The organism is Streptomyces sp. NPDC033221, from assembly GCF_055577005.1.
On sequence record NZ_JBVIQN010000005.1, the window covers coordinates 115,344 to 341,183 of the forward strand.

General features: G+C 71.3%; 210 protein-coding genes, 3 pseudogenes and 1 riboswitch (2 of these 214 running past the window's edge). Of the genes and pseudogenes, 114 read left to right on the plus strand and 99 right to left on the minus strand.

All coding sequences use genetic code 11. The features are described 5' to 3' along the window. On the plus strand, window positions 1-198 hold the 3' portion of the coding sequence (locus ACZ53K_RS08210) for a chorismate mutase (protein ID WP_468832934.1). 168 nt of this gene lie to the left of the window's left edge; 198 of the gene's 366 nt are visible here — the last part of the coding sequence; its start codon lies off the left edge, out of view; its stop codon occupies window positions 196-198. A gap of 850 nt (window positions 199-1,048) precedes the next feature. Next, a complete protein-coding gene (locus ACZ53K_RS08215) occupies window positions 1,049-2,086 on the plus strand; it encodes an LPXTG cell wall anchor domain-containing protein (RefSeq protein WP_468832936.1) in 1,038 nt (345 codons plus the stop codon). Window positions 2,087-2,150: 64 nt separating this feature from the next. Here the strand turns inward: ACZ53K_RS08215 and ACZ53K_RS08220 are convergent, their stop codons facing one another. The 3 genes from ACZ53K_RS08220 to ACZ53K_RS08230 all read right to left on the minus strand — a co-directional run bounded on the left by ACZ53K_RS08220 (window position 2,151) and on the right by ACZ53K_RS08230 (window position 7,622). After that, window positions 2,151-4,001 carry a GMC family oxidoreductase N-terminal domain-containing protein gene (locus ACZ53K_RS08220; RefSeq protein ID WP_468832937.1) on the minus strand — a complete coding sequence of 617 codons (1,851 nt, stop codon included), beginning with the start codon at window positions 3,999-4,001 and terminating at the stop codon, window positions 2,151-2,153. A 41-nt stretch (window positions 4,002-4,042) separates the two neighbouring features. Continuing rightward, window positions 4,043-5,707 (minus strand): succinic semialdehyde dehydrogenase, encoded by a 1,665-nt coding sequence (locus ACZ53K_RS08225; RefSeq protein ID WP_468832938.1) that lies wholly within the window; start codon window positions 5,705-5,707, stop codon window positions 4,043-4,045. A 262-nt stretch (window positions 5,708-5,969) separates the two neighbouring features. Then, on the minus strand, window positions 5,970-7,622 hold the full coding sequence (locus ACZ53K_RS08230) for a serine/threonine-protein kinase (protein ID WP_468832939.1): 1,653 nt from the start codon (window positions 7,620-7,622) through the stop codon (window positions 5,970-5,972). Window positions 7,623-7,951: 329 nt separating this feature from the next. Here ACZ53K_RS08230 and ACZ53K_RS08235 point away from each other — a divergent pair, with 329 nt between their 5' ends. Then, window positions 7,952-9,100 carry a hypothetical protein gene (locus ACZ53K_RS08235; RefSeq protein WP_468832941.1) on the plus strand — a complete coding sequence of 383 codons (1,149 nt, stop codon included), beginning with the start codon at window positions 7,952-7,954 and terminating at the stop codon, window positions 9,098-9,100. Here ACZ53K_RS08235 and ACZ53K_RS08240 read toward each other — a convergent pair. After that, window positions 9,042-10,079, minus strand: coding sequence for a M64 family metallopeptidase (locus tag ACZ53K_RS08240; RefSeq protein ID WP_468832942.1), 1,038 nt, complete (start codon window positions 10,077-10,079; stop codon window positions 9,042-9,044). The genes ACZ53K_RS08235 and ACZ53K_RS08240 overlap by 59 nt on opposite strands. Before the next feature lie 530 nt (window positions 10,080-10,609). Here ACZ53K_RS08240 and ACZ53K_RS08245 point away from each other — a divergent pair. Together ACZ53K_RS08245 and ACZ53K_RS08250 are read left to right on the plus strand one after the other, a co-directional pair. Further along, complete coding sequence (locus ACZ53K_RS08245) at window positions 10,610-11,263, plus strand: response regulator (protein ID WP_468832943.1); 654 nt, start codon at window positions 10,610-10,612, stop codon at window positions 11,261-11,263. Further along, window positions 11,260-12,441: a sensor histidine kinase gene (locus ACZ53K_RS08250; protein WP_468832945.1), complete on the plus strand. Its 1,182-nt coding sequence runs from the start codon at window positions 11,260-11,262 to the stop codon at window positions 12,439-12,441. Before ACZ53K_RS08245 ends, ACZ53K_RS08250 begins: the two co-directional genes overlap by 4 nt. A gap of 184 nt (window positions 12,442-12,625) precedes the next feature. On the opposite strand, the gene ACZ53K_RS08255 is transcribed toward ACZ53K_RS08250, so the two are convergent. Further along, window positions 12,626-13,000, minus strand: coding sequence for an STAS domain-containing protein (locus ACZ53K_RS08255; protein WP_468832946.1), 375 nt, complete (start codon window positions 12,998-13,000; stop codon window positions 12,626-12,628). A 404-nt stretch (window positions 13,001-13,404) separates the two neighbouring features. On the opposite strand from ACZ53K_RS08255, the gene ACZ53K_RS08260 reads away from it, so the two are divergent. After that, window positions 13,405-14,016 (plus strand): sigma-70 family RNA polymerase sigma factor, encoded by a 612-nt coding sequence (locus ACZ53K_RS08260; RefSeq protein ID WP_468832947.1) that lies wholly within the window; start codon window positions 13,405-13,407, stop codon window positions 14,014-14,016. Beyond that, window positions 14,013-15,479: a zf-HC2 domain-containing protein gene (locus ACZ53K_RS08265; RefSeq protein WP_468832948.1), complete on the plus strand. Its 1,467-nt coding sequence runs from the start codon at window positions 14,013-14,015 to the stop codon at window positions 15,477-15,479. Before ACZ53K_RS08260 ends, ACZ53K_RS08265 begins: the two co-directional genes overlap by 4 nt. Window positions 15,480-15,533: 54 nt before the next feature. On the opposite strand, the gene purU is transcribed toward ACZ53K_RS08265, so the two are convergent. Both purU and ACZ53K_RS08275 read right to left on the minus strand, forming a co-directional pair. Then, on the minus strand, window positions 15,534-16,406 hold the full coding sequence (gene purU / locus ACZ53K_RS08270; RefSeq protein WP_468832950.1) for a formyltetrahydrofolate deformylase: 873 nt from the start codon (window positions 16,404-16,406) through the stop codon (window positions 15,534-15,536). A gap of 54 nt (window positions 16,407-16,460) precedes the next feature. Continuing rightward, window positions 16,461-16,910 carry an SCO4402 family protein gene (locus tag ACZ53K_RS08275; protein WP_468832951.1) on the minus strand — a complete coding sequence of 150 codons (450 nt, stop codon included), beginning with the start codon at window positions 16,908-16,910 and terminating at the stop codon, window positions 16,461-16,463. A 180-nt stretch (window positions 16,911-17,090) separates the two neighbouring features. Between ACZ53K_RS08275 and ACZ53K_RS08280 the strand changes: the two genes are divergently transcribed. Then, on the plus strand, window positions 17,091-18,458 hold the full coding sequence (locus tag ACZ53K_RS08280) for an ABC transporter substrate-binding protein (RefSeq protein ID WP_468832952.1): 1,368 nt from the start codon (window positions 17,091-17,093) through the stop codon (window positions 18,456-18,458). 86 nt (window positions 18,459-18,544) lie between these two features. Here the strand turns inward: ACZ53K_RS08280 and ACZ53K_RS08285 are convergent, their stop codons facing one another. The 3 genes from ACZ53K_RS08285 to ACZ53K_RS08295 form a co-directional block, all read right to left on the minus strand. After that, a complete protein-coding gene (locus tag ACZ53K_RS08285) occupies window positions 18,545-19,525 on the minus strand; it encodes an ABC transporter substrate-binding protein (protein ID WP_468832954.1) in 981 nt (326 codons plus the stop codon). Window positions 19,526-19,634: 109 nt separating this feature from the next. After that, entirely contained in the window at window positions 19,635-20,966 is a 1,332-nt protein-coding gene (fes, locus tag ACZ53K_RS08290; protein WP_468832955.1) for an enterochelin esterase, read from the minus strand. After that, entirely contained in the window at window positions 20,963-22,126 is a 1,164-nt protein-coding gene (locus ACZ53K_RS08295; RefSeq protein ID WP_468832956.1) for a nucleotide disphospho-sugar-binding domain-containing protein, read from the minus strand. The genes fes and ACZ53K_RS08295 overlap by 4 nt, the downstream gene beginning before the upstream one ends. Before the next feature lie 156 nt (window positions 22,127-22,282). On the opposite strand from ACZ53K_RS08295, the gene ACZ53K_RS08300 reads away from it, so the two are divergent. The 7 genes from ACZ53K_RS08300 (at window position 22,283) to ACZ53K_RS08330 (ending at window position 31,694) form a co-directional block, all read left to right on the plus strand. Further along, the gene (locus ACZ53K_RS08300) at window positions 22,283-25,936 is read left to right on the plus strand and encodes an ABC transporter ATP-binding protein (RefSeq protein WP_468832958.1); all 3,654 of its coding nucleotides are present in this window, start codon (window positions 22,283-22,285) and stop codon (window positions 25,934-25,936) included. Between the two features lie 7 nt (window positions 25,937-25,943). After that, window positions 25,944-27,011 carry a glucose-1-phosphate thymidylyltransferase gene (locus ACZ53K_RS08305; RefSeq protein ID WP_468832959.1) on the plus strand — a complete coding sequence of 356 codons (1,068 nt, stop codon included), beginning with the start codon at window positions 25,944-25,946 and terminating at the stop codon, window positions 27,009-27,011. A gap of 79 nt (window positions 27,012-27,090) precedes the next feature. Further along, window positions 27,091-28,089, plus strand: coding sequence for a dTDP-glucose 4,6-dehydratase (gene rfbB, locus ACZ53K_RS08310; RefSeq protein WP_468832960.1), 999 nt, complete (start codon window positions 27,091-27,093; stop codon window positions 28,087-28,089). Next, a complete protein-coding gene (gene rfbD, locus ACZ53K_RS08315; RefSeq protein WP_468832961.1) occupies window positions 28,086-28,973 on the plus strand; it encodes a dTDP-4-dehydrorhamnose reductase in 888 nt (295 codons plus the stop codon). Before rfbB ends, rfbD begins: the two co-directional genes overlap by 4 nt. Next, complete coding sequence (locus ACZ53K_RS08320; RefSeq protein WP_468832963.1) at window positions 28,961-29,566, plus strand: dTDP-4-dehydrorhamnose 3,5-epimerase family protein; 606 nt, start codon at window positions 28,961-28,963, stop codon at window positions 29,564-29,566. Before rfbD ends, ACZ53K_RS08320 begins: the two co-directional genes overlap by 13 nt. Continuing rightward, window positions 29,563-30,624 (plus strand): FecCD family ABC transporter permease, encoded by a 1,062-nt coding sequence (locus tag ACZ53K_RS08325; RefSeq protein WP_468832964.1) that lies wholly within the window; start codon window positions 29,563-29,565, stop codon window positions 30,622-30,624. Before ACZ53K_RS08320 ends, ACZ53K_RS08325 begins: the two co-directional genes overlap by 4 nt. Next, window positions 30,621-31,694, plus strand: a complete 1,074-nt coding sequence (locus ACZ53K_RS08330; protein WP_468832965.1) for a FecCD family ABC transporter permease — start codon at window positions 30,621-30,623, stop codon at window positions 31,692-31,694. The genes ACZ53K_RS08325 and ACZ53K_RS08330 overlap by 4 nt, the downstream gene beginning before the upstream one ends. Before the next feature lie 79 nt (window positions 31,695-31,773). Here ACZ53K_RS08330 and ACZ53K_RS08335 read toward each other — a convergent pair whose 3' ends face one another. Together ACZ53K_RS08335 and ACZ53K_RS08340 are read right to left on the minus strand one after the other, a co-directional pair. Continuing rightward, window positions 31,774-33,516, minus strand: a complete 1,743-nt coding sequence (locus ACZ53K_RS08335; RefSeq protein WP_468832966.1) for a hypothetical protein — start codon at window positions 33,514-33,516, stop codon at window positions 31,774-31,776. Between the two features lie 579 nt (window positions 33,517-34,095). After that, window positions 34,096-35,493 carry a transcriptional regulator gene (locus ACZ53K_RS08340; protein WP_468832968.1) on the minus strand — a complete coding sequence of 466 codons (1,398 nt, stop codon included), beginning with the start codon at window positions 35,491-35,493 and terminating at the stop codon, window positions 34,096-34,098. A gap of 566 nt (window positions 35,494-36,059) precedes the next feature. Here ACZ53K_RS08340 and ACZ53K_RS08345 point away from each other — a divergent pair. The 6 genes from ACZ53K_RS08345 (at window position 36,060) to ACZ53K_RS08370 (ending at window position 42,947) form a co-directional block, all read left to right on the plus strand. Next, window positions 36,060-36,731 carry a bifunctional DNA primase/polymerase gene (locus ACZ53K_RS08345; protein ID WP_468832969.1) on the plus strand — a complete coding sequence of 224 codons (672 nt, stop codon included), beginning with the start codon at window positions 36,060-36,062 and terminating at the stop codon, window positions 36,729-36,731. Window positions 36,732-37,138: 407 nt separating this feature from the next. Further along, window positions 37,139-37,909, plus strand: coding sequence for an ABC transporter ATP-binding protein (locus tag ACZ53K_RS08350; protein ID WP_468833373.1), 771 nt, complete (start codon window positions 37,139-37,141; stop codon window positions 37,907-37,909). Further along, window positions 37,906-39,570: a transporter gene (locus ACZ53K_RS08355; RefSeq protein ID WP_468832970.1), complete on the plus strand. Its 1,665-nt coding sequence runs from the start codon at window positions 37,906-37,908 to the stop codon at window positions 39,568-39,570. The genes ACZ53K_RS08350 and ACZ53K_RS08355 overlap by 4 nt, the downstream gene beginning before the upstream one ends. 334 nt (window positions 39,571-39,904) lie before the next feature. Further along, the gene (locus ACZ53K_RS08360) at window positions 39,905-41,338 is read left to right on the plus strand and encodes a DHA2 family efflux MFS transporter permease subunit (protein WP_468832972.1); all 1,434 of its coding nucleotides are present in this window, start codon (window positions 39,905-39,907) and stop codon (window positions 41,336-41,338) included. A 473-nt stretch (window positions 41,339-41,811) separates the two neighbouring features. Then, window positions 41,812-42,390, plus strand: a complete 579-nt coding sequence (locus ACZ53K_RS08365; protein ID WP_468832973.1) for a hypothetical protein — start codon at window positions 41,812-41,814, stop codon at window positions 42,388-42,390. Next, window positions 42,387-42,947 (plus strand): hypothetical protein, encoded by a 561-nt coding sequence (locus tag ACZ53K_RS08370; protein ID WP_468832974.1) that lies wholly within the window; start codon window positions 42,387-42,389, stop codon window positions 42,945-42,947. The genes ACZ53K_RS08365 and ACZ53K_RS08370 overlap by 4 nt, the downstream gene beginning before the upstream one ends. Before the next feature lie 48 nt (window positions 42,948-42,995). Here ACZ53K_RS08370 and ACZ53K_RS08375 read toward each other — a convergent pair whose 3' ends face one another. The 4 genes from ACZ53K_RS08375 to ACZ53K_RS08390 all read right to left on the minus strand — a co-directional run bounded on the left by ACZ53K_RS08375 (window position 42,996) and on the right by ACZ53K_RS08390 (window position 47,299). Further along, the gene (locus ACZ53K_RS08375; RefSeq protein WP_468832975.1) at window positions 42,996-43,385 is read right to left on the minus strand and encodes a PH domain-containing protein; all 390 of its coding nucleotides are present in this window, start codon (window positions 43,383-43,385) and stop codon (window positions 42,996-42,998) included. Window positions 43,386-43,422: 37 nt separating this feature from the next. Further along, window positions 43,423-44,385, minus strand: coding sequence for an NAD-dependent epimerase/dehydratase family protein (locus ACZ53K_RS08380; RefSeq protein WP_468832977.1), 963 nt, complete (start codon window positions 44,383-44,385; stop codon window positions 43,423-43,425). Window positions 44,386-44,559: 174 nt separating this feature from the next. Next, window positions 44,560-45,432 carry an alpha/beta fold hydrolase gene (locus ACZ53K_RS08385; protein ID WP_468833375.1) on the minus strand — a complete coding sequence of 291 codons (873 nt, stop codon included), beginning with the start codon at window positions 45,430-45,432 and terminating at the stop codon, window positions 44,560-44,562. Window positions 45,433-46,606: 1,174 nt separating this feature from the next. After that, entirely contained in the window at window positions 46,607-47,299 is a 693-nt protein-coding gene (locus ACZ53K_RS08390; RefSeq protein ID WP_468832978.1) for a metal-dependent transcriptional regulator, read from the minus strand. Window positions 47,300-47,744: 445 nt separating this feature from the next. Between ACZ53K_RS08390 and ACZ53K_RS08395 the strand changes: the two genes are divergently transcribed. Continuing rightward, complete coding sequence (locus tag ACZ53K_RS08395) at window positions 47,745-48,503, plus strand: SIS domain-containing protein (protein ID WP_468833376.1); 759 nt, start codon at window positions 47,745-47,747, stop codon at window positions 48,501-48,503. A 65-nt stretch (window positions 48,504-48,568) separates the two neighbouring features. Here the strand turns inward: ACZ53K_RS08395 and ACZ53K_RS08400 are convergent, their stop codons facing one another. Together ACZ53K_RS08400 and pdxH are read right to left on the minus strand one after the other, a co-directional pair. After that, window positions 48,569-49,873, minus strand: coding sequence for a PAS domain-containing protein (locus ACZ53K_RS08400; protein ID WP_468833378.1), 1,305 nt, complete (start codon window positions 49,871-49,873; stop codon window positions 48,569-48,571). A 675-nt stretch (window positions 49,874-50,548) separates the two neighbouring features. Further along, window positions 50,549-51,244, minus strand: a complete 696-nt coding sequence (gene pdxH, locus ACZ53K_RS08405; RefSeq protein ID WP_468832979.1) for a pyridoxamine 5'-phosphate oxidase — start codon at window positions 51,242-51,244, stop codon at window positions 50,549-50,551. Between the two features lie 543 nt (window positions 51,245-51,787). On the opposite strand from pdxH, the gene ACZ53K_RS08410 reads away from it, so the two are divergent. Next, window positions 51,788-52,885: a citrate synthase 2 gene (locus ACZ53K_RS08410; protein ID WP_468832981.1), complete on the plus strand. Its 1,098-nt coding sequence runs from the start codon at window positions 51,788-51,790 to the stop codon at window positions 52,883-52,885. Here the strand turns inward: ACZ53K_RS08410 and ACZ53K_RS08415 are convergent. Next, window positions 52,867-53,289, minus strand: coding sequence for a VOC family protein (locus ACZ53K_RS08415; protein WP_468832982.1), 423 nt, complete (start codon window positions 53,287-53,289; stop codon window positions 52,867-52,869). The two genes, ACZ53K_RS08410 and ACZ53K_RS08415, sit on opposite strands and share 19 nt — an antisense overlap. A 122-nt stretch (window positions 53,290-53,411) precedes the next feature. Here ACZ53K_RS08415 and ACZ53K_RS08420 point away from each other — a divergent pair, with 122 nt between their 5' ends. After that, window positions 53,412-54,386 (plus strand): helix-turn-helix transcriptional regulator, encoded by a 975-nt coding sequence (locus tag ACZ53K_RS08420; protein ID WP_468832983.1) that lies wholly within the window; start codon window positions 53,412-53,414, stop codon window positions 54,384-54,386. A 166-nt stretch (window positions 54,387-54,552) separates the two neighbouring features. After that, window positions 54,553-55,641 carry a hypothetical protein gene (locus ACZ53K_RS08425; protein ID WP_468832985.1) on the plus strand — a complete coding sequence of 363 codons (1,089 nt, stop codon included), beginning with the start codon at window positions 54,553-54,555 and terminating at the stop codon, window positions 55,639-55,641. A 37-nt stretch (window positions 55,642-55,678) separates the two neighbouring features. On the opposite strand, the gene ACZ53K_RS08430 is transcribed toward ACZ53K_RS08425, so the two are convergent. The 11 genes from ACZ53K_RS08430 to ACZ53K_RS08480 form a co-directional block, all read right to left on the minus strand. Further along, entirely contained in the window at window positions 55,679-56,314 is a 636-nt protein-coding gene (locus ACZ53K_RS08430; protein ID WP_468832986.1) for a TetR/AcrR family transcriptional regulator, read from the minus strand. Continuing rightward, on the minus strand, window positions 56,302-57,126 hold the full coding sequence (locus ACZ53K_RS08435; protein ID WP_468832987.1) for an enoyl-CoA hydratase family protein: 825 nt from the start codon (window positions 57,124-57,126) through the stop codon (window positions 56,302-56,304). The genes ACZ53K_RS08430 and ACZ53K_RS08435 overlap by 13 nt, the downstream gene beginning before the upstream one ends. Further along, the gene (locus ACZ53K_RS08440) at window positions 57,123-58,715 is read right to left on the minus strand and encodes an AMP-binding protein (protein WP_468832989.1); all 1,593 of its coding nucleotides are present in this window, start codon (window positions 58,713-58,715) and stop codon (window positions 57,123-57,125) included. The genes ACZ53K_RS08435 and ACZ53K_RS08440 overlap by 4 nt, the downstream gene beginning before the upstream one ends. Window positions 58,716-58,846: 131 nt before the next feature. Then, window positions 58,847-60,016, minus strand: coding sequence for an acyl-CoA dehydrogenase family protein (locus tag ACZ53K_RS08445; protein WP_468833381.1), 1,170 nt, complete (start codon window positions 60,014-60,016; stop codon window positions 58,847-58,849). An 86-nt stretch (window positions 60,017-60,102) separates the two neighbouring features. Continuing rightward, window positions 60,103-62,001: an acetyl/propionyl/methylcrotonyl-CoA carboxylase subunit alpha gene (locus tag ACZ53K_RS08450; protein ID WP_468832990.1), complete on the minus strand. Its 1,899-nt coding sequence runs from the start codon at window positions 61,999-62,001 to the stop codon at window positions 60,103-60,105. Between the two features lie 6 nt (window positions 62,002-62,007). Next, window positions 62,008-63,606: an acyl-CoA carboxylase subunit beta gene (locus tag ACZ53K_RS08455; protein WP_468832991.1), complete on the minus strand. Its 1,599-nt coding sequence runs from the start codon at window positions 63,604-63,606 to the stop codon at window positions 62,008-62,010. Continuing rightward, on the minus strand, window positions 63,603-65,327 hold the full coding sequence (locus tag ACZ53K_RS08460) for an acyclic terpene utilization AtuA family protein (RefSeq protein WP_468832993.1): 1,725 nt from the start codon (window positions 65,325-65,327) through the stop codon (window positions 63,603-63,605). The genes ACZ53K_RS08455 and ACZ53K_RS08460 overlap by 4 nt, the downstream gene beginning before the upstream one ends. Further along, window positions 65,324-66,133 (minus strand): TIGR03084 family metal-binding protein, encoded by an 810-nt coding sequence (locus tag ACZ53K_RS08465; protein ID WP_468832994.1) that lies wholly within the window; start codon window positions 66,131-66,133, stop codon window positions 65,324-65,326. The genes ACZ53K_RS08460 and ACZ53K_RS08465 overlap by 4 nt, the downstream gene beginning before the upstream one ends. A gap of 384 nt (window positions 66,134-66,517) precedes the next feature. Continuing rightward, entirely contained in the window at window positions 66,518-67,489 is a 972-nt protein-coding gene (locus ACZ53K_RS08470; RefSeq protein ID WP_468832995.1) for an EamA family transporter, read from the minus strand. Between the two features lie 99 nt (window positions 67,490-67,588). Further along, on the minus strand, window positions 67,589-70,495 hold the full coding sequence (locus ACZ53K_RS08475; protein WP_468832996.1) for an FAD-binding and (Fe-S)-binding domain-containing protein: 2,907 nt from the start codon (window positions 70,493-70,495) through the stop codon (window positions 67,589-67,591). Window positions 70,496-70,556: 61 nt separating this feature from the next. Next, entirely contained in the window at window positions 70,557-71,966 is a 1,410-nt protein-coding gene (locus ACZ53K_RS08480; RefSeq protein WP_468832998.1) for an FAD-binding oxidoreductase, read from the minus strand. Window positions 71,967-72,068: 102 nt separating this feature from the next. On the opposite strand from ACZ53K_RS08480, the gene ACZ53K_RS08485 reads away from it, so the two are divergent. Beyond that, window positions 72,069-73,088 (plus strand): helix-turn-helix transcriptional regulator, encoded by a 1,020-nt coding sequence (locus ACZ53K_RS08485; RefSeq protein ID WP_468832999.1) that lies wholly within the window; start codon window positions 72,069-72,071, stop codon window positions 73,086-73,088. Between the two features lie 17 nt (window positions 73,089-73,105). Beyond that, a complete protein-coding gene (gene serC, locus ACZ53K_RS08490; RefSeq protein WP_468833000.1) occupies window positions 73,106-74,224 on the plus strand; it encodes a phosphoserine transaminase in 1,119 nt (372 codons plus the stop codon). 60 nt (window positions 74,225-74,284) lie between these two features. Here the strand turns inward: serC and ACZ53K_RS08495 are convergent, their stop codons facing one another. Together ACZ53K_RS08495 and ACZ53K_RS08500 are read right to left on the minus strand one after the other, a co-directional pair. Further along, the gene (locus ACZ53K_RS08495; protein WP_468833002.1) at window positions 74,285-75,115 is read right to left on the minus strand and encodes an ABC transporter permease; all 831 of its coding nucleotides are present in this window, start codon (window positions 75,113-75,115) and stop codon (window positions 74,285-74,287) included. Continuing rightward, entirely contained in the window at window positions 75,112-76,194 is a 1,083-nt protein-coding gene (locus ACZ53K_RS08500) for an ATP-binding cassette domain-containing protein (RefSeq protein ID WP_468833003.1), read from the minus strand. The genes ACZ53K_RS08495 and ACZ53K_RS08500 overlap by 4 nt, the downstream gene beginning before the upstream one ends. Window positions 76,195-76,312: 118 nt before the next feature. Here ACZ53K_RS08500 and ACZ53K_RS08505 point away from each other — a divergent pair, with 118 nt between their 5' ends. Then, window positions 76,313-77,077: a TetR/AcrR family transcriptional regulator gene (locus tag ACZ53K_RS08505; RefSeq protein ID WP_468833004.1), complete on the plus strand. Its 765-nt coding sequence runs from the start codon at window positions 76,313-76,315 to the stop codon at window positions 77,075-77,077. 39 nt (window positions 77,078-77,116) lie between these two features. Here the strand turns inward: ACZ53K_RS08505 and ACZ53K_RS08510 are convergent, their stop codons facing one another. Next, window positions 77,117-78,133 (minus strand): hypothetical protein, encoded by a 1,017-nt coding sequence (locus tag ACZ53K_RS08510; RefSeq protein ID WP_468833006.1) that lies wholly within the window; start codon window positions 78,131-78,133, stop codon window positions 77,117-77,119. Window positions 78,134-78,312: 179 nt separating this feature from the next. Here ACZ53K_RS08510 and ACZ53K_RS08515 point away from each other — a divergent pair, with 179 nt between their 5' ends. Together ACZ53K_RS08515 and ACZ53K_RS08520 are read left to right on the plus strand one after the other, a co-directional pair. After that, window positions 78,313-79,002, plus strand: coding sequence for a GDSL-type esterase/lipase family protein (locus tag ACZ53K_RS08515; RefSeq protein WP_468833007.1), 690 nt, complete (start codon window positions 78,313-78,315; stop codon window positions 79,000-79,002). A 77-nt stretch (window positions 79,003-79,079) separates the two neighbouring features. Further along, on the plus strand, window positions 79,080-80,081 hold the full coding sequence (locus tag ACZ53K_RS08520; protein WP_468833009.1) for an aldo/keto reductase: 1,002 nt from the start codon (window positions 79,080-79,082) through the stop codon (window positions 80,079-80,081). A 152-nt stretch (window positions 80,082-80,233) separates the two neighbouring features. Here the strand turns inward: ACZ53K_RS08520 and thpR are convergent, their stop codons facing one another. The 3 genes from thpR to ACZ53K_RS08535 all read right to left on the minus strand — a co-directional run bounded on the left by thpR (window position 80,234) and on the right by ACZ53K_RS08535 (window position 82,771). Then, a complete protein-coding gene (gene thpR / locus ACZ53K_RS08525) occupies window positions 80,234-80,800 on the minus strand; it encodes an RNA 2',3'-cyclic phosphodiesterase (protein WP_468833010.1) in 567 nt (188 codons plus the stop codon). Window positions 80,801-80,885: 85 nt separating this feature from the next. Further along, on the minus strand, window positions 80,886-82,292 hold the full coding sequence (locus ACZ53K_RS08530; protein WP_468833011.1) for an MFS transporter: 1,407 nt from the start codon (window positions 82,290-82,292) through the stop codon (window positions 80,886-80,888). Between the two features lie 29 nt (window positions 82,293-82,321). Further along, a complete protein-coding gene (locus ACZ53K_RS08535) occupies window positions 82,322-82,771 on the minus strand; it encodes a MarR family winged helix-turn-helix transcriptional regulator (protein ID WP_468833013.1) in 450 nt (149 codons plus the stop codon). Between the two features lie 130 nt (window positions 82,772-82,901). On the opposite strand from ACZ53K_RS08535, the gene ACZ53K_RS08540 reads away from it, so the two are divergent. Continuing rightward, window positions 82,902-83,090 (plus strand): ribbon-helix-helix protein, CopG family, encoded by a 189-nt coding sequence (locus ACZ53K_RS08540; RefSeq protein ID WP_073759267.1) that lies wholly within the window; start codon window positions 82,902-82,904, stop codon window positions 83,088-83,090. Between the two features lie 24 nt (window positions 83,091-83,114). On the opposite strand, the gene ACZ53K_RS08545 is transcribed toward ACZ53K_RS08540, so the two are convergent. Beyond that, a complete protein-coding gene (locus ACZ53K_RS08545) occupies window positions 83,115-84,584 on the minus strand; it encodes an NCS2 family permease (protein WP_468833014.1) in 1,470 nt (489 codons plus the stop codon). Window positions 84,585-84,858: 274 nt separating this feature from the next. Between ACZ53K_RS08545 and ACZ53K_RS08550 the strand changes: the two genes are divergently transcribed. Both ACZ53K_RS08550 and ACZ53K_RS08555 read left to right on the plus strand, forming a co-directional pair. After that, window positions 84,859-85,143, plus strand: coding sequence for a DUF2530 domain-containing protein (locus ACZ53K_RS08550; protein ID WP_468833016.1), 285 nt, complete (start codon window positions 84,859-84,861; stop codon window positions 85,141-85,143). A 139-nt stretch (window positions 85,144-85,282) separates the two neighbouring features. Then, complete coding sequence (locus ACZ53K_RS08555) at window positions 85,283-87,700, plus strand: HAD-IC family P-type ATPase (RefSeq protein ID WP_468833017.1); 2,418 nt, start codon at window positions 85,283-85,285, stop codon at window positions 87,698-87,700. Between the two features lie 85 nt (window positions 87,701-87,785). On the opposite strand, the gene ACZ53K_RS08560 is transcribed toward ACZ53K_RS08555, so the two are convergent. Together ACZ53K_RS08560 and ACZ53K_RS08565 are read right to left on the minus strand one after the other, a co-directional pair. Beyond that, window positions 87,786-91,064: a sacsin N-terminal ATP-binding-like domain-containing protein gene (locus ACZ53K_RS08560; protein WP_468833018.1), complete on the minus strand. Its 3,279-nt coding sequence runs from the start codon at window positions 91,062-91,064 to the stop codon at window positions 87,786-87,788. A gap of 463 nt (window positions 91,065-91,527) precedes the next feature. After that, window positions 91,528-92,472 (minus strand): DUF3027 domain-containing protein, encoded by a 945-nt coding sequence (locus ACZ53K_RS08565; RefSeq protein WP_468833020.1) that lies wholly within the window; start codon window positions 92,470-92,472, stop codon window positions 91,528-91,530. A gap of 408 nt (window positions 92,473-92,880) precedes the next feature. Here ACZ53K_RS08565 and ACZ53K_RS08570 point away from each other — a divergent pair, with 408 nt between their 5' ends. Genes ACZ53K_RS08570 through ACZ53K_RS08585 form a run of 4 tightly spaced genes read left to right on the plus strand, consistent with a single transcriptional unit; the run spans window position 92,881 to window position 96,631 of the window. Continuing rightward, window positions 92,881-94,413, plus strand: a complete 1,533-nt coding sequence (locus ACZ53K_RS08570; protein ID WP_468833383.1) for an MFS transporter — start codon at window positions 92,881-92,883, stop codon at window positions 94,411-94,413. 26 nt (window positions 94,414-94,439) lie between these two features. Further along, a complete protein-coding gene (locus ACZ53K_RS08575; protein ID WP_468833021.1) occupies window positions 94,440-94,952 on the plus strand; it encodes a hypothetical protein in 513 nt (170 codons plus the stop codon). A gap of 42 nt (window positions 94,953-94,994) precedes the next feature. Next, a complete protein-coding gene (locus ACZ53K_RS08580; RefSeq protein ID WP_468833386.1) occupies window positions 94,995-95,783 on the plus strand; it encodes a futalosine hydrolase in 789 nt (262 codons plus the stop codon). Then, window positions 95,780-96,631 carry a 1,4-dihydroxy-6-naphthoate synthase gene (locus ACZ53K_RS08585; protein WP_468833023.1) on the plus strand — a complete coding sequence of 284 codons (852 nt, stop codon included), beginning with the start codon at window positions 95,780-95,782 and terminating at the stop codon, window positions 96,629-96,631. Before ACZ53K_RS08580 ends, ACZ53K_RS08585 begins: the two co-directional genes overlap by 4 nt. Before the next feature lie 30 nt (window positions 96,632-96,661). Here ACZ53K_RS08585 and ACZ53K_RS08590 read toward each other — a convergent pair whose 3' ends face one another. Further along, window positions 96,662-97,045, minus strand: coding sequence for a cold-shock protein (locus tag ACZ53K_RS08590; RefSeq protein ID WP_030022252.1), 384 nt, complete (start codon window positions 97,043-97,045; stop codon window positions 96,662-96,664). Between the two features lie 214 nt (window positions 97,046-97,259). Between ACZ53K_RS08590 and ACZ53K_RS08595 the strand changes: the two genes are divergently transcribed. Next, window positions 97,260-97,499, plus strand: a complete 240-nt coding sequence (locus ACZ53K_RS08595; protein ID WP_468833024.1) for a hypothetical protein — start codon at window positions 97,260-97,262, stop codon at window positions 97,497-97,499. 19 nt (window positions 97,500-97,518) lie between these two features. Here ACZ53K_RS08595 and ACZ53K_RS08600 read toward each other — a convergent pair whose 3' ends face one another. Then, the gene (locus tag ACZ53K_RS08600) at window positions 97,519-98,202 is read right to left on the minus strand and encodes an HAD family hydrolase (RefSeq protein ID WP_468833025.1); all 684 of its coding nucleotides are present in this window, start codon (window positions 98,200-98,202) and stop codon (window positions 97,519-97,521) included. 108 nt (window positions 98,203-98,310) lie between these two features. Between ACZ53K_RS08600 and ACZ53K_RS08605 the strand changes: the two genes are divergently transcribed. The 4 genes from ACZ53K_RS08605 to ACZ53K_RS08620 are packed head-to-tail and all read left to right on the plus strand — an operon-like array spanning window position 98,311 to window position 102,383. Beyond that, window positions 98,311-99,339 (plus strand): FecCD family ABC transporter permease, encoded by a 1,029-nt coding sequence (locus ACZ53K_RS08605; protein ID WP_468833387.1) that lies wholly within the window; start codon window positions 98,311-98,313, stop codon window positions 99,337-99,339. After that, on the plus strand, window positions 99,336-100,427 hold the full coding sequence (locus ACZ53K_RS08610; protein ID WP_468833026.1) for a FecCD family ABC transporter permease: 1,092 nt from the start codon (window positions 99,336-99,338) through the stop codon (window positions 100,425-100,427). The genes ACZ53K_RS08605 and ACZ53K_RS08610 overlap by 4 nt, the downstream gene beginning before the upstream one ends. After that, window positions 100,424-101,272, plus strand: coding sequence for an ABC transporter ATP-binding protein (locus tag ACZ53K_RS08615; protein ID WP_468833028.1), 849 nt, complete (start codon window positions 100,424-100,426; stop codon window positions 101,270-101,272). The genes ACZ53K_RS08610 and ACZ53K_RS08615 overlap by 4 nt, the downstream gene beginning before the upstream one ends. A gap of 40 nt (window positions 101,273-101,312) precedes the next feature. Continuing rightward, complete coding sequence (locus tag ACZ53K_RS08620; RefSeq protein ID WP_468833029.1) at window positions 101,313-102,383, plus strand: ABC transporter substrate-binding protein; 1,071 nt, start codon at window positions 101,313-101,315, stop codon at window positions 102,381-102,383. Window positions 102,384-102,423: 40 nt separating this feature from the next. On the opposite strand, the gene ACZ53K_RS08625 is transcribed toward ACZ53K_RS08620, so the two are convergent. Then, a complete protein-coding gene (locus tag ACZ53K_RS08625) occupies window positions 102,424-103,743 on the minus strand; it encodes a hypothetical protein (RefSeq protein WP_468833031.1) in 1,320 nt (439 codons plus the stop codon). Between the two features lie 222 nt (window positions 103,744-103,965). Here ACZ53K_RS08625 and ACZ53K_RS08630 point away from each other — a divergent pair, with 222 nt between their 5' ends. After that, window positions 103,966-106,659 (plus strand): helicase-associated domain-containing protein, encoded by a 2,694-nt coding sequence (locus tag ACZ53K_RS08630; RefSeq protein ID WP_468833032.1) that lies wholly within the window; start codon window positions 103,966-103,968, stop codon window positions 106,657-106,659. A 324-nt stretch (window positions 106,660-106,983) separates the two neighbouring features. Then, window positions 106,984-108,627, plus strand: a complete 1,644-nt coding sequence (locus tag ACZ53K_RS08635) for a DNA repair helicase XPB (protein ID WP_468833034.1) — start codon at window positions 106,984-106,986, stop codon at window positions 108,625-108,627. A 130-nt stretch (window positions 108,628-108,757) separates the two neighbouring features. On the opposite strand, the gene ACZ53K_RS08640 is transcribed toward ACZ53K_RS08635, so the two are convergent. Further along, complete coding sequence (locus ACZ53K_RS08640; protein ID WP_468833035.1) at window positions 108,758-110,095, minus strand: glycosyltransferase 87 family protein; 1,338 nt, start codon at window positions 110,093-110,095, stop codon at window positions 108,758-108,760. 217 nt (window positions 110,096-110,312) lie between these two features. After that, window positions 110,313-110,504, minus strand: coding sequence for a hypothetical protein (locus ACZ53K_RS08645; protein WP_468833037.1), 192 nt, complete (start codon window positions 110,502-110,504; stop codon window positions 110,313-110,315). A gap of 407 nt (window positions 110,505-110,911) precedes the next feature. Between ACZ53K_RS08645 and ACZ53K_RS08650 the strand changes: the two genes are divergently transcribed. Continuing rightward, window positions 110,912-113,023 carry a HelD family protein gene (locus ACZ53K_RS08650; protein ID WP_468833038.1) on the plus strand — a complete coding sequence of 704 codons (2,112 nt, stop codon included), beginning with the start codon at window positions 110,912-110,914 and terminating at the stop codon, window positions 113,021-113,023. A gap of 10 nt (window positions 113,024-113,033) precedes the next feature. Here the strand turns inward: ACZ53K_RS08650 and ACZ53K_RS08655 are convergent, their stop codons facing one another. After that, window positions 113,034-113,417, minus strand: coding sequence for an ArsR/SmtB family transcription factor (locus ACZ53K_RS08655; protein ID WP_468833040.1), 384 nt, complete (start codon window positions 113,415-113,417; stop codon window positions 113,034-113,036). An 89-nt stretch (window positions 113,418-113,506) separates the two neighbouring features. Between ACZ53K_RS08655 and ACZ53K_RS08660 the strand changes: the two genes are divergently transcribed. Continuing rightward, window positions 113,507-114,733, plus strand: a complete 1,227-nt coding sequence (locus ACZ53K_RS08660; protein ID WP_468833041.1) for an MFS transporter — start codon at window positions 113,507-113,509, stop codon at window positions 114,731-114,733. On the opposite strand, the gene ACZ53K_RS08665 is transcribed toward ACZ53K_RS08660, so the two are convergent. Further along, window positions 114,730-115,434 carry a copper homeostasis protein CutC gene (locus tag ACZ53K_RS08665; protein ID WP_468833043.1) on the minus strand — a complete coding sequence of 235 codons (705 nt, stop codon included), beginning with the start codon at window positions 115,432-115,434 and terminating at the stop codon, window positions 114,730-114,732. The genes ACZ53K_RS08660 and ACZ53K_RS08665 overlap by 4 nt on opposite strands. Window positions 115,435-115,618: 184 nt before the next feature. Here ACZ53K_RS08665 and ACZ53K_RS08670 point away from each other — a divergent pair, with 184 nt between their 5' ends. Beyond that, window positions 115,619-116,350: an HD domain-containing protein gene (locus ACZ53K_RS08670; protein WP_468833044.1), complete on the plus strand. Its 732-nt coding sequence runs from the start codon at window positions 115,619-115,621 to the stop codon at window positions 116,348-116,350. Here the strand turns inward: ACZ53K_RS08670 and ACZ53K_RS08675 are convergent. Continuing rightward, on the minus strand, window positions 116,337-117,158 hold the full coding sequence (locus ACZ53K_RS08675; RefSeq protein ID WP_468833046.1) for a cytochrome c oxidase assembly protein: 822 nt from the start codon (window positions 117,156-117,158) through the stop codon (window positions 116,337-116,339). The two genes, ACZ53K_RS08670 and ACZ53K_RS08675, sit on opposite strands and share 14 nt — an antisense overlap. Continuing rightward, window positions 117,155-117,637 (minus strand): DUF2243 domain-containing protein, encoded by a 483-nt coding sequence (locus ACZ53K_RS08680; protein ID WP_468833047.1) that lies wholly within the window; start codon window positions 117,635-117,637, stop codon window positions 117,155-117,157. Before ACZ53K_RS08680 ends, ACZ53K_RS08675 begins: the two co-directional genes overlap by 4 nt. Before the next feature lie 225 nt (window positions 117,638-117,862). On the opposite strand from ACZ53K_RS08680, the gene ACZ53K_RS08685 reads away from it, so the two are divergent. After that, window positions 117,863-119,116: a Cmx/CmrA family chloramphenicol efflux MFS transporter gene (locus tag ACZ53K_RS08685; RefSeq protein WP_468833048.1), complete on the plus strand. Its 1,254-nt coding sequence runs from the start codon at window positions 117,863-117,865 to the stop codon at window positions 119,114-119,116. 39 nt (window positions 119,117-119,155) lie between these two features. On the opposite strand, the gene ACZ53K_RS08690 is transcribed toward ACZ53K_RS08685, so the two are convergent. Both ACZ53K_RS08690 and ACZ53K_RS08695 read right to left on the minus strand, forming a co-directional pair. Next, window positions 119,156-119,437 carry a DUF4031 domain-containing protein gene (locus tag ACZ53K_RS08690; protein ID WP_468833050.1) on the minus strand — a complete coding sequence of 94 codons (282 nt, stop codon included), beginning with the start codon at window positions 119,435-119,437 and terminating at the stop codon, window positions 119,156-119,158. 1 nt (window position 119,438) lies between these two features. Further along, window positions 119,439-119,801, minus strand: coding sequence for a hypothetical protein (locus ACZ53K_RS08695; protein WP_468833051.1), 363 nt, complete (start codon window positions 119,799-119,801; stop codon window positions 119,439-119,441). A 121-nt stretch (window positions 119,802-119,922) separates the two neighbouring features. Between ACZ53K_RS08695 and ACZ53K_RS08700 the strand changes: the two genes are divergently transcribed. The 3 genes from ACZ53K_RS08700 (at window position 119,923) to ACZ53K_RS08710 (ending at window position 123,534) form a co-directional block, all read left to right on the plus strand. Further along, the gene (locus ACZ53K_RS08700; protein ID WP_468833052.1) at window positions 119,923-120,870 is read left to right on the plus strand and encodes a MurR/RpiR family transcriptional regulator; all 948 of its coding nucleotides are present in this window, start codon (window positions 119,923-119,925) and stop codon (window positions 120,868-120,870) included. 124 nt (window positions 120,871-120,994) lie between these two features. Further along, window positions 120,995-121,954: an N-acetylmuramic acid 6-phosphate etherase gene (gene murQ, locus ACZ53K_RS08705; protein WP_468833054.1), complete on the plus strand. Its 960-nt coding sequence runs from the start codon at window positions 120,995-120,997 to the stop codon at window positions 121,952-121,954. Between the two features lie 65 nt (window positions 121,955-122,019). Further along, window positions 122,020-123,534: a PTS transporter subunit EIIC gene (locus ACZ53K_RS08710; protein WP_468833055.1), complete on the plus strand. Its 1,515-nt coding sequence runs from the start codon at window positions 122,020-122,022 to the stop codon at window positions 123,532-123,534. Between the two features lie 13 nt (window positions 123,535-123,547). Here ACZ53K_RS08710 and ACZ53K_RS08715 read toward each other — a convergent pair whose 3' ends face one another. From ACZ53K_RS08715 to thrC, 6 genes are all read right to left on the minus strand, one after another. Then, window positions 123,548-125,032 (minus strand): alanine/glycine:cation symporter family protein, encoded by a 1,485-nt coding sequence (locus ACZ53K_RS08715; RefSeq protein WP_468833057.1) that lies wholly within the window; start codon window positions 125,030-125,032, stop codon window positions 123,548-123,550. A gap of 168 nt (window positions 125,033-125,200) precedes the next feature. Further along, entirely contained in the window at window positions 125,201-126,085 is an 885-nt protein-coding gene (locus ACZ53K_RS08720) for an SDR family NAD(P)-dependent oxidoreductase (RefSeq protein ID WP_468833058.1), read from the minus strand. Window positions 126,086-126,326: 241 nt separating this feature from the next. Continuing rightward, window positions 126,327-127,952 (minus strand): chaperonin GroEL, encoded by a 1,626-nt coding sequence (gene groL, locus ACZ53K_RS08725; protein ID WP_030254570.1) that lies wholly within the window; start codon window positions 127,950-127,952, stop codon window positions 126,327-126,329. A 363-nt stretch (window positions 127,953-128,315) separates the two neighbouring features. Beyond that, window positions 128,316-128,519 (minus strand): cold-shock protein, encoded by a 204-nt coding sequence (locus ACZ53K_RS08730; protein WP_003986833.1) that lies wholly within the window; start codon window positions 128,517-128,519, stop codon window positions 128,316-128,318. Between the two features lie 439 nt (window positions 128,520-128,958). After that, window positions 128,959-129,237 (minus strand): MoaD/ThiS family protein, encoded by a 279-nt coding sequence (locus ACZ53K_RS08735; RefSeq protein ID WP_468833060.1) that lies wholly within the window; start codon window positions 129,235-129,237, stop codon window positions 128,959-128,961. Between the two features lie 156 nt (window positions 129,238-129,393). After that, complete coding sequence (gene thrC, locus ACZ53K_RS08740; protein ID WP_468833061.1) at window positions 129,394-130,683, minus strand: threonine synthase; 1,290 nt, start codon at window positions 130,681-130,683, stop codon at window positions 129,394-129,396. A 17-nt stretch (window positions 130,684-130,700) separates the two neighbouring features. Further along, window positions 130,701-130,856, minus strand: a riboswitch (SAM riboswitch). Between the two features lie 160 nt (window positions 130,857-131,016). Between thrC and ACZ53K_RS08745 the strand changes: the two genes are divergently transcribed. Further along, complete coding sequence (locus tag ACZ53K_RS08745) at window positions 131,017-131,964, plus strand: glucosyl-3-phosphoglycerate synthase (protein WP_468833063.1); 948 nt, start codon at window positions 131,017-131,019, stop codon at window positions 131,962-131,964. A gap of 100 nt (window positions 131,965-132,064) precedes the next feature. Next, window positions 132,065-133,525: an alpha,alpha-trehalose-phosphate synthase (UDP-forming) gene (locus ACZ53K_RS08750; protein WP_468833065.1), complete on the plus strand. Its 1,461-nt coding sequence runs from the start codon at window positions 132,065-132,067 to the stop codon at window positions 133,523-133,525. 28 nt (window positions 133,526-133,553) lie between these two features. Here the strand turns inward: ACZ53K_RS08750 and otsB are convergent, their stop codons facing one another. From otsB to ACZ53K_RS08765, 3 genes are all read right to left on the minus strand, one after another. Next, a complete protein-coding gene (gene otsB, locus ACZ53K_RS08755; protein ID WP_468833066.1) occupies window positions 133,554-134,408 on the minus strand; it encodes a trehalose-phosphatase in 855 nt (284 codons plus the stop codon). Window positions 134,409-134,614: 206 nt separating this feature from the next. Continuing rightward, window positions 134,615-134,884 (minus strand): DUF3263 domain-containing protein, encoded by a 270-nt coding sequence (locus ACZ53K_RS08760; protein ID WP_468833388.1) that lies wholly within the window; start codon window positions 134,882-134,884, stop codon window positions 134,615-134,617. 89 nt (window positions 134,885-134,973) lie between these two features. Beyond that, complete coding sequence (locus ACZ53K_RS08765; RefSeq protein WP_468833390.1) at window positions 134,974-136,245, minus strand: extracellular solute-binding protein; 1,272 nt, start codon at window positions 136,243-136,245, stop codon at window positions 134,974-134,976. Window positions 136,246-136,528: 283 nt separating this feature from the next. Here ACZ53K_RS08765 and ACZ53K_RS08770 point away from each other — a divergent pair, with 283 nt between their 5' ends. The 3 genes from ACZ53K_RS08770 (at window position 136,529) to ACZ53K_RS08780 (ending at window position 140,106) form a co-directional block, all read left to right on the plus strand. Next, a complete protein-coding gene (locus ACZ53K_RS08770) occupies window positions 136,529-137,461 on the plus strand; it encodes an ROK family protein (protein WP_468833068.1) in 933 nt (310 codons plus the stop codon). Continuing rightward, entirely contained in the window at window positions 137,461-138,672 is a 1,212-nt protein-coding gene (gene nagA / locus ACZ53K_RS08775) for an N-acetylglucosamine-6-phosphate deacetylase (RefSeq protein ID WP_468833069.1), read from the plus strand. Before ACZ53K_RS08770 ends, nagA begins: the two co-directional genes overlap by 1 nt. Before the next feature lie 507 nt (window positions 138,673-139,179). Continuing rightward, complete coding sequence (locus ACZ53K_RS08780; protein ID WP_468833070.1) at window positions 139,180-140,106, plus strand: 1-phosphofructokinase family hexose kinase; 927 nt, start codon at window positions 139,180-139,182, stop codon at window positions 140,104-140,106. 210 nt (window positions 140,107-140,316) lie between these two features. Here ACZ53K_RS08780 and ACZ53K_RS08785 read toward each other — a convergent pair whose 3' ends face one another. Both ACZ53K_RS08785 and cdgB read right to left on the minus strand, forming a co-directional pair. Beyond that, complete coding sequence (locus ACZ53K_RS08785; protein ID WP_468833072.1) at window positions 140,317-141,258, minus strand: carbohydrate-binding protein; 942 nt, start codon at window positions 141,256-141,258, stop codon at window positions 140,317-140,319. Between the two features lie 203 nt (window positions 141,259-141,461). After that, window positions 141,462-143,150, minus strand: coding sequence for a diguanylate cyclase CdgB (cdgB, locus tag ACZ53K_RS08790; protein WP_468833074.1), 1,689 nt, complete (start codon window positions 143,148-143,150; stop codon window positions 141,462-141,464). Window positions 143,151-143,553: 403 nt separating this feature from the next. Between cdgB and ACZ53K_RS08795 the strand changes: the two genes are divergently transcribed. Continuing rightward, complete coding sequence (locus tag ACZ53K_RS08795) at window positions 143,554-144,054, plus strand: flavin reductase family protein (RefSeq protein ID WP_468833076.1); 501 nt, start codon at window positions 143,554-143,556, stop codon at window positions 144,052-144,054. Window positions 144,055-144,345: 291 nt separating this feature from the next. Here ACZ53K_RS08795 and arfB read toward each other — a convergent pair whose 3' ends face one another. After that, a complete protein-coding gene (gene arfB, locus ACZ53K_RS08800) occupies window positions 144,346-144,783 on the minus strand; it encodes an alternative ribosome rescue aminoacyl-tRNA hydrolase ArfB (protein ID WP_468833078.1) in 438 nt (145 codons plus the stop codon). A 242-nt stretch (window positions 144,784-145,025) separates the two neighbouring features. Between arfB and ACZ53K_RS08805 the strand changes: the two genes are divergently transcribed. Both ACZ53K_RS08805 and ACZ53K_RS08810 read left to right on the plus strand, forming a co-directional pair. Next, window positions 145,026-145,601 (plus strand): TerD family protein, encoded by a 576-nt coding sequence (locus ACZ53K_RS08805; protein WP_030022317.1) that lies wholly within the window; start codon window positions 145,026-145,028, stop codon window positions 145,599-145,601. A 1,111-nt stretch (window positions 145,602-146,712) separates the two neighbouring features. Continuing rightward, complete coding sequence (locus ACZ53K_RS08810; RefSeq protein ID WP_468833081.1) at window positions 146,713-148,176, plus strand: erythromycin esterase family protein; 1,464 nt, start codon at window positions 146,713-146,715, stop codon at window positions 148,174-148,176. A gap of 60 nt (window positions 148,177-148,236) precedes the next feature. Here the strand turns inward: ACZ53K_RS08810 and ACZ53K_RS08815 are convergent, their stop codons facing one another. Continuing rightward, window positions 148,237-148,563: a helix-turn-helix domain-containing protein gene (locus ACZ53K_RS08815; RefSeq protein WP_468833084.1), complete on the minus strand. Its 327-nt coding sequence runs from the start codon at window positions 148,561-148,563 to the stop codon at window positions 148,237-148,239. 92 nt (window positions 148,564-148,655) lie between these two features. On the opposite strand from ACZ53K_RS08815, the pseudogene ACZ53K_RS08820 reads away from it, so the two are divergent. Beyond that, a pseudogene (locus tag ACZ53K_RS08820) lies at window positions 148,656-149,215 on the plus strand (M24 family metallopeptidase); the annotation flags it as partial. 27 nt (window positions 149,216-149,242) lie between these two features. Here ACZ53K_RS08820 and ACZ53K_RS08825 read toward each other — a convergent pair. Continuing rightward, a complete protein-coding gene (locus ACZ53K_RS08825; protein WP_468833086.1) occupies window positions 149,243-150,595 on the minus strand; it encodes an SGNH/GDSL hydrolase family protein in 1,353 nt (450 codons plus the stop codon). 205 nt (window positions 150,596-150,800) lie between these two features. Between ACZ53K_RS08825 and ACZ53K_RS08830 the strand changes: the two genes are divergently transcribed. Beyond that, complete coding sequence (locus ACZ53K_RS08830) at window positions 150,801-151,298, plus strand: hypothetical protein (protein ID WP_073759346.1); 498 nt, start codon at window positions 150,801-150,803, stop codon at window positions 151,296-151,298. Between the two features lie 178 nt (window positions 151,299-151,476). Here the strand turns inward: ACZ53K_RS08830 and ACZ53K_RS08835 are convergent, their stop codons facing one another. After that, a complete protein-coding gene (locus tag ACZ53K_RS08835; RefSeq protein WP_468833391.1) occupies window positions 151,477-152,121 on the minus strand; it encodes a pentapeptide repeat-containing protein in 645 nt (214 codons plus the stop codon). Between the two features lie 346 nt (window positions 152,122-152,467). Between ACZ53K_RS08835 and ACZ53K_RS08840 the strand changes: the two genes are divergently transcribed. Both ACZ53K_RS08840 and ACZ53K_RS08845 read left to right on the plus strand, forming a co-directional pair. Then, window positions 152,468-153,481, plus strand: coding sequence for a zinc-binding dehydrogenase (locus ACZ53K_RS08840; protein WP_468833393.1), 1,014 nt, complete (start codon window positions 152,468-152,470; stop codon window positions 153,479-153,481). Window positions 153,482-153,662: 181 nt separating this feature from the next. Continuing rightward, the gene (locus tag ACZ53K_RS08845) at window positions 153,663-154,535 is read left to right on the plus strand and encodes an AraC family transcriptional regulator (protein ID WP_468833088.1); all 873 of its coding nucleotides are present in this window, start codon (window positions 153,663-153,665) and stop codon (window positions 154,533-154,535) included. 517 nt (window positions 154,536-155,052) lie between these two features. Here ACZ53K_RS08845 and ACZ53K_RS08850 read toward each other — a convergent pair. Together ACZ53K_RS08850 and ACZ53K_RS08855 are read right to left on the minus strand one after the other, a co-directional pair. Beyond that, the gene (locus ACZ53K_RS08850; RefSeq protein ID WP_468833090.1) at window positions 155,053-156,681 is read right to left on the minus strand and encodes an AbfB domain-containing protein; all 1,629 of its coding nucleotides are present in this window, start codon (window positions 156,679-156,681) and stop codon (window positions 155,053-155,055) included. 649 nt (window positions 156,682-157,330) lie between these two features. Continuing rightward, window positions 157,331-157,753, minus strand: coding sequence for a nuclear transport factor 2 family protein (locus tag ACZ53K_RS08855; RefSeq protein ID WP_468833091.1), 423 nt, complete (start codon window positions 157,751-157,753; stop codon window positions 157,331-157,333). 158 nt (window positions 157,754-157,911) lie between these two features. Here ACZ53K_RS08855 and ACZ53K_RS08860 point away from each other — a divergent pair, with 158 nt between their 5' ends. From ACZ53K_RS08860 to ACZ53K_RS08870, 3 genes and pseudogenes are all read left to right on the plus strand, one after another. Beyond that, window positions 157,912-159,150 carry an amidohydrolase family protein gene (locus ACZ53K_RS08860; protein WP_468833094.1) on the plus strand — a complete coding sequence of 413 codons (1,239 nt, stop codon included), beginning with the start codon at window positions 157,912-157,914 and terminating at the stop codon, window positions 159,148-159,150. Window positions 159,151-159,273: 123 nt separating this feature from the next. Next, window positions 159,274-159,360, plus strand: a pseudogene (locus tag ACZ53K_RS08865) (GntR family transcriptional regulator); the annotation flags it as partial. Between the two features lie 43 nt (window positions 159,361-159,403). Next, complete coding sequence (locus ACZ53K_RS08870) at window positions 159,404-160,327, plus strand: FkbM family methyltransferase (RefSeq protein WP_468833396.1); 924 nt, start codon at window positions 159,404-159,406, stop codon at window positions 160,325-160,327. A 67-nt stretch (window positions 160,328-160,394) separates the two neighbouring features. Here the strand turns inward: ACZ53K_RS08870 and ACZ53K_RS08875 are convergent, their stop codons facing one another. From ACZ53K_RS08875 to ACZ53K_RS08900, 6 genes are all read right to left on the minus strand, one after another. After that, a complete protein-coding gene (locus ACZ53K_RS08875) occupies window positions 160,395-161,126 on the minus strand; it encodes a hypothetical protein (protein ID WP_468833096.1) in 732 nt (243 codons plus the stop codon). 677 nt (window positions 161,127-161,803) lie between these two features. Further along, window positions 161,804-163,021: a putative T7SS-secreted protein gene (locus tag ACZ53K_RS08880; RefSeq protein WP_468833099.1), complete on the minus strand. Its 1,218-nt coding sequence runs from the start codon at window positions 163,019-163,021 to the stop codon at window positions 161,804-161,806. A gap of 17 nt (window positions 163,022-163,038) precedes the next feature. Next, on the minus strand, window positions 163,039-163,401 hold the full coding sequence (locus tag ACZ53K_RS08885) for a hypothetical protein (RefSeq protein ID WP_468833100.1): 363 nt from the start codon (window positions 163,399-163,401) through the stop codon (window positions 163,039-163,041). A gap of 284 nt (window positions 163,402-163,685) precedes the next feature. Beyond that, a complete protein-coding gene (locus ACZ53K_RS08890; RefSeq protein ID WP_468833103.1) occupies window positions 163,686-164,444 on the minus strand; it encodes a glycosyltransferase family 2 protein in 759 nt (252 codons plus the stop codon). A 2-nt stretch (window positions 164,445-164,446) separates the two neighbouring features. Further along, a complete protein-coding gene (locus ACZ53K_RS08895; protein ID WP_468833106.1) occupies window positions 164,447-165,235 on the minus strand; it encodes a GntR family transcriptional regulator in 789 nt (262 codons plus the stop codon). 605 nt (window positions 165,236-165,840) lie between these two features. Beyond that, window positions 165,841-167,469, minus strand: a complete 1,629-nt coding sequence (locus ACZ53K_RS08900) for a tyrosine-type recombinase/integrase (RefSeq protein ID WP_468833108.1) — start codon at window positions 167,467-167,469, stop codon at window positions 165,841-165,843. 180 nt (window positions 167,470-167,649) lie between these two features. On the opposite strand from ACZ53K_RS08900, the gene ACZ53K_RS08905 reads away from it, so the two are divergent. From ACZ53K_RS08905 to ACZ53K_RS08915, 3 genes are all read left to right on the plus strand, one after another. After that, window positions 167,650-167,835 (plus strand): DNA-binding protein, encoded by a 186-nt coding sequence (locus tag ACZ53K_RS08905; protein ID WP_468833111.1) that lies wholly within the window; start codon window positions 167,650-167,652, stop codon window positions 167,833-167,835. Window positions 167,836-168,125: 290 nt separating this feature from the next. Continuing rightward, window positions 168,126-169,064 (plus strand): recombinase zinc ribbon domain-containing protein, encoded by a 939-nt coding sequence (locus ACZ53K_RS08910; protein WP_468833114.1) that lies wholly within the window; start codon window positions 168,126-168,128, stop codon window positions 169,062-169,064. Window positions 169,065-169,191: 127 nt separating this feature from the next. Further along, window positions 169,192-170,076: an MBL fold metallo-hydrolase gene (locus tag ACZ53K_RS08915; protein ID WP_468833116.1), complete on the plus strand. Its 885-nt coding sequence runs from the start codon at window positions 169,192-169,194 to the stop codon at window positions 170,074-170,076. On the opposite strand, the gene ACZ53K_RS08920 is transcribed toward ACZ53K_RS08915, so the two are convergent. Continuing rightward, window positions 170,058-170,858 carry a helix-turn-helix domain-containing protein gene (locus ACZ53K_RS08920; RefSeq protein ID WP_468833118.1) on the minus strand — a complete coding sequence of 267 codons (801 nt, stop codon included), beginning with the start codon at window positions 170,856-170,858 and terminating at the stop codon, window positions 170,058-170,060. The genes ACZ53K_RS08915 and ACZ53K_RS08920 overlap by 19 nt on opposite strands. 342 nt (window positions 170,859-171,200) lie before the next feature. On the opposite strand from ACZ53K_RS08920, the gene ACZ53K_RS08925 reads away from it, so the two are divergent. The 9 genes from ACZ53K_RS08925 to ACZ53K_RS08965 all read left to right on the plus strand — a co-directional run bounded on the left by ACZ53K_RS08925 (window position 171,201) and on the right by ACZ53K_RS08965 (window position 176,081). Next, window positions 171,201-171,905, plus strand: a complete 705-nt coding sequence (locus tag ACZ53K_RS08925; protein ID WP_468833121.1) for a beta-ketoacyl-ACP reductase — start codon at window positions 171,201-171,203, stop codon at window positions 171,903-171,905. Between the two features lie 642 nt (window positions 171,906-172,547). Next, complete coding sequence (locus tag ACZ53K_RS08930; protein WP_468833124.1) at window positions 172,548-173,525, plus strand: ParB/RepB/Spo0J family partition protein; 978 nt, start codon at window positions 172,548-172,550, stop codon at window positions 173,523-173,525. 411 nt (window positions 173,526-173,936) lie between these two features. After that, on the plus strand, window positions 173,937-174,179 hold the full coding sequence (locus ACZ53K_RS08935; RefSeq protein ID WP_030660204.1) for a hypothetical protein: 243 nt from the start codon (window positions 173,937-173,939) through the stop codon (window positions 174,177-174,179). 36 nt (window positions 174,180-174,215) lie between these two features. Then, on the plus strand, window positions 174,216-174,491 hold the full coding sequence (locus tag ACZ53K_RS08940; RefSeq protein WP_468833127.1) for a hypothetical protein: 276 nt from the start codon (window positions 174,216-174,218) through the stop codon (window positions 174,489-174,491). After that, window positions 174,488-174,688, plus strand: a complete 201-nt coding sequence (locus ACZ53K_RS08945; protein WP_468833129.1) for a hypothetical protein — start codon at window positions 174,488-174,490, stop codon at window positions 174,686-174,688. The genes ACZ53K_RS08940 and ACZ53K_RS08945 overlap by 4 nt, the downstream gene beginning before the upstream one ends. A gap of 212 nt (window positions 174,689-174,900) precedes the next feature. Next, entirely contained in the window at window positions 174,901-175,158 is a 258-nt protein-coding gene (locus ACZ53K_RS08950) for a hypothetical protein (RefSeq protein ID WP_468833132.1), read from the plus strand. After that, the gene (locus ACZ53K_RS08955) at window positions 175,155-175,496 is read left to right on the plus strand and encodes a VRR-NUC domain-containing protein (protein ID WP_468833134.1); all 342 of its coding nucleotides are present in this window, start codon (window positions 175,155-175,157) and stop codon (window positions 175,494-175,496) included. The genes ACZ53K_RS08950 and ACZ53K_RS08955 overlap by 4 nt, the downstream gene beginning before the upstream one ends. Window positions 175,497-175,614: 118 nt before the next feature. After that, window positions 175,615-175,812: a hypothetical protein gene (locus tag ACZ53K_RS08960; RefSeq protein WP_468833137.1), complete on the plus strand. Its 198-nt coding sequence runs from the start codon at window positions 175,615-175,617 to the stop codon at window positions 175,810-175,812. Next, complete coding sequence (locus ACZ53K_RS08965) at window positions 175,812-176,081, plus strand: hypothetical protein (RefSeq protein WP_468833141.1); 270 nt, start codon at window positions 175,812-175,814, stop codon at window positions 176,079-176,081. The genes ACZ53K_RS08960 and ACZ53K_RS08965 overlap by 1 nt, the downstream gene beginning before the upstream one ends. 148 nt (window positions 176,082-176,229) lie before the next feature. Here ACZ53K_RS08965 and ACZ53K_RS08970 read toward each other — a convergent pair whose 3' ends face one another. The 6 genes from ACZ53K_RS08970 to ACZ53K_RS08995 form a co-directional block, all read right to left on the minus strand. Beyond that, the gene (locus ACZ53K_RS08970; RefSeq protein WP_468833143.1) at window positions 176,230-176,454 is read right to left on the minus strand and encodes a hypothetical protein; all 225 of its coding nucleotides are present in this window, start codon (window positions 176,452-176,454) and stop codon (window positions 176,230-176,232) included. Window positions 176,455-176,458: 4 nt separating this feature from the next. Beyond that, window positions 176,459-177,088, minus strand: a complete 630-nt coding sequence (locus tag ACZ53K_RS08975; RefSeq protein ID WP_468833398.1) for a hypothetical protein — start codon at window positions 177,086-177,088, stop codon at window positions 176,459-176,461. After that, window positions 176,971-177,504, minus strand: coding sequence for an FAD-binding protein (locus tag ACZ53K_RS08980; RefSeq protein WP_468833146.1), 534 nt, complete (start codon window positions 177,502-177,504; stop codon window positions 176,971-176,973). Before ACZ53K_RS08980 ends, ACZ53K_RS08975 begins: the two co-directional genes overlap by 118 nt. 17 nt (window positions 177,505-177,521) lie before the next feature. Next, window positions 177,522-178,337 carry a serine hydrolase gene (locus ACZ53K_RS08985; protein ID WP_468833148.1) on the minus strand — a complete coding sequence of 272 codons (816 nt, stop codon included), beginning with the start codon at window positions 178,335-178,337 and terminating at the stop codon, window positions 177,522-177,524. Between the two features lie 11 nt (window positions 178,338-178,348). Then, the gene (locus ACZ53K_RS08990; RefSeq protein WP_468833151.1) at window positions 178,349-179,959 is read right to left on the minus strand and encodes an MDR family MFS transporter; all 1,611 of its coding nucleotides are present in this window, start codon (window positions 179,957-179,959) and stop codon (window positions 178,349-178,351) included. 262 nt (window positions 179,960-180,221) lie between these two features. Further along, complete coding sequence (locus tag ACZ53K_RS08995; protein WP_468833153.1) at window positions 180,222-181,103, minus strand: patatin-like phospholipase family protein; 882 nt, start codon at window positions 181,101-181,103, stop codon at window positions 180,222-180,224. 306 nt (window positions 181,104-181,409) lie between these two features. On the opposite strand from ACZ53K_RS08995, the gene ACZ53K_RS09000 reads away from it, so the two are divergent. After that, window positions 181,410-182,021, plus strand: coding sequence for a TetR/AcrR family transcriptional regulator (locus tag ACZ53K_RS09000; protein WP_468833156.1), 612 nt, complete (start codon window positions 181,410-181,412; stop codon window positions 182,019-182,021). A gap of 400 nt (window positions 182,022-182,421) precedes the next feature. Here the strand turns inward: ACZ53K_RS09000 and ACZ53K_RS09005 are convergent, their stop codons facing one another. From ACZ53K_RS09005 to ACZ53K_RS09015, 3 genes are all read right to left on the minus strand, one after another. Next, entirely contained in the window at window positions 182,422-183,876 is a 1,455-nt protein-coding gene (locus ACZ53K_RS09005; protein ID WP_468833158.1) for a hypothetical protein, read from the minus strand. 152 nt (window positions 183,877-184,028) lie between these two features. Continuing rightward, window positions 184,029-184,355, minus strand: a complete 327-nt coding sequence (locus ACZ53K_RS09010; RefSeq protein ID WP_468833161.1) for a helix-turn-helix domain-containing protein — start codon at window positions 184,353-184,355, stop codon at window positions 184,029-184,031. After that, window positions 184,352-185,431, minus strand: a complete 1,080-nt coding sequence (locus ACZ53K_RS09015) for a tyrosine-type recombinase/integrase (RefSeq protein ID WP_468833163.1) — start codon at window positions 185,429-185,431, stop codon at window positions 184,352-184,354. The genes ACZ53K_RS09010 and ACZ53K_RS09015 overlap by 4 nt, the downstream gene beginning before the upstream one ends. A gap of 451 nt (window positions 185,432-185,882) precedes the next feature. Between ACZ53K_RS09015 and ACZ53K_RS09020 the strand changes: the two genes are divergently transcribed. The 3 genes from ACZ53K_RS09020 to ACZ53K_RS09030 are packed head-to-tail and all read left to right on the plus strand — an operon-like array spanning window position 185,883 to window position 188,513. After that, window positions 185,883-186,545, plus strand: a complete 663-nt coding sequence (locus ACZ53K_RS09020; RefSeq protein ID WP_468833166.1) for a ParB/RepB/Spo0J family partition protein — start codon at window positions 185,883-185,885, stop codon at window positions 186,543-186,545. After that, window positions 186,542-187,984, plus strand: a complete 1,443-nt coding sequence (locus ACZ53K_RS09025; RefSeq protein ID WP_468833169.1) for a ParB N-terminal domain-containing protein — start codon at window positions 186,542-186,544, stop codon at window positions 187,982-187,984. The genes ACZ53K_RS09020 and ACZ53K_RS09025 overlap by 4 nt, the downstream gene beginning before the upstream one ends. Before the next feature lie 4 nt (window positions 187,985-187,988). Further along, window positions 187,989-188,513 carry a hypothetical protein gene (locus ACZ53K_RS09030; protein ID WP_468833171.1) on the plus strand — a complete coding sequence of 175 codons (525 nt, stop codon included), beginning with the start codon at window positions 187,989-187,991 and terminating at the stop codon, window positions 188,511-188,513. A 90-nt stretch (window positions 188,514-188,603) separates the two neighbouring features. Here ACZ53K_RS09030 and ACZ53K_RS09035 read toward each other — a convergent pair whose 3' ends face one another. Next, on the minus strand, window positions 188,604-188,951 hold the full coding sequence (locus ACZ53K_RS09035) for a hypothetical protein (RefSeq protein WP_468833175.1): 348 nt from the start codon (window positions 188,949-188,951) through the stop codon (window positions 188,604-188,606). Window positions 188,952-189,489: 538 nt separating this feature from the next. Continuing rightward, the gene (locus ACZ53K_RS09040) at window positions 189,490-190,194 is read right to left on the minus strand and encodes a ScbR family autoregulator-binding transcription factor (RefSeq protein WP_468833176.1); all 705 of its coding nucleotides are present in this window, start codon (window positions 190,192-190,194) and stop codon (window positions 189,490-189,492) included. 217 nt (window positions 190,195-190,411) lie between these two features. Here ACZ53K_RS09040 and ACZ53K_RS09045 point away from each other — a divergent pair, with 217 nt between their 5' ends. Beyond that, window positions 190,412-190,960 carry a hypothetical protein gene (locus ACZ53K_RS09045; RefSeq protein ID WP_468833179.1) on the plus strand — a complete coding sequence of 183 codons (549 nt, stop codon included), beginning with the start codon at window positions 190,412-190,414 and terminating at the stop codon, window positions 190,958-190,960. Beyond that, the gene (locus tag ACZ53K_RS09050) at window positions 190,947-192,485 is read left to right on the plus strand and encodes a terminase large subunit domain-containing protein (RefSeq protein WP_468833180.1); all 1,539 of its coding nucleotides are present in this window, start codon (window positions 190,947-190,949) and stop codon (window positions 192,483-192,485) included. The genes ACZ53K_RS09045 and ACZ53K_RS09050 overlap by 14 nt, the downstream gene beginning before the upstream one ends. A 28-nt stretch (window positions 192,486-192,513) precedes the next feature. On the opposite strand, the gene ACZ53K_RS09055 is transcribed toward ACZ53K_RS09050, so the two are convergent. After that, window positions 192,514-192,870, minus strand: a complete 357-nt coding sequence (locus tag ACZ53K_RS09055; protein ID WP_398477365.1) for a hypothetical protein — start codon at window positions 192,868-192,870, stop codon at window positions 192,514-192,516. Window positions 192,871-193,200: 330 nt separating this feature from the next. Then, window positions 193,201-193,713 carry a hypothetical protein gene (locus tag ACZ53K_RS09060; RefSeq protein WP_468833184.1) on the minus strand — a complete coding sequence of 171 codons (513 nt, stop codon included), beginning with the start codon at window positions 193,711-193,713 and terminating at the stop codon, window positions 193,201-193,203. Window positions 193,714-193,983: 270 nt separating this feature from the next. Between ACZ53K_RS09060 and ACZ53K_RS09065 the strand changes: the two genes are divergently transcribed. The 3 genes from ACZ53K_RS09065 (at window position 193,984) to ACZ53K_RS09075 (ending at window position 196,706) form a co-directional block, all read left to right on the plus strand. Continuing rightward, a complete protein-coding gene (locus ACZ53K_RS09065; RefSeq protein ID WP_468833186.1) occupies window positions 193,984-195,756 on the plus strand; it encodes a hypothetical protein in 1,773 nt (590 codons plus the stop codon). Window positions 195,757-195,833: 77 nt separating this feature from the next. Then, window positions 195,834-196,361, plus strand: a complete 528-nt coding sequence (locus ACZ53K_RS09070) for a YcxB family protein (RefSeq protein ID WP_468833188.1) — start codon at window positions 195,834-195,836, stop codon at window positions 196,359-196,361. Between the two features lie 12 nt (window positions 196,362-196,373). After that, window positions 196,374-196,706 carry a hypothetical protein gene (locus ACZ53K_RS09075; protein WP_468833191.1) on the plus strand — a complete coding sequence of 111 codons (333 nt, stop codon included), beginning with the start codon at window positions 196,374-196,376 and terminating at the stop codon, window positions 196,704-196,706. Here ACZ53K_RS09075 and ACZ53K_RS09080 read toward each other — a convergent pair. Then, a complete protein-coding gene (locus ACZ53K_RS09080) occupies window positions 196,693-197,259 on the minus strand; it encodes a hypothetical protein (RefSeq protein ID WP_468833193.1) in 567 nt (188 codons plus the stop codon). The two genes, ACZ53K_RS09075 and ACZ53K_RS09080, sit on opposite strands and share 14 nt — an antisense overlap. 136 nt (window positions 197,260-197,395) lie before the next feature. Here ACZ53K_RS09080 and ACZ53K_RS09085 point away from each other — a divergent pair, with 136 nt between their 5' ends. The 6 genes from ACZ53K_RS09085 to ACZ53K_RS09110 all read left to right on the plus strand — a co-directional run bounded on the left by ACZ53K_RS09085 (window position 197,396) and on the right by ACZ53K_RS09110 (window position 200,792). Further along, on the plus strand, window positions 197,396-198,064 hold the full coding sequence (locus ACZ53K_RS09085) for a hypothetical protein (RefSeq protein ID WP_468833195.1): 669 nt from the start codon (window positions 197,396-197,398) through the stop codon (window positions 198,062-198,064). A 102-nt stretch (window positions 198,065-198,166) separates the two neighbouring features. Next, a complete protein-coding gene (locus ACZ53K_RS09090) occupies window positions 198,167-198,595 on the plus strand; it encodes a head decoration protein (protein ID WP_468833198.1) in 429 nt (142 codons plus the stop codon). Further along, window positions 198,592-199,641 carry a major capsid protein gene (locus tag ACZ53K_RS09095; protein ID WP_468833200.1) on the plus strand — a complete coding sequence of 350 codons (1,050 nt, stop codon included), beginning with the start codon at window positions 198,592-198,594 and terminating at the stop codon, window positions 199,639-199,641. The genes ACZ53K_RS09090 and ACZ53K_RS09095 overlap by 4 nt, the downstream gene beginning before the upstream one ends. Then, window positions 199,638-199,838: a hypothetical protein gene (locus ACZ53K_RS09100; RefSeq protein ID WP_468833203.1), complete on the plus strand. Its 201-nt coding sequence runs from the start codon at window positions 199,638-199,640 to the stop codon at window positions 199,836-199,838. The genes ACZ53K_RS09095 and ACZ53K_RS09100 overlap by 4 nt, the downstream gene beginning before the upstream one ends. Window positions 199,839-199,900: 62 nt before the next feature. Next, the gene (locus ACZ53K_RS09105) at window positions 199,901-200,221 is read left to right on the plus strand and encodes a hypothetical protein (protein ID WP_468833205.1); all 321 of its coding nucleotides are present in this window, start codon (window positions 199,901-199,903) and stop codon (window positions 200,219-200,221) included. Between the two features lie 91 nt (window positions 200,222-200,312). Next, window positions 200,313-200,792 carry an XF1762 family protein gene (locus ACZ53K_RS09110; RefSeq protein WP_468833207.1) on the plus strand — a complete coding sequence of 160 codons (480 nt, stop codon included), beginning with the start codon at window positions 200,313-200,315 and terminating at the stop codon, window positions 200,790-200,792. 73 nt (window positions 200,793-200,865) lie between these two features. Here ACZ53K_RS09110 and ACZ53K_RS09115 read toward each other — a convergent pair whose 3' ends face one another. Continuing rightward, complete coding sequence (locus ACZ53K_RS09115) at window positions 200,866-201,240, minus strand: hypothetical protein (RefSeq protein ID WP_468833209.1); 375 nt, start codon at window positions 201,238-201,240, stop codon at window positions 200,866-200,868. A gap of 183 nt (window positions 201,241-201,423) precedes the next feature. Here ACZ53K_RS09115 and ACZ53K_RS09120 point away from each other — a divergent pair, with 183 nt between their 5' ends. After that, window positions 201,424-202,815 carry an erythromycin esterase family protein gene (locus tag ACZ53K_RS09120; RefSeq protein WP_468833212.1) on the plus strand — a complete coding sequence of 464 codons (1,392 nt, stop codon included), beginning with the start codon at window positions 201,424-201,426 and terminating at the stop codon, window positions 202,813-202,815. A 223-nt stretch (window positions 202,816-203,038) separates the two neighbouring features. Here ACZ53K_RS09120 and ACZ53K_RS09125 read toward each other — a convergent pair whose 3' ends face one another. Beyond that, the gene (locus ACZ53K_RS09125; protein ID WP_468833214.1) at window positions 203,039-203,935 is read right to left on the minus strand and encodes an SCO4651 family lipoprotein; all 897 of its coding nucleotides are present in this window, start codon (window positions 203,933-203,935) and stop codon (window positions 203,039-203,041) included. Between the two features lie 303 nt (window positions 203,936-204,238). Here ACZ53K_RS09125 and ACZ53K_RS09130 point away from each other — a divergent pair, with 303 nt between their 5' ends. From ACZ53K_RS09130 to ACZ53K_RS09150, 5 genes are all read left to right on the plus strand, one after another. Beyond that, window positions 204,239-204,484 (plus strand): hypothetical protein, encoded by a 246-nt coding sequence (locus tag ACZ53K_RS09130; RefSeq protein WP_468833216.1) that lies wholly within the window; start codon window positions 204,239-204,241, stop codon window positions 204,482-204,484. Next, on the plus strand, window positions 204,453-204,977 hold the full coding sequence (locus ACZ53K_RS09135) for a DUF6879 family protein (protein WP_468833219.1): 525 nt from the start codon (window positions 204,453-204,455) through the stop codon (window positions 204,975-204,977). The genes ACZ53K_RS09130 and ACZ53K_RS09135 overlap by 32 nt, the downstream gene beginning before the upstream one ends. A gap of 21 nt (window positions 204,978-204,998) precedes the next feature. Then, on the plus strand, window positions 204,999-205,850 hold the full coding sequence (locus tag ACZ53K_RS09140) for a helix-turn-helix domain-containing protein (RefSeq protein WP_468833221.1): 852 nt from the start codon (window positions 204,999-205,001) through the stop codon (window positions 205,848-205,850). Between the two features lie 62 nt (window positions 205,851-205,912). Continuing rightward, a complete protein-coding gene (locus ACZ53K_RS09145; RefSeq protein ID WP_468833223.1) occupies window positions 205,913-206,281 on the plus strand; it encodes a DUF6415 family natural product biosynthesis protein in 369 nt (122 codons plus the stop codon). Window positions 206,282-206,372: 91 nt separating this feature from the next. Next, complete coding sequence (locus tag ACZ53K_RS09150) at window positions 206,373-208,382, plus strand: ABC transporter ATP-binding protein (RefSeq protein ID WP_468833225.1); 2,010 nt, start codon at window positions 206,373-206,375, stop codon at window positions 208,380-208,382. A gap of 756 nt (window positions 208,383-209,138) precedes the next feature. On the opposite strand, the gene ACZ53K_RS09155 is transcribed toward ACZ53K_RS09150, so the two are convergent. Next, window positions 209,139-209,888, minus strand: a complete 750-nt coding sequence (locus tag ACZ53K_RS09155; protein ID WP_468833228.1) for an ANTAR domain-containing protein — start codon at window positions 209,886-209,888, stop codon at window positions 209,139-209,141. 190 nt (window positions 209,889-210,078) lie between these two features. Between ACZ53K_RS09155 and ACZ53K_RS09160 the strand changes: the two genes are divergently transcribed. Next, on the plus strand, window positions 210,079-210,432 hold the full coding sequence (locus ACZ53K_RS09160; RefSeq protein WP_468833230.1) for a MarR family transcriptional regulator: 354 nt from the start codon (window positions 210,079-210,081) through the stop codon (window positions 210,430-210,432). Between the two features lie 466 nt (window positions 210,433-210,898). Here ACZ53K_RS09160 and ACZ53K_RS09165 read toward each other — a convergent pair whose 3' ends face one another. The 3 genes from ACZ53K_RS09165 to ACZ53K_RS09175 all read right to left on the minus strand — a co-directional run bounded on the left by ACZ53K_RS09165 (window position 210,899) and on the right by ACZ53K_RS09175 (window position 212,178). Continuing rightward, the gene (locus tag ACZ53K_RS09165) at window positions 210,899-211,117 is read right to left on the minus strand and encodes a transposase family protein (RefSeq protein WP_468833232.1); all 219 of its coding nucleotides are present in this window, start codon (window positions 211,115-211,117) and stop codon (window positions 210,899-210,901) included. Window positions 211,118-211,271: 154 nt separating this feature from the next. After that, complete coding sequence (locus ACZ53K_RS09170; RefSeq protein ID WP_468833235.1) at window positions 211,272-211,442, minus strand: hypothetical protein; 171 nt, start codon at window positions 211,440-211,442, stop codon at window positions 211,272-211,274. A gap of 148 nt (window positions 211,443-211,590) precedes the next feature. Next, on the minus strand, window positions 211,591-212,178 hold the full coding sequence (locus tag ACZ53K_RS09175; RefSeq protein WP_468833237.1) for a TetR/AcrR family transcriptional regulator: 588 nt from the start codon (window positions 212,176-212,178) through the stop codon (window positions 211,591-211,593). Window positions 212,179-212,436: 258 nt separating this feature from the next. Here ACZ53K_RS09175 and ACZ53K_RS09180 point away from each other — a divergent pair, with 258 nt between their 5' ends. After that, the gene (locus ACZ53K_RS09180) at window positions 212,437-213,021 is read left to right on the plus strand and encodes an NAD(P)H-dependent oxidoreductase (RefSeq protein WP_468833239.1); all 585 of its coding nucleotides are present in this window, start codon (window positions 212,437-212,439) and stop codon (window positions 213,019-213,021) included. A 30-nt stretch (window positions 213,022-213,051) separates the two neighbouring features. Here ACZ53K_RS09180 and ACZ53K_RS09185 read toward each other — a convergent pair whose 3' ends face one another. Next, window positions 213,052-213,330, minus strand: a complete 279-nt coding sequence (locus ACZ53K_RS09185; RefSeq protein ID WP_468833242.1) for a hypothetical protein — start codon at window positions 213,328-213,330, stop codon at window positions 213,052-213,054. A gap of 67 nt (window positions 213,331-213,397) precedes the next feature. On the opposite strand from ACZ53K_RS09185, the pseudogene ACZ53K_RS09190 reads away from it, so the two are divergent. Next, a pseudogene (locus ACZ53K_RS09190) lies at window positions 213,398-214,323 on the plus strand (IS701 family transposase); the annotation flags it as partial. A 348-nt stretch (window positions 214,324-214,671) separates the two neighbouring features. Here the strand turns inward: ACZ53K_RS09190 and ACZ53K_RS09195 are convergent. After that, window positions 214,672-215,106: an Rrf2 family transcriptional regulator gene (locus tag ACZ53K_RS09195; RefSeq protein ID WP_468833244.1), complete on the minus strand. Its 435-nt coding sequence runs from the start codon at window positions 215,104-215,106 to the stop codon at window positions 214,672-214,674. A 128-nt stretch (window positions 215,107-215,234) separates the two neighbouring features. On the opposite strand from ACZ53K_RS09195, the gene ACZ53K_RS09200 reads away from it, so the two are divergent. From ACZ53K_RS09200 to ACZ53K_RS09210, 3 genes are all read left to right on the plus strand, one after another. After that, window positions 215,235-215,984 (plus strand): SDR family NAD(P)-dependent oxidoreductase, encoded by a 750-nt coding sequence (locus ACZ53K_RS09200; RefSeq protein ID WP_468833246.1) that lies wholly within the window; start codon window positions 215,235-215,237, stop codon window positions 215,982-215,984. 1,085 nt (window positions 215,985-217,069) lie between these two features. Next, window positions 217,070-217,531, plus strand: a complete 462-nt coding sequence (locus tag ACZ53K_RS09205; RefSeq protein WP_468833249.1) for a lamin tail domain-containing protein — start codon at window positions 217,070-217,072, stop codon at window positions 217,529-217,531. Between the two features lie 220 nt (window positions 217,532-217,751). Next, window positions 217,752-217,934 (plus strand): hypothetical protein, encoded by a 183-nt coding sequence (locus ACZ53K_RS09210; RefSeq protein WP_468833250.1) that lies wholly within the window; start codon window positions 217,752-217,754, stop codon window positions 217,932-217,934. A 253-nt stretch (window positions 217,935-218,187) separates the two neighbouring features. Here the strand turns inward: ACZ53K_RS09210 and ACZ53K_RS09215 are convergent, their stop codons facing one another. Beyond that, window positions 218,188-218,628 carry an STAS domain-containing protein gene (locus ACZ53K_RS09215; RefSeq protein WP_468833400.1) on the minus strand — a complete coding sequence of 147 codons (441 nt, stop codon included), beginning with the start codon at window positions 218,626-218,628 and terminating at the stop codon, window positions 218,188-218,190. Window positions 218,629-219,301: 673 nt separating this feature from the next. Between ACZ53K_RS09215 and ACZ53K_RS09220 the strand changes: the two genes are divergently transcribed. The 6 genes from ACZ53K_RS09220 (at window position 219,302) to ACZ53K_RS09245 (ending at window position 222,257) form a co-directional block, all read left to right on the plus strand. Next, complete coding sequence (locus ACZ53K_RS09220) at window positions 219,302-219,670, plus strand: hypothetical protein (RefSeq protein WP_468833252.1); 369 nt, start codon at window positions 219,302-219,304, stop codon at window positions 219,668-219,670. Next, window positions 219,663-220,079: a DUF6093 family protein gene (locus tag ACZ53K_RS09225; protein ID WP_468833255.1), complete on the plus strand. Its 417-nt coding sequence runs from the start codon at window positions 219,663-219,665 to the stop codon at window positions 220,077-220,079. The genes ACZ53K_RS09220 and ACZ53K_RS09225 overlap by 8 nt, the downstream gene beginning before the upstream one ends. Then, complete coding sequence (locus ACZ53K_RS09230; RefSeq protein ID WP_468833257.1) at window positions 220,076-220,477, plus strand: HK97 gp10 family phage protein; 402 nt, start codon at window positions 220,076-220,078, stop codon at window positions 220,475-220,477. The genes ACZ53K_RS09225 and ACZ53K_RS09230 overlap by 4 nt, the downstream gene beginning before the upstream one ends. After that, window positions 220,474-220,710: a hypothetical protein gene (locus tag ACZ53K_RS09235; protein WP_468833259.1), complete on the plus strand. Its 237-nt coding sequence runs from the start codon at window positions 220,474-220,476 to the stop codon at window positions 220,708-220,710. The genes ACZ53K_RS09230 and ACZ53K_RS09235 overlap by 4 nt, the downstream gene beginning before the upstream one ends. After that, window positions 220,707-221,135, plus strand: coding sequence for a hypothetical protein (locus ACZ53K_RS09240; RefSeq protein ID WP_468833261.1), 429 nt, complete (start codon window positions 220,707-220,709; stop codon window positions 221,133-221,135). Before ACZ53K_RS09235 ends, ACZ53K_RS09240 begins: the two co-directional genes overlap by 4 nt. 168 nt (window positions 221,136-221,303) lie before the next feature. Next, window positions 221,304-222,257 carry a hypothetical protein gene (locus ACZ53K_RS09245; RefSeq protein WP_468833262.1) on the plus strand — a complete coding sequence of 318 codons (954 nt, stop codon included), beginning with the start codon at window positions 221,304-221,306 and terminating at the stop codon, window positions 222,255-222,257. A gap of 142 nt (window positions 222,258-222,399) precedes the next feature. On the opposite strand, the gene ACZ53K_RS09250 is transcribed toward ACZ53K_RS09245, so the two are convergent. Together ACZ53K_RS09250 and ACZ53K_RS09255 are read right to left on the minus strand one after the other, a co-directional pair. Beyond that, window positions 222,400-223,137 (minus strand): hypothetical protein, encoded by a 738-nt coding sequence (locus ACZ53K_RS09250; RefSeq protein ID WP_468833264.1) that lies wholly within the window; start codon window positions 223,135-223,137, stop codon window positions 222,400-222,402. Beyond that, the gene (locus tag ACZ53K_RS09255; protein ID WP_468833267.1) at window positions 223,134-223,661 is read right to left on the minus strand and encodes an RNA polymerase sigma factor; all 528 of its coding nucleotides are present in this window, start codon (window positions 223,659-223,661) and stop codon (window positions 223,134-223,136) included. Before ACZ53K_RS09255 ends, ACZ53K_RS09250 begins: the two co-directional genes overlap by 4 nt. A gap of 829 nt (window positions 223,662-224,490) precedes the next feature. Here ACZ53K_RS09255 and ACZ53K_RS09260 point away from each other — a divergent pair. The 3 genes from ACZ53K_RS09260 to ACZ53K_RS09270 all read left to right on the plus strand — a co-directional run. Further along, window positions 224,491-224,997 (plus strand): phage tail tube protein, encoded by a 507-nt coding sequence (locus ACZ53K_RS09260; protein ID WP_398477421.1) that lies wholly within the window; start codon window positions 224,491-224,493, stop codon window positions 224,995-224,997. 104 nt (window positions 224,998-225,101) lie between these two features. Beyond that, entirely contained in the window at window positions 225,102-225,686 is a 585-nt protein-coding gene (locus ACZ53K_RS09265) for a hypothetical protein (protein WP_468833269.1), read from the plus strand. Beyond that, window positions 225,632-225,840 carry the 5' portion of a hypothetical protein gene (locus tag ACZ53K_RS09270; RefSeq protein WP_468833271.1) on the plus strand. The gene runs 190 nt beyond the window's last position, so only the first 209 of its 399 coding nucleotides appear in the window; it begins with the start codon at window positions 225,632-225,634; its stop codon lies beyond the right edge, outside the window. Before ACZ53K_RS09265 ends, ACZ53K_RS09270 begins: the two co-directional genes overlap by 55 nt.

A 225,840-nucleotide genomic window follows, 5' to 3' on the forward strand; every position in this document is an offset into this window, starting at 1 on the left:
GACGGCCGGATCATCGGCCTCGTACAGGAACGGATGGCCGTCTCGGCCGTGATCCAGCGCGAGCGCATCGGGTCGGGCGGGCGCCGGGTGAACCTGTCGCGCGAGATGGAGGTGCTGGAGCACTACCGGGGGCAGCTCGGCCGGCCCGGCACCGCGCTCGCGATGACGCTGCTGGAGCTGTGCCGCGGGCGGATCTGAGTCATGGCCGGGTCCCGGAGGCCCGGAAGCCCGTGGCCGGAACGAGGGTCCGCGGCCGGAACCGAGGTCCGTGGCCGACTCACCCGTACGGCGCCGTGACCGGCTGCCGCCGGGCTTCGTTGTTCCGGATGCCACGCCAGCCAGGTGCGGTCTGCAGGACTACGCGTAGACGCCGCCCGTGGGCGGATCCGCCGGAGCGATGAGACGCCGACCGACTTGGAGCGGTCCGCGTCGTGGGACCTCGCTGCGGTGTCGTGGCCGGTCAGCAGGGGACAGCAGCCCGGTCACATCCGATGGGGCGGTCGGTTTCGGGGACGCCTGGGACCGACCGCATCCGGTCGAAACGGTTGCGCCGGATGTGGCGCGTCCAGCACGATGCACAGAAGCGGCACACCGTGCCCGTAGCTGGGCAGTGAATGCGGCACGCCGTGCCCCGAGCGGGCCACGGCGACCGTCGGCGGTCCGGACCGCCGTACGGCATACGGGCACCGGAGCCACCGGCGCCGGCAGACGGCCGAGGCCGTGATCGCGGGGGCCCACCCCCGGACAACTTGAGAGCCAGCGGCGCCATCCCCCCGGCGCCGCCCCCTCGGCGCCGACGCTGCCCTGACGCCGGCGCCGAAAGCCAAGGGCCCCGCGGCCGCCCGCACCCCCCTCGCGGGTGGCGTCCCGGGGCCCTTCGCTATGGAGGGGGCCTGGCCACTTATGGCGCCCGCGCCGAGGCGTGCAACCTTTTCCGGTCACAGCCGGTCAGTATCTGCAATCGCCCGGCCATCCCGCGCCCCACCGCGACGGCCTGTCACGAACTCGTGCCGTGGTCACGGCACTTCGGCACCGAGAGGTCTTCACGATGAAGCTCCGCCGCGCCCTGGCCGCCGTCACCGCGACGGCCGCCATAGCCCCCGCCGCCCTGCTGGCGGCCCCCGCCGCGTACGCCACGACACCCGAGCAGCACCCCACGGCCACCGCGTCCGCCACCACCACGCCCCCACCGACACCGACATCCGGCGCGACCGGGCCCTCCGACACCCCGGCGCCCGGCGGGAGCAGCAAGCCGCCGCAGGGCGGGGGCGGGACGAGAACCGGTGCGCCGGTGCCGCCCAAGGGAGCGGCCCCCGGCAAGAACACCGAGTCCGAGCCGGGCACGCCCACCACCACCCAGACCACCACGCCCACCACCGGCCCGGAGTGCGAGGACTGGTCCAGCGAGCGGTCGGTCAAGGCCGAACTCCGCGGCCTGCCCAGCAAGATCGTCGCCGGGTCCGGCTGGGTGGACTTCACCTACCGCGCCACCAACATCTCCACCGGGCGCATCCTGTCCGTAGAAGCGTTCGCGCAGGTCTTCGCGCTGGACAACAAGACGAGCGACGACGTGTCCAGCCATCTGGCCCTCGAATGGTTCGACGCGGCCGGCGGCCGGTGGAAGCCGGTCGCGGGCCCCGAGGAGGGCGACGGATACTTCGCCTCGATCGGTGACGCCGACGGCCTGCGCTCCGGGGAGTACGCGGAAGCCAGGCTGCGGCTGAAGGCCGACGCCAAGACGCCCGCCAGCTACGGTGGCGCGGTCAGCGTGGGCTGGTACCTGAACGCGGACCTGAAGTGCGGCTTCTCCGAATCCGCTGACTACCCGTTCGACATCCTGCCCGCCGGCAGCACCAAGCCGGGCCACGTGCCGGACTCCCAGGGAAAGCCCGGCACGCGCCCCAACCACCCGGCGCCGCAGGGCGGAACGAAGCAGCAGGTGCGGCTGCCGGTCACCGGCAAGCTCGCCGAGACCGGCACGTCGTCCGGGCTGCCGGTCCTCGCGCTGTCGGGTGCGGCAGCGGTCGCCCTCGGCGCGGGCGCGGTGTTCGCCGTACGCCGCCGCAAGGGCGCCGACGCGGCTTGAGAGGCATGGGGACCGTACGGGCCGTACCGGAAGCGGTGCGGCCCGTACGCCGTGGCAGCGGCTCTCAGTTCTCCGTCGGCGCCGCGGCCTCCGCCTTCGGCGAGCCCTTCGGCGGGACGGCCGGTACGGGGAGCAGTGGCAGCCGCAGCGCGGCGAACGCCTTCTCGGGCACGGCCGGGCGCCGCGGCGCCACCGCGGACAGCCGCCGGTAGGAGTGGCCGGGCGCGGGGCGGGTGTCCGCCTCGCCCTTGTTCGGCCAGAAGGACATGGCGCGTTCGGCTTGTGCGGTGATGGTCAGCGACGGGTTGACGCCGAGGTTCGCGGAGACCGCCGAGCCGTCGACCACCGAGATGCCGGGGTGCCCGTACAGCCGGTGGTACGGGTCGATCACGCCGTGGTCCGCGTCCTCGCCGATCGGGCAGCCGCCCAGGAAGTGCGCGGTGAGCGGGGTGCCCATCAGCTCGCCGACGTTGCTGCCCGCGAAGCCGTTGATCTCCTGCGCGAGCAGAGTGGCCGCTTCGGTGGCCTCGGGGATCTGCTGCGGGTTGGGCGCGCCGTGGCCCTGGCGCGCGGTGAGCAGCCCTTTGCCGAGGCCGCCCGGCTTGCGGTACGTGGTCAGGGAGTTGTCCAGGGACTGCATGACCAGGCCGATGATGGTCCGCTCCGACCAGCGGCGGTTGGACAGTGAGCGCAGCAGCAGGACCGGGTGGCGTACGCAGTTGGCGGCCCAGGCGAGGGCGCGAGGCGCGCGGGTCGCGATCGGGACTTGAAGGATGGACAGGCTGCCCATCGCGTTGGAGCCCTTGCCGTAACGGACCGGCTCGATGTGGGTGCTGTCGTTCGGGTGGATGGACGAGGTGATCGCGACGCCGCGGGTGAAGTCGGCCTTCGGTGCGCCGTGCGCCTTGCGGTAGCGGCGGTCGTCGGTCTGCGCGCCGACCAGTGCCTCGGAGTTGGTGCGGGTCAGCTCGCCGAGCCTGCCGGAGATGCGGGGCAGCAGGCCGCTGTCCTTCATCCGGTGCAGCAGGGTCTGGGTGCCGTACGTGCCGGCGGCGACGACCACCCGGCGGGCGGTGAAGGTGCGGCCCTTGCCCTTGCGTTTGTCGTCGGTGGGCAGCGTGCCGACGGCGTAACCGCCGCGGGAGTCCTCGGTGACGGTGACCACGGACGTCATCGGGTGGATGGCGGCACCGGCCCGCTCGGCGAGGTGGAGGTAGTTCTCGTTGAGGGTGTTCTTGGCGCCGTGCCGGCAGCCGGTCATGCACTCGCCGCATTCGGTGCACGCCGTACGGGCGGGACCGGCGCCGCCGAAGTACGGGTCGGGGACCTCGGTGCCGGGGGCGGCCTTCGCCGTGCCGTCGGTGTCCTTGCCGTCGCCGAAGAAGACGCCGACCGGCGCCATGTGGAAGGAGCCCCCGACGCCCATCTTCTCGGCGGTGGCCTTGAGGTGGATGTCCGAGGGGGTCATGGTCGGGTTGAGGCGGACGCCGAGCATGCGCTGCGCCTGGTCGTAGTACGGCTTCAGCTCGTCCTGCCAGTCGGTGATGTGCCCCCACTGCTGGTCGTCGAAGAACTGCTTCGGCGGTATGTACAGGGTGTTCGCGTAGTTGAGCGAGCCGCCGCCGACCCCGGCGCCCGCGAGGACCATGACGTTGCCGAGCAGGTGCACGCGCTGGATGCCGTAGCAGCCGAGGGCGGGCGCCCACAGGTAGTTCTTCAGGTCCCAGGAGTTCCTGGGCAGGGTGGCGCGGGTGAAGCGGCGCCCGGCCTCCAGGACGCCGACGCGGTAGCCCTTCTCGGTCAGGCGGAGCGCGGAGACGGAGCCGCCGAAGCCCGAGCCGATGACGAGGACGTCGTAGTCGTACCCGTCCTCGGCCGCTTCGGACCGGTTTTGGGCGTGGTGGTCCTGGGGCACTGGCACTCCCTTGTTCTCGGGCGGGCTCAGAGGCCCGTGTCTCAGCGGAGGCGGATCGCCTTCATCGCGCGCAGGCTTCGGTTCATGAACGCCGCGTACTTCTCGTCGTCCATGCCGAACGACGGGGCGAGCGGCATCAGGCGCTGGTGGGCGACGGTCTGCGCCTCGGTGTACTTCAGGATGCCCTCGGAGCCGTGGCGGCGGCCGAGGCCGGAGTCCCCCATGCCGCCCATCGGGGACTGGACGCTGCCGTAGCCCGCGGCGTACGCCTCGTTGACGTTGACGGTGCCGGTACGCAGCCGGGCGGCGACGGCGCGGCCCCGGCGGCCGTCCTTGGTCCAGACGCTGGAGTTCAGGCCGTACGGCGTGGCGTTGGCGCGGGCTACGGCCTCGTCCTCGTCACTGAAACGGTAGACCGAGACGACCGGTCCGAAGGTCTCCTCCTCGCACACGGCCATCGGGGACTCGACGCCGTCGAGGATGGTGGGCTCGTAGAACAGCGGTCCGATGTCGGGGCGGTGACGGCCGCCGGCGACGAGCGTGGCGCCCTTGGCGACGGCTTCGTCCACGTGCCGGGTGACGGTCTCCAGCTGCCGTTCGCCGACCAGCGATCCCATGTCGGCGCCGTAGGCGAGGGCATTGCCCAGGCGCATGGCCTTCGTGCGGGCGGCGAAGCGCTCCACGAAGGCGTCGGCTATGGACGCGTGGACGTACAGCCGCTCTATGGAGATGCACAGCTGGCCGGCGGAGGAGAAGCAGCCGCGTACGGCGCCCGCGGCGGCCTTGTCCACGTCGGCGTCGTGCAGCACCAGCATGGCGTTCTTGCCGCCGAGTTCGAGGGAGACGCCGACCAGGCGGGCGGCGGCGCCCTGGGCGACCTCGCGGCCGGTGCGGGTGGAGCCGGTGAAGGAGACGTAATCGGCGTGCTTGACGACCTCGGGGCCGATGACCGGCCCGTCCCCGAGGACGACCTGCCAGACCTCCGGGGGCAGCCCGGCCTCGATGAGCTGCTCGCGGGCCCACAGAGCGGTCAGCGCGGTCTCGGTGTCGGGCTTCATGACGACGGCGTTGCCGGCGGCGAAGGCGGGCAGGGCGTCGCCGACGGACAGCTCGAAGGGGTAGTTCCAGGGTGCGATCTGCCCCACGACGCCGCGTGGCCGGCGCAGTTCGGTGACCTTGGTGAGGGTCGGTACGACGCCGGTGTGGCCGCGGGGGCGCAGATACGCGGGTGCCTTGCGGCCGTAGTGGCGGGCCGCGACGGCGACGGCCTGGATCTCCTCGTGCGCGTGCAGCCGGGCCTTGCCGGTCTCCAGCTGGATCAGGTCCAGCACCTCGGCCTGGCGGCGGAGGACCAGGTCGTGGAAGCGCAGCAGGACGGCGGCACGCTGCCGTACGGGCACCTCGGCCCAGGCGCGCTGGGCGGTGCGGGCCCGGTCGAAGGCGGTGGCGACGTCCTCGGGGGTGGACTCGGGGAGGTCCGCCAGCTTTTCGCCGGTGAACGGCGTGTGGTTGGCGGTCCGGCCGCTGCCGGTCACGCCGCGGGTGAGGCGGGTGACCAGGTGCGGGGTGACCACGTCGGCGGCGCTGCGGGTGCCGGCGGCGGCGCGGGCGACGGGGTTGCCGCCGGCGGGTGCCTTCCGGTCGGCGGCGGGGGCGTCGCCGGCGGTTGCGGAGGGGCGGGTTCCGGTGTCCTGCGAGTCCGTCATGCGGGCGAGCGTATGACGCGGGGGGCGCTTTGGGTACCCACCGGTAACGAGTTTTCACGCACTGGGCACAATCGCGCCAGCATTCACTGGCCACAAGGCCGCTGTGCTGCGGCCTTGCCCGTACGGGACGGTCCGGCGACCGGCGCCCCGGCCGGACTCGGATGTCCCGGATCTTCGGGAACTTCACCCTGTCCGTGAACAGCTCGTCGCCGTCCGCGCCGACTGTGGCACTCGTCCCGGCGTCACCGCGCACAGCACGGGATCAGCCGCCCGGACCGGGCGTCACCAGGTGAAAGGTGCGCAGGGCGACCGTGAAGTGCCGTTGTGCCCGGTTGCGTTCGGCGAGTGGCGCGGAGACCCATACGTCGTACGTCCGGCCGTCCTCCTCCCAGCTGAGGTCGTAGGTGTGCCGGGGGCCGCCGTCTCCCGGTCCGCCGTCCCAGGTGAACTCCCACAGGGCGGCGGGCCGGCCGCGGTGCGTGGCGCGGGTGACCGTGCCGTCGCGGTAGCCGGGGTAGCGGTCGGGGCCTTCCGCGTGGGCGCGGCGCATCGTGTCCAGCGGGCCTGCGGAGGACTGCTTCTGGATGTGGATGCCGAGCCGGTGGCGCTTGCCCGCGGAGTAGTAGAAGACGCGCGGTTTCTCGTACGAGCGGGAGAAGCCGTCGGGGACGGCGAGGGCAAAGCCGAGCGGGTCGCGCACCATGCGGTAGCCCGGCGGGGCGGTGGCGGTGCTGCCGGGGGTGGGGGGCGCGGTGGCCGTACCGGGACTGCCCGAACGTTCCTGTGACGGCTGAGACTGCGTGGGACGCGCATACGTGGGCCGGGGCCTGCCGTCCGTGGCGCCACCCCCGTCCCTGAGGAGCAGCGCCGCGAGGCCCACGCCCGCACCCGCCAGCACACACCCGGCCAGGCTCGTGAGGAGCACGGTGCGGGCTCGACCTGTGTGCGGGCGGGCCGCGGCTGCCAGCGCGCGGTCCGCGAGGGCGTCCGGTATCGGAACGCCGTGCGGACGGCCCGGTTCGGGCAGGGGCACCGGGCGTTCGGGGACGGCCGGCGGGGAAGGCGGCGTCTCGGGGGAACGGCCCGACTGGAGATATCCACGCAACAGCCGTTCCGTGCCCGGGATGTCCAGCCGCCGGTCCGGGTCGCGCTCCAGCAGGCCGCGGACCACGGCCAGCAGCGGGCGGGCCGGTTCCGGCAGTTCGATCTCGTCGTGCACGACCGCGCTCAGCACGCCGCCCAGCGAGTCGCGGTGGAACGGCGAGTGCCCGCTGAGCGCCGCGCACAGCAGCGCACCGACCGACCACAGGTCCGCCGCCGGCCCGGCACGCCGGCCGGCCGCCATCCGCTCGGGCGCGGTGTACTCGGGCGAGCCGACGAACCCGCCCGCCTCGCTCAGCGTCGGACCGCCGGGAACCTGGGCGACACCGAAGTCGGTCAGGACGACCCGGCCGGTCCCCTCCTCCAGCAGGACGTTGGCGGGCTTGAGATCCCGGTGCAGGACCCCGCGCGCGTGGGCCGCCCGCAGCGCGCCGAGCAGGGCCAGGCCGATCCGCGCCACTTCGCGGGGCGCGAGCGGTCCGCCGCTGGTCAGCCGGTCGGCGAGGGAGCCGCCGTCGACCAGTTCCATGACGATCCAGGGGCGGGCGTCCTGTTCGACGACGTCGTGCAGGACGATCACGTTCGGGTGTTTGATCTGCGCGACGGTACGGGCCTCGCGCATCGCCCGGGCCCGCTGCACCCCGGGGTCCGCGTCGGCCGGGCCGTCGTCCAGGTGCAGTTCCTTGACCGCGACCTGGCGGCGCAGCATCTCGTCGGTGGCGCGCCAGACCGTTCCCATGCCGCCGTGGCCGAGCCGTTCGCCCAGACGGTAGCGGCCGGCGATGAGCCGGCCCTCGCCCCGCAAGCTCCCCATGGAGTCATCTTGCCCCACCGGGTGGGCGCCGGCGGCGGATGTCGGGGAGGTATGCGGTGTACGAGAGGCGCACGGGGCGGTTGCGCACGATTGGGGCGCGCGCCCGCGGGCAGGGAGTGGGGAGCCAGGCCGGACGGTGTGCGGTGCGGCGCGGTGAACCCGTGTACGGCAGTGCCGCACGACACACGCGGGGGAACCTCCGCCGCCTCTGCCGCCGTCCTTGAAACAGTGAGGCGGCAACAGCACACGGCAGCGGGAACAGGGCAGTGAGCAGTGGCAGTCGGCAGCACAGGGGCTCTGGGCACGGCATGGCGGATCGGGGGTCGGACATGGTGATGCAGGACGGCGGTGCCGTGGACGTCCGGCCCGGTCCCGACCCGGGTCGGGCGGCGGCCGGGCACGAGCGCGCGTACCGCACGGCGGGGGCCGCCCTCGCCCTCTACGGCGGCGCGCTGACCGCGTGGACGGTGTACGGGATCGTCCAGGGCGACGGCAGTGTCTGGGACTTCTTCGAAGGGCTCTTCAACCCGCGCGCCTCCTTCTTCATGTGGGCGCTCGGGCCCGGCGAATGGGCCCTGGTCGTCGCACTGCTGGCGGTCGCGGCCGGCACGCTGGCCCTGCGGCGGGTAGCGCGTACGGGGGCGCTGCTGCTGGGCTGGGTGATCCTGGCCCAGTCCGCGCGCGAGCTGGTCGGCCTGTGCCACGCCGGGTACCGGCAGTCGTACGCCCTGGAACCGCTCGGCGGCTGGGTTCTGGCGACGCGGACCCTGGGGCTGCTGGCGGCGCTGGTCGTGGTCCTGTCGCTGCACCGGGCCACCGAGGGGGCGGGAGCGGTGGGGGACACGTCGGCCGCGGCCCGCGCGGACGCCGCGGACGCCAAGGGTGTGAGGTACGGCGGCGACCGCGGCGCCCGGCCCGCGGCGGCCGAACAGCCGAGCGCCGACGCCGACTCCTGGTGGCGGCGCCGGCTCTCCCGTATCTGCGGGGTGCTCTTCCTCGTCATGGCCGCCACGCGGCTCGCCTGGACGGCGTGGGGCATGGCCGGGGAGCGCATCGACCTGGGCACCTACCTGCGCAGAGCGGTGGACGGCTCCGTGAACGGAGCCGTCCAGCTCTCCCAGTCCGGCGAGTTCACCACCCTCTCGTCGGTGACCGTCCTGGCGGTGCTCGGCGTGCTCGCCGTCCGCAGCAACCGCGATGTGCGCGGCGCGCTGCTGGTGTTCGCCGCGGTCGAGCTGTACCTGACCGTGCGGACGGTGGTGCTGCTGACCGTCACCGGGTTCTTCGGCGGCCCGTTCGTCACGGGCGAGAGCGCGATGTCACTGGTGATGACGGCGTACGAACTGGCCGCCACGACCTCGGTGGTGGTCCTGGCGACCGGCCGTTCGTTCAGTGCGTACGGCTCCTACGAGAGCCGGCTCAGCGGCCCGTATGGCGGTGGAAGCCATCGATCATGGCCTGACGGCCGGGCAGGTTGAACTCCCGGCCCAGCGTCCGCATGATCGAGTCCTTGGTGGGCCGGTTGAGGCCGCGCGGGAAGTACCCGCCGCCCTCGAACGCGCCGACCTTGCCGCCGTCCGGCGACTCCTTGCCCAGGTAGCGGTACCACTTCGCCTTCTTGGACTTCAGCTGCGCGGCGCTCATCTTGGTGATGTTGGGCGCGGTCGGCTCGGGCCCGCTGTACGTGTCGTTGGTGTCGTACACGTACTCGTCGGCCAGCTTGCCGAGGGAGTGCCCGGTCTCGTGGACCGCCACCTGCGCGGAGTCGCGGTGGCCGGAGGAGGCGGTGGCGATGCCGTCGTAGCCCACGGGCGAGGTGATGTCGTTGTAGCCCGCGCCGCCGTACTTGGCGGAGTTCCCGAGGACGATCACGAGGTCGGCGTCCGGGGCCTTGGAGGCGTACGACTCGACCTTGCCGGTGTCCACGCACAGCAGCCGCTCGATGTCGTCGCACCAGAAGCGGGCGTCCAGCGCGGTGTCCTTGACCACGCCCTTGGACGGGTCACCGGAGACGCCGGACTGGTTGGAGACGGCGTCCACGGTCCAGACGTTGAACAGCGAGCGGTTCGAGGCGTACGGCTCGACGGCGGAGATCTGCGCCCACTTCGCCTTCGCGTCGGCGTGGAAGTCCTTCTGCTGGCCGAGGGTGTAACCGTCGCCGATGATGACGACGTCGACCTTCTTCGCGGTGGCGCCCTTGCGGATGACCGAGGTCACGGTGCCGTCGGCGGCCAGCTCCGCGCTGGAGCGCGCGCGGTGGGCGCTCACCAGGCTCTTGGGCGTGGCGGCCGGGACGGTGGTGTGCCGGGGGTGGCCCTGCGGGGTGAAGTACTCGACCTGCTGGGTGCCGGCGGCGGCGGGCGGGGAGGCCGGGGCGGCAGCGGGGGAAGCCGAGGCGGTGGGGGCGGTGGCGGCCAGGCCGCCGACGAGCGCGAGGCCGGCCGCGGCGGCGGCCACGCGGATTCCCGTACGGCGGCGCGAGGCCGCCCGGGTCCGTATGCGGGTCCGTATGGAAGTGCCGGGTGGTGTGGGGATACGCCGGGGTCTGTGCACGAAGAAGCCTCCGAAGCGTTGCCGAGCCGTGCCCCGGTGGGGCCGTGCTCCGAGGGGGGTGGCCCGCGCGACGCCCGACGGGCGGGCGTGCGGCGGATCGCCGACAACCTAGAGGCGGCAGTGACGGGAGGCAACGGGCGGGGCAGAAGTTGTCCGGAGGTGAGCGGACCGGCGCCGCTGTCAGGGCCGGAAGCAGGTGGCCCGGCCGACACGGCGACGGCCGTCGCGTGTGGGGGTCGCGGCGGCCGTCACTGTGAGCTGCGCCGCCCGGACGGCTTGTGGCCCCCTCGGTGGTGCAGCATGAAAGGCACTCTGCCCGCGGACGCCGCCTCATGGCATCCTCCGCAGGTCGTGCACCGACCCCCGCCGTCCGGCGGGGGTCGGTGCACCACGCACGGGCAGGCCAGAGGACGCGATGCAGAGAGGGGCGGCCGGTGATCCGTGTCGCGGTGGTGGACGACGAGCGGCTGGTCAGATCCGGGCTGCGGATGATCCTGGGCACCGCCCCGGACATCGAGATGGTCGCGGACTGCGGCGGCGCCGAGGCCGTGGACACCGTGCTGGCCAGCACGGCGGACGTCGTACTGCTCGACATCCGGATGCCGGACGTGGACGGGCTGACCGTGCTGCGCGGGCTGCGCGCCGCTCCCGAACCGCCCGCCGTGGCCATGCTCACGACGTTCGACGCGCAGGAGTACCTGACCGCCGCGCTGCGCGAGGGCGCCGCCGGTTTCCTGCTCAAGGACTCCGACCCCGGACAGCTCGTACGGGCCGTACGGACCCTCGCCGAAGGCGGCAGCGTGCTGGACCCCGGCGTCACCCGGGCCGTGATCGGCGGCTTCCTCACCGCCGAGGACCAGGCCGCGGCGGCCCGTGCCGTACAGGCGCTGACGCCACGGGAGTCCGAGGTGCTGGCCCTGCTGGGCGAGGGCCTGGGCAATGCGCAGATCGCCGACCGGATGGGCCTGGCGCCGAGCACGGTCAAGGACCATGTACGGGCGCTGCTGGGCAAGCTGGGCGGCCTCAACCGCGTCCAGGCGGCGATCCTCGCGGACCGCGCCGGCCTCGTCCCGGGCGGCCCCCGATGAGCGGCCTCCCCGGAGGCATACGCCGGGCCGTACCGCTCGTCGTGCCGATGCTGCTGTCCATGGCCGACGCGTTCCTCGTCAACGGGCTCGACCTCGGCCTGGAGTCGGGCGTCTCCCTGGTCGCCGCCGCCGCGCTGCTGCTGCGGCGCCGGCTGCCGCTCGCCGTCTTCCTGATCACCCTGCCCGGCCTGTACATCGGCTACATCTGGTTCGCGCCGATGATCGCCCTCTACACCCTCGCCGCACTCCGGCCGGGCCGCGCCCGGCTCGGCGTCTGCGCCGGTCTGCTGATCGCCGCGCACTTCCTCCCGTACCCGCTCTCCGACCTGGACCCGGGCGCGTACCGCGAGAACATCCAGGTACTGATCGACGCGACGGTGACCTCGGCCGCGCCCATCGCCCTCGGCCTGCTGGTGCGCACCCGCCGCGAACTCGCCGCCCGCGTCGACGACCTGACCCGCAGCCTGCGCCGCGAGGACCGGCTGCTCGCGGACCGGGTGCTGGCCACCGAGCGGGCCCGGCTGGCCCGCGAGATGCACGACGTGGTCGCCCACCAGGTCAGCCTGATCAGCCTGCAGGCCGGGGCGGTACAGGTGAGCACCGGGGAGGACGCCGCGCGGGAGTCGGCCCGGACGATCCGCGAACTGTCCGTACGGACCCTGGAGGAGCTGCGGCACATGGTGGGCATCCTGCGGGCGGCCGGCGGCGGCAGCGCCGACGCGCGGGAGCTGGCGCCGCAGCCGGACCTGGCCGAACTGCCGCGGCTGATCGAGATGAGCGCCCTGGACGTCGATTACGAGCACGAGGTGCCGGACGGGACGGGCGGGGCGAAGGCCGTGGAACGGGCGGCCTTCCGCACCGTCCAGGAGGCGCTGACCAATGTACGCAAGCACGCGCCGGGCGCGCGGGTACGGGTGCGGGTCGCGGCGGTGGGGGCGGAGCGGGGGCCCGAGGGGGAAGGCGGAGGGGACGGGCCGGTGGTTCCGCGGGGGCTGCGGGTGGAGGTGCGCAACGGGCCGCCGGACGCCTCCACACCGGCTCCGGCGCTGCCGGGCGGCGGCCACGGCCTGGTCGGCCTGCGCGAGCGGGCCCAGAGCCTGGGCGGGCTGCTGGAGGCCGGGCACACGGCGGACGGCGGATTTCTCGTACGGGCGGAATTCCCGCGGGACGCGGGGTGAGGACACGTGGTGAGGGTGCGGGGCGGGGATCTCGCTGTGTTTACGGTGAGTTGAATGGGTCAGGAGCAGAAAGGTGGACTCCGACCCGGAATTCACGTGCGGTAAGTAATCAATGCGTTACGTCAGGTCACGCAGGGCGGAAAGCGCTACCGCCGGACAACCTCGCCCCCGGCGGCTCGCGGGGCTACGCGGACAGCGGGGCGGCGCCCTCGTCCACGGCCGTGCTCAGGTCCGGGTAGACCTCGAAGAGACGCCGCACGCCGAGCGCCGCGAGCACCCGGTTGACGTGCGAGCCGTCCACCGCGCCCTGGGCGGGCAGGATCAGCCGCAGCCGTCCCTGGCAGGACCGCATCAGCCGGCGGGCGGCGATCAGCACGCCGACGCCGCTGGAGTCGCAGAACCGGACCTCGGAGAGGTCGAGCACCACGCTGCGGCGGCCGTCCGCGACCGCGTCGTGCACGTGCTGGCGCACCGCCGGCGACGTGACCAGGTCCATCTCACCGGAGACCTGCAATACGGCCCAGCGGCCCTGCTCGCCTTCTGCCACCTTCAACGACACGCGCTCGAAGCCTTTCGCTCGCTTGCGGACGGGACACCTCCGGCACCCACCGGAATGCGCCCTTCCCGCCTCGACTGCCCGGCCGTTCTCCCCTGAAACTCTTCAGAATTCTTTGCGCAACGGTCCGTTCCCCTCCAAGGCTATGCCCAGTGAGCGGGGAACTTTCCCCGGGAACCGGTCACACACGGATAACACATCGGCAGATATGGACACGAACGGTTCCGCTTCGATCCGCTACGAGCGGGCATTACCACCAAAAGTGACCGTCTCCATACCATCCGTCAGCCTTCGACAGTGCGGGTTTGCCGCAAAGGGGCGTCAATGTCGGACCGGACCACTACATTCGGTGGCACGGTGGAGTGCGGGCCGTGCCGGGGCACGGCGGCGGCGAGGGAGGGGGCCGGATGGGACATGACGCACCGCCGCGCTGGGACAGGCGGATGCAGCAGCGGCTGGCGCGCGGCGAGGCGGCCGCGCTCGGCGAGCTGTACGACCGGTTCGCTTCGCTTGTGCACAGCCTTGCCCGCCGGGTCCTGGGCAGCGAGACGGCCGCCGACCGCATCACCCGAGAGGTCTTCGGCTACATCTGGGAGAACCCCGACTCCTACGACCCCAAGCAGGGTTCGCTGCGCTCCTGGGTGGCCCAGCTCGCCCACCGCCAGTCCGTGCACCGGCTGCGCCAGGCCGAGGCCGCCTCGGCCCTGGACCGCGGCAAGGACGCGCCCGAACCCGCCGAGCTGGAGCGCCAGATCCGCGCGGCGTCCACCGCCGCCCGCGCCGACTACATCGTCACGTCCATGCCCGCCCCGCTGCGCGCCGCACTGGAGCTGGCGTACTTCCAGCGCCGCGACTACCGCCAGACCGCCGCCGACCTGGGCGTCACCGAGGACGAGGCCCGGCGCCGGCTGCGCCTGGGCCTCCAGCTGCTGTCCACCGCGCACAACCACCAGGCCCTGCCGGCCGCCGGTTCGGGGGAGTCCCCACCGTGCGGCCCCGGAAAGGGGCGGCCGCGGTGAACGGCCCGGAGGAGTGGGACCGGCACGACCCGCGCGACCCCCACGAGCCGCACGATCCGGGAGTCCCGCGCGATCCGGGTGCCCCGAACGATCCGGGTGTACCGAACGGCCCCGGCACCGGCGACGCGTCCCGCTCCGGCGGCCGGCCCCGTATACCTTCCCCGCGCACCGCGGCCGAGGACAACGGGCCGCTGCCCGACGCGCCCCCGCCGACGGCGGAACCACCGGCACCGGACCAAGACCAGGGCCAGGACCAGGACCCGGCATCGCGCCCGGTACCGGACCCGCCATCGCCACCCCCGGTACCGGAGCTGCGGGCCCCGGAGTCACCGGCGTCCGGCCCCGCGCCCGCGCCGCCCCCGCACCGGGTCCTGAAGTCCCTGCTGGGCGCGTGGGCCCTGGCCGCCTGTTCAGCCGAGGAGACGGCCGCCGTCGAGGACCACCTGACGGACTGCGCGCCCTGCGCGGACGAGGCGCTGCGGCTGCGCGACGCGGTCGGCCTGCTGCACCCGGCCGACCCGCTGGACCTCGACCCGCTGCTGCGCTCCCGGGTCCTGGAGGGCTGTCTGGGGCGGCGTCCGGCCCGTATCCCCGTTCCCGAGTGGGCGGCCCCGTACGACGCGGAGACCGCCAAGCTGGACGCGCTGCTCAGCGACATGGGCGAGGCGGAGTGGCGGGCTCCGGTGCGGCTGCGCTGGTTCGAGGACGAACGGCCCGCCGAGCGGCGCGCCACCGTCGCCGCCGTCATCGGGCATCTGATGGCCGTGGACGGCCTGGTCGCCACGGCGCTGGGCCTCGGCGACCCGCTGGGCGCCGCCGCTCCGCCCGGTCCGGCCGGGCCCGACGACCGTACGGAAGCCTGCTGGCAGGCGATCGCGGACGGCCGTGCCCCGCACGCCACCCGCGCGCCGTGGCGCGAGCAGAGCCACACCCTGATCCGCACGGTGTCCTTCGCGGGCCACGGCATCGCCGAACTGGCCGTGCCCTACGGTGACGTCCGGCTGCCGCTGCGCGACGCCTTCCTGGACCGGGCCTTCGAGTGCTGGGTGCACGCGGGCGACATCGCGGAGGCGGTGGACTATCCGTACGAGGCCCCGGCCGCCGGGCATCTGCACCTCATGGTCGACCTGGCGGCCCGGCTGCTGCCCCGCGCGCTGGCGCACCGGCGCCGGGCCGGGCTGGCGCCGCCGCCGCGGCGCCTGGTCGAGGCGGGCGCGCCCGGCCGCACGCTGCATCTGGAGGTCGAGGGCAGCGGCGGCGGTCACTGGTACATATCCCTGGACTCGCCGGGCGCCCTCGGCACGCCGGACCACACGGTCGCGCACATCGCGCTGGACAGCATGGAGTTCTGCCAGCTGGCGGCCGGGCACGTGCCGCCGGAGGAGACGGCCGCCGGACAGCACGGCGAGCCGGAGGCGATCCGCGACGTGCTGTCCGCCACGGCCTCGCTGTCCCGCCTGTGAGCGGCCCCGTGTGCCCGCCGGCCGTTTCGCCGGCGGGCACACGGGCAGCGGCTGCTAAGCGAAGACGACCGTACGCGTGCCGTCGAGCAGGACCCGGCGCTCGCTGTGCCACTTCACGGCGCGGGCCAGGGCCTGGCACTCCACGTCCCGGCCGACGGCCACCAGCTGGTCGGGCGTGACGCCGTGGCCGACGCGCTCGACCTCCTGCTCGATGATCGGGCCCTCGTCGAGGTCCGCCGTCACGTAGTGGGCGGTGGCCCCGATGAGCTTGACGCCGCGCGCGTGCGCCTGGTGGTAGGGCTTGGCACCCTTGAAGCTCGGCAGGAAGGAGTGGTGGATGTTGATGATCCGCCCGGACAGCGCCTTGCACAGGTCGTCGGAGAGCACCTGCATGTAGCGGGCGAGCACGACCAGCTCGACGTTCTCCTCGCGCACCAGCTCCAGCAGCCGCGCCTCGGCGGCTGCCTTGGTGTCCCTGGTCACCGGGATGTGGTGGAAGGGGATGTCGTAGGAGCCGACCAGCTCGGCGAAGTCGGTGTGGTTGGAGACCACGGCCGCGATCTCGACCGGCAGCGCGCCGATGCGGGCGCGGAAGAGCAGGTCGTTGAGGCAGTGCCCGAACTTGGACACCATCAGCACGACGCGCATCTTCTCGTCGGCGCGGTGGATCTGCCAGTCCATCTGGAAGGAGTCGCCGACCGCGGCGAAGCTGGCGCGCAGCTTCTCCACGCTGACCGTGGCGTCGGCGCTGAAGTGGACCCGCATGAAGAAGAGCCCGGTGTCGTGGTCCCCGAACTGCTGGCTGTCCTCGATGTTGCAACCGGTCATGAACAGGTAGCTGGACACCGCGTGCACGATGCCCTGCTTGTCCGGGCAGGAGAGGGTGAGGACGTACTGGTCGGGGCTACTGGGCTGCGAGTCGCTCATGACCTCATAGGGTCGCACATTCCCGGCCGTGGTCCGTCCCGCGGCGGCGTCCCGTCAGGCCGTGGTGCCCTGGCCGCGCGTCATGATCGCCAGGACTTCGAGGGAGTGCGGCGCCACGTCCGGGTCCTCGCCGTCCGCCGCCGCCATCCGTACGTGCGCGTCGCGCGCGGCCCGTACCGCCTCCGGCCAGCCGTGGTGCTCCAGGTAGGCGGTCACCGGGGCGTCCGGGCCGACCTGGTGCATGATGCGCAGCACCCGCAGGACGGCGACGTCGACCAGCGACGCCTCCTGGGAGTCGCGGAAGATCGTGCCGACGTACTTCTCGGCGGACCAGTTGTCCAGCCAGGTGTCCTCGACGAGCCGGTAGACGGCGTCGGTGACGTCCCCGTACCCGGGAAGGCCGGCCAGCCAGGTCTCCTGCTGGAAGACGGGGTCGGAGAGCATGTGCAGCGCGGAGCGCACATTGCTGCGCCAGCGCCACCACGGCATGTCGTTGAGCGGCATGGCGCCCATGGTGGTCGAGCGACGGCCGCGACGGGAAGACTTCTCCGAACCTTGCACAGTATTCGATCGTACGTTCTCGGCCGATGATCACCGGTGGCCCCCCGGAGTTCACCCCGCCGTCACCGCCCGTTGCTGCGGCGTCACTCACCCGTTCCGGACGAAGCGGAATGCTCCGTGCACATGACCGGACGGCGACGCCCCTCCTCCCCCCGCCCCTTCCCCCGCGTCCTCGCAGCCGGCATGGCCGCGACGGCCTGCACGGCGGCCCTGGCGTCACTGCTCTCGGCCTGCGGCTCCCTCCCCGGCGGCTCCGGCGGGTCCGGCGGCTCCGGGGAGAAGGAGCCGCTCACCGTGATGACGTGGGCGCCGGTGGACACCAAGGCCACCAACATGCCGGGCATGCCCGCCATGGCGGAGGCGTACGCCCGCTGGGTCAACGCCCAGGGCGGCATCGACGGCCACCCGCTGAAGGTCGTCACCTGCAACGAGCACAACGACTCGGTGGCCGCCGCGCGCTGCGCGCAGCGCGCGGTCGACGTCGGGGCGGTCGCGGTCGTCGGCTCGTACAGCCAGTTCGGCCGCTCGTTCATCTCGCCCCTGGAACGGAACGGCATCCCCTACATCGGCGGCTACGGCGTCTCCGACGAGGAGTTCGCCAGCCCCTTGTCGTACCCGGTCAACGGCGGGCCGGCGGCCCTGCTGGCCGGCAACGGACGGCAGCTGGCGAGCGTCTGCGAACGGGTGTCGCTGGTGCGCCCGGACACCATCCAGGGCGACAAGATGCCGGCCCTCCTGGGCGCGGGCCTGTCCGACGGCAGCCGCCCCGCCGCACGCGACATCCGCGCGCCCGAGGACGGCACCGACTACACCGACGCGGCCCGGGGCGCCCTCGACGGCGTCGGCGCCGCCACGGCCGGGCCGTCCGGTACGGTCGCGGCGGGCGGCGCGAAGGGCGCGGGCGGCTGTGTGACGGCCGCCCTCGGCGAGCGCACCGACACGTTCTTCGACTCCTTCCGCCGCCTCCAGCCCGACGGCTCGAAGGTGCGGATCGCCTCGGTGCTGGGCAGCGCCGGGCAGGCGCTGGTCGACCGGACGGGCGGCCGGTACGGGCCGCTGGAGGGCGCGTACCTGACCGGCTGGTACCCGGTCGCGAGCGACCCGCGCTGGAAGCCGATGCGCAAGGTCATCAACGACCATGCCTTCGGCGACAACCGCATCGACCCGGCCGATCCGGGCGTCCAGACGACGTGGATCGCCTATACGGTGCTGCGCGCGGTCGTCGAGCAGCTCGGCAAGGAGGGCGTGGAGGGCATCACGGCCCACACCGTGCAGCAGGCGCTGGACCGCGGCGACCGGGCCGTGGACACGGGCGGGCTGACGCCGAAGCTGCGCTGGCGCTCCGACGACATGCTCGCGGTGCAGGACTTCCCGCGCATAGTGAACGGGCTGGTGACCTACCAGGTCGTACGGGAGGGGCAGCTGGTGGCGGCGAAGGAGGGCTTCGTGAACGTCGCCGGGACGCTGGAGAAGCCGCGGGCGGACGTCTGAGGGAAGCCGAGGGCGGACCTCCGAGGGGCGCCCGGACGCCCGTACGCCCTGGACGCTCTCGCCGCCCGCCCGGCGCGGTCCGCGGCTCAGCTCTTCTTCGCCAGGGCCCGCTCGACGTCCGTGAGGACGGCCTCCGCGGCGAGCGGGCCGCCCGAGCTGTTCCAGGCCGACCCGTCGATCACCACGACATGCTGCTTCCCGACGGCCTTGAGCGCACCGAAGTTCGGCACCGCGGTGGCCTCCTTCAGGGCTTTCTCCCCCGCGGCCTGGTCGCCGAGCGCGCCGAGGAAGAGCCAGTCGCCGTCGATGGTCTCCAGACGCTCCAGGCTCACCGGCTCGCTGTGGCCGGAGCTCTCACCCTGCTGCCCTCGGGGCCGCTTGAGGCCGAGCGCGGCGAGGGTGTCGCCGACGTGTCCCTTGCCCTTGCCGACGACCGAGGGAGCGCCGTTCTGCCAGCGGATGACGCTGGTCACGGCGCCGGCGTTGGGCCCGAGCCCGTTCTTCACGGTCTTCAGGCGGGTGTCGAAGGAGGACAGCCACTTCTGCCCGTCGGCCTTCTTGCCGAGGGCGTCGGCGGTCGCGGTGAAGGCGTCCCGCCAGGGGGCGTTGAGCTTGGCGGTGAGCACGGTGGGGGCGATCCGGCCGAGCTTGTCCTGTACGCGCTTGGCGCCCACCGTCTCGTCGAGCAGGATCAGGTCCGGGCGCAGGGCCGCGAGCTTGTCCAGGTCGGGCTCGGCGACATTGGCGACGATCTGGGCCGACTTGGCCTTCGGGGCGAGGTAGCCCGCCACGCCGGACTGGCCGCGGCCGCTGGTGGCGCCGATCGGGTCGGCGCCCAGGGCGAGTGCGGCGTCGAGGGTGGGCTCGCTGAGGGTGACCACCTTCTCGGGGGCTGCGGGCACCTCCACCTTCTTGCCGTTGGCGTCGGTGACGGTACGGGTGCCGGAGCCGCCCGCCTTGACGTCGGCGCCGTCCTTGCCGCCGGAGCCGCCGTCCCCGCAGCCGGCGAGGGTCAGGGCGCCGGCCAGGGCGACGGTGAGCAGGGCGGCGGGTCGGCGGTAACGCATCGAGGTGCTCCTTGGGTGTGCGGAAGAAGTGCGGAGGGGGGACGGCGGGCGCCGGTGAACGGTGGCCGGGGTGCCGCCGGTGTTCAGGTGACCGGGGCGCCCCGGTGCTTCAGGTGGACGGTGGCGTGCCCGGGCCAAGGAGGGAAATCAGGCCCTGGGCCAGGGAGATGGACCAGCAGGCATAGTCATGGCCGCCGTTGAAGTCTTCGCCGGTGACGAGGTGGCCGCCGGCGCGGAGTGTGCGGCGCAGGTTCCGGGTCTGTTCGAGCATTCCCCACTCGTGCAGCCCGACGTCCAGGTGCAGCCGCAGCCGGCGCGGCGCGCCTTCGGCGTAGCGCCGGGTGATCCACGCGGTGTCCTCGGCCGGTTCGCCCGGGGGCCGCCACCACATGGACGGGGACTGGGCCAGCACGTTGCCGAAGCGGCCGGGTGCCGCGAGCCCGGCGTACAGGGCGGTGAGTCCGCCCAGGCTCTGGCCGGCGACGACCGTGCGCGCCGGGTCCGTACCGACCGGCAGGCGTCCGGCGGCCCAGGGCAGCAGCTCCTCGCCGAGGAAGGTGACGTACGCGGGGTGGCCGCCGAACTCCCGGGCGCGGGTGGCGTTGTCGACGGCGTGCGGCGCGAGCACGGTCAGCGGCGGGATCGCGCCGTCCGCGATGAGGCCGTCGAGCATGTCCTCCAGGTGCAGCTGGCCGAACCACATGTCGCCGTCGAGCAGGACGAGGGTGTCGGTGGTGCCGTCCGTGGCCGGTGCGGGCGGCTCGTACACCCACACCTCGCGCTCCGCGCCGCCGAGCGCGGCGCCGGCCACCTGGTGCCGCCGCACCGTGCCGCGCGGCGTGCCGGGGTGCCCGGGGTGGGTCCAGGGGCGCGCCGGGGCGTGCGGGAGTTCGAAGACGGAGCCGGGCGGGCCGTGCCAGCGGGTGGCGATCGTACGGGGGTTGAGGGGGTCGCCGACGCCGGTGGCGGCCAGTGCGCCGAGGTCGCCGGGCGGGTGGCCCTCGGTGTCGGGGGCGATGCGGTACGAGCCGCGGTGGTCGTGGCGCAGGCGGTAGGCCAGGTGCCACACGTCCGTACCGGGCAGGTTGCGCATCAGGCCGGCGGCCAGGTCGGCGCGGTCCATCAGCCGGTTGACCATCAGCAGCACCTGCCGGGTCGCGGTGTCGCCGCGCCACAGGAAGGTGACGGCGCGGTGGCCGGGGTCGCCGTCGAGCGGTTCGACGAGCGGCGTGCCGGTTTCCGCCGTCTCGGCCCAGAACCGGTCCAGCACCCCGGCGCGCGCGTCCGCCGACCCGGCGGCGGCCAGCTCGGCGGCCAGGCGCCGCACCCGCGGGCTGTCCGTGGTCTCGGCCGGGTGGGGCCGGGGGATGCGGGGCGGCCCGGCGGGGGCCGCCAGGGTGGTGGTCGTGCCGGTCGGCGTGCTGCCGTCCGCGTGGGTCATCTGTTCGCTCCGTGGGAGAGGGCCAGTTCGACGAGGCGGGGTACGGCGTCGGCGGGGCTGGGCATCGCGGCCGTCTCCTCGGCCGTCTCGCGGGCGGCCGTGGCCAGCGCTTCGTCCTCCAGGAGGCGGCGGACCAGTTCGCGCCCGGGGCGTTCGGGGCCCGCGAGGGCGGACGGGTCCTGCGGTACGAGGCCGCAGCCGCGTGCCTGGACCGCCGCCGCGTTGGCGGGCCGGTCGGCACCCTCGCCGAGGACGAGCTGCGGGAGGCCGGAGTCCAGGGCGGTCAGCGTCGTACCGGCGCCGCCGTGGTGGATGGTGGCGTCGCTGCCGGCGAGCAGTGCGCCCAGGGGCGTCCACTCCACGGGGCGTACGTTCTCGGGGAGCGGGCCGAGCGCCGACAGGTCGGCGCCGCCGAGGGCGAGGACGAACTCGGCGTCGGTCTCGCGGGCGGCGTCGATGACCCACTCGATGGGTGAGACGCCGTCCACGACCGGGCGGACCGTGCCGAGGGTGACCGCGATGCGGGGCCGCTTGCGCTCCTCGAAGAGCCAGTGCGGGAGGGCGCCGCCGCCGTTGTACGGGACGTAGCGCAGGTAGCGGCGGTGCGGTTCGGCGGTGACGCTCATGCCGGGCGGGGTGACGTCGAGCCAGGCGGCGACCGGCCCGGGGCCGTCGAGGCGGTGGCGGGCGTACCCGTCGGCGAGCGCGTCGTTCATCATCGCGACGTGCCGTCCGGTGTGGCCGAAGCCGACCGCGTGCACGACCGAGGGGACGCCGAGCGCGGCGGCCACGAGCTGGCCGACGACGCCGTTGGGGGTGTGGACGACGAGGTCGGGGCGCCAGTGGCGGGCGACGTCGACCATGGTGTCCGCCATCTCCTCGCTGAAGAAGGAGAATCCCTTGCCCTTGGGGGCGGTGCGCTTCTCGCCCGGGGCCGGGGGCTTGCCCTGGCGGCCCTTTTCCATGGCGGCGTACAGCGCGTCGGGGTCGATGCCGGGTGCGCAGTCGACGGCCGGCAGTCCGGCCGCGACGGTGTGGCCGACGGCCCGGCCGCAGGTGGCGACGAGGACGTCGTGGCCTGCGGCGCGGAACGCCTGGGCCAGCGGGACCATCGGGTAGAGCAGCCCGAAGAAGGGGGGCCCGGCGAACAGGACACGCATCGACTACCTGCTTTCTCTCCCGACGGACCGTCAAGACGGTTACGGGTCACGGGTGGTGCGGCGGCACGGCTGAAACGGGCGGGGCACGACTGCATGTGCGCCAGGTCACACACTCCGAGTGGCGATCCGGCACTTAGGTAAGCCTAAGCTAACCACGTGCTCAGCAGGTCAACAACGTCCCCCGGCTGGCTACGCAGGCTCGGTGCCGCGTGCCGGCACCACCCCCGACTCCTTTTCGCGGTCGCCGTGAGTTCCGTTTTCGGCACCGGACTTGAAGCGGTCGGTCCACTGCTGGCCCGGCTCGGCGTCGACGACGCCGTGGCCGGGCACACCGACCGCATCGGCTGGCTCGCCGCCGCGATGGCGGGCCTCGCGCTGGTCCAGTTCGCCGCCGAGTTCACCCGCCGCTACGCCGCCGGGAAACTCGCCCTCGGCGTCCAGCACCGGCTGCGTACCCAGGTGTTCGACTCCCTCCAGCGCCTGGACGGCGTCAAACAGGACGCACTGCGCACCGGCCAGGTGGTCTCCCGCGCCAACAGCGATCTGACACAGGTGCAGATCATGCTCGGGATGCTGCCGATCCCGCTCGGCACCTCGGCCCTCTTCCTCGTCGCCGTCGGCGCGATGCTGTGGCTGTGCGCCCCGCTCGCCCTGGTCGCGCTGACCGTGGTGCCCCTCACCGCGTGGGCCGCCGCCCGCAGCCGCGCCCGGCTCGTACCCGCCACCCGCGCGGCCCAGGCCGGCGCCGCCCAGGTCGCCGAGCAGGTCGAGGAGGCCGTCACCGGCGTACGGGTGGTCAAGGGCTTCGGCCAGGAGGACCGCGAGACCGACCGGCTGGCGCGCGCCGCCCGCGGCCTGTTCGGGCGGCGGATGCGGGTCGCCCGCATCCAGGCCGGCGCCACCGCCACCCTCGCGGCCCTGCCCGCCCTCGGCCAGGTCGGCGTGCTCGCCCTCGGCGGCTGGCTGGCGCTGCGCGGCACCATCGGACTGGGCACCTTCCTCGCCTTCGCCGCCTACATGGCGCTGCTGGCCGGGCCCGCCCGGCTGTTCGCCAGCTTCCTGGTCACCGCCCAGCAGGCGCGCGCCGCCGCCGAGCGGGTCAACGAACTCATCGACGCCCGGCCCGACATCACCGAACCCGCCGACCCGGTGGCCCTGCCCGCCGGTCCGGTCGGCCTGGAACTGCGCGACGTACGCTTCGGGTACGCGCCCAGCGACCCGGTGCTCGACGGCGTGTCACTGACCGTACGGCCCGGCGAGACCCTGGCCCTGGTCGGCCCGTCGGGCTCCGGCAAATCCACCGTCTCGCTGCTGCTCCCCCGCTTCTACGACCCGCAGGCCGGCTCCGTACACGTCGGACCGCCCGGCGCGGCCCCCGACGTGCGCGAACTGTCCCTCGCCGACCTCCGTGCCACCATCGGCGTGGTCTTCGAAGAGCCCTTCCTGTTCTCGTGCCCGGTCCGCGACAACATCGCCTACGGCCGCCCGGACGCCACCGACGAGCAGGTCAGGGCCGCCGCCGAGGCCGCCGAGGCGCACGGGTTCATCGACGCGCTGCCCGACGGATACGCCACCGAGGTCGGCGAGCGCGGACTGACCCTCTCCGGCGGGCAGCGGCAGCGTGTGGTGCTGGCCCGCGCCCTGCTGGCCGACCCGCGCGTCCTGGTCCTGGACGACGCGACGTCCGCCGTGGACGCGGCCACCGAGGCCGCCATCCACCGCACGCTGAGCGCCGTCACCGGCGACCGTACGACCCTGCTGATCGCGCACCGCCGCTCCACCCTCCAGCTCGCCGACCGCATCGCCGTCCTCGACGAGGGCCGGGTGGTGGACACCGGCACCCAGGAGGAACTGACGGCACGCTGCCCGCTGTTCCGCGAACTCCTGGCCGGACCCGGCGACTCCCTCGACGTACGGGTCACCGCCGATCCGCACACCGGCGACCGGGGCGTCACCCCGGAACTCTGGCCCGAGCCCCCCGCCGACGCGGCCCGCGACACGGCGGAGGAGACCGCCGAGGACCCGCGCCTGGAGGAAGCCCGGCTGCGCGCCCCCGACCCCGACGCCCGCTTCCGGCGGCTGCTCGCCCCCGTACGCGCCGCCCTGCTGCTCGGCCTGCTCCTCGTCGTCGCCGACTCCCTCGCCTCCCTCGCGCTGCCCCTCCTCGTACGGCACGGCCTGGACGCCGGCGCCGGCGCGGGCGACGGCGGCGCGCTCGCCGCCACCGCCCTGACCGCGCTGCTCGTCGTCGCCCTCGGCTGGGGCGTGCTCACCCTCCAGGCACGCATCACCCGGCGGGCCGGGGAACGGGTGCTGTACGGACTACGGGTGAAAACCTTCGCCCACCTCCAGCGGCTCGGCCTGGACTTCTACGAGCGGGAACGCGGCGGCCAGATCATGACCGCCATGGTCAACGACATCGACGCGCTCTCCGCCTTCCTCCAGACCCACCTGCTGACCTCGGTGGCCGCCCTGGCCACCCTGTGCGGCGCGGTGGTGGCGATGCTCGCCGTCGACCTGCCGCTGGCCCTGACGGCGCTCGCACTCGTCCCGCTGATCGCCGTGGCCACCGCCGTCTTCTGGCGGCTGTCCTCCGCGGCCTACACCGACGCCCGCAAACGCGTCGGCGAGGTCAACTCCAGCCTCCAGGAGAACGTCTCGGGGCTGCGCGTCGCCCAGTCACAGAGCCGCGAGGGCAAGACCGCCGAGGCGTTCGGCAAGCTCTCCGAGAACTACCGCGCCGCCCGGCTGCGCGCCCAGCGCTACGCCGCCGTGTACTTCCCGTGCGTCAACCTCACCGCCGAACTCGCCAAGGCCACCGTCCTGCTCTTCGGCGCGTACCGGGTCGCGGACGGCGGCCTCAGCCCCGGCGTCCTCGTCGCCTTCACCCTCTTCCTGGGCATGTTCTTCTCGCCCATCCAGCAGCTCTCGCTCGCCTTCGACAGCTACCAGCAGGCATCCGTCGGCCTGCGCCGCACGTTGCAACTGCTGCGCGCCACGCCCTCGGTACGGCCCGCCGCCGACCCCGTACCCGTACCGGACCGGCTGCACGGGCCGGTCGAACTGCGCGCGGCCACCCTCCGCTACCCGGGCGCCGAGCAGCCGTCGCTGGACCGGATCAGCCTGCGCATCGAGCCCGGCGAGACCGTCGCGCTCGTCGGCGAGACCGGGGCCGGCAAGTCCACCGTGGTCAAGCTGCTCGCCCGCTTCCACGACCCGACCGAAGGCCAGGTGCTGGTGGACGGCGTGGACATCCGCGCCTACGACCCGCCCGCGTACCGGCGGCTGCTGGGCGTCGTCCCCCAGGAAGCCCACCTGTTCACCGGCGACATCGCCGGCAACGTCCGCTACGGCCGCCCCGAGGCCACCGACCAAGAGGTCGAGGCAGCCGTGCGGGCCGTGGGCGCGCTGCCCGCGGTGGCCGCCCAGCCGTACGGCTTCCGCCAGCCCGTCGGCGAACGCGGACAGCGGCTGTCCGCCGGGCAGCGCCAGCTCGTCGCACTGGCCCGCGCCCACCTCGTCGGCCCCGGCCTGCTGCTTCTGGACGAGGCGACCGCCGCCCTCGACCCGGCCACCGAACGCACCGTGCTGGACGCCGGGGACCGGCTGGCCGACGGCCGCACCACCGTCCTGGTCGCCCACCGCCTGGCCACCGCCGCACGGGCGGACCGGATCGTCGTCCTGGACGCCGGGCGGATCGCCGAGGAGGGCACCCACCAGCAGCTCCTCGACGCCGGCGGCCGGTACGCCCGGCTGTGGCGGCACCACGCCCCGTCCGCCGCCGAACCCGCCCCCCTCACCCAAGGATGACCCCCTCATGAAGGCACTTGTCCTCTCCGGAGGCACCGGCAGCAGGCTGCGTCCCATCACCCACACCGCCGCCAAACAGCTCGTCCCCGTCGCCAACAAGCCGGTGCTCTTCTACGGCATCGAATCGCTGGTCGCCGCGGGCGTCACCGACATCGGCATCATCGTCGGCGACACCGCGGCGGAGATCCGCACGGCCGTGGGCGACGGCTCCCGCTTCGGGGCACGCGTCACCTACCTCCCCCAGGAGCAGCCCCTGGGCCTCGCGCACGCCGTCCTGATCGCCCGCGACTGGCTCGGCGACGACGACTTCGTGATGTACCTGGGCGACAACTTCGTGGTCGGCGGCATCACCGAACTCGTCGACGAGTTCCGGCAGTCCCGCCCCGACGCCCGCATCCTGCTCACCAAGGTCCCCGACCCCAGCGCCTTCGGCGTCGCCGAACTCAGCCCCGAAGGCCGCGTCGTACGCCTGGAGGAGAAGCCCAGCGAGCCGCGCAGCGACCTGGCCCTGGTCGGCGTCTACCTCTTCACACCCGGCGTGCATGACGCCGTACGGGCCATCGAGCCCTCCGCGCGCGGCGAACTGGAGATCACCGACGCCCTCCAGTGGCTGGTCGACGCCGGCCGCACCGTGCAGTCCACGGTCATCTCCGGCTACTGGAAGGACACCGGCAACGCCACCGACATGCTGGAGGTCAACCGCACCGTACTGGAGAGCCTGCCGCCCGCCGTCCTCGGCGAGGTGGACGACGCCAGCGAACTGGTGGGCCGGGTCCGCGTCGAGGCCGGGGCCAGCGTCGTACGGTCCCGGATCGTGGGACCGGCCCTCATCGGCGCGGGCAGCGTCGTCCGCGACTCCTACATCGGCCCCTCCACCTCCGTCGCCGGCGGCTGTGTGATCAGCGGCAGCGAGGTGGAGTTCTCCATCGTCCTGGACGACTCCCGCATCGAGAACGCCGGCCGGATCGAGGGCTCGCTCATCGGCCGCATGGTCCGCATGAGCGGCGCGGACCGCGCGCCCCGCGCGCACCGCCTGGTGCTCGGCGACCACAGCCAGGTGCAGATAGCGCCCTAGCCAGGTGCAGACAACGCCCTCAGAACCAGGCCACGCGCACCTCCCCGTCCCCCCATTTCCCTGTTCTTGGACTGACGCCTTGAGAATCCTCGTCACCGGCGGGGCCGGCTTCATCGGCTCCCACTTCGTCCGCACCCTGCTCACCCCCGAAGGCCCGGGCGACGGCACCGGACCGCACGTCGTCACCGTGCTCGACGCCCTGACCTACGCGGGCGACCGCGCCAACCTCCGGCCCGTTGCGGACGACCCGCGGTACACCTTCGTGCACGGCGACATCCGCGACCGGCCGCTGGTGGACGACCTGCTGGCCGAACACGACGCGGTGGTGCACTTCGCCGCCGAGTCGCACGTGGACCGTTCCATCGCGGGCGGCACCGACTTCGCCGCCACCAACGTCCTGGGGACCCAGATCCTCCTGGAGTCCGCGGTACGCCACCGCATCGCCCGCTTCGTACACGTCTCCACCGACGAGGTGTACGGCTCGATCGCGGACGGCTCCTGGACCGAGGACGAACCCCTGGCCCCCAACTCCCCCTACTCCGCCTCCAAGGCAGGCTCCGACCTCCTGGCCCTGGCCCACCACCGCACCCACGGCCTGGACGTGTCGGTGACCCGCTGCTCCAACAATTACGGCCCCTACCAGCACCCCGAGAAGGTCATCCCGCTGTTCATCAGCCGGCTGCTGGCGGGCGGGCGCGTCCCGCTGTACGGCGACGGGCTCCACGTACGCGACTGGCTGCACGTCGACGACCACTGCCACGCCCTGCGCCTGGTCCTCGAAGGCGGCCGGCCCGGCGAGGTCTACAACATCGGCGGCGGCACCGAACTCAGCAACAGGGACCTCACCGAACGCCTCCTCGCCGCCTGCGGCGCCGGCTGGGACCGGGTCGACCACGTCACCGACCGCAAGGGCCACGACCGGCGCTACTCCGTCGACTGGACCAAGATCCGTACCGAGCTGGGCTACGTCCCCCGCCACTCCTTCGAGGACGGGCTCGCCGAAACCATCGCCTGGTACCGCGACCGCCCAGACCGGTGGGCGCCCCCGGCCCCGGCGCTCGGGGGTGCCGCCCAATGAACCGCTGGCTGATCACCGGCGCGAGCGGCATGCTCGGCCGCGAAATATGCCGCCTCCTGGCCGCCGAGGGCGAGTGCGCGCTCCCCATGGACCGCCGGTCCCTCGACCTCACCGACACCCTCGCCGTGCAGTCCGCCCTGCGCCGCGTCCGGCCCGCCGTGGTCGTCAACTGCGCCGCGTACACCGACGTGGACGCCGCCGAGACCCACGAGGAGCAGGCACACCGCATCAACGCCGACGCGGTACGCGGCCTCGCCCGCGCCTGCGCCCGCAGCGGCGCCCGGCTGCTGCACGTCTCCACCGATTACGTCTTCGCGGGTGACGCCACCACCCCGTACACCGAAGGCGCGCCGACCGGCCCCCGTACCGCCTACGGCCGCAGCAAACTCGCCGGGGAACAGGCCGTCCTCGCCGAACTGCCGCACACCGGCACCGTCGTACGCACCGCCTGGCTGTACGGCGCCCACGGCCGCAACTTCGTCCGGACCATGGCCGAACGCGCCGCACGCGGCGCCACCGTGCACGTCGTCGACGACCAGACGGGCCAGCCCACCCCGGCCCGCGACGTCGCCGAACGGCTGCTCACCCTGGGCCGCGGCCCCGCCCGCCCCGGCGTCTTCCATGCCACCACCGGCGGACGGACCACCTGGTACGGGCTGGCCCGCGAGGTCTACCGGCTGGCAGGCGCCGACCCCGACCACGTCCGGCCCACCGACAGCACCACCCTGGACCGGCCCGCCCGCCGCCCCGCCTGGAGCGTGCTGGGCCACGACCGCTGGGCCGCCGCCGGTCTGCCCGCGCCCCGGAACTGGCACGACGCCCTCGCCACCGAGTTCGCCGCTGTGACCGCGACGCTGGAAGGAGCCGCCTCATGCGCCCGCTGAGCATAGAAGGAGCCTGGGTCCGCGAACCCTTCGTCCACCGGGACGACCGCGGGTCCTTCCACGAGTGGTTCACCCAGCCGGAGTTCACCGGAGCCACCGGCCGCTCCCCGGTCCTGGCCCAGGCCAACTGCTCAGTCTCCCGCCGCGGCGTACTGCGCGGCGTGCACTTCAGCGAGGTGCCGCCCGGCCAGGCCAAGTACGTCACCTGCGTACGCGGAGCCGTACTGGACGTGGTGGTGGACCTGCGGACCGGCTCCCCCACCTACCGCGCATGGGAGGCCGTCCCTCTGGACGAGGACGGCCTGAGCGCCGTGTACCTCTCCGAAGGACTCGGCCACGCCTTCCTGGCCCTGACGGACGACGCCACTGTCGTCTACCTGTGCTCCACCGGCTACCAGCCGCGCCGCGAACACGGCATCCACCCGCTGGACCCCGCCCTGGGCATCGACTGGCCGGCCGGTGTCACCCCGCTGCTGTCCGCCAAGGACGCCGCCGCGCCCACCCTGGCGGAGGCCGAGCGGCAGAGCCTGCTGCCCTCGTACGAGGAGTGCGTACGCCACCGGGCAGCCGTCCGGGAAGGCACCGCCGCGTGACGACGACCGCGACCGCGGCGCGCACCGGCGCACCCGCCCCGGAAACCAAGGCCGCACCGCCCGCCGGGCGCCGCGTACTGCGGACCGGCGGGCTGCTGCTGGGCCTGGCACTGCTGGCCGCCGTGGTGCTGGCGAGCATCGCCGTGGGCGCCAAGGCCATCCCCCTCGACCAGGTGTGGCACGGCCTGTTCGGGCCGACCGGCACCGCCGACGACCGGATCGTGCGCGAACTGCGTCTGCCGCGTACCGCCCTGGGCGTCGCGGCGGGCGCCGCCCTCGGACTGGCCGGCGCCGTGATGCAGTCCCTCACCCGCAACCCGCTGGCCGACCCCGGACTCCTCGGCGTCAACGCGGGCGCCTCCGCCGCCGTCGTCACCGCGATCAGCGTGCTGGGCATCACCTCCTTCACCGGCTACCTGTGGTTCGCGCTGGCCGGCGCCGGCGTGGCGGCCGTCCTGGTCAACACGCTCGGCGGCAGCCGGGCCGCCACCCCCGTACGCCTGGCTCTCGCGGGCACCGCCGTCAACGCCGCCCTCTTCGGCTACGTCAACGGACTGCAACTGGCCGACCTGGGCGCCCTGGAGACCATGCGGCACTGGTCGATCGGCACCCTCACCGGTCGCCGCGGCGACCTGCTGCCGACCGCGCTGCCGTTCCTGCTGGCCGGCGCCGTCCTCGCGCTCGCGGTGGCCCGCCCGCTGAACGCGGTCGCCCTGGGCGAGGACACCGCCCGCTCCCTCGGCGCCCGGCTGGGCCGCACCCGGGTGCTGTCCATCGCCGCCATCACCCTGCTGTCCGGCGCCGCCACCGCCGTCTGCGGACCGATCGGCTTCATCGGGCTGATGATCCCGCACGCGGTACGGGCCTTCTGCGGCCCCGACAACCGGTGGCTGTTCCCCTACTGCGCCGTCTTCGCGCCGGTCCTGCTCCTGGGATCGGACATCATCGGCCGGGTGCTGGTGCCGCCGGCCGAGATCGAGGTCGGCGTGGTCACCGCGTTCTGCGGCGGCCTGCTCTTCATCCACCTCGTACGACGGCGGAAGGTGGCCCAGCTGTGACCGCCGTACGCACCCCCACCGCGCGCCGCACGGCGCCGCGGCCCACCGTCCTGCGCACCCGCGGCGGACTGTCCCTCCGGCTGGGCCGCCGGGCCCTGCTGGTCTGCGCGGCACTGGCGCTGACCGGAGCCCTGGTGGCCGTCCTGTCCCTGGGCATGGGCAGCTACCGCCTCGGCCCCGCCGAAGTCCTCGCCACCCTCTTCGGGGACGGCCCGCCCGGCGCCGGCTTCGTCGTGGTGGACCTGCGGCTGCCCCGGGTACTGGACGGGCTGCTGGCCGGATTCGCGATGGGCATGAGCGGCGCGGTCTTCCAGTCGCTGGCCCGCAACCCGCTCGGCAGCCCCGACATCATCGGCTTCGGCAGCGGGGCTTCGGCCGGCGCCCTGGTCTCCGTCATCCTCCTGGAGGCCGGGACCGCGCAGATCGCCCTCGGCGCGGTACTCGGCGGCCTGGCCACCGCCGCCGCCGTCTACCTGCTGGCCTGGCGGCGCGGCGTGCACGGCTACCGCCTGGTACTCGTCGGCATCGGCGGCTCGGCGGTCCTGGGATCGCTCACCAGCTACCTGTACGTACGGGCCGACATCGGCAAGGCCGCCGAAGCCGCCACCTGGATGATCGGCAGCCTCAACGGCCGCGGCTGGTCCGACGTGAGCGTGGCCGCGCTCGGCGTCGTCGCCCTGGTACCCGCCGTCCTGGTCCTGGCCCGCCGGCTCTCCCTGCTGGAGATGGGCGACGACACGGCGGCGGCACTCGGCGTCGCCCCCGAACGCAGCCGCCTGGCCCTCCTCGCCACCGGCACCGGACTGACGGCGCTCGCCGTCGCCGCCGCGGGCCCCATCCCCTTCGTCGCGCTCGCCGCACCCCAACTGGCCCGCCGCCTCACCCGCTCCCCGGGCCCCAACGTCCTGCCCGCGGCCTGGATGGGCGCCGTACTGGTCACCCTCGCCGACTGGGCGGCCCAGCGCGTCTCCGGTACGGGCATCCTGCCGGTGGGCGTGATCACGGGCGTGGGCGGGGGCGTGTATCTGGCCTGGCTGCTGTTCTTGGAGCGGAGGTCGGGGAAGTTGTGAGGGTGGGGGTGGGGGCTGGCGTGCGGTGGGGCGGGGGCTGGTGGGTGGTGCCGGGGGCCGGTGGGCGGGGTGCCGCGCGTCAGAGCTGTTCCGGGCGGCGTTCCGTCAGGCCGTACTTCTGCGCGATCGGGTTCCACAGCTTCGCCGCCTGCTGCTTGGCCTTCGTGGCCCGGCCGCTGTCCGCGTTGCCCTTGGCGGGCTCCTTGCCGCCCTTGGCCTTGCCCTTGGGGCAGCCGTCCTTGCCCTTCACCTGGCCCGCCCAGGCCGCGTAGTGGTTGTCGGCCGAGGCGGAGGACTTCCACGCCTCGTTGAGCGCGGCGGTCAGCTCGCCACTGCCGGGCAGCTTGTCGACGGGGAGCTTGGCCAGCCTGCCCACCAGGTCGTCGCGCTGCTTAGCGGCGTCCCGGAGGTCCTTCGCCGCGCCGTCGAGGTTGTCGCACGTCTTGATGCTCTTGACCGCGCCGATCACCGCGGCACGGCTGTTGTTGCTGTCCTTCAGGAGCGCGTCGAGGTCCTTGGCCTGCGCGGCCACCGGGTCGGCTGACGGCGGCGGCTGCTCGGCGTCCTTGCCGTCCGCGTCGTCCTTCGCCGCGCCGGGCGCCCCGCCGGTCTCCTGCTTCTTCTCGGCGGGGCCGTCGTCACCGCCGCCGCTGAGCGCCCAGCCGACGCCGAGACCGGCGCCCGCCAGAGCCACCACGGCCACACCGATGATCACCGCGGGCGCGATGCGCCGACGACGGCCGCCACCGTCCTGCTCCTGGCCCGCGTGCGGCGCGTACTGGTCGAACTGCTGCCGGCCCCCGAAGGGCGGCTGCCCGTACGGACCCTGCGGCGGCTGCCCCGGCTCGTCGAAGCGGGGCAGCTGCGCGGTGGCGTCCGGAACGCCGCCCGGTGCTCCGGCCGGGGCGGCACCTGCGGGGCCGGAACGGAACAGGCCCTCGAACTCGGCCGGAGTCGCACGGTCACCGGCTGCTCCGGGCTGTACGCCGAAGGGCGCGCCGGGCGGCGGCGTGGGAGTACCGGCGCCGATCGGCGGTATGAGCTGGGTGGCCTCGGAGTCGGCACCGGCTCCGGCGGGTCCGGGTTGGGCAGCTCCGGGCTGCGGGCCGTTCGGCTTGATCGCGCGCAGCGTACGGGTGGACTCACTGGGCGTTTCGGGACGTATGCCCGCGGGGCCGCCGGCACCGGCTTCCGGCGGCAGCGGCGCGGAGCCGGGCATCGGGCCGGGTCCGCCGGGCTGGCCGGGCTGGGGGTTTCCGCCCGGGTTGCCCGGCTGGGCCTGTTGCGCCTGCCGTGCCCGCTGCCCACCGATGGGGCGCAGCAGCGCGGTCGATTCCGGGTCACCGGCGGCGGGCGGCATCGGCGTGGCGGCCTGCGGGGCGGCGGGGACGAGCTGGCCGTGCGGCGCCTGCTGCGCTCCGGGCTGTCCGGCGGGCTGCCCAGCGGACTGTCCGGCGGGCGGCGCACCGGCCGGGCCGCCGACCTGCGGGTCGAACGGGGATATCAGCGCGGTGGCTTCCATGTCCGGCATATCCGGAGCAGCGGCCTGACCCGGCTGTGCGGGATTCTGCTGAGGCGGGGCCTGCGGGGGAAGGGGCATCGCGGCCGGGGGCTGCTGCTGGAACGGGGGCTGCTGCTGTGGCGACTGCGGTGACTGCTGCGGCGGCTGCTGGGCGAAGTACTCCTGGCCGTACGGCTGCTGCTGGGCGGGCGGCGATTGCTGGCCGTACTGCGGCTTCTGCCCGTACGGCTGCTGGCCCTCCCCGAACGGCGGCTGCTGACCGTAGGACTGCGGGCCTGGCGACTGCTGCGGGCCAGGCATCTGCTGCCCAGGGGCCCCCTGCCCGGGCGCCTGCTGCCCACCGTACGGCTGCCCTTGGAACGCCTGCCCTGGACCCGGCTGCCCCTGAACGGGCTGCCCTTGCCCCGGCTGGCCTTGCCCCGACTGGCCCTGAACCGGCTGTCCGCCCGGCGCCTGCTGCTGCTCAGGCCCCCAAGGCTGCCCCCACGGCTGGCCCGCGGGCGGCGAAGCCTGCTGGCCGGGGACCCACGGATCACCGTGAGCGGGCAGCACAACGCCCTCTCGCGCGGGCTCGCCCGCAGGATTGTGCGGGTCGTTGCCCTGTCCGCTCTGGGTCACCGGGACTCCTACGATCTGCTGACTTACGGAAGCGTCGGCTCACGCTACCGGGTCGCCGTCACGTTCGACCATGTCCCCTGGTCACCACCCACCCGAGACGCCCCACAAGGGCCTTCCAGGCCCTCCTGGGGCCCTTCCAGGACTCCTGTGACACCTCGGGAGGGTGCCGGGCGGGCCTTTCGCGGCCCGCCCGGCACGGAAGGACGAGGCGGCCCGGGCGCCGAACCGGCCCTCCCCCGGCTGCCACGGGCCGCGAATCCGTTACGCGGCTGCCCGCAATTCCAGCCGGGCACCGAACTCCCGCACCACCGGCTCGTCCCGGTACGGCTCCAGCCGCAGCTGGAAGTCCTCCAGATACTCCGCGCCCCGGTTGGACCGCAGCCCGCTCAGCAACTCGACGGCCTGGGTGCCCGTATGACAGGCATGTTCGATCTCGCGCTGCTGGACCTGCGCACTGGCCAGCAGCACCAGCCCGATGGCTCGGCGCCGCGCCCGCCCTTCGGGATGCCCGTCCACCGCTTCCTGCGCGCGCTGGCGGGCCGCGCCCGCCTGCCCCAAGTCACGATGGCAGTGTGCGAGTTCGTCGGCGAGATAGGCCTCGTCGAAGTGCGAGATCCACGCCGGGTCGTCACCGACGCCCGTACCGGCCGATCCGCCGGCACGTTCCATGGCGCCCACGGCCCGGCCCGCCACGAGCTGGAAGGCCCGCGCGTCCCCCATCAGCGCGTGCCCGCGCGCTTCCGCCGCGAAGAACATCGCCTCCGCGCGCGGCGTGACGTGCCCGCGCGCGCCTTCCTGCGCGGCCTTCGCGAGCTGCGCGATCTCCCGGGGGTTGCCCAGCGAGGCGGCGAGATGGCTCATGCTGGCGGCCAGCACGTACCCCCCGTAACCACGGTCACCGGCCGCCTGCGCCAGCCGCAGCGCCTGGATGTAGTAGCGCTGGGCCAGCCCTGGCTGCCCGGTGTCGACGGCCATGTAACCGCCCAGTTCGGTCAGCCGGGCGACCGCCGCGAACAGTTCGCGGCCGACCGCTTCCCGGTACGAGCCGGCCAGCAGCCCGGAGACGACGCTGTTGAGGTAGTGGACGACGACCGGCCGGACGTGGCCGCTGCCGTAGCGGTGGTCCAGTTCGCCGAGAGCCGTGGTCATGGCACGTACGGCTTCGACGTCCGAGATGCCCACCCGCGCCCCGGCGTTGCGCGCCACCTGCGGGTCGGCGCTGGTGATGAGCCAGTCACGGCTCGGTTCGACCAGCGCGGAGGCGGCCACGGTGGAGCCGCTGAGGAAGTCGCGCCGGCCGACGTCGCTACGCCACAGCTCACAGACCTGTTCGATGGCGCCGAGCACGGTGGGCGAGAACTGCAGGCCCACACCGGACGCGAGGTTCTTGCCGTCGGCCATCCCGATTTCGTCGATGGTGACCGTACGCCCCAGTTTCCGCCCCAGCGCCTCCGCGATGATGGCGGGGGCCCGGCCGCGCGGCTGCTGGCCGCGCAGCCAGCGGGCTACGGAGGTCTTGTCGTAGCGCAGGTCGAGGCCGTGTTCGGCGCCGCACATGTTGACGCGGCGGGCGAGTCCGGCGTTGGAACAGGCGGCTTCCTGAATGAGCGCCTGCAGCCGTTCGTTCGGCTGCCGCGCGACGAGTGGCCTGGCGGCCATGCTGCACCCCCTGATTACTGCTGCGCGTTCACCAGCGAACGCCGTACCCGTTGATCAATTCCCCGCGCATATGCCGGATATCCGGGATATCTCAGATGTGCGTCATGTCCGCTGAAGCCTTGACATTCCCGGGTGATGGCGGTCGGACCGGCCGGCCGGCGGATCGCTCCGCCGGATTGCGGTGTTCCGGCAGGTCCTGCCGCTGTGCTCCCGGGCCCTGCCGCATGGGCTCGGCTTCTGCTGTCTGCTGCCTGCTCCGGTCGTCGGTGGGACGGTGGTTTCGGGGAATCGACGGAACCGGGGTACGCCGTGCGGTACCCGCGTCCTGCTCGCGGCGCCGCCGCGCCGTACGGTCCCGGCGTTCGCTCCGGGGGCCGTGCCGACTGTGCCGCGGCCTGCCGCCGGGCGGCCTCTCCGCCCGTCACGCAGGTGGCTACCCGTTCTCCGGGCGCTCCCCCGCACGCGCCCCCAACCATGCTTCCATGCGCCCCACGTGCGGGAACGATGCGCCGGGGCGGTGCACGTGTCGGCCGTAACCCTTGGTGACAAGGGAAGTTGTCCACCACGTGGAAGACACCATCGGAGTCACAGGAGCCTCTCAGGTCCCCGCACAGCGTGGCGAGCTGTTGATCGAAACTGCGGTGCGTTACGCGGAAGAGCGGCATTGGGACGTCTTGCCCGGCGCATGGCTGGAGGACGAGGGGGAAGTGCCGCGCTGCTCGTGCGGCGCGGCCGACTGCGCCGCGCCCGGCGCGCACCCCACCGTCCCGGGCTGGGCCGGCCACGCCACGGGCAGTGCGACGGCCGCCCGCCGCCTGTGGAGCAGGAACCCGCGCGCCTCGATCCTGCTGCCGACGGGCCGTACGTTCGAGGCGCTGGACGTGCCCGAGACGGCCGGCTGCCTGGCCCTGGCCCGGATGGAGCGGATGGACCTGCCTCTCGGCCCGGTGACCCGCACCCCGGACCGCCGGATGCTCTTCTTCGTCCTTCCCGGCGCCCTGGTCAAGGTGCCCGACCTGGTACGGCACCTGGGCTGGCCGCTCGCTTCGCTGGACCTCGTCACCCGCGGCGAGGGCGACTACGTCGCCGCGCCGCCGACGCGCGTGGGGGCGCACGGAGCGGTGCAGTGGGTACGCCAGCCCACCGCCGCCAACCGGTGGCTGCCGGACGCCGAGGAGCTGATCAGCCCCCTGGCGTACGCCTGCGGGCGGGAGGCAGCGGCGGCACGCGGGCGGTGAAGGCGGCCGCTGCCCGGCACCGGCCGCGCAGCCGCAGCCGCGGCCGTGCGGGACGCGCCCGCAGCGCCGTTGCCCCGCACCCGTACCCCGCACCCGTACCCCGCGCGTGTGCGCCGGGCGCGTACCGCGTCGCGCACGCCCCTCCCCTCACCGCACGCCGTTTCCCACACCGCACGCCCCTGACCCCGCCGCGCGCTCCCTCCGTCGCACCGTTGCCCGGCCGTGCGGCCGCACCGGCCCCGTCGCACATCCGCCCGTATCGTGGTCCGCAAGGACGGGGGCCCGACCGGCCCCTGCGGGGACGTGGAAGGGCAGAACCGGTGGCCAACGATCCGGAACACATCGACCAGTCGACAGGCGCGGTCACCCCACCGGGCGGTCCGTCCGCGCGAACGGACGGCACGGTTTTGCCCGCCGTGCGCGTCCAGGGGCTGTGGAAGAAGTACGGCGAGCAGGTCGCCGTGGCGGGCATCGACCTGACGCTGCCCGCGGGCCGGTTCATCGGCCTGGTCGGCCCGAACGGCGCGGGCAAGACCACCACCCTCTCCATGGTGACCGGCCTGCTCCGCCCGGACGCCGGACAGGTGGAGATCGGCGGCCACGACGTGTGGCACGACCCGGTCGCGGTGAAGTCCCGTATCGGCGTACTGCCCGAGGGCCTGCGCCTGTTCGAGCGGCTGTCCGGACGCGAACTCCTGGCCTACATCGGGCGGCTGCGGGGGCTGCCCGGTGCCGAGGTCGACAAGCGCGCGGACCAGCTGCTGGAGGTACTGGACCTGTCCGGCGCCCAGAACAAGCTCGTCGTCGACTACTCGACCGGCATGCGCAAGAAGATCGGCCTGGCGGCGGCGCTGCTGCACAACCCCGAGGTCCTCTTCCTGGACGAGCCGTTCGAGGGCGTCGACCCGGTGTCCGCGCAGACCATCCGCGGCGTACTGGAGCGCTACACCTCCTCCGGGGCCACCGTCATCTTCTCCAGCCATGTGATGGAGCTGGTGGAGTCGCTGTGCGACTGGGTGGCGGTGATGGCCGGCGGCCGCATCCGGGCGGACGGCCCGATCGCCGAGGTGCGCGGTGCGGCGCCGTCCCTCCAGGACGCGTTCCTCGAACTGGTCGGCGCCAACGGCCGCGCCGCCGGGCAGAACCTGGACTGGCTGGGCGGCGGGGGCGCCCGATGACCGCCTCCCCCACCTCCGCCACGACCGCCCGCACACCGTCCGGCACGCCGCACCCGGGCGCGGGCACGTCACTGACCCCGGTCTTCATCCGCCTCAAGCTGTCCCTGCTGCGCAACGGCCTGCGCCAGTCGTCCGGCCGGACCGTCGCCTACGTGGCGTCACTCGTGCTGTCCCTGCTGTGCGCGGCGGGCGTCCTGCTCGGCCTGATCGCCCTGCGGAACGTCGAGCACGCGGGCGCGCTGGGCGTACTGCTCGCCGCGGTGCTGACACTGGGCTGGGCGGCGATGCCGCTGTTCTTCCCGTCGGGTGACGAGACCCTCGACCCGACCCGGCTGGTCATGCTGCCGCTGCGGCCCCGGCCGCTGATCGGCTCGCTGCTGGTCACGTCGCTCGTGGGCGTCGGACCGGTCTTCACACTGGCGCTGGCCGTCGGCTCGGTGATCATGATGGCGCACAGCGCGGCCGCCGCGGTCGTCGGCGTGCTCGCCGTCGTCCTGGTCGTCCTGGTGTGCGTGGCGCTGGCCAGGGCCGTCGCCACCGCCAACGTACGGCTGCTGACCAGCCGCCGCGGCCGCGACCTCGCCGTACTGAGCGGCCTGTTCGTCGCCATCGGCGCCCAGGGCGTGAACATCGGCGCGCAGAAACTCTTCGGCCCGGGCGCCGGACTGTCCACCCTGGAGCCCGTGTCCGACATCCTGCGCTGGGTGCCGCCCGCCTCGGCCGTGGACGCGGTCCGTGCGGCGAGCGAGGGCTCGTACGGGCGTGCCGTACTGGGCCTGGCACTCGCCGTGGTGGCGCTCGGCCTGCTGCTGTGGTGGTGGGCGCGCACCCTGACCACGGTGATGACCTCGCCCGACTCCTCCACCCTCCAGGCCGTCGAGCAGGACAGCGCGCGCAAGCAGCGCTCCTCGGGCGGCGGCCTGCAGCGGCTGCTGCCGGAGAGCCGTACGGGCACCGTCATCCTGCGGATGATGCGCTACGCGTGGCGCGACCCGAAGTCCAAGATGTCGTGGGCGATGGCGTTCGGTGTCGGCCTCCTCGTCCCGGTCGTCTCCGCACTCCAGGGCGGCGGCAGCATCTACACGGCGTTCTCGGCGTCGACCCTGCTGGGAATGCAGATGTACAACCAGTTCGGGCAGGACACCTCGGCGTTCTGGATGGTCGCCTCGACGATCTCCACGCCCCGCGACGCCTACGCGGAACTGCGCGCCCGGGGGCTGGGACTGGCCCTGATCGGCGTGCCGTTCGTGACGCTGGTCGTGATCGGCTCGGCCGCCTTCCTCGGGCCGTGGTCCGCGTTCTTCGATGTCTACGGGCTGTCGCTGGCCCTGCTCGGCGCCCTGGTGGCGACCGGCGCGATGGCCTCGGCCCTGTTCCCGTACTCGATCCCCGCGGAGAGCAACAAGAACATCGCCCCCGGTCAGGGCGCCATCGCCTGGTTCAGCCTGTTCGGCGGAATGCTGGCGAGCGGCGTGCTGGCCGCCCCGATGATCGCGCTCCTGGTGTGGCTGCACGTGGCGGGCCTGCACAGCCTGCTGTGGCTGATGCTGCCCGTGGGAGCGGCGTACGGGGTCGGCATCGCGCTCCTGGGGATGCGGGTGGCGGCGCCGCGGGTGGCGGCGCGGCTGCCGGAGATTCTGGGGGCGGTCAGCAAGGGGTGAGGGGGCGTACGGCCGCCGTTCCGGCTCTCGCCGGTCCGTGCCGGCCCTTGCCGACTTGACCTCAAGTTAACTTCAGGCCGGAGGGTGTGGGTGATCGGCCGGCCGTCGGGGCCGGCCGGCCGCCATCACGGGAAGCCCGCGCATGCCCACACCGTCGTCATCACTTGCCCAGCCTCCATCGCAACCACCCACCCAGCCCCCATCGTCACCACCTGCCCAGTCCCCACCCTCACCACTTGCCCAGCCCCCATCGTCACCGGCTGCCTTCGCGCCTGCTCGTACAGGCCGTGCGGACGCGAAGGGCTCGCCGGGCCCGGGCCGGGAACACGGCGTCATGGCGATGGCCTTCGTCATCGTCCTCGGCTCGCTGATGACGGTCCTCGACACCACCGTCGTCAACGTCGCCCTCAACCGCCTCTCCGCGGACTTCCACGCACCGCTGGCGACCATCCAGTGGGTGGCCACCGGCTACACGCTCGCCCTGGCCACCGTCATCCCCGTCACCGCGTGGGCCGTCGGCCGCTTCGGCACCAAGCGCCTCTACATGCTCGCGATCGCCCTGTTCGCCGTCGGCTCGGCGCTCGCCGGGCTCGCCTGGAACACCGAGTCCCTGATCGCCTTCCGGGTGCTGCAAGGACTGGCGGGCGGCATGGTCCAGCCGGTCGGCATGACGATCCTCCTCCAGGCGTCCGACCCGGCCCGCCGGGGACGGATGATGAGCGTCCTCGGCATTCCCGTCCTGGTGGGGCCGTTGATCGGTCCGGTGCTCGGCGGTTACCTGGTCGACGAGGTCTCCTGGCGCTGGATCTTCCTGATCAACATCCCCGTCGGCGTCCTCGCGTTCGTCCTGGCCGGCCGGATCTTCCGGCGCGACACCCCGGGGCCCCGCCCGCGCCTGGACGTGCCCGGCCTGCTGACGCTCTCCCCCGGCCTGGCCATCCTCATCTACGGCCTGAGCAGCGGCGCGGAACAACGTTCCTTCACCGGCCCGGGGGTCCTGGTCCCCACCCTGGCGGGCGCCGCGCTGATCGCCGCTTTCGTCGTACGGGGGCTGACCGCCGAATCCCCGCTCATCGACCTCCGGCTGCTGCGCCGCCGCCCGTTCGGACCGGCCGCCGCCACCCTCGCCCTCTTCGTCTGCGGCTACTTCGGCTCGATACTGCTGCTGCCGCTGTACTACCAGGTCGTACGCGGCCAGAGCGCGACCGGCGCCGGACTGCTGGGCATCCCGCAGGTGCTGGCGACCGGGATCACCATGCAGTTCGCTGGCCGCCTGGTCGACAGGATCCCGGCGGGCCGACTCGTGCCGGCGGGCGTGGGCCTGGCCACGGCCGGCTTCCTGACCTTCACCACCCAGGTCGCGGCGGACACCCCGTACTGGGTGCTGGCGGGCGCGCTCGCCGTGATGGGCGTCGGGGTCGGCATGACGATGATGCCGACGATGGCCACCGCCACCCGCGGCATCGACCACGCCAGGCTTCCCGCCGCCTCGACGACGCTCAGCATCATCCCGCAGCTGGCCGGCTCGGTGGGCGCGGCCCTGATGTCCATCCTGCTCGCGGGCGCCATGAGCAGCCGGCTCCCCGCCTCGGCAGGTGCAGGCGGCGGCCTCGAATCCGTCCGCAACCTGCCCGCCGACGCCGTACGCGCGCTCGCCCCGCACCTCGCCGCCGCCTTCCAGCACACCTACGCCTGGGCCGTTGCCCTGGTGGCCCTGTCGCTCATCCCGGCGCTGCTGCTCCCTCGCCGTCAACAGCCCCTCGGGTGACGGGTATCCGCCGCGGACGGAGGTTATCCACAGGCTTCCCCACGCGCCGAGCACGGCCGGTACCGTCGTGAATCACGGCGACAAAATGATCGCCAGGACGACTCGGACGTCAGCGAACCGCCGGTCCGGCCGGCAAACGGGGGTGGGAAATCATGTGGCCGACCAACAGACCTGGCCCAGCACCACGTTCAGGCCCAGGGCCAGGCAAGCAATCACTGCCGCTAGCAGCAACGACGACCACAACAACAGCAGCAACCCTGCTGCTACTACTCACCCCCACCCCCGCCCAAGCAAGTACAGGAACCTCCTCCACCCCCCTCGCCTCCCCCACAGCACCCTCCCCCTCCCTCACCTCTTCACCCACCCCCTCCCTCACCCATCTCCTCCTCCTGATCGCCGGCCCGCTCCTGCTCATAGCCGCTGTCGGCCTCCTGCTCCGACGCCGCTCACGACTGCGGGACTACGCCCAGCCTTTGACGATCCCGCGCTCGGTCTTCACCGCCGTACGCCGCGCCGACGAGCCCGGGATGCGGGAACATGCCGCCGAGGAAGTCACGCGCCTGGCCAAGCAGACGCAGAGCACCAAGGCCGCCCCCGCTGCCGCGGAGCGGGCCCAGGAGGCATGTGCGACGGCCGAAGCTCTCTTGCAGAGGGCACGGGGAGCCCCCGACTTGGCGGGCGTGTTCGCCCTCCTCCACGAGGGCTACACCGCCCTCGACCGGTCGGCCCCTCCACTCCCCCTGTGCTACTTCCACCCTCTGCACGGCCCCGCGGCCCGGCGCATACCTTGGCGCCGGTCCCCCGAACACAGCGAATGCTTCCAGGTGGCCGCCTGCGCGACCTGCATCCGCGCCCTACGAGCCCACCGAACGCCGGACACCCTCGCCGACCAGGACCGGGACCGGGACCGGGACCGGGCATCAGGCCGCCCCGTCCCCTACTTCGAAGTGGCCCCCGAGCGCAGCCTGTGGTCAGCCACCGGCTACGGCTCCCTACTGACCGACGCCTCCCTGACCACACACGTCCAACGCACCCTCGGCCACCAACCATGAACCACAACAGCCAAACCCCTCTCGGGCCCCCTCCCCACCGCCGATCCCCCCTCAGCCCCTCTCCCCCTCCCCGCACCCGGCTCAAGTACCGCTGGAACGAACTACCCGTCTGGGCACGGTGGGTCGCCGCGACGTACGCGATCGTCTTCGTCCAAGGAACCGGCGCGCACCTCATCGACCTGATACGCGGCGGCATCCACGCCTACGCGGCCTTCCCCCAGGCGGCACTCCAGGTGTTCTTCATCAGCCTGGTGGTCATCGACCCCCTGACCGCCTTCCTGGTGATCCGCCTGCGCGGGGCCGGCGCCTGGCTCGCCTGCGGTGTGATGATCGCCGACGCCACCGCGAACTGGATCGGCAACTGGCAAAGGATACGCACCGACCCGGCAGACCTGCTGCGCCCGGTCGGCCTGCTTCCCATCTCCCTCTTCACCCTGTACGTCATCGCCACCTGCATCCCGCTGCACCGCGCGATGGCTCGTACACGGAAGAGCGTTCAGGGGCGCTTGGCCTCTTCCGGCTCAGACTGTCCGGATCAGATCACCCAGGTCAGGTAGCCCAGGTCAGGTCGTCCGGGTCAGGTCGTCCGGGTCAGGTCGTCCGGGTCAGGTTGAGGTGGGTGCTTGGTCGGTTGGGCGCTGCCCGGCGGATCGTGATTCGGAAGGGGGCGAGGGCCGGAGGTCGTAGAGGTAGGAGCGGTCGTTCTTGAAGCTGCGCCAGACGGTCATCGGAGGTTCGGATGCGTCAGCGTGGCTGATGAGGGGGTGGGCAGTGACGAGGCCGTCAGCGATCTCGCAGTGCCAGCCGTCGGTCGGCGACCAGACACACCACACGTTCCCGTCTGTTCGGCGGTAGGCGGGGCGGCCGTTGCGTTCACCGTCGCGTGCGAAGGTGTAGCGGAGCCCGTCGAAATGGCGCACGAAGGTGAAGGATGCAAGTGCCGTCATGCCTTCGGGACTATAGGGGTCGACGCTGCCGTCGAAGCCGGTGCCCACCGGCCACCACGCTGCCCTGACGCCGGCAATTCGACCGTCACATGATCCGCCGGACAGCGCCCAGGGCTGTTTGTTCTTCTTCGGGGGTGTAACCGAGGTGGAGTGGGGGCTCGCCGCGGGCGCGGTCCCAGGTCAGGACGTCGGCCGCCGTTACTTCCAGCGGCGTCGCGGGGAGGCCGGCTTGGCGGGCGCGGGCCGCGCTGCGTTGCTGGGTGGGCCAGTTCGGGCGTACCAGGGGGAACATGGTCGGCGCGCCGTCCGGGGGTACCGGGACGATCTCGACCTGGGTGCCCGCCACTCGGGCGCAGGTGTTGATCAGTTCGCCCAGTGTCGTCGGCGCGGCGGGGCCCACCGCGTGGAAGGCGCCGGAGCGGTCGTCAATGAGCAGTTGCACCACCAGGCGCGCCAAGTCCCGGGAGTCCAGGACCTGTACCGGTTGTGCGGGGTCGGCCGGCAGGGCCACCCGGCCGCCGCGTGCGGCGCGGCGTACCCAGTACGTGAACGTGTCCATCGAGTCGTGCGGTCCGGCCACCGTCCCCGGTCGTACGATCGTCGCCCGCGTGCCGTAGCGGGCGGTCACATCGTCCTCGCAGGCCACTTTGAGCGGGCCGTAGGTGGCTTCGCTCAGTTCTTCGGTGCCGCGTACGGGCGGGCGGCGCGGGGTGCTCTCGTCGCTGCCCGGGCCCACTCCCGTACGTGCGTAGACCGCGTGGGTGGAGATGAACAGGTACCGGCCGACGCGGTCGCCCAGGGCGTCCATCGCCTGTCCGACGTGTCGTGGGACGTAACCGCTGACGTCGGCGACCGCGTCCCAACCGCCGTCGTGCAGGGCGGAGTAGTCACCGGTGTCGCGGTCGCCGATGAGCCGGGGCAGGCCGGGGAACAGGTCCGGGTTGGTGCGGCCCCGGCCGAACAAGGTCACCTCGGCTCCCGTACGCCGGGCATCCTCGACGATGGCGCGGCCCACGAAGGACGTACCGCCAAGAACAAGAAGGCGCATGGCCATCGACACTACCGACGCCCCGGCGGGCTCGGGCGGGCTCGACAGGGATTGGGGGTGGGAGGGGCGGCAGTGGCGCGAGTGGGTGGTTGAGTACCGGCCCGCTCAGGGTTGGGATGAGAGCGCGGGACACGGAGTCCGTCCGGACGGAGGGGGGGGAGGCCCGGGGCTTCGTCAGCTCGGGAGGACGGATTCCAGGAAGGGGCCCAGCACGGACCGCCACTCCTCGGGGGCTTCCCAGGGGAGCCAGTGCCCGGCGTCCGGTATCTCGGCGTAGACGCCGTGCGGGAGGACGCGGACCATCTCCTGGGCCTCGGCGCGGCCCAGTTCGCCGTCCAGGCCGCGGACGACGAGCGTGGGGCACTGCACCAGGGCGAGGTCTTCCCAGTGCGCGTCCTGGACCCAGGCCTCGCGGGCGGTGAGCATCTGGTGGCGGGAGAAGACCGGGCGCCAGCCGTCCGCACGCTCGGCCATGATCTCGGCGAAGAACTCGCCGCGGGCCGGCTTGGACCGTTCCAGGGTCGGGTCGTCCTCGCCGAACCATTTGCGTACGTCCGCGAGGGTGGCGAACGGGACCGGCCAGGAGCGGAACCAGTCCGCCCACTCCTGCTGCGAGGCCGCGCCCAGGGCGGAGGCCCGCATGTCGCAGATGACCAGCGCGCTCACCAGGTCCGGCCGGCGGGCGGCCACCTGCCAGGCCGTCAGGGCGCCCATGGAGTGGCCGATCAGGACGGCGGGCGCCAGGCCGAGCTGTTCGATGGCGGCGATGCCGTCGGCCACGTATGCGCCGCGGTCGTACGGACCGTCCTGGGGTTTCTCGCTCCGGCCGTGGCCGCGCTGGTCCAGGCCGACGGGGCGGCACCGGGAGCCGAGCCAGCGGGCGGTCTCGGCCCAGTGCGACGCGCGCCCCATGAGGCCGTGCAGGAGCAGCACGCCAGGGCCGCGCTCCCCCTCCTCCCCGCCCCGGCCGGCCTTCGGCGGGTCGGTGAACTCCCAGGCGGCGAGCCGGACGCCGCCGGTCCCTGTCACGTCGATGCGCCGCACCATGGGCCCTGGCACCCCCATTCGGTCCTTGAGCAGCCCCACACTATCGAACCTCTATTCGAATAGGCTGTTTCTGCGCCCAATAACCCTCGTTCGGGTGACCACGCCCAAGGATTGCTGGTCCTCGCCGAGGGGAGACACGTAGCGGGAGGCGGGCCCCACCGGGAAGGGGGTCCACGGGGAAAGACCCTGAGAGCTCGGGGCTCCGGGTCTTGGCGGGGGGACGTGGGGAGGCGGGGCCCCGGCTGCTCGCAGCGCCGGGGCCCTGGTCGTTGTCGTTCACGGAGTCTGGGGCGTTCACGGGGCCTGGGCCGTTCACGGGGGCCAGGGCGTTCACGAGGTCTGGAGCGTTCACGAGGTCTAGGGCGCTCACGGGGCCCTGACCCTGGTCGCTCACCGGGCCCTGGTCGCTCACCGGGCCCTGACCGCTCACAGGGCCGCCGCCGTAGGCACCGGCCGCCCCCGAGGGAACCGTAGGGGCGTCGAGAGTGGTTCCCGCGACTTCGGCTGTCACGGAGCCCCCGGAAGTCCTGGAAGCTCCGGAAGTCCTGGAAGCTCCGGAGCCCCCGGAAGCCCGGAAAGTTCCAGCAACCCCAGAGCCTCCCAACCCCGCAGACCCCCCGCAATCACCGCCCCCACCGAGCGCGTCGGCATCGCCGCTGCCGCGCCCGCCCTCGCGCCCACCCGGCGCAGGCGTCTCAGAGCCCCCGCAGGAACTCTCACAGGAATCTCCGCCCCCACCCCCACAACTTGCCGAAGTCGCCGTGCGCGCCCGCCTCGCCGTGCGCGTCCGCCTCGTCGGGGGCTCCGTTTTCGGGGGCGGCGTGTCGGGGTGGGCCGGGGGTCGCGGCGGACTGCTCCTCACCCGAGCCCCCTCCCCGACCCGGGGCCGCGGCGGCAGGCGTGGTCACGTCCTGTCCGTCGTCAGCCGTATCGCCCCAGGTCTCCGGCGCCACACGTCATGAGCCCGCTGTCCTCGCGCGCACGCTCGACGGGGCCCGTACGGCATCGCCGCGCGGCCCGCGGCCGCCTTCGCGTGCACGCTCAGCGCCAGCGTGACATGCCACCGGCCGCTCCGCTCGCGTTCCGGCAACTCCGTCCGTTGGTGCAGCGGTTGACCACTGCGCCGGGCCGCCCGTCGAGGCAGGTCAGCCCGTTGGCCAGGGGCGGGCGGAGGTCAGCGCTTGGCGACGAAAACGTGTGCGGCGATCTCGGATTCCAGTTCCGCCGCCTCGCCGCTGCTGCCGATGAGGACGCCCGAGGACGACTCGGTCACGCTGACCACGGCGCCCGGCTGCACACCGGCCCGCCGCAGCGTGTACATGAGCTGGGCGTCCGCCTGGATGGGCTCGCCGATCCGGCGCACCACGACCGTCTTGCCGTCCGCGCCGGCCTCCAGGTCCATCAGGCTCACCATGCCGGCGTCCAGGAACGGGTCGGCCTCGGCCTTCTCGCCCAGTTCCTCCAGGCCCGGGATCGGGTTGCCGTACGGCGACTCCGTCGGATGCCGCAGCAGTTCCACGACGCGGCGCTCGACCGCCTCGCTCATCACGTGCTCCCAGCGGCACGCCTCGGCGTGCACCTGCTCCCACTCCAGCCCGATGACGTCGACGAGCAGGCACTCGGCGAGCCGGTGCTTGCGCATGACGCGGGTCGCCAGCCGGCGGCCCTCCTCCGTCATCTCCAGGTGGCGGTCGCCCGCGACCGTGAGCAGGCCGTCCCGCTCCATGCGCGCCACGGTCTGGCTGACCGTCGGGCCGCTCTGTTCGAGCCGCTCGGCGATCCGGGCGCGCATCGGGACCACACCTTCCTCTTCCAGTTCGAGGATGGTGCGGAGATACATCTCCGTGGTGTCGATCAGTCCGGACATGCGTGCCCCTTGATGTGTCGTGCGGTGGCCCTGACCTCAATTCTGACGCATCCCACTGACAACGGTTCCGCGTCCGCTCCGGGCGGGCCCTCCCGATGCCCCGGTACGGCGGCGCCCGCCCTGCGGCGAGGCGGCGGCCGGGCGACGTCCCGGCGGCCGGAAGGTGTCCGTCCGGCCGCGGGCGGCGGCGTACACCGTATTGACAGGGCACTGGTCCAGACCGCAACGTGATCCGCGCCACGGCTGTCCCCGCCGGGACCACCGCCGGCCGTCCGGATCACGGACGGGCCCGGCGGAGACGGAAAAAGGACCGGTGAGGACTGACGGGGACCGGCGCGCGCTGCCGCCGGCCGGCTTGCGCTGCCGGACGCGTCAGAACGTAGGACAAATGTACGAGGACCAACGTACAAGACCGATGAGTACCGACGAGAGGGGCCCCGCGGCGATGGGCGAGAGCAACCGGTTGGCCGGGCAGTACTTCGACGCCGCGATCGGCCTGCTGCGCCGGGTGCGCGACGAGGAGGACGAACGGATCGGCGCCGCCGGGACGCTCATCGCCGACACCGTCGAGGCCGGCGGCCGGGTCTTCACCTTCGGTGCCGGGCACTCCTCCCTGCCCGCGCAGGACACCGTCTACCGGGCCGGCGGCCTCGCCGTCATGAACCTGCTGACCGTCCCGGGCGTGGTCGGCATCGACGTACGGCCCGCGACGCTCGGCAGCGCGCTGGAGCGGGTGGACGGTCTGGCCGGGGCCGTCCTGGACACCAGCCCCCTGGAGGAAGGTGACGTGCTGATCGTCATCTCGCTGTCCGGGCGTAACTCGCTGCCGGTGGAGATGGCCATGAACGCGCGGGCGCTGGGCCTCAAGGTCATCGGGCTGACGTCGGTGGCGTACGCGGAGGAGACCAAATCCCGCCATGTCTCCGGGACGCATCTCCGGGACCACTGCGACATCGTCCTGGACAGCAAGATTCCGGTCGGTGACGCGGAGTTGACGCTGCCGGGCATCGAGGCGCCGTTCGCCCCGGCCTCGACGGTCGTCACCAGCGCGATCATGCAGTCCGTCGTCGCGACGGCGGCGGGCGTGCTGGCCGACCGCGGCATCGACCCGCCGCTGCTGCGCAGCGGGAACGTGGACGGCGGCCACGAGTGGAACGGCCGGGTGATGCGGGAGTACGCGGACCGGATCTACTACCGGCAGTAGCGGACGGAAGGGCGGCGTCCGGTACGAGCACCGCCCGCCCTTCAGCCCACCCGCCTGCCGCCCCCTCAGTCCTCCGCCATCCGCCCCGCCAGGTCGAGGGCCGCCGCGATCCGGGAGGCGACGTCCTCCGCGTACGCCGCATCCGCGCGGTCGAAGGGGCGCCGCGAGGGGCCGCGCAGGAACGTCACCACCCCCAGCGTCCGCCCCCGGCTGCGCAGCACCACGCACAGGCCGTGCACGGTGCCGTCCGGCCACTTGCGGGCCGCGGCCCAGCCCTCCGCGATCGCCGGACCCGCGCCGGCGCGTACCGAGCCGCACCGTTGCAGCGCCTGCGCGGCCGGGTGGCCCGCTCCGTAGGCCACCGGAATCCCGGTGGGCGGTACGGCCTCGGAGGGGCCGGGCGCGCCCGCGGGTGAGGCGATGGCCCGTACGAGTGTGGGCGTGTCCCCGGGGGGAGCGCCCAGGCCGCCGTCGGCGCCCGTTTCGCCGCCGCTGCCCACCACATCGACCAGCCCGTGATCGGCGAACCCCGCCAGCGCGAAGTCGAGGTGGACCGCGGCCGCCTCCATCGGGTCCTCGCACTCCCCCGCGGCCCGGCCCGCCCGGTGCAGCTGCTGGGCGCGGAAGCGCAGCAGGGAGCCTTCCTGTTCCGTGCGTTTGGCGTCCGTGACGTCCTGGAAGAGCCATCCCACGCCGAGCGGTACGGGTTCCTCCGCCAGGGGCGAGGCCAGCCGGAGGAAGCCGCTGCGCCAGCACCGGCGGGTCGGTTCGGCCTCGTCGGACCGGAGCGTCACCCACAGTTCGGCGGCGGCGGGCGGGGTGCCTTCCGCGAGGACGTGCGTCAGGGCGCTCTCCAGCTCCTCCACGCCCTGGGTCAGCAGGTCGCCCAGCGGGCGCCCGAGCACGGCCGTACGGCCCATTCCCAGGGCGCGTGCGGCGTGCGCGTTGACGACCGCGGGCCGCAGGTCGGCGTCGACCAGCACCAGGCCCCAGGAGGCGTCCACGAAGAGCGCCTCGCTCAGGGCGATGGAGCGTTCCAGGTCGATCTGGGTGTGCACCTCGCTGAAGGCGCAGTACACGCCCGCCGCGCGGCCGTCGGGTCCGAGGACGGCGGAGGACTGGGTGCGTACCAGGACGCGCCGCCCGTCCTTCGTCAGCAGTGCGAACTCGTGCACCTGGCGCCCCGGTGACCGCGTCGCCGCCAGCAGGCGGGCCTCCACCTCGTCGGCGTCCTCCTTGCGGACCGCCCAGCCGGCCAGCCCGGGGCGGCCGACCGCCTCGTCCGCCGTCCAGCCGAGGATGCGTTCCGCCTCGCGGTTCCAGTGGGTGACCGAGCCGTCCGCGCCGAAGGCGCACAGCGCGGCGTCCATCCCGTCCAGCAGGGCGGCGAGCAGGCCGGAGTCGTCGTTGTCCGGCTGCGGGTCGGGGTCCGTGTCGCGGCAGTCGTCCGCGCGCGCGTCGTCCGGGGGCGGGCCGCCCCGGTCCGGGGCCCGGCCCGGTCCCCCGGGCGGTACGGACTCGAAGCGGCGCGACGAGGACGACGAGGAGGACGACGAAGACGAAGCAGCCACTGGCACCCCCTACGAACGCGGCCGCACGTGCTGCACGCCGGATCATTCAACTGGAACGTGACGCGGACCACACCCCATTCGGGGAAATCCCTGCAATCCCTGTCACGGGAAATTCGGTTGTGCGGCCGGCGGACCGGTTCCTAGGGTGTGAGGCACACGAGAAGGGAGGTGGTTCGGCAGATGATTTCGCACCGGACGCGTGAGGTGACTGCGGGCTAGCGGCCCGTCGTCGCACTCAGTGTGCAGCGCCGGACCAGCGCAGGAAACAGCTGCGCAGCCGGCCAATCCCAAGCAGTCACCCGACCCGCGGGCTGCCGGTTCGTCCGACCGGCCCCTTCGCGCCCTTGGCGCGGGGGAAGCAGCCCGCGGGTCGTTTGCGTTCGCGGGCCCGGGCGTGTCGCCGTACCCGCCGCTCCCCGGCTGCCGTACCCGCCGCCGCCCAGGTGCCGTACCGGGTGCCGTACCGGCCGCTCCTCAGGGCGCGAGCCGTACGACGGACCAGCCCTCCCCCGCACCCTCCCGCTCGTACCGCAGCCGGTCGTGCAGGCGGTTCTCCCGTCCCTGCCAGAACTCGACGGTCTGTGCGACGACGCGTACGCCGCCCCAGTGCGGCGGTGCCGGCACCTGCTCGCCCTCGGGGTAGCGGGCCGCCAGGTCGTCGTAGGCGCGCTCCAGTTCGGCGCGGGAGGCTACCGGGGTGGACTGGTCGCTGGCCCAGGCGCCGAGCTGGGAGCCGTGCGGGCGGGTGCGGAAGTACGCGGCGGTCTCGTCGCGGCCGATGCGGGTGGCGGTACCGGTCACGATGACCTGGCGGGCGAGCGGGTGCCAGGGGAAGAGCAGCGAGACATACGGATTCTCCGCCAGGTCACGGCCCTTGCGGCTGCCGTAGTTGGTGAAGAAGACGAAGCCGTGCTCGTCGAAGCGCTTGAGCAGTACGGTCCTTGAGCTGGGGCGGCCGGCGGCGTCGGCGGTCGAGACGACCATCGCGTTCGGCTCGTGCAGTCCGCTCGTGGCCGCTTCCTTGAACCAGCGCGCGAACTGGTCGTAGGGGCTGGGGGCGAGTTCTGCCTCGGCGAGTCCCTCGGCGCGGTACTGCGCCCGCATGGCGGAGGGATCGAGCGGGTCCGGGGTGGGCGTGTCGGCGGAGTGCACGGCCACATCTTGCAGCATGAGGGCTCGTTGGGGCAGCCGGGTGGCAGGGAAGTCTGCCCGTGGACGGCTTGCCGTAACCCTCCCGTAAGCGAATCACCCGGTGTGCCGGATGTCACGCTTCCCGGTACGTGCCGGACCGGCCAAAATCGTGCCGCGAGCCACTGTGGCGCACGGTCGGCGCGGGATATCGTGTCCGCCCTGAAGTGATCGAAGTGACGTGCTCCGGGCGGGACGCCACGGATGCCGGTCGGGTGACCAACGCCCGCGCGGGGCATGACGGGAGTGACCGGTACGGACCGCGAGCCGCAGGGACGGCCGCGTAACCGGACCCCGGCGCCCGGACCAGCCGTCCGCTGCCCGGAGCGGCCCCGCGGACCCGGCGGCGCACCGCGGCCGCCCGCCGCCCGGCCACCGTGCCGGACTCCGGACGGCGTCCACCGCACCGCCGGCCCGCACCGCCCGACCGACCAGCCCGACCCGACCAGCCTTACCCGACAGATCCCGCACGCACGGCATCTTGGTCATGAGCCGCATGTCGTCCCCATCTTGAGGAGCCGCCTGATGTCCGACTTCGTACCCGGACTCGAAGGAGTCGTCGCGTTCGAGACGGAGATCGCCGAACCGGACAAGGAAGGCGGCGCGCTGCGCTACCGCGGTGTCGACATCGAGGACCTGGTCGGCAAGGTCTCCTTCGGGAACGTGTGGGGACTGCTGGTCGACGGATCGTTCAATCCGGGGCTGCCGCCGGCCGAGCCGTTCCCGATCCCGGTCCACTCGGGTGACATCCGGGTGGACGTGCAGTCCGCGCTGGCCATGCTCGCGCCGGTGTGGGGCCTGAAGCCGCTGCTGGACACCGACGTGGAGACCGCCCGCGACGAGCTGGCGCGGGCGGCGGTCATGGCGCTGTCGTACGTCGCGCAGTCGGCGCGCGGGCAGGGCCTGCCGATGGTGCCGCAGAAGGAGATCGACAAGGCGGGCACCATCGTCGAGCGCTTCATGAAGCGGTGGCGCGGCGAGCCGGACCCCAAGCATGTCGCGGCGGTCGACGCGTACTGGACCTCGGCGGCCGAGCACGGCATGAACGCGTCCACGTTCACCGCGCGGGTGATCGCCTCGACCGGCGCCGACGTGGCGGCCGCGCTGTCCGGCGCGGTCGGCGCGATGTCCGGGCCGCTGCACGGCGGGGCGCCGTCCCGGGTCCTCGGCATGATCGAGGAGATCGAGCGGACGGGGGACGCGACGGCGTACGTGAAGCAGGCCCTGGACCGCGGCGAGCGGCTGATGGGCTTCGGCCACCGGGTGTACCGGGCCGAGGACCCGCGGGCCCGGGTGCTCCGCCGCACCGCCCGTGAGCTGGGCGCGCCGCGCTTCGAGATCGCGGAGGCGCTGGAGAAGGCGGCCCTGGAGGAGCTGCACAACCGCCGCCCGGACCGGGTCCTGGCGACGAATGTGGAGTTCTGGGCGGCGATCGTGCTGGACTTCGCGGAGGTCCCGGCGCACATGTTCACGTCGATGTTCACCTGTGCCCGTACGGCGGGCTGGAGCGCGCACATCCTGGAGCAGAAGCGCACGGGCCGCCTGGTCCGGCCGTCGGCCAAGTACGTGGGCCCGGGGCCGCGCGGGCCGGAGTCGGTGGAGGGTTACACGCTGCCCGCGTAGGGGGCCGGGCGCTCCTGGCGCTGTACGGCGTCCGCGGTGACCGGCGTGAAGAAGTTGACCAGGTTGCCGTCGGGGTCCCGGAAGAGCAGGGAGCGGTTGCCCCACGGCATGGTCGTCGGCTCCTGGACGAACTCGCAGCCGAGGGACTCCAGGCGCCGGTGCTCCGCGTCGACGTCGGTGACACGGAACTCGATGATCACCGTGTGGTTGGCGGCGGCTCGCGCGCTCCCCTCGCCGAACAGGGCCACCGTGCGGCTGCCGGCGATCGCCAGCGTGCAGGACGGCGTGCGGACTTCGGCGAATTCGGGGGTCGCCCAGGCCGCCGGTACGCCGGTGACGCGCTCGTAGAACCCGACGAGGCGGGCGACGTCGTCGGTGATCATGCGGATGGAGACGAAGTTCATGGTCCGGCTTCCTGGCAGAGGGGGAGGGAAAGGGCCCGGATCGACGGGCGTCGCCGGGCATCGCCCACGCTAGAACCAATACCGGACAGCTTCCGCCCGGTATACGCGTCAGACTTTCCGGCGTGACCACGACCACCTCCCGGGTGCTCGCCCTGCTGGAGATCCTGCAGGGCGGCGGCATCCGTACCGTTCCCGAGCTGGCCGCCCGCCTCGGCGTCGACGAGCGCACCGTCCGCCGCTACGTCGGCCATCTGCTGGACCTCGACATCCCCGTCGACGCGGTCCGGGGCCGCTACGGCGGTTACCGGCTCGCCCCCGGCTACCGGATGCCCCCGCTGATGCTCACCGACGAGGAGGCCCTGGCCGTGCTGCTCGGCCTGCTCGCGGGGCAGCGGGAGGGCCTGGTCACCACGTCCGCCGCGGCCGGTGAGAGTGCCGCGGCGAAACTGCGGCGGGTGCTGCCCGACGCCCTGCGGCACCGGCTGGACGCGCTGCTGGAGACGGCCGACTTCACCGCGCGGCCCGGGCCCGCCGCCCCGCCGGAAGCGGACGTGCTGCTGGAACTAGCCGGGGCGGTACGCCGGCAGCGGCCGGTGGCGATCACGTACACCGACCGGAACGGCCACGGCAGCGACCGCACCGTCCTGCCGTACGGTCTCGTGGCGCACTCCGGGCGGTGGTACCTGACCGCCGCCGGCCCGGACGGCGGAGAGGTGCGGATCTTCCGGCTGGACCGGATCACGTCGGTCGGTGTGCGGCCCGGTGCGTTCGCCGTCCCGGACGGGTTCGACCCGGCGGCCACGGTGCTGGACAAGCTCACCCGTACGCCGTGGACGCACGAGGTGTCGGTGCGCGTCCGGGGCAGTGCCGAGCACATCCGCGGCCACCTGCCCGCCGGGGTCGCCGCCTTGTCCGACGACGGGCCGGACAGGGTCCGCGTCCGCATCCGGGCCGAGCGGCTGGACTGGATCCCTCCCGTACTCGCCGCGCTGGACCGCCCGTTCGTCATCGAGCACCCCGCGGAGCTGCGGGGTCTCGTACGAGCGCTGGCCCGCCGCCTCGACGCGTACGCGGCTGCCGACGAGGAGCCCTCCTAGGCGGCAGGTCGACGGCTTGCTCAGGCGTGCAGGGGACGGCTCCCGGTGCCGGCCGGTGCACAATCAATCGATCAGACGGTCGATTGATCGAGTCACCGGACATCGGGCGATCGGCCGAGAACGGGAGTGCGGTGTGAACGGGGCCGGGGGGCAGGACGGATCGTCCGTGTCCGATGAGGAGTGGGAGCGGTTCCTGCGGGAATCGGTGACGGGTGCGGCCGGGGCTCCCGTGGAGCCGTCGGCGCGCGCCCGTGAGGTGGAACGGCGGCTGCGGGAGTCCTCCGGGCGGCCGGAGGGCTGGCGTACGTACTCGCCGGCCAAGCCCCGGCGCCGGACAGGCTGGTACGTGGCCGGGCTGGCGGCCGTGGCCCTCCTGGCCGTGGCACTCTTCCCGCAGCAGATCGTCGGCTGGTTCGGCGGCAGTGACGGCAGGCCGGACGGAACGCCGTTGGCCGCCGAGTCCCAGAGCCCGCGGGAGGCGCCCGGCGCCGAGCCGGGGCTGCGCCCGACCCTCGCCGAACCGTTCCGGGGCTCGCCCGCCGCCCGCTGGGCCGACGGGGCGGCCGGGATCACGGTGCCGCAGGCCAAGGCGACCGGCTGGATGGACACCGCCCAGGTCGAGCAGGCCCTGCGGCAGAGCCGGGACTTCCTGGTGGCCGCGGGGCTCGATGCCCGCGTGCTGCGCGGCGAGCGGCCCACGAAGGCGATCGCGCTGCTGAACCCGCGCCAGAACGACGTCCAGGAATACCTGCGCGCCGCCCTGTCGTCGACGGCGCCCACCGGCGCGACCGACCCGCTGCTGCTGTTCAGCCGCTTCCGGCCGGAGCAGGCCCGGCTGGTCGGTGACGTGGTCAAGACGCGCGGCCGGCTCACGTACCGGGAAGGGAAGCGGGGGGCGGTCGAGGTGGCGGCGGACGTCACCTTCGTGTATCCGGTCACCCCGGCGGGCGACGGCGGGCCGGACGCCGAGGTGGTCCGTACGATCGTGCGGCGCGAGGTGGTGATGAGCTGGGACGACCCGTCCAAGGTCAGCACCGAACCGGGCACGCTGTCCCTCGTCTCGTACGCGCTCGACATGACCAACGGCGGCTGCGCCGCCCCGACCGGCTACTTCGCGCCGCCCTTCGGCACGGCCGGTGAGCAGCGCACCGACCGGGCCCGCCAGGTCGATCCGTACGACCGCAGCAAGCCGATCGACCGGAGCAACGGCACGACGGCCACAGGCACCGACTGCGCGACCGCCACCCGCTCCTAGCTCCTAGGGGGCGCCCGATGGGCAGGACCGGAGCCCGCTACCCCTCCCCCTCCCCGTTCAGCACCGTGTCCAGGATGCGCGCCCACTGGGTCACCACGCGGGCGCGGCGGGGTTCGTCGTCGGTGAGGAGGGTGGCGAGGCCGAGGCCGCGGGACATGTCGAGGAGGCCCTGCACGGTCTCGCGGACGCCGGGGACCGACTCGTCGGCGCCCAGGAGGGCGACCGCCGTACGGTGTGCCTCGCGGCCGACGCGGGCCTCCAGGGCGGTGACGCGGTCCCGTAGCTGCTCCTCGTCGGAGGCGGCCACCCACAGGTGCAGGGCGGCGCGGAAGAGGGGGCCCGTGTAGAGGTTGACGATCTCCTCGACGACGATGCGGGTGCGGGCGGCGGAGCCGGTGGGCGGCAGGGCGTGGGCGACGGCCTTGAGCGCGCCCTGGCGCTTCTCGGCGACATGCTCGACGGCCGCCGTGAACAGGTCTTCGCGGGTGCGGAAGTGGTGCTGGGCGGCTCCTCGCGAGACGCCCGCGCGTTCCGCGACGACGGAGACCGTGCTGCCGCTCCAGCCGCGTTCGGCGAGGCAGGAGACGGCCGCTTCCAGGAGGGCGCGGCGGGTGGCGCGGCTGCGTTCCTGCTGCGGTTCCTTGGGGCTGCGCGCGGGGGTCACCGTACCCATGACGGCTCCCTGCGCTGGAGGAAGGCGGTCATGCCCTCCCGGGCTTCGTCGGAGGCGAAGAGGCGGGCGGAGGTATCGGCGAGGGCGGCCGTGTCGCGGTCGAAGGTGCGCAGTACCTCGGCGTTGACCAGGGCTTTGGAGGCCGCGAGGCCCTGGGGGGAGCCCTTGCGGAGGCCGGCGAGGAGCGGTTCGAGGGCGGTGCCGGGGTCGTCGGCGGCCAGCGTCACCAGGCCGGTACGGGCCGCTTCGGCGGCGTCGAAGCGCTCGCCGGTGAGGTAGTAACGGGCGGCGGCGCGCGGGTCCATGCGGGGCAGCAGCGGCATGGAGATGACGGCGGGGGCGAGGCCGAGGCGGGCCTCGGTGAAGGCGAAGGTGGCACCGGGGCCCGCCACGGACAGGTCGCAGGCGCCGAGGAGGCCGAGGCCGCCGGCCCGTACATGGCCGGTGACCTCGGCGACGACGGGCTTGGGGAGTTCGATGACGGCGCGCAGGAGGCGGACGAGGCCGAGGGGGCCGGAGACGGGCGTGCCGCCCTCGTCCGCGGCTTCGGTCGCCTCCGCCAGGTCGGCCCCCGCGCAGAACGTCGTCCCGGTGTGCGTGAGCAGCACGGCCCGCGTGGCGTCATCGGCGGCGGCGGCCGCCAGCGCCTCGTGGAGTTCGGCCACCAGGCGCCGGGAGAGGGCGTTGCGGTTGTGCGGGGAATCCAGGGTGAGGATGGTGACGCCCCGCTCGTGGGCGTGCCGTACCAGCGGGGCGTCCGACGGGGAGTCCGGTGTGGCATCCGGGGTGGCGTCCGGTGTGGCGTCGGTCATGAGTCCGTGGAACTCCTTTCCCTGGCGCGCAGTTCGCGCCGCAGGATCTTGCCGGTGGCGGCGCGTGGCACGGCGTCCGTGAACTCCACCCGCCGCACTTTCTTGTACGGGGCGACCTGCCCGGCAACGTACGTGATGACGTCGTCCTCGGTGAGCCGGGCCCCCTGCTCGCCGCGCTGCCGTACGACGTACGCCTTGGGGATCTCGGTGCCGTCCGGGTCGGTGACGCCGATCACCGCGGCGTCCGCGATGCCCTCGTGGGTGAGCAGCACCGCTTCGAGGTCGGCCGGCGCGACCTGGTAACCCTTGTATTTGATCAGTTCCTTGACGCGGTCCACGACGTGCAGCCAGCCGTCGGCGTCCACCTGCCCGATGTCGCCGGTGTGCAGCCAGCCGTCGGCGTCGATCATCGCGTCGGTCTCCGCGGGCCGCCCGAGGTAGCCCTTCATGACCTGCGGGCCGCGGATGAGGATCTCGCCGCTCTCGCCGGTGCCGAGGTCCTTGTCGGCGTCGGTGGAGCGGATGCGCATCTCGGTGCCGGGCAGGAGTTTGCCGACCGTGCCGGGCGGCGGGTGCTCGGCGCCGAGGGGCACGGCGTGGGTGCCGGGCGAGAGTTCGGTCATGCCGTATGCCTGCATGACGGGCGGGATGCCGAGGCGGCGGGCGCAGGCGGCGGCGAGCCGGGCGTCCAGCGGGGCGGCCGCGCTGACGACGTAGTCGAGCGAGGACAGGTCGTACTGGGTGACGGACGGGTGCTTGGCGAGGGCCAAGACGATGGGCGGGGCCACGTACACCGCGTTGACCCGGTACTTCTCGATGGTGCGCAGGAAGCTTTCGAGATCGAAGCGGGGCAGCACGACGACGGTGGAGCCGTTGCTCAGCGGGGCGTTCATCAGGGCGGTCAGCCCGTAGATGTGGAAGAACGGCAGCACCGCCAGGACGCGGTCGCCGGGGCCGCTGCTGATCAGCCTGTCGAGCTGGACGAGGTTGGTGGCGATGGAGCGGTGGGTGAGCATGACGCCCTTGGGCGCGCCGGTGGTGCCGGAAGAGTACGGCAGCACGGCAACGTCCTGGGCGGGGTCGATGCGGACCGCGGGTTCGGGCGCGGTGGAGGCGATCATGTCGCGGATGGAGCGGTGTCCCACGGCGCCGTCGCAGACGAACACCTCGGTGATGCCGCCCGCCTGTTCGGCGGCGCTGCGGGCCGTCTCCAGCAGCGGGGAGACGGTGACGATCCAGTTGGCGCCGGAGTCGCGCAGCTGCCGGGCGAACTCGCCGGAGGTGGCGAGGGGGTGGACGGTGGTCACGGCGGCGCCGCAGCGGGACGCGGCGTAGAAGACGGCCGGATAGCCGATGGTGTTGGGGCTGTGCAGGGCGAGCACGTCACCGGGCCGGACACCGGCGTCGGCCAGCGCGGCGGCGATCCGCCGGGTGGCGCCGTCGAGTTCGGCGTAACTGAGCGTGGTGCCGTCCTGGCCGTCGATCAGGGCGGGCAGCGCGGCGTGCTCGGTGGCCGACCGGCCCAGCACGGCTTCGTGGATCGGCAGGTCAACGGGCGCGACATCGGCGTACTGACTGTGAAAGACCATGGCCATCCCCTCAGCAGCGGCGCTCGTCGGGGCCGGTGCGGGCCGCGGGCGGGCGCCTGTCCGTGTGCGTGCAGCATCGCGGTTACCGGTGCGGTTGTCAGTACGGCGACCGCGATGCCGCGCGCGGCCGGTCAGTAGGACTTCGGCAGTCCGAGGCTCTGGTGGGAGACGAAGTTGAGGATCATCTCCCGGCTGACGGGGGCGATCCGTGCGACGCGGGCCGCGGTGATCAGGGCGGCGAGGCCGTACTCGTGGGTCAGACCGTTGCCGCCGAGGGTGTGCACCGCCTGGTCCACGGCCTTGACGGCCGCTTCGGCGGCCGCGTACTTGGCCATGTTGGCGGCCTCGCCCGCGCCCATGTCGTCGCCCGCGTCGTACAGGTGGGCGGCCTTCTGCATCATCAGGCGGGCCAGTTCCAGTTCGATGTGGACCTGGGCGAGGGGGTGGGCGACGGCCTGGTGGGCGCCGATGGGCTCCTTCCAGACCTGCCGGGTACGGGCGTAGTCAACGGCCCGCTCGACCGCGTAACGGCCCATGCCGAGGGCGAAGGCGGCGGTCATGATGCGCTCGGGGTTGAGCCCGGCGAACAGCTGGAGCAGCCCGGCATCCTCTTCGCCGACGAGCGCGTCCACAGGCAGCCGTACATCGTCCAGCGTCAGCTCGAACTGCTTCTCCGGAGCGGCCAGCTCCATGGAGATCTGGCTGCGCCCGAAGCCCGGGGTGTCGCGCGGGACGATGAACAGACACGGCTTGAGCTTGCCGGTACGGGCGTCCTCGGTACGGCCGACGATCAGCGTGGCCTCCGCGATGTCCACGCCCGAGATGAAGACCTTGCGCCCGTTGAGGACCCACTCGCCGGTGGCCGGGTCGCGGCGGGCGGTGGTGGTGATGCGGTGCGAGTTGGAGCCGGCGTCCGGCTCGGTGATGCCGAAGGCCATCTTGCGGGAGCCGTCGGCGAGGCCGGGCAGCCAGGCCTGTTTCTGGTCCTCGGTGCCGAAGCGGGCGATGACGGTGCCGCAGATGGCAGGTGAGACGACGAGCATGAGCAGCGGGCAGCCGGCCGCGCCCAGCTCTTCGAGCACTATGGAGAGTTCGGCGATGCCGCCGCCCCCGCCGCCGTACTCCTCGGGCAGGTTGACGCCCAGGTAGCCGAGCTTGGCGGCCTCGGCCCACAGCTCGTCGGTGTGCCTGCCCTCGGCGACGACACGGGCGAAGTACTCGCGTCCGTAGCGCTTGCCGAGCGCGGCGACGGACGCGCGGAGGGCGCGGTGTTCGTCGGTTTCGATCACGGGGGTGCTCACGGAGGTGCTCACGGGGACTCCTTCGAGGGGGAGGACGTCACTCGGGGTGCAGACCGTCGGAGCCGCTGCCTCATGCGGTGACTGCCTCATGCGGTCACGACGGCCAGCGGCGTGCCGACCTCGACCTGCTGACCGGCCTTGACGTGCAGGGCGGTCAGCGTGCCGGAGGCGGGTGCGGTGATCTTGTGTTCCATCTTCATCGCCTCCAGCCAGAGCAGCGGGGCTCCGGCCTCGACGCGGTCGCCCTCGGCCAGGCCGTCCGCGACGCGGACGACGGTGCCGGGCATGGGGGCGAGCAGCGAGCCGGGTTCGGTGCGCGCGTCGGGGTCGGGGAAGCGGGGCAGGGCGGTGAGGGTACGGGAGCCGGCGGCGGAGTCGACGTACACCCGGTCGCCGTGGCGGGCGACGGTGAACGCGCGCCGTACACCGTCCACTTCCAGCACGACGTCGCCGGGCGCGGCCGACAGCAGCCGTACGCCGGGGAAGTCCTCGGCGTGCAGGCCGTCGCGGCCGACGCGGTAGCGGATCTCGTGCTCGGTGCCGCCGCAGCCGTACGTCTTGGTCTGCGGCTGCGACGGTACGTTGCGGAAGCCGCCGAAGCGGGACCGGCCGTGTGCGTCGGCGAGGGCGGCGGCCAGCGCGCACAGGCCGGTGGCCGTCGCGTCGGGAGCCGTCGTGAGGGCGTCGAGATTGCGGCCGTAGAAGCCGGTGTCCAGGCCCGTCGCAGTGGCGAACTCCGGGTGGCGCAGGGACCGTACGAGCAGGTCGCGGTTGGTGACCGGACCGTGTACGCGGGCCCGCTCCAGCGCTCCCGCCAGCTTGCGTACGGCCTCGGAGCGGCTCGGCGCCCAGGCGATGACCTTGGCGAGCATCGGGTCGTAGTGGACGCCGATGACCGTGCCGTCCGCCACACCGGAGTCGAGACGGACCCCGCCGGGCACGGAGAGGTGGTGCAGCGTGCCGGTCTGCGGCTGCCAGTCCGCGGCCGGGTCCTCCGCGTACAGCCGCGCCTCGACGGCGTGACCGCGCGGCGCGGGCGGCTCGTCCGGCAGCGCTTCCCCCTCGGCCACCCGCACTTGCAGAGCGACCAGATCAACGCCGTACACGGCCTCGGTGACCGGGTGCTCGACCTGGAGGCGGGTGTTCATCTCCAGGAAGTGGGCGTGACCGGTGGCGGAGACGAGGAATTCGACGGTGCCCGCGCCGCGGTAGCCGATGGTGCGGGCGGCGTCGGCGGCGGCCGTGTGCAGGGTGGCGCGCAGCTCGTCGGAGAGCCCGGGAGCGGGGGCCTCCTCGATCACCTTCTGGTGGCGGCGCTGAAGCGAACAGTCGCGGGTGCCGAGCGTCCACACAGACCCGTGCGCGTCGGCGAGGACCTGCACCTCGACATGCCGCCCGCCGACGACGTACGGCTCGGCGAACACCTCGCCGTCCCCGAAGGCCGCCGCGGCCTCGGCCCGCGCCGCCGCCAGCTGACCGGGGAGATCTTCAAGCCTCCGTACGACGCGCATGCCGCGCCCCCCGCCGCCCGACGCCGCCTTCACCAGCAGCGGCAGATCGGCTTCGGTGGCCCGCTCCGGATCGACCGGGGCGAGCAGCGGCACTCCGGCCGCGCCCATCAGTTCCTTGGCCCGCGTCTTGGAGGCCATCGCCTCGATGGCGGCGGGCGGCGGCCCGATCCAGGTCAGGCCCGCGTCGGCGACGGCGGCGGCGAACCCGGCGTTCTCGGAGAGGAAGCCGTAGCCCGGGTGGACGGCATCGGCACCGGCGGCGTGAGCGGCCTTCACGATCAGGTCGCCGCGCAGGTAGGTGTCGGCGGGCGCGTTGCCCGGGAGGCGTACGGCAGCGTCGGCCTCGCGGACGTGCGGCGCGTCGGCGTCCGCGTCGGAATACACGGCCACCGTGGCGATGCCCAGCTCCCGGCAGGTGCGGAAGATGCGGCGGGCGATCTCGCCACGGTTGGCGACGAGGAGGGAAGAGATCACTGGTTCTCACATCCGGAAGACGCCGAAGCCGCCGCGCGCGCCCTCGACGGGGGCGGTGTGCAGGGCCGACAGGCACAGGCCGAGGACGGTTCGGGTGTCGCGCGGGTCGATGACGCCGTCGTCGTACAGCCGCCCGGACAGGAACATCGGCAGCGACTCGGACTCGATCTGCTGCTCGACCATGGCGCGCAGCCCGGCGTCGGCCTCGTCGTCGTACGGCTGCCCCTTGGCGGCGGCGGAAGCGCGCGCCACGATCGACAGCACCCCGGCCAGCTGCTGCGGACCCATCACGGCGGACTTGGCGCTGGGCCAGGCGAACAGGAAGCGCGGGTCGTAGGCGCGGCCGCACATGCCGTAATGCCCGGCGCCGTACGAAGCGCCCATCAAGACCGACAGGTGCGGGACCTTCGAATTGGACACCGCGTTGATCATCTGCGCGCCGTGCTTGATGATGCCGCCCTGCTCGTACTCCTTGCCGACCATGTAGCCGGTGGTGTTGTGCAGGAAGACCAGCGGGATGTCGCGCTGGTTGGCGAGCTGGATGAACTGGGCGGCCTTCTGCGACTCCGCGCTGAACAGCACGCCCTGCGCGTTGGCGAGGATGCCGACCGGGTAGCCGTGCAGCCGGGCCCACCCGGTCGTGAGCGAGGGCCCGTACAGCGGCTTGAACTCGTCGAAGTCCGAGCCGTCCACGATGCGGGCGATGACCTCGCGCGGGTCGAAGGGCGCCTTGAGGTCGCCGGAGACGATGCCCAGCAGCTCGTCCTCGTCGTACGTGGGCGGCGCGGCCGGACCCGGATCTCCGTGTACCTTCTGCCAGTTCAGCCGGGCCACGACGCGGCGAGCCTGCCGCAGCGCGTCCGGCTCGTCCAGCGCGAAGTGATCGGCGAGTCCGGACGTACGGGCGTGCATCTCGGCGCCGCCCAGCGACTCGTCGTCGCTCTCCTCGCCGGTGGCCATCTTGACCAGCGGCGGCCCGCCGAGGAAGACCTTCGCCCGCTCCCTGACCATGATCACGTGGTCGGACATGCCGGGGATGTACGCGCCGCCGGCGGTCGAGTTGCCGAACACCACGGCGACGGTGGGGATACCGGCGGCCGACAGCCGGGTGATGTCCCTGAACAGCGCGCCGCCCGGAATGAAGATCTCCTTCTGGCTGGGCAGGTCCGCGCCGCCGGACTCGACGAGGGAGACGACGGGCAGCCGGTTGGCGAAGGCGATCTCGTTGGCGCGCAGGGCCTTCTTCAGCGTCCAGGGGTTGCTGGCCCCACCCCGTACGGTCGGGTCGTTGGCCGTGACCAAACACTCCACGCCCTCGATGACGCCGATGCCGGTGACCAGGGACGCGCCCACCGGATAGTCGCTGCCCCAGGCGGCCAGCGGCGACAGTTCGAGGAACGGCGTGTCCGGGTCGAGGAGCAGCTCGATGCGCTCGCGGGCGAGCAGCTTGCCGCGTGTGCGGTGCCGCTCGACGTACTTCGCGCCGCCCCCGCCGATCGCCTTGGCGTGTTCCGCGTCGATCTCCGCCAGCTTGGCGAGCATCGTCTCGCGGTTGGCCGCGTACTCGGGCCCTGTCGGGTCCAGCCGGCTGCCGAGCACGGTCACAGCAACACCTCCGGTATGTCCAGGTGACGGGCGCGCAGCCACTCCCCCACGGCCTTGGCCTGCGGGTCGAAGCGGGCCTGCGAGGCGACGCCCGCACCGAGCAGGCCGTCGATCACGAAGTTCAGGGAGTGCAGACGGGGCAGGACGTGGCGGGTGACGGGCAGGTCCACGGCCTCCGGAAGCAGCTCGCGCAGCCGCTCGGCGGTCAGCTCGTGCGCCAGCCAGCGCCACGCCGCGTCCGTACGGGCCCACACGCCGACGTTCGCCGAGCCGCCCTTGTCACCGCTGCGGGCACCGGCCACCAGCCCCAGGGGCGCGCGGCGCAACCGCCCGTCGTGCGCGAGCGGTTCGGGGAGGACGGGCTCGGACAGCGGCACCACCTCACGGGTCCCCGCGGCCGGCGGCACCTCCGCGCGACTGCCATCCGAGAGCACGGCGATGTGTGCCACATCCGCCGCATCCACGAACTCCGCCTCGAAGACCCCGTACGGCTCCCCCTTGCCCGGCGGCGCCGTCACGTGGAACCCGGGCACGCTCCCGAGCGCCAGCTCGACCGCCGCCCCGCTGACCACCCGGCCCACCGCGTCCTGGTCGGCGTCCCGCACCACCAGTCGCAGCAGCGCGCTCGCCTCCTCCTGAACAGCGGCATCCGCGTGATCGGTCCGGGCCAGCGACCACTCCACGCTGGCCGGGCGGCGCTCGGCCGCGTCGAAAGCGGCCTCCATCTGGTCCCGTACGAGCACGGCCTTGGCCTCGATGTCCAGCCCGGTCAGCACGAACGTGACCGCGTTGCGCCAGCCGCCGAGACGGGTCAGGCCGACCTTCAGCGTCGGCGGCGGCGCCTCGCCGCGCACCCCGTCGATCCGCACCCGGTCCGGGCCGTCCTGCGTCAGCCGTACGGTGTCCAGCCGTGCCGTCACGTCCGGCCCCGGATACCGCGCGCCCGCCGTCTCGTACAGCAACTGGGCCGTGACGGTGCCGACGGTCACCGCGCCGCCCGTGCCCGGATGCTTGGTGATCACCGAGGAGCCGTCGGCGGCGATCTCGGCGAGCGGGAAGCCGGGGCGGCGCAGGCCGTGGGCGGCGGGGAAGTCACGGTCGGCGAAGAAGGAATAGTTGCCGCCGGTGGCCTGCGTACCGCACTCCAGGACATGCCCCGCGACGACCGCGCCCGCCAGCTGGTCGTGATCGTCCGACGTCCAGCCGAAGTGGGCCGCCGCCGCCCCGCTGACCAGCGCGGCGTCCGTGACCCGGCCGGTCACGACCACGTCGGCGCCGGCCCGCAGGCACGCGGCGATGCCTCCGCCGCCCAGGTAGGCGTTGGCGGTCAGCACGCCCGCACGCCCGCCGTACCGGGCCATCAGGTCGTCACCCTCCACATGCGCCACCCGCACCGCCACGCCGGCCCGCTCCGCCACCTCCCGTACGGCGTCGGCCAGCCCGGCCGGATTGAGCCCCCCGGCATTGGTGACGATCCGCACCCCACGCTCGACGGCCAGTCCCAGGCACTTCTCCACCTGTCGCAGAAACGTCTTCGCATAGCCGCGCGTGGGGTCCTTGAGCCGGTCGCGGCCCAGGATGAGCATGGTCAACTCGGCGAGGTAATCGCCGGTCAGCACGTCGAGCGGACCGCCGGTGAGCATCTCGCGTACGGCGTCGAAACGGTCACCGTAGAACCCGGAAGCATTGCCGACCCGCAGCACGCCCCCCTCGCCGGTCACCGGGAGCCCTCCCGGCCCCCACTCCCGCCCGGCTCACGGCCCTTGCCCGGCGGACCCGCGAACGCCTGGGCGATGCTGAGCCAGCGGTCCGCGTCCACCCCTTCGGCCCGTACATCCACGTCATCGCGGTGGGCGCGCTGCGTCACCAGCAGACAGAACCCGAGGGCGTCACCGGTGACCCGCTGCGCCGCGTCCTCCGGCCCGTACGCCCAGGTGCCACCGCCGGGGGCGCGCAGCTCAACCCTGAACTCTTCCTCCGGAGCAGGCAGCCCATTGGCCGCGTACGCGAAATTCCGTGCCCGCACACCGATGCGAGCCACATGCCGCAGCCGGGCGGTCGGCTCGCGCGTCACACCGAGCGCGTCGGCGATGTCCTGCCCGTGCGCCCAGGTCTCCATCAGCCGCCCGGTCGCCACCGAGGCAACGCTCATCGGCGGCCCGTACCACGGCAGTTTCTCCCCAGCGGGCCGCGCGGCGAGCACGTCCTGCAACTCGGCCCGCCCTTCCCGCCAGCGCGCGAGCAGTTGGGCAGGGGGCGCCTGGGCCTCCTCCTCCGCACCCTCATCAACGAACGTCGCAGGCGAGGCGAGAGCCCTTTGCACCGCCTCCTGGAAGGCAACAGGGTCCGTCGCGGACAACAGTGCCTGCCGATCGGTCCAGGCCAGATGCCCGACCTGATGAGCAACGGTCCACCCCTCGGCCGGCGTCGGCAACGCCCACCCCTCCGCCTCCAGCCCACCGACCAGCGCGTCGAGCGCGTCCCCTTCGTCCCTCAGATCCGCCAGCACGGCATCGGCGTCGGACACGCGGCACTCCCCTCGTCAGCCATCTGCCGTACGGGCAGGGCACGTTGACTCATGCGGTGCGGGTTGCGGGTCCGAGCGTGACAGGACGGACAGAAACAATCAAGCACGCCTGCATGATTTTCTGGGCGGGGTGGTCCAGGGTGCGCGCGGGCCGGCCTACTGGGCGGCGTCCATCCAAGGCACGAGCAACGCCCCGGTTATCCCAGAGGAGCCGGGGCGTTGGGTCTTCCAAGGCAGAACGGAGTCCTCAGGAGCCGAACACTCCGTCCTTGACAGCGTGGAGGAACTCAGCGAACGAAGGAGAGGTGAACCGGAGCTCGGGCCCGTCGGCCTGCTTGGAGTCACGACGGGCAGTCACGACGGGCACGACACCCAAGAACAAGCTCAGTTGTTCCCGGCCCCGCCCGTACTCCGTACCGCCCCCACACTCGCCAGCACCACCAGCCCGATCGCCGCGATCTCCGCCCAGCCCAGTGCCTGGTGCAGGACCAGGAAGCCGGCCAGGGCCCCCGCGGCGGGCTCCAGGCTCATCATGACGGCGAAGCCGGAGGCGGGGAGTTTGCGCAGGGCGAGGAGTTCGAGGGTGTACGGCGTGACCGAGGACAGCAGGGCGACGGCGGCGCCCAGGCCGATGGTGGCCGGGTCCAGCAGGGCCGTGCCGGCGGTGGTGATGCCGAGTGGGAGGCTCAGTACGGCTGCCACCGACATGGCCAGGGCCAGGCCGTCCGCTTGGGGGAATCGCTGGCCGGTGCGGGAGGACAGGAGGATGTACGCGGCCCACAGGGCGCCTGCCGCGAGTGCGAGGCCGGCGCCGAGCGGGTCCAGGCCGTCGAAGCCCTCCCGGCCGAGCAGGGCCACGCCGCCCAGTGCGAGTGCCGCCCAGAGCAGGCTCAGCGCGCGCCGTGAGGTGACCACCGACAGGATCAGCGGGCCCATGAACTCCAGTGTGACGGCGGCGCCCAGGGGGATGCGGTCGATCGCCTCGTAGAAGAGGGAGTTCATGGCGACCAGGGCGACGCCGAAGGCGAGGATGGTGGCCCAGTCGCCGCGGGTGTAGCCGCGCGTCCTCGGGCGGCAGACGATCATCAGGACGAGTGCGGCGACGACCAGGCGGAGGGTGACCACGCCGAGCGCGCCGGCCCGCGGGAAGAGCAGCACCGCGACCGAGGCGCCGAACTGCAGCGAGATGATGCCGCCGATGACCAGCGCGACGGACGTCAGGCGCCCGCTCGCCGCCGCGTTCCGCTCGGCGGCGCGGACCTCGGGGGAGGCCGGGACCGCCCCGGGGGCCGGGACCGGTTCCGGCACCGGGGGTATGGGCGGCAGGCTGCTGGGCTCGTGGCGCGACTCGTTCACACGCCCACGCTACGGCCCGCCTCCCCCGCCGGGGAATGTGATGTTCACCTGGCGTTATGCCGTGCGGGCAGAAGATACGGAATGCGACATTCCGCTGTTTCAGTCCCGCTGTCGCAGCGCCTCGGCCAGCACCTCCGCCAGGTGCCGGGCCCGCCGGTCGGTGAGCTGGCCGATCTGGGTGCGGCAGGAGAAGCCGTCCGCGAGGATTTCGGTGCCGGGCGCGGCTTCCCGTACGGATGGCAGGAGCTGTTCTTCGGCGCAGGCCACGGATACGTCGTAGTGGCCGCGCTCGAATCCGAAGTTTCCGGCCAGGCCGCAGCAGCCGCCGCTCAGCCCGCCGTCCAGTCCGGCGCGCGCCCGCAGGCGCTGTTCGGCCGCTTCGCCGAGTACGGCGTGCTGGTGGCAGTGGGTCTGGCCGACGGCGGGACGGTCGATGCGCGGCGGCTCCCAGGTGGGGGCCCGGTCCTCCAGGGTCTGGGCGAAGGTGCGCACGGACGCGGCCAGCCGGGCGGCGCGCGGGTCGTCGGAGAGGAGTTCGGGGAGGTCGGTGCGGAGGGCCGCCGCGCAGCTCGGTTCGAGGACGGTGAGCGGGGTGCCGTCCGCGAGCAGCGGGTCGAGGGCGTCGACCGTACGGCGCATGACCGTGCGCGCCTGGTCGAGCTGGCCGGTCGAGACCCAGGTCAGGCCGCAGCAGAGGGGACGACCGCGGCGCCCGGCGGGAGGCAGCCGCACGGAGAGCCCGGCGGTCTCCAGAACGTGGACGGCGGCGCGGCCGACTTCGGGGGCGAGGTAGTTGGTGAAGGTGTCCGGCCACAGGAGGGCGGTCGGGCCCGCGGGCGCCGACTGGGGCGCTGTCCGCTTCGCCCACCACCGTGTGAAGGGTTCGGAGGCGAGCTCCGGAATCGTCCGCTGTGGTGCGATGCCGCCGAGGCGTTTGCCCACAGCCGCCACCGGTGTCCGGGCCAGGGCGTTGAGCAACGGCGCGACGGGAGCCACCGCGCGCAGCCAGCGCGGCAGGCGGCCCATCGAGTAGTGCGCGGCGGGCCGCAGCCGCCCGGCGTAGTGGTGGTGCAGGAACTCGGCCTTGTACGTGGCCATGTCCACGCCCACCGGGCAGTCGCTGCGGCAGCCCTTGCAGGACAGGCACAGGTCCAGCGCGTCCCGTACCTCCTCGGAACGCCAGCCGTCGGTGATCACTTCCCCGGCCAGCATCTCGTGCAGCAGCCGGGCGCGGCCCCGGGTGGAGTGCCGTTCCTCGCCGGTGGCGCGGTACGACGGGCACATGACGGCCGAGGGGGTGGGGGCGGTGGCGCGGCACTTGGCGACGCCCACGCAGCGGCGTACGGCTGCCGAGAAGTCGCCGCTGTCGTGCGGGTAGCCGAACTCCACGTCCACCGGGCGTTTCGGCAGCGGCGCGAAGCGCAGGTTGTCGTCCATCCGGTGCGGGCGGACGAGCATGCCGGGGTTCAGACCGCCCGCCGGGTCCCACAGGTCCTTGAAGCGTTCGAAGAGGCCGACCAGCTCGGTGCCGTACATCTTGGGCAGCAGTTCGGCGCGCGCCTGCCCGTCGCCGTGCTCCCCTGAGAGCGAGCCGCCGTGCGCGACGACCAGGTCGCCCAGGTCACCGGAGAACTCCCGGAAGCGGCGGATGCCGGGGGCGGTCAGCAGGTCGAAGTCGATACGGACGTGGATGCAGCCGTCGCCGAAGTGCCCGTACGGCGTGCCGCGCAGGCCGTACTGGGCCAGCAGGGCACGGAAGTCGCGCAGGTAGGCGCCGAGGCGCTGCGGCGGCACGGCGCAGTCCTCCCAGCCGGGCCACGCCTCCGAGCCGTCCGGCATCCGGGTCGCGGTGCCGGACGCGTCCTCGCGCACCCGCCACAGGGCGCGCTGCCGCGCCGGGTCGGTGACGACCGTGTGGCCGGTCGTCGCCGCGCCCGCGCCCCGGCACAGCTCCTCGGCGCGCGCCAGCGCCTCGCCGGGCTCGTCGCCGCCCATCTCGACGAACAGCCAGGCACCGCCCTTGGGCAGGCCCGCCGCGCTGCCCACCAGGTCGGCCGCCATGCCCTCGACGGTCAGTGGTGAGTACGGGAGCAGGGTGTGCGCCGCCTCGGCCGCCGCGCTCTCGTCCTCGTAACCGAGCACCGCCAGCACCTTGGCGGCGGGTGGCCTGACCAGCGCGACGGTGGCCTCGGTCAGCACGCCGAGGGTGCCCTCGCTGCCGGTGAGCGCCCGCGCCAGGTCGGTGCCCTCCTCGGGGAGGAGGGCGTCCAGCGCGTAACCGGAGATGCGGCGTGGGAGGTCGGGGTAGCCGGTGCGGAGCAGGGCCAAGTCGCCGTCGATGAGCGTTCGTACGCCGTCCCGCAGCCGCTGCGGGAGCGCGTCCAGGGCCGCCATGCCGCGTCCGGCGCGCAGCCGCTCTCCCCCGTACGTCAGCACCTCCAGCTCGCGCACGCTGTCGGCGGTGGTGCCCCACGCCACCGAGTGCGAGCCGCAGGAGTTGTTGCCGATCATGCCGCCGAGGGTGCAGCGGCTGTGCGTGGACGGGTCGGGGCCGAAGGTCAGGCCGTGCGCGCCGGCCGCCGCCCGCAGGTCGTCGAGGAGCACGCCGGGCTGGATGACCGCCGTGGCGGACCCGGGGTCCAGTTCCTTGATCCGCCGCAGGTGCCGGGTGAAGTCCAGCACCACGCCGACGCCGGTGGCCTGCCCGGCGATGCTCGTCCCGCCGCCACGCGGCACCACCGGCACGCCGCGCTCGCGGCACACCCGCAGGGCGGCGGCGACGTCCTCCGCGTCCCGCGGCGCGACCACGGCCCGTGGCACGCGGCGGTAGTTGGAGGCGTCCATCGTCATGAGCGCGCGGTCCCCGGCGGCGAGGGAGACCTCTCCGCGCACGGCGTCCGCCAACTCCCGGGCCAGGTCCCGCGTTCCGTCGCCCGGTGCCCCGCCGTCCGGCGTCCCGCCCTGTGTGCTGTTCCGCGTCCCGCGTGTCTCCGTACGATCAGCCATGCCCCCAGCCTGCCCACTCGGCCGGGGGCACTCCCTCCCGTTCCCCCGCCGCCCGGCGCGGCTACGCCCGGAACAGGTTCGCCGGGTCGTACGCCGCCTTGGCCTCGGCCAGCAGCCCGTACGCATCCCGCCCGTACGCGTCGGCCGCCTTGTCACCGTGATCACCGAACAGGAAGTTGACGCTGCGGCCGACCGCACGCGACGCCAACACCGCCCGCACCTCCTCGTGCAGGGCCCGTACGGACCCGATGTCCGTGCCGTCCAGCGGCGACAGCAGGCGCAGCAGGTACCGCGCGTCCCGGTGGCCGACGGAGCCGCCGCCCGTGGCGAGCGCCCCGCCGAGGTGGTTGAGCTGCACCACGGTCATCAGCGGGGCGCCCGGCCCGGTCAGCGCGGCCACCTCGCGCAGCGCCGCCGCGTCCAGGCCGCTGAGCAGGACGCTGTCACCGTCGTAGGCGTGCGGTGTCTCCGGGTCCTGGTGGATGGTGCGCGACTCGGTGTATGGCATGTCGTGCAGCGTGTCGGCCACCCGCGGCCCGACCGCGCGCAGCGGCGCGACCAGCCGCTCCCCCTCCTCCGCCGTCCCCGTGTACGCGATCCGGATCTGCGCGAGGTAGCGCCCGCGCAGGTGGCCGGGCATCGCCGGGATGTCCGGGTACGCGATCAGTCCGACCGACGAGGTCAGCGTGTCCGGCAGGCCCTCGGTCCAGGTCAGGTACGCGGCCAGCGCCTCGTCCATCAGGTCGGCGCCGAAGACCAGTTGGCCGCCGTACACCCGCTCCACCGGCACCAGCCCGAACTCCAGGCCGGTCACCACGCCCAGGCCGTGGCCGCCGCCGAGCAGCGCCCGGAACAGCCCGGCGTCGTGCTCCGGCGTGACGCGGCGCAACTCGCCGTCGGCGGTGACCAGTTCCACCAGCCGGACACGGTCCGACGCGTAGCCGAACTCCCGGCCCAGGATGCCCAGCCCGCCGCCGAGCGTGTAGCCCACGACCCCCACGCCGGGCGACGACCCGTTCACCGGCGCCAGTCCGTACGGCGCGGCCTCCTCGATCACGTCGGCCCACAGCGCGCCTGCCCCGGCCCACGCGGTGTGGGCCGCCGCGTCGACGCGCACCTCGTCCATCCGGCGCGTGCTGATCAGCAACCCGCCGTCGGTGGCCGCCGCCAGGCCGTGCCCGGTCGACTGCACGGAGACCGGCAGCCCGCGGGCGCGGGCCCAGCGCACCGCCGCCACGACGTCGGCCGCCCCCGCCGCGCCGACGATCACCGACGGCCGGTGCCGGTGCCCGGTCTGGAAGCCGGAGCGCTCCGCGTCGTAACCCTCGTCACCGGGGACGAGGACGATGCCGGCGATCTGGGCCGCCAGGTCGGCGGAGGAGGTGGGGGCGAGGGCGGGGGCGGCCGGCTCGGCGGGGACGGCGGAGACGGCGGCGGAAACTGCGGGAACGGTGCGGTACGAGGTGTCCATGGCCGGGACTCTGCCGCCATAACCTGACACCGTCCGTCAACTTTTCCGTCCCGTCATTTCCCGGCTCGTCGTCTCCGTCCCACCATCCGGAAGACTGGCCACGTGAAGTCCGACCGCCTCCTCTCGATCCTCCTGCTCCTCCAGACCCGCGGCCGGGTGCCCGCCGCCGAGCTGGCCGGCCGGCTGGAGGTGTCCGTACGGACGATCTACCGCGACGTCGAGTCGCTGTCGGCGGCGGGCGTGCCGGTGTACGCGGAGCGGGGGCGGCACGGCGGGATCGCGCTGCTGCCCGGGTTCCGTACGGATGTGACGGGGCTGACCACCGACGAGGCGCGGGCCCTGTTCGTGCTGGCCGCCGAGGGGGCGCACCACGCGCTCGGGCTGGACGGCGCGCTCGGGTCGGCGCTGCGCAAGGTGATGGCCGCGCTGCCCGCGCCGCACCGGCCCGCCGCCGAGCTGACCAGCCGCCGCATCCTGGTCGACCCCGGCCGCTGGCTGTCGGGGCCGCGGCCGGCCGTGGACCTGGACGCCCTGCACACCGCGGTCTTCGCCGACCGGCGGCTGCGCCTGCGGTACCGGCACGGCGGCGAGGCCGAGCCGCGTACGTACACCGTCGATCCGTACGGGCTCGTCTCCAAGGCCGGGACCTGGTACCTCGTCGCGGACCGGCGGCGGCGCGCCCGGCTGTTCCGGGCCGACCGGGTAGTCGCGGCCACGGTGCTCGACACGCCCGTCCAGCGCCGCGACGGCGTGGAACTGGCCGACGCGTGGGAAGCGCTGCGGCGGCAGGTGGAGACCCGGCCGGCGGGGCTGCGGGTGACGGCCCGGGTGCTCCGGTCCCGTCTGGACCTGTTCGTCCGCATCATCGGGTCGGCGCTGGTGGAGCCGCCGGAGGACACCGAGGGGACCTGGGTGACGGTCGAACTGGCATTTCAGGAGCTGCGCGCGGTGCGCCAGCTGCTCCAGTTCGCGGCGTCGCTGGAGGTGCTGGGGCCGCCGGAGGCCCGCGAGGAGCTGGCGCGGGCCGCCGCCTCGGTCACCGCCCTGTACACGGACGCGCCCCGAACGGCGGCGTCCGTTCCGTCTCACCCGGTGGACCCTGGTCCTGAACCCGGCCCGTGACGGATTACGCTTCGCCCGTGGCTGATATCCAGATTCCCGCTGACATCAAGCCCGCCGACGGTCGCTTCGGCGCGGGCCCCTCCAAGGTGCGTACGGAGGCGCTCGACGCCCTCGCCGCCACCGGAAGTTCCCTTCTCGGTACGTCCCACCGCCAGGCACCGGTCAAGAACCTGGTCGGCGCGGTCCGCGACGGCGTACGTGAGCTGTTCCAGCTCCCCGAGGGCTACGAGGTCGTCCTCGGAAACGGTGGTTCCACCGCGTTCTGGGACATCGCGACCCACGGCCTGATCGAGAACAAGTCCCAGCACCTGACCTTCGGCGAGTTCTCCTCCAAGTTCGCCAAGGCCGCCAAGCTGGCGCCGTGGCTGGCCGAGCCCACGACGGTCGCCGCCGACCCGGGCAGCCACCCGGAGCCGAAGGCGGAGGAAGGCGTGGACGTCTACGCCCTCACCCACAACGAGACCTCCACCGGTGTCGCCGCCCCCATCCAGCGCGTGGCGGGCGCGGACGCCGGCTCCCTGGTGCTGGTGGACGCCACCTCCGGCGCGGGCGGCCTGCCCGTGGACATCGCGCAGACCGATGTCTACTACTTCGCGCCGCAGAAGTCCTTCGCCTCCGACGGCGGCCTGTGGATCGGCGTCTTCTCCCCCGCCGCCCTGGAGCGCGCCCGGAGCATCCACGCCTCCGGCCGGCACATTCCGGAGTTCTTCTCGCTGCCGACGGCGATCGACAACTCGCTGAAGAACCAGACGTACAACACCCCGTCCCTGTCCACCCTCTTCCTGCTCAACGAGCAGCTGGAGTGGATCAACGGCCAGGGCGGCCTGGACTGGGCGGTGCGGCGCACCGCGGCCTCCTCGCGCACGCTGTACGGCTGGGCCGAGGACTCCAAGTACGCGACGCCGTTCGTCACCGACCCGGCCAAGCGCTCCCAGGTCATCGGCACCATCGACTTCGACGACGAGATCGACGCGGCCGCCGTCGCCAAGGCGCTGCGCGCCAACGGCATCGTCGACACCGAGCCGTACCGCAAGCTGGGCCGCAACCAGCTGCGGGTGGCGATGTTCCCGGCGATCGACCCGGCGGACGTCGAGGCGCTGACCGCCTGCATCGACCACGTGATCGGCAAGCTGTAGGGACCACGCTCTGCGTGACCGGGCCCCGGCGGGACGAACCCGCCGGGGCCCGGCCGTCGTTCAGCGGCTGAGGCGCTGGAAGCGGCGTACCGCCAGCGGCAGGAAGACCGCGGTCAGTACGAGCGGCCAGACGGCCGCCATCAGCAGGGCGTGCTCCTCGATCCAGCTGCCGCCGCTCGCGCCCGGGCGCCCGAACAGCTCACGGACGGCGTTCGCCGTCGAGGAGACCGGGTTCCACATCGCGATCGCGCCCAGCCAGTCCGGCATCATCGACGGCGGCGTGAAGACGCTGGAGATCATGCCGAACGGGAAGGCCAGCGCGAACAGCCCGCCCGCCGCTTCCTGGTTGGGTACCAGCAGCCCCAGCAGCACCCCCACCCAGATGAGCGCGAAGCGCAGGTGGAGCAGCAGGGCGAAAGCGGCCACGGTGGCGAGCGCACCGCCGTCCGAACGCCAGCCGACGACGACGGCGATCGCCGCCAGTACCGCGAGGCCCAGCGCCGCGCCGCACACGTCCGCCACACCCCGGCCGCTGACCACCGCCGAACGCGCCATCGGCATCGAACGGAACCGGTCGGTGACACCCCGGTCCTTGTCCACCGCGACCAGCATCGCGGTGTTCATGAAGCCGAAGGCCATCGTCATGGCGAACATGCCGGGCATGGCGTAGTCCCGGTAGGAGCCCTCGCCGCCGACGTCCATCGCACTGCCGAAGACATAGACGAAGAGCAGGACGGAGACGATCGGGAAGCCCAGCTGCCAGGCGATGTTGACCGGCTGCTTGACGAGGTGGGTGAGGTCACGGCGGACGATGGTCCAGCAGTCGGCGAAGGCCCAGTACAGGCGCCGCTCTCCGGGCGGCGCGGGGGTGCCGGCGGTGTGGGTGCTCATACGGCGGCCTCCGTCCGGTGTGCGGCGCCGGCGGAAGGGGTACGCGGGCCGTCCCCTGTGCGGCCCGCGTCCCCTTCCCCGTCCGTGCCCCCTTCCCCGTCCGTACCGTCGCTCCCGGCCCCGTCCGCCGTACGGTGGCCCGTCAGCCGCAGGAACACCTCGTCCAGCGTCGGCCGCCGCAGCCCGATGTCCGCCACGCCCACCCCAGCGTCCTGGAGCGCCCGCGCCACCTCGGTGAGCGCCGCCACGCCGTCCGTCACCGGCGCGCCGACCCGCCGTTCCGCCACGTCCGTGTCCGGCACGGCACCGTCCGCGGCCACCCGTGCCACGATCGCCGCCGCCCGCGGCAGCTCCACGGCGTCGCGCAGCACCACCTGGACGCGGTCGCCACCGATGCCCTGCTTGAGCCCGTCCGGCGTATCGTCCGCGATGGTCCGGCCGTGGTCGATGACCGCGATCCGGTCGGCGAGCTGGTCGGCCTCGTCGAGGTACTGCGTGGTGAGCAGGACGGTCGTACCGCCCGTGACCAGGTCCCGTACGGTCTCCCAGACCTCGTTGCGGCTGCGCGGGTCGAGTCCGGTGGTCGGCTCGTCCAGGAACAGCACCTCGGGCGCGAGCAGCACGCTGGACGCCAGGTCCAGGCGCCGCCGCAGGCCGCCGCTGTAGGCCTTGACCTGCTTGCCGGCCGCGTCGGACAGGCCGAAGCGCGCCAGCAGTTCGTCGGCGCGGGTCCGCGCCCGCCGTCCGTCGAGGTGGAAGAGCCGGCCGAACATCTCCAGGTTCTGCCGCCCGGTCAGGATCTCGTCGACGGCGGCGTACTGCCCGGCCAGGCCGATCCGCTTGCGTACGGCGTGCGGCTCGCGCGCCACGTCGTGTCCGGCGACCGTCGCCCGTCCGCCGTCCAGGCGCAGCAGCGTCGCCAGGATGCGTACGGCGGTGGTCTTGCCCGCGCCGTTGGGGCCGAGCAGGCCCTGTACGCTGCCGCGCCGTACGGCGAGGTCGAAGCCGTCGAGCGCCCGCTTGTCCCCGTACCGCTTCGCCAGGCCCTCCGCCAGGACCGCCGCCTCGGATGTGCGCATGTGTCCCCCGTCCTTCCCGCCATTAATAGAGTACGACGTACCCAGTTACCCGTACACCGTACTCGGTTTGGCGTACACCGCACCCAGTTTTTTCGCGGCGGCTTACACTGAGCGCACCATGACGACAGAACACAGCGGCAGCGGCGACGCGGCACGCAGCATGGAGCTGCTCTGGGGCACCGGCGAACGGCCCAGCCGCGGACCCAAGCCCGGCCTGACCCTCGACCGGATCGTCACCGCGGCGGTCACGGTCGCCGACGCCGAGGGCATCGCCGCCGTCTCGATGCGCCGGGTCGCCACCGAACTGGGCGTCGGCACCATGTCCCTCTACCGCTACATCCCGGGCAAGGGCGAGCTGCTGGACCTGATGCTCGACAAGATCGTCGAATTCGACCCCACGGACTTCCCCGGCCCCGAAGCCGGCTGGCGCACCGTCCTGGAAACCGTCGCGCGCGCCAACTGGCAGCTCCACCACCGCCACCCCTGGCTGCTCCAGATCGACCAGACGCGCCCGCTGCTCGGCCCCAACTCCCTGGACGGCCTGGAGTCCACCCTGCGCGGGCTGTCCGGCCTCGACCTCCCCGACCGGGAGAAGATCCGGATGCTGATGACCGTGGAGGGCTACGTGGCGGGCGCCGCCCGCACCCGCCTGAACTCGGCGATGGCCGAGAAGCGCACCGGCATCAGCGACGACGCGTGGTGGAAGACGCAGGAACCCGTACTGACGCGGGCGATGGAGAGCGGCCGCTACCCCTACCTCGCCCAGCTGTCCGAGGACACCTTCGCCGCCGACACGGACGACGACACCGGCGACGCGGCGTTCGAACTGGGCCTGGGACGCCTGCTCGACGGCTTCGCCGCGTACATCGAGAAGCGCGGCTGACGAGGACGGCGCCCGCCGGAGAGCGGGCGCCCGGCAGGCTCACTTGCGTCGGAACACCCGCCGCAGCGCCAGCACCACCACCGCCCCCACGCCGAACGTCGCCGCCGCCAGCAGCATGTTGTTGTTCTTGCCTGCCTCGTCCCGGCCCCCGCCGGCCGCGTCCCCCTTGCCGGAGCCCGCGTCGCCGTCCTTCCCGTCGGAACCCTTCGCCGACTCCGGCAGCTGGTCCCCGCTGAGGCCCACCGGCTGTACGCGGCTGGCCCTGCCCTCCGAGCCGAACAGCAGTGTCCGGCCGTCGGGGGTGAAGGTCACCGACTCGCCCTGCATCTGCAGCGGTACGCCCACGCTTCCGATGTCCTTGGGGCGTCCGCCCTCCCAGCGGTACATCTCCGCGCCGAAGTAGCCGCGCAGCAACAGCCGGGTGCCGTCCGGCGAGAACGCGCCGTCCGTCACCCACTGGTCGATGTCCGCGATCCGGCGGAAGGTGTTGGTGCCGCGCGCCGCCAGCCGTTCGGGGCCCTCGTACAGGGCCGCGCCGCCGCTCTTCTTCTTGCTGGCGATGTAGACCCGGCCGGTCTTGGGGTGCACCATCATCGCCTCGGCGTCGCGCGGGCCCTGGTCGTACCCGACCGTGAGCTGAGCCGCGGTGACGGTCTGGTCGCGCAGCTGCTTCGGCTCGGGGAAGCGGTAGATCCATACGTGGTTCCAGGTGCCGCCGAGGTTGTCGCCGATGTCACCGACGTAGACGTTGCCGTCCGGGCCGACCGAGATCGCCTCCACGTCGCGCGGGTCGCCGATGCCGCGCAGGGTGACGGTCGCGACGGTGCGGCCGGTGCGGCCGTCCACGGCGTAGACGTACGGGCCGTCGTCGCTGTCGTTGTGGGTCCAGTAGACGCCGGGGTGCGCCCGGCTGGCCGCCAGGCCGCTGGACTCCTTGATCCGCGGGTCGGCGATGGTGAACCCCTCGTCGCCTGCCCCGCCGTCGGCCGATGCCGGTCCGGCCGCCGCGAACAGCAGTATTCCCGCGGCCCCGGCCGCGCACAGTAGCGAACGCATGGGCACAGCCTCCCATTTCGGAAACGTGTCGGTGTGGCCCGGCCTCTTATCGGGGGCCGCGCCCGCCGGGCACCGGCCCGCCCCGCCCGACGGCCCCGCCGCCCGGCTCCATAGGATCTCCGCATGACCACCCCGACAGCGCACTCCGGCGCGCCCGGGCCGGGCGGCCGGGAGGTCGTATGCGTGTGATGTTCGTCGGTGACTCGATGACGATCGGCAGCGCCGGTGACTTCACATGGCGCTACCGGATGTGGCAGCACCTGAACCGGACCTACGGCGGCCCCTACCGCATCGTCGGACCGCGTACCGAGCTGCACGACGTGACCGCCGACTCGGCGGTCTCGCACGCCTACCGCGATCCGGACTTCCCCGAGCGCGCCCGGCGCCACCTGGCCGGGTGGGGCGAGGGCTGGTGCCACATGGCGCCGCTGATCGGCGACGCGGTGCGCAAGCACAAGGCCGACACGCTGCTGGTCTCGCTCGGGCTGATAGACCTCGGCTTCTACACGGACGCGGCGCAGACCGCCGCGAACGTCCACCGCTTCGTCGCGGAGGCGCGGGCCGCCGACGCGGGCGTACGGGCCGTGCTGCTGCCGGTCATCCCGAACACCCGCGCCCTGTCCGACGCCCCCTTCGCCGCCGAGTGCGAGCGCTTCAACGAACTGCTGGCCAAGGCGGTCGCCGAGCTGTCGACCCCCTCCTCGCCGCTGCTGCTGGCCTCCCACCCGGACGGTTACGACCTGCACCGGGACACCTACGACGGGACGCACCCCTCCGCCTCGGGTGAGCACCTGCTCGCGGCGGCCTTCGCGGACGCCCTGCACCAGGCGTGGGACGTGGGTGCCCGCTACGCGCCCGCGGACGCCTGAGGTGTCGCCAAGGGCGGCCCGCCTGGCGCTGCGTACTCCTTGATTCGAGCGCACTCCAAGGCGTTGGCTAAGGCCCCATGGAGTACACGCAGCTCGGACGCACCGGACTCAAGGTCAGCCGACTCGTCCTCGGCACCATGAACTTCGGCCCCCAGACGGACGAAGCCGACAGCCACGCCATCATGGACGCCGCGCTCGCCGCGGGCGTCAACTTCTTCGACACCGCCAACGTCTACGGATGGGGCGACAACAAGGGCCGCACCGAGGAGATCGTCGGCTCCTGGTTCGCCCAGGGCGGCGGCCGCCGCGACAAGACCGTGCTCGCCACGAAGGTCTACGGCAACATGGGCGGCGACGGCGGGCAGGTCTGGCCCAACCACGACCGCCTCTCCGCGCTGAACATCCGGCGGGCGGTGGACGCCAGCCTCAAGCGGCTGAACACCGATTACATCGACCTCTACCAGTTCCACCACGTGGACCGGCACACGCCGTGGGACGAGATATGGCAGGCCATCGACGTCCTGGTGCAGCAGGGCAAGATCCTGTACGCCGGGTCGTCCAACCACGCCGGCTGGCACATCGCGCAGGCCAACGAGGCCGCCGCGCGCCGCGGCTCGCTCGGCCTGGTCAGCGAGCAGTGCCTGTACAACCTCGCGGAGCGCCGCGCCGAGATGGAGGTGATCCCGGCGGCGCAGTCCTACGGCCTCGGCGTCATCCCGTGGTCGCCGCTGCACGGCGGCCTGCTCGGCGGCGCCGTACGCAAGGAACGCGAGGGCGGCGGCGGAGCCCGCACGAACGGGGGCCGCTCGGCCGGCGCGCTGGCGAACTCCGCGATCCGCGCGCAGATCGAATCCTACGAAGCCCTGCTCGACAAGCACGGGCTGCAGCCCGGCGAGGTCGCGCTGGCCTGGCTGCTCACCCGGCCCGGTGTGACGGGGCCGATAGTCGGTCCGCGTACCACCGAGCAGCTCGACAGCGCGCTGCGCGCCGTCGAGCTGGAGCTGCCGTCCGGGCTGCTGGAGTCGCTGGACGAGATCTTCCCCGGCACCGGGCCGTCGCCGGAGGCGTTCGCCTGGTGAGGTGAGGTGAGCCGCCGCGGGGGCGTGGGGCCGTCCGGCGTGCTCAGCGCAGGGCGGCCGCCACGATCACGACGACGAGCAGCACGGCGAACAGGCCGGACATGATCCGGTTACGGGTTTTGGGGTCCACCCTTCGAGCGTAACCGGACCGCTCACCTGCCCAGCGGCCAGGCCGCCACCGTCTCGTACCGGGGCTGCTCGCCCGCCGCCCCGGAGACCGGCAGGCGGCTGCGTACGAGGGCCAGCTCCCGTACCGTCCACGCGCCGCCCGCGAAGTCCGCCAGACCCTCGACGAACGGGTCGATGTCGAGGGCTTCCGCGCGGTTGCGCGCGACGGTCAGGTGCGGGGTGTACGGGCGGTGGCCGGACATCTCCACCCCGGCCCGGCGGGCGGCCGCGGTGGCCGAGTCCGCCAGCTTGCGCAGGGCGGGCAGGCCGCCGTCGGCCCCGGCCCACACCACCCGGTCGGCGAAGCGCCCGCCGCCCTTGAGGGCGAGCGGGAACGGTTCGTGCCGCCGTGCGGCCCGCGCCAGCCGTTCGTGCAGCTCGGGGAGGGTGGCGTCGGGCACCTCGCCGTAGAACGCGAGGGTGAAGTGCCAGCCGGGCCGCCCGGTCCAGCGCAGCCGGCCTGCGTCGGGCAGCGCCCGCAACCGGCGTACCCGGGCGTCGAGTTCGTCGACGGCGGCCTCGGGCGGCAGTACGGCGGCGAAGAGTCTCATGCGGTCAGTGTCGCGCACGGGGTGACGGGCGGGGCCGGGGCCGCGGTGCGCTCGCGTCCCCGGCCCCGGCCGCCGTGCACCTGCCTCAGGCCGCCGCGGCCAGCCGCTCCGGTTCGCCGTCCCGCTCGCGCGGCACGAACCGTACGTGCTGGTGCCCGCGCCGCAGGTCGATCCGGACCCGCAGGCCGCCCGCACGGGTCAGCATCAGGCCGACGCCGGCCGCCGCCAGGGCGGAGACCACACCGCCCGCGAGGAAGCCGAGCCGGGCGCCGTACGCGTCGGTGACCCAGCCGACCAGGGGCGCGCCCAGCGGCGTACCGCCCATGAAGACCATCATGAACAGGCTCATCACCCGCCCGCGCATCAGCGGGTCGGTCGCCATCTGCACGCTGGAGTTGGCCGTGACGTTGATCGTCAGACCGACGACGCCGAGGACGACCAGCAGCGCCCCGAAGATCCAGACGCCCGGGGAGAGGGCCGCGGCCATCTCCAGGGCGCCGAACAGCAGCGCCGCGCCCACCAGCAGCCGCAGCCGCGAGGTGCCGCGCCGGGCCGCGAGCAGCGCGCCCGCCAGCGAACCGGCCGCCATCAGGCCGTTGAACCAGGCGTACATGCCGGCGGCGCCGTGGAAGACCTTGTCGGCGAAGGCAGTCAGCCAGATCGGGAAGTTGAAGCCGAAGGTGCCGATGAAGCCGACCAGGACGATCGGCCAGATCAGCTCGGGGTGACCCGCGACGTAGCGCACGCCCTCCCGGAGCTGGCCCTTGCCGCGCGGGGCACGGTCGACCTTGTGCAGCTCACCGGTGCGCATCAGCAGCAGTCCGGCGAGCGGCGCGATGAAGGACAGGCCGTTCAGGAGGAAGGCCCAGCCGCTGCCGAGGGAGGTGATCAGCGCACCGGCCACGGCGGGGCCGATGAGCCGGGCGGACTGGAAGTTGGCGGAGTTCAGGCTGACGGCGTTGCGCAGGTCGTCCGGGCCGACCATCTCGACCACGAACGCCTGCCGGGCCGGGTTGTCGACGACGGTGATCAGGCCGAGTACGAAGGCCATCAGGTAGACGTGCCAGACGGCGACGTTCCCGCTGAGGGTCAGTACGGCCAGCACCAGGCCGGTCAGGCCCATCGACGCCTGGGTGACCAGCAGCAGCTTGCGCTTGGAGACCCGGTCGGCGATCACGCCCCCGTACAGCCCGAAGAGCAGCATGGGCAGGAACTGGAGGGCGGTGGTGATGCCGACGGCGGCGGACGAGCCGGTGATGCTGACGACCAGCCAGTCCTGGGCGATGCGCTGCATCCAGGTGCCGGTGTTGGAGACGACCTGGCCGGCGGCGAACAGTCGGTAGTTTCGGACGCGCAGCGAACGGAACATCCCCCCGCGCGATTCGGCGGCGGTGCCCTTGGAGCCTGTGGGGGGCGCGGTCGCGGCGTCGGTGACGGTGGAGTCGTCGGATATCGGTGCGGGGGCGGAGTCTGCTCCGGATCCCGTACTCAAAGTGGGTTCGCCTCCTCGGCGCTCGGTCTCTACAGCTGGGCGAGCTTCTCCAGTACGGGTGCGGCGGTCCGCAGTGCGGCCCACTCGTCCTCGTCCAGCCCGGAGGCCAGCTCACTCAGCCACGCGTTGCGTTTGCGGCGGCTCTCTTCGAGCATCGCCTCGGCCTGTTCGGTCTGGGTGACGACCTTCTGGCGGCGGTCGTCCGGGTGCGGTTCGAGCCGGACCAGGCCCTTGGCCTCCAGCATCGCGACGATGCGGGTCATCGACGGCGGCTGGACGTGCTCCTTGCGCGCCAGCTCGCCGGGGGTGGCGTGGCCGCACCGGGCGAGGGTGCCGAGCACCGACATCTCGGTGGGGCTGAGCGACTCGTCGACCCGCTGGTGCTTGAGTCGGCGGGACAGCCGCATCACGGCGGACCGCAGAGCGTTCACGGCGGCGGCGTCGGCGGCAGCTTCGTCGCCAAGGGACAGTTCCGGCATGTTCGTTAGCATAACTCATTACCCTCTCTAATGAAAGCCCGTACATCCGCAACCATCCGCATCACCCTTACGAGTGAGGACGCAGCGGAAAGTGACCCGCCTGACCAGGGCGTGAGAGGACCGTGGCGGTATGGGATCGGGAGTGCTCAGCCTGCGTATGGACGGGGAACTGCTGGAGCGCCTTCGGCAGCACGCCGCGAAACGCGGAATGAGCGTCCAGGACTATGTGACCCGGACGCTCATCCGTGAAGACTTCGACGAACGATTCAAGATGTCGGTGGACCGGACGGAGCGGTTCTACGCGGCGCCGCCGCTCTGAACCGCCCCGCCGACGGGGCGCCTCCTAGTGAACGCCCAGCACCTGCTCGATCGGATTGAGCAGGAAGTAGACGAGGAAGGCCACCCCCACGACGTTCAGCAGCCACGGGATCTCCTTGAAGCGGCCGGTCGCCGACCGCAGCAGGATGAAGGCCAGCACGCCCATGCCGATGCCGTTGGTGATGCTGTAGGTGAACGGCATCGAGATGATCGTCAGGAACGCCGGGATCGCGACCGTGAAGTCGCCCCAGTCGATGTCCCGGACGTTCGCGGCCATGATCAGGAAGCCGACGACCAGCAGGGCGGGCGTGGCGGCCTGCGACGGGACGACCGTCGCCAGCGGCGTGAAGATCAGCGCCAGCAGGAAGAGCCCGCCGGTCACCACATTCGCCAGCCCCGTACGGGCCCCCTCGCCGACGCCCGCCGTGGACTCCACGAAGCAGGTGTTGGCGGAGGCCGAGCCGACACCGCCGGCCGCGACCGCGATGCCGTCCACCATCAGGATGCGGCCCATGCCCGGCAGGTTGCCGTTCTCGTCGGTCAGCCCGGCCTCCTCGCCGACGCCGATGATCGTGCCCATCGCGTCGAAGAAGCCGGAGAGCAGCACGGTGAAGACGAAGAGGCAGCCGGTCAGCAGGCCGACCTCCTTGAACCCGCCGAACAGGCTGATCTGCCCGACCAGGCCGAAGTCCGGCGCGCCGACGAGGCTGTCCGGCACGTTCGGGACCGCCAGGCCCCAGCTCGCGTCGGGGATCTCGGCGACGGCGTTGATGACGATCGCGACGACCGCCATCACGACCATGCCGATCAGGATCGCGCCCTTGGTCTTCCGTACGGTCAGCCAGAACATCAGCGCCAGGCCGACCACGAAGACCAGCACCGGCCAGCCCTGGAGCTGGCCGCCCTGGCCGAGCGCGAGCGGCACGGTGGTGTGCGCGGCGTCCGGGTTGCGGGTGACGAAGCCCGCGTCGACCAGGCCCACCAGCGAGATGAACAGACCGATGCCGATCGCGATGGCGCGCCGCAGCCCGTTCGGAATCGCGTCCATGACGCGCTGCCGCAGGCCGGAGGCGACCAGGATCATCAGCATCAGACCGGCGAGCACGACCATGCCCATCGCGTCCGGCCAGCTCATCTTGGGGGCGAGCTGGAGGGAGACGACGGCGTTGATGCCGAGGCCGGCGGCGATGGCGATCGGCACATTGCCGATGACGCCCATCAGGATCGTGGACAGACCGGCCATCAGCGCGGTCGCGGTGACCAGCTGACCGTTGTCCAGCTGGTGTCCGAACTTGTCCTGGCCGGCGCCGAGGATGATCGGGTTCAGCACGACGATGTACGCCATGGCGAAGAAGGTGGCGAGACCGCCGCGCAGCTCACGGGAGACCGACGATCCCCGCTGGGAGATCTTGAAGAACCGGTCGAGACCGTTCTTGGGTGGCTGCGGGCCTGGGCTCTGGACGGCGTCGACCGGCGTGGTGGCCGAGGGGGACATGCGCGGACCTCAGTCGTACGGGCCTGGGAGGGCGTGGGGGCCCCGGATCGGGCCCAGAACACAAACAAACCGGATCAGATTGGAGGATTCAACGAATCAAACCAGTCAGAACCGGATTGGTTCAGTATGAATAAACAAGTCGATGATCGCTATCTCCGCGCGTAGACCCCTGCGGGGAACGGGCCACCGGCCTTCTCCGGCCCGGCCGGACGCACCTGACGCGTACCGCCCTGCCGGGATCGGTACGGTCAGCGGCTGCCCGTAAGCTGGCCCCATGTGGAAGAAGTCCGAACTGCGCGAGGCCCCGGAGCCTCTTGAGGGCCCCGTCGTCGGCACGATCACCGGCGGCACCATCATCTGGTTCGTGCTCTTCCTGGCCCAGCTCCCCTTCTACGGCTGGTTCGCCGACCACGACCGCACCTGGTGGGTATGGACCTGCCTGGCCGGCGGCAGCCTCGGCATCCTCGGCATCTGGTACGTCCGCAAGCGCGACGCCGCCATCAAGCGCGCGGCGGCGGCCGGGCCGGGCGCAGACCGGGCCCCGGCCGACGCGTCCTGACGCGCACGCCGGCAAAACCACCCCATTGGGGACGCACTCCACCCTTCCCCGGTTGACACGGACCCCTCCAACAACTCCCGCCACCTTCCTGTGCGCATCCAGCGGGTGAATCGTCCGATCCGCCCGTAACGTCGAAGGCATGACTGAGCGGGCCAAGACCGAAGTCGAGGAACCCGAGCCCGGCGCCGCGACCGCGAGCGGGACCGCCACCGCGCCGGCCCACCGCGGCCTGAGCGCCGCCGAGGTCGCCGAGCGGGTGGCCAGAGGCGAGGTCAACGACGTCCCCGTACGGTCCTCGCGCTCCACCGCCGACATCGTCCGCTCGAACGTCTTCACCCGCTTCAACGCCATCATCGGCGTGCTCTTCGTGATCATCCTGATCGTCGGCCCGATCCAGGACGGCCTGTTCGGCTTCGTCATCGTCGCCAACACCGGCATCGGCATCATCCAGGAGCTGCGCGCCAAGAAGACCCTGGACAGCCTCGCCGTCATAGGCGAGTCCAAGCCGACCGTACGGCGCGACGGCGCGGCCACCGAGATCCCCACCTCCGAGGTCGTCCTCGGCGACGTCATCGAACTGGGACCCGGCGACAAGGTCATCGTCGACGGCGAGGTCCTGGAGAGCGACGGCCTGGAGATCGACGAGTCGCTGCTGACCGGCGAGGCCGACCCGGTGGTCAAGAAGCCCGGCGAGAAGATGATGTCCGGCAGCTTCGTGGTCGCCGGCGGCGGCGCGTTCACCGCCACCAAGGTCGGGCGCGAGGCGTACGCCGCCCAGCTCGCCGAGGAGGCGTCCCGCTTCACCCTCGTCCACTCCGAGCTGCGCACCGGCATCAGCCAGATTCTCAAATACGTGACGTGGATGATGGTGCCGACCGCCGTCGGCCTGATCCTCAGCCATCTGTTCACCCTGAACATGGCGGCCGACGAGGCCGTACGCCGCATGATCGCCGGGATCGTCCCCATGATCCCCGAGGGCCTGGTCCTCCTCACCTCCGTCGCCTTCGCGATCGGCGTCATCCGGCTCGGCCACAAGCAGTGCCTGGTCCAGGAGCTGCCCGCGATCGAGGGCCTGGCCCGCGTCGACGTGGTCTGCCTGGACAAGACCGGCACGCTGACCGAGGGCGGCATGGACGTCAGCGACCTGCGCCCGCTGGGCGGTACGGACGAGGGCCACATCAAGCAGATCCTCGGCGCCCTCGGCGCCTCCGACCCCCGCCCCAACGCCTCCCTCCAGGCGATCATCGACGCCTATCCGGCCGGCGACGGCTGGCGGTCCACCGACGCGCTGCCCTTCTCCTCCGCCCGCAAATTCAGCGGCGCGACCCTCGAAGACCCGGACGGCGACAGCACCACCTGGCTGCTCGGCGCCCCCGACGTCCTCCTCCCCTCCGGCGACGACGCGCTCTCCCAGGTCGACGACCTCAACGCCCAGGGTCTGCGCGTCCTCCTGCTCGCCCGCGCCGAACGCGATCTGCACGACTCCGCCACCGCCGACCACGTACGCCCCACCGCCCTCATCGTCCTCGAACAGCGGCTGCGGCCCGACGCGATGGACACCCTGCGGTACTTCGAGGAACAGGGCGTCCAGGCGAAGGTCATCTCCGGCGACAACGCCGTCTCGGTCGGCGCGGTGGCCGGAAAACTGGGCATGCCGGGCGCCGAGTCACCCGTCGACGCCCGCAAACTCCCCACCGACCCGGACGCCATGGGCAAGGTCCTGGAGGACGGCGCGGTGTTCGGCCGCGTCACGCCACAGCAGAAGCGGGACATGGTCGGAGCGCTCCAGAAGCGCGGGCGCATCGTCGCGATGACCGGCGACGGCGTCAACGACGTCCTCGCCCTCAAGGACGCCGACATCGGCGTCTCCATGGGCGCGGGCAGCGAAGCCACCAAGGCCGTCGCACAGATCGTGCTGCTCGACAACAGCTTCGCGACACTGCCGTCCGTCGTCGCCGAAGGCCGCCGGGTGATCGGCAACATCACCCGCGTAGCCACCCTCTTCCTCACCAAAACCGTCTACTCGGTCCTGCTCGCGATCCTCGTCGCCTGCTGCCAGATCCCCTACCCCTACCTGCCGCGGCACCTCACCCTGCTGTCGACCCTCACCATCGGCGTCCCCGCCTTCTTCCTCGCCCTCGCCCCCAACAAGGAACGCGCGAAACCGCACTTCGTCCGGCGCGTCATGCGGTACGCGGTCCCCTCCGGCCTGATCATCGGCCTTGCCGCCTTCGCCACCTATCTCCTGGCCCGCAGCCACTACACCGGCCCCGACGCCCTCTCCGCCGAAACCAGCGCCGCCACCCTGACCCTCTTCCTCAGCGCCATGTGGGTCCTGGCGATCATCGCCCGCCCGTACACGTGGTGGCGCGTCGGCCTGGTCCTGGCCATGGGCCTCGGCTTCCTGATCGTGCTCGTCGTCCCCTGGCTCCAGAACTTCTTCGACCTGAAACTGGTGGGCACGACCATGCCGTGGGCCGCGGTGGGCATCGCCGTCGCGGCGGCGGCACTGCTGGAGATCGCGTGGCGGATCATCGGGCGGCGTTTTCCGGCGTAGCCGGCTTCGCCGGCGGTCTTCACCGGTTACGCGGGGCGGGGCGAGCCGGCCACGGCACCGCAGCCCGCCCCGCACCGGAACGGCTTCAGTCGAACCAGCGGGCCTCCGCCAGCTCCTCAGCGCGGTCCAGGTCCTCCAGGAGGGCCGCTGCCTCGAAGCGGCGGGGCCACTGGCCGGCAGCCCAGGCGAGGCCCGCGGCGACGCCCTCCAGGGTGGCCGCGTGGAGGGTGCCGTCCGGGGTCAGGCGCCAGTCGAGTTCGGTGCCGCCCCCGACGGTCAGCTCCTCGTGCTCGACGTACGACCGCGGCGTGTCCGGGCCCAGCAGCGTACGCACGGGCTCCGGAACCTCGTGCCGGCTGCCCTCCGAGGCCACCGGCGCCGCGAAGACCTCGCTCAGCCGCCGTACCTGGAACAGCTCCGCCAGCTCCGCGGCGCGCGCGGGGGTCACCGGCAGCAACGGCAGCCCCGCGGCCAGCGGCATCAGATCCGGCGCATCCGCGACCACGGCCTCCGCCGCGTCCACGATCCGCACCTCCCCGTCCACGACCACCCGCAGTTCCTCCGGCAGCGTCACCTGCTCGGGATCGAGATCCGCCAGCACCCCGTACAGCGCGTGCACCTGCGCGGAGCCCACTTCGCACTCCGGGTCCGCGAGACGGGCCAGCAGCTCGGCCGCACCGCCCGGCTCCTCCAGGAGCGCCGCGACGGAGGTCCGCACGCCGAGGGCACGCAGCACCTGGGCGTCCACGTCGCCCGCGTCCGCCGACTCGTACAGCCCCGCCAGCAGCGGATCGCCGCCCGCCGCCCGCAGACCGGCCGGCCGGCGGCCGTCCAGCACCGGGTGGCCGCGCAGCCACCACGCCGCGTACGGGCGGACCGACTCGGTCGTACCGTCCGGCAGCAGCACCCGCACAGGCGCGGTCAGCGCGTCCCGCAGCGGCGGCCGCGACAGCATCGCCAGCGCCTGCGGCCACGCGTCATCGTCGACCAGGTCCAGGTCCCGTACGGCCACGATCTCCGTCGCGACCGGCGGCACCGGCGTCTCCGGCAGCCCGTCCAGGACGTCCTCGCACCACACGTCCACGGCGTCCAGCACACCGACGTCGTCCGGCTCCGTGAAGTCGCCGTCCCGCGGCTCCAGCTCGTCCGGGTCCAGCACCACGTCAGGAGCCCGTACGAGGGCGAAGCCCGCCAGCACGCCGACGGCGGTCAGCGGCTGCTCCCCCCAGCGCTCCGCGAACCCGGCGTCGACGGCCGCAAGTTCACCCTCCCGGATCACCCGCTCGAAGTCACTCCCCGGCAACACCAGCTCACCCGCCGGCGCCGGCTCACCGTCCTCGTCCGGCAGCGCCAGCGCGGCCAGCCACGGCTCATCCCCAGGCGCCAGACGCGCGTCGCGCACCAGCCCCAGCACGGCCTCAGCCAGCTCCTCACCGCCCAGCCCGGCCGGCTCACCATCGAACCCGAAGGCGTAATCGTCCTCCGCCGCGTCCAGCGAGCCCGCGACGGCCGCCCGCACCTGCGGAGTCGTCAGCACGGCGCGCGGCGCGGCCGGGGTGGCACCCAGCTTCTCCAGCAGCGGATGCACGGCATCCGGGTGCGCGACCTTGAGACCCAGCCGGGCCAGCACCCCGTGCCGCTCCGCCGAGTCACCCCCGTCACCCGCGTTCTGCGAAAGCGGCAGCAGCACCTGCCGCGGACCGATCGTCGTACGCGCCGCCCGGCCATCCTCACCCGCGGGCCCGGCCAGCGGTACCGGCAGCCCGCTCAGCCGCTCCGGGTCCGTACCCGCCAGCGAGTCGTACAGCCGCCACCACCACGCAGGCGACCGGTCCACCCCCGCCAGCCGGTCCACGACCTCACCGAGCGGCACCCGGGCCACACCCAGCGCACGCAGCTCGGACCGCCGCTCCAGCCCGGCGGGCAGCAGGCTCGGAAACAGCTCCGCCAGTACGCGGACCGTGCCGTCCCCCGCCCCCTCGACCAGCTCCGCGTCCACCGGCCGCAGAACGTACGCGTCCTCCTCGCCCCGGGCACCGCCCCAGCCGCCACCCTCACCGGGCGCCAGCTCGTCAGGACCGGACAATGCCGGCACCGCCTCCAAGGACAGCTCCCCACCCGTCACGGGCGTCGCCGCACTCGGCAGGAACCTCACCCGCGGCAGCAGCTCCAGCACCAGCCGCCGCAGCTCGTTGTCCAGCTCCCCCTTGCCCAACGGGCCCGGCACCAGGTCGATGGTCCCCGCCGACACCGGCTGCCAGCCGGCCAGCAGCGACGCGTACGCCTCCGCGGCACGCCGCACCAGATGATCGGCGAGCGCGCCGGGCGCGACACGGCGCCGCGTCGGCTCCAGCGGAAACGAAGCGATCAACAGCGCCGGCAAGCCCTGCGGCTCATCGGTCGGCGTCGGCGCGTGCACGACCGGCGCGGTCACCGGACGCATCGGCGCGCCGTCCTCGTCCACCGGAACCGCCCAGGTCACCGCCCAGTGCGGTCGCAACCGCTCCTCCACCGGGCGGTCCGCCAGCAGCGCCGGATCCAGCGCGCCGCTCTCACTCACGACCCGCCAGCGCGAGACACCCCGCTCGCTGTCCTCGATGACGACGTAAGCGCCCTCCTGACGCCGCCTCATCTGCCGCACACCGTCCGGCGTCTCCACGACGACCTCGGTCAGGCCCGGCAGCGTCAGCAGCAACGCGGCGTCGATACCGGCCAGCAGGCGCACCGTCAGCTCGTGCGCGGCGCCGTCACGCAGCGGCAGCACGACGGAGGTGTCATAGCCCTGCGGCGCCGAACCCTCCGCCGGCAGCGGCAGACGCAGCAGCGGTACGTGACCGTCGCGGCGCCGCAGCTCACCGCCGAGACCGGGACTGTGGGCCGCCACCTGACTCGCCAGCTCCCTGGCCTCGGCCAGCGACCAGCGCACACCGCCGGTCCGGCCGACCAGCGCGGGCTCGTCACTGACCGCGAGCACCGCCGAGAACCCGACACCGAACCGGCCGACGGCGACCGCGTTCTCCGTCTCACGCTTCGCGGACGCACGCAGCGTGGCCAGCGATTCGACGCCGGTGGCGTCGATGGGGGCGCCGGTGTTGGAGGCGACCAGCACAGCAGGCCCGGAACCGGAGCCCTCCGCCGGGTGCAGGGTCAGACGCAACCGCCCGGGGACGCCGGCGCGGGCCGCGGCGTCCGAAGCATTCTGCGCCAGCTCCACGGCGAGCCGGTCGCGATACCCGCCGAGCGCGAGATCCTCCTCGGCGTTCGCATCCTCCCGGAACCGGGCCGGCGAGGCCGCCCAGGCATCGAGCACCCCCCGCCGCAGCCGAGCCGTCCCGAACGGATCTGCCTCTGCCGCTTCGCTCACGATCTCTCCCGTTCCTCCGATGCCGAACTCCACTTTCTACCCGGTGGGGGTGGGGGTGGGGGGCATGGGGGTGGCGGGGTGCGCGCTGCGCGCTTTGCGCGCGGGTTTCGGTTTTTGGCTTTCCCGCCGTGGGGGCTGGGGTTCAGGTGTCCTCAAACGCCGGACGGGCTGTGATTGTGCGGTGCGGGGGGGGGAGGGGCGGCTGGTCCGGTGGGGGTACGCGTGCGGCGCGGTCGGCCCGGTGGGTGGGGGGCTCGGGCCCCCGCAGGGGTCACTCTCCCCCAGCCTCCGGCCGGGGGCACCCCCGGCCGGAGGTTGGGGGAGAGTTGGCCCCCTGCGCGCACCCGCACCCACCAAACAACCCATGCGAACCCGGCGCAAAGCGCTACCCCCTCGCGCGAAGCGCGAGAACGTCCACCCTGATGGGGTGAACCCAACATCATCGGCCACCCCCCGGGAAGGATTAGCTGTGGCCGAACTCCTCCCCCGGCCCACTCTCCTCCACAGACCCCCCCGTACGATCCGGCCGCAGCGCAAAGGGATCGACAACGGTTTCGTCGATGACGGGCGGCGCCGGCCGCGGAGGCTTGGGCATGACGGCGGCCTCGGAGTGGCCCCCGCAGCCGAAGCCGAGGGAGACGACGTGGCCGTCCGCGGGGCCGAATTCGTTGGCGCAGATGCCGAAGGCCTGGCGGAGGGAGCCGGCCAGCGGGACCAGGAAGCCGCAGGAGACGCAGTTGGCGGGTGCGGCCTGGGCCATGGCGGTCTTGGGGCCGTACTCCTCTTCCCAGCGGTCCGCCGCGGCGTGCAGACCGTAGCGGGAGAGGACGCGGGGGCGTCCCATGCCCAGCTCGTCGGCGACCGCCGCGATGCTGCCGCGGGTGGTCGTCCCGGCCTGGGCGGACTGCGCGGCGGCCTGGGCGGCCGGCGAACCGGGCTCGACGTCGGCGTCCTCGGCGTCCGCGACCTCGGTGACGCCCGGCGGCACCGGGGTTCCGGCGTCTTCCGCGGTCCCCGCGGCATTCCGGGCCGCGTCCGTGAAGCCCGGCTCCAGCCGGAGATCCTCGGCCTCGGTGGGGAGCAGGTCGCCGGGGCCCATGTCGCCGGGGCGCAGCCGTTCGCTCCAGGGCACCCATTCGGGGGCCAGCAGCGCGTCGGGGCCGGGCAGCAGGACGCTCTCGTCGAGGGTGACGTGTTTGGCCCGTGAGGCGCGGGCGACGGTCACGGCCCAGCGCCAGCCCCGGTAGCCGGGCTCCTTGCATTCGAACAGGTGTGTGACGACACGGTCCCCGTCGGCGACGGCGTCGACGTGCTCGCCGACCGTGCCGGGCGCCGCGGCCTCCTCGGCCGCCACGCGGGCAAGGTCGACCGCCTCGGCGCACAGGCGGTCAGGGGTACGGCTTCGCATCGCAGCACTCACAAGAATCGATTCTCTCTTCCACGCCGTCTCACGAGTGCGCCAGCCGGAGCTGTCCTGTCCTGTCCGGACGACCGGCGTGCCGGGGCGGGCGGAGCGGACCTGGGGACCGCGTCGACGTCCGCGCCCGGTCATCTCGGTCGAGCGCACCTCTTACGAACCATTCTGCGGGATCGCGGCAAGGCGCGCGGCCAAGAACGACCGCCGGTGGCGCGCTACACACGCTACCCCTTCAACGGTGGACGACCCCTCGCCGGGAGCGGCAAATGTCATGGGCAGCGTCCGGCGGCCGTGCGGTCCGGCGCGACCGGCGCCGGAAAGAGCCATGTCCCGGGCGAGTTGGGGCAGTATTGCTGCGTGGCTGCCGGACGGGCGTCGAGGAAGTCGCGGCTGCCGCGGATGTCGCGGGCGCCGCGGGTCTCCAGGTCGGGGACCGCGGGAGCCGCCCGCGCCCCGCGGATCGCCAAGGCTTCGCGGATTTCCACGGGCCCGCGTGTCCCCAAGGGGACGCGGGCCTCGACGGCGTCCACGCGGCCGGGGCGGGAGGGCGGCCGGGCGGGCCGCGCGTGCCGTGCCGCGGGCCGGGCGCTGCGCCGCCCGTTCACGGCGACCGGGCGCGGCATACGGCGCGCCACGCACGCGCACGGCGCGGGCGAGTCGGGTCTCGGCAAGCTGATCGAGCTGCACGCGGTGAATTCGGCCGGTGACATGTTGATCACGGTTGCGCTGGCCTCGACGGTGTTCTTCTCGGTGCCGACGGACCAGGCACGCGGCCGGGTGGCGCTGTACCTGGCCGTGACGATGGCGCCGTTCGCGCTGCTGGCGCCGGTGATCGGGCCGCTGCTGGACCGGCTGCCGCACGGCCGCCGGGCCGCGATGGCCGGGGCGATGCTAGCCCGCGCGCTGCTCGCGCTGACCATGTCGGGCGCGGTGGCGGGCGGCGGGCTGGAGCTGTATCCGGCGGCATTGGGCGTATTGGTGTCTTCGAAGGCGTACGGGGTGGTGCGGAGCGCCGTCGTACCGCGCCTGCTGCCGCCCCGTATCTCCTTGGTGAAGGCCAATTCCCGGGTGACGCTGGCGGGGCTGCTGGCGACGGGCGCGGCGGCGCCGCTGGGCGGCGCGCTGCATCTGATCGGGCCGAGCTGGCCGCTGTACGGCGCGTTCGCGGTGTTCGTGGCGGGTACGTTCCTGTCGTTCTCGCTGCCGCACAAGGTGGACTCGGCGAAGGGTGAGGGCCGGGCGCGGCTGGCGTCCGCGGCGGACGGCGAGGGGGCCGGGAAGGCGGCGGGCGAGCGGCCGGGGAAGGCGTTGGCGGGCGGGCGGCGGCCGGGGCTGCGTACGGTCGGCCCGTCGGTGCTGCACGGTCTCCAGGCGAACTGTTCGCTGCGGTCGGTGTCCGGTCTGCTGACGTTTTTCCTGGCGTTCCTGTTGCGCGAGCATCCGCTGGGCGGGCTGGGGCCGCAGGTGTCGCTGGGGCTGGTGGCGGTGGCGGCGGGCGCGGGCAACGCGCTGGGGACGGCGGTCGGCGCGTGGCTGCGGTCCAGGGCGCCCGAGCTGATCATCGCGGCGGTGATGGGGCTGGCGATGGCCGTGGCGGTGACCGCGGCGCTCTTCTACGCGGTGCTGGCGATCGTGGTGGTGACGGCCGCGGCAGCGACGGCGGGGCTGTGCCAGGCGCTGGGGAAGCTGTCGCTGGACGCGGTGATCCAGCGCGATGTGCCGGAGCTGGTCCGTACCTCGGCGTTCGCCCGTTCCGAGACGGTGCTGCAGCTGTCGTCGGTGCTCGGCGGCGCGGTCGGCATCGCGCTGCCGCTGAACGGGACGGTGGGCCTGGCGGTGGCCGCGGCACTGGTCGCGGCGGGCGCCGTGCTGGCCGTACGGGGTCTGCTGGGCGCGGCGCGGCACGGCGCGCCCCACCCTCGTGTGGCGTGAGAGGAACCGACCGATAGCCTGCCCGCATGACCGCGTTCTCTTCTTGGGGCACAGGCCGCCGCGCCGCTGCCGCCCTCGGTGCCGTGTCCCTGGGACTCGTCACCCTCTCCGCCTGTGAGAAGCCGACTCCGCTCGCCACGGTGACCGCCGGCAAGGACACCGTGACCGCCGAGGCCGCCTGCTACGACGACGGCAAGGTGCTCGGCGATCTGGCCGCCAGTGACAAGAAGGCGCAGGCCGAGTTCACCAAGTGCCTGACCACCGCGCCCAAGAAGACGCTCACCGTGCACCCGGGTGAGAAGCTGCGGCTCGGTGTGGAGCCGGACGTGGCCGAGGACGGCTGGATCGCGCTGTCCAACAACAGCCCGATCACCAACGTCAGCAAGCAGACGTACCAGGTCGTCGCCAGCGCGGACCAGCTCTTCGTGAACCAGCAGACCCGCAGCCTGGCCGATTCCACCGTGGTGTCGGTCGTGGCCACCAAGGGCGGCAAGTACACGGGCGTGTGGAACGTCAAGCTCGAACGCGCGGAATCCTGAGTCCGCTGAGGTACGCGTGAGGCTGGTGGTGGCGAGGTGACCATGACGCGTGTCCTGGTCGTCACCGCCGTCGCGGCCGAGCGTGACGCGGTGGCGGCGGGTGCGACCGGTGACGGCGGCGCGGAGGTCGTCGCGCTGCCCGCGGGCGGTTACGCGCTGCACCGGGTCCGGGCTGCCGCGCCGCCCGCGGACGAGCGGGCCGGTGCGGTCCTCGACGTGCTCGCCGCCGGTGTCGGACCGGCTGCTGCCGCCGCCGGTACGGCGACCGCGCTGACCGCCGCAGTCTGTGCCGGAGCCGGGTACGACCTCGTCATCTCGGCCGGGATCGGCGGCGGTTTCGCCGCCGACAGGTCCGCCGGGCGACCCGGCGCCGCGGTCGGTTCCGTGGTGATCGCGGACGAGATCGTCGCCGCCGACCTGGGCGCCGAGACACCGGACGGCTTCGTTCCGGTGACCGAACTGGGCTTCGGGACCGTCGTCCACACTCCGCCGCCGGACCTCGTCCGGGCCCTCGCCGCGGCCACCGGTGCCGTGTGCGGCGCGGTGCTCACCGCCTCGACCGTGACCGGAAGCGCGGAGCACGCCGCGCGCCTCGCCGCACGCCACCCGCGCGCCCTCGTCGAGGCGATGGAGGGCTTCGGTGTCGCCGAGGCCGCCGCCGCGCAGGGCCTGCCGGTGCTCGAAATCCGTACGGTCTCCAACGCCGTCGGCCCTCGGGACCGCGCCGCATGGCGCATCGGGGACGCGCTCGGCGCGCTCTCCGCCGCCTGCGCCGCGCTCCCCCGCGTCCTGACGGCGGCCGGGACCCCGACCTCCTGGAGGACGCCATGAGCGACCCGCTCAAGATCGCCTATTCGCCGTGCCCGAACGACACCTTCGTCTTCCACGCGTGGGCGCACGGCAAGGTCCCGGGCGCCCCCGAGCTGGACGTCACCTTCGCCGACATCGACATCACCAACGGCATGGCGGAGCGCGGCGAGCTGGACATCCTGAAGGTGTCGTACGCGGTGCTGCCCTGGGTGCTGGAGGAGTACGCCCTGCTGCCGTGCGGCGGCGCGCTGGGGCGCGGCTGCGGCCCGCTGGTGCTGACCAAGGAGCCGGGCGAGGCCAAGGACCTGGCCGGCAAGACGGTGGCGGTGCCCAGCGAGCGCTCGACCGCGTACCTGCTGTTCCGGCTGTGGGCGGCGGAAGAGGTGCCGGGCGGCGTCGGCGAGGTCAAGGTGCTGCCGTTCGACGAGATCATGCCGGCGGTACGGGACGGCCGGGTCGACGCCGGGCTGGTCATCCACGAAGCCCGCTTCACGTACCGGAACTACGGGCTCAGCTGCCTCGCCGACATGGGCGAGCACTGGGAGCGCACCACCGGGCTGCCGATCCCGCTGGGCGCGATCATCGCCAAGCGCTCGCTGGGCGCCGAGCGGCTGCGCGAGCTGGCCGCGGCGGCCCGCGAGTCGGTACGGATGGCCTGGGACGACACCGAGGCGTCCCGCGCCTATGTGCTGGAGCACGCGCAGGAGATGGATCCGGCCGTCGCCGACCAGCACATCGGCCTGTACGTGAACGAGTTCACCGCCGACCTCGGCGAGAACGGCTACGCGGCCGTGCGCGGCCTGCTCACGCGCGCCGCGGCCGAGGGGCTCGTACCGCCCCTCGGCCGCGATGCGCTGAGCTTCGGCTAGCCGGCAGCCGCCCGGCTCACGGGCCGGTCGTCAGACGTCCAGTTGGTCGGCGACCGCCCGGAGCATGTTCGCGATCTTCCCGCCGTGCGCCTTGTCGGGGTAGCGGCCGCGCTCCAGCTGCTGGGTGACGCTCTCCAGGAGCGTGGTGAGGTCCTGCACGATCGACGCCAGCTCGTCCGGCTTGCGGCGCTGGGCCGCCGCCACCGACGGCGCGGGGTCGAGGATCGTCACCGAAAGCGCCTGGTCACCGCGCTGGCCGGCCACTACGCCGAACTCGACGCGCTGGCCCGGCTTGAGTGCGTCCACGCCGTCGGGCAGCACCGACGAGTGCACGAAGACGTCACCGCCGTCGTCGCGGGAGAGAAAGCCGAAGCCCTTCTCGCTGTTGAACCACTTGACCTTGCCGGTAGGCACGTCTGTCCTCGTCCTCGTACTCGTCGGAAAACCACTGGGGTCCGGATACTGCGGTGTCTGCGTTTTCTGCGTCTTCCGCGGGAAAAACAGCTCTGGATAGCAGTGCAGCGGGCCACCGGACCCGCCACCCCCCAAGGCTAATGGTCCGGTGCCCGGTGACAAGACGTCGCCGGGTGGTTCCCCCGCGCTTCTGGCCCGGACTTACCCTGGTCCTGTGTCTGACGAAACTCCCCAGGCCGGGGATCTGCTGGTCCGGATCGGCGCGATTGTTTTCCTGATTGGCGCGGTGGCCACTCTCGCCACCGTGACCCCGTTGTTCGTCGGGGCCGATCCGCTGCCGTCCGTCTTCTACTGGGTGTGCATGCTGATGGGCGCCGGGTTCCTCATCGCCGGGGCCGGAGTGCTGCGTTCCGTCGCGGCGCAGCGCCGGCAGGCGAGGTCGTCCGCGGCGTAGCGGCCCGCCGTTTACGGAGTCACGCGTTCCGCCGGGCGCTGTCCGCCACGTACTCCGCCAGCCAGGCCGGGAAGCCGGTCAGGTCGTCGAGGAGCACGTTGGCGCCGGCCGCGCGCAGCTCGTCCGCGTCGCACGGCCCGGTGGCCACGGCGACGGACACCGTGTCGGCGGTCCGCGCACCGCGTACGTCGCCGGTGTGGTCGCCGACGTAGACGGACGCGCCGTGCGCGCGCAGCGCCTCGGCCTTGGCCTCCGCCCACAGCGAGCCGATGACGGCGTCCGCGCCGATGTCCAGGTGGTCGAGGTGCAGCTTGGCGTTGGGCTCGTACTTCGCGGTGACCACGATCGCCCGCCCGCCGTGGCGCTGTACGGCGGCCACCGCCTCGCGGGCGCCCGGCATCGCGAGCGTCCCGGTGATCGCGTGGGCCGGGTACAGCTCGCGGTACAGATCGCTGATCTCCGCGACCCGCTCCTCGGGGAACCACCGGCGGATCTCCTGCTCCAGCGGCGGGCCGAGCCGGGTGATCGCCGCGTCCGCGTCGACGTACGTCCCCGTCGCGGCGGACAGCGCCTCGTAGGCCGCCTTGATGCCGGGGCGGGAGTCGATCAGCGTCATGTCCAGGTCGAAGCCGACCGTGAGTGTCTGCGCTGCCGTGGCGGCCGTGGGATCGGGTACCGGGGTGTGCGAAGCCATGGTGGCCATTGTGGCTGATGGCCACGGCAGGGCGGGCCTGCACCGGGCCCCTGCGGACCGCACCCGCCCCGCGTAGCGGCGCCGTACCGCGGGAACGCTCCGAGTGAGATGGAACCGATGCCGGCCGTCCGGTCCAGCAGCCCCAGAGCCTCCCTGACGAGACGCCGCGTCGGCTGGACGGCGGTGGCGCTGCTCGCCCTGCTGCTGGCGGTGCTCCTCTCGCTCGCGGTCGGCAGCCGCCAGTTCGCGCCGTCCGAGGTCCTCCAAGCGCTGCTGTACGGCGGCGACGGCGACGCCGCGCAAGTGGTGCGCTTCCTGCGGTTACCGCGCACACTGACCGGCCTGATGGTCGGCGCCGCGCTCGCCCTCGCGGGTACGGCGATGCAGGGCATCACCCGCAATCCCATCGCCGACCCGGGCATCCTCGGCATCAGCCAGGGAGCCTCGGTGGGCGTGGTCCTCGCACTGTCCTTCCTGGGAGTGCACACCCTCGGCGGCTATGTGTGGTTCGCCTTCGCGGGGGCCGGGGCCGCCGTGGTCGTGGTGTACGCGATCGCCGCCGGTGGGCGCGGGGGTGCGACGCCGGTGAAGCTCGCCCTGTCCGGCGCGGCGGTCAACGCGCTGCTCGTCGCGGTGACGATGGCGGTGCTGACGACGAAGGCGGCGGCGCTGGACGAGTTCCGGTTCTGGCAGGTCGGCTCGCTGACCGGCCGGGACAGCGCGGTCGCCGCGCAGATCTGGCCGTTCCTGCTGGCGGGCGCGGTGCTCGTGCTGTCCGTCGCGCGCGGCCTGGACGCGCTGGCGCTCGGCGAGGACGTGGCCAAGGGGCTCGGGCAGCACGTCGCCGCCGTACGCGTCGTGGCCGGGCTCGGGGCGGCGGTGCTGACCGGGGCGGGCGTCGCGGCGGCCGGTCCGATCGCCTTCGTCGGGCTCGCCGTACCGCACCTCGCCCGTGCGGCCGTGGGCGGCGGCCACCGCTGGCTGCTGCCGATGGCGGCGCTGCTCGGCCCGGTCGTGGTGCTGGTCTCGGACACCGTCGGGCGGGTGCTGTTCCCGCCGTCGGAGGTGCCGGCGGGGGTGCTGACGGCGCTGATCGGCGTGCCGTTCCTGGTCGCGCTGGTACGGCGGAAGGGGGTGCCGGCGTGACGGCACCGGTCGCCGGTTCCGGCACCGCGGTACGGCAGGGGCGGCGCGTGCGGCCCGCGGGGTACGCCGTCGTGCGCGCCGGGCGCGCATCCTTCATCGTGCACCGACGGGCGGCGGGCATCGCCGCCGCGCTGGCCGTCCTGCTCGCCGCCGTCTGCCTGGCGTACCTGTGTGTGGGCGAGTCCTTCGTGGCGCCCGACGAGGCCCTGAAGGCCGCCCTCGGGCAGCCGTCGTCGGCCGGACTGGTCGTCGGGACGCTGCGGCTGCCCCGGATGGCGGCCGGGCTGCTGGTCGGCGCGGCCTTCGGGGTGGCGGGCGCGCTGATCCAGACCGTGGCCCGCAACGCTCTCGCCAGCCCGGACGTCATCGGCGTCACCCAGGGCGCGAGCGCGCTGACGGTGGGCGCGCTGACGTTCGGCGTGACCTCGTACGCCGTCCTGCCCTACCTGTCGGTCGCCGGGGGCGTCCTCGCCGCCACCCTCGGCTACGTCTTCGCCTGGCGCGGCGGCCTGCACGCCACCCGCTTCGTCCTGATCGGCATCGGCTTCGCCGTCGCGCTGCGCTCGGTCACCCACCTCTTCCTCACCAAGGGCGACCACCTCGTCGCCCAGCAGGCGCAGGTGTGGCTGACCGGCTCGCTCAACGGACGCGGCTGGGCCGAGGCCGCACCGCTCGGCTGGGCGCTGCTGGTGCTGCTGCCCGCCGTCCTGTGGGCGGCCCGCGCCCAGCGCACCGTGCCGATGGACGACGACACCGCGACCGCCCTCGGCGTACGGCTGAACCGCACCCGGCTCGGGCTGGTCGCACTCGGCGTGGTGCTGGCGTCGATGGCCACCGGCGCGGCCGGGCCCGTCGACTTCGTGGCGCTGCTGGCCCCGCAGATCGGCCGCCGCCTGACGCGTACCGCGCAGATCCCGTTGCTGTGTTCGGCGCTGCTCGGCGCGCTCGTCGTCGTGTTCGGCGACCTGCTGGCCCGCAAGCTGCTCGCGCCGACCGAGCTGCCGGTGGGCGTGCTGACCGCGGCCGTCGGCGCCCCGTACCTGATCCACCTGATCATCCGCAGCCGGGCCGTGGGAGGCAGGGCGTGACCGAGGGCAGCACGGACACGGCTCCCGCCGTCAGCCGTCTCACGGCGCGGGACCTGACCCTCGCCTACGAGGACCGCACGGTCGTCGACGGGCTCGACCTCGACGTCCCGCACGGCGCGGTCACCGTCGTCGTCGGCCCCAACGCCTGCGGCAAGTCCACGCTGCTACGAGCCCTGGGCCGGCTGCTCACACCCCGCCGCGGCGCCGTCCTGCTGGACGGTACGGACCTGGCCCGCATCCCCACCAAGAAGATCGCCCGGTCGGTGGGGCTGCTGCCGCAGACCCCCGTGGCGCCCGAGGCGATCACCGTCGCCGACCTGGTCTCGCGCGGCCGTCAGCCGCATCAGCGCTGGTGGCAGCAGTGGTCCGAGGCGGACGAACGGGCCGTCACCGAGGCCATGGACCGTACGGACGTGACGCCGTTGGCCGACCGGCCGGTGGACGAACTGTCCGGCGGGCAGCGGCAGCGGGTGTGGATCGCGATGGCGCTCGCGCAGGAGACCGGCCTGCTGCTCCTGGACGAGCCGACGACATACCTGGATATCTCACACCAGGTCGAGGTGCTGAACCTGATCCGGCAGCTCAACCACGACCGGGGACGCACCGTCGTCGCCGTCCTGCACGACCTCAACCAGGCCGCCCGGTACGCCGACCACCTGGTGGCGATGAAGCAAGGGCGCATCGTCGCACAGGGGCGCCCGGCGGCGGTCGTGACGGCGGAACTGGTGCGTGAGGTGTTCGGGCTGGAGTCGGTGGTGGTACCGGACCCGGTGACGGGCTCGCCTCTGGTGGTGCCGGGGCGGCCCTGGCAGGCTCCGGGCGGGGGCGGGACCGCCGCGCCCTAGTCCGGGTGACCTCGCCGCTCCCCAGCCGAAAGGGCTCGTCATGCCGCTCTTCGCCCTTCCCCGTCCGGTTCCGTGGGCCGGCGGCCGTCGCCGTGCCCTGCTCGCCGCGGCGTCCGCGCTGGCCGCTTCCGTGGCGCTGACCGCCTGTGGTGCGGGCGGTTCGTCCGGTACGGGCCGTTCCGGCAGCGGTTCCGCCAAGGCCGCCGACTGCCCGGCCCAGCCCGCCACCACCTGGGCGCGGCCCGCGTCCGGCGCGGGCAGCCACCCGGTACGTACGGCGCAGGGCGAGGTGGAGGTGCCCAACGCGCCCCGGCGCGTGGTGGTGCTGGACACCGCGGAGCTGGACTCCGCGATCACGCTCGGCGTCGTACCGGTCGGCGCCACCCGCTCCGACGTGGCCGGCGGCTTCCTGGACTACCTGCCCGAGGACCGGCTCGCGGGCATCAAGGACGTCGGCAGGATCGGCGCGCCCAACCTGGAGGCGGTCGCCGCCCTCGACCCCGACCTGATCCTGACCAGCAAGGTCCGCGACGGCGGGCGGTACGCGCAGCTCAAGGCCATCGCGCCCACGGTCATGACGGAGACCACCGGCTACCCGTGGAAGCAGAACTTCGCCGTCCACGCCGACGCGCTGGGCAAGATCCCCGAGGCGAAGCGGACGGTCGCCGCGTACGAAGCACACGCGAAGCGGGTCACCGCGGCGCTCGGCGGGGCCGCCGCCGCGCGGCGCACCACGACCAACGTCGTGCGCTTCATCGAGGGCGCGGACACCCGTATCTACGGCTGCCGCAGCTACATCGGCACCATCCTGAACGACATCGGCACCGGCCCGACCAGCGTGGTGCAGGACGCGCGGGACGGGCTGATGATCGAGGTCAGCGCGGAGCAGATGACCAAGGCCGACGCGGACGCGGTCTTCTACTCCGCGTACGGCAGCCCGGACAAGTCCAAGGAGACGCAGGTCACCGGCGGCGCGCTGTGGAAGAGCATGAAGGCGGCCAGGGACGGCCGGACCTTCCGCGTCGACGACGAACTGTGGATCCAGGGCATCGGCTACACGGCCGCCGACAAGATCCTGGCCCAGCTGCAGGAGAAGCTGGCGAAGAAGTAGCCGGAGGCGGCGGGTCCGGTCCGGCCGGGCCCGCCGCCGCTCAGCGCGGCCGCCGCATCCGCCACACCAGGAACAGCGCGGAGGCGACGGCCGCGATCCGGACCACCACCGGCAGCACCCCGGTCAGCTCGTTCCCCAGCTGCCCGTCGGCGATCGGCTCGCCCCACCGCCCGTCGACCCGGCCCCACAGCCACACCACCAGCCCGCCGACGATCAGCCCCGGCACCCCGAGCGCCGCGAACTTCACCTCACCGCGCGGCAGCCGCCGGGAGGTGTACGCGAGCGCCCAGCCACCCGCGAGCGCCAGCCAGGACCCCAGTACCGCGCCCGCCACCAGCAACAGCACGGCCAGCAGCAGGACCGGGCTGAGCGGCGGCCGCGCGGCCTGCACGTACTCCACCGGCTCGGTCTCCTCGGCGTACGGCTCCGGCGCGGCCGGCCGCCGGCGCCACGCGAGCACGCGCGGCAGCACCCGGGGCAGTACGCCGGTACGCGGCGCCTCGGCCGCCTCCTCGCCGTGCCCGTCCTCCGCGTCCCCGTCCTCCTCGCCCTCGTCCGCCTCCCCGTCCTCGTCCCGCTCGCCCTTCTCCAGGGACAGCGGGCCGTCCTTCCGCTCGCCCGGCGGGCGCTCGCGGATCTCGGGGATCTCGATGCCGCCGATGAAGCCGGGCACCGTCTCGCCGGGTTCGTACGGCCCGTACGGCCCGAACGGGCCCTCCTCCACCCGCCACCAGTCGGGCTCGCCGGCGCCGTCTCCTTCGCCTTCTCCGAAGGCGACGGTGCTGTCGCCCAGCTCGTCGAAGCCCGCGAGGTGCGGCGGGGAAGCGGCCGGCGGCGGCTCCGGCTCCTTGGCGCGGGCGGAGCGGCGCCTGCCGTCGCGTGGCGCGGGAACCTTTCCGGCCAGGCCGCGCAGCCCTTCGCCGAGGCCGGACAGGCCCGGCAGGCCGCTGCTTTTGGCCGGACTGCCGTCCTGGGGCCCGGGGGCCGCCGTACTGCTCGTTTCGCCCGGTACGCCCGTACCGCTGCCCGTACTGCCTGCACCGCCCGTACCGAAGCGGCGCGCGGCGCCGCCCAGCTTGTCGCGCAGGCCCGGCCGGGACTGCGGTTCCGCCGCGCTCTGCGGCGCCCGCTCGGCAGACGGCCCGCTGCCGCCCGCCGCCGACACCACCGCCTCGGGGGTACCGAGCCGGGACAGCACCCGTCTCACCCCGGGCACCGTGTCCGGCTTCACCGCGTCCACCTGCGCCCGCAGCTCGGCCACCAGGCGCATCCGCGCCCCGGAGGACAGCCCGCGCTGCTGGGCCAGATCACCGACCCGGCTCAGATAGTCAAAGACCAGCTGGTCGCTTTCGATCCCCACGAAATCCCCTGTGGCACAGCCCGGTTCCTCCCGAGACCGTACCCCCGATCGGTCCTCCTACGGGGGCGGCGGCGCCGACCGCCGTACACGGGGCGCGCTCCCGGCCGCCACCGTCGTACGCCCCGGCCACCGCCGTCGGACCCGGGCCGCTCCGGCGACGGCGGGCCGTCCGGAACGGCGCTGCACCCGCCAACGTCACACACCCCCGCTAACGTGTAGCGGATGAGTGAAACACCCCGCACGCTCGCCGAAGAGCTCCGCACCCGCCCCGACAGCGGGCTCGCCGACCTGCTGCGGGCCCGCCCCGACCTCCTCAGCCCGGTCCCCGGCGATCTGACCCAGCTCGCCACCCGGGCCGGTACCCGCGCCTCGGTCGTCCGGGCCGTGGAGCGGCTGGACCGTTTCGCGCTGCAAACCGCCGAGGCGCTGGCGGTGGCGCCGGATCCCTGCCCGTACGGGACGCTGCTCGGGCTGATGACGGGGGACGCGGGGGCGGAAGGCACTGCCGGGGCCGACGGGTCTGACGGGTCTGACGGGTCTGACGGGTCTGACGGGTCTGACGGGTCTGACGGGTCTGACGGGACAGGCTGGGCGAACGGTCCTGACGGGACCGCCGCCGCCATCACCGCCGAGCTGCCCCGCGCCCTGCGCACCCTGCGCGACCAGGCGCTGGTCTGGGGCGGCGACGACCGGCTGCGCCTCGTCCGTACGGCCCGCGAGCTGCTCGCGCCCGGGCCCGCGCACCCCTCCCCCACCGGCCTGGGGCCGAGCGTCGCGGAGGCCTCGTCCGGCATGTCGCCCGGCCGCCTCCAGGAGATCCTGGCCGCCGCCGGGCTGGCCGCGACCCACGACCCGGTGACCGCCGTCGGCGCGCTGACCGACCTGTTCGAGGACCGCGGGCGGATGGCCGCGCTGCTCGGAGGCGCGCCTGCCGAGGCGCGCGCCGTACTGGACCGGCTGGTCTGGGGGCCGCCCTACGGCGCTGTCACCGACCGGCCCGCCGCCCACCTGCAGTGGCTGCTGGACCGTGGCCTGCTGCTGCCCGCCGGGCAGCGCAACGTCGTCCTCCCCCGCGAGGCGGCGCTGCACCTGCGCGCGGGGCGCGCGCACCGCGTCCCCGAGCCGTTGCCGCCCGCCCTCGCGCCCACCACCGAACGTGATCCACAGCTTGTGGACAGTGCCGCCGCCGGCCAGGCATTCACCGCGCTGGCCACCGTCGAGGAACTGCTCAAGGAGTGGGACCTCGGCGGGCCCGGCGTGCTGCGCGCCGGCGGTCTGTCGGTCCGCGACCTCAAGCGGACCGCCGCCGCCCTGGACTGCACCGAACAGCTCGCCGCCTTCTGGCTCGAACTCGCCTACGGGGCCGGGCTGCTGGCGTCCGACGGCGAGGCCGACGAGCGGTACGCGCCCACCCCCGCCGCCGAGGACTGGCGCCAGCTCCCGGCCGAGGAGCGCTGGGCGCGGCTGGCCACCTCCTGGCTCGCGGCGACCCGTACGGCGGGGCTGGTCGGCACCCCCGACCCGAAGGGCCGCACGCTGTCCGCGCTCGGCCCGAACCTCGACCGCTCCACGGCGCCCGAGGTGCGCCGCCGGACGCTCACCCTGCTCGCCTCCCTGGCACCCGGCACATCCGTACCGGCCGAAGCCGTACTGGACCGGTTGCGCTGGGAACGCCCGCTGCGCGGCGCGAGCCGGCCGGCCGCGGCTCCCGCCGCGAACAGCGGCGGCAAGGCGGCCGCCGCCCGCCGGCCCGATCCGGCCACCGCGGCCGACGCCGACGCCGCCCGCAACGCGGCCACGGGCCCGGCCCCGGCCGCCACCGAAGACCTCCGCTCCCGCATCGCCCGGTGGACGCTCGCCGAAGCCGAACTCCTCGGCATCACCGGCCGCGGCGCCCTCGCCACCCACACCCGCGCCCTCCTGGAAGCCGGCGCCGAGGCGGGCCCCGCGGACGAGCAGAGCGCCGCCACGCGCGCCGCCGCCCTCGTCGCCCCCCTCCTGCCCGAACTCCTCGACCACGTCCTCCTCCAGGCCGACCTGACCGCCGTCGCGCCCGGCCCCCTGGAGCGTCCCCTCGCCGACGCGCTCGGTGTCCTCGCCGACGTCGAGTCCAAGGGCGGCGCCACCGTCTACCGCTTCACCCCGGCCTCCGTACGCCGTGCCCTGGACGCCGGCCGCTCCGCCGCCGAGCTCCAGTCCTTCCTCGCCGCACACTCCCGCACCCCCGTACCGCAGCCGCTCGCCTACCTCATCGACGACGTGGCCCGGCGGCACGGCCGGCTCCGGATCGGCGCGGCCTCCGCGTACGTACGCTGCGACGACGACGCGCTCCTCACGGAGATCCTCGCCGACCGCCGCGCGATCGTCCTGCGCCTGCGCCGGCTCGCCCCGACCGTGCTGGCCTCGGCCGCCCCGCCCGACCAGCTCCTGGAGGGCCTGCGCGCCATGGGTTACGCCCCCGCCGCCGAGTCCGCCGAGGGGGATGTCCTCATCGCCCGCGCGGACGCCTACCGCACCCCGCCGCGCACCGCGCCCGCCCCGGTCCCCGAGGGCCCGCCCGCCCCCGACACCACTCTCCTCGAAGCGGCGGTCCGCGCCATCCGCGCCGGCGACCTGGCCGCGACCGCCGAACGCAAGCCGGCCGGCGCGCCCGCCGCGGCCCCGGCCCCCGGCGGCCTCCCGCGCACCACCTCCGCCGAAACCCTCGCCACGATGCAGGCCGCGGTCCTGACCGGCGCCGCCCTGTGGATCGGCTACGTCAACGCCGACGGCGCCGCCAGCCAGCGCGTCATCGCCCCCGTCCGCGTCGAGGGCGGCTTCGTCACCGCCTACGACCACACCGCCGATGAGGTCCGCACCTTCCCCCTGCACCGCATCACGGGCGTCGCGGAGCTGGCGGACGAGACGGCTTCGTGAGGGGGCGGCCGCGGCTCCGCGGAGCGCCCGCCCCCTGAACCGTCAGCGCCTCTCCCGGAGCCGGTGACAGCAAGAGCGCTTCCCCCACCAATTCGCGACGCCGCCCACGGCCCTCCCCCAGAGCCATGACCTGCTCTGTCGTCCAGGGACCGTAGTGATCCTCGTGAGCCACGCTCATCACGCCACCTCCTCAGCGGGAACCAACCAACGCCATCAGTGTGGCGCTCGCCACTGACATCCCGCCGCTCGCTTCGTTCCCGCCCACTCGCCCGAGTGCGCGACACTGGAGGCTTGCCCGAATCGGACCGCACGGAAGGGCTCCGCGTGAACGGACCTCTCATCGTCCAGAGCGACAAGACGCTGCTGCTGGAAGTCGACCACGAGCAGGCGGAGGCGTGCCGGCGGGCCATCGCGCCGTTCGCGGAGCTGGAGCGGGCGCCCGAGCACATGCACACGTACCGGGTGACGCCGCTCGGGCTGTGGAACGCGCGGGCCGCCGGGCACGACGCCGAGCAGGTCGTGGACGCGCTGGTCGGGTTCTCGCGGTACCCGGTGCCGCACGCGCTGCTGGTGGACATCGCCGAGACCATGTCGCGGTACGGGCGGCTGACGCTGTCCAAGCACCCGGCGCACGGGCTGGTGCTCACCACCACCGACCGGCCGGTGCTGGAGGAGATCCTGCGGTCGAAGAAGGTGCAGCCGCTGGTGGGGGCGCGGCTGGACCCGGACACGGTGGTGGTGCACCCGTCCGAGCGCGGGCAGATCAAGCAGACGCTGCTCAAGCTGGGCTGGCCGGCCGAGGACCTGGCCGGTTACGTGGACGGCGAGGCCCACGCGATCGCCCTGGACGAGTCCGGCTGGTCGCTGCGGCCGTATCAGCAGCAGGCCGTCGAGGGGTTCTGGCACGGCGGTTCGGGTGTCGTCGTACTGCCGTGTGGTGCGGGAAAGACGCTGGTGGGGGCCGGTGCGATGGCACAGGCCCAGGCGACCACGCTGATCCTGGTCACCAACACCGTCTCGGCGCGGCAGTGGAAGCACGAGCTGGTGAAGCGGACCTCGCTGACCGAGGACGAGATCGGCGAGTACAGCGGTACGAAGAAGGAGATCCGGCCGGTCACCATCGCGACGTACCAGGTGCTGACGACCAAGCGGAAGGGCGTCTACCCGCACCTGGAGCTGTTCGACTCGCGGGACTGGGGGCTGATCATCTACGACGAGGTGCATCTGCTGCCGGCGCCGGTCTTCAAGTTCACGGCCGATCTGCAGGCCCGGCGGCGGCTGGGGCTGACCGCGACGCTGGTGCGGGAGGACGGGCGCGAGTCGGACGTCTTCTCGCTGATCGGCCCGAAGCGCTTCGACGCGCCGTGGAAGGAGATCGAGGCGCAGGGGTACATCGCGCCGGCGGACTGCGTCGAGGTGCGGGTCAATCTGACCGAGTCGGAGCGGCTGGCGTACGCCACGGCCGAGACCGAGGAGAAGTACCGGTACTGCGCGACGACGGCCAGCAAGCAGAGCGTGACCGAGGCGCTGGTACGGCGGCACAAGGGCGAGCAGACCCTGGTCATCGGGCAGTACATCGACCAGCTCGACGAACTGGGCGAGCACCTGGGCGCGCCGGTCATCAAGGGCGAGACGTCCAACGCGCAGCGCGAGAAGCTCTTCGACGCCTTCCGGCAGGGCGAGCTGTCCGTGCTGGTCGTCTCCAAGGTCGCGAACTTCTCGATCGACCTGCCGGAGGCGACGGTCGCGATCCAGGTGTCCGGCACGTTCGGGTCCCGGCAGGAGGAGGCGCAGCGGCTGGGGCGGGTGCTGCGGCCGAAGGCGGACGGGCACGAGGCACGGTTCTACTCGGTCGTCGCCCGCGACACCGTCGACCAGGACTTCGCGGCGCACCGGCAGCGCTTCCTGGCGGAGCAGGGGTACGCGTACCGGATCGTGGACGCGACGGAGCTGCTGGCGGAGGGGTGAGCCGAACGGGACGGTGAGCCCGGCCGGGACTGCCGGTGCGGTGAGCGGCGGGCCGGGGGCTTTCAGCGAGCGCCCGGCCGCGGACGTGCCGGTCTCCGTCCGGGGCCGGGCCCGCCTCACGCGTCACGCGTCAGCGTTCGGGTATGCGGGTGCTCAGCTCGCGGGGCGGGCGGGCGGTGCGCGGCAACGGGAACGGGCGGCGGACCAGGGAGGACAGCGGGGCGGCCGGGGCCCGGCGGCTCCACCAGGCGACCGCCGCCAGCATGGCCAGACCCAGGAGCGGATACGGGGATGCCAGCGGCTGCTGCCACCAGGAGAGCTTCAGGTCGAGGTCGCCCTGGTGCGGGAGCACCCACATCGTGCGGGCCGTGAAGGCGACCGCCACCACCGCGAGCAGGGCGCGGCGCCACCGTACGCCGCGGACGTGCGCCCCGAGGGCGACCAGCAGCGGCACGCACCACACCCAGTGGTGGGACCAGCTGATCGGTGAGACGAGCAGGGCCGTGACGGCGGTGCACAGGACGCCCCAGGAGTCCAGGCCGCGCCGCAGGTACACGCGGCGGGCCACAAGGAGGCCGGCCATGCCGGTGAGCAGCGCCGCGCCCGCCCACAGCAGGCCCGGTTCCCCGGTGTGCAGACAGCGGGCCAGCAGGCCCTGCAAAGACTGGTTGTCGACGATCCACGCCTTGCCGACCCGCCCGGTCTCGAACATCCGCCGCGTCCAGAACTCCACACTGGCGTCCGGCAGAACGAGCACCCCGAGCAGCACGGAGCACCCGAAGCCGGCCAGGGCGGTGAAGGCGGCCCGCACCCGGCCGGTGATCAGCAGGTAGACGGCGAACACGGCCGGGGTGAGCTTGATGCCCGTGGCGATGCCGACGGCGAAGCCCTTCAGCCGGGCGCCGTCCGGGCGGCTCAGGTCCCACAGGACGAGGCAGGTCAGGGCGATGTTGATCTGGCCGAAGACGAGCGTCTGGAAGAGCGGTTCGAGCCAGAGGGCGACGGCGGTGGCGGCGATCACGGCGGGTACCGTCCGTGCGCGCAGCAGCCGGGACGCGCCGCGGGGGCCGCTGGTGCCGGTGGTGTAGGCGGCCTTGTACGAGAGGTGCAGCAGGACCGGGACAAGGGCGACGTTGACGAGGACGGAGGCGACCTTGAGAGCGCCGACCGGGAGCCAGGTCGTCGGGATGAAGAGCAGGGCGGCGAAGGGCGGGTAGGTGGCGGGCAGGTTCCACTCGGTGACGGTGAAGCCGTACAGGTCACCGCCTGCCGCTGCGGCCTCGCCTTCGGCACGGTAGACCACTATGTCCGACATGGACAGGTTCACCAGCCGGAATACGGCGGCCAGCCCGGCCAGGGACACCACGAGCAGTACCGCCGCGGCGATCGTCTTCTTGTCCGGGCTCGTGAGATGCCGCGTCCACGGCCGTCTGTGCGGTAGCGACCGCGTCCCCTCGGCGGCAGACACTTGTTTGGCCCCTCCTCGTCGCCGGACGCACGCTGTCTGCGGCGACGCTAGTCGATCGAGACCGACTGGTTGTAACGGTTTCCGGTCATCCGGACGCTGGTTGCGTATCGGTCGAGGGCCGGAGAGGGCCTGTATCCGGGGGTTTTCCGCGTACTCGGAGCCGCCCGCGGAGCCGGACTCGGTTCGGGTTCGGGTTCGGTTCGACTTCGTTCCGGGCTCAGTCCTCCGCGTACTCCCCGAGGAGGACGACGCTGACCGCGGCGGCGGCGAAGACCTTGACCGCGCGGAAGACGTTGCCGACGATGTGGCGCTGCTCGTGGGAGTGCGACGCGCGGGTGGCATCGGGGCCGAGGGCGGTGGCGCCGTTGGCCGGGTGCAGGGTGCCTGGGGTGATGGTTGCGCTGCTCATGTCTCCATGATGGATTTCGCGGCGCGGCGGCACATCGGCCCACGGGCCCATCCCTGACCGGCCTTTGGTCAGTCCCCGGACCCATGCCGTCCCCTACGGGAGATGTACGGGCGGGGCGGAAAATCTCAGGGTTGCCGCGACGATCGCCGCGGTCCGTGCCGCAGTCCGTATCGCCGCCGGCCGGCCCCGCCGCGGAAATCCGTTGGCGCCCCCCGATACCTGCTGGCTACAATCGCCGGTCTGCCCGCCTCCCTCAGAGCCTGAGCGGAGTGCCCCCGGCCGCACGGAAACCGGCCGGATTCCGCTTCACGCAGCTGAACGCATTCGAACGTACCTGAACGCATCTGCAGACGCCTACGAGTACGCCGTCACGTACGTACGTAGCCGGATCCGCCGGAGGCAACACCGTGCCCTCGCACGCCCATGACCAGGCGCCCGCCCCGTCCCAGGACCAGGCCCGGCCCCGCGACCCGTCCGACCCCCTGGAACGCGAACGCGCCCACCTGGCCGGCTCCCGGGCGGCGCTGCGCGCCATGCGCCGGGACGCCGAGGCGCTCAACATCGCGGACGTCACCGCGAACTGGGTCAACGCCGAAGTGCTCCAGGGCGAGGTGGACGCCCGGATCAAGGCGCTCGCCGACCTGGCCCACACCCCGCTCTTCTTCGGCCGCCTGGACTATCTGCACGCGCCGGGCGTGGAAGCGGCCGAGGGCGCGGCGGGTGAGAACTTCTACATCGGCCGCCGGCACGTCCACGACGCCGACGGCGATCCGATGGTCATCGACTGGCGTGCGCCGGTCTCCCAGCCGTTCTACCGGGCCTCGAAGAAGGACCCGATGGACCTCAGGCTGCGCCGCCGCTTCGGCTACACGGCCGGGCAGCTGACCGCGTACGAGGACGAGCACCTGACCGACCCGGCGGAGGCGGAGCAGCACAGCAAGCTGCTCCAGTCCGAGATCGAACGGCCGCGCGTGGGCCCGATGCGGGACATCGTCGCGACGATCCAGCCGGAGCAGGACGAGATCGTGCGCGCCGGGATCGCCGGCACGGTCTGCGTCCAGGGGGCGCCGGGCACCGGCAAGACGGCGGTGGGCCTGCACCGGGTCGCGTACCTGCTGTACGCGCACCGCGAGCGCCTCGCCCGCTCCGGCACGCTCGTCATCGGCCCGAACAGCTCCTTCCTGCACTACATCGAGCAGGTGCTGCCCGCGCTGGGCGAGCTGGAGGTCAAGCAGGCCACGGTCGACGATCTGGTGGCGCACGTCGAGGTGCGCGGTACGGACGACGCGGCGGCGGCGACGGTCAAGGGCGACGCGCGGCTGGCCCGGGTACTGCGGCGGGCGCTGCGGTCGCACGTGCGGATGCCGTCCGAGGCGTGCGTGGTGGTGCGCGGTTCGCGGCGCTGGCGGGTGCCGGCGTACGAGATCGAGGAGATCGTCGAGGAGTTGCTGCGCCGCGACATCCGGTACGGCGCGGCCCGGGAGGCCCTGCCGCAGCGGATCGCGCACACGGTGCTCGTACGGATGGAGCAGGCGGGCGAGGCGCCGGACGACCGGGTGCAGGACGCGGTGGCGCGCAGCGCGGCGGTCAAGGCCGTGGTCAAGGAGGTGTGGCCGCCGGTCGACCCGGCCAAGCTGGTGCTGCGGCTGCTGGGCGACGCGGAGTTCCTGGCCGAGCAGGCGGCGGGCATCCTGACGCCGGAGGAGCAGAAGACGATCCTGTGGGCGAAGCCGGCGCGCAGCGTGAAGGGCGCCAAGTGGTCGGCGGCGGACGCGGTGCTGATCGACGAGGCGGCCGACCTGGTCTCCCGTACGCACTCCCTGGGCCATGTGGTGCTGGACGAGGCGCAGGACCTGTCGCCGATGCAGTACCGGGCGGTGGGGCGGCGCTGTACGACCGGTTCGGCGACGATCCTGGGCGACATCGCGCAGGGCACCACGCCGTGGTCCACGGACACCTGGGAGGAGGCGCTGGCCCACCTGGGCAAGCCGGGCGCGCCGGTCGAGGAGCTGACGCTGGGCTTCCGGGTGCCGCGCGAGGTGATCGCGTACGCCTCGCGGCTGCTGCCCGCGATCGCCCCCGACCTCACCGAGGCCACGTCCATCCGCGAGTCCGCGGGGGACTTCGCGATCCGGCCGGTGCCGGCGGCGGAGCTGGACGACGCGGTCATGGACGCCTGCCGCGAAGCGCTGGCCAAGGAAGGATCGATCGGCCTGATCGCGGCCGAGGCCCGGCTGCCCGCACTGCGCGCGGCCCTGGAGGCGGCGGGTCTGGCCGTCCTGGCGCCCGGCGAGGAGACCTCGGCCGAGGCCCGGCTGACCCTGGTCCCGGCCACGCTCGCCAAGGGCCTCGAATACGACTACGTGGTGCTGGACGAGCCCGCCGCGATCGTCGACGGCGAACCGGACGAGCGCACCGGTCTGCGCCGCCTGTACGTCTGCCTGACCCGGCCGGTCTCCGGGCTGGCGGTGGTGCACGCGGCCCCGCTGCCGGAGCGGCTCGGCACGTCCGCCGGGTGAGCCGGTCCGGTCACTGCTCCGGGGCCGGCATGGCGGCCAGGAGCGACTCCACCAGCCCGGGGAACCTGGCGTCGAGGTCGGCGCGGCGCAACCGTACGTAGCGGTTGCGCCCGACGGCGCGGGTCGAGGCGAGCCCGGCCTCGCGCATGATCCGCATGTGGTGGGAGACCGTCGACTTGTGCAGGTGGTTCAGGCCCAGGCGTTCGGAGGAGCAGTCGTACTGCTCGCCCGTCGCGTAGACCCGGAAGAGGTGCATCCGGGTCGGGTCCCCCAGCGCGTGCAGCACCTTGACCAGCTCGATGTCGGCGGTCTCCGGCTGCGGCAGCAGCTGTTCCTCCTCGTCCGCCACGGTGTTCTCCTCTCCCTGCCGGGTCTCGGACTGTTTGACAATCATCCAACAATCCATATCGTTTGACGCACATCAAACTTTACCCGCCGTCGCGGCTGCCCCATCCGTCGCACGCCGTACCGGGAAGGACACCCGTGCGTCTTCGTCTGCTTCTGCTCGCCCTCGGCGCGTTCGCCGTCGGGACCGACACCATGGTGATGGCCGGCCTCCTCGGCGACATCTCCGCCGACCTGGAGATCTCCGTACCGGCCGCGGGCCAGCTGGTCACCGTCTTCGCACTCGGGTACGCGGTGCTCGCCCCGCCGCTCGCCACCGTGACGGCCCGCTGGCCGCGGCAGCGGCTGCTGCTCACCGGACTCACCGTCTTCACCCTGGGCAACGCGCTGAGCGCCCTCGCCCCCACCTACCCGCTGCTGCTCGCGACGCGGGTGCTGGCCGCGGCCGGCGCCGCGCTCTACACCCCGGCCGCCAGCGCGGCCGCCGCCTCGATCGTGCCGCCCGAGCGCCGCGGCCGGGCGCTGGCCACGGTCATGGGCGGGATGACGGTCGCCACCGCGCTCGGCGTCCCCCTCGGCACCTACATCGGCGAGGCCGACTGGCGGCTGACGATGTGGCTCGTCGTCGTGCTCGGCGCCGTGGCGCTCGGCGGCCTCGCCGTACTGCTGCGCGGCATCCCCGCCCCGACGGCCGCACCCGGCCTGCGCGAACGCCTGGTGCCGCTGGGCAACCGCCGCGTCCTGGGCGGCGTCGGCACCACGTTCCTCTTCTTCCTCGCGGTGCAGAGCGTCTACATCTACCTGGCGACCGCGGTACGTCCGGCGACCGGCGGCGACGCGGGCCGGCTGACCCTGATCATGTTCGCCGGAGGGCTGTCCTCGGTCGCGGGCAGCTGGCTGGGCGGCCGGGCGGTGGACCGGCTCGGCGTACGGCCCGTCATGGTCACCGGCGCGACGGTGGCGGCGGCCGGCTACCTCGCCCTGCCCTGGCTGTCCCTGACCATGGCGGGCGCACTCGTGTACGTTCTGGCCGTCCAGCTCTTCGCCTGGGCGATGGCCGTCTCGCTGGCCCACCGGATGGCGTCCCTCGACCCGGCCAACGCGCCGCTGCTGCTCTCGCTCAACAGCAGCGTCCTGTACCTGGGGATGGCGGCGGGCGGCGGCGTGGGCAGTGCGGCCGTCGGACTGCTGGGGCCGCGATGGTTCCCGCTGGTGTCCGGGGGGCTCGCCCTGCTGGCTCTGGCCTCGGCGGTGGTGACGACGCGGCGGCGGGCGGCGGCTGCTGCTGCTCCTGCGGCCTCCGCAGACGCATCGGCGCTGCGGCCCCATACGGAACCGCAACACCCGTCCCCCGCCCAGCTCTAGACCGGCACCCCCTCCAGCGCCTCCCGCCACGCCGCCACGGCCCCCGCGTCCACCGGCGCCGTCCAGCCGGAGGGGCGTGCCGCGCCGCCGATGTGGAAGGCGTCGACCCCGGCCGCCAGCAGTTCCGGCAGGTGCGCGAGCACCAGTCCGCCGCCGATCAGCAGTCGCGGCTCGTAGCCGGGCACGCCGTCCGCCGTACGGGCCCGCTCGGCCAGCAGCGTCGGCAGGCCGTCCTCGACCCCGGCCGGGGACCCCGCTGTCAGGTACGTGTCCAGGCCGGGCAGCCCGGTCAGTTCCTTGCGCAGCGCGTCGCGGTCGGCGGCCCGGTCGATGGCCCGGTGGAACGTCCACCGGCAGCCGTCGACCGCGGCGGCCAGCGCCCGTACGGCCGCCAGGTCGGGCCGCCCGTCCGCACCGAGGAAGCCGAAGACGAACTCCTCCGCGCCCTCGGCCCGCAGTGCCGCGGCCGACGCGCACAGAGCGTCCACGTCGCCCGCCGCGAAGCCGTCGGCGGCCCGCAGCATCACCCGTACGGGGATGTCGACGGCCGCCCGGACCGCCGCGACGGTGCGCGGCGACGGGGTGAGGCCGTCGGCGGCCATGTCGCTGACGAGTTCGAGGCGGTCCGCCCCGCCGGCCTGGGCGGCCACCGCGTCGGCGGCGTCGAGCGCGATCACCTCCAGGAGTGCGCGCTTGGTCATGGGTCCCCATTCCTTCGACGTGACGACTTCAGCAGGACGAGACGGGGTGTCGACACGACAGCGAGCGGGCGACAGGTCTAGTCCAATATCCCAGGGTACGGGCCGACCCGCCCGCGGGGACCACAACGCCCCGGTACTCGACCGGAAACCCCCTCTTGACCTCCGCGCGGGCACAATGGGCCACATGGCTCGCACGACACCTCCGTCCGGCACGGCCCACACCCACTTCGGTGGCGGCGCCGACCCGTTCCCGGACCTGCACCACCGCTGGGCCACCGCCGTCGCCGGTGCCCGCGGCGGCAGCGGCTCCGCCGACCCCGATCCGGCCCCGTACGCGGACAACCTGCTCGGCCGCTGGTCCGAGCCACAGCGCCGATATCACTCCACCGGCCACCTCATCGCCGTACTGGACCGCATCGACGAGCTGGCCGTGCACGCGACCGACCTGGACGCCGGTGTCCCCGTGGACTGGGACGCCGTCCGCCTCGCCGCCTGGTTCCACGACGCCGTCTACCGGCCCGAACGCTCCGAGAACGAGGAGCGCAGCGCCGCCCTCGCCGAACGCGCGCTGCCCGAACTGGGCATCCACGACGCCTGTACGGCCGAGGTCGCCCGTCTCGTACGCCTCACCGCGACCCACGACCCGGCCCCCGACGACCACAACGGCGCGGCCCTGTGCGACGCGGATCTCGCGGTCCTGGCAGGAGCGCCCGAGCAGTACGCGGCGTACGCCGCCGCCATCCGCGAGGAGTACGGCTTCGTGCCGGACCGGGAGTTCCGCGCCGGGCGCACCGACGTGCTGCGTCACCTTCTGGGCATGGACAGCCTGTTCCGCACGCCGTACGGCAAGCAGCAGTGGGAGCGGGTGGCCCGCCGCAACCTGACCACCGAGCTGGAGCTGCTCACCACCGGGTAGCGGCGGCCGCCGCGCCGCGCGCCCCCGCTCGGCTCGTGCGCCGTTCGCGCCGTAGTGCACGCCCCTCGGCCCGGTACCACCGGCACGCCACGACGGCCGCCAGCGCCAGTTCGACGGCATCGCCGCCGTAGTACATGACCTGCGAGGCCAGGTGCAGGTCGGCGGCGCCGAAAGAGGTGCCGGGCGGGCCCGCCGCGTACAGGGACTTGGCGAGGACGGCGTGCGCCGTGCCCGCGGCCAGCAGCACACCGGCCCGCAGGCCGAAGCCGGGACGGTGGCATACGGGGTCCAGGGCGAGCAGCCCGAAGGAGAACGCGACACCGGCCAGCAGGATGTGGATGTGCACGGCCGTGTTCAGCCAGGGGCTGTGGTGGCTGACGGACAGCAGCGGCGTGCGGTACAGCAGCCACAGCCCGCCGAAGTCGAGCAGCGCCGCCACCGGCGGCAGCACCGGGACCGTCGCCCAGCGCGAGCGGGTCAGGGCCACCAGGCCACGGCGTACGGGCACAGGCGCGGTGCGCAGGGTCAGCGTCAGCGGGCGGCCGAGCACCAGGAACAGCGGTGCCACCATGCCCACGCACAGGTGCGTGAGCATGTGCGCGGTGAACGGCGGCGCGGCGCCCCAGGGCTCGGCGACGCCCGCCACCAGGACCGCGCCGCCCGTGCAGAACAGCGCGTCCCGTCCGTACGGCCAGGCGTCCCCGCGGGCGCGCAGCCGGGCCGCCGCGGCCAGGTAGACGAGGCAGCCGAGCACGGCGGCGACGGTGACGGCCGCGGTGAAGGGCGGGGGCAGGGCGGCAGTCGTCATCGGTTGCGCGAGGTGGCGGTCGGGGCGGTGTGCGACGACGTGGTGCGTGGGGTCGCGCGGGAGGCGCGCACCAGCAGGAACGCGCCGGCCGCCAGGAGCAGTACGGCCGTCCCGTTCCACGTCCAGTCGTACGGCGCCAGGTCCACGCCGTACCGGATCTGGTGGATGCCCAGGCCCTTGTGCTGGAACGTGCCGTCATAGAGCTGGAAACCGCCCAGTCCCAGGAACAGTCCGCCCCACCAGGCCCGCGGCACCAGCGTCCCGCGGCGCCGCACGTCCGCGTAAAGGACCAGGCCCGCCACCATCGCGAGCCAGCTGCCCGCGTGGAACAGGCCGTCGGAGACCAGGCCGACGTCCGTGGTGGACTTGTCGTAGAAGTGGTGCCAGTGCAGCAGCTGATGGAACACCGTCTCGTCGATGAACGCCGCGGTGCCGATGCCCGTCAGCACGCCGCTGACCACCGTCCTCGTACGCCTCATACGCACCTCCTCGCCGTACACCTCATACGGGCCTCCTCGCCGTCGCGGGCCGGGCGGAGCCGCCGGGGTACCCCGGGCCGCGGGGGCGAAACGCCGCGGGGACCCGACCCGGCCATCCGTCCGGGACCGCCCGGTACCGTTCCGGGATCGACAGCGCGGCCGGGAATGTCAGGCGCGTCGGCACTGTTCGTGCGTGACATGCAAGACCATCCCGATCGCGCCCGCATGCCCCTCGCCGTCTACGTCCTCGGCCTCTCCGTCTTCGCCCTCGGCACCAGCGAATTCATGCTGTCGGGCATCCTCCAGCCCCTGGCCCGGGACATGGGGGTGTCCATCCCGCAGGCCGGTCTCCTGGTCTCCGCCTTCGCGATCGGCATGGTGGTCGGCGCGCCGGTGCTCGCCGGCGCCACCCTCCAACTGCCGCGCCGCACCACGCTGATCGCCCTGCTCACCGTCTTCGGACTCGGGCAGGTGGCCGGCGCGGTGGCGCCGTCGTACACCGTGCTGTTCGTGTCGCGCGTGGTCAGCGCGCTCGCCTGCGCCGGGTTCTGGGCGGTCGGCGCGGCCGTCGCGGTGTCGCTGGTGCCGGTCACGGCACGGGCCCGCGCGATGGCCGTGATGGTCGGCGGGCTGAGCATCGCCAACATCGCGGGCGTCCCGGCCGGCGCGCTGCTCGGGCAGCACGCGGGCTGGCGGTCCGCCTTCTGGGCGGTGGCGGTCCTCTCGGCGATCGGCCTGGCCGGCGTGATCGCGCTGGTGCCGCGGACGGCCGTACCGACCGGTGACGAGCGGCCCGTACTCCGCCGCGAACTGAGCATCTACCGCGACAAGCAGGTCTGGCTGGCACTGATCGGCACCGCGCTGAACGGCGCGGCGGTCTTCGCGCTGTTCTCCTACCTGGCGCCGCTGCTGACCGACACCGCGGGCCTGGCCGAGGGCAGCGTGCCGACCGTGCTGGCGCTGTTCGGTGTCGGCGCGCTGATCGGTACGTTCGTCGGCGGACGGATAGCGGACGCGCACCCGTTCGGGACGATCATCGGGGGCATCGGCGCCTCGGCCACCGTGCTGGCGCTGCTGGCCCTGACCGCGCACAACCCCATCGCCGCCGTCACGCTCTCGCTGCTGCTCGGCGTCACCGCGTTCGCCACCGCGCCGGCCCTGAACGCCCGGATGTTCAACGTGGCGACCGCCGCGCCGACGCTGGCCGGCGCGACCACCACCTCCGCCTTCAACATGGGCAACACGATCGGCCCGTGGCTCGGCGGGGTCGTCATCAGCGCGGGCTGGGGCTACCCGGCCGTCGCGTGGACGGCCGCGGCGCTCGCGACGCTGGGCGTCGCCACCACGCTCGTCGCCCTGCGGCTGCACCGCGCGAAGAGCACCTCCCGCCTGGTCGCCTCCTCGGCCGGCGCGCCGCACGCCGCGCGCACGGCGGCGGGAGCGGAGCCGGTCGAGGCGGCCCCGGCGGACCGGGGCTGAGACGGGGGCCGCGATGGGCCCGCCCGCTTCCGGGCGGGCCTACCGGCCCGCCGCCCCGCCCTCCCGGCTCTTCGGCCGGCGCAGTCCCGCGCCGCGCAGGAGGCGCACCAGCTCCCTGCTGCCGGCCTCCACCGCGCCCGCGCGCACCGCGTCCGCATGGCGCTCCGCCGGTATGTCGTAGTGATCGCGGTCGAACGCCTTGCGGGGGCAGCCGATGCGCTCCGCGAAGGCGTGCAGTTCCTCGAACGAGGCGTCGCTGACCAGGTGGGACCACATCCGGCCGTGTCCGGGCCAGGTCGGCGGGTCGATGTAGAGCGCCATGTCAGCCTCCCGCGGGGGCGCCCAGCGAGCCGACCCGCGCCACCGAGACCGCCGTCTTGGGGCAGACCCAGTGCGGGTCGGGCCCCAACTCGGGCTCGACGTCCAGGGCGTGCGGGTCACCGCCGTGCAGGCACACGGGGCACAGCGGCCAGCGGCCGTACCGCTCCAGGAGCGCGTCCTGGACGTCCTGCGCTATCAGCCCGGCCACGAACTCGGCGCCCTCGGGCCACTGCTCCACCCACCATCGGCGGTGCACCACGGAGTCCTCGACGAGCGAGACGATCTCCGCGTCGGCGACTTCGCCCGCCACCAGGTCGGCGATGACCAGGGCGCGGGCCGCGTGCAGTGCCTGTTCGAGCTCCATGCCCCCATTCTCTCCCGCACCACTGACAACCGCCGCGGAGGCCGCGCGGCCCGCGCGACGCCCGGCGGCGCGGCGTCCACAGGGTATTGACGCGGACCGGCGGTGAAATTATTTTTCAGCTGTGAGCCCCGACCTGAAGGAAACTTTCACGGACTCCGGCGGCGTCGTCCGGGCCGCCCCGAGCCCGCCCGCCCCCGCGGCCCTGGCCGCCAAGGTGCGTACGCTGGCGCCGTCCATGACCCGGTCCATGCAGCGGGTCGCGGAGGCGGTCGCCGGCGACCCGGCCGGCTGTGCCGCACTCACCGTCACCGGCCTCGCGGAGCGCACGGGCACCAGCGAGGCCACCGTCGTGCGCACCTCGCGCCTGCTCGGCTATCCGGGCTACCGCGACCTGCGCCTGGCGCTGGCCGCCCTCGCCGCCCAGCAGGCCACCGGCCGCGCGCCCGCCGTCACCGCCGACATAGCGGTCGACGACGCGCTGCCCGACGTGGTCGCGAAGCTGGCCCAGGAGGAGCAGCAGTGCCTGGCCGACACCGCGGCCGGGCTGGACCTGACGCAGCTGGAGGCCGCGGTCGGCGCGCTGGCCGCCGCCCGGCGCATCGATGTGTACGGCATAGGGGCCTCCAACCTCGTCGGCCAGGACCTGGTCCAGAAACTGCTGCGGATCGGCCTGATCGCGCACGCGCACTCGGACCCGCACCTCGCGGTGACGAACGCGGTCCAGATGCGGGCCGGTGACGTGGCCATCGCGATCACCCACTCCGGGCGCACCACCGACGTCATAGAGCCGCTGCGGGTGGCCTTCGACCACGGCGCGACGACCATCGCGATCACCGGCCGCCCGGACGGCGACATCGCCTCGTACGCCGATCACATCCTCACCACGTCCACGGCCCGGGAGAGCGAGCTGCGCCCCGCCGCGATGTCCTCCCGTACGAGTCAACTGCTCGTCGTGGACTGCCTGTTCGTGGGCGTCGCGCAGCGTACGTACGAGACCGCCGCGCCCGCCCTGTCCGCCTCCTACGAAGCGCTCGCCCACCGCCACTCCCCCCGCACGTCCCACCGCTGACCACCAGGCCACCGGCCCGCCGGCCGCCCGCCGGCCCCGGTCCCCGGCCGCACCCGCCCCGCCCGCCCGCCGTCTCCGTTTCCCCGTACAGAGCCGTACGAGCCCGGAAAGAGCCGCCGCCACCATGACCTCCCCCGCCGAGTACGCACAGCTGCGCGCCCAGCTGGACACGCTCACCACCGAAGCCTTCCGGCCCGAACTCGCCGAGATCGACCGGCTCTCCACCCTGGAGATCGCCCGCACGATGAACGGCGAGGACTCCACCGTCCCCGCCGCCGTCGCCGACCGGCTGCCCGAGATCGCCGCCGCCATCGACGCCACCGCCGAGCGGATGGCCCGCGGCGGCCGCCTGGTCTACGCGGGCGCGGGCACCGCCGGCCGCCTCGGCGTGCTGGACGCGAGCGAGTGCCCGCCCACCTTCAACACCGACCCGTCCGAGGTCGTGGGCCTGATCGCGGGCGGCCCCACCGCCATGGTCGCCGCCGTCGAGGGCGCCGAGGACAGCAAGGAGCTGGCCGCCGCCGACCTGACCGCGCTGGGCCTGACCGCCGACGACACGGTGGTCGGCATCTCCGCCTCAGGACGCACCCCGTACGCGATCGGCGCCGTCGAACACGCCCGTACCGCCTGCGGCGCGCTGACCGTCGGCCTGTCCTGCAACGCGGGCTCCGCGCTGGCCGCGGCAGCCGACCACGGCATCGAGGTGGTCGTCGGCCCCGAACTCCTCACCGGCTCCACCCGGTTGAAGGCCGGCACGGCGCAGAAGCTGGTCCTCAACATGCTTTCCACCATCACCATGATCCGGCTGGGCAAGACGTACGGGAACCTCATGGTGGACGTGCGCGCCTCCAACGAGAAGCTGCGGGCCCGCTCGCGCCGCATCGTGGCGCTGGCCACCGGCGCCGGGGACACGGAGATCGAGGCCGCGCTCGCCGCCACGGACGGCGAGGTCAAGAACGCCATCCTGGTCGTCCTGGCCGGGGTCGACGGGCCGACGGCGGCCCGGCTGCTGGCCGGCTCCCGCGGCCACCTCAGGGCCGCGCTGCACACCGCCCTGCACACCCCGCCCGCTCAGGACGGCTGACCCGGCCGGGCATCTCCCGCCGCCGCCAGCCCGTCCCGGCACGTACGCACAGCAAGGCACCACACATGTCCGATGAGAAGAACCGCGCCACCGCCGCCGCGATCCTCCCCCTGGTCGGCGGCGCCGCCAACGTCACGTCCGTCACCCACTGCATGACCCGGCTGCGCCTCGGCGTCGCGGACCGGTCGCTGGTCCGCGACGATGCCTTGAAGGCGCTGCCCGCCGTCCTGGGCGTGGTGGAGGACGACACGTACCAGATCGTGCTGGGTCCGGGCACGGTCGCCCGCGTCACACCGGAGTTCGCCGCCCTGGTCGACGCCGGCCCCGACGCGGCACCCGCCCCCAAAGCCCCACCTGCCACGTCCATCACCTCCAACCCCGCCGACTCCACACCACCACCGCCACCCACCGCCGCGGAGCTGGCCGCCCAGGGCGCCGCCCTCAAGGCCCGCCAGAAGGCCCGGAACGCCACCCCGGTCAGGCTCTTCCTCCGCCGGATCGCCAACATCTTCGTCCCGCTGATCCCCGCCCTCATCGGCTGCGGCATCATCGCCGGCCTGAACGGCCTGCTGACCAACTTCGGCGCGCTGCCCGCCCTGGTCCCGGCGCTGGCCGCCATCGCCTCCGGTTTCATGTCCCTGATCGCGGTCTTCGTGGGCCACAACACCGCGAAGGAGTTCGGCGGCACACCCGTCCTGGGCGGCGCGGTCGCCGCGATCATCGTGTACGCGGGCGTCGCCAAGGTGACCGTCTTCGGCCAGCAGCTCTCGCCGGGCCAGGGCGGCGTCCTGGGCGCGCTGGGCGCGGCGCTGCTCGCCGTACAGGTCGAGAAGTGGTGCCGCAGGTACGTCCCCGAGTCGCTCGACGTCCTGGTCACGCCGACCGTGACCGTACTGGTCTCCGGGCTGGTCACACTCTTCGGCCTGATGTTCCTGGCCGGTCAGATCTCCACCGCCATCGGCACCTGCGCCGACCGGCTGCTCGCCCACGGCGGCGCCGCGGCCGGGTTCCTGCTCGGCGGCCTCTTCCTCCCGCTCGTCATGCTGGGCCTGCACCAGGCCCTGATCCCCATCCACACCACACTGATCGAACAGCAGGGCTACACGGTCCTGCTGCCCATCCTCGCGATGGCCGGTGCCGGCCAGGTGGGCGCCGCCCTCGCGGTCTACGTCCGCCTCCCGGGCAACCGCTCGGTCCGTACGACCATCAAGTCCGCGCTGCCCGCGGGTTTCCTGGGCGTCGGCGAACCGCTCATCTACGGCGTCTCGCTGCCGCTGGGCCGCCCGTTCGTCACCGCCTGCGTGGGCGGCGCGTTCGGCGGCGGCTTCGTGGGCCTGTTCAACCAGCTCGGCACGGCGGCCGGCTCCACCGCCATCGGCCCGTCCGGCTGGGCCCTGTTCCCCCTGCTCAAGGGCAACCAGCCGCTCGGCGCCACCCTCGTCGTCTACGCCCTCGGGCTGCTCATCGGCTACGCGTCCGGCTTCCTGGCAACGTACTTCTTCGGCTTCGGCAAACAGGCCCTGGCGGACCTGAACGCGGCCCCGGCCGAGGCCGGCCTCAAGGCGGCCGGCGCCACCTGACGTACGCGACGGCTCAGCGCGCCCCCGCCGTCACCCGCTCCCCGCCGCTGCCGCTCTCCGCCGCGGGTCCGGACCGCTCGTCCGGCCAGCACTCCACCCCCGTCAGATCCGGCATCCGGGACCGGGTGAACACCGGGTCGAGGCCGGAGCGGCGCTGGGCCGTGTAGTCGTCCAGGAGACGGAAGGCGATGGCCGAGAGGGGGAGGATGGCCAGCAGGTTGACCAGGGCCATGAAGCCCATGAAGACGTCGGCCAGGTTCCAGACGATGCCGACCGAGCCCAGCGCGCCCAGGAAGACGACGGCGAGGACGACGGCGCGGTAGACGGGCAGGACCCAGCCGCGCCGGGTCATGAAGCCGATGTTGGACTCGCCGTAGTAGTAGTTCCCGATCATGGAGCTGAAGGCGAGCAGGAAGACGACGACCGTCAGCACATGACCGGCCCAGCCGCCGAGCGTGTCGGTCAGCGCGGTCTGGGTGAGGTCGGCGCCCTGACGCCCGCCCGGCTCCGGGGTGGTGGTCAGGATGATGAAGGCGGTCATCGAGCAGATCAGCAGGGTGTCGAAGAAGACGCCGAGGGACTGTACGAGCCCCTGCTTGACCGGGTGGGTGACCTCGGCGGCGGCGCCCGCGTTGGGCGCGGAGCCCAGGCCCGCCTCGTTGGAGAACATGCCGCGCCGGACACCCTGCTGGATCGCCGCGCCGACCCCGCCGGCCGCCAGCTCCTTGAAGCCGAACGCGCCGCCGACGATGTCACCGAAGACCCGCGGCAGATCGTCGAGGTTGAGGAGGACGACGGCGGTGCCCAGCAGCAGGTAGACGACGGCCATGACCGGTACGAGGACGGTCGTGACCGAGGTGATGCGGCGGACCCCGCCGCAGATCGCGATGCCCAGCATCACGGCCAGCAGCAGCCCGACCGCCGGGGCGAACCACGACGATCCGCTGCCGGAGACGGACCCGGAGGCGACCGAGGTGATCGTGTTGGACTGTACGGCGTTGAAGACGAAGCCGAAGGTCACGGTGATGGCGACCGCGAACAGCACACCGGGCCAGCGCTTACCGAGCCCGCGCTGCATGTAGTACGCCGGGCCGCCCCGGTACGTACCCGAGCCCGCGCCGTCCCGGACCTTGTAGAGCTGGGCCAGCGCCGACTCGACGAACGCCGAGGCGCCGCCGACGAGCGCCATCACCCACATCCAGAACACCGCGCCCGCCCCGCCGAGGGTGATGGCGGTGGCGACGCCGGCGATGTTGCCCGTACCGACCCGCGCGGCGGCCGAGATGGTGAAGGCGCCGAAGGACGAGACCGGCTTGGAGCCGTCCGCCCTGGGCTGCGACCTGTCCTTGAGCACGCGCAGCATTTCCGGGAAGAGGCGCAGCTGTACGGCCCGGGAGCGGACCGTGAAATACAGGCCCGCGCAGACCACCAGCGGTATCAGCAGGTAGGTCCAGAGACCGTCGTTGACGTCGACGACCAGGGAATCGAGCGTGCTCATGGGCGTCCTTGCGGGGCGTCCGGGGGCGGGGGCGGCCATCGCGGAAGATCACCTTCCGGCGAGGCTCCGGAAAGTATGGCCGCCACGCCTATACCAGGACCAGCGCCGCCTTACATGCCGTATCTCACATAAAGTGACATAGCAGTGAAGTGTCCTCGCGGCAGGTCCTCACATGGCACAGCCGTGCAGCCCGCCGTCCACGACCAGGTCCTGCCCGGTGATGTACGACGCCTCCCCGGAGGCCAGGAAGGCCACCGCGTCGGCGATCTCCTCGGGCCGCGCGAACCGGCCCGCCGCCGTCTGCGCCCGCAGCTTCGCCGCCTCCGCCGCGGCGATGTCCGAGCCCGCGAACATCGGCGTCTCGACATAGCCGGGACTGACCGAGTTGACGCGGACGCGGCGCCCGGCGAGCGCCGCCGCGAGCGTACGGGCGAGGTTGTGCGCGGCGGCCTTGGTCGCGGAGTGCAGGGTGGCGTCCGCCTGCCCGCGTTGCAGCAGCGACGAGGCGTTGATGACGACGGCGCCGCCGTCCCGCAGCAGTGGCAGCGCCCGCTGGACGACGAAGAAGACACCCTTGAAGTTCACCCCGACCGCGCGGTCGAAGTCGGCCTCGGTGATCTCCTCGAAGGGGGCGGCGGCGTAGCGGCCCGCGTTGGCGAAGATGATGTCGAGGTGCCCGAAGCGGTCGCGTACGGCCTGCACCACGGCGTCGAGATCGGCGACGGAGGCCGTGTCGGCGCGTACGCCCAGCACCCGCCCGGCGGCGGCACCGGCCGCTCCCGTCGCGTCCGTCGTGTCCGCACCGGTCGTTCCGGTTGCGTCCGCAACGGTCGCCTCGCCGCCCGTCACCGCCTCCTGCGCCCTCTCCCTCAGCTGCGCCACGGCAGCGTCGAGGCGGCGCTCGTCCCGGCCGCACACCACCACCCGCGCGCCGTCCGCGAGCAGCCGCCGCGCGGCTGCCAGGCCCACTCCGCTGGTGCCGCCGGTGATCAGGGCGACGGTGTCGGCGGAGAACCGGTCCGGTCGGGCGGTCTGCCCGTTTCGAGTCGTCATGGGGCGATCGTGCCCCGCCGGGCCGGGTGCCGCGCAAGGACCGGCGTACGGATCCGGCACACCTCGGCCGCACGGGAGGCCGCGCGGAAGGCTGTATGGGAGGCCGGATGGGCGTTCGGATGGGAGGTCGCGCGGAAGGCCGTACCGGAAAGCGCACGGCCCCGGAAACGCCGCTGGGGCGGCACCCCCCTGGGAGGAGGGGTGCCGCCCCAGCGATCTGAGGACAGGTGATCCGGGAGGATCAGAAGTCCATGTCACCGCCCGGCATGCCGCCCGGAGCGCCGCCCGCGGCGGCCTTCTCCGGCTTGTCGGCGATGACGGCCTCGGTGGTCAGGAACAGCGCGGCGATCGACGCGGCGTTCTGCAGCGCGGAGCGCGTGACCTTGGCGGGGTCGATGATGCCCTCGGCGATCATGTCGACGTACTCGCCGGTCGCGGCGTTCAGGCCGTGGCCGACGGCCAGGTTGCGCACCTTCTCCACGACGACGCCGCCCTCAAGGCCGCCGTTGACGGAGATCTGCTTCAGCGGGGCCTCCAGGGCCAGCTTCACAGCGGCGGCACCGGTGGCCTCGTCACCTTCGAGCTCCAGCTTCTCGAAGACCGAGGAAGCCTGCAGCAGGGCGACGCCACCGCCGGCGACGATGCCCTCCTCGACGGCCGCCTTCGCGTTGCGAACGGCGTCCTCGATGCGGTGCTTGCGCTCCTTGAGCTCGACCTCGGTGGCGGCACCGGCCTTGATGACGGCCACGCCGCCGGCCAGCTTCGCCAGACGCTCCTGGAGCTTCTCGCGGTCGTAGTCCGAGTCGCTGTTCTCGATCTCGGCGCGGATCTGGTTGACGCGGCCCTGGACCTGCTCGCTGTCACCGGCACCGTCGACGATGGTGGTCTCGTCCTTGGTGATGACGACCTTGCGGGCGCGGCCCAGCAGGTCGAGACCGGCGTTCTCCAGCTTGAGGCCGACCTCCTCGGAGATGACCGTGCCACCGGTGAGGATGGCGATGTCGCCGAGCATGGCCTTGCGGCGGTCGCCGAAGCCCGGGGCCTTGACGGCGACGGACTTGAAGGTGCCGCGGATCTTGTTGACGACCAGGGTCGACAGGGCCTCGCCCTCGACGTCCTCGGCGATGATCAGCAGCGGCTTGCCCGACTGCATGACCTTCTCCAGCAGCGGAAGGAGGTCCTTCACGTTGGAGATCTTCGAGTTGACGATGAGGATGTACGGGTCGTCGAGCGACGCCTCCATACGCTCCATGTCGGTGGCGAAGTACGCCGAGATGTAGCCCTTGTCGAAGCGCATACCCTCGGTGAGCTCCAGCTCCAGACCGAAGGTCTGGGACTCCTCGACGGTGATGACGCCTTCCTTGCCGACCTTGTCCATGGCCTCGGCGATCAGCTCGCCGATCTGGGTGTCGGCGGCGGAGATGGAGGCGGTCGAAGCGATCTGCTCCTTGGTCTCCACGTCCTTGGCCTGCTCCAGCAGGGCGGCGGAGACGGCCTCGACGGCGCGCTCGATGCCGCGCTTGAGGGCCATCGGGTTGGCGCCGGCGGCCACGTTGCGCAGGCCCTCGCGGACCAGGGCCTGGGCCAGGACGGTCGCGGTCGTCGTGCCGTCACCGGCGACGTCGTCCGTCTTCTTCGCGACCTCCTTGACCAGCTCGGCGCCGATCTTCTCGTACGGGTCCTCGAGCTCGATCTCCTTGGCGATGGACACACCATCGTTGGTGATCGTGGGGGCGCCCCACTTCTTCTCGAGGACGACGTTGCGGCCCTTGGGGCCAAGGGTGACCTTGACGGCGTCGGCGAGCTGGTTCATCCCGCGCTCGAGACCGCGCCGTGCCTCCTCGTCGAACGCGATGATCTTGGCCATGTGAAGTGGTCCTCCCGGACTGGGGGTCCCCCCGGACTGCGTCTGGGGGAGGGTGGATACTCCGGACCGCGCTGGCGCCCGCGACGGACGGTCTGCGAGCCGGTGGTTCCTTGCCCCACCTGCCCGCGGACCTCACCGAGTCGGTCCTTAGCTGTCACTCTCACTCGTAGAGTGCTAACGCAATGATTAGCACTCGGCCCAGGAGAGTGCAAGCGGCTTGGAGGAGCTTCCCCTTCGGGGGCCGGGTGTCAAACCGCACCCGTCCGGGTGAGCCGACGCTCCCTTGTACAGCCCACCCAAACACAGAAGGCCCGCGCCCCCACAAGGGGACGCGGGCCTTCGACGCAGCAGTCGGTCGGCGCTTCAGCCGGCCACGCGGACCATGTCCGCCTGCGGCCCTTTCTGGCCCTGCGAGATCTCGAACTCGACCCGCTGACCCTCCTCAAGGGTGCGGTAACCGTCCATCTGGATCGCGCTGTAGTGGACGAATACATCCGCACCACCGTCGACCGCGATGAAGCCGTACCCCTTCTCCGCGTTGAACCACTTGACGGTGCCCTGAGCCATGCCTAACTCCCCTATTACTGGCCCTTGCACAGGACCGCACTCCGCGGACCCGGGTCAGACCTCACCCCCCGACAGGAGGGGGTGTGCGCCGGAACGCGTCGACCGCCGCTGAATGTATCTGTCCAACTGCCCAGCGCAACAGGTCAGTCGGACGAGAATTCTGCTCGCGAACAATCGCAAATACAGGGAGAAATGCCCTTGTTCCAGGGCAAGTCGGGCCGGGCAAAAGCTCACCAACGCGACAAATCATGTCCACACTTCGCGCACAACTTGCCGGGGTCTCTTATGCCTCCGGCACGCGCTCAACGGGGGAACGCCTCAACTGTATCGCCTTTAACAAGACGGAATCACCCCGTCCGCTTCGTGCCGGACGGGGTGATTTCAGCCGTTGGCCCGGGGATGGGCCGAAAAAGATCGTCGGGCCTCCCAGGCGGGCGGCTCAGCAGCCGCCGGCCACCGCCGGGATGATCGAGACGCCCGCGCCGTCCGGCGTCGGCGTCGCCAGGCCCTGCTCGAAGCGCACGTCGTCGTCGTTGACGTACACGTTCACGAAGCGGCGCAGCTTGCCCGTGTCGTCCAGAACGCGGGCCGCGATGCCGGCGTGGTTCTTCTCCAGATCCTTGATGACCTCGGAGAGCGTCGCCCCCTCGGCGGGGACCTCGGACTGGCCGCCGGTGTAGGTGCGCAGGATGGTCGGGATGCGGACGTTGACGCTCATGATGTGCTGCCTTCCAGCTTGCGGGAGGGGTGCGTAGGGGCGCGGGCGCGCCGGTGGGCGCTGGCGCGGACGGAGGCGCGCCGACGCGTACCGGTGTGTGCCGACGCGTACGGATGCGTACGGCCGCGCACGGGTGTGCGGGGCCACGCGCGGCGGTCAGCCCGCCAGACCGGCGGCGCGGAACGCGTCCAGGCTCGGCCGGATGGTGGCCGTGGGCCCGGTCGTCGGCGCGACGGCGTCCAGCGTCTTGAGCCCGTCGCCGGTGTTCAGCACGACGGTGGTCAGCGCCGGGTCGAGCAGGCCGTCCTCGATCAGCTTCTTCGTGACGCCCACGGTCACCCCGCCGGCGGTCTCGGCGAAGATGCCCTCGGTGCGGGCCAGCAGCTTGATCGCATCGACCACCTGCTCGTCGTTGACGTCCTCGACCGCGCCGCCGGTGCGCCGGGCGATGTCGAGCACGTACGGGCCGTCGGCCGGGTTGCCGATGGCCAGCGACTTGGCGATGGTGTCGGGCTTCTGCGGCCGTACGACGTCGTGGCCCGCCTTGAAGGCCGTGGAGACCGGGGAGCAGCCCTCGGCCTGGGCGCCGAAGATCTTGTACGGCCTGTCCTCGACCAGGCCGAGCGCGATCAGCTCCTTCAGCCCCTTGTCGATCTTCGTGAGCTGGGAGCCGGAGGCGATCGGGATGACGATCTGGTCCGGCAGCCGCCAGCCGAGCTGCTCGCAGATCTCGTAGGCGAGGGTCTTGGAGCCCTCGCCGTAGTACGGGCGAAGGTTCACGTTGACGAAGCCCCAGCCCTCGCCGAGCGGGTCGCCGATCAGCTCCGAGCAGAAGCGGTTGACGTCGTCGTAGTTGCCCTCGATGCCGACCAGCTCGCCGCCGTAGACCGCGGCCATGACGACCTTGCCCGCCTCCAGGTCGTGCGGGATGAACACACAGGAGCGGAAGCCGGCGCGGGCCGCCGCGGCGCCGACCGCGCCCGCGAGGTTGCCGGTGGAGGAGCAGGACAGGGTGGTGAAGCCGAAGGCGCGGGCGGCCTCGACGGCGATGGCGACGACCCGGTCCTTGAAGGAGTGCGTCGGGTTGCCGGAGTCGTCCTTGACGTACAGGCCGCCGGTGACGCCCAGCTCACGGGCCAGGTTGTCGGCCTTGACCAGCTTGGTCAGACCGGGGTTGAGGTTCGGCTTGTCCGCGACGTCGGCCGGGACGGGCAGCAGCGGCGCGTAGCGCCAGATGCTGTTGGGGCCCGCCTCGATCTGCTTGCGCAGGCTCTCGGGGTCGCCGGCCGGCAGGTCGTACGCCACCTCCAGCGGCCCGAAACAGGACGCGCAGGCGAAGATCGGTCCGAGGCCGAAGCGCTCGCCGCACTCGCGGCAGGACAGCGCGGCGGCCGGGCCCAGGGAAACGGTGGCGGAAGTGGTGCTTTCAACGGATTGCACAGCCATGGAGGCGAGGCCCTTTCTCCTCATCTTCCTCGCGACGCATCTCGCCGCGAGACGGATTTGGCACCTTCCCTAGCCGGGAGCCTCGCGCGCCGCACGCTGTGCGGCGACGGAGACCGGCTGGAGGGTTGCCGGGGCTTCAACGGGCCGTATCCCTCTGCCCCTCTGGATGAGCGGTATGGCGCTGGGCCGGAACCCAGGCGTTTGTCGCGACCCCGGCATGTCCGGGGCGATCGCGTTGTTCAAGACTGTAGCCGAAGGGATGGGCGGTCGAGACAGCCGTCCGCACCGCGAGATGGATCACATCGCTGGTCCGGGGACGAAGGAGACGCGCACGTGCTGGAAGAGGTGGAGCGCTGGCTGGCCAGCCGGTCCTGGTCGGCCGCGGACCGCCCGCTCGACCGGCTGCTGGCCGCGAAGCGCGAGACGGGGCAGACGGTCTCCGTCGTGCTGCCGGCGCTCGACGAGGAGGCGACGGTCGGCGCGATCGTCGAGGCGATCCGTACGGAGCTGATGACGCCGTCGGTGCCGCTCGTCGACGAGCTGGTGGTGCTGGACTCCGGTTCCACGGACGGCACGGCCAAGGTCGCGGCCGAGGCGGGCGCGCGGGTCGTCCACCGGGACGAGGTGCTGCCGCGGCTGCCCGCGCTGCCGGGCAAGGGCGAGGTGCTGTGGCGCTCCCTGCTGGCCACCGGCGGTGACATCGTCTGCTTCGTCGACGCCGACCTGCGCGAGTTCGACGCCGGCTTCGTCTCCGGGATCGTCGGCCCGCTGCTGACCGACCCGGGCGTGCAGTTCGTCAAGGGCATGTACGACCGTCCGCTGGGCGAGGCGGCGGGCCAGGGCGGCCGGGTCACCGAGCTGGTCGCCCGGCCGCTGCTGAACCTGCACTGGCCGCAGCTCGCCGGGTTCGTGCAGCCGCTGGGCGGGGAGTACGCGGCGCGCCGGTCGCTGCTGGAGCGGCTGCCGTTCCCGGTCGGGTACGGCGTGGAGCTGGGCCTGCTGGTCGACGCGCTGCACACGGCCGGGCTGGACGCGCTGGCCCAGGTCGACGTCGGCGTGCGCAAGCACCGCCACCAGGGCGGCCAGGCGCTCGGCAGGATGGCGGCGGCGATCTACCGCACCGCGCAGCTGCGGCTGGCCCGCGGCCACCTGGTGCGCCCGCGGCTGACCCAGTTCGAGCGCGGCGAGGCGGGCTTCGTGCCGCGCACCTGGGACGTGGACACCGAGGAGCGGCCGCCGATGGCGGAGATACCGGAGTACGCGGCGCGCCGCGCGGCGTGACGCCACCGGTCCGGAGCCCGTTTCCGGCGCGGCGGAAACCGTGACGTTCCGCCTACGCTCCGCACGTTTGAGCGGATCGGTGGCGGGCTAGTCTCGCAACATGGTCTCCGAGCGTTCTGGTGCCAAGGTCCTCGTCGCGTCCAACCGCGGCCCGGTCTCGTACGGGAAGGGGGAGGACGGCACGCTGACCGCCAAACGCGGCGGTGGCGGGCTGGTCTCCGGCCTCTCCGCCATCGGGCCCGACGCCGGGGCGGTGTGGGTGTGCGCCGCCCTCGGGGACGGCGACCGTGAGGCCGCCCGGCGCAGCGGCGGCCACCTGGACACCGCCGACACGGGCGGCCGGCACGTACGCATGCTGGACATCCCCGCCGATGTCTTCACCGATGCCTACAACGGCATCGCGAACTCGGTGCTCTGGTTCGTCCACCACATGCTCTACCAGACGCCGCTGGACCCGTCCTTCGACGACGGCTTCCGCGCGCAGTGGGCGTCGTACGAGGCGTACAACGCGGCCTTCGCGGACGCGCTCGCCCACGAGGCCGCGCCCGGCGCCGTCGTCCTCGTGCAGGACTACCACCTCACGCTGGTGCCCGGCCTGCTCCGCGCCCGCCGCCCCGACCTGCGCATCGGGCACTTCTCACACACACCGTGGGCGCCCGCGGACTACTTCCGGATGCTGCCGGACGACGTGGCCGAGGCGGTGCTGCTCGGGATGCTGGGCGGCGACCGCGCCGCGTTCCTGACGCGGCGCTGGGCCGAGGCGTTCGCGGAGTGCTGCACGGCGGTGCTGGGCGCCGAGGTGCGGCGGGACGCGGACGGAGAGCTGAGCGTCGTCCATGAGGGCCGGACGACCCGGCTCGGTGTGCACGGACTCGGCGCGGACGCGGAGTTCCTGCGGGAGCGCGCGCACCGCCCGGACGTGGACGAGCGGCTGGCGGCGCTGCGGGAGCAGATCGGCGGCCCGGACCGCAAGACGATCGTGCGGGTGGACCGTACGGAACTGTCCAAGAACATCGTGCGCGGGCTGCGCGCCTACCGGGCACTGCTGGCCGGGCACCCCGAGTGGCGCGAACAGGTCGTGCACATCGCGTTCGCCTACCCCTCCCGCCAGGACCTGGAGGTCTACCGCGCCTACACCGACGAGGTCGGGCGGCTGGCCGAGGAGATCAACGAGGAGTACGGCACCCCGGGCTGGCAGCCGGTCGTGCTGCACGTGAAGGACGACTTCGCCCGGTCGCTGGCCGCCTACCGGATCGCCGACGTGGCGCTGGTCAACCCGATCAGGGACGGGATGAACCTGGTCGCCAAGGAGGTCCCGGTGATCTCCGAGGCAGGCTGCGCGCTGGTGCTGTCCCGGGAGGCCGGGGCGTACGCGGAGCTGGGCGAGGACGCGGTCTGCGTCAACCCGTACGACATCTCGGCCACCGCCCGCGCGCTGCACGAGGCGCTGTCCATGGAGGACGGCGAGCGGGCCGAGCGCACGAAGCGGCTGGCCGCGGCGGCCACCGCGCTGCCGCCGGACCGCTGGTTCCTCCAGCAGCTGCGGGCGCTGGAACGCTGACCCGCCCGGCGCCCGCGGACCGCAGCCGTCAGGCGGGCGCCCCCAGCCGGTCCGCGAGGGCGTGCAGCAGCCCGACGACGCCCGGCGGGCCGTCGACGACCAGGTCCGCCCGGCCGGCCAGCTCGGCGACCTCCGCGCTGCCGCTGCACACCAGCACCCCGGCCAGGCCGTCCGAGCGCAGCTTGTCCACGGCGGAGTAGGCGGCGAGGTCGCCGAGGTCGTCGCCGCCGTACAGGACGGTGGCGGCGCCGGTCTCGCGTACGTACTCGGCGAGCGCGACGCCCTTGTCCATGCCGGGCGGGCGCAGTTCGAGGACGTAGCGGCCGGGTTCGACGATCAGACCGTGCCGTTCGGCGAGCGCGTACAGCGGCTCGCGCAGCAGCTCGAACGCGGCCTGCGGGTCCTCGGCGCGGCGGGTGTGCACGGCGATGGCGCGGCCCTTGTCCTCCACCCAGGAGGCATGCCAGGCGCCCAGCTTGTCCAGCACGCCGGGGAGTTCGGCCTGGACGGCGGCGACACCGGGCGGCGGCGCGGGGGCGCGCACCGTGCCGGTCGCCGCGTCCCAGCGCTCGGCGCCGTAGCCGCCGAGGACCACGAGCTGTTCCAGGCCCGGCGCGTCCGTGAACCCGCCGAGGCGGACCGCGACGCCCGCCGGGCGGCCGGTGATCACCACCACCGAGCACAGCAGCGGCGCGAGGCGGGCGAGCGCCGCCACGGCACCGGGGTGCGCGCGGGCTTTCTCCGGGTCGGGCACGATGCCGGCGAGCGTGCCGTCGAAGTCGAGAGCGATCACGGCCCGGCCGGGGCTGTCCAGCAGCGCGGCGAGGCCGTCCCGGCCCGCATCGGTGACCGGCGTCGGCAAGGAGTTCGGGGTGCTGCCCATGGCGACGACATTACCGGTCGTGCGCGGGGGCGTGCCGGGCGTACGGGCGCATCGGGACAGCCGGGGTGGGGACGGGGTGCGGCCGAGGGCGGCCGAGGCGCGGTCTGCAACCGAGGTGCGGTCGGCGGGCGCGGGCCGGGGCCGGCGGGGCGGTGGCCGGGGGCCTGCGGTGACCGTGGGGCCGTGGGCTCGGCCGGGGCCGTGGCTCAGCGGCGGCTGCGCCGGGCCTCGCGTACGCGGCGCAGCCGGTTGACCGTGACCGGGTCGTGGGCGAGCGCCCGCGGGTCGTCCAGCAGGGCGTTCAGCAGCTGGTAGTAGCGGGTCGGCGAGATGCCGAGCCGCTCGCGGATGACCCGCTCCTTGGCGCCCGGCCGGGGCCAGGAGCGGCGCTCGACGCCGAGCACCGCCTCGTCCTGGGGGGACAGTGCTCCTATGCCACCGCCTCCGGTGCCACCGCCGTTGCCGTCGCTCGTCATCACCCGTCCACGATAAGGCCGCGGTACGACAATCCCCCGCCGCCCGCCCGGGACCAGGACCGAGGGGGTGGCGGGGGCGCCGCTCCGGATCACTTGGCGGTGTTGTCCGCCTCGTTCGCCGTGTTCTGGATGTCGCTGAGCACACCGGCCGGGTTGCCGTTGGCGCCCACCGCCGTACCCATCTTCGCCTTGACCGTCTTGCTGACCAGCGGCCAGGAGGTCTTGTCGGCGGGGTAGAACTCGGCGTTCTCCAGCTGGCGCAGGAAGCTGTGCAGCTTGGCGTACTTGCTGTCGGCGAGCATCGCCTGGGACCCGGAGGTGGTGACGGGCAGCAGGCCGTACCCGCCGGAGAAGTCCATGACGTTCTTCTCGTTGTAGACGAAGTCCAGGAACTTGCCGACCTGGTTGCGGTGGCCGTTCTGCTTGAACGCCGTCATCCAGTCGGCGACCCCCATGGTGGCCTTGGCCTTGCCGGAGGGGCCCGGCAGCTCGACGGTGCCGTAATCGACGCCCTTGGCCTCGGCCTGCTTCATCAGGGTGGGGTGGCCGTTGAGCATCCCCACATTGCCGGCCGCGAAGGCGTTGAACGCGTCCTGACGGTTGAGCTTGGCCGGGTCGCCGCCGGTCAGGCCCGCGCCGACCAGGTCCTTCTTCAGCCACTCGAAGGTCTTGACGTTCTCCTTCGAGTCGATCGTGTACTTGCCGATGCTGTCGGTGTAGCTGCCGCCGCCGCTGAGCATCCACATCAGCGTCTCGGCCTGCGTCTCCTCCGGGCCGAGCGGCAGCGCGTACGGCATCTTCACGCCCTTGGCCTTGAGCTTGGCCGCGTCGGCCGCGATCTGCGCCCAGGTCTCGGGCGGGTCGGTGATGCCCGCCTCGGCGAAGAGCTTCTTGTTGTAGAACAGGCGGCGGGTGCTGGCGCCGAAGGGCATCCCGTACTGGCGGCGCTGGTACTCCCCGGCCTGCGCGAGGGCGGGTACGAAGTCGGCCTGGACGGGGATGCTGAGCAGTTGGTCGGCGCCGTAGAGCTTGCCTTCGGCCGCGTAGTCCGCGTACGCGCCGATCTGCGCCATGTCCGGAGCCTTACCGGACTTGACCAGGTCCTCGACCTTCTTGTCGACGTCCTTCCAGCTGTAGACCGAGACATCGACCTTGATGCCCGGGTTCTGCTTCTCGAACTCCTTGGTGAGCTTGTCCCAGTAGTGCTGGGAGGAGTTCGCCTCGTTGTCGCCGTAGTCCGCCGCGATGAGCTTGAGCGTGACGCCGCCGCCGTCGCCCGCGCCGCTGCCGCAGGCGGACAAGGAGAGCGTCATGGCCGTGGTGAGTCCCGCTGCCGCCAGGCTCAAGTACCGCCGCTGCACTGCCATTACCGCCTTTTGTCCCGAATGTTCCGTGCTTGCCGGGGAATGCCCCGTGGCTTCAAGGGCCCGCCCTCAACCGGCATGAACGACGAGTCTCCCCCGTTTACCTACACAAGGTCTACACCACCCCTCATATCGCTTGCGTATCGCCTGTCACACGCGCAGGTCACGCCGTTGCGCGGGGACCCTTCCGGAGCGGAATCCCACCCTCCCCGTGAGCGGAACCACGCCGCCCCCGCGAGTGGACTAGACCTTTCACGGCCGATCGCGCGAAACTGTTCCCGTGAGACACGTCATCGCCCTTGATGTGGGCGGCACCGGAATGAAGGCCGCCCTGGCAGGCGCGGACGGCACACTGCTCCACGAGGCACGGCGCCCCACCGGCCGCGAGCGCGGCCCGGAAGCCGTCGTCGCCTCGATCCTGGACTTCGCCGAGGAACTGCGCGAGATCGGCCGGCAGCGCTTCGGCAGCACCGCCGCCGCGGCCGGCGTCGCCGTCCCCGGCATCGTCGACGACGCCCGGGGCATCGCCGTCTACGCCGCCAACCTGGGCTGGCGCGACGTCCCCCTGCGCACCCTGCTCTCCGAGCGGCTGGGCGGCGTCCCGGTCGCGCTCGGCCACGACGTACGCACCGGAGGCCTGGCCGAGGGCCGCATCGGGGCGGGCCGCGGCGCCGACCGCTTCCTGTTCGTCCCCCTCGGCACCGGCATCGCCGGCGCCATCGGCATCGAGGGACGCATCGAAGCGGGCGCCCACGGCAGCGCGGGCGAGATCGGCCACATCGTCGTACGGCCCGGCGGCCCCGAATGCGGCTGCGGGCAGCGCGGCTGCCTGGAGAAACTGGCCTCCGCCGCCGCCGTCGGCCGCGCCTGGGCCGAGGCCTGCGGCGACCCGCAGGCCACCGCGGCGGACGCCGCCAAGGCCGTCGAGTCCGGCGACGCCCGCGCGCGGGCCGTGTGGCAGGACGCGGTGGACGCCCTCGCCGACGGCCTGGTCACCTCGCTCACCCTGCTCGACCCGCACACGCTGATCATCGGCGGCGGGCTCGCCGAGGCGGGCGACACGCTGTTCGAGCCGCTGCGCGCGGCGGTCCGCGCACGGGTGACCTTCCAGCGGCTCCCCCTGATCGTTCCGGCGGCGCTCGGGGACGCCGCCGGCTGCCTGGGCGCAGGTCTGCTCGCCTGGGATCTTCTCTCCACGGAGGTAACTGCCTGATGCCGCTGCAACAGTCCGGGGACAGCGCCCCGGCCCCCCGGCGCACCGTCCTGACCGGCGCCCGGGTGGCCCTGCCGTCCGGCGTGGCCGACGACGCCCTGGTCGCCTTCGAGGGCACCCGCATCACCAACGCCGCGAGCACCGCCGGGGCGGCCGCCCCGGCCCCCGGCGACCAGGTGATCGACCTGACCGGCCACCTCGTCGTCCCCGGCTTCGTCGACATCCATGTACACGGCGGTGGCGGCGGCTCCTTCTCGTCCGCCGACCCCGGGGAGTGCCTGACGGCGATCCACACCCACCGGCGGCGCGGCACCACCTCCCTGCTCGCCTCGACCGTCACCGGCGACCTCGACGACCTGGCCCGGCAGGCCGCCGTCCTGTCCGAGCTGACCGAGCAGGGCGACCTGGCCGGCATCCACTTCGAAGGCCCGTTCATCTCCCCGCACCGCTGCGGCGCCCACCAGCCCGGCCTGCTGCGCGACCCCGACCCGGCGGACGTGCGCAAGCTCGTCGACGCCACGCGCGGCACCGCGAAGATGATGACGCTGGCGCCCGAACTGCCCGGCGGCCTGGACTCCGTACGCCTGCTCGCCGACGCCGGCGTGATCGCCGCCATCGGCCACACCGACTCCTCGTACGACGCGACCCGCGAGGCCATCGACGCGGGCGCCACCGTCGCCACCCACCTCTTCAACGCGATGCCGCCGCTCGGACACCGCGCCCCGGGTCCGATCGCCGCACTCCTGGAGGACGAGCGGATCACCGTCGAGCTGATCAACGACGGAACGCACCTGCACCCCGCGATCCTGGAAATGGCCTTCCGGGACGCGGGCGCCGACCGGGTCGCCTTCATCACCGACGCGATGGGCGCGGCCGGCATGAACGACGGCATGTACCCGCTCGGCCCCATGACGGTCGAGGTCAAGGACGGCGTCGCCCGCATCAGCGACGGCCCCACCGCCGGCTCCATCGCCGGCTCCACCCTCACCCTCGACCGCGCCTTCAAGCGCGCGCTCACCATCGACGGCCTCACCGTCGACCAGGCCGTACGGGCCCTGTCCGCAAACCCGGCCCGCCTGATCGGCATCAACGACCGCACCGGCTCGATCGCACCGGGCAAGGACGCCGATCTGGTGGTCCTGAACGCTTCGTACGACCTGGTGGGCGTGGTGCGGCGGGGGGAATGGGTGGTGCGGCCGGTGGGGGTGTGAGGCTCCGGGGGGGCGGACGGAGTACAGAGCGGGCTCGGGCGGCTTACGGAGGCGGGGGCGGGCTCGGGCGGCGTACAGGAGTGAGGCTCGGACGGGCTACGGAGGGCGGCGCGCGGGTGGCGTAGGGGCGCGGGCATCGCGTGCCGCGACCCGGGGGGTGCGCCCGGGATACGCCGGAGACGCGCCGGGATACGCCAGGTGCGGAAGGGCCCGCGAGCGCTCCCGCGGGATAGCGCGGCGAAGTGATCCCTCCTGTGGCGCATGGCCATGTGGCCACATGGCCGGTTCGGCGCGCCCGGACCGGTGCCGGCCGTGCGGCGGTCGGCCCAGGGCTGGGCCAACCGCCGCTCGCGATGGCATGATCGCTGCGCACTCGCGCACTCGCGCACTCGCGCACTCGCGCACCCGCGCATCTGCACCCGCGCACCTGTCCGTCCCGTACGGGCCCACCGGCCGCCGGCCCGGCGGGCCACCGTCCGTCCACGTATGTTCCGGGGAGGGGGAACCATGATCCTCACGGTCACGCTGAACGCTGCCCTCGACATCACCTACCGCGTGCCCCGGCTCCAGCCGCACTCCACGAACCGCGTCACCGAAGTCTCCGAACGCCCGGGCGGCAAGGGCCTGAACGTCGCCCGGGTCCTGACCGCGCTCGGCCATGAGGCGGTCGCCACCGGTTTCGCGGGCGGCGGCACCGGCGACGCGCTGCGCTCACTGCTCGCCCAGGAGACCACGGTGACCGACGCGCTGGTCCCGGTGGGCGGCGCGACCCGGCGCACCGTCGCCGTCGTGGACGAGTCCACCGGCGACACCACGCAGCTCAACGAGCCGGGCCCGGTCGTCACGCCCGCCGAGTGGGACGCGTTCATGTCCACCTACCGCGAACTGCTCGCCGACGCGCAGGCGGTGGCCCTGTGCGGCAGCCTCCCGCCGGGCGTGCCCGTCGACGTCTACGCACGGCTGACCCGGGCCGCCCACACCGCGGACGTACCCGTCCTCCTGGACACCAGCGGCGAACCGCTGCGCCGCGGCCTGGCCGCCCGCCCCGACCTCGCCAAGCCCAACGCCGACGAACTGGCCGCCCTCACCGGCTCCACCGAACCCCTGCGCGCCGCCCGCGACGCCCGCCGCCGCGGCGCCCACACGGTGGCCGCCTCCCTGGGCGCCGACGGCATGCTCGTGGTCACCTCGGACGGCGCCTGGCAGGCCGCCCCACCCCGCCGCATCGCCGGCAACCCGACCGGCGCCGGCGATTCCGCGGTGGCCGGCCTGCTCTCCGGCCTGGTGGAGAACCTCCCCTGGCCCGCCCGGCTGGCGCGCGCGGTGGCCTTGTCGGCGGCGACGGTACGGGCCCCGGCGGCGGGGGAGTTCGACCGGGGGACGTATGAGGAGCTGCTGATCGGCGTCACGGTTACGGAGCATCCGGCGGCGTGAGGGCGTGGTGCCGCTCCAGTGAGGAGCGTGGAGCTGTTCCCGTGAGGGGCATGGTGCCGTTCCGGGGCGCCACGGGCGGCCTGACTCCCCTTCAGCGGTGGCGCCGACGGCTCCCGGGAGCCGTCGGCGCGCACACCGGACGGGCTGGACAGGCCGTACGGGCCTGGCGGGCCTGGCGGGCCTGGCGGGCCTGGCGGGCCTGGCGGGCCATCAGCGCTTGACGTGCCCCGCCTTGAGGTACACCCGGTCGAGGTTGACCTCGCACTGATCGCCCTGCTCGCAGGAGATCTTGACGGTGTTGGTGCCCTTGTTGAACTTGGTCCACCGGTACGTGGTCGTCCAGCCCTTGTCCCAGGCGCCCTCGGCGGCATGGGCGAAGTTCGACATGTTGATCTTGTCGGGGGTGCCCCCGTTCACGGCGAGCGTCGTCTTGGCGTCCTTGCCCGGCACGCCGTAATCGATGAGCACCGTGTAATCACCGCTCTCGGGCACGTCCACCGACCAAGTGGCGGAGGCGCCGACCTTGTTCAGCGACACATACGCGCCGTTCGGTGCCTTGGCGCCCGGTACCGACTTGTCCGTGCTCGCCTCCGGGCTGAGCGAGAGCGACGCCGCGGCCTCCTTGGGCAGCGGGCCCCGGGACGGCTTGTCGGACGGCTTCTTGCTGGGCTCGACCGACTCGCCGGCCGTCGGCGTCGGGTCACCGCCGCCCGCTTCGTCCTTCTTGTCGCCGTTCTTGTTGGTGATCATCGCCACGCCGATGCCGATGCAGACCACCGCGACGACCGCGACCGCACCGATCAGCAGGCCCTTGTGGCTGCGCCGGGGCGCGCCGCCGTCGCCGTAGCCGGGGGGCGGGCCCTGGCGGGCGTTGTCGCCGCCCGGGAGCGTCTCGGGGGCCGCGTAGTGGGCATTCTGCTGCCCGTGCTGCTGGGCGGGGACCTGCTGCTGGCCGTACTGCCGCTGCCCGTACTGGCGCTCACCGACCGCGCGCACCTGGTTGTACGAGGCGCGCGGTACGCCCGGCCGGCGCGCTGCCGAGCCGCCGCCCGCCGCGCCCTGCGCGCCTCCCTCGCCGCCCTCGGAGCGGTAGAGGTGGGCGAACGGGTCGTCGTCCTCGGGCGTGCCCGCACCGTTGTTGCCGGCCGTCATTCCGTGTCACTCCCCAGCGGTCTGTGCGAGTTGGCTGTGCTGATCTTCGGGCCCCCGGCGGCGCCCCGCCGCATCGGCGCAGCCTACCCCGTTCGAGCGATGCCACGCCGATCCGGAACGGCCACAGGATCGCTACGGATCCGTTCTGTGGACGGCGTGCAGGCGTGATCCGGAGCGCACTGGAGCGGCAGGCCGCGCACCGGTCAGCCCGCGCGCCGACCCGCCTTCGAGCGGGACCGTTTCTCGATGTACATCCGCTGGTCAGCGGATTGCAGAACCTCTTCGGCCGACATCCCGCAGGCGGCCCAGCCGATGCCGAAACTCGCGCCGACCCGCACTCCCCGGCCGTCCACCCGGATAGGGGGAATGATCCCGTTTCGGAGCCGTACCGCGAGGTCCTGCGCGTCGGCCTTGCCCAGGCCGTCCGCGAGCACCACGAACTCGTCACCGCCGAGCCGGGCGACCGTGTCGCCGTCCCGGACGCCGTTGGTCAGCCGCCGGGCCACCTCGATGAGCACCGCGTCACCCGTGTGGTGCCCGAAGCGGTCGTTGATCGACTTGAAGCCGTCCAGGTCGCAGAAGAGGACCGCGAGCCCCTTGGCGCCGTCGTCCTCCGGCCCGTCCGACGGCGCGATGACGTGCACATGGTGGTCGTACGGGCCGGACGCCACGCGCTCCGTGCCGTCGGCGGTGTCGTACCCGTCGAAGACCTCCGGACCGTCCGAGCCGAACCCGTGCGCCTCTTGGAAGGCGGCGACCGAAGCGGCGGAGGCGGCCGAGGCGTACGCGTCCGCGTCCGAGCCGGGCGGGCGCGAACACAGCCGGGCGCCGAGCCGGGCCCGCAGCTCGGCGCTGTTGGGCAGGCCGGTCAGCGCGTCGTGGCTGGCGCGGTGCGCGAGCTGGAGCTCGTGCCGCTTGCGCTCCTCGATGTCCTCGACGTGGGTGAGCAGGAAGCGCGGGCCATCGGCGGTGTCGGCGACGACGGAGTTGCGCAGCGAGACCCACACGTACGTGCCGTCCCGGCGGGCGAGGCGCAGCTCGGCGCGCCCGCCCTCGGCGGAGGTGCGCAGCAGGGTGCCGATGTCCTCGGGGTGCACGAGGTCGGAGAACGAGTAGCGGCGCATCGCGGACGCCGGGCGGCCCAGCAGCCGGCACAGCGCGTCATTCGTACGGTGGAGGCGTCCGTGCTGGTCACCACCCATTTCGGCGATGGCCATGCCGCTGGGCGCGTACTCGAAGGCCTGCCGAAAGCTTTCCTCACTGGCGCGTAGGGCCTGCTGCTCGCGCTCCAGGCGGCCCAGCGCGCGCTGCATGTTGGCGCGCAGCCGGGCGTTGCTGATCGCGATGGCGGACTGGAACGCGTACATCTGCAGCGCCTCCTGCCCCCACGCGCCGGGGCGGCGGCCGTTGCGCGGCTTGTCGACGGAGATCACGCCGAGCAGCTCGCCGCCACCGTTCGCGGCCGTGTACATGGGCGCCAGCAGGCGGTCCATCGGATGCCACTCGCCGGGGAAGCGCGGCGCGGGCCCGGCGGCGTGCCACTGGGGCACATCGTCGTCGTCCAGCACCCAGCCCTCGGTGTGCGGGATGAAGCACAGGCCGCCCCAGCGCTCGCCCATGCTCAGGCGGCGGTCCCAGGACGCGCGGGAGCCGACCCGGCCCGCCATGAGAGCCTCGGCACCGGCACTGCCGGCGACCGCGGCCACCACGAGGTCACCGTCCGGCCGTACGAGGTTGACCGCGGCCAGCTCGTATCCGAGCCCCGTGATCACTCCGTCGGCGACGGTCTGCAGGGTGTCTGCAAGGCTGCGTGCGGTGTTCAGCTCGGCGACCACTTGGTGCAGCTGCCTCAGGGTCGCAAGACGGACGTATGGCTCCGACTCGGTCTCCATCGCTCGCTCTCCCCGAGACCTCGACAGCAACTCCAGGATTCTGTGTCGTCCGATTGCCACGGCCACTGAATCACAGCGAGCTGTTTACTCGGTACACAGGGTCAACAATTACCGGCTGCTGTGACTCAAGTCACAGAGCGTGGCGGCCGCTTGGCGATCTCCGAACGGGCGGCGCTGGGGGCACTTCTACAATTCCTGAACGCAAATCCGGACGCAAGGGCGAGCTCAGCCGCCGGACCTAGGGCGCGCCTGGTACCCGGGCCCGATGCGGGCCCCCGCGGCCCCCGTTAGCGTTCATGGCGTGTTCACGAAAACCGCCGCCACCACGCCCGGGGATCACCCCGCGGCGCCCGTCACGCCACTCTCCGCGCCCGGTGGAGGGACGATCCCCCATCCTGGAGGGGTGAGTGACGACGAGTTCCGCGCCGCCCTGTCCCGGCTCGCCGCCGGGGTCGTACTGATCACCGCGCACGATCCGGAGGACGGGCCACGCGGCGAGGACGTGGGCATGACCGCCACGGCCTTCATGTCGGTGTCGCTCGAACCGCCCTTGGTGATGGTGAGCGTTCGCAACGACTCCCGCATGGACGACCTTCTGGAGCATCAGCCCCTCTGGGCGGTTTCGGTGCTGTCGCAGGGGCAGCGGCACATTGCGGGCCGATTCGCCATGAAGAACCGCATCAGCGACCGACTGCTCTTCGAGGACATTCCTACGGAACGGGGCAAACAGGCCGGAGCGCCCATGATCGGCGGAGCGCTGGCGCACCTGGAATGCCGTACCGAACAGCGGGTCGCGGCCGGCGATCACACACTGGTGATCGGCCGGGTCCTGTCGGCGGACGCCGCGGGGGCCGCCGAGGGGCCGCTGACCTACTTCCGGGGGAAGTACCGGCATCTGGGGTGAGATCTGGAGTGGGGGCGGGGCTAGGGGGGCGAGGGGGCTGGGCTCCAACCGGTCGGGCAGGAGTCGGTCGGGATCGGGCGCGGCTGGGTGCGGCTCGGTCGGACACGATGGGGCTCGACCCGCCGAGCGCGCAGGCGAGCGCACGGCCGAGAACACGGTCTGCTTGCCCGACCGAGCGCACAGAAGAGCCTATAGAGGCGCATAGGGACGCATGGGGACGCATGGGGACGCAGAAAGGGTGTGCAAAAGGGCACCCGGCCGCAAAAGGCCACCGCCCCCGAAAGGGTCGTCTCAGCCCCAGTCGCGGCCGGAGCGCCCCCGCTTCACGTCGCCACGCTGCTTCTTCTCCCGCAGCCGGCGCTCATTGATCCCACGCGGTATTCGGCTCTTGCGCCGCGGCTTGGGGGGCGGCGCGGTGACCTCGGCGAGGAGCGACGCGAGCCGCACGGCGGCGGTCTCCCGGTTACGCCACTGGGAACGGTGCTCGGAGGCCCGTACGGACACCACCCCACCGCTCAGCAGCCGGCCGCGCTCCGCGAGCCGCTCTAGCGCGCGCTCCTTCCACACCTCGGGCAGCGCGTCGGTGGCGGCGACGTCGAAACGCAACTCCACCTGACTGTCCGACGTGTTGACGTGCTGCCCACCGGGCCCCGAGGAACGCGAAAAACGCCACACCAGCTCGGCCTCCGGAAGAGTGACCGAACCGCGGATGACATAGGGCCCTGACATGCCCCCCATGATCCCGCGTCCGCAAGCCCTCGTCACCTTCTTTTGCCACACCACCACACCACCACACCGCCACAGCCGCTCACCCTTCCCCCACGGCCCCTTCCCGCGCCCCGGCATCAGGAATTGGCAAAGAAAGTAAAGGGAGCTGGAACCCGACGGTCCCTTCGTGGCGTTGTGCAGGGTGACGGTAGCTTCGTCAGCAGTACGAAGCCCGACGATTCGACGAGGAAAGGGACATCCCCATGGCTGTAAGCCTGTCCAAGGGCGGCAACGTCTCGCTCACCAAGGAGGCACCGGGCCTGACCGCCGTCACGGTCGGCCTCGGCTGGGACGTCCGCACCACCACCGGCACGGACTTCGACCTCGACGCGAGCGCCATCGCGGTCAACACGAGCGGCAAGGTCTACTCGGACCAGCACTTCGTCTTCTTCAACAACAAGGTCACGCCGGACCAGTCCATCGAGCACACCGGTGACAACGTCACCGGTGAGGGCGAAGGCGACGACGAGCAGATCAAGGTCAACCTGGCCGCCCTCCCGGCCGACATCGACAAGATCGTCTTCCCGGTCTCGATCTACGACGCCGAGAACCGCAGCCAGAACTTCGGCCAGGTCCGCAACGCCTTCATCCGCATCGTCAACCAGGCCGGCGGCGCCGAGATCGCCCGCTACGACCTGAGCGAGGACGCGGCGACCGAGACCGCCATGGTCTTCGGCGAGCTCTACCGCAACGGCGCCGAGTGGAAGTTCCGCGCCGTCGGCCAGGGCTACGCCTCCGGCCTGGTCGGCATCGCGAAGGACTTCGGCGTCAACGTCTGACCGACGCCGTGCCCGTGGGAGTGGGTTGGCTCTGCCAGGAGCGGGCCGGCTCTGAGTGGGATGGGCTGGCCCTGAGTGGGATGGGCTGGCCCTGAGCGGGATGGGCTGGCCCTGAGCGGGATGGGCTGGCCCTGAGCGGGATGGGCCGACTCTGAGTGGGATGGGCTGGCCCTGAGCGGGATGGGCCGACTCTGAGTGGGATGGGCTGGCCCTGCGCGGGGTGCTGCTGGGCGGGGCGCTGCTCAGTAGTGGGGTAGTGCCGGGCGGCTTGCCTCCCGGCGGCCTGCCTCTGCGCGGCCTGCTCCTGGGGGTGCCGCTCTCGGGCGGCCTGCTCCTGAGCGGGCCGCCTCTGGGTGGCTTGCTCCTGGGTACCCCGCTCAGGCGGCCCGCCCTTGGGTGCCCTACTCCGGCTGCCCGCCCTTGGGTGCCCTACTCCGGGAGGCTGCTTCCGGGCGGTCTGCTCCTGAGCGGTCTACCTTTGGGGGCCGCTCAGGCGACCCGCCATTGGGCGCCCGTTCCTGAGCGGTCTGCCTCTGAATGACCTGCTCCTGGGTGATCTGCCTCAGGAAGCCCCGCTCCTTGGCGACCTGCTCCTGCCCGGCCTGCTTCTTGGATAGCCACGCATCGCGCCCCGTCGAGACGAAGTCTTCGGCGGGGCGCGTCGCGTATTGCGGGGCGAATTACGCCAAAGCGGGTGGCCGGGCGGGGGCGGTAGTGGGAGGTAGCGGCGAGGGCGGGTGATTGGCGGCGGGGCGGGCGGCGGCATGTGGACGGCGGCCTTCAATCGACGTCTGATGATCGGCGCCCGGTGGCACCCGGCTCAGAGACCACCGAACACCGGGTCACCGGGTCACCGGGTCACCGGCCAGAGGCCAGAGGCCGCCGGTCACGGGGCGCCGGGCACCGGGCGCCGGCACCCCACACCGGTCCCCCCCGAACGCCGGTTGGCCGCGTGAGGGTGTTGCCAGACACCCATCTCGCCGAGGGCCACCCCCCGGAGAAACTGGGCGGCTGTCCGTAGCGCGTGGCCATGAGGCCGCGGGCCATGATCACTCTCAAGTTGCCGTACGCGAGTTGAGGGACGAAGACCATGACTGGACACCGGAATCGCATGGCCCGACGAGCGCTACCGGCTACGGCGGTGATCACGGCGGCAGCATTCCTCACCCCCGCGACAGTCGAGCCCGCCTACGCCGCCCCAGCCGAAACAGCCGTATCCATCGCATCCGCCGTATCCGGCATATCCACCGCATCCACCGCATCCGCCGTACCCGCCGCATCCTCCGTACCCGCCGTACCCGCCGTCCCGGGCGCCCCCGCCGTCTCGGTATCCACAGCCGCGGCTCAGAACTCGGTGCGCGCGTTGGAGCGGGCGGCCCACCCGCTTCGCTCGACCGAACCCGGCAGGAACACCGCCGACCTGCGCCCCCTGTCCTCGATGATCGGCAACGCCAAGGTCGTCGGCCTCGGTGAGGCCACTCACGGCTCCCATGAGTTCTTCACCATGAAGGAACGGGTCTTCCGGCACCTTGTCGAGGAGAAAGGTTTCACCACCTTCGCCCTGGAGCTGAGCTGGTCCGCAGGGCTCCAGATCGACGAGTACCTCCAGACCGGCAAGGGCGACGCCCGCCACGTCGCCAAGCAGGCCCTCGCCAACTCGCCCTGGGACCGCGAGGAGTTCGTCAGCCTCATCACCTGGATGCGCGATCACAACCGTCGCAACCCCGCCCGCACCGTCCACTTCATGGGTGACGACATCGGCGCCCCCGCCGTCAGCGACGCATTCTTCGGACGCGTGACCGGCTACGTACGGCACACCCACCCGGAGTCGCTGCCACGTCTCAACGAGCTGTACACCGGCCTGCGCCCGATCGACGACGTCTTCGCCTACCTCCGCAAGCCACTGGCGGAACGCCAACGCCTCGCCACCAAGGCTCAGCAGGCCCTGGAACTCATCAGCAGCCAAATAGGCTCCGGTGGCGAAGCCTTCGACTGGGCCGAACAGAACGCCCGGTCCATCGCCCAGACCGCCAGGTTCCTCACCATGGACGTCGCCGACCCGGCCTCGGTCTCCGCCTCCCAGCGCTACCGCGACGAAGTGATGGCCCAGAACGTCACCTGGTGGCAGCGGCGCACCGGCCACAAGATCCTGCTCTCGGCGCAGAACGACCACGTCGGTTACGTCGCCGGCGACCCCGAGCTGTACTCCAAGACGCAGGGCTCGTTCCTGTGCGACGCGATGGGCAAGGACTACCTCCCCATCGGCTTCACCTTCTACCAGGGTTCCTTCCTGTCGAAAGACGCCGCCCTCACCGGGGACTGGAAGAAGTTCACCGTGGGCGCCCCCGGCACCAGCACGAACGAACACACCCTCGACAAGGTGCGCCACCGGAACTTCTACCTCGACGTCCGCCACGCCCCGCCCACCGCCCGCGCCTGGCTGAACACCATCCGCCCCACACGCAACATCGGTACGCAGCACCCCCACCCGGACGCCCACGTCGCGATCGCCCGCTCCTTCGACGTCCTCATCCACCTTCACAAGGTCCGCGAAGCCGTGATGACAAAGCCGTAACCCCGGCTCCCCCGGCTCGGCCGCCGGCCCCACCGCCCGGCCGCCCGGCCGCCATACGGTTCAAGCCGCCACGCCGGGCACTCCCCGCACGACAGCCGCCCCCGGGGCCTTCGCCTCGTGCGCCCCTCCTGGCGCCTCGGACGCCTCCGGAGTCAACAGCGTCGCGAGTTCGTCGAGCGACAGCCCGAGCGTCCCCGCCAGCGCCGCCACCGTGAAGAAGGCCGGCGTCGGCGCCCGGCCCGTCTCGATCTTGCGCAATGTTTCTGCGGAGAGTCCCGCGGCCGCCGCGACCTCGACCATGCTGCGGTCCCCGCGGGCAGCGCGCAGGACCGCGCCCATCCGCTCGCCGCGTTCGCGTTCCCAAGGGGTCAGTGGAGTGCGCACCATGCCTGCGACACTAATTCCGGTAAAGAAATACCGGTATAAGAATTGGCCCGCGAGGGCTGGAGGACCGGCGGTGGTGGAGGTCAAGGCGGGCCCTCGGTTACCGCCCGCAGTGCGCCCCCACCCCCTTCCCGGCCGTCCTCTGCGCGGTCGTGGACGGCTGGGCGGGCGACGCGGCCATCAGCCTCACGGTCGGCACCCCGAGCCCGGCCGACCGGAAGCTGACGGACACCACCCGGCAGACCCTGGTGGCAGGCATCGCCACGGCCGTTGTCAGCGCCCGTATCGCGGACATCGCGCACGCGATCGGCCTCGTCGGGCGTTCCTCTCGATACGGCATCCGGCCGACTTCGGCGGCCACGGCATCGGCCGCCGAACGCACGAGGACCCCGCGGTCCCCAACGAGGCCCGCACGGGCCGCGGCTTCATCCTGTGCCACGGCCCGGCCATCGCCATCGAGCTATCCAGCCTTCGGGCCACCAAGCCACCAAGCCACCAAGCCACCAAGCCGATGTTCCTGGCGGGCGGCGGCGACGATTACCACCCGGCCACCGACGGCTGGACCCCGCGCACAACCGACGGCAGCCGAGCCGCCCACTTCGAACGCACCGTGGCCGTCACGGACGAAGGCCCCCGGGTACTGCCTCCGCCGTGACCGGCCCGCCGACCGGTCCTCCCTTCGTCACAGTTCGTCCAGGTCGACCGCCTCCGCCATGGCGCGGTATCCGGCGTCACTCGGGTGCAGGTGGTCGCCGATGTCGTAGGCAGGGGCGAGGCGGTCCCGGTCGGCCGGGTTGGACAGGACCCGGTCCAGGTCCACGACCTCGTCGTACTCACCGGAGGTGCGAATCCACTCGTTGAGCGCGTCCCGCTTGGCCTCGCCCCGCTCGGAGTAGTACGCGGCGCCCTTGAACGGCGTCACCGTCGCCCCGATCACCTTCACCCCGGCCGCGTGTGCCTGCCGGATCAGCGCGCGGTGTCCCTGGATGAGCTGGGCGACCGACACGTCCGGCGCCGGGCCGCCGGGCCAGTCCGGCGAGGCGCTGGCGCCTATGTCGTTGATCCCCTCCAGCACGATGACCGTGCTCACGCCCGGCTCACCGAGCACGTCGTGCCGGAAGCGGGCCACGCCCTTCTCCCCGGCCCACGTCGAGTCCGCGGTGACCCGGTTGCCGCCGATGCCCTGGTTGAGCACGCTGCGCGGATGCCCGGTGGCCGCGAAGCGCTCCGCCAGCCTGTCCGGATAGCGACGGTTCGTGTCGACGGTCGAGCCGTAGCCGTCGGTGATGGAGTCGCCGAAGGCCACCACCGCGCCCCGGCGGGTGTCGTCCTTGCCCCCGGAGACCTCCACTCCCGACAGGTAATACCAGGACTGGGACTGCTCCTTGAACGCCGCGCCCTTGGTGTCCGCGCGGTGATCGCCCGCCGCGCGGTAGGTCGTGGCAAAGGACGACAGGTGGAAGGTGGCGGGACCGGTCGGTCCGGCCAGGTACAGCGTCACGGTCAGCGACTCCAGCGCCCTGACCTTCATCGGCAGCCCGTCGCTGCGCACCTCGCCGCCCGCCGGCACGGTCACCGACCGCTGCCGCCCGAAGAGCAGGTTGCGTACGGTCCCGTCCTGCACCGACGCCCCCTTGCCCGTGCGGGCGATGGTCGCGCCGGTCACCGTCAGCGGCGTACGGCCGTAACGGTTGGACAGCTCGATACGGGCCCGGGCGCCGCCCGTACTGACCCGGACCACCTGCCGGACCGTCTGGTCGCTGAAGCCCTGCACCGACCAGTTCGGAGTCAGCCCGTGCGGCGCCTGCGCGGAAGCAGACCAGCCGCCTCGCCAGCGCTGCCCACTGCCGTGGTCACCGCAACGATCACTCTCGGAGCGACCGGCGCTCCTCTCCCCGACTGCCTCGCCCGCCCTCGCGGCCCCCGCCACAGGTACCGGCGCGGCCGCCGCGGCCGCGTCCCGCTCGGTACCGAGCACCGGGAGCACCGCCAATACGCCGGCGGCGAGCAGTGCGACGCCCGAGCGTCTGATCATCGAACCCGTCATGAACCATCCCCACCCTCTGACTCGTGAACTGGTGAACTGGTGGACTCGTTAACTCGTGGACTCGTGAATTCGTGGACTCTTGGACTCGTGCGCCAGTGGCGTCGGCCTGTCGGCCGGCCGCCGTGACGCCGCCGTACGGCTATGACCACCGCGACGGCGCGGACGAACGCATGAGCGTGACACCATCAAGGACGTGATCGACCTCGGCTACTCCCTTTCCCGCCGTTTTCCGGACCCGCCGCAGACGGACTACCGCACCGCGGACGTCCGGGCCCTGCGCCACGACCTGTTCTGCGGCGACGTCTACCTGGCCGACACCAAGGCGGACCGCGAGGTACAGACCGCCTGGGGCTGGGTGCCGGTGCTGGACTTCGCCTGGGCCCTGTGCGACATCGTCGAACGGATCGACCGCGATCCCCTCGGCAACCGCGCCGCACAGCCGCAGTTCGCGGAGCTGGATTTCACCGAATCGGCGGACCGGATGTACTTCGAGCGCCGCTTCGGCTGGGTGGACGTCGACGCCGACTGGATGCCGGCCGACGAAGCCCCGCTCACCTTCCAGCACTCCGCACTGCGCCGCGAGGCCCGCGACTTCCTCCACGACCTGATCGCCGACCTCACCGACCTGCACGACGGCCTCGGTGACAACCCGGCCGTATGGGACCTCCAGGCCCGCTTCCCCCGCGTCTGAGCATCCGCCCGGCCGTCTCGTTCCCGGGCATCGCCCTGCCCGGCCCGGCTACCGTCCCCATCCCGGCTCCCGCCCCTCTGTCCGTCCCCGCCCGACTGCCCTGGTCGCCCCTCACAACTCCAGCGCTCGGCCCGGCCGCCCCCGGCCCCCGCTCACCCCGTGGGCGTACCCGCCTACGTCACTCCACCCGCACCCCTATCTCCGCCGCGAACGCCGGTGCCAGGTCCATCAGCTGGGCCGAACTGATCACCGCGCCCGCCAGTCGGTCGATCCCCCGGGCGATGTCCAGCCGAGCCACCCCGCGCAGGTCGACGTCACGCATCCGTACGCCGCTGAGGTCCACCCGGGACAGCGTGCAGTCGTCGAAGCTCACCCGTTCCAGCTCCGCGCCGGCGAAGTCCGCTTCCACCAGCACGCATCCCTCGAAGACGACGTCCTTCAGCTTCGCCTTGCGCAGATTGAGGAAGTCGATCTTCCCGCCGCGCACCAGCACCCGCTCCAGCACCGCCCCGTGCATCTGCACACCGCCGAGCCGCGCGTCCAGGACCTCGACGTCCCGTAGCGACGCCTGCGACAGGTCCGTCCCCACTCCGCGCACCCCGTCCAGCACGCTGTCGATGAACCGCGCCCGGCTCAAGACCGTTTCGTCCAGCGCGCACCGCCGCAGCGCGCAGTCCATGAAGCGGGCCCCGGGCCCCGGCTGTCCCGCCAGGTCCGCGTCCGCGAACTCCAGCCCGTCGTAGTCCCCCTCGGTCTCCAGCCCGACATCCTCGTACGGCTTCAGCTCCGGCAGCCGCACCGCCGGACGCCGCGCCTCCCGCACCGGACGCCCCGCTCCGTCCCGCCGCACCGGCCGCCCCGTCCCGCCGTCACGCTCCCTCACGCCCGCCCACCGCCTTCCTGTCGTTCCGGTCCCGCTCATCCCGCACCGCCAACTGCCCCCATCGTGAACCACCCCACTGACAATCCCCGGGACTGGGCACCTGACCAGCGGGAACACCGCCTGGCCCGTCGACATCACGTCCCGCACCGACCGGCCTTGACCTCAACCAATATTGAGGAACCAGAGTGAGGGCCAACGCCGAAGCCAATGACCACGATCACGACCACAACCACGACCCGCCATTCACCCCCCTCACGAGGAGCCCACCATGCCCGCCACCCCCACCATGCACGCCATCAGACTGCACGCCTTCGGCCCCGCCGAGAACCTCACGTACGAGCAGACCGAGGCTCCCCGCCCCGGTCCCGGCCAGGTCCGGATCGCCGTGGCGGCGGCCGGCGTCCACCTGCTCGATACGGCCCTGCGCGAGGGCCTCACCGGCGGCCCGGCGCCGCTTCCCGACCTGCCGACCATCCCGGGCCGGGAGGTCGCGGGCACGGTGGACGCCCTCGGCGAGGGCACCGCCCCCTCTTGGCTGGGCCGTCGGGTCGTCGCCCACCTGGGTATGAACCCGGGCGGGTACGCGGAGAAGGCCGTCGTCGACACCGAAAAACTCCATGTCATTCCCGGCGATCTGGACGAGGCCCAGGCCGTGGCCATGATCGGCACCGGGCGCACCACCATGGGCATCCTGCTCTTCGCCGACCTCACCGCAGACGACATCGCGATCGTCCCGGCCGCGGCCGGCGGCATCGGCTCCCTGCTCGTCCAGTACGCGAAGCACACCGGCGCGACCGTCGTCGGCCTCGCGGGCGGCCCCGCCAAGACCGAACGCGTGCGGAAGCTGGGTGCCGATATCGCCGTGGACTACAAGAAGGCCGACTGGCCCACCGAAGTACGCGCCTTCCTGGACGCACGCGACGCCCCCGGCGCCACCCTCGTCTTCGACTCCGTGGGCGGCGAACCGGGCCGCGCCGCCGTTAACCTGCTCGCCCGGGGTGGACGCCACCTCGTCTTCGGCTGGTCCGCGGGCGGTCTGCTGACCGGCGGTCCGCTGGAATTCGCCGAAGGCGAGCTGGCCGAACGTGGCATCACCTCCGAGTCCGTGCTCGGCCCGGTGATGCTGGCCAAGGCGGGCGGCGACAACCCGATGCGCACACTGGAAACCGCCTCTCTGGCCGAGGCGGCGGCCGGCCGCCTCGTACCGGACGTACAGCGTTTTCCGCTGGCCGAGGCGGCAGCCGCACACCGCGCCCTGGAGAGCCGCGGCACGATGGGCAAGGTTGTCCTGATCCCGTAGACACCACCCCGCGGGTCGCCACTCCGAGTTGTCCCGTGACGGCTCTCCCGTCCGCCGGTACCGGCGGCCGCGACCGCCCTGGCGAGGAGACGACCGCACCCCGACCGAACCGGGCACAAGATGTCGGGTGCGGGACCATGCGTTCTTCCTAATGTCATGGGCGTAAAGGAAGGAGACCGGAGTGCTGGAGCGGCTGAACGAAGCCCTGGAACATATCGAGGCGCACATCCGCCATCGGATCGAGGTGACCGAACTGGCGAAGATCGCCATGACATCGGAATACCACTTCCGTCGTATGTTCTCCGCGCTCGCCGGAATACCGCTGTCGGAATACATCCGACGACGGCGGCTCACAATCGCGGGGGCCGAGGTGCTCGCGGGTGACCGGACGCTTCTGGACATCGCGGTGCGGTACGGGTACGGCTCGGGCGAAGCGTTCGCACGGGCTTTCCGGGCCGTACACGGTGTGGGTCCGGGTGAGGCGCGGCGGGACGGCGCTTCGCTGCATTCCCAGCCCCGGATGTCCTTCCGTCTCATTGTCGAAGGGAGCAGCAGTATGCGATACCGGGTCGTGGAAACGGAGCAGTTCCATGTCGTCGGCAGGAAAGCGCGTGTCCCGCTCGTCCACCAGGGGGTGAATCCGGCGATCGCGGAGTTCATCCGGGGTATCGGCCAGGAGACCGTACAGCGGATCACCGCGCTGTCCGACCAGCAGCCGGAGGGGATTGTCGCGGTGTGCGACGACCTCGACCCGAGCCGGGCAGAGGGCACGGAACTGGATTACTACCACGGTGTAGTGACCCGGGCGGAAGCGCCGAGCGACCTCGACACACTGGTCGTTCCGGCGGGCACCTGGGCGGTATTCGAGAATTCCGGCCCGTTTCCGGAGTCGCTGCAGCTTCTGTGGCGGGACATCTTCACGCAATGGTTCCCGTCCAATCCGTACCGCAGCAGGCCGGGCCCCGAAATCCTGCGCACCCGTCTTTCGGAGGACGGGACAGCGGCGGACGCGGAGCTGTGGATTCCCGTGGAGCGGGTGGCGGTTTCCGGCTGACGCGTGAACCGCTGACATCGCTGGCGGGGTCGGGGGGGGGGCGGCGTCGGGGGCCGGCACGGTAGCTGACGCTCCGTTTCCGGTCCCCGGCCCTGCTACATGGACGGCCGACGCATCGCGGCGCCCCTGGCCGGACGCCGCGCGGGGCGCCGCCTCCGGGCGGCCGAGTTCCTCCGGGCGCATGAGGACACCGTCCCCTTCAGCGTCGAGAACCACGACTCCGCCCCGTACCGAATGCACGAGCCAGATGCCGTGTGCGGCGAAGATAACCGTCTTTTCAGCGAAGACCGGTACGGCCGCCGACTCCCTATACCACTGGATGAATCCTTCAGCCATGGCTAACAGTTCGGCATCGAGAGGATATGAACAGGGTCGTCTCCGAATGTTTTCCAGGGCGGCTTGACGGCTGATACGGGTGCGTCGTCCGACAGGTAACAGCAGGCAGCAGGTAGCAGCAAGTAGCAGACCGACGTCACGCCGTCACTCGCGTCGGTACTCATGTAGGTGCCCCAGCAGGTCAGGGTGCCAGCGGCGCGGCGATCTGCCAGGCCGCCACGCGGCCCGGCTGGGCCTCTCCCGGCTTGCCGCCGGGCAGGTCGAACGAGAATTCCTTTCGCGCGTAAACGTCTTTCGTCGTGGGCGCGAGCCACTTCTTGCCCGACGTGGTGTTCTGCGTGAAGGAAACGGCGCTGCGCATGGGCGCGGGGCCGGTCGGGAAAGTGGGGCGCATGCACCACGTGGCGCTCGTACGGAACGCGGAACTGCGGTCGTCCGCCGCGACCTCCACCCGGAGCCCGTCCTTCTCGGACTTGCCACTCTTGAGGTAGTGGCCGGGCTTGCGTACGGACTCGAATGAGTAGCAGCCGGGCTCGCTCGCGAGGGAAGGAACGATCACCCAGGTGGCGTCTTCGCGGTCGGCCGATGAGCTGTTCTTGTTGATCGAGCTGCTGAGGAGGGCCTTCCCGCCGTCCGCGCTGGACTGGCGCGCGTACGCGCCGACGCTCCACACCTTCAGGGACTGCCGCTTGAGCCGGTACTGGGTGTCCGCCTTCAGGAACCGCTCGACGTCCTGGTCACTGCCCTGCAGCGCGGCCTTGGCCCCGGCCGCCAGGTTGGGGTTGACCTTGCTGTTCTCCGCGGCGGCCTGGATCTGCAGGGCGAGCTTGCGGTTCGCCTCGGCGACCTTCTTGCGCCGGTTCTCGTCGTCGCGCTTGTACGCGGCGTCGGCGCCCGTGTGGATGTACGCCTTCCACACGGCCGCGTCGGAGCTGAGGGTGGCGCGCTGCCCCTCGCCGTACAGCTCGGAGTCCCGCAGGTCTGCGGGGGCCTGGCGCAGCAGTTCCCGGATGAAGTTGTCGTCGCTCAGCGCGAGCATGGCCTCGGTGGACGTGATACGGAACAGGGCCGCGGCACTCTTACGGGCGGCCAGCTCCTTGCGGCGCTCGGCCTCCTTGCGGTTCTGCTCCTCGATTTCCTTCAACTCGTTGGCCACATCCCGCTTGTGGGCCTCGCGCGCGCCGTTGACGATGAACTCCCGCCAATCCGCCGTCTCACCGAGCAGCGCCTGGAGCGCGGCGGCCCGCACCTCGGGACCGGAGGCGGTGTGCTTGGCGACGGCCCGGATGAAGTTGTCGTCGCTGAGGGCGAGCAGCTCCGGCGTGCTGGGGATGCCGACGGCGAGCAGAACCTGGGACTTGGCCAGCCGCGCCGCCCGCTCGGCCTCGGCCTTCTCCCGCTCACGCTGCTGGTCGAGCCTGTACGCCTCGTGGACGCCGGACACGATGAAACGCACGTGGTCCTCGGCGACCGTGCTGGCCATCGCCTGCTCGGCGGCGGTGCGCACCGCGTCCAGCTTCTCCCCCGCGTCGCTGGCCTTCTGCCACAGCGCGTGGATGAAGTCGTAGTCACTGAGCAGGAGTACGGCGGCGGTCGGGTCCAGCCCCACCACGGCCGCGGCATCGACGCGCTGGATGTCGGACGTCCCGATGCCGCCCGCGTCGGCCACGACACCCGGTGCCCCGGCGCCACTGTCGGCGACAGCGCCCGGCGCGACGGCACCTGTGACGGCCGCGAGGGCGGTGGCTGTCACAAGGCCACGCGTCATGATCCGTCGCATCCGTACGGAAGTGATGTGCTTTTTGTCCATGGTGCTGCGAAGACTCCTCTACCGCCTTGATTCCGGCGGGGCTGGACGTACGTGAAAAAGGTGGTGGCAACGGCTGCCGCTTCGCAGGCGGGCGACATCTCCACGGGACACCGCCGGAAGGGGAACCGCCGCACGGGCAGCCGCCGCAGAGGCCCTGTGGGGAGAGCGAGGGGAATCGGCGAGCCGAGGGGCGAACTCGTTCGAAACGCAGGGCCCAATAACCCTTCACGACACCGGGCGTAACCGTGACCGTGACCGTTACCGTCAACAATCCCGGGCCGGGAAAGAAGTGAGCCGCGAAACGGCGTGCGGAAGAAAGGCCCGAATCTCAGCGCGAAGCGACACAGAATCGCCCGACGCGGAATGGAGCCCCCTTGAGCCCATTGGGCAGCAGAGCCGCACGGGCATCAGCCCCAAAGGCGATAAGCACAGACTTACGCCCCACAGTTTCCCCCTAGTCTGCAGGTAATGCCTCGGGGCGTCCGGTCCATCGAAGCATCACTGCCCCTATGGCCCCTGCGGAACACGGCCCGGTTGAGCTGGTCACACGGACCTTAGCTCACGAGTCGCGCAATAACCTAGTAAAGCAGTGCAACGGTCCATAAATGGTAGACGCGGTTCCGCTTGACGAAGTCCTGCTGGTCAAGAGTTAACGGCGAGCGCCAGTAGGCTCAAAGCAGTCATAGTTACGCTGAGCGATAATCTTGCCATCGCGAAACTCCAGAAAAGTCGCGATGCGCGCTCGCAGTACGTGCCCGGCGGGCAGGTCGCCCAGCCGAACCGCCAGAGTGCCGTTCCAGACGACTTCCAGGGCCACCTGATCGCCCACTGCGACGGCATTGAGAACGTCAAAGTTCTGGCGCCGGAGCGTACCGCGTCCCCGCTCGGCTGCTTCGAGGATCGCAGAAAGGTCCCGGACCGCGCCCTCAGGGGCGAGGGCATTGGGATGTTCGTGCTGGACGACGTCATGGTGAAAGTACGCAGCCAGCTCTTCGCCGACGGCGCCACGCGCGACGGCCTGGTGGTAACGAACGGCCGTGTCAACAAGGGGATGACGCTGCAGATCCGCCATGGCCATCAGGGTAGGCCAAGGCCGGCGCCGCTCAGCGGCGTTCCGTCATCGAAAAGGTGGCGCCGGAGACGGCTTGTTGCTCGCGCCGGCCGTCTATACCCTCGACCTGACGGGTCGTCAGGTACGTCGCCGACGCGGCGACCGCTGAGAGGGGCCTCATGACTGGCCAGACGAACGGCACGAACGGTACCGCCGCCTCCACCGACATCCCTCGCGTGATCAGCGTGGACGACCACGTGATCGAACCGGCGCATCTCTTCGAGACCTGGCTGCCGGCGAAGCACCGAGAGCTCGGGCCTAAGCCGTTCACCGCCGGGATCGGCGAGCTGGCGTACGTCGGCGGCAAATACAAGTTCACGACGGACCCGGCCGGCCAGCTGACGGACTGGTGGCGGTACGAGGGGGACCTCTTCCCGTACAAGCGGATCATCGCGGCCGTCGGTTTCTCCAGGGACGAGATGACACTCGACGGCATCACCCGGGAGCAGATGCGGCGTGGTTGCTGGGATCCGACAGCGCGGATCGCGGACATGGACCTGAATCACGTCGAGGCGTCGCTGTGCTTCCCGACTTTTCCCCGGTTCTGCGGGCAGACCTTCGCCGAAGCCCGCGACAAGGAGGTCGGCCTGGCGTGCGTGCGCGCGTACAACGACTGGATGGTGGAGGAGTGGTGCGGGGACAGCGGCGGACGCCTGATTCCCCTGTGCCTGATCCCGTTGTGGGACGTCGAACTGGCGGTGCAGGAGATTCGGCGCAATGCTGCCCGAGGGGTGCGCGCCGTGACGTTCAGCGAGATTCCCACCTACCTGGGGCTGCCGAGCATCCACTCGGGTTACTGGGATCCTTTCTTCGCGGAGTGTGAGGCGACGGGGACGGTGGTGTGTATGCACATCGGCTCGTCGTCGCAAATGCCGGCCGCCTCGCCGGACGCGCCCCCGGCCGTGCAAGCGTCGTTGTCCTTCAACAACGCCATGGCTTCGATGATGGACTTCCTCTTCAGTGGCGTCCTGGTGAAGTTCCCCCGGCTGAAGCTGGCGTACGCGGAAGGGCAGATGGGCTGGATTCCGTACGCCTTGGAGCGCGCGGATGACGTGTGGGAGGAGCACCGCGCCTGGGGCGGCGTACGCGACCTGATTCCCGAGCCGCCCTCCACGTACTACTACCGCCAGATCTTCTGCTGTTTCTTCCGCGACAAGCACGGCGTCGCGTCGATTGAAACCGTCGGCGTCGACAATGCCACCTTCGAGACCGACTATCCGCATGTCGACTCGACGTGGCCGCACACCAAGAAGGTGGCCGCGGAGCACGTCGCCGGCATGCCTCCGGACGTGACTTACAAGATTCTCCGAGGGAACGCGATCCGCATGCTCGACCTGGACCTCGACATGGCGCGGTGACGCCCGAGGGCCAGGGGGCTGGTTCGCACTCGCGGCAACACTGTAAGCATTTGGCCGGTGGCGGCTGCTCCGTACCGGAGGCCTGGTCCCGGTACGGCCGCCATGACCGGTGGTGCTTCAGCAGGGCGGCCGGTCGAGACGGCGGACATCGTCGTACCGCATGCGTACTGCGAGATCATTTACGAGGTCCCCATCGAACGCCGTACGTAGAGTGATCCGCACGGCCGCCGGCTCGACCACTTCGGGGACACAGGTGACTTCTCTTCTCACGCAGCTCAAGCTCGACCTCTCTCGCTGGTACGTCCGCTACGCCCCCGGCACGTTCGGCAAGGCCGGCATCGTGGACTCCTACCTGAACACCGGCCTGCGTGACCATCCACGCATCCGCCGGACCCGTACACGCTTCGGCGCGACGTTCGTCACCGACACCCAGGACCTGATTCAGCGGTACATCTACGTCTTCGGGGTGTGGGAGCCACACCTGACGCGTTGGCTTGAGCGTCGGCTCCAGCCCGGCGATGTCTTCGTGGATGTCGGGGCGAACATCGGCTACTACAGCCTGCTGGCCTCGCGGTTGGTCGGTGAGGAGGGGGCGGTGGTTGCTCTGGAGGCATCTCCTGACTTTCACCGAGTGCTGCTCAAGCAGGCGGCGATCAACAGGTGCGGAAACGTTCGTGCGGTGAACACCGCGATCTCCGACCGGGACGAGATGCTCACCTTCGTCCTCGCGAGCTCTCACAACATGGGGGCCAACAGCATCGTGCCGTACGCCGGCGAGGCCGAGTCCACCTTCGAAGTAGCCGCTCAGCCGCTGTCGGACGTCCTCAGCCCTGAGGAGATCGCCCGAGCGAGGGTGATCAAAGTCGATGTGGAGGGGGCTGAAGGCGCTGTCGTCCGGGGGCTGGTCCCGCTGCTCGACCAGCTGCGACCCGACGCGGAGTTGGCGATCGAGGTGACACCACAGCGGATGCTCGAACTGGGCGATTCGGCCGACGAACTGCTGGGCGCGCTACGGGCGAACGGTTTCCACATGTACCGCCTTCAGAACGATTACGCCGCCGGCCGCTACCCAGCCGCCTTGCGACGCGCATCAGAGGTGCCGATCCGGTGGCGTGAGCCGATCACCGAGGAGAGCGAGCTGCTCTTCTCCCGCATTGACGCCGAATACTTGCCGTAGGCCCCGGGGGCGGTGCAGTGATCGCGTCGGTACACCAACCCGTCAGCCGCTCGACTCCGACAAGGGCTCAGCCGAAGGGCGTCGCGGGTGCCGCGCTATCAGCGTGGTGTTGGCCGGGCGAGGGCGTTGCCGGGGAACCCGCAGGCGTCCCCGGTGAGGTGAGCTGAGGACGACCTCCCTGAGGCAACGTGTGGTCCGGCTCGTCGAACGTCACGCTGTTCAGCAGTGCCACGATGTCGGAGCAGTACGCGTCCCAATGGCCCTCGCACGGCGTCGTGAGGTTGAAGGAGACGAGACACTGCTCCTGGCCCTCCACCCCTTCCGGCACCGGCAGGTACACCTGCATTTCTGCCATCGGCAGGTTCAGCTCTTCCCCGGATGCGGAGGTTTCAGCGGGGATGTGGAAGCCGTTCACGCCAGTCAGCACCGCTGCAGGCCCGACCGGGGTATCGAATACCGTTCCTGCCCAGGAATCTCCCCGCGCGGCGACCAGAGCGCGCACCATGCCGTCTGCCGCGACTGCCGCATCATCCCCGAATGCGAAGGGCGTCACCGTGACAAGCAAGGTACCGAGGGACAGTTCGCCTTCGTAGGGACGCAGGCAAGTTCCGGCGTACAGCGTCCCGGACTCTTCGAGCGCCTGCGACACCTTCTGCAGGTTGCTCACAAGGTTCTCGTAGGCTGCGGGCCTCGCTTCGAGAGCTTCCCGGGACACGCACGTGATGAGTTCCTGTCGCGCTTCTTCGACACTCATCCCTATGGGAATTTCCGTGAAGCCCGCCGGTGCGATGAATTCCAACTTCATCTTCCTGTCTGGTCATGGTGCGGGCCCGCGGGAGGGGGAGGAGGGGAAGGGGGCGGGACGGGAAACTGGGCTGCCTGCTGACGGCGGAAACGCTCAAGCAGTTGCAGGTTCTCTTGGTGCCAGCTTCTCGTGTACCGCGGCCCGAGGGCCGCCCCGGCCAGGCACAGGAGGCCGACGAGGCAAGAGCCCACTGTGGCCGACACCGTCTCACGTGCGGCCCACGCCAACGCGAAGAAACCGGCGGCGAAGACGCAGAACACGCTGATCAACCGAGCCGGGTGCCACCCCTCATAGGCTTTGACCTGCCTCTGCGCACGCGCAGCACGCTCCGGGTGGATCAGCGGTGGGGCGGCGACCGCCGACGGATTGTTGGGGACAGCTCCTGGCCAAGGCTGAGTGGCGGCGCTCCACGAGCCGACCGCCTGCACGCGCGCCAGGGTCGCCTGGGCACGCTGCCGGGCCCCCGGGCTGTCGTCGCAAGTGAAGAGCAAACGGCGCTGCCCTCGTCCGCAAGGTTCATCCGCGCTGAGCGCATAGCCCAACTCAGCGCCGACCCAGGTAATCCGATCAGCGCGCCTCGCCCCGAACCCGGTGAAGACGACTTCGACAGTCGGGCGTCCGTCGAAACGTGCTGCTACCACCGCCTCGTCCTCGTCTTCCATGCTCGTCTCTCACCCGCCGTCGTTGCTGTCCTGGTCTTTCGCGCTGCCCTTCTTCCACGCGTTCTCCACAGCAACCAGCAGAGGGCCGGCGCCGGGAATTCCCATCTCCATGGCCTGACGGCGGTCCGTCGGCTTGAAGTTTTCGAATACGGACGGATCTCCGAACAGCCCGGCCCAGGAGTCGACCAGTCCGAAGTTGGAGGCTGCGTCCGCCGCACGGCTCTTGAAGATCGCGGTGCCCAGCCTTCCTCCGACGCGAACTGCGCCACCGAACGGGATCGTCCCCAGCGCGTCCTGCGCCAGCGTCCGGTTCGACACGATGTCTTCGCCACCCGCCATGCGAGCTGTGCCATGGAACACGAGCGCTCCTGCCGCGAAGCCGGACGATGTGACCTCCAGGCCCGCGGCCAGCGGGCCGAGAACGATCTCAGAGGGAGGGAAGACGAGGCCGAGAGCAGCGATACCCACTCCAGCAGCGCCGAGTATGGCGCTGACCGTCGACAGGACATCACCGACAGCAGCGATGGCGTTGGCGTGGTTCTTTACCCAATCCCAGGCTTGATGCGCCAGACGGGAATTGGCCTCGGCCAGTGATTTGATGGCGTCGCCGATTCGATCCAGCAGCCCTGGTTCGTCGGGGGCTTCTTCCGAGGCTTTGCGTACGGCCTCTGCGATCTTCTCCGCAGCCTCGTCATGCTGATGCATGAGCCGTTTCGCGTCCTCGATGAGGGTGTTGAGGGCGTTCCTGGCAGCATCAAGCTCTTTGACTGCCCGGTTCAACCGCTGCTCTGCGTTGTGCAGCTCTTCATCGGTGTCGAATGTCTGCCCTGCCAGTCCCAGGTTCGGGTTCCCCTCCGCGTCCCGCACACGAGAACGGGCGGTTACCGCGCGAGCCTCCAGGTCTGCCGACCGGGACTTCATGCTGCTCAGCTTCGCGGACCACTCGTTCAGCTGGAAACCGCAGTCATAGAAGCTTTGCGTCGCGGAGTCGACCAGCTTCGGCAGTTCCTTCACCTGTGCGGAGAACGCGTCTGCGGCAGCTCCCTTCCACGCATCTCCGCCACGGGTTATGGAGTTCAGGGTCTGCCAGACCGAGCTAAGGTTTCTGTGCGCCTCGAACGACTGATCCGTGAGTGCACGCACCGCCGAGAGGCTTCCGGGGGCCGGATCGAAGCCGAGGCCCGGGAACCCTGCAGCCTCGGAAGGTATCTTCCCGCCACCACTCATGTGCCCTCCCTACCCACCTACCCGAAGACCCGGGACGTGGCACCGGATGCCGATGTCGAATGCGGCGACGAGGAACCGGGGGATCCCTCAAGGCCCTTGGCGAGCGCTTGTTGAATTCCCGTTTCGCAGGCGCGGTACGATTCCGCAGTGGCATCCACTGATCCGCGTATGGAGTTCGCCAGTCCGGTGATCTGCCCGATTCCGTACTTCCACTTCGACTGAAAGTCCGAACAGGCGGAATCCAAGGAGTCGTGCCCCAGCTGCCCTGCGGTGGCTTGGTCCATCTTGCGCGTCACGGTCCGCATCCCGGTGACGCTCTCGTCGAGCTTTCGCGAGATGGAGCCGAGTTCGTGCACATCGACTTTGAAAGTCCCCGGCAAGAGAGCCCTCCCTCTTACTCCTGCGCCTATCTGCCGTACAGGCAGAGCAGCCTAACAACGGCAAGATCCCGACACGGCGGGGAGGGCCAACCATTACTACGCCTTAACGGAGGTAGTGGCGCGGCTGAGGCCGTGGTGCAGCTATCCAGTCTGTTCCGAGCACCGTTGAACCACCATCGCGACATGGCATTGTCGTGTCGGGTTCCGGACTCGGCAGGCCAGATAGCGAAGAGCGGCTGCGGGGGGGCTTCGCCCCCCCCCCCGCAGCCGCTCTCAAGCCGTGACTACGCGGCCCCGTACCGCCAATCCCTCATCGCCGCCAAAACCCGAGCACGAGCCTCCACAACCGCAAACCGAGCCTCCCGCTCCCCCTCATGAGCGTGAGCCGCCTGGCTCGTCGCCTGTCCGGGCCACTTGCGGTACAGCAGTCCCGTTTCGGCGGAGAAGTGGCCGCGGCTGACCGCGCTCAGGGCCATCAGCAGGCCGGTGTCCTCGCTCGCCGGCAGGGCCATCCAGCCGCCCAGCGCCAGGAGCAGGTCGCGGCGCATGAAGAGGGTCGCCGGGTGGACCGGGGCGCGGTAGTTGTGCGCCTTCCAGTGCTGGAGGACGGTTCCGCGTTCGATGGGGCCCTCGGGCGGGTCCTGGTCGAAGCCGACGGTGGAGCCGTCGGGCAGGAGGTCCAGGGCGCGTGAAGTGGCCCAGCCGAGCGAGGAGTCGGCGGTGAGGGCCCGGAGGTCGCGTGCCAGGGCGCCCGGGGTGAGCATGTCGTCGGCGTCGAGCACCTTGACGTACTCGCCCTCGGCGCGCGACAGGCCCAGGGTGCGCGCGACCGCCGCGCGCCCCTGCCGGCCCTGGCCGAAGGAGATCCGCGGGTCGTCGGGCAGGTGGGGGGTTACGGCGTCGGTCTCGCCGTCCTCCTGGACCACCCACTGCCAGTCCCAGCCGTCGGGCAGCTGCTGCTCGGTCAGCGACTTGTACGCGTCGGCCAGGAACGCGGCGGCCGACGGGTGGACGGCTGTGATCACCGTGATGAGGTGCGTCACCGTCACCACCGTTCCAGCCGGGTCGTGAACACCAGCTCGACGCGGTCGCCGGGCATGATCACGTCGGAGACGTCCACCACCCGTCCCTCCGTGTCGAGGGAGATCTTGCGGAGCGCGATCACGGAAACACCCTTCCGGAGGCCGAGCTCCTCGGCCTCCTCTGATGTCGGAGGCCGGGCCGTTATCCGCTCGACGATGTGGTCGACCTCGATGCCGATGGTGTGCAGCTGGCTCTGGGTGCCACCCGGCCATGGCTCGTTGGACTCGTCGAGAAGTTCCGGGTTGGCGGCCACCACGTCGTGGACGAGGTGCGAGCAGACGAGGCTGAGGGCCGCGTCTTCGTCGCGTGGACAGGTCCGGTAGGTGCGTTCGAGCAGCCGGGTGCCCACGGGTACGGCGAAGGCCGCGGCCAGGTCCTCGTCGGCCTTCGTTTCGCGGTACCGGGTCTTGAAGACGAGATCGGAGACGGTGAGACCGGTGTCGTGTTCGGTGGCGCCGGTCTTCCCGCGCTCGTTCCGCGCCGCGCGTGCCCGGTCCTTCTCCCACTGGTGACGCTCGTTGGTGCGCTCCGCGCGCTGCGGTGGTTTGCGGACGAAGTTGCCGACCCCGTGCCGCTTGTCGATCAGCCCCTCGGCCAGCAGCTCGCCCAGCGCGTCGCGCATCGTCGGGACACTGGTCTTGTACTGCTTCGCGAGCGTGGTCTCCGCCGGGAGACGATCTCCCGGCCGCAGCCGGCCTGCGCGGATGTGCTGACGCAGCTCGTCAGCGATCCGCTCGTACTTCCTGGCCATGGGGTGCTCACCGCCCTGATCGTCGGACGGGTTCAGGATAAGTCCTCAAGAGGAGTTGGCGACTTTTGCGCGTCCGCATCGGGGCAGCCGCCCCCGGACGGCTTCGTACAGCGCCCGTACAGGGCCCATACAGGGCCCATACAGCGAGAACGCCCCTCCGAAATGCCTCCCGGAAGGGCGTTCTCAGTGCGTTCTACCTGGTCACAACTAGAGCCCCCTGTCGGATTCGAACCGACGACCTACGCTTTACAAGAGCGTTCTGGTTGGGAATCGAGCCTGATAAGCAGCGGATCGGAGCGGCTCCCAATCCGCCCTCCAACAGCGATAGATCACCGCTTGGAGGGTCGTTTCGCCAGCTCAGAGGCTCCTCGGCAGGTCTCTCCGGAGCCTGCTCTGCCGCAGGTCCTTCCTCGGTTTTCCTCATCTTTCCCCGCCTGTCCCCGGCCTTCTGTCCACGTTCTGTCCACGGACCGTCCCCGAACACCCCTTCTTCTGGGAAGCGGGCTGACGCCGGAGGACGAACGAGAGTTTCCGCAGGTCAGCCTTGCCCTGCCATCTGCTGGTCCAACGCTTCGCATTCGCGCTCGCCGCGCATAACCACACCCTCACGCTGACATCACTCGGCACGGGACGGAGTGGCCATCGGCTCCCTCCTGGGCGTCCCCCGCGGTCCCAGGCCCTTCTGGTTCTGGGTCCGAGACGACGAGGGTCAGCTTCGGAGCGGTTCCCTCCTCCGTCGCGTTGGCTCGCGGTACGAGGGTGACCGGTGCGTTCGCCGCTGCTTGATCGAACTGCGGCATGAGCGAGGTGTAGGTGTCGGCGGTGAGGGAGTAGTTGCTGTGGCCGAGGAGAGCTTGGATGGCCTTCATGGACAGGCCGGCCGCGAGGCTCAGCGATGCGGCGCAGTGGCGGAGGTCGTGGAGGCGGATCGGGGGGAGGTCCAGCCTTTGGACTAGGCGGTCGAAGGCTTGTGAGACGTTGTCCGGGTTGTGGGGGCTTCCGTCCTCGGTGGTGAACACGCGGCCTGAGTTGACGTAGGGACCGTACTTCTCGGGTTCGGCCAGATGTTTTGCTTCCCAGGCTTCGCGCTCGGCTTTCTGTGCCTGGCGCACAGCTCGGAGGAGTGCGCGGCTCACGTCGTCCAAGGTGACGGTGCGGCGTCCGCTGCGGCTCTTGGGGGTGTCTTCCCAGACTTCGCTGTAGGTGCGGCCCTTGACCAGTTGCTCGACGACCTTGAACGTTCCGGCTTCCAGGTCCGTTTCCGTCCAGGGGAGGCCGACGGTTTCGCCGCGTCGTGTCGCCCTGAAGGCCGCGAGGTGCCACATGGGGTACATGCGGTGACCGGTTGCGCCGTCGAGGAACTGCCCGGTCTGTTGCGGTGTCCAGACCATGACGGGGCCTGGGATTTCTCCCGTTTCGCGCCAGCGTGCGACACGTTCGTCCGTCCAGACGAGGGGTTCTGGGCGCTCGTACTTGGGGAGTACGACGCCTTTGGTGAAGTTCTCCGTGATCAGCTTTTCGGCGACTGCGGCGTCGAGGGCGGCGGAGAGGGTGTCTTTGAACTTCTTCTGTGTGCCCGGGCCGGTTTCTCGGCGTGGCTTTTGGCGTGCCGCGCGTAGGGTCGCTTTGGCTTCGGTCCACCGCTGCCGCAGGTGGGGCGGGCGAGGTTTGGGGGCGGCCTTCCAGGCTCGGTACGCATCGTCGCACTCGGCTTCGGCCTGCTGCGCTGCGAGCCGGTTGGCTGCCTTGGACTCGTTGAGGACCCAGATCTCTTCGAACATCTCCTGGATGTGGCGCTTACGCAGTTGGCGCAGGGGGAGGTGGCCGAGGGCGGGGATGAATATTCGCTCGACGTAGTCTTCGTAGTCCTTGCGGGTGCTGCGCTTGAGGTCGACGCGCTGGCGCAGCCAGCGGCGCAGGTATTGCGCGACCGTCTCCTTGGAGTCGATGTCGACGCCGCCCTGGGCTTCGTCCCAGAGCTTCTGTGCCGCTTCCTTCGCGTCGGCCTGGGTTCGGAAGCCGCTCTTGCGGGGCCGGCGTCGTTCGCCGCGTGGGCCGTCGGGGAGGTTGAGGTAGTAGGCCCAGGAGCCGTGGTCTCGTTTCTTCAGGTCCGGGCAGGCCGAGCCGATCTCGCGGCGCTTGGGTTTGCCGTCGGGCCTGAGCACCGGTCGGCCGGCGTCGTCGAGTACCGGCTCCGTGCACGAGCATCGCTTGTAGGTGGTTCCGTCGAACACGCAGGCTCCTGTTTGAGCTGGGGTTTCTTTGCGTGTCCTGATCTTTCTGTAGCGGAGTTCGGGCTTCCTTGGGTCTCGTATGCTTCCGGTCAGGTGGCGCGGGGAAGAAGGATTTGACCACCTATGACCACATCTGCGATCGGCCCTGTTGCGCCTGCCTCTGGCCTTGGAGACATGTCCATGGAGGAGGTGCTGGCGCTTCCGCTTGCGATCAGCGTGGCGACGGCTGCGCGCGCTTTCAAGATCGGACCGGACAAGGCGTACCGGCTGATCGAGGAGGGCCGGTTCCCGGCGAAGCTGATTCCGCTGGGCGATACGACGAAGGTGGCGACGGCGTCCGTCTGGGAGGCGCTCGGCCTTCGTTAGGCGATCTTTTGCTGCGGCCTGTTTCTCCGAGGGCCGCCCGCTCTCCGCCCCCAGTGGACCTGCACACGGTGGTTTGCCCGGCCATTTTTTAGCCTCAGGCAACCAAGCTGGCCAGGGTGAGCGAGGTCACTTTTCGATGTCGCGTTCGAAACCTGTTCCTGACCTGCATAAATACCCGACAGCCCCAAAGGAGTGGAGAGACCTCCTATGCCACCCAAGTACATTGGCCTATTACGGAGCTAAGGGGCCGCTATGGGCAAGGCGGTCGCACTCCCGATGGATGGAGATTCATGGCACGGCTATCGGGCTACGTGCGTCCTGGAGAGCTGCACCAGCAGGAGGCCCAGGGCTTGCGTGAGGGCGCTTCACGGCTGTTCTTGGACGAGCCCGTAGGCACGGTCGTGCGCCAGCTCACTGACAAGGGCTACACCAACGCGCGCGGAAATCCTTGGACCGCGGAGGCTTTCGTGCGGGCCATCCTGAACCCGCTCATGGCGGGCCTCGATAAGAACGGCGAGCCCATTGAGGACTTCGGGGAAACGGTCCTCACGCCGGACGAGCACCGAAGGCTGAACGCGCTGTTCGCTAAGCGTCGCGGCGAGCAGGCTCCCCCTCGTGAACCGTTCGACTACCTGCTCACCGGCGGTCTGTCCGAGTGCGGGCGGTGTGCCTACCCCATGCAGGGGGCACGGGTGAACGGGGACGCTGACCCCGGATACCGGTGCCCTCCCCCTAAGGAGGGTCGTCCTTCGTGTGGTGGCGTCCGCATGAACGCCAACCGCCTGGAGGACGCCGTAGCCGAACAGGTCCTTGCTGATGTTCTGCGACCTGGCACTCATGAGCGGCTGCTTCAAGTCCAGGAGGACGTCAAGGCCGAGATGCGGCGTCTGCGTGAGCACGTCGAAGGGGCTGAGGAGCGGTTCAAGGAACTGGGTGGCCTGTACGGGCGCGGCCTGTTGGTGCGCTCGGCGTTCCTGGCCGCACAGAAGGCCACCAAGGAGGACCTGCGGCAGGCTCGGACCCGTCTTCGGTTCCTGGAGCAGATCGCGGACGTTCCGATCTCCGACGTCACCAATTTCGTCGCGTGGTGGAAGACCGCCCCGCGGGCTTCTCAGCGGGCCCTCATCGCCTTTGAGGTTTCCAAGGTTCGCGTCATGCCGTCAGGGGGCGGGCGGCACCCCGACCCACATGAGCGGATCGTTATCGACTGGCGCACACCCGCCACCTGATCTTCATTTCGTGCGCCCCGTCTGCCGGGGCGCACCGTTATGTCTGCACATCGTCTTGTCCAGCAAGTTGGAGCCTGCCTTGTCGTCCCCTTCCCTCGTTCCGCTGTCGTCCACCACGTGGGCGTGGATGCACAACAGCACCGCCTGGGGCTACAGCAACTGCGGACTTGTCGCCTCCGACAAACAAGCTCTGCTGGTGGACACCCAGTTCACGTTGACCGGCACGCGACTGCTGCTGGGAGCGGTCGAGGCGGCGGTGCCCGAAGCGGAGATCACCACTGTGGTGAACTCGCACCAGAACGGGGACCACACGTGGGGCAACCAGCTCCTTCCGGACGCCGAGATCATCACGTCGGCTGCGTCGGCCGGGCATGTGTGCAAGGAGATCAGCCCGGAGCAGATGATGCTGCTCGGCCGATCGGCTCCGACGTCTGCGGTCACCGCGTACGCCGCTGAGCACATCGGCGTGTTCGACTTCAGCGGGATCACCGTGACCGGCGCGACGCGTTCGTTCACCGGCACACTGGAGCTGGAAGTTGGCCGGGCGGCGGTGGAACTCATCGATCTCGGCCCCGCGCACAGCGAGGGTGACGTGGCCGTGCACGTCCCCACAGATCAGGTGGTCTTCACCGGCGATGTGTTGTTCATCGGAGCCCACATGATTGTGTGGTCCGATTCCCTCAGCGCGTGCATCGCGGCCTGCGACCGGCTACTGAGTACGGGGGCCACCACGTTCGTTCCGGGTCACGGTGAAATAACCGACCGGGCAGGTGTGGTCGCCTTTCGAGACCGCCTCACCCGTGTCCACGAAGATGCCACTTCCTGTGCTGCGCGTGGCGTCGAGTTGACCGACGCGGCCCGCCTAATCAAGGGGGCCCACGCCGGCGATCTCGCGCACCCTGAGCGGCTTTTCACTGCTGTTGCCGCTGCGTATAAGGAAGCGGGCGTAGAAGGCGGCCCTTCCACGACTATGGGGCTCGTCGAGGGAATGGCTCAGCTCGCGAGGGAGTAGTCCGGCGGCACGATGAACATCATGCGCTGGCTACGGTCGCTGAGCGGGGCGAAGCAGCGGAAGATGACCTCGAATTCCTCTTCACCGCGGTTCGGCAGGTACATCCAACGCCGGTGGCCGTCTGGGTGCGTGACGCTCGTAAGGTCGTCGGTAAGAAGTCGTGCTGCGACCTTGTCGCGCTTTTTGATGTCGGCTACGACTTCGGCAAGCCTGCGGTTCTCCGGCTGGGACTCGTGCACGAGGCGCAGTTGGGACGCCATGGGCTTGGCCCACGACTCCTCCCAGTCGATCAGCTGAAGCCGGGCTTCAGGGTAGGTCAGGCACCAGGTCATGATGTTGATGCCGTACTTGATCCACGGCCAATTCCGGACGCACAGGTCGTTGTACAGGAGCATGTCCCACGAGGCGTCAGATATGTACGCGGGCCATGGCTGCCCCTGAATCACTGCGGCCGTCGAGGGGTCGATAACTGCAGCTGGGCGGTAGAGGGGTGGCGGCTCTTGCCCCTTCCCGTACACGAACAGGGTGTACCGCTTGGCCTCGTTGAGGTCGAGAGCGCGCACGATGCGCTCCAGCCATTCCGTTTTCGGGTTGTTGATGCTGCCGGCCTCCAGACGCCGGTACCAGCTCTCCGTCACACCAGTGAGCACCGCCATTTCGGCCTGTGTGAGGCCGGGTTTACCTCGCGGCCCGAACCTGGCGGTGAAGCCGGGGACCAGGTTCGGGTCCATCTTGGCGCGCCACTCCCGGAGAAAATCGCCTACGCGGTGCCTATTGGACATCAGGGCGTTACCCCTCCTTGAGGGTAAAAGTATCGGAAAGACGCCGAAGACCTTAACGCCCCTTTGACGCCCCTTCGCAAGTGCCTCCATGATCATCTTTTCGCCATCGAGCCACCCAAAGCTGGACATTGACCGCTTTCCGCCCTCTTCAACAGTTTGTCAATCACCGCTACACTTCGTACCGGTCACCCTGCGTAGTCGAGAACGATCAAAAGCGAGCGTTCTTTTTGTGCGAAGGTTGCTGCACCGCAGGGGCCACCCGGTCACGGATACCGGCCTCTCGGGCTCTCTGCCACGGCAAACGGCAGAGCTGAGCACCAGAGCACCAACTGAGAGGTACCCATGAGCCGCAGCGTCTTCATCACCGGTGGTAACCGAGGCATCGGGCTGGCGATCGCAGAGGCCATGGTCGCCAACGGTGACAGAGTCGCCGTCACCTACCGCTCAGGCGAGCCGCCCGCCGGCGTGCTGGGGGTGAAATGCGACATCACCGATCCTGAGCAGGTCGAGGCTGCGTTCCAGCAGATCGAGGAAGCGCACGGGCCCGTCGAGGTCCTGGTGGCGAACGCGGGGATCACTCGCGACACCCTGCTGATGCGCATGTCCGAAGAGGACTTCGGCGACGTGATCGGCACGAACCTCACGGCGGCGTACCGGCTGGCCAAGCGTGCCACCCGCGGAATGCTGCGGGCCCGCAAGGGCCGCATGATCTTCGTCGGCTCGACCGTCGGCCTGCGCGGCGAGGCGGGACAGGCGAACTATGCGGCAGCCAAGGCAGGGCTGGTTGGCTTCTCGCGCTCCATCGCCCGCGAGCTTGGCTCTCGGGGCATCACGGCCAACGTCGTCACCCCTGGACTGACCGAGACCGACATGACCGCCTCGCTCCCCCAGGACCTCAAGGACAGCATGGTCAAGCAGATCCCCGCGGGCCGGGCTGCCCAGCCGAAGGAGATCGCGGCGGCAGTGCGTTTCCTGGCCAGCGATGAGGCGTCGTACATCACCGGTGCTGTCATTCCAGTCGACGGCGGCGCCGGCATGGGGCACTGACCGGGGGCTCGGCCACACCGGCGGAGAAGCATCTTGCGGCTGCCCGGCACCGCGCTCGGGCCGGGCGGCCGCCACGGGGGCAGGGCGCGTCAAAAGGAGGGGCAGGCGGTACACAGCCTGACTTGGCGAGGAGTGACGTGATTGATGTACAGCGCATTCTGGCGCTGTCGAAGCAGCCTCGGGGCGGGCGACCGGGCACTGAGGAGCGGGACCTTGCGGCGACCGGCCGCGTGCTGAGCTACCTGCACAGCGAGTCGGACCGGCTGGCGATGCCGATCCGCTGGAGCGCGGCTCGGTGTGTCACAGCGAGCTCGTGCCAATCGTCCAGTGAAGGAGATGACACGGGGGCGGCAGCAGTGTGCGCTCGGTGTCCGATCGCCCGCGACTGTTCTACCGCCCTGCTGGCAGGTGCGCCTGTTGAGGTCCGGCGGTGGCGTGAGCGCGTGGACGGGGGTCAGGCGGTCACGCCCTGAAGGGGAGCAGGGGGGGGAGCCCGTGGGGCGCCGGGAAACCGGCGTCCCACGGGCATTTTGCTCTTCCTGCTCGGCCCGTGCGGTGGGTCGGTGACGTACGCCAGGTCACACCTGGCTGGGTCACCGCGAGTGGACACCCCCATAAACCATAGTAGAATTTAGTTAATGGTTGAGGGAAGAACTCACCACCTACCTCCTGGAGCAACCAGTGCAGCGCGTCCTGAACATGAGCCAGGTCCACCGCAACCCCCGCCAGCCCCGCGAGTACTTCGACGAGGCGGCCCTTCAGGAACTCGCCTCCTCCATCGACGAATACGGCCTCATGCAGGCCATCGAGGTCCAGCCCGACAACGAGCGCGGCGGATACGAGATCGTCGCCGGCGAGCGCCGGTGGCGCGCCCATCAGCTGCTCAAGCGCACCAAGATCCGCGTCACCATCACCAGCGAGAAGAGTGAACTCCGCCGCTTCAAGCGGTCGGTCAGCGAGAACGTGAACCGCGAGGACATGACGCCCCTGGAGGAGGCGCGCGCCTTCCAGCGCATCCTGGACGAGGAGGAAGGCGCGACCGTGGAGTCCGTAGCCGCCGACTTCAGCAAGACCACGGCGTACGTCAAGCTCCGGCTGGCCCTGCTGGACCTGCGCGAGGATGTCGCCAAGCTCGTGGAGGCCAAGACCATCGGCACTCAGGCGGCAGTGCAGATCGCGGCACTCAGTCACGCCAACCAGGCTTCCCTACTCGCCAAGTTCAGCCGTGGCGAACTCGCCTCGGACAACGAGATCGTGCACTTCGCCTACGCCATGCGCCAGCAGCAGGAACAGGCCGTACTGATGATCACAGAAGAGCTGACAAAGGAGCAGCGCACGGAGCGCGCGGCAGCGCAGAAGAAGACCCGCACGACGCTCGACAAGATCGAGCAGGTACGCGCGATGCTGGACGAGATCGGAGCCAGCGACCCGCTGAAGCTCGCGCAGGCCCTGGAGGGAGGCGTCGGGGCGCGCCTGGAGCAGCTGGATCGCGTAGCGGAGTCTCTGACGAAGGCGCGCTTCCAGCTCAAGCAGGCCAAGGCACACTCCGAGGCCAAAGAGCTGGTCCAGGTCAACCCGGAAGCCGTGGCGGACACGGAGCCGGAGCCGGTGGCGGCCTGACGCCAGAGGGCGGGGCCGCGAGCCCCGCCCCTCACCTCAGCAACCGTCCCCAGCCAGATGGAGCCCCCTATGTCCGCTCGCACCGAGCGACCACAGTGGCAGACGATGACCAAGTCCGACTTCGATGCCCGCCTTCCCAGCACATGGACACTCGACATACCCACCGGGCCGGTGCGTATCGCAGCCATCCCCGATGCGTCCGGCACCCCCGCTCTGTTCGGAGAGGCGGCGCCCCCTGTACAGGCCAGCCCCACCCGCCCCTGTAGGCAGAGAGACGTTCAGGGGCAGGAGCCTCTTTTCTGAGTGGGGTGACCTCTTCCGTGCCGCCCGCCGCGATTGCCCTGTTCACCACGTCCGTTTCCGGCCGGCGGAAGAGCGCACCGGACACACCCCTAAACACAAAGGAACCCTATGCTCGCCACGTTCACCACGGTCGACTGCTACAGCACCCTCGGAATCAGCCCCGGCGAATGTGACGAGTGCGAGGGCCGCACCGTCGTCACCTTCCTCCGCGGCCCCCACGAGGAAGTCCGCGAGTGCGAGCAGTGCCGCGGCACCGGGTGGTGGCACCCTTGCCCCCACTGCCCCGACGGAACCAATCCCGCCACTGCGGACACATGCGAGACCTGCAACGGCTACGGCTCGCTTCACTAACCAGAAATAGGCCGCTACTTTAGAACGGAGACAGTCGTGCGAACTGGCGACATGCTCGCTCACCACGCCCTCACCACCGGGCAGCACACCAGTGCCACCACCGGCCCCGACGGAGTCCTGCACATGAGCTTCACGCTGACAGACGGCACGATCCAGCACTTCACCCGCAACCGGCCAGGCGGCCCGGAAGACTGGCGGGCCGGCCTTCAAGAGAGCCAGCACGGCGACTGCGCGTTCGACGAACCCGTCTCCACCGCATGGGGGCGCGGCCTGGAACTGATCGCCTCGCGCCACACAGGGAGCACCAAGTGAACGACGTCCGCGCGGACTTCCGGCCGCATACAGGCGTAACCCCCATCCGCTGGCAACGGGACCAGCCGCGACCTTTCGAGTACGTGAACGGATACGCCGAGGATCCCCTCACTGGCGAAACGCTGGTGATGGTGCGCTGGCCCGGCGCGCTGACAGACACCCCCTGCCGCGCTGCCGAGCTCGCCGTTCTCGACTGACTCAGACCGAGAAATAGGCCGCCGCCTTTCGCCATGTTAGATTCGTGACCGTTGTCAGGCCCGAGGCACGGCCCGCACAACAACCCCGACCTCCGGACGGGCAGCGACCCCCCGCGCCCAGCCCGCCCGGAAGGCCCGTCCGATACGGGCCACCCCTCCGGCCGGGGCCCGCTCCTCCGACAGCGGGCCCCGGCCCACCCACGGAGAACCAGATGCCTGCCGAGACCACCACCTACGACTCAGAGCTGTACGAGGCACTGATCGCCGAGCGATACGGCCGCCCCATGAGCGAGATCCTCCAAGAACACCACCGGGCGCCCCTGCCCGAACTCCTCAAAGAACGCCACCGCCGCCCCACGCGGGCGGTAGCGATCCGTCCGCAGCACACCCCGGCGCCGGACCCGGACGCAGCCCGGCACCGAGCCGACCTCGAAGCGGCCATCGCCCCTCGACGGGGGAAAGCGGCGTGAGCGTCACCGAAGAACAGTTCCGCCGGCACGTACGCCAACTCGCCGCCGCACGCGGCTGGACGCTGGCCTACCACACCCACAACAGTCGCCGCTCCGACGCTGGCTGGCCCGACGAGGTGTACGGCCATCCCCAGACCAAACGCACGCTGTTCGCCGAGCTGAAGTCGGACACCGGCCGCATCCGACCCGCCCAACGCGAATGGCTCACCCACCTCGCAGCCTGCGGCCTCGAAACCGCGCTGTGGCGCCCCAAAGACCTCAGCCTCATCGTCGCCACTCTCGCCCCCACCGGGCCCCGAGCCCAACTACCCGAATCATGGACAAGGACTACGCCGTGACGGCCACCGACAGCACCACACCGCCCCCCGGCCCCTGGTGCAACAGTTGTGACAGCTACTTCAACCTGATCACCAACACCTGCCGCTGCAACAACCGCTGACCCCCAAGGCGCGCTCCATGGCTGACACCACCTGCCCCACCCCCGGCCAGCAGGCCCCGCCCCAGCTCGACGCGGCTCTGGCTGAGATCGCCAAGCTCGCCAACGAGTTGTGCGAGCACCTAGCGGACGGCCAATGGCGCGCAGCCGATCGCATCCGGCATCTCGCCGAGACCGTCGCCACACCTACCGACCACCCAGGGAAACGCAAGTCCTGATGCACGTACGGTTCGATACCCCACCCATCCCCCACCGCAGCCAGGAGACCCACGAGACCGCGCAGGCCCTGCGAGGCCGCCCCGGTGACTGGGCCCACATCGACACCCACGACACCATGAACCGGGCCTCCAACCAGGCTCACCGGGTGCGTACGGGCAAGCTCTCTGCCTTCCGGCCCGCAGGCGTCTTCGAAGCCAAGGCGCACGGCACCAAAGGTGGAGAGGCTGAGGTCTGGGCCCGGTACGTCGGCGCGCACTCCGGCGGCTGAACACGGTTGCCCCATACACCTGTCTGGGCTGTAGGCTCGACAGCGAAACCCCGCGGCATCCCCCGTCCGCGGGGTTTCGTCTTGCCCGGACGGCCGATGCATCAGGAGCCAGGTGGCTACGTCCCCAAAGCGGTAACGGGCCACGAACTCAGCCCTCGGCACCGCCCCACTCTTCCGGCCCGCCGCCCCTCCACTCCACCAGCCGCGGGTCGTCCAGCGGGATCGCGTCGGCGTCCTCCGCTACCCCTGCACGCCGCAAGAACTCCTGGACGTCCCGCCTGTCGTGCGCCAGTCCAGCGATCTCTCCGCGTACGGTGACGCGTCGGCCGCCAGTCGGCGACAACGGATGCACGATGACAGGGGGGACGGCCATAACCTCATCGTGCGGGCGCGCCGTTCACGGTGCACGTAGCAGGGGGCCGGACGGGTTCAGGGCGCAGGTGGATGGTGGTGGCTTCCCGGACCTGGCGAGCGAGTGTTTGCAATGCTGTGGTGAACGCGGCTGAGGTCGCCCCTTGGTGGGCGGTCAGGGTCAAGGTACGGCGGGTTGAGCAGCGTACGCCGGAAGTTATTTGACTGCCCGGGTAGTGGCCGGTCAGCTGGAGAAGCCAACCGGCGCTGGTGCGAAGGGTGCCGAAGTCGTCGCGGTAAACCAGTCCGCCGGCTGTCCGGACGAGGTGGGCCTGGGCGCGGGTGAGGGGCGGGTTGAGGAAGACCGAGCCCGCCTGTCGTGCGTCCGGTCCGGTGTCGGGCAGGGTCAGGCCGCGTCGGCAGCGGTCGGCGAGAACGCCTGCGGCGGCTTCCCCCAGGGGCGGGCGCGCGCCGGGGCGGGTGCCGAGGGCGTCGGCGAGGTGGGGGTTGGTGACCGGTGCCGCGCTCTGAGCGCGGGTCAGGTGCAGCGCGAGCTGGAGGATGGTCCAGCGGCCGGCCTGGTTTTGAAGGTGCTGGTGCGGTAGCCGAATGCACAGTGATCGGGTTGGAGTTCGGTGATCGTGCGCTGCTGCCAGTCGTAGACCGTGAGGTGGGCGAGGCCGTCGGAGATCTGCTGGCCGTAGGCGCCGGTGTTCTGCACCGGGGCGGCGCCGATGGTGCCGGGAATGCCGCCAAGGTACTCGATGCCGGACAGGCCCTCGTGGACGCAGTGCGCGACGAGCCCGGCCAGCGGCTCTCCTGCTTGCACGGTGACTTCCACGATGTTGTTCCCGTGCCGACGGAAGGTGGTGCCGCGAGTCGCCATGCGCACCGCGGTGCCGGGGTGTCCGGCGTCGTCGGCGAGGGTGTTGCTGCCGCCGCCGAGGATGAACGGCGGGGTGTGAAGGCCGAGTGCAAGGTCGGTCCAGTGGGCGGGGTCGGTGTGGGTGACCAGCCGGTCGGCGGGGCCGCCCAGGCGCAGGGTGGTGTGGTCGGCCAGCAGATCACCCATCGGGGCCCTCCCGGGAGTCAGATGGCGGAGATCGTTTTGAGGGCGAGGGAACGCAGGGGTGCGATGCGGGTGCGGGCGGCGCCGTGGTAGACGGCGTTGGTGCAGATGACCAGGTAGCGGCCGGTGTCAGGGGCAAGGTAGAGGCTGGTCCCGGTGAAGCCGTGGTGGTAGGCGATGCGGCCACCGTCGGCCAGCACCCAGGACAGGCCGCGGTCGAGGCCCGGCTCGATCGGGGCGTGCGGGACCAGGCTGGCCCGCAGCCAGCCGCCCAGCGCGCCGCCGTCCTGGTAGGCGGTGATCAGGGCTTGCGCGTAGGCGGCGAGGTCGCCGGGGGTGGAGAAGACGCCTGCGTGCCCGGCGATGCCGCCCATCAGGGCGGCGTTGTCGTCGTGGGCGGCGCCCCAGATTCGCGGGGCGCCGGGCAGGCGCTGTTCGGTCGGGGCGACGGTCCGGGACCGGGTGACGGGGCCGTAGCAGGTGCGGTGCATGCCCAGGCCGGTCCACAATTCGCGGCCGAGCATGTCCAGGGGTGCCTGGTGGAGGTGGGCCAGGGCCAGGCCGAGCAGGATGTAGCCGCGGTTGATGTACCGGTGCGGTCCGGAGTCGGTCTCCAGTGGTTCGCGCAGCAGGAGTTCGTGCAGCGGGGCGTTGGTGCCGCGGTAGTGGTCCAGGCGGGTGGAGGCGCGCAGCAGGCGGAGCGGGTCCGGCCGGGGTGGCCGGCAGGCGTCAGGGGCAGGACGGCGAGGGGGCCGGTGGCTGGGCAGGGGGTGGTGGGGTCGGCGGGCGGCCCGGCATAGAGAGATCGGCCTGTGCCGGGCCGCCCGCCAGGCCAAGAGTTGCCGGGTCAGACGGACTCCGCTCCCGCCGTCTGACCCGAGGGAGCGTCCCCACGCTCCGTGCTCTTGGCCGGCTCGGTGGGGCCTCCGCGCAGTGGGGTTTCCTTGAGGAACCAGGCCGCGATGAAGCCGAGAACGCTGATCGCCGCTCCCCAGACGAAGACCAGGTGGGTGCCGCTGGAGACCGCGTGGAGGTAGGCGTCCTTGACCATGGGCGGCAGCTTGGCCAGGCTCTTGGGGTCGAGCTGGGCGCCGGCCATCGCGGCACCGCTGCCACCGGCCCGCTCCTGCATCACGTCCTGGACCTTGTTCGTGAAGAGCGCGCCGAAGACGGCGACGCCGACGGATCCGCCGACGGTGCGAAAGAGGGTGGAGGACGAGGAGCCGACGCCGATGTCCTTTGTCTCGACGCTGTTCTGCGCGATCAGCATGGACGTCTGCATCAGACAGCCCAGGCCGGCACCGAGCACCGCCATGTAGGCACCCGAAGCGAAACGCGTGGTGCCGGTGTCCATCAGGGACAGCAGCCCCATCCCGGCGGTCATCAGCATGGCGCCGCCGACCACGAGAACCTTGTACTTGCCCGTTCGGGTCGTGTAGCGGCCCGCGATCAGCGAGACGGCCATCATGGAGCCCAGCAGGGGCAGGAGCAGCAGTCCGGAGTTGGTGGCCGAGGCACCCTGGACGGCCTGCTGGTACAGCGGCAGGAAGGTCATCGCCCCGAACATGGCGAAGCCGACGAGGAAACCGACGACAGTGATGAGCGAGAAGTTGCGGTTGCGGAAGATGTGCAGCGGCAGCACCGGCTCGCCGGCCTTCCGCTCGACGAGGATGAAGGCCGCGATGGCGAGGAGGGTCAGCACGCCGAGCCCGATGATCTGCGCTGACGCCCAGGGGTACTCGGTCCCGCCCCAGGTGGTCATCAGGACCAACGAGGTGATGCCGACGGTCAGCAGCGCGGCACCTACGTAGTCGACGCGGGACTGCGAGCGTTTCTTCGGCAGGTGCAGGACGGCGGTGATCGCGATCAGCGCGATCGCGCCGAGCGGCAGGTTGATGTAGAAGCTCCAGCGCCAGCCCATGTGGTCGGTGATCGCGCCGCCGACCAGGGGCCCGCCGATCATCGCGACGGCCATGACGCCGGCCATCATGCCCTGGTACTTTCCGCGCTCCCGCGGCGGGACGAGATCGCCGATGATGGCCATGACGCCGACCATCAGACCACCCGCGCCCAGGCCCTGGACCGCGCGGAAGCCGATGAGCTGGCCCATGTCCTGGGCCATGCCGGACAGCCCGGAGCCGATCAGGAAGATCACGATGGAGGTGAGAAAGACGCCTTTGCGCCCGTACATGTCGCCGAGCTTGCCCCAGATCGGGGTCGAGGCCGCGGTGGCCAGGGTGTAGGAGGTCACCACCCAGGACAGGTGGCTCATGCCGCCCAGTTCGCTGACGATCGTGGGCATCGCGGTGCCGACGATCATGTTGTCGAGCATGGCGAGCAGCATCGCGATCATGAGTGCGAACAGCACCGTGCGTACGCTGGCGGGCTTCTTGCCGACCTCATTCGCGGCCTGCTCCGGTATGGCTGCCGGGGCCGCTTCGGTGGGCGGCATTCCCATTTTTGAATCTCCTACTGGCTTGATGCCCGGCACGCGCCTGTCTGCGAAGCCGGGTACGGATGTGCGGGGTCGGTCGCTGGACTCGTCCATGTGTGCGCCGACAGAGGGATCACGGGCGGCGGCGTCGCGTGACTGGTCGGCCACTGGGGCCCCTGGCCGGGTGCGGCCCTGGCGGTTCGGCGGCCGCCGGACGGGCGCATCAGCACGCTCCGGAGTCACCTGGCTGCCCATTGTGTGAGGGCTCGGTGGCGAGTGCCGTACGTCAGGAGCCCCAGAACGTCTGGATCTGCGGCCCTGCGTGTGCTGCCTGCCGCAGGCCGATTTCGGTGGCCTGGGTGACCAATTGGGGGCCCACCGTCTTCGGCGGCGCCATGCCGTCGCCGAAGACGGGCTCGACGGCCATGACATCGCGGCTCTCGCGCAATTGGTCCAGTTCGCTGCTGACGATGTCAGCCACGGCGGAGAAGCGAGGCCCGTTTCCGTTCTCCTGGTCGCTGAGGGCGAAGCACGATATCGCGAGGACGATGTCGGTGGCTGGTGCTGCTGCCGCGTTGAGGTGGCTGAGGATGCCGCCGTCCATGTAGCGGCGCCCGGCGATCGTGACCGGCGGGAAGACGGCCGGTATGGAGCAGCTGGCGGCCACCGCGCTCTGGAGCGGGACGCCGGAGTCGGCCCCCCAGACGACCAGTTCGCCGCTGTCGGTGTCGATCGCGGTGCACTGGAATGCGGCGGGCCAGTCGGTGTCGGCGAGGACGCTGAAGAGATCGAGGTAGGCGTCCTCCTTCAGGGTGCCGGCCGTCTGCGCGGTGCGGCCGATCGCGGTGAGCACCCTGCGCGGGTCGCAGTCGCGCCCGGCTTGCTCCATCGCGGTCAGCAGTGCCCCGGAACTGGCGGCCAGAGCGTCGGGGCCGATGTGGTGCTCCGTCGCCGACAGGAGGGCGGGGACGTCGGCGAGGTCGCCGCAGCCGGCGAGGTGGGCTCCGACAACGGAGCCCGCGGATGTTCCGAGGATGACGTCGGCCTCCTCCAGGCCGACGCCGGCCTCACGCAGGCCGGACAGCAGACCGGTCTGCCAGCCGACACCGACGGGCCCGCCGCCTCCGAGGACCAGCGCGCGCGTGGTGGCATTGCTCTGAGTGGGCACAGGAGCCGCCCTTCATAGGTAGTTGGTTCTTCGACAAAGAGGCCCGTCGGGCTCGCGGCGGGTGTGGCGGACCTGGCGCCGACGGCTGTCGGCGGCTGCGCAGTCGCCGGAGACAGGAGACCTCCGGGTCCGCGGCACGGGGCTGACTGCGATCGGCTCGGTCAGCACACTGGATGCACTCACTGCACTCTCGGTTTCCACGGTAACCTACATAGTGCAGCGAGTGCAACGAGATGCCTTGAGTGCGGCACTCCCTGCGCAGGCTCATGGATGACTGAACGCTGTACGGAAAGCGAGGGCAGGGCAGTGGGCGAGCAGCAAGATCAGAAGCCGGGCCAACGTGAGTGGCGGAAACGGGCGACGAGAGCGCGCCTGCGGGATGCCGCCAGCACACTGGCGCGGTCGCAGCAGCCCGCCCAGATCAGCGTCGATGCGATCTGCGCCGAGGCGGGTGTATCCCGGCGCACCTTCTTCAACCACTTCGCGACGAAGGACGAGGTCTTCCTGGCCTGGGACGAAGCGGACGACGCGCGCATCGTCGAAATGATCGCGGCCAGGCCGCCATCCGAGAGCGCCGTATGCGCCGCGCTCCGGGCCCTGGCACCAGCCGTCTTCGACGTGGCCGAGAGCGGCTTCGCCGACATCGTTCACGACATCACCGGCCGCAACCCGATCCTGCACACGCAGGCGACCCAGATGTACACCAGGTTCGTCCACGCAGTCGCCCTGGGCATCGCGCAGCGCCGTCACCTGCCCGAGGACTCCTACACCGTGCAACTGGGCGCGGTCACCGTGACCGCTGCACTCAGACTGATGACACACGCCGACGCCGACGAGACGGAGCGTGAACGGCACCTGGAGGAAGCCTGCCGCACCCTGGACCTGGGCTTCCTCGCCGCAGAACAAAACAGGCGTTGACCATCAACCTGCCCTTGCTCAACAGCAGCGAGGTGGCACCGGTGTTCGCACGCAAGCGCATCCCCTCAAGTGAGCTGCCGGGCCACCGACCTGCGCGGGGCGTTCCGTCCCGCTCCCGGAAGAGGCGCTGCCTCGGACGCGCGACCACCAGGCCCCCTTCGAACCGAAGGCTACCGGCGGGGTACTTGTCACTCGGCCGACTGCTCGTTAACGGCACCCCCTGTAATGACCCAACCCCTCAACGTTCATTCCTGGAGCAATACCGGAGGGCCTGCCCTCACCGGTTCAAGATCATCCTGTGGCGGCTTTTGAGCTCACCTTGGCTGGACCCCCTGAGGCCCGTGAGTTCGCGAAAACTGAGGGGTTCTCAGGGGGAACCCGAGGGTTGAGGGGCCTGCTGTCAGGGGTTGGACCCGCAGGTTCGTGGTGAAGTCGCGGGGTCGGATTCCAGGTCTTGCTCCAGGAGAGCGCGGGCGGAGTTCGCGTACCGGATCGCGGTCTTCTCGTCCAGACCGAAGACCTCGGCGAGGTGGAGGGCGTCAGGGCCGTGGGAGAGGGCTTCTTCGAGCTGTCGGTCGACCCGGAGCTGTTCCAGGGTGGCGGCCTGGCCGCGAAGCGGTGCGGTCAAGGAGACGGCGCTGACCGGGCCGGTGCCCAAGGCGGTGAACTTGTTGATCAGCAGGTGCAGGTTGGCGGTGTCGGGCCAGCGGCGGCGCCGGTGGTCCAGCCACTCGCGGGCGACGTGCAGCGTCAGCTCGTCGAGGGGCCGGACTCGGCCGTCGATCACGAGCTTGCGGTTGCCGATATCGAGGTCGTCGAGTTGGAGGCGCCGGATCGCACCGGATCGTGCGGCGTGCACGGCGGCGAGTACGAGGGCCAGGCGGTCCGCCGGCTTGGTGACTGCCGTGACCGAGTTGTTGACGTACTCGGGCTCCAGGGGTTGAAGGATGCCGTATTCGTGCTGTCCGACGCGGATTCGGCTGGTCGGATTCTTGAAGATGGTGCCGTTCTTCTTCGCCCGGCCGAACAGCGACCGCAGCACGATGAGGGTGTGCCGTCGCTGGCTGCCGTGGAGGGCATCGAGCTGGGTGACGATGTCGCCGCGGGCCAGCTCGCGCAGGTGGTCGTGCTGGGCTGACCATTCCAGCAGGACGGGGCGGATCCGGTTCAGGTAGTTCCAGACCGTGGACTCGTCGCGGGGCTGGGACCTGGGGCCGCCATCGTGCAGGAGGCGGGCCCAGTGCTCCACGTCGCGGCGGATTCCGGGGGCGATGCCTTCGAGCTTGCGGTCCAGCCACTGTTCGAACGACGGCGTCCGGTCGTCTTGGAAGACGCCGATGTCGGTGAGCACTTCCACTGTGCGCTGAACGCTGAGCCCGCGGGATCGCAGGGCCGGGAAAATCTCGGAGTGCCGCACGACTTCGCCGCTGAGATGGCCGGACAGCACGATGACCAGGGCTCGGCCGACGTCGAGGCGGACACCGCGAGGCCAGCCGTGCGCTTCGCCGAGACGATGTGCGGTGTGCCGGGCCCAGGCGAGCCACGGGTTGTCGAGCCGGGCGTGTTCCTGGCGATCGAACCGGGTGAAATCTCGGCGGGCCTCGAACAGCGGCGGCTGGAGCCAGCCGGAGACCGGCCGCTGGGCGGGGGCCGGGTCGGGGTGGCTCGGGCGCCCCCGGCGACGTCCCTGCTTACCTCTGGGAGGGCCGGGCTGACGTGGACGGTGGAGGTTGGTGAAGAACAGCTGATGGTGCCGAACCTTCTCCAGGTAAGGCTCCAGTACGGTGACTTGACCCCTGGCGTCCTGGCTCGCCTGATGCCAGCACAGACGGCAGTACCCCTTCTTCAACCGCACTGTCCGCTGGCAGCCGCCGCACTCGGCGGGCTCCTCTCTGCGGCGGAAGCTCTCACATGCGCCGCAGGCGCGGCCGGGCAGCACGCCCCAGCCGAAGCAGGTCGGGCAACTTGCTGGCGGTTTGCACTTGCCTGCCGGCAGAACGTAGGCCATCACATCGGCGGCAGAGACCGGCCGTCACGGCGACGCGGAACCACCGCCGAGGCCGGGCCAGCCGCAACGGCGGCCTGCTGGCCGGTCTCCTCGCCGGGGCGGCGGACTTTCTCCGGCTCGGGGATCAGCAGATCGCTGATCTCGCAGCCGAGGGCGACACAGATGACGTCCAGGTCCTCCAGCTTGAGTGAGACGGGCTGGCCGGACCACAGACCGGACATCTTCCCGGCCGAGATCACCAGGCCGTGCTCGGCCAGGCTCCGTTGGAGCTCAGAGGCTTTCCAGACGCCCTTGTTCGCGGCGGTCAGCCGTAGGTTCCACCTCATCGGACCAGTCCTTCCAGTCGCTTCGCGGCCCGTTCCGTCCCGGCGACCCAGGCATCTTCAACCCGGGTCTGTTGGACGTGGATGTATCGCATGGTCGTGGCGATCCAGGAGTGCCCCAAAACCTCCTGGATCGCGAGCAAGTCGAGTCCGTTTCCGTAGAGTTGGGACGCACAGAAGTGCCGCAGGACGTGCGGGGTCAGCGTCTCGCCCCAGCCCGGAAGATGCAGCTTGGCTGCTTCCTTGAGCCCGCTTCGCAGGGCGTCGTCGCCCACCCGGCGTGAGGTCCCGTCGGTGTTCCTTCGCTCGGAGGGGAACAGCGGGGCACCGGGGCGGGTGTGGTCGTCATCGAACTGGCCCCAGACATCCTCGATGAACCACCGCAGCGTGTGGTCGGCGCCATTGATCAGCGGCACCATGCGCTCGCGCGGGCCCGATCCGCGGGCACCCTTGCCATGGCGGACGTGGAGCTTGCCGAAGCGGCCCAGGTCCCACTTGATGTCGGCGAGGTCGAGCTTGCATGCCTCGCTCACCCGCAGTCCGACCTGGGACATCAGCTTCGATGCGGTGTAGTTCCTGGCGGTAGGGGCGAACTTGCGGCAGGTCGCCAGTTCGCCGCCCCAGCCGGTGAACAGTGTCCCGACCTCCGGCTCGCTCGGCGGGATCCGCAGCTGGGCGTCCTTGGACCCACGAGGCCGGTTCATCTCGTCGATCGGGCACTCGACGACCCGGCCGGTCATCCGGTGGAGTTCGACCTTGTGCCGCAGCTCCAGGAACATGAAGTACGTCGTCAGCGCCTGCGACCGGGCCAGGCGGGTGCCGCTGGGAGAGTTCCGGAGCACCTTCCCGAAGTACGCGTCAGCGTCAGCGGCCTCCATGTCCCACAGCGGCCGGCCGAACCAGGACCTGATCTGGTCCAAGTGCCCGACGTCCCCGCGGATCGTGCCGTCTGCCAGCCCTGCCGAGGCGCGTGCGAGGACGAACCCGGACAGGGCGTCGGTCTCGAACCGCTCCAGCTCCTCCGTCGACGCGGGTGTCCAGTGCTCGCGCAGGTCCCGCACGATTGCCAGCGCCGCCAACCCGAGCCTCCTCGCCTTCGGCCCGACTGCGGATCGGTCGGACGAGGTGAGAACGCTTCAAGAATCCCGAAGTTACGTCACAAGGCCGTAGAACACCTGAAGGAGGAAGAACCCCCTGGCCACGGGGCCGAGGACTCAGCGGGGCTCAGGGGAACTCGCGGGATGTCGGACACTACGAACCAGGGCGAGGGCCAGCGGGCGGCAGGAAGACCGTGCGACCCACTCACCGGGCCCACCCACTGTGGGCGCCGCCACCATCTCACCGACGGCAGGCGCTGTCACCTGTCGGCATACCGCTTCCGGCCGCCGGAAGTCCGTCGGGGAAGAGGCTCCGCCCGATGAAGAAAGGGGCGCCGCGGGAGCAGGGCCGACTTCACGAGGCAGTATTCGAGGTCGGCGGTCTCTGACTCTGGTCGCCTAAGCTCGGATGCGGGCGTGGGGCTGGAGTTTCGTGTCCGCCTCTCACATCCCGGCCTCGCTCGCGGACCTGGCCGTACCCGTTGATCAGCTTGCCGCCTATCACCGCAACCCGCGTACCGGTGATCTCGATGCGATCGCCGAGTCGCTGTCCACGAACGGCCAGTACCGGCCGATCGTCGTCAACAAGGGCTCGTTGACCGGTCGGCTGAACGAGGTTCTGGCGGGCAACCACACGCTGAAGGCGGCCAAGCGGCTCGGCTGGGACGAGATCGCGGTCACCTGGCTCGACGTGGACGATGATGCGGCGGCGAAGATCGTCATCGTTGATAACCGCACCAACGACCTGGCGGGGTACGACACGGCGCTGCTCGCCGACATCCTCACCGATCTGCCCGACCTTCAGGGCACCGGGTACGACCAGGCGCAGCTGGATCAGCTCCTGGATGACACGGCCCTGCCGGCGCCGATCGAGTTGCCCAGTGACGGGGCCGGGACGGGGGCCGCGGCCACGGTGGACTACTTGCAGTGGGGCTATCTTCAGTGGTCTTCGACGCGGGTGCGGATCACGCAGGCCGAGGTCGAACTGCTGGATGCGCTGTACCGGCAGTTCGTCGACGCGCACGACTCGGACATGGGCTTCGGGTGGCACGTTCTCAACGAGGAGCACCAGGCCCGCGAGGGGGACGTGGCGTGAGCAACCGTCTCGACGTGCGTTTCGACCCGGCGTATCCGCTGGAGAAGCTGCGCCCGGCCGACTACAACCCGCGGCACCTGTCCGAGGAGTCCTTCGTGCGTCTGCAGGATTCGCTGCGTCGCCACGGTGCGGTGAAGCCAGTGATCTTGAATGCGGACGGGACGCTGGTCGCCGGCCACCAGAGGACCAAGGGCCTCAAGGCGATCGGGCAGACGACGACACCGGCGATGATCCTGCCGCAGAAGGTCAGGCTCCAGGACGAGATCAAGTTCAACCTCCTTCACAACCGCGTCGAGACCGAGTCGTCGGTGGTCTACGCCGAGCCGGGGCCGATCGGCGAGTGGTGCTGGATTCCGTGGCAGACCATCGAGGTGGAGGAGTCGAAAAACCTGCCGTTCCAGCAGGCCATCGCGTTCATGACGGCGGCGCACGGGCCGTGGGGGTCGGTCGTCATCGACGACCAGGGCCGCGTCGTGCTGAACGCGGAGTACGCGGCGGTCGCCAAGACGCAACGCTTCGATGTGCTGGCATGGACGGTGGCCTCCTTCGACGCCGGGCAGCTCGTCGAAGACCTCACTGGCGAGTACGGCGTGTACGACTGGTCCGGCCTGGAGGAGCAGGCGCCGGTGTGGAACCAGCACATCGTCCAGCCCAACCGGCTTCGCGAGCACTCCTCGAAGGCGAAGAAGGACCAGGTGCGCTACAAGTCGGAGGTGTGGGAGCGGCTGGTGCTGCCGTGGCTGACGACCTCGCACCGGGTGGTGGACTTCGGTGCCGGCCACGGTGACTACGCCCGGCACCTGCGTTCGAGCGGGTACCGGGTGCAGGACTACGAGCCGTACCGCACCCTGAAGGGCAAGTACGCGCTGGATATCCGCAGCATCGTCGGGCAGATCCGCGGCCTGGAACGCGACCTGCGCGCGAACGGCCTGTTCGAGGTCGTGGTGCTGGACTCGGTGATCAACGCGACGACGTCCCTGGAGTACCAGCACTGGGTGCTGCTGGCGGTCAACGCGCTGTGCGCGGCTGACGGGCAGGTGTGCATCGGCACACGCAACTTGGACCGGGAGCTGGCGTACGAGCATTCGGAGCACTCCATCAGCCGTGACTCGACCCGGCTGAGCTTCCTTGATGCGCACAACGTGGACATGCGCTTCACACGAGGGAAGTGGCAGCGCATCCGATATCACACACCCGAGTCGCTGCGCGGGCTGCTGTCGCGCTACTTCGAGGAGGTGGAGCTGAGCGACACGACCCGGGCCACGCTCAAGGCGGTATGCCGCAAGCCGCGCCCCTTCCCGATCGAGGACCACAAAGAAGCCCTCGATAATGAATTCAACATGCCCTACCCCAACGACTTCCGACACAATAAACATGAGGGAATTGTGGAAATTCTGATAGAATTGATCAAGAATAGGAATGCCATTTTGGAGGGGTAGGAGAATGAAATCATGGGCGAACCCGGAATGGGTTCGCGTAGAGATAGAGAGCCGCGCCAGCTACCGCATCATGTGGCTGGCCGGCGTGCGCCAACTCGACCTGTCGCAACACTGCTTGAAGACGTTCGCAGAGTGCGACCGGCACAACGTCACCCCGAAGCGGCGCACCCAGACCTTGCACCTGCCGGCAGAAAATCCCCCTGTCGCCTGGTACCTGTGTGCGCTGCCCATTCCATGGGACTGGACCCGCAACGCTCACTTGGCTTTTGAGTATTCACCGGGCGTGACATGGGAAGGGGACGCCCTCGTCGGCGGCCTGCGCGTACGGCTCGCCAATGCGGTACCGATCAAGGGGTGGGGAGAGCACAGCATTCCGCAGGACGCGCCCCGCCGGTCGTCGTACCGGTACCGCACCTGCCGAAACTGGCAGTTCGCCTGGTGGCTCCGCACACACCGCGAAGTGCCCGAAGCCCCGCCCTCTCCGAAGGGCGAAGCGACCGACGACCCACAGCAGTTGACACTGGGGTGAGGCGCACCGTCGTCTCCGGGATGCACCTCGGAGACGACGCCGCCAGCAGATGCGCGCGAGTGGCGAGACGCAGAGCCTCAGGTCAAACCATCACGCGCCTTTGATGACACTTGAGGCGAGGTCGTCCACAGACCGCCTCAGCTCTCGTTGCGACAGAGAGTCCTTGGGCCCGAATCGTTCGACGTACAGCTTCGCCCCGTCACCAAGGTCGACAGTCAACTGCGCCTTCCAAGTCTCGCCGTAGAGAACTTGACGGGCAGCGGCACGGCCCTCGATCATCAGCGGCTCCGCCTTCTCCGGTATCGCGTTTGTTCCGTCCACCGTCTGCTGCAACGCCGCTGCGGTGGGGTAGAAGGCGACCACGAAACCAGCTGGATCCGCAGCTCCTTCCTCCGTCATCATCAGGTAGCAGGAGGCGGCTCCCTTGTCCTCAGACATAGGAGTTGCCTCCACGACACTGAGCTGCTGTTGCATGTCGCTGCTGACGAGTTTGCAGACGTTCCTCTGGTCAATGCCGGAAACCGCAGAAACGGTTCGACCAGAGGGCGCAGGGCTAGTAGCTCCAGACATGCGTGCGACGGCATAGCCAACGCCACCGCCGACGGTCAAAGAGACCACAGCAGTGAGGGCCAGCATCGTCGCCGAGCGACGGCGTTTCGTGGGGGCCGGGGGTGCTACTTGAGGGGAACATTCGGCCGGGCCGTGCTCGTGAGTTGATGTGTCCTTGCTGACCATGGCGTGAGCATCACACCGGGGCCGCACCAGGTACTGCGACGATGCGTGATCGTTATGCCTCATTTTCGCAGCAGTCGCGCGATTGGCATCGCCATGGGCCGACGGCTGTCATGGTGGTCGCCGGGCGCGTGAACACTCGCGAGGCGGGCGCCGGAGCTGCCTCATCCCGTTGGCTCGCCCCTCACTGCCCGGGTCTAGGCCGCTACGAGCACGCCGCAGGTTGACCTTAGCGGGTGAGTGCTCAGGCGGCCCGGTCCCATTGGCGGCTGAAGGTCAGCCGCGGCCTGACAGCCGGGTCAGCGACTGCCGGCAACAGGTACTTCCACAGGTTGGTGACGCGGCGGTACAGGTCAGTGCGACGTGTGGAGATGTGGGACAGGAGTTGGGTGCCGGAGTAGGAGGCGACCAGCGTCCAGGCCAGCTCTCGTACGTCCACGTCTGGTAGCACTTCGCCCTTGGCTTGGGCAGCTATCAGTTGCACGGCGAATTCATCGATCCAGTAGTTGTACGGGGAGTCGTCCTGGAGGCCGAAGTCTCCTTGCTCGATCGCTAGGCGTACTCCGGCGCGGAGCTTCGGGTTGGTCTGGAGTTCGCCGGCTAGGTAGAGCGTCTGGTCGATCAGCCTCTGCAAGCCGTCTTCGCCGGGCGGAGCTTCCAGGCCGTCGCCCTGGCCGAGCATGACCGCGTGGGCAAGGGCTTCCTTGGACTCGAAGTGGAAATACAGGGCGCCTGGTGTGACCCCGGCGCGCTTGATGATCTTGCTGACGCTCGCTTCGCTGAATCCATACTCGTCGATTAGCTCGGCAGCCGCTTGAAGGATCGCCTCCCGCGTCTTGACCGCCCGTTCCTGCACCGCACTACACCATTTCCCTAGGCAACCGTACGGATAGTACGAAAAAACCGAGCGTTCTGTCGCATTGGGATCCAGAGCGGCAAAGTTGATCATTACGGGCGGGACGACGGGTGCGTCCTACGATCACCTCCCCCAGTCCAGTGATCGGGCTTTGATCAAGGAGGTCGGCAGGAACGATTCTTCTCCCCTGTGCTCAGGCGCCGGTTCGCAGTCCTGCTGTCGCGTCTGAAAGCCCGGAGTTCGCAGGTCAGCGACTGGTGGCTTCGGTCAGAGATCATGGTGTGACGGCGCGGGGCCCAGGGAGTTGTTCATGGGCCGCCCCAATCGCGCCACGCGGGCCGCCATCACCCAGCGCCGCGCCGACGCCATCGATCTGAAGCTGGCCGGGGTGGACTGGCTGACGATCGGCCGGAAGCTGGCCGCGGACCCGGCGATCAACTCCGACCGCGTCGCCTACCCGCAGGGGTACGGCATCGACAAGTTCAAGCGCGGGCTGGAGCCGCCGAGCGACAAGCGGCTGATCGAGCTGGCCTGCAAGGACGTCACCAAAGCCTTGCGGGAGCGCAGCACGGTGCTGGACTCGTCCACCGACGAGCTGCGTCAGGTGATGGCCGAGCGGCTGGAGCGGCTGTTCTTTCCTGTCTACCGGTCGGCGATCCGTAGCGGTGATCTGCAGGCGGTGGACCGGGCGGTGCGGATCATCGAGCGCAGCAGTCGCCTGCTGGGGCTGGACCGTCCGACCCGTACCGAGCTGTCGGGACCGGACGGGACCGCGGTGCAGGTGGAGTCGGCGGGGCTGGAGGAGCTGGAGCGCCTGATCGGCCTGGCCGGCGGTTCGGGCGAGGATGGGGAGGGCTGACGAGGCGGCGGTCCTCCAGGTGTACCGGTCGCTGCCCGCGCAGCGCCGCCGCGAGATCGCCGCCGCCTCCACTCCGCAGCTCAAAGCCCAGCTCGTACGGGTCGAGCGGGAGATGGCGCTGGATCGATCTCCCGGCGCGATGGCCGCGGTGCTCACCGAGGGCCGGGAGATGCAGGCCCCGCACCTGGCGCAGATCGACGCTGCCTTCGAGCGGGTGGCGGCCGGGCGGCCGACGAAGCTGCTGCTGACCATGCCGCCGCGGCACGGCAAGTCGAGGCGGGCCGCCCGGTGGGCGCCGTTGTGGTACCTGCGGCGGCGCCCGGAGCGCCGGGTGATGATCGCCTCGTACTCCTCCGACCTTGCTGATGATCACGGTCGGTGGATCAGGGACGCGATCGTCTCGTACGGGCCGCAGATCGGCATCGGGCTGCGGCCGGGCTCCTCGGCGGCGAATCGTTTCGACATCGCCGGTACGGAGGGCGGCTTCGCCGCTGCCGGTGTCGGTGGCGGTCTGACGGGTAAGGGCGCGCACCTGGCGGTCCTGGACGACCCGATCAAGGATGCCGCCGAGGCGGCCTCGCCGACGATGCGCCGCCGCCTGTGGGAATGGTGGCAGGCGGTTCTGCTGACCCGTATCGAGCCGGGCGGGTCCGTCATCCTCATCCAGACCCGCTGGCACGAGGATGACCTTGCGGGGCGGATCCTGGCCGATGAGGCGGACCGCTGGACCGTCATCAACCTGCCCGCCCTCGCGCTGGCCGAGGACGATGCGCTCGGTCGGCCGGTGGGGGCCGCGCTGTGGCCCGAGCGGTACGACGAGGCGGCGCTCGCCGAGATCCGCCGCTCCGTGGGCGAGCGGGTGTGGTGGTCGCTGTATATGCAGCAGCCCCGCCCGCAGGAAGGCGGGGTGTGGCAGTGGCCGTGGATCACTGATCACCGCATCAGTGCGGCCCGCTTCCGCGGTATCGACCTGGCGCGCATCGTCGTCGCCGTTGATCCGGCCGGCGGGGAGTCGGCGGTCGGGGACGAGACCGGCATTGTGGCCGTGGCCCGCGACCGGTCCGGGCACCTGTACGTCCTCGACGACCGCTCGGGCAACCGCGGGGCCGACGCATGGGGCCGGGAGGCGTGCCTGCTGGCGATCGAACTGCGCGCGGACGCCATCACGGTGGAGTCCAACTACGGCGGCGACATGTCCCGCCAGATCTTGCGCCAGGCGTGGCAGGAGTTGCAGCGCGAGCAGCGCACCGAGGGCCTGCCCATGCCAGCGGTGCTGTCGGTGACGGCCAAGCACGGCAAACGGCTCAGGGCCGAGCCGATCGCCCAGCTCTACGAGCAAGGCCGCGTCCACCACGTCGGGGCCTGGCCGCAGCTGGAACAGCAGATGGTGACCTGGGTCGCGGGAATGGACAGTCCGGACCGGATGGATGCCGCAGTACACGGGCTCACGCAGCTCGCGGGGGCGGACCCCGGCACCGCAGGCGGTACTTCGTACCGGGACGGGAGGCTGTCCGGTCGCCGTTGATACCGGCGTGGCGCGCCGAGTGGCCGGGCTACGGGCTGGCTTCGACGGCGTCGGAGTGGGTGGGAACTCGGTGCGCTCCTGAGAGGAAGTAGGCCGCAGCTACCGGGTTCTCGGCGAAGGGCGGCTCCAGTCGTGCAGCTCTGATCAGCAGTCCGATGGGGGATTCCCGCTGGTACAGCAGGACGTCTTCGGCCTCTCGCGAGGGCATAGGCGTTGGCAGGTGGGCTATGCCGTCGCCGGTGAGCCACTTGCTGATCTCGGTGGCCCGGCCGAGGCTCAGGCGATTCCAGTCGCTGTTGTACTGCTCACGCAGCCAGCCCATAGAGACGGCCGCCACCCCGTTGCCGTTGTCCAGTTCGCGCCAGATGGCTTCCCGGTCCCGCATAGTCCCCTCACCCTGATGTAACGGATGACGGGATTGTCGCATCAGCGGGTCCAGGGCTGGACGGAACCCGGCTCGTCCTCGGGCCGTCGGGCGGGACCGAAAACGGGTTTCCGGGGGTCGGTTCACCGGGGTTCGGTTAACCGGAGCCCGGTGGTCTGGGGGTTCTAGTAAGTACCTATAGCCAATAACTACAGAAGAACCCCCTATCCCCGTAGTAGCGCGCGGCAGGGGCACAGGCGCCATGAGGAGCCGCTTGATCGTCAGTGTGGCCCGCGCAGCCGTGGCTGACTGCACGGGCGGGGGCTGCACCGCTACTGCGACAGTCCGTGTTTACTGCGCTGTTGCTGGGTTGTCGGCGCGTCCGCACTCGTGGTCCTGGTCTGAGGCCGACGCGATGAACAACGTGGGTTCTCCTGCGTCGGGGACCTCGAAGCCGAGCAGCACGCCCGAGGAGATGACCCGGATCGTGCACTGGTCGTCGAAGGTCAGCGGTGCGTAGTTTTCCCACTGGCAGCCAGTTGCTTCCAGCGCGGAAAGGACCTGGCTGTAGGTGGGATTTCCGGGCAGGGTCTGCGCAGGGGCCTGGTCCAGGGCGGGCAGTTCCACGGTCGGTGCGCCTGTCTGGAGGCAGACGAGGCGGATTTCCTGGCAGGTGGAGTGGCAGGTGCCGATCTCCAGTCCGCCGTACGCGTACAGATACGGAAGGCCATCCTCGCCAACCGAGGATCCCGTATCCCACGCCGGCCCCATGGCTTCGACCACTTCGCCCAACTGGGTACCGCAGCGCACCGGCCCGATACGCTCGGTCTGGGCGAAATTCGCCACAATATCCACAATGCTCACTTGTATGAGTGTGGCAGGTTCCACCAGGCTCATCCTCCGCGCCCCAGCGCACAGCGGCACTGCATCCGGACCGCCGCGGCGGGCGGCAGCCGTGAGCGGCCGCCTGGGCCCGGATACCGGGCTGCGACAGACCTGGATACTTCCGTTCACTGAAAGGGCGGTACAGGCCGCTCTGGGCCCCTTCTTGATCACTTCTGCCTCAGCCCGGTGCCTTCCGTCGGGTCACCTACGCTGATCAATGGCGCGGGGCTGACGCTGTGGATGTTGCTGGTGGGTCTGCCCCGTTTCCTCATCGATGCCTGGTCGTGGCTGAACTACAAGCCGGTCATGGCCGCCTCGCACGACGGCCGACCGCACCGGGCGCTGGCGCCGCAGATCCAGTCGACGTGGCTCCCGGACGAAGCGGTGCGGCGTCTGGCCGCGTATAAGGTCCTGGCCGCCTACGACTCCAACCAGGCCGGGGAGCTCGCTGTCGTCGCCGGCAATGAGGAAGCCTCGGAGCGGCGGGAGTTCGGTGACCCGGCGGCGCTGGTGGACACGACGCTGGCCCACCTGCTGGGGAAGACGCAGCAGATCGTGGTGCCCGGTGCCGAGCACGCCAAGGATGAGCAGGCCACCCCGCAGGCGGTGGCCGCCGCGCAGGCGCAGGAGCGGCTGCGCAAGTGGGCCGAGACCGAGCTGCTGGCCCTGCGGATGCAGGCGTGCGAACGCAAGGCCGTGCTGCTGGGTGACGGGGTGTATCTGCTGGCGTGGGATCCGGCCAAGGGCCGGGTGCGGCTGAAGACCTACGATCCGGGCCTGTACTTTCCGGTGCTCGAAGACGACGCCGACCCCGGTGATTACCCCTCCCGTGTCCATCTGGCCTGGGAGATTCCTGAGGATCCGCGCCGCGGCATCAAGGCGAAGGTGCGGCGCATCACCTACGAACTCGGCCCCATCAAACCAGCCCACACCGGACCCGCCGCGGCCGGCCAGCCGGCACCGGAAACGGCCAGCACAGGGAGCCCGGTGCTGGCCGCAGACGAGGTCTACGACGAGGCCACTGGCGTGATCCATCGTGCCTATCCGTGGGCGCCGGACCGGCCGTCCGCGCAGACCTGCTACCTCACCGACGCCGAATGGGGCCTCGACTCCCTGCGGCACGGGCAGCAGCTCGATGACCTGCCGTTGGACAAGGCCGTCTTTCGTACCCGCTGCGACGGCGCGGTCCTTGACCGGCTGGATCTGCGGATCGATTTCCTGCCGCTGGTGCACATCACCAATACCGTCGCCGACGGGGAGCACTTCGGGCAGTCCGCCCTGGCCAAGGTGATGCAGGTCCTCGATGAGCTGGCGGAGACCGATACCGACTCCGCCCGCGCCTCGGCGACCACCGGTGCGCCGATCATCGGCCTGGCCGGATCGCACGCCGAGGTGAACCGGCTCACCGGCCGCCCGAAGCCACTGGCCGTGGCGCCGGGGACCGTCTTCCAGCTCGCCGACGGCGGGCGCATGGACGTGCTGGACACCTCCAACCAGCTCGCCGAGCTCCGGGCCCGTGTCGAAGAGGTCCGCGACCGGGCCGCCGTCAACGCCCGCATCCCCGCTGTCAGCTTGGGCACCGTCGATCCGTCCGACGTCCCCAGCGGATACGCCCTCCAGCTGTCCCTCGGTCCGCTGGACTCCCTCGTCGACGCGATGCGCCTGGCACGGGCCCACAAGTACAGCTTGCTGCTGAAGATGGTCCAGCGCATTCACCAGGCCGGTCACGCCCACGACTGGTCGCAAGGCGAGTGTCTTCCTGCGCGGCTGGTGTTCGGCCCGCACACGCCTACCGACCGCACCGCGATCCTGGACGAGGTGGTCAAGGGTGTGGGAGCCAGCGTGCTGTCGCTGGAGACCGGCATCCGGATGCTTCAGGACGCGGGCTACCCCATTGAAGACGCGCGGGAAGAAGTCGAGCGCATCTCGGCCCGCCGCTCGGTTGAGTCCGTACCCCGCCCGAGGCGAGCAAGCGCAGAACCTCCGAAGGAGGCTTCCGCGGAACAGCAGGACGCTGCCTGACCCGGCGCCCTGCGAAGCGCCCGCCTGAGACCGGCCGGTACACTTTCGTCCGGATTATTCGTTATGCAGGGGGGCGCGTGAGCGCGGAACAGCAGGCCGGGACGCAGGTCGAGATGTCGTACCGGGCAACGATCGAGGACTTCCGCGAGGCGCTGAGAGCCCGGATGCGGGCCGCACCGGCCGGGCGCCGGATGCGCTGGCTGATGCTCGTGATCGCTGTGCTGCTGCTCGCCTTCGCGGTTACATCCTGGTTGACGAAGGGGACGGTCGATGTGCCGCTTCTGGTCACGCCGACGGCCGTGCTGCTGGTGCTGCTGTTCGTGCCGCGAATGCAGGCCCGTCAATTCTACCGACTGACGGACGCTGCGGGCGCGTGCCACACGGTGGTCGACGACAGCGGCATCACCATCACCAACCAGCAGCAGACCAGCTCCCTCACCTGGCAGGCCATGGCTCGGTATACCGAGACGCCACGCGTATTCGTTCTGTTCAGCGGCGACAAGAACGCCTCGTGCCTGACGCTCTTGCCCAAGCGCGGGGTACCCGGTCCCGGTGACGTTGACCGGTTGCGCGCCCTGTTCGACCAGCACCTGAACCGCGCCTGAAGCGAAGCGAAAATGGGTATCGAACTGGAACTCCACTCCGGGCGGCCCGCCCGCGGCAAAACGTCCGAAGCCACCCTGCTGCAGGGCTCCTACGCACACGGCGAAGCCCTGGCAGAGGCCCTGGACCCTTTCGACAGGTCCGGCCCGGGCAAGCTGGCCTGGGTGGATCCCTACGGTGACACACTGTTCAACGAGCAAGAAGCACAAGCCGCGCTGGCGGAGACCGCCGCCTTGATCGAACGGTGCGCCGATGCGTCGCAGAAGGCGGCTCTGCAGGACTTGATGAGGCTCCTCGAAACCTGTGCGGCGACACCAGGCAGCTACTTGTGGTTCATGGGCGACTAGAAACCGCGTAGTGCTTCTCCGCCTTCACCGGGACGATCTCGAAGGTGAAGTCCTTCCCAGTGGAGCTGTCGATGTAGGTCTCGGACTCCGCACCCGTTTGGTCGGTCGCATCGTCGGTGAGGTCCGGATCCCATTCCTTCTTTGAGATCTCGTAGCGACCCAGCCCCCTAGAGTCCGGTTGAACAGCCCGGATCGTGACGCTGCTGCTTTCCGGCTTGACTTCCTTGCCTGCCCGCTGCACGCGGAAGGTAACGGTGTAATCCTGGGTATCGTCGGAGTCGTTGAACGCGGTGAGCGCAACGTGCGGAGTGTAGGTGCGGTCGCCGTAGTTCGGAATGTTCGATGTCGAGTGATCCACCGATGTGTAGGTAATCTCGACGCGGCTCGGGCCATCCAGGCGAGCAGTGGTGCTTTCGGAAAACGTGAGCGAGTGGTCCCACTCGTCCCCCGAAGTAAGCAGCGCCCAGCCCCCGGTGGCAGCGCCTACTAGTGCCACCATTCCCACTGCGGCTATCAGCCGCTGCTTGCGGCGCTTGGGACGTTCTGAAGCCACTTGCCCCCCTGTACTCGGCCCCGACGATATCGGCCTGCTTATTCACGTCCTTCAGAGTGGGTGCGGATAAGGGCGTGCTCTTGGCTTCCGTAGACTCGCTGACGGCGCGGGGCCGTCGTGGGAGTAGCACTCTTTGATGACCCGCAGCCTGCCCGCTTCGTGCACCGTGCTCGGCTACCGCAAGGACGGCCGGCCCATCTACCCGGTCATGGGCGCCTCCTCCGACGACGCGTCGAACGACGAAGCCGCCGTCAGCATCAGCCAAAAGCAGCTCAACACCCTCCTGGCGCGCGAGAAGGACCAGGGCGGACGAGCCGCCGTACGGGCACTGGCCGACAAGCTCGGCTTCGCCAACGCCACCGAACTGGCGGACTACGTCAGCGGACAGCGACAGGCCGAGCAGGAGCAGCTTTCCGAATCACAGCGCCGCGAGCAGGAACTCGTCGCGCGGGAGAAGGCGGCGATCGCCCGCGAGGCCGCGGCCCTGGTCCGCGAGCGCGACGCGGCCCGGCGGGCGGTACTGGCTGGTGTCGGGGCGACAGGCCAGGACCTGGAGGATGCGGCGGTGCTGCTGCGCGTGGACGACGACGCGGACGACGCTACCGTCCAGCAGGCCGTACATGACCTGAAGACGCGCCGACCGGAGCTGTTCACCGTGTCACCCACCGGCACCGCGCTTCCTCCTGCCGCACCGGGCGGCGCCCCGGCATCGGTACCGCCGCCGCGCCCCGGCAACGCGGCCAGCAAGCCCGGAGCCGCCGGGGCCGAGATGGCACGACGCCGCGGCCTGCTGCCGCCCGCCTGATTCCGTGAACCGCGGGGACCACGCCCCGCCTTCCTTTCCCGTGGACGACGCCACCCGCCGGTGAGTGTGTGACCGCTTCCAGCACCACCAGGAGCAGCGGCGTTGATTCAGCCGTACACCACCTCCGTGACGGTGACCGGTGACCGGGACTGGCTCGCTTCCCGGCACGGCACCGACGCCACCGAGACCATCACCCTCGACCTGTCCCACCTGACCCGCGGTACCCACTACGTAGAGCCCGCGGCCGGCCAGCCACACGGCTTCGTACGCTCCGGCGTCCCGGTGGGCCAGATCACCGACTCCGGCCTGTACGGCGCCTACGACCCGACGGCCGACGACGGCCGCGCAGTGTTCGCCGGCCTGGTCTACGCCGAGGCGCCGTTCACCCCCGGCACCAGCAAGGTCCCGGCCGCCCTGTTCTGGCACGGCACCGTCCACACCGACAAGATCCCCGGCGGCCTCGACCCGGCGAAGATCACCGCGTCGCCGCACGGTGCGCAGATCCGCTTCCTCGGGGCGGTGGACGCGTGAGCATCGTCGACCTGCTCAAGAACGTCAGCGTCGCCGACCTGACCGTCTACGCCCGCGCGATCCCCTCTCCGGACGATTTCCTGCTCACCAGCAGCGTCTTCCCGGAGACGCAGGTGCACGACGTGAAGTGGCGGGTACGACAGTCCAAGCGGCGCGTCAACGCCGCGTCCTACCGCGCGTACGACGCGAGCGTGCCGTTCGCCAAGCGCCAGGCCCAGACCACGCAGACCGAAGGCACCCTCCCGGCCCTGGGACAGAAGCTCCTGGTCGGCGAGATGGAACAGCTCCTGCTCGACGCCTCCCGCGGCGCGGACGAAGACCGGCTCGTGGACCTGCTCTACGACGACGTCGAGCGGCACGTCGAAGCGATCCGCTCCCGCCTGGAGCTGGCCGCCGCCGACGTCCTGCTCGATGGCCGCTTCACCCTGACCGGCGAGAACGGCCTGACGGTGGAGGCCGACTACGGGGTGCCACAGGCCAACATGCCCACCGCGCCCAAGCCGTGGTCGTCGCCGGACGCGGACCCGATCGCCGACGAGCTGCGGTGGATCGACTACCTCGACTCGATCGGCGCCCCGGCCCCGGAGATGGTGCTCACCTCCCGCAAGGCGTACGCGCACCTGGCCTCCAACGGCGCCTACCGGGCGGCCTACTACGGCACCCCGGCCGGCGGTCAGACCCCGACCGCGACGCTGAACCCGCAGCAAGTCAACTCGGTACGCGGCACATACGGCCTGCCGCCGGTGACCTTCTACAAGGCCCAGGTGTGGCAGAACGACGTCTCCAAGCGGGTGCTGCCGGAAGACCGGTGGATCATGCTGCCGCCGGAGCGCGCGAAGTGGGGCCAGACCCAGTACGGCACCACCACCGAGTCCCTGGCCCTCTCGCGCGGCACCAACCCGCAGATCGAGCGGGAGGACGCGCCGGGCATCGTCATCACCCGCGACGTGCAGGACGACCCGGTGCAGATCTGGACCAAGGGCGCCGCCATGGCCATGCCGGTCCTTTACTCGCCGGACTGCCACATCACCGCGACCGTCCTGTGACCGCCCCCGCCCCGAACGCGTTGGCCGCCACAGTGCACGTCCTGGACCCGGTAACCCGCGAACCCCTGGTGCTGACCGCCGGTACCGAGGTCACCGACCCGGGGCTCGCCGAGCAAATCACCCACCCAGCGTGCTGGAACCGCCCGCCGGACGCCCCGGCCAAACCGGGCCGCAAGGCCAAGGCCGCACAGGACTGACCGCCTCGGCGGGGAGCAGCCGCCGCTGCTCCCCGCCCCCACTTCTCTCAGGAACGCCTTTCGTGCCCGCTGCTGTCCTGCGCTGGCTTCTTGCCCAGCTCGGCCCCAACACCGACACCACCGACCTCACCGCCCGCTACGAGCGTCTGCGCTCCGCTCGCGCCGTCGTCCTCGAAGTGCTGCACGAGCGCCGCGCCGCGCTGCTGGCCGAACCGTTGAAGGTCACCGTCAACGGCGTCGCCACTATCGACACCTCCGCCAACGTCGCCGCCCTCGAACGCACCATCACCCAGCTCACCGACACCCCCGCCCCTGACGACCCCGCGGCCACCGACCACGACGTACTGAGCACCATCCAGTTGTGCCCGCGCCGCCGCCGGTGACCGGCCACGCTCCCGGCCAGCCCACGCCCAGCCGCCCGCTGCACGCCTGGTCGGCCCGAGCGCGCCGAGCAACGCACAACGGGGCCAGTCGATGAGCCAGGAACAGGCCAGCCCAAGGCTGCATCTGGCGCCAGTCCGCTTCCGGGACGCCAGCGGGTTCGTGCGGATGTGGCACCGCCACCATCAACCACCCCAGGGCCACGTCTTCTCAGTCGGCGCCGCTGACGAGGCGGGCGTCCTGCGGGCCGTCGCGATCGTCGGCAGACCCGTTGCTCGTTACCTCGACAACGGCACCACCCTCGAAGTGACCCGCTTGGCCAGCGACGGCACGCGCAACGCCGGCTCGATGCTGTACGCCGCCGTGTGGAGGGCCGCATCCGCGCTGGGATATAGCCGACTGATCACCTATACCCAAGAAGGCGAGTCCGGCACGAGCCTGCGGGGCGCCGGGTGGCGCGTCATTGCCCGCCGCCCAGCCCGCCCCGGCTGGCACTGCCCATCCCGCCCACGCGTCGACCAGGGCACAGGAGGCATTCCCCGCATGCTGTGGGAGGCGTCGTGCTCTACCTGAGCCCTGTTTCGGTCCCACGGTGGCGGCGTTACAAGGGGCGCCAGCACCAAGTCGCGCAACCGCTCTTGTCGGCTCACGGCGTCCACAGCGGGGAAATCCGGGGCGGCGCCGAGGAGCCGGCCAGCAGCGACGTCACGCCCCTGGGAACACCGAGCCTCCCCAAAACCCAGTCGAGTACAGCAGCTTCGTCATCACACATTTTGGCGATCAGGTTCGTCTGTTCAGGCAGGAGGATCCTCCGAGGGATCACGATCGTCTCGCGGACCCGGTCGAGGGGCAGGCCCCGTCGAAAGCCCTGCGCGGCTGGGCGGGGTGCGTCCTCGTCCGGCGGGAGCGGCAGGCGTCGGCGGGCACCGTTCGAGATGATGATTCCGGCGACGTGGACGTACTCGTCCAGGAGCGGCCCGAACAGCTCCGCGAGTGCATCGGTCTTGGCGGCGAGTGACACCTCGGCGGAGGGGTTACCGGTCGCCAATGCCCCCTGAACTAGGTAAGGCGCCCCACTTGGCCCACGTTCACGGCCAGGACCAGGGACCAGTCCCCAGCCCCTCGACGGGTGTAGCTAGCCCCCGGGCCGATCGGGGGGCTCAGTGGATGGTTCGGGGTGCCCCGCGCGGCGAGAGTTGGGCCCATGAACTCGCACAAGGCCCTGCTCGCCGCCCTGCTCGTCCCGCTCGGTGCCATCCTGGCCGTCACCCCGGCCGCCTCCGCGGCCACCCCGCCCGCCGCATCGGCCGACGCCACGGCGCCCGCTGGCCCGGAGGAGGCCGCGGCCGGCGCGTTCCACTCCCCCGAGGCGGCCCTCGGCCGGGTGGCCCACCCGCTGCGCACCACCGAGCCCCGCGGCGGCCTGGCCGACCTGCGTCCGTTCGGCCGGATGGTCGGCGACGCCCGGATGGTGGGCCTGGGCGAGGCCACCCACAGCTCGCACGAGTTCTTCACCGTCAAGCACCGGGTCCTGCGGTACCTGGTCGAGGAGAAGGACTTCCGGGCCTTCGCCCTCGAAGCCCCGTGGAGCACCGGACTGCGGCTGGACGCTTACCTCCTGCGCGGCGAGGGCGACCTGAAACAGATCATGGACGAGGAGTTCCAGGGCACCTACCGGTGGTGGAACAACGCCGAGTACCGCGATCTGCTCCAGTGGATGCGCGCGTACAACGTCAAGCATCCGAAGGACCCGGTCCGTTTCGTCGGCGACGACGGCGGGTTCGCCGGTGCCGAGCTTTACGACAAGGTGAGCGCCTACGCGGCCGCGGCCCGCCCCGAACTCGCCCCGCGGCTCACCGAGCTGTACCGGGGCCTGCGGCCCGCCACCGACGCCGAGACGTACGTCAACGACTACCTGTCAAAGCCGATGGCCGAACGGAAGAAGCTCGCCGAGCGGACCGGCCGGGCGGTGGACCTGCTCAAGCAGCGGACCGGCGCCGACGCCGACGCGCACGCCTGGGCCGTTCAGCACGCCACCGCGATCCACCAGATGACCACGCTGTTCGTCTTCGACCTGGACAGCCCACAGGGCATCACCGACGCCATGCTCCACCGCGACCGGATCATGGCGGAGAACGTCGCCTGGTGGCAGCAGCGGACCGGCGACAAGATCGTGCTCGCCGCCCACAACAGCCACGTCGCCCTCCGGACCTACGTCCCCGGCAGCTATCCGAAGGTCCAGGGCGAATTCCTCCGTGAGCAGCTGGGCGGCGGCTACCTGAGTGTCGGCCTCACCTTCGACCGGGGCTCGTTCAACGCCTCCGGCCAGGACGGCGGCGTCCACCGCTTCACCGTCGGCCCGGCCGCGCCCGGGACCGTCGAGCACACCCTCGACCAGGTACGGCACCGCGACTTCGTAGTGGACCTGCGCAACACCCCGGCGGCGGCCCGCGCCTGGCTCACCGCGCCGCGCACCGTCAAGAACATCGGCGCCACTTACCCCGGGATCGCGGACGCCCCGCAGATCCGGCTCGCGCAGTCGCACGACGTCGTCATCCACCTCCAGCGGGTGGAGGCGGCCCGTATGCTCAAGTAACACTGGGCCCGCGCGCCGCGGCGGCAGCGCGGTAGGCAAGCCGACCCGACGTCCCGCGTCGCCGAGGCGTCCCCCGCCCCCTCCCCGGCCCTCGCCGTCCCGTCCCTCCGGCGGACCAGCTCGGGAAAACCGTCGAAAGCAACACCCCTGAACTGTCAGTCAGGCCTCGGGCCCGGCTTCGTGCCGGGCCCACCTGCCTGCCGACATGCCGGCGATCCACCGGTCAGGTGCTGCTGCTGTGGTTTCGGTCGGCCGCTTCCTTGAGGATCTTGAGCAGGTCGGTGGTGTCGACGGCCGGGGGTGCCTTGATGGCCGTCGTGGTGCCGTAGTCGGAGTAGGACGCGGAGGTGCTGATGGTGCCCATCGGGGTCTTGACGTCCACGGTCATCCGCACCGGCAGGTCGTCGCTGTTGACCCACACGTCGTAGTCGTAGCCCTTGATGCCGCTCTTCTTGACGTTCGCCAGCAGCTTTTCGCGGTCTGCGGGCTTCAGCGCGTCGACCGTCTTGGCGCCCTTGAGCCCTTCCTCGACCGTCAGCGATCCCTTGTAGTGCTCGGCGCGTACGCCGTCGACCTGACCGGAGCCGAGGTGCTGGACGTTCGGCGAGCCGAGGAACATCGCGAGCTGCTGGGCCGGGTCCTGTTCGGCGTCGTCGAGGCCGGCGGTCACGGCCTTGGTCATCTCCTCGTCGCCGGCTTCCTTGGCGGCGGCCTTCAGGTCGAGCTTGCCCCACTTCTTGCCGTCGAAGTCGCCCATGTCCATGTAGGCGACGCCGTCGACCCAGATCATGCGCTTGGGATTGTCGTCCCCGGACTTTGTCTTGGCCGCGCCGTCGCTCATGGTCATGTCCAGCGCCGTGGGGTTCCAGGCCATGGTGCCGGTCATCTTCGTCTCGCCGCTGTCCGGCATCCCCTTGGGCACGGACATGGTCATCGTGACCTTCGCGGACTTCACTCCCGCGGTCTTCTTGTACGCCGCGGTTAGCGCCTGTGCTGGAGTGCGCTGGGCGTCCGGGTCGCCGTCGGCCTTGTTCCCGTGGCCCTGGCAGCTCGTTATGCCCGCCAGTACGGTCGCCGTTGCCAGCGAGACGCCTATGCGTCGCGCGATGCCCTTGCGCATTACTTCACCCTGTTTGTCTGTCTATGTCATGCACTTTTCGTACAGTGCGCACGTTAATACATGGGCCTGACAACTACCGTTTGATGCGGTTCACGCCCGGTCCGATGCGGCACGACGACGCCTCGGCCACGTCGCTGTTCGGTGCCGCTTCCGCCCTGGCATCGATGTTCACGCGATACGGCGCGCAGCAGGACCGACTTGCGCGCTACGGTGAGCCCGGCCTCGCGCAGGCCCTCTTATCCCAGCGGCGCGCTCATGTCCGCTTCCCGCCGCCCGGGTGCTCCTTCTGACGTAGGAGGCCGAATGGCATTACGGTTCATCGCCAAGGACCCCAACACCGGCTCCGACCAGAGCCCGACTGTGTGGGTCGACGAGAACAACGGCGACTTGGTACTGCAAGGCTGGAGGGCCGATCAGGAGACGACCGACGAGTGCAGGGAAACGGGAGCGATTCCCGAGCACGAGGCCGTGGTACGGATTCCGGCACGGATGACCGCGATCGTCAGGGAGGCGTGCGATGCCGCAGACCAGCGTGCCGGGCTTCACTGAGATGCTGGAGGCCGCCCAGCACTCGGCGGTGCACCTGGAGATGCGCGACGCCTACGGCGTCGACTCCGAAGAAGTCCCGTATCAGGCTTGGCTCAGGGGCACTTGGACCGTCAGTGCCGACCGTGAGACGCGGCGCGCCTGGTTCGACCTGGTGCGCCGTGCGGTGGGTCGGCGGGTGGTGATGCGGCGGGCGCGGATCGTGTCCGAGCCGGTGACCGCCTACATCCGGTTCGAGTATGAAGGAACTGGGTTGAATGTCGAGGCAGGAGAGCAGGTGCGGTGGCTGCCGCGGCGCCGGGCATCGGACCTCGCGTTGCCGGGCAACGACTTCTGGCTGTTCGACGGAGCGGTGGTGAGGTTCAACCACTTCACCGGCGACGGCGGTTCAGCCGGGCCGGAAGTGACCGACAACCCACAGGTCGCCAAGCTGTGCCAGGACGCCTTCGAGGCCGTGTGGCGCAGGGCCGTTCCGCACGACGCGTACGCCATCTAACCCGTCGGCTCACCCCTACTGGTGCCCACCTCACCGTCCTCCAGCGCGCAGCAGGCCCGCGAGGCACTGGCTGCCCGACTGCGCGACCTGCGCCGGGCGGCCGGGCTGAGTAGCCAGGAGCTGGCCCAGCGGTGCGGCTGGTACAAGTCGAAGTCCTCCCGCATCGAAAACGCCCGCACCCTGCCCTCCGACGCCGATATCCGGGCCTGGTGCCGGGCCTGCAACGCTGTTGAGGAGACGGAAGACCTGCTGGCGGCCGCCCGTCACGCCGAGACGCTGTACGTGCAGTGGCGGCGCCTGCACCGCTGCGGGCTGCGGCAGGTCCACGAAGCGTCTCTGCCGCTGTACGAGAGAACCCGCCTGTTTCGGGTGTACTGCTCCACCGTCATTCCCGGCCTCGTCCAGACGCCCGGCTACGCGTCCGATCTGCTCGCGGCCATCACCGCGTTCCAAGGCACACCCGACGACGTTCCCGCGGCGGTCGCCGCGCGAACCGCCCGGTCGCGCGTCCTGCACGACAGCGGCCGGCGGTTCATGCTGCTGGTCGAGGAAGCCGTGCTGCGCTGCGGTGTCGGCAACCCTGCGGCGATGGCCGACCAGCTCGGCTACCTGCTGGAGGTGATGACCCTGCCCAACGTGTGCCTTGGCGTAGTGCCGTTCGGCGACCGGGCCCGGCGGATCTGGCCGCTGGAAACTTTCATGATCTTCGATGACGACCGGGTGCACGTGGAACTGCTTACGGCCAGGGTCACCATCACCGCTCCCAGCGAAGTCGCCACCTATGGACGCGCGTTCATTGGCCTGTCGGAACTGGCGCTCTACGGAGCCGATGCCGAAGCACGGGTCAGGGCGGCTCTCGACACGTCCGGGTGAAGCCATGGAACTTTGTGGAACTTCCTAGAGCCCCCTTCCCGCTGCGCCGTAGCGTCCTGGGCATGAACGAGGTCGCAGCGTCGCCCGCCCCCGAGGTCCCGGCCGAGACCGCCGACTCGTTGCCGATCGACGTCGCCACCATAGAGGCGACTTGCGCCCGCGCCTTCGGACTGCACCGGACGACGGCCCCGGGGCTGCTGGAACTGACGCGGGCGCTGCGCGGCCATCTCGGACTGCTCATCCCGCCGGACCTGACAGAACGGACGCCCCTGATCCAGGGCGCCGCCCGGGACGCCACCAGGCTGCTGAAACTGCCCGACAACCCGGCGACGGCACGCACCCGCGCCCGCGCGTTGGCACAGGTGTGCCTCATCCTCCTGGAACCGCACCGCCCGCTGGCCGCACCCACCGACGAGGAACCGCACGGGTGACCCGGGCTGGAGCCTCCGTGTTCACCATGCGCCGGGCCACCACCGCCGCCGACACCTCCGCCCTCGCCGCCTCCCGACCGAAGGGGCCTGCATGAGGTGGTTTCCGCTCCGCACAACAGCGCAGCGTTCCGGCAACAAGGGCGTCGAGGACGACGTTACCGAGTCCGAGCGGCTGCTGTTTGGGGGGCGGCTGCGCCTGGATCTGGCCTGGCTGCGGCACGAGGAAGCCTTCCTCGACCTGAATCTGCGCAGCATGGTCGTACGCCTGCCCCACCTTCTGGCCCTGACCGCCCGCCTGGCCCGCCAAGCCAACGCCCGGGCCCTGCGTCAGGTCGTCGGCGCCGAGGTGGGGCGCGGTGCGGTGCAGGCCGCGAGCATGATCGCGATCAACCATGTCCTTGCCGCGCTCCTGGCCGGCGGGTCGACGACACAGCGGCTCAGCGCCGCGTTGCCCGCGCTGGTGGGGGTCGCGGTGTGCAGCGTCATCGGCGCCGGGCTGCGCGCGGTGTCCACCGCCGGCACCGGACGGCTGGAGCCCGCGGTGGAACGCGTGGCCACCGAGATCTACCTGACCGCCTCCGCCAAGGTGGAGATGGCCGCATTCGAAGACCCCGACTACCACCGGCGTGCGGAGTCCGCCCGATTCGGCGCCTCCTCGGCCCGCCGCATGATCCAGTACAGCACCTCGGTGATCAACGCCCTGATGTCGCTGCTCGCCTCCATCGGCGTGCTGACCGTGCTGCACCCGGCGCTGTTGCCGATGATCGTGATGATGACGCTGCCCAGCGCCTGGGCCAGCCTCGTCATCGCCCGGCGCCGCTACATGTCCTTCAAGGTGTGGACGCAGCACGCCCGCGCCGGACGCCTGATCTCGGAACTGCTGACCTCCACCCATGCCGCGGCCGAGATCCGGCTGCACGGCATCGCCGCCTTTCTGCTGCACCACTTCCGCCGCATGTCCGAGACCGCCGAAGAGGAGCAAGGGCGCCTCGCCCGCCTCGCCGCCCGCACGGGGATCCTCGCGTCGGCCCTGACCGGCGTCGCGTACGCGGCGACATTCAGCGTGCTCAGCCTGCTGCTGTGGACGGGCGCCATGCCGCTCGCGGTGGGCGGCACCGCCATCATCGCCATCCGCACCGCCACCAACTCCCTGACCAGCCTCGTCCGCCAGATCAACTACCTCAACGAAGAGAGCTTGTTCGTCGGCGACCTGGAACACATCCAGAACGAGGCCGACCGGCGCGCCATCCCCACCACCGGCCGCCCCGTACCCGAGCACGTCGACGGGGTCCGCTTCGAGAAGGTGTCCTTCACCTACCCGGGCAAGGACAACAAGCCCGCGCTCGACAGCGTGGACCTGCATATCCCGGCCGGTGCGACGGTGGCGCTGGTCGGGGAGAACGGCTCCGGCAAGACCACCGCCGCCAAGCTCCTCGCCGGCCTCTACCTTCCCGATGAGGGCCAGGTCCTGGTCGGCGGCGTACCCACGAGCGAGATCGACCGGCAAGCCTGGTTCTCCCGCATCGCCAACGTCTCCCAGGACTTCTACCACTGGCCGCTGACCGCCCGCATGAACGTCGCGATCGGCCGCACCGACGCGGACCCGACCGAAGAACGGCTCACGGCCGGGGTGCGGCACGCGGACGCCGAGGACCTGATCGAGGACCTGCCGCGCGGCTGGGGCACCCTGCTGGCTCGCGGCTACCAAGACGGCCACAGCCTCTCCGGCGGGCAGTGGCAGAAACTCGGGATCGCCCGCGCCCACTTCCGCGACGGCCAGGTCCTCGTGGTGGACGAGCCGACCGCCGCCCTCGACGCCAAGGCCGAGCAGCGGGCGTTCGCCAACATCCGGGACCTGGCCGCCGGCGGGCAGACCGTCATCCTCATCACCCACCGCCTGCACTCCGTACGCTCCGCCGACCTCATCTACCTCCTCGAAGACGGCCGGGTCGCCGAGTCCGGCACGTTCACCGAACTCATGGACCCGGCCACCGCCCCGGACGGCAGGTTCCGGGCCATGTACGAGATTCAGCGCGCCCAGTTCACCTCAGACGATGGCAGGGAGGCCGTGCCGCTTCAGAAAGAGCCAACGGTCACATGAGGTAACGGCCAATCTGATTGCAGCAGGAAGGTGCCCACCTCGGGCACGGATGGGCCCGCAGCTCTAACGGCTGCGACGCCCCAGCGTCGGTAGACCACCGGAAAGAGCGCGAACACTCTGTGTAGGAAAACGTTCACTGTAGTTGCTCGCTGTGCTGGGACTACCGTATATGGCGCTAAGGCGTAGACGCTGCTTCTCGGTCGCCAAAGCCTGCGCATGAGAGTGCACCTCTGCCCATCGGGCGAGCCAGGTCACATCAGCGGGAACTCTCGCAATGACCAGCTGCCCTTCGCCATCGCCGAAGAACACCTGACGCCCGTGTACGCGAAGACGGATCTTCTGCCTGGGCTGCACTGAACGCGGAATGCGCCTCAACAGCGCGTGATCAAGCGGAAAGACCAGGTTCCTCCGCCCACCCTTCCCTGGCTCGAAGGAAACGGTCAGCTCACCGTTTGAACGAACTAACCAGCAATACACCAAGGGCCTTACTCGACGGTTGCACGCTCTCCTGCGACTCATGGAATCAGTCTCCATGAAGAAACCGACACAGGCGGCGAAAGGCCGGATATTTCGCACGAAGACGTAAGGCTCCGCCCCGGGGCCGGGGCGGAGCCTGGGTCCGAGAGCAGCCAGCAGCTCGGATGGATAGATACCCAGCACGCTACGTCAGTGAAGGTAGCGTATTCGGTAGGTGTCAGGCGGGCCGGTCGTTCCGGATTCTGAGCCGCGTACAGGCGCCCATGGGCCCTCGTCCCCCTATGGCCCGTCGCCTGACCCGGCAGTGCGCCACTGCGGCGGCACTCTGTTCGTCGGGGCAGGCTCGGCGTCCGGCTCTGGTGGGGTTTGCTTGGCTTTGGCTACGGCGGCGCCCAGGTGGCCGCGGACACTGTCCGACAGGAGGGGGCCGTGGACGCTGTTGATCAGGTCCTCGGCCAGGCGGTGCAGTTTGGTGTTTGTGTTCTGGGAGGTGGTGACCAGGGCGGCCCAGGCGGCTTCGGGGGTGAGGCTGAAGGTGGCCATCAGGATGCCGCGGGCCAGGTCGATGGCCGGGCGGGTCTGCATGGCCCGGCGCAGGTGTGTGACCTCTGTGGACAAGTCCTCGGCAGCTCGGAGGTACGAGGTGTCCGGCGTGTGGGTGGTGGGGCCGGTGGCCTGCCGGAGTTCGCAGGCCGGGGCGGTGAACAGTTTGCGGGCGTCACTCACTTCCAGCAGCCGTTCGACGGCGGGGCTGCTGGAGGCGATGGTGACGGTCTTGTTGTGCACCAGGGCGCGCAGGCGCAGGCGCAGCAGCATGTTGAGACCGGCGAAGTCGCAGAACGGCACCGCATCGAGATGAAGTTCGAGATGGCGGGCTGTCCGCCGCAGGGCGTCGTGCAGTTCGCGCTCGACGGACGGGCAGGAAGCCAGGTCGAGTTCTCCGCGCAGCGCCACGTCCGTGCGCTCGCCGGCGCATAAGACGCGCACCGCATGGGCGGGGCAGTGGTCCGGGCCGGACGCGACGGTCACGTCGGGTCCGTCGTCCTCTGCACCGACCTCGTAAGGCAAATGCGGAGCTTGTGACATGGCCGCTCACTTCCGTCATCGGCTCGCCGCCACCACTGCCAGGTTTGCCCACCGCGCACATACCCGTCAACAAATGCACGAAACTTATTGCGTACATCGGGGCGCGTGGACGGTAGAACGGTAGGCTGGGCAGATGGATGGAGTGCCCGAGCCGCATACCGCATGGACCTTCGTGACCAGCCATGCCCGGGTGCTGGCCGCCATCGCCGATGATCCCCATGCCCGCATCCGCGACATCGCGGCGCGGTGCCGGTTGACCGAGCGCGCCGTCCAGAAGATCATCGCGGACCTGGAGCAGGACGGTTACCTCTCCCACACCCGCTCGGGGCGCTCCAACGCCTACGAGATCGTCCCCGGCAAGGTGCTGCGCCACCCGACCGAAGCTGGGATGGGCCTGACCGTGGCCTCCCTGCTGGCCCTGCTCGTCCAGGATGAGGCGGAGCGCACCGCGCAGCCCAGCGACCCCTCGCACCACAGCACGGCCTGACGCCACCGGACGCACACCGCACACCACCCGCGACCGGCACGAGGGCCACTGCCAGCGAGCCGTCAAGGTGCCCCATCATCACGATGCGCCCTTCACCGCCGGCGGGTTCTCGGGAGCGCGGACAGGCAGTGCCGCGCCGTTTCGGCGAACTCGACAGTCAGGGACACGGGAAGACCCTGCCGCAGCGCCTGACCAGCACCCGGGGTCGCCGGTGAACGGTAGCGCACGGCCCGAGCGGTGATCGAGAACAGCCGTCGGCTCATCGACGCGTGCTCCCAAATCGCCTGCCCCCAGCGCCCGCAACAGTCTCGAACGCCAACGGGCACCACAGTGCCGACGCCCTCCCGACCGCCCAGGGCACAGTGAGACTCCGCCAACTTGAAGTCGCAGGTCAAAGGGCTGGTGTGACCGGCTCTCGGGATGCTCGTGCTGGTCGTGGGCGACTGTCTGCGGAGTAGATCGTTTGTCAGCGGTTGACTTCGAGGTTTGTCAGAACGAGCAGGGCGCGCAGGAGGTGGGTGGCGCGGGCGGGGTCGGTGCGGAGCTTGGTGAGGATCCGCCAGTTCTTGAGGTGGGCGAATCCGTGTTCGACCGGTGCGCGGCCGACGGCGATGACTCGGTTGGCGGTCTTCCGGCCGGGGCTGAGCTTGTGGGTGCGGCTTGCGTGGAAGCCGGTGACGATCACGGGATCGCGTACGTCGCTGTCCAGGCCGCGGAAGCCGAGGCCCGCCAGGGCCCCGAGGCCGGCGGAGCGCAGGTGGGCCAGGACGTGATCCTGGCGTCATTCGATCGTTTGCCGACAGGCACGGACGTGGGGGCGAGCGGCTCCCGCGGCGTTGTCAGGCTTGCACGGTGGGCCGAACGACGATCTCGCTGATGTCGACGCCGTCGGGCTGCTCGATTGTGTAGCCGATGGCGGAGGGCGGCATGGCGATCTCGTCGCGCTGCTGGGTCATGGCGGCCGCGACCCCAGGGCCGGCTCGGCAGCAGCGCACCGCGTTCTCCGACATCGACTCCCTGGCCGACGCCGGCGGCGCCCCGGGCGAACAGCCCAGCGCCTGGATGGCATGGTGCGCGTCCTGTTCACCCTGGCACGCCACCAGGGCATCGATCCCGACACCCCCTCCTGACGCCCGGCCGGTCAGGCATGGGCCGGATTCAGGGGCGGCCAGGTTCGTCGCAGGCAGTCCAGATGAGGCGACGGGCGAGCTCACTGGTGCGCTGGGCGGGACCCTGGGGGCCGAGGACGGTGGCGGTGACGTAGACACCATTGAGGACGAGGAGTAGATCGTCGGCGAGCTGCTCGGGGTCGGGAGCGCAGGCGTCGGCCGCCAAGTCACGCATCCAGTGGCGGACCCGCTGCTCGTGGGTGACCGCCACACGGTTTGCGGGGTGCTGCGGGTCGGGGAACTCGGTATGGGTGTTGAGCATGGGGCAGCCGCGGAAGGTGGGCATTCCGGTCTCCTCGATGACGGCCGTGAAGATCGCGAGGAGCTTCTCGCGCGGGTCGTCGACCTGGTTGGTGACCTGGCGCATGCGCGCGAACCAGGCGTCGGCGCGTTCCTGTGTGAAGGCGCTGGCAAGAGCATCTTTGGTGGGGAACTGCCGATAGACAGTGGCGTTGCCGACCCCGCTCTCTTTGACCACTAGATCCATACCGACAGCGCGGATGCCGCGCTGGTAGTACAGGCGGCTCGCCACGGCCAGGACGTGGCGCCGGTTCTCCTCCGCTGTCTTGCGAGCCATGGCGCGCTCCTTCTGCTTGTCATGCGTCGTATCGAGTCGGCACGGCGCGCGGTGGCCGTTTGGCCGCGCGCTGGGCACGGTCCCAGTTTGACAGACGGATCGATCCGTCACAAAGTGACGTGACGGAGTGATCCGTCACAAGTTATCGAGCACGGGACACCTGCTCCGCCAAGTGCGTCACCTGAGTCACCGGCGGTGGCGTACGGATCAGCTGCTCCGCCTCTCCCGTAAGCCGACCACAGTCAAGGATCAACCGCGATGAACAATCCCAGCCTCCCCTCCGCGACCTCAGCCGGCCCGGCCTCCTCGCGCACCCTGGTTGTCGTTGCCCACCCCGACCTGGCCTCCTCCCGCATCACCGCCCGCCTGGCCGAGGCTGTGAGCGACCTCGCACACGTCACCGTCCATGAGATCGGTCCCGCCTACCCCGATGGCCGCTTCGACATCGCCCGTGAGCAGCAACTGCTGCGCGACCACGACCGGATCGTGTGGCAGTTCCCCTGGTATTGGTACTCCGTCCCGGCAGTGCTCAAGGCATGGATCGACCAGGTCCTCACCCACGGCTTCGCCTACGGCAGCAACGGCTCCGCACTGCGCGGCAAGACACTCCAGTTGGTCACCTCCACAGGCGGGCCGGAAGAGTCGTACGCTTCTGTCGATCCCACCTCCCGTTTCACGCTGACCCAGCTGCTGGCACCCCTCGACGCCACCGCCCGCCTGATCGGCATGCGTCTTGCCGAGCCGCTGGTTCTGCACGGCGCCCGCACCGTCTCCGACGAGAACCTCGCCGTCCACGCCACGCGCTACCGCGAGCTTCTCGACTCCACCCGACGGGCCGACTGAGCCTCGCACACAAGGCGGTCCGGGCTGGAGTCACAGGTGGTGAGTCCGGCGGAAGGGCGTCTCCTCCACGCCTGAGGTGCGGTGAGGGACCAGCATCACCGCACGTTCGCCCACCTGCCCGGGTACCGGCGCGACAGAGGCGCACTCGTCAGCAAGCTGTTCACTCATCCGCTCAAGAACCCGCTCCGCGACGGTGAGCGCGTCCTGCTCGGCCCGCACCTCCGCCAGCTGCTTGGCCAGCCGTTCTTCGAGTTCGTCCAGCTCCGCGCGCCGCGCGGTGATCCGTTCCGGCAACTCGGGATCCAACATGCGCCGGATCCCAGTACTGCAACGGTGTTTGCCGTGACTGCTGGGCGGATTCGTTGTTGATGCGGGTATGGGTGGGGACCTTGCTGATGTCGGCTTGTGGTCGGGCGAGTTGGAGCGGTTGCACGATCGGTTCTTGAACCGGTTCAGCAGGTCGGAGCCGTGGGAGTCGGCCTTGGCCTGCATGCGGGGCTTGATGGCTCCGCTGGAACGGAAGAACGGCTGGAACACTGGCCGAGGAGGCCGGCCGCGCCGGGCCGGACCGGCTGCACCGGCTGCTGAACCGGATCGAGTGGGATGCCGAGGAGGTTCTGGACGACGTGCGCGACTACGTCGCCGAGCATCTCGGCGACCAGGATGCCGTGCTGATCGTGGACGACACCGGCTTCCTGAAGAAGGGCACCTCCTCGGCAGGCGTGCAAAGGCAGTACTCCGGCACGGCCGGCCGCACGGGAAAATACCAGGTGGCGGTGTTCCTCGCCTGTGCGACACCGCGCGGGCGGACGCTACTGGACCGCCGTCTGTACCTGCCCACCTCCTGGGCGGACCACCGGGAACGCCGCCGCCGGGCCGGCATCGGCGACGAGGTCGCTTTCGCCACCAAGGTGGCCATGGCCAAGGCCATGGTCCGCCGGGCCGCCGGGCCGCCGGGCCGTCGCCGAGAAGATCCCGTTCGGCTGGGTGACGGCGGACGCCGCCTACGGCTTCTCCAAGGGCTGGCGCTTCGAGCTGGAGCAGGCGGATGTCTTCCACGTCATGGCCACCACCCGGCATGACACCGCCGTCACCCGCTGGTCCGTCGGCCACCCCGTCCACGACCTGTTTCCCGGCCTGCCCCGGCAGAAGTGGAAGCGCCGCTCCTGCGGTGACGGGGCCCACGGTCGGCGCATCTACGACTGGGCCCGGGTGGAGGTGCGGCCCTGGCATCGGCCCGGCCGCCGCCACTGGGTGCCGGCCCGCCGCAGCGTCCGCCATCCGCAGGAGATCTCCTACTACAGCCTCGCCGAGATCCGACGCCTGATCACCCGCCTCACCAGGCGTCGGCCGGTGCCGGTCGAGCACATCCTGCACTGGTCGCACTGGTCGCACTGGCGCAGACGACGCCGGCACCAAGCGCGCATCAGTCACTACAAGCAACGCGGACACAACCCATGAACCCGCCCAGCAGTCACGGCAAACACCGTTGCAGTACTAGAAGGCCACCCGGTCACGGTGAGTGCGAACCGGCAAGCTGTTCTTGGAGCGAGAGATGGCGCAACCGTCTTCGGCGTGACTGGTTGCCAGGCTATTCACTGGCCTGGGCATCGATGGCGATCTGGGCGATGTCAGGGCGTAACGGGGAGGCTAGCGAGGTGCCGCGAGTACGTCCCGAAGTACGTTCTCGAGCGTGACGCGGGCCAGCTCGTGTCTCAGGGTCTCCTCGATGCCCTCGTAGATGCCCTGCATAGCCGGCTGGATGCCGTAACCCACCACGCATTCCTGGTCCGGGTTGGTGCGGTGCATCGCGAACAGCGGGCCGGGTTCCACTGCCTCGTACACGTCGAGCAGGGTCATCGACTCCAGCTCGCGCGCCAGCGACCAGCCCGCGCCCACGCCCCGTCGGGATTCCACGAGCCCGGCCCTGCGCAGCTCGCCGAGCAGCCGCCTGATCACCACGGGGTTGGTGTTCGCGCTGGTCGCGATCTGCTCGGAGGTGGCGACCTCATGGCCTTGGCGCTGGTAGAGACCGATCCAGGCCAGCGCGTGGGCGGCAATGGTCAACCTGCTGTTGGCACTCATGGACCCCTCCTCTCGGCCGCAACGCTTTATGTTACGACAGCCCAGTCGTAACAATGAAGGTTGCAACAATCAGTCGTAACAATTAGCGTTGCGACTGTCGGGAAGAGTCAATCAACGAGGTGAGAAGAATGAGCAAGCCACTCATGGGCAAGGTCGCCCTGGTCACCGGGGGGTCGCGTGGACTGGGAGCCGCGACCGTACGACTGCTGGCCGAGCAGGGCGCCGACGTCGCCTTCACCTACGTCAGCTCCGAGAAGCAGGCGCAGGCCGTCGTCGACGAGGTGCACGGCAAGGGAGCCAAGGCCATCGCCTTCCAGTCCGACCAGGCAGACACGAGCCGGGCGCCGGCGCTGATCGACGACGTGGTCGCGCACTTCGGCGGCCTGGACATACTCGTCAACAACGCGGCGATCTCCGTGGCTGGCAGGGTGGACGACTCGGACGCCGACACCGCCGCCCTGGACCGGATGCACGCCACCAACTACCTCGGCGTGATCGCCGTCATCCGGGCCGCCTCCCGAGTGCTGCGCACGGGCGGCCGCATCATCACGGTGAGTTCCGGACTGGGCTCCCGGGTCGGCGCCCCCGGCCTTGCCGACTACGCGGCGACCAAGTCCGGGATCGAGAGGTACACCATGGGCGTCGCACGCGACCTCGGGCCCCGGAATATCACGGCCAACGTCGTGGAGGCTGGACTGATGGAGGGCGGCATGCAGCCGCCGGACCCCGAGACCCTCAAGGCCCTGGTCAGCTCGCTGTCCCTGCAACGCATGGGGCACCCCGACGAAATCGCCGCGGCGATCGCCTTCCTGGCGAGCCCCGCCGCGTCGTACGTCACGGGCGCGGTGCTGGACGCCCACGGTGGCTACAACGCCTGAACCCGAACCCCTGCCGCGCGTCCCGAAGGGCATCGCGCCTTCGGGGCGCGCACGGCCGCCGACCCGCGACAAGGCGTACTACTCGAAGGCTGTGCGCATGAGCTGCGGCGCCGCTGTATCGAGGCGCTGATCTCCCGCAAGGGCTCCCCAAGCATCAAGGGCCTGGGCAAGCTCCGCTAGTCGCCGAGCAGACCTTCGCCCTGCTCCACCCGTTCAAACGCCTCGCGGTCCGCTGGGAACAACGTATCGAAACTCCACGACGCCTTCGTCTCGTTGGCTTGCAGCCTCATCTGCTCCACACGCCTCAAGAAGACCGAATCGTGATGGCGTTACGAGCTCTAAGGAGAGCGGCTCCTGACGAACGATCTTCTCCGCGGACTGCCGCCCACGACCAGAGTGAGTCCCCCGAGTACGGGACACACCAGCCCTTTGACCTGCGACTTCAAGTTGGCGGAGTCTCAGTGCTCCAGAAACTGTGTAGCCGTCCGCGTGGCTGCTCTGGCACCGCCGATCTCCCGGGCCGTCGCAGGGCGAAGTCGACTGCACCCGTCCGGCGGAGTCTGCTGCCCACCCAGGCGGGCAGGCGCCCCGCGCACGGGTCGGCTCACTGCCGCACTGACGCTCGGGGACAGCGCACCGTGTCACCGCCCGGTGGGACGGGCGCCCGCACACCGCCCGTCCCACCGGACCGGTCGGAGCCAGTTTCGATGAAGCGGCCGAGTCCGTCTGCTGCGTCGCCGTAACGCGGGAGCGGCGTGATGGGGCGCTGGCGGACGTTCGGTGTGGTGCCACGCCCGTACGGGAGGCCACACCCCCGGGGGACGGACTTCCCGGCCTGGTCAAATCCCGCAGCTCAACAGCCTGGGGCGGGCTGGCGTGGCGGGGGCGTGTGATCGTCGGGCGCACGCGGGGGCGTGCACTGCGAGCGCACTGCGGTTGTGCAAATGTCCGTGTTCTGTAATGAGCAGTCCGATTTTCAACCACGGGGGCGAGGGCGGGCGCACAGTGAAGTCCGCCCGGCACAAGACCGGGCATCGGCTCCCACCGGCCCCGCCCGCGGCGGGGCTGTCCGCAGGAGGTTCGTCATGATCCGCTCCGCTCGTCTGGCCGCCGTCGCGCTCGGCGCGGCCGCCGTGGTCACCGCCGCCGCGCTGCCCGCCTCCGCCACCGGCGCCCACACCCCGCCGGCCGCGTACCGCTCCCCCGTCATGATCGGCGCGGTACAGGCCGACTCCCCCGGCCGTGACGACGGCTCCAACCGGTCCCTGAACGCCGAGTGGGTCACCGTGAAGAACACCAGCAGCCGCGCGGTCAACCTCGACAACTGGACGCTGACCAGCGAGCGCACCCACAAGACCTACCGGTTCCACCACCTGCGCCTCGGCGGCCACCAAGAGGTGCGGGTGCACACCGGCAAGGGCCGTGACACCTGGCGCGACGTGTACCAGGACCGCCGCGACTACGTGTGGGACAACCGGCGCGACACCGCCACCTTGCGCAACGACCACCGCCGCGTCATCGACACCAAGCACTGGGGACGCCGCTGATCGCCGTCCCGGGGCTGCCGCCGCGCGGCCCCGGACGTCCAGGTGCGCCGCAGCCGAGGGGAGGGGCCGCGGCGCGCCGCCCTGCCCGGGGTGCCGCGCGACCGTACGGCTGCGCATGACGGCCAGTTCCCGGCCTGTCCCCGGCAGTGGGGACCGGCACAATGGCCCCGCCCCCCGACCTGTGGGCCACCCGGCCCCAGTTCGGCAGGAGGGGAAGTCCATGCTCCCGACCCTGGCCACGCACGGCTGCCCGGCCGAACACCACCGCGTTCACGTGGAGAACGGTGTCGTGGTCGGCGAGGAGTGCGTACGGTGCGGCTACCGGATCACCTACGAGGCCACCGGCCGCGACCGCCATTTCCCACCTCCACACCCGAGCCCCTTGCCGCCGGCCGAGGTATGAGAACTTCACGTTCCTGAGCGCCGTCCCCGGCAAGGCAGGGCGGGCGCGAAGTGCAGGGTGCGGGGCGGCGTCTGCGCCCGCCGCCCCGCGCGGGCGGTATGCCCGGCACCGTGCGCCTTCCCGAGCGTCGTGACCTTCGCCGACCGGTGCGCTGTGCGGGTTCCCGCTGCGGGGCGGGCCAGGCTGAGCCATCCGGAGGCTTCGCCCGGCCGCTGCTGAGGGCTCGCGCCGCGCCCCCAGCCACCGGGTGCGGTCAGGACGTGTGGGGGCCGCGGCGCGGTGGGCATGGGGGCACGGCGCTGTCAGCCAGTACTTGACCAATCGTGGGCACCGGGTGGAAGAGGCTGCGCAGGCCGGTGATGTCCAACAGGCGCAGGATCTGCGGGGCGTCGCAGACCAGGTGCAGCTGGCCGCACTGCTCCAGCGTGCGCTGCTGGGCGAACATCAGCAGGCGCACGCCGGCACAGTCGAAGAAAGTGACCGGCCGCAGGTCCAGCAGCAAGCTGAAGGCTGGCCTGGCGGTTACCAACTCCAGGTGCCGACGGGCTTCGTCGGCGGTCGCTATGTCGACGTCGCCGTGGAGTTCTACGACGGTCAGGCCATGCGCCAGGTAGGTGCGGGTGACGCGTCGGGGGGCGGTGTTCAGCGCAACAACCTGTTCTGCGCGTTCGCGGGAAACCGGCCACCGGGCAATCGTGCCGAGGCCGCGGGTGCGTCGGAGCGTGAGGAGCCTTGTGGCGGCGGCAGGAACCGCGTGGCCGTCTCCACCCTAGGCACCGCGCGGGCGCATGGGAGTGTTTTTGCCATCTGCCACCCGAAGGGGTGGCCGCGCGGTCCGGCGTGGCCCCCAGCCGGTCGGCAGCCGGCCTCAGGAGGCCGTCGTCGGCGGGTGAGAGCACCCGGCGGTGTCGGCTGCTCTGGACCGCGCATCTGGAGGCGACGCGCAGGAGGACCGCGTGCCGGAAGCGGCGGTAGATTGCGGGCAACGGCGTGGGCCGACGCGCGGGTCAGCATGCTGCGGCGGGGAGAGGCATGACGGTCGCGGACCTGGTTGCGAAGTTGCAGCCGAGCGGGCCGGGGCTGTCCAAGCGGTGCTGCGAACAGTGCGCCGCGCTGCTGGACGTGGACGGCGCGGCGGTGTCGATGTTCTTCGACGGCTCGCAACTACTGTGGCACAGCGCCCCGGACAGCGCCCTTCTGGATGGGGGCTGTGCACCGACTACGACCTGTGGGCAACCAAAGTCTCCGGCCCCGAACGCTCATCAACACCCTGCGGCACGACACTGAGATCGAAGCCATACAACTGCTCAATGACCCCACTGATCCGGCAAGTCAGGCGTTGTCTTCGCGCACCTAGGCTCCGAACCATGAGCACGTCCGATCAGTACCACCGCGTCCGTATATCCGCCGCCCCCGAGCAGCCTGCCGTCATCGAGCTCGACGGCCACGATGTCGCCTCGTCGGTGGAGGCGTACCGGATCACCCAGACCGTGGACGAGGGCACCGAGGTTACGCTGTACGTGGCCAAGGGCTGGAGGGGTGTGCAGTTCGAGGGTCTGGCGGACGTGGTGGTCGAGCCGGCGGATGTGCGCCACGTCGTGGCCGGGTTCCTGGACGCCGTGGACTGGCGCAAGCTCGACGAAGCCGTACTCGCCCGCGATGATCTCGACGGCGCACCTGGGGAGCTGACGCGCGGGATGCTGGCGCAGCTGCGGGAGTGGGCGCTGAGTGCTTGATCTGCGCGGTCTCGCCCGGTTCGCCGAGCGGCACCTGATGCCGGACACCGTGCGCGTCACCCGCGAGGTCGGCGAAGACGTACTCGACCCCGCCACCGGGGTCCTCGTGCCCGCTCCTCCGCTGACGGTGCACTCGGGTAAGGCGGGGCTGTACGGGCACCAGGAGCGGAACCGCAGCAAGGGCGGCCACAAAGGTGCGTGGGTCGAAGAGGTTCGGGCCGGGTACCGGCTGCTGCTGCCGCTCGATGTTCCCGAGCTGCGCGAGGACGACTCCGTGGAGATGGTCAAGGCCCGGGACAAGCAGGCCGTCGGCCGTACCTACCGGGTCGCGGCGCTCGGGGAGGTGTCCTCGGTTCCGGTGCTGCGTACCGTGTGGCTGGAGGAGCACAACCGCAAGGTGGACGCATGAGCGGCGGCGCGTTCACCGACCCCGCTGCGCTGGCCGCCGCCCTGGAACGAGGGGCCGCCCAGACACAGGCAGCAGTGAACACCGTAATGCGGCACCGTGCCCAGGCGCTGGTCGAGCAGGTGCAGCGCAACGCCTCCGGCCGCCCGGGACCGCGCGTGATCACCGGCAAGTATCGGGCCTCCTGGCACGCCGACGTGCAGGGCGCGGGCCCTGTGGTCGTCGCCGAGGTGGGCACCCGTGCGGCACAGGCGCGGCGGCTGGAGTTCGGGTTCGTCGGTGCCGACAGTCTCGGCCGGCATTACGCACAGCCGCCCTTCCCACATCTGGGTCCGGCCGTCGAACAGGCCGGGCCCGTCCTCGTGCGGGAGTTGAACGATGCGGTGAAGAGGTCGCTGTGAACGAACTGGCCGACGAAGTCGAAGCGGCCTTGGCGGAGGTCTTCGGCGACTGGAAGCTGGGGCTGCTCGCCCGCGCCGTCGTCATCGCCGAGACCCTGGACGAAGACGGCGAACGCGCCCTGTCCGTGCTCACGACGCCGGGCGTGCCGGACTGGGACACCGTCGGACTGTGCCGGTACGGCGCCCTGTCCGTCGAAACCAACGGCGGAGGCTTCTTGAGAGACGACGAATGATCGACCGCGCAGCCGTGTCTGAAGCCTTCCGCCGCACGCTGGCCGAAGCGACCGGCAGACCGTGCGGTCTCGGGAAGCTACCGCTCGTCGACGGCCAGCCGGCCGAGATGCCGTACCTGGTGCTGTACCCGCAAGGCGGCCCCGTCGGCGGCGCGCCCCTGGTCGACGCATCAGAAGACTCGGAACTCCTATACCAGGTGACAGCCGTCGCCAACCGCACCGACCAGGCCGAGTGGATGGCCGACCGAGTACGACGTACGGTCCTCGAACGCACCGCGACCGGCGACTGGCGCTGGCCGATCGACGTTCCGGACGTCGACGTGTGGGCGCGGGAGCTCAAGGTCGACGCCGGCACGGACGATGCGGGCTCCGCCGCGGGTGTCGTCAGCTACTCACAGCGGTTTTCTCTGTCAGCCAGCGGCTGAGGCACCCGCTGTGCCGCGAGTCACCGGGGACACAGCGCCTTAGCTTCCTCATCTGTCTACCAGCAAGTTTGTGCTCTGACGAGCGGCATGTCGACCTGTGACTTCCCGGATGCCGCGGGAACCCAAAGGGGAGTGCAACTAAGCAGGCACTTGATACACACTTACCGCATGAACGTCAGAGATAGCGTCATCGGGGCGAAGGCGCGCCTGATCAACCCTCTACAGGAATCACTGGCACGGGAGGATGCCCTCGAAACAGCAAAGGACAACGACACCAAAGGAACCCTACAACTGGCAGCTACGGCCACCACGCTGACTGGTCTGCTGTTGTACGCAGTCATCTACCTTGCGCACTTTCGCTTCTACGCAGTTTTCGGCTTAACTCCATCTCAAGTCGGTGTAGATAAGGCAGAAGTGCTGAACCGGGCACTCTTGGGCCTCGCCGTAGTGGCGACCTTGTTTATCGTCGGTTCGTTCGGGTTGCTAATTCCGAGCGCGCTTTTCATCTCCGTATCCCGGCGAAGTTTCGCATCCCCTCGCCAACTGGCCTCAGAATTTTGCCGACTGTTGACAGTTCGATGGTTTCGTACTACTACTCTCGCCGCGATAAGTGGACCCGCTCTGTTTCTCTCCCTATCTGGTGAGCACGTATTTCCGATCTCCCGTGACGAGTTGATTTCGTCTTGCTTGTTCGGTTTTCTGACGGCAGCGGCGCTACTGCACATGCTTCCTAGAGGACGCAAGGGAGCGGTGGGACAATTCGTATGCTGCGGCCTGGTTCTTTCGCTTTCGTTAGGCCTCTGGGTCAGCGGCAAGGCATCTGTCCAAGCGAGACGGACCGCGAAGACTGGCGAGGTTAGCTCCTCGGTCCAGATGCTCGGAATCCAGCTACAGTACGCAGAGACGCACTTCGTGAAGGGGGCAGGAGAACCCATTTCGACCGACTTCCCTGCTCTGTATCTCGGAGAGCAAGGGGGAGTCTATAGCTTATTCGACTGCACCACTAAGAAAACGATCAGGGTGCCAACCACTCAGGTACGGCTGGACTTGACTGGCACTGCAGAATCCCTTGTGCGTCAGGCTTGCTTGTTGGCACCGACGCCGCGGTCGACCATGCCATAAGTGGAAACCAGCCGACATGTGCCGCCGAAGAGGCCAGCGATCTGGGAGGCTGCTGCCTCACATCGCGGAGTCAGCCCTACCTCTCATCGAAGGCCCCGCATTGGAGGCTGCGGGGCCTTCGGGCAGTGCCGCGTGCCCGCAATTACAGGGACACTAGTTCTCTGGGTAGGTCGGCGGTGGGCAGCATGATGGCGGGCGAGCTTGAGTTTGGGATAGAAGCTGCGCGTACGTTGGTTTGTACGCAATTGCTCAGACGTCGGGTATCCGCGGTGATGGTGCTGTTCTTCTTTGGCTGAGGCCAATGCCGTGCGGGATCGAAGGCCAGGTCACGAATGTAGCGGGTCCAGGTACTTAGCTGTCGTTTCTCACCGTTGGCGCTAGAGTGCAGCACCATGCAGTAGGCAGCCAAGCCGTCCTCGGCTCCGGAGGCGAATCGCCACCAGAACAGAGCGTGGTCAGCCCGGTCGGCTAGATACAGGAGGCAGGCGAATACACGCGCTCCACGAGGGTCGAAATCGTTGAGGAACCGCTCTAGAAGCGACTTCACCTCGGGGACGGTAACAGCATCTTCACACAGCCGCTGCAGCTCCCATTCGCTGTGGACTGGGGGGCGAAGGGTTGAGGGACCGTTGCCGCGTCCCGGCCGGCTCGGGGTGGGCCGGGAGGGAGCAGGGCGGGGCGGCTGCGGCGCCTTTGTGTGTCGCTGTCGCTTCGGCTGCTGCTGTTCGGTAGCAATGCGCTGACCCAACTTGGCGACGAACGCTTCCATGTCCCAGGCGTCCAATTCGCGCTGCACCATGGTGCGTTCCGCATCCATGAGGGCTTCGATGCTCGGCGTGTGCTGCGTATTTTCGGATCCAGTGACGTCTTCGATGCTCATCGGGTCCCTCCCTCGTCCCGCGTGTCCTTGTGGGAGCGGGTGTCTCGGTTGTCTCCGTGGCACAAACGGCGCTTTCCGTGGTGGGCGTTGACTCGGGCGTTGCCCACCGAGATTCCCAACTTCGCGGCGATGTCCTCGTACGACTCGTTGAGGAAGTAGCGCGACACTACGCACTCGGCTGCTCTCGGCGATGTGCGCTGTAGCTCTCCCAGGGCAGACAGCAGTTCGGTCCGGGCTTCGAGCCAGGCGAAGGCATCATCACTGTCGATCTGGTCGTCTTCAAGGGGACATTCGGTGACTGGCCGACGCATGATCGCTCGCAGCCGGTCCTTGAGGGTGTCCTTGAAGATCTTGTAAGCCATGGCGTACGGGTTACGACTGCTCAACACCCGGGGCCACGCCTTGTAGATGGCCATGAAGGCATCGGAGGCGGCTTCCTCGGCGTCCTCGCGGCTGCGCAGCACGCGATAGGCGGCACCGTAGTAGACCCTGCCCTGGCTGCGGACCAGTGCCTCGAAGTCCACCGGCATCGAGGTAGGTGCCTGCGGTCGTGGCTGACGGTGGTGGCCGTATTCCGGAGTAGGCGTCACTGGGCCTCCTTCCAAGGCGGGAGGAGGGTGATAGCGATCAGATACACCTGCCGTCCCGGCGCAACGATGGGGCTGCGCGCGTGTCCAGGCGGGCGCTGAAGCTCCTGGGTGAGACGGGTGCAGTGTCGCTGTGCGGGGTGTGCGCGGTGACGCAGCAACAGGTGAGTCAGGACGTCGAAGACGACCACTGTCATCCGCGCCGCACCGGCCCTTGCCAATGCATCCGCGGGCATGCGGTCATTCACCGGGTGAATCCTTCCAAAATGGCCGGAAAGCTCCGAAGTTCTCGGAGCGAGCGCACAGTTGCGCTCACCCTCACTGCCGTATCGGACCTCTCAAGAATTAAGCCGATGACCGCAAGTTTCTGCGAAATGGCCACAAGCGATCACCCTCAGCCCATGACCAGTCTCTTTGCGCCTTGCACCTCGCGAAAAAGATCAACGGTGGGCATCTTTCGTTCAAGACTTAATAACCAGCAACCGCCCCACACGCCTTCGCACCGAGGCCAGCCGAGTGCCGGTCAGGCTCCCCGCACCGATCGCAGCCGATCAACGCCATCACTGGTGACGGTATGGTGACCGACGTGCGGTAGTTCGGGCTTGGCACCTAGCCGGGGCCCTGAGCTCGCATCCTCACCGCGGAGGCCCCGCGCGGACGCCCACCCGGTTCTTCGGGATGGGTCGGTTCCCCGACACGACGTCGAGGGGCGGGGCCATCCCACCACCGCTTGTTTGGCTGCCGTCCCGGAATCGGACAGCAAGCCTTGCAGGTCAAGAAGTACAGCCGCCGGGGCGTCACCCGTGTTCTGTGGCTGGAGAAGGTCGCCGACAGCGGCAACGTGCCCACACGCCCGGAGCTGAAGGCCGGCACGGACCTGACGAACGCCATCGCCTCCATCGACGGGTGGACGCTCGCCAACCAGCCCATCGAAACGCCAGACCTGGGCAGCACGTTCGAGAGCAGCATCCCGGGCAGCGACAAGGCCGACGACTCCTCGCTGGGCTTCTACGAGGACAAGGTCAGCGACGAGATCGAGCAGCTGCTCACCAAGGACGCAACGGGCTGGGTGGTGTTCCTGCGCAAGGGCGACGTGCCCGGCAACCGGTCCATGGACGTCTTCCCCGTCCGAATCGGATCCCGGTCGCCGAACTACTCGACCGACAACGAGGCCGCGAAGTTCACCGTGTCGTTCTCGATCACGGAGAAGCCGACGCAGGACGCCGAGGTCCCGGCCGCCGATACCCCGTCGCCGCCGAAGTTCGACAAGTAACCCGGCCCCTCCCCGCTCCCGGCCGGGTGCGCACGCAGCGGCGCCCCACCCCTTCTTCGGCGCCAGCCCGCGGCCCGGCCGGGCCTGTTCTCCTGGAGTCCTCCATGCCCGGCACCTCCCCCTCCCCCACTCCCCCGCCCGCTGAGGCGGTTGTCCGTGACGCTCACTGGGCGCACAAGCTCGCCCGGCTCCGCGCCCGGCAGCTTCCCGAGTACACGCTGCGACTGTGTGACGACCTGGCCGCGAAGAAACGTTTCGATCAGGCGAAGCTGGAGGTCGCGCGGCTGCGCATGGCCGAAGCCGAGACGGGCGCCGACCCGGCCGAGGTCGCGCGTGCCGATGTGGAGCTGAAGGACGCGAAGACCGCGTACGAGGCGGCGTCGCTGTCGCTGACGTTCCGCGCCCTGCCGCGTCCGGTGCTGGACGGGCTGATCCGGCGGTGCCCGCCGACGGAGGAGCAGGCGGAAGACGGGGACGCCTGGAACCCCGAGACGTTCCCCGCCGCCCTGGTTTCCGCCGCCCACATCGAGCGGGACGAGTCCGGAGCGGCGGTCGAGGGCCTGTCCGAGGAGGACGCCCAGGAACTGCTGGACGCCTGGCCGGCGGGTGAGGCGAACGCGCTGTTCGCGGCGGCGTGGCAGGCCCAGCAGATCAGCCGAGCCAGTACGGAGGAGCTGGGAAAAGACTGATCGCGGACGCGCAGCTTCGGGCGGAGCTGGAGCTGTGCGACCGCTACCGCATCCCCCATTCGTTCTTCCTCGGGGCCGGGGACGGCCGCTGGTCGCAGACGGATCGGGCCAAGGCGCTGGCGTTCGAGGCGTACCGGCGCAGCGTGTGTGAACA

Coding starts and splice junctions, on each gene's coding strand:
- ACZ53K_RS09145 (WP_468833223.1), top strand. CDS start 205,913: ATGAACGAGGTCGCAGCGTCGCCCGCCCCCGAGGTCCCGGCCGAGACC.
- ACZ53K_RS09200 (WP_468833246.1), top strand. CDS start 215,235: ATGAGCAAGCCACTCATGGGCAAGGTCGCCCTGGTCACCGGGGGGTCG.
- ACZ53K_RS08495 (WP_468833002.1), bottom strand. CDS start 75,115: ATGAGCACCCACACCGCCGGCACCCCCGCGCCGCCCGGAGAGCGGCGC.
- ACZ53K_RS08535 (WP_468833013.1), bottom strand. CDS start 82,771: ATGCCGGAACTGTCCCTTGGCGACGAAGCTGCCGCCGACGCCGCCGCC.
- ACZ53K_RS09110 (WP_468833207.1), top strand. CDS start 200,313: ATGAGCCAGGAACAGGCCAGCCCAAGGCTGCATCTGGCGCCAGTCCGC.
- ACZ53K_RS09040 (WP_468833176.1), bottom strand. CDS start 190,194: ATGATCAACTTTGCCGCTCTGGATCCCAATGCGACAGAACGCTCGGTT.
- ACZ53K_RS08760 (WP_468833388.1), bottom strand. CDS start 134,884: ATGACGAGCGACGGCAACGGCGGTGGCACCGGAGGCGGTGGCATAGGA.
- ACZ53K_RS08815 (WP_468833084.1), bottom strand. CDS start 148,563: ATGGTGCGCACTCCACTGACCCCTTGGGAACGCGAACGCGGCGAGCGG.
- ACZ53K_RS08260 (WP_468832947.1), top strand. CDS start 13,405: ATGGGACATGACGCACCGCCGCGCTGGGACAGGCGGATGCAGCAGCGG.
- ACZ53K_RS08855 (WP_468833091.1), bottom strand. CDS start 157,753: ATGGCGGATCTGCAGCGTCATCCCCTTGTTGACACGGCCGTTCGTTAC.
- ACZ53K_RS08280 (WP_468832952.1), top strand. CDS start 17,091: ATGACCGGACGGCGACGCCCCTCCTCCCCCCGCCCCTTCCCCCGCGTC.
- ACZ53K_RS08670 (WP_468833044.1), top strand. CDS start 115,619: ATGGCTCGCACGACACCTCCGTCCGGCACGGCCCACACCCACTTCGGT.
- ACZ53K_RS08605 (WP_468833387.1), top strand. CDS start 98,311: ATGCCGGCCGTCCGGTCCAGCAGCCCCAGAGCCTCCCTGACGAGACGC.
- ACZ53K_RS08580 (WP_468833386.1), top strand. CDS start 94,995: ATGACGCGTGTCCTGGTCGTCACCGCCGTCGCGGCCGAGCGTGACGCG.
- ACZ53K_RS08410 (WP_468832981.1), top strand. CDS start 51,788: ATGTCCGACTTCGTACCCGGACTCGAAGGAGTCGTCGCGTTCGAGACG.
- ACZ53K_RS09150 (WP_468833225.1), top strand. CDS start 206,373: ATGAGGTGGTTTCCGCTCCGCACAACAGCGCAGCGTTCCGGCAACAAG.
- thpR (WP_468833010.1), bottom strand. CDS start 80,800: ATGAGACTCTTCGCCGCCGTACTGCCGCCCGAGGCCGCCGTCGACGAA.
- ACZ53K_RS08355 (WP_468832970.1), top strand. CDS start 37,906: ATGACCGCCTCCCCCACCTCCGCCACGACCGCCCGCACACCGTCCGGC.
- ACZ53K_RS09185 (WP_468833242.1), bottom strand. CDS start 213,330: ATGTTGGATCCCGAGTTGCCGGAACGGATCACCGCGCGGCGCGCGGAG.
- ACZ53K_RS08665 (WP_468833043.1), bottom strand. CDS start 115,434: ATGACCAAGCGCGCACTCCTGGAGGTGATCGCGCTCGACGCCGCCGAC.
- ACZ53K_RS08735 (WP_468833060.1), bottom strand. CDS start 129,237: ATGAGCGTCAACGTCCGCATCCCGACCATCCTGCGCACCTACACCGGC.
- cdgB (WP_468833074.1), bottom strand. CDS start 143,150: ATGGAGACCGAGTCGGAGCCATACGTCCGTCTTGCGACCCTGAGGCAG.
- ACZ53K_RS09220 (WP_468833252.1), top strand. CDS start 219,302: ATGAGCACGTCCGATCAGTACCACCGCGTCCGTATATCCGCCGCCCCC.
- ACZ53K_RS08520 (WP_468833009.1), top strand. CDS start 79,080: ATGGAGTACACGCAGCTCGGACGCACCGGACTCAAGGTCAGCCGACTC.
- ACZ53K_RS08895 (WP_468833106.1), bottom strand. CDS start 165,235: ATGGCCAGGAAGTACGAGCGGATCGCTGACGAGCTGCGTCAGCACATC.
- ACZ53K_RS08905 (WP_468833111.1), top strand. CDS start 167,650: ATGGAGGAGGTGCTGGCGCTTCCGCTTGCGATCAGCGTGGCGACGGCT.
- ACZ53K_RS08335 (WP_468832966.1), bottom strand. CDS start 33,516: ATGCCTGGCCCGCAGCAGTCGCCAGGCCCGCAGTCCTACGGTCAGCAG.
- ACZ53K_RS08390 (WP_468832978.1), bottom strand. CDS start 47,299: ATGTCCGGACTGATCGACACCACGGAGATGTATCTCCGCACCATCCTC.
- ACZ53K_RS08250 (WP_468832945.1), top strand. CDS start 11,260: ATGAGCGGCCTCCCCGGAGGCATACGCCGGGCCGTACCGCTCGTCGTG.
- ACZ53K_RS08965 (WP_468833141.1), top strand. CDS start 175,812: ATGCACGTACGGTTCGATACCCCACCCATCCCCCACCGCAGCCAGGAG.
- ACZ53K_RS08440 (WP_468832989.1), bottom strand. CDS start 58,715: ATGGTCTTTCACAGTCAGTACGCCGATGTCGCGCCCGTTGACCTGCCG.
- ACZ53K_RS09010 (WP_468833161.1), bottom strand. CDS start 184,355: ATGAGGTGGAACCTACGGCTGACCGCCGCGAACAAGGGCGTCTGGAAA.
- ACZ53K_RS08825 (WP_468833086.1), bottom strand. CDS start 150,595: ATGATCAGACGCTCGGGCGTCGCACTGCTCGCCGCCGGCGTATTGGCG.
- ACZ53K_RS08285 (WP_468832954.1), bottom strand. CDS start 19,525: ATGCGTTACCGCCGACCCGCCGCCCTGCTCACCGTCGCCCTGGCCGGC.
- ACZ53K_RS08510 (WP_468833006.1), bottom strand. CDS start 78,133: ATGCGTTCGCTACTGTGCGCGGCCGGGGCCGCGGGAATACTGCTGTTC.
- ACZ53K_RS08435 (WP_468832987.1), bottom strand. CDS start 57,126: ATGACCGACGCCACACCGGACGCCACCCCGGATGCCACACCGGACTCC.
- ACZ53K_RS08645 (WP_468833037.1), bottom strand. CDS start 110,504: ATGAGCAGCGCAACCATCACCCCAGGCACCCTGCACCCGGCCAACGGC.
- ACZ53K_RS09030 (WP_468833171.1), top strand. CDS start 187,989: ATGAAATCATGGGCGAACCCGGAATGGGTTCGCGTAGAGATAGAGAGC.
- ACZ53K_RS09045 (WP_468833179.1), top strand. CDS start 190,412: ATGGGCCGCCCCAATCGCGCCACGCGGGCCGCCATCACCCAGCGCCGC.
- ACZ53K_RS08655 (WP_468833040.1), bottom strand. CDS start 113,417: ATGATTGTCAAACAGTCCGAGACCCGGCAGGGAGAGGAGAACACCGTG.
- ACZ53K_RS08430 (WP_468832986.1), bottom strand. CDS start 56,314: ATGGGTACGGTGACCCCCGCGCGCAGCCCCAAGGAACCGCAGCAGGAA.
- ACZ53K_RS09240 (WP_468833261.1), top strand. CDS start 220,707: ATGATCGACCGCGCAGCCGTGTCTGAAGCCTTCCGCCGCACGCTGGCC.
- ACZ53K_RS08685 (WP_468833048.1), top strand. CDS start 117,863: ATGCCCCTCGCCGTCTACGTCCTCGGCCTCTCCGTCTTCGCCCTCGGC.
- ACZ53K_RS08920 (WP_468833118.1), bottom strand. CDS start 170,858: ATGTCCAATAGGCACCGCGTAGGCGATTTTCTCCGGGAGTGGCGCGCC.
- purU (WP_468832950.1), bottom strand. CDS start 16,406: ATGAGCGACTCGCAGCCCAGTAGCCCCGACCAGTACGTCCTCACCCTC.
- ACZ53K_RS08805 (WP_030022317.1), top strand. CDS start 145,026: ATGGCTGTAAGCCTGTCCAAGGGCGGCAACGTCTCGCTCACCAAGGAG.
- ACZ53K_RS09170 (WP_468833235.1), bottom strand. CDS start 211,442: ATGTCGGAGAACGCGGTGCGCTGCTGCCGAGCCGGCCCTGGGGTCGCG.
- ACZ53K_RS09130 (WP_468833216.1), top strand. CDS start 204,239: ATGGCATTACGGTTCATCGCCAAGGACCCCAACACCGGCTCCGACCAG.
- ACZ53K_RS08555 (WP_468833017.1), top strand. CDS start 85,283: ATGACTGAGCGGGCCAAGACCGAAGTCGAGGAACCCGAGCCCGGCGCC.
- ACZ53K_RS08215 (WP_468832936.1), top strand. CDS start 1,049: ATGAAGCTCCGCCGCGCCCTGGCCGCCGTCACCGCGACGGCCGCCATA.
- ACZ53K_RS08320 (WP_468832963.1), top strand. CDS start 28,961: ATGCGCCCGCTGAGCATAGAAGGAGCCTGGGTCCGCGAACCCTTCGTC.
- ACZ53K_RS09205 (WP_468833249.1), top strand. CDS start 217,070: ATGATCCGCTCCGCTCGTCTGGCCGCCGTCGCGCTCGGCGCGGCCGCC.
- ACZ53K_RS08910 (WP_468833114.1), top strand. CDS start 168,126: ATGGCACGGCTATCGGGCTACGTGCGTCCTGGAGAGCTGCACCAGCAG.
- ACZ53K_RS08730 (WP_003986833.1), bottom strand. CDS start 128,519: ATGGCTCAGGGCACCGTCAAGTGGTTCAACGCGGAGAAGGGGTACGGC.
- ACZ53K_RS08970 (WP_468833143.1), bottom strand. CDS start 176,454: ATGGCCGTCCCCCCTGTCATCGTGCATCCGTTGTCGCCGACTGGCGGC.
- ACZ53K_RS08480 (WP_468832998.1), bottom strand. CDS start 71,966: ATGGACACCTCGTACCGCACCGTTCCCGCAGTTTCCGCCGCCGTCTCC.
- ACZ53K_RS08475 (WP_468832996.1), bottom strand. CDS start 70,495: ATGGCTGATCGTACGGAGACACGCGGGACGCGGAACAGCACACAGGGC.
- rfbD (WP_468832961.1), top strand. CDS start 28,086: ATGAACCGCTGGCTGATCACCGGCGCGAGCGGCATGCTCGGCCGCGAA.
- ACZ53K_RS08515 (WP_468833007.1), top strand. CDS start 78,313: ATGCGTGTGATGTTCGTCGGTGACTCGATGACGATCGGCAGCGCCGGT.
- ACZ53K_RS08385 (WP_468833375.1), bottom strand. CDS start 45,432: ATGGTGCGGCGCATCGACGTGACAGGGACCGGCGGCGTCCGGCTCGCC.
- ACZ53K_RS09265 (WP_468833269.1), top strand. CDS start 225,102: ATGCCCGGCACCTCCCCCTCCCCCACTCCCCCGCCCGCTGAGGCGGTT.
- ACZ53K_RS08295 (WP_468832956.1), bottom strand. CDS start 22,126: ATGCGTGTCCTGTTCGCCGGGCCCCCCTTCTTCGGGCTGCTCTACCCG.
- ACZ53K_RS08860 (WP_468833094.1), top strand. CDS start 157,912: ATGACTGGCCAGACGAACGGCACGAACGGTACCGCCGCCTCCACCGAC.
- ACZ53K_RS09035 (WP_468833175.1), bottom strand. CDS start 188,951: ATGTCTGAGGACAAGGGAGCCGCCTCCTGCTACCTGATGATGACGGAG.
- ACZ53K_RS08695 (WP_468833051.1), bottom strand. CDS start 119,801: ATGGAGCTCGAACAGGCACTGCACGCGGCCCGCGCCCTGGTCATCGCC.
- ACZ53K_RS08275 (WP_468832951.1), bottom strand. CDS start 16,910: ATGCCGCTCAACGACATGCCGTGGTGGCGCTGGCGCAGCAATGTGCGC.
- ACZ53K_RS08950 (WP_468833132.1), top strand. CDS start 174,901: ATGCCTGCCGAGACCACCACCTACGACTCAGAGCTGTACGAGGCACTG.
- ACZ53K_RS08400 (WP_468833378.1), bottom strand. CDS start 49,873: ATGGACGCCGCGCTGTGCGCCTTCGGCGCGGACGGCTCGGTCACCCAC.
- ACZ53K_RS08780 (WP_468833070.1), top strand. CDS start 139,180: ATGATCCTCACGGTCACGCTGAACGCTGCCCTCGACATCACCTACCGC.
- ACZ53K_RS09125 (WP_468833214.1), bottom strand. CDS start 203,935: ATGCGCAAGGGCATCGCGCGACGCATAGGCGTCTCGCTGGCAACGGCG.
- ACZ53K_RS08305 (WP_468832959.1), top strand. CDS start 25,944: ATGAAGGCACTTGTCCTCTCCGGAGGCACCGGCAGCAGGCTGCGTCCC.
- ACZ53K_RS08360 (WP_468832972.1), top strand. CDS start 39,905: ATGGCGATGGCCTTCGTCATCGTCCTCGGCTCGCTGATGACGGTCCTC.
- thrC (WP_468833061.1), bottom strand. CDS start 130,683: ATGGCTGTGCAATCCGTTGAAAGCACCACTTCCGCCACCGTTTCCCTG.
- ACZ53K_RS08565 (WP_468833020.1), bottom strand. CDS start 92,472: ATGCGAAGCCGTACCCCTGACCGCCTGTGCGCCGAGGCGGTCGACCTT.
- ACZ53K_RS09230 (WP_468833257.1), top strand. CDS start 220,076: ATGAGCGGCGGCGCGTTCACCGACCCCGCTGCGCTGGCCGCCGCCCTG.
- ACZ53K_RS08935 (WP_030660204.1), top strand. CDS start 173,937: ATGCTCGCCACGTTCACCACGGTCGACTGCTACAGCACCCTCGGAATC.
- ACZ53K_RS08545 (WP_468833014.1), bottom strand. CDS start 84,584: ATGTCCCCCTCGGCCACCACGCCGGTCGACGCCGTCCAGAGCCCAGGC.
- ACZ53K_RS08550 (WP_468833016.1), top strand. CDS start 84,859: ATGTGGAAGAAGTCCGAACTGCGCGAGGCCCCGGAGCCTCTTGAGGGC.
- ACZ53K_RS08235 (WP_468832941.1), top strand. CDS start 7,952: ATGGTGATGCAGGACGGCGGTGCCGTGGACGTCCGGCCCGGTCCCGAC.
- ACZ53K_RS08840 (WP_468833393.1), top strand. CDS start 152,468: ATGCACGCCATCAGACTGCACGCCTTCGGCCCCGCCGAGAACCTCACG.
- ACZ53K_RS08675 (WP_468833046.1), bottom strand. CDS start 117,158: ATGACGACTGCCGCCCTGCCCCCGCCCTTCACCGCGGCCGTCACCGTC.
- ACZ53K_RS08925 (WP_468833121.1), top strand. CDS start 171,201: ATGAGCCGCAGCGTCTTCATCACCGGTGGTAACCGAGGCATCGGGCTG.
- ACZ53K_RS08715 (WP_468833057.1), bottom strand. CDS start 125,032: ATGAGCACGCTCGATTCCCTGGTCGTCGACGTCAACGACGGTCTCTGG.
- ACZ53K_RS08415 (WP_468832982.1), bottom strand. CDS start 53,289: ATGAACTTCGTCTCCATCCGCATGATCACCGACGACGTCGCCCGCCTC.
- ACZ53K_RS09085 (WP_468833195.1), top strand. CDS start 197,396: ATGACCCGCAGCCTGCCCGCTTCGTGCACCGTGCTCGGCTACCGCAAG.
- ACZ53K_RS08620 (WP_468833029.1), top strand. CDS start 101,313: ATGCCGCTCTTCGCCCTTCCCCGTCCGGTTCCGTGGGCCGGCGGCCGT.
- ACZ53K_RS08600 (WP_468833025.1), bottom strand. CDS start 98,202: ATGGCCACCATGGCTTCGCACACCCCGGTACCCGATCCCACGGCCGCC.
- ACZ53K_RS08960 (WP_468833137.1), top strand. CDS start 175,615: ATGGCTGACACCACCTGCCCCACCCCCGGCCAGCAGGCCCCGCCCCAG.
- ACZ53K_RS08720 (WP_468833058.1), bottom strand. CDS start 126,085: ATGACGACTCGAAACGGGCAGACCGCCCGACCGGACCGGTTCTCCGCC.
- ACZ53K_RS08990 (WP_468833151.1), bottom strand. CDS start 179,959: ATGGGAATGCCGCCCACCGAAGCGGCCCCGGCAGCCATACCGGAGCAG.
- ACZ53K_RS09075 (WP_468833191.1), top strand. CDS start 196,374: ATGGGTATCGAACTGGAACTCCACTCCGGGCGGCCCGCCCGCGGCAAA.
- ACZ53K_RS09160 (WP_468833230.1), top strand. CDS start 210,079: ATGGATGGAGTGCCCGAGCCGCATACCGCATGGACCTTCGTGACCAGC.
- ACZ53K_RS08915 (WP_468833116.1), top strand. CDS start 169,192: ATGCACAACAGCACCGCCTGGGGCTACAGCAACTGCGGACTTGTCGCC.
- ACZ53K_RS09210 (WP_468833250.1), top strand. CDS start 217,752: ATGCTCCCGACCCTGGCCACGCACGGCTGCCCGGCCGAACACCACCGC.
- ACZ53K_RS09175 (WP_468833237.1), bottom strand. CDS start 212,178: ATGGCTCGCAAGACAGCGGAGGAGAACCGGCGCCACGTCCTGGCCGTG.
- ACZ53K_RS08850 (WP_468833090.1), bottom strand. CDS start 156,681: ATGGACAAAAAGCACATCACTTCCGTACGGATGCGACGGATCATGACG.
- ACZ53K_RS08225 (WP_468832938.1), bottom strand. CDS start 5,707: ATGACGGACTCGCAGGACACCGGAACCCGCCCCTCCGCAACCGCCGGC.
- ACZ53K_RS09120 (WP_468833212.1), top strand. CDS start 201,424: ATGAACTCGCACAAGGCCCTGCTCGCCGCCCTGCTCGTCCCGCTCGGT.
- ACZ53K_RS08340 (WP_468832968.1), bottom strand. CDS start 35,493: ATGGCCGCCAGGCCACTCGTCGCGCGGCAGCCGAACGAACGGCTGCAG.
- ACZ53K_RS09180 (WP_468833239.1), top strand. CDS start 212,437: ATGAACAATCCCAGCCTCCCCTCCGCGACCTCAGCCGGCCCGGCCTCC.
- ACZ53K_RS08690 (WP_468833050.1), bottom strand. CDS start 119,437: ATGGCGCTCTACATCGACCCGCCGACCTGGCCCGGACACGGCCGGATG.
- ACZ53K_RS08570 (WP_468833383.1), top strand. CDS start 92,881: ATGTCGCGGGCGCCGCGGGTCTCCAGGTCGGGGACCGCGGGAGCCGCC.
- ACZ53K_RS08630 (WP_468833032.1), top strand. CDS start 103,966: ATGAGTGAAACACCCCGCACGCTCGCCGAAGAGCTCCGCACCCGCCCC.
- ACZ53K_RS08230 (WP_468832939.1), bottom strand. CDS start 7,622: ATGGGGAGCTTGCGGGGCGAGGGCCGGCTCATCGCCGGCCGCTACCGT.
- ACZ53K_RS08505 (WP_468833004.1), top strand. CDS start 76,313: ATGACGACAGAACACAGCGGCAGCGGCGACGCGGCACGCAGCATGGAG.
- ACZ53K_RS09250 (WP_468833264.1), bottom strand. CDS start 223,137: ATGAGCATCGAAGACGTCACTGGATCCGAAAATACGCAGCACACGCCG.
- ACZ53K_RS08395 (WP_468833376.1), top strand. CDS start 47,745: ATGGGCGAGAGCAACCGGTTGGCCGGGCAGTACTTCGACGCCGCGATC.
- ACZ53K_RS08980 (WP_468833146.1), bottom strand. CDS start 177,504: ATGGGTGATCTGCTGGCCGACCACACCACCCTGCGCCTGGGCGGCCCC.
- ACZ53K_RS09195 (WP_468833244.1), bottom strand. CDS start 215,106: ATGAGTGCCAACAGCAGGTTGACCATTGCCGCCCACGCGCTGGCCTGG.
- ACZ53K_RS08540 (WP_073759267.1), top strand. CDS start 82,902: ATGGGATCGGGAGTGCTCAGCCTGCGTATGGACGGGGAACTGCTGGAG.
- ACZ53K_RS09135 (WP_468833219.1), top strand. CDS start 204,453: ATGCCGCAGACCAGCGTGCCGGGCTTCACTGAGATGCTGGAGGCCGCC.
- ACZ53K_RS08380 (WP_468832977.1), bottom strand. CDS start 44,385: ATGCGCCTTCTTGTTCTTGGCGGTACGTCCTTCGTGGGCCGCGCCATC.
- murQ (WP_468833054.1), top strand. CDS start 120,995: ATGACCTCCCCCGCCGAGTACGCACAGCTGCGCGCCCAGCTGGACACG.
- ACZ53K_RS08370 (WP_468832974.1), top strand. CDS start 42,387: ATGAACCACAACAGCCAAACCCCTCTCGGGCCCCCTCCCCACCGCCGA.
- nagA (WP_468833069.1), top strand. CDS start 137,461: ATGCCGCTGCAACAGTCCGGGGACAGCGCCCCGGCCCCCCGGCGCACC.
- ACZ53K_RS08585 (WP_468833023.1), top strand. CDS start 95,780: ATGAGCGACCCGCTCAAGATCGCCTATTCGCCGTGCCCGAACGACACC.
- pdxH (WP_468832979.1), bottom strand. CDS start 51,244: ATGCTGCAAGATGTGGCCGTGCACTCCGCCGACACGCCCACCCCGGAC.
- ACZ53K_RS08880 (WP_468833099.1), bottom strand. CDS start 163,021: ATGAGTGGTGGCGGGAAGATACCTTCCGAGGCTGCAGGGTTCCCGGGC.
- ACZ53K_RS08575 (WP_468833021.1), top strand. CDS start 94,440: ATGACCGCGTTCTCTTCTTGGGGCACAGGCCGCCGCGCCGCTGCCGCC.
- ACZ53K_RS09055 (WP_398477365.1), bottom strand. CDS start 192,870: ATGCGGGACCGGGAAGCCATCTGGCGCGAACTGGACAACGGCAACGGG.
- groL (WP_030254570.1), bottom strand. CDS start 127,952: ATGGCCAAGATCATCGCGTTCGACGAGGAGGCACGGCGCGGTCTCGAG.
- ACZ53K_RS08785 (WP_468833072.1), bottom strand. CDS start 141,258: ATGACGGCCGGCAACAACGGTGCGGGCACGCCCGAGGACGACGACCCG.
- otsB (WP_468833066.1), bottom strand. CDS start 134,408: ATGGGCAGCACCCCGAACTCCTTGCCGACGCCGGTCACCGATGCGGGC.
- ACZ53K_RS09050 (WP_468833180.1), top strand. CDS start 190,947: ATGGGGAGGGCTGACGAGGCGGCGGTCCTCCAGGTGTACCGGTCGCTG.
- fes (WP_468832955.1), bottom strand. CDS start 20,966: ATGACCCACGCGGACGGCAGCACGCCGACCGGCACGACCACCACCCTG.
- ACZ53K_RS08710 (WP_468833055.1), top strand. CDS start 122,020: ATGTCCGATGAGAAGAACCGCGCCACCGCCGCCGCGATCCTCCCCCTG.
- ACZ53K_RS08750 (WP_468833065.1), top strand. CDS start 132,065: ATGGTCTCCGAGCGTTCTGGTGCCAAGGTCCTCGTCGCGTCCAACCGC.
- ACZ53K_RS09245 (WP_468833262.1), top strand. CDS start 221,304: ATGAACGTCAGAGATAGCGTCATCGGGGCGAAGGCGCGCCTGATCAAC.
- ACZ53K_RS08500 (WP_468833003.1), bottom strand. CDS start 76,194: ATGCGCACATCCGAGGCGGCGGTCCTGGCGGAGGGCCTGGCGAAGCGG.
- ACZ53K_RS08680 (WP_468833047.1), bottom strand. CDS start 117,637: ATGAGGCGTACGAGGACGGTGGTCAGCGGCGTGCTGACGGGCATCGGC.
- ACZ53K_RS08810 (WP_468833081.1), top strand. CDS start 146,713: ATGGCCCGACGAGCGCTACCGGCTACGGCGGTGATCACGGCGGCAGCA.
- arfB (WP_468833078.1), bottom strand. CDS start 144,783: ATGTCAGGGCCCTATGTCATCCGCGGTTCGGTCACTCTTCCGGAGGCC.